This window comes from Streptococcus suis (genome assembly GCF_902702775.1).
Lineage (GTDB): Bacteria > Bacillota > Bacilli > Lactobacillales > Streptococcaceae > Streptococcus > Streptococcus hashimotonensis.
The window spans coordinates 749,728-980,413 of record NZ_LR738724.1 but is presented as its reverse complement, the minus strand read 5'-3'; the positions used below and the strand labels follow the sequence as shown (position 1 = coordinate 980,413).

General features: G+C 40.6%; 218 protein-coding genes, 1 tRNA gene, 1 other RNA gene, 5 pseudogenes, 1 CRISPR repeat array and 1 other annotated feature (2 of these 227 running past the window's edge). Of the genes and pseudogenes, 42 read left to right on the top strand and 183 right to left on the bottom strand.

All coding sequences use genetic code 11. The annotated features are described in order from the left end of the window. Positions 1-57, top strand: partial view of a nucleotidyl transferase AbiEii/AbiGii toxin family protein gene (locus GPW69_RS04880; RefSeq protein ID WP_074390955.1) — the final stretch only. Its footprint begins 789 nt before the window's first position; the window shows 57 of its 846 coding nt (coding positions 790-846); its start codon lies beyond the left edge, outside the window; its stop codon occupies positions 55-57. A gap of 60 nt (positions 58-117) precedes the next feature. On the opposite strand, the pseudogene GPW69_RS10925 reads toward GPW69_RS04880, so the two are convergent. The 21 genes and pseudogenes from GPW69_RS10925 to GPW69_RS04775 form a co-directional block, all read right to left on the bottom strand. Beyond that, positions 118-240: pseudogene (locus GPW69_RS10925) on the bottom strand (CHAP domain-containing protein); the annotation flags it as partial. A 147-nt stretch (positions 241-387) separates the two neighbouring features. After that, positions 388-2,301: a group II intron reverse transcriptase/maturase gene (gene ltrA / locus GPW69_RS04875; protein WP_074390954.1), complete on the bottom strand. Its 1,914-nt coding sequence runs from the start codon at positions 2,299-2,301 to the stop codon at positions 388-390. Positions 2,302-3,009: 708 nt separating this feature from the next. Further along, positions 3,010-5,703 (bottom strand): phage tail tip lysozyme, encoded by a 2,694-nt coding sequence (locus GPW69_RS04870; RefSeq protein WP_074391046.1) that lies wholly within the window; start codon positions 5,701-5,703, stop codon positions 3,010-3,012. A gap of 1 nt (position 5,704) precedes the next feature. Next, positions 5,705-8,056 carry a VirB4-like conjugal transfer ATPase, CD1110 family gene (locus GPW69_RS04865; RefSeq protein ID WP_171841447.1) on the bottom strand — a complete coding sequence of 784 codons (2,352 nt, stop codon included), beginning with the start codon at positions 8,054-8,056 and terminating at the stop codon, positions 5,705-5,707. Then, complete coding sequence (locus GPW69_RS04860; protein WP_074391048.1) at positions 8,013-8,366, bottom strand: PrgI family protein; 354 nt, start codon at positions 8,364-8,366, stop codon at positions 8,013-8,015. Before GPW69_RS04860 ends, GPW69_RS04865 begins: the two co-directional genes overlap by 44 nt. A 61-nt stretch (positions 8,367-8,427) precedes the next feature. Further along, entirely contained in the window at positions 8,428-9,282 is an 855-nt protein-coding gene (locus tag GPW69_RS04855; RefSeq protein ID WP_074391049.1) for a conjugal transfer protein TrbL, read from the bottom strand. Between the two features lie 18 nt (positions 9,283-9,300). Further along, positions 9,301-9,543 carry a hypothetical protein gene (locus GPW69_RS04850; RefSeq protein ID WP_001072182.1) on the bottom strand — a complete coding sequence of 81 codons (243 nt, stop codon included), beginning with the start codon at positions 9,541-9,543 and terminating at the stop codon, positions 9,301-9,303. A 17-nt stretch (positions 9,544-9,560) separates the two neighbouring features. Next, complete coding sequence (locus tag GPW69_RS04845; RefSeq protein ID WP_074391050.1) at positions 9,561-11,378, bottom strand: VirD4-like conjugal transfer protein, CD1115 family; 1,818 nt, start codon at positions 11,376-11,378, stop codon at positions 9,561-9,563. Next, positions 11,378-11,866 (bottom strand): hypothetical protein, encoded by a 489-nt coding sequence (locus GPW69_RS04840; RefSeq protein WP_062897144.1) that lies wholly within the window; start codon positions 11,864-11,866, stop codon positions 11,378-11,380. The genes GPW69_RS04845 and GPW69_RS04840 overlap by 1 nt, the downstream gene beginning before the upstream one ends. Positions 11,867-11,942: 76 nt before the next feature. Beyond that, positions 11,943-12,527, bottom strand: a complete 585-nt coding sequence (locus GPW69_RS04835; protein ID WP_062897145.1) for a CPBP family intramembrane glutamic endopeptidase — start codon at positions 12,525-12,527, stop codon at positions 11,943-11,945. Between the two features lie 2 nt (positions 12,528-12,529). Next, positions 12,530-12,763, bottom strand: coding sequence for a hypothetical protein (locus GPW69_RS04830; protein WP_014636955.1), 234 nt, complete (start codon positions 12,761-12,763; stop codon positions 12,530-12,532). An 8-nt stretch (positions 12,764-12,771) separates the two neighbouring features. Next, the gene (locus tag GPW69_RS04825) at positions 12,772-13,155 is read right to left on the bottom strand and encodes a thioredoxin domain-containing protein (RefSeq protein WP_074391051.1); all 384 of its coding nucleotides are present in this window, start codon (positions 13,153-13,155) and stop codon (positions 12,772-12,774) included. Between the two features lie 10 nt (positions 13,156-13,165). Continuing rightward, positions 13,166-13,594, bottom strand: coding sequence for a hypothetical protein (locus tag GPW69_RS04820; protein ID WP_016480097.1), 429 nt, complete (start codon positions 13,592-13,594; stop codon positions 13,166-13,168). Further along, entirely contained in the window at positions 13,578-14,939 is a 1,362-nt protein-coding gene (gene dcm, locus GPW69_RS04815; RefSeq protein ID WP_074391052.1) for a DNA (cytosine-5-)-methyltransferase, read from the bottom strand. Before dcm ends, GPW69_RS04820 begins: the two co-directional genes overlap by 17 nt. Before the next feature lie 148 nt (positions 14,940-15,087). Beyond that, on the bottom strand, positions 15,088-15,906 hold the full coding sequence (locus tag GPW69_RS04805; protein WP_024401260.1) for a replication initiator protein A: 819 nt from the start codon (positions 15,904-15,906) through the stop codon (positions 15,088-15,090). Between the two features lie 2 nt (positions 15,907-15,908). After that, positions 15,909-16,076, bottom strand: a complete 168-nt coding sequence (locus GPW69_RS04800) for a hypothetical protein (RefSeq protein ID WP_032499127.1) — start codon at positions 16,074-16,076, stop codon at positions 15,909-15,911. A 199-nt stretch (positions 16,077-16,275) separates the two neighbouring features. Further along, the gene (rplL, locus tag GPW69_RS04795; RefSeq protein ID WP_002936483.1) at positions 16,276-16,641 is read right to left on the bottom strand and encodes a 50S ribosomal protein L7/L12; all 366 of its coding nucleotides are present in this window, start codon (positions 16,639-16,641) and stop codon (positions 16,276-16,278) included. 65 nt (positions 16,642-16,706) lie between these two features. Further along, positions 16,707-17,201 carry a 50S ribosomal protein L10 gene (gene rplJ / locus GPW69_RS04790; protein WP_002936486.1) on the bottom strand — a complete coding sequence of 165 codons (495 nt, stop codon included), beginning with the start codon at positions 17,199-17,201 and terminating at the stop codon, positions 16,707-16,709. A 26-nt stretch (positions 17,202-17,227) separates the two neighbouring features. Next, positions 17,228-17,362, bottom strand: a sequence feature (ribosomal protein L10 leader region). Positions 17,363-17,756: 394 nt separating this feature from the next. Then, positions 17,757-19,850 carry a type I DNA topoisomerase gene (gene topA, locus GPW69_RS04785; RefSeq protein ID WP_024408846.1) on the bottom strand — a complete coding sequence of 698 codons (2,094 nt, stop codon included), beginning with the start codon at positions 19,848-19,850 and terminating at the stop codon, positions 17,757-17,759. Between the two features lie 92 nt (positions 19,851-19,942). Beyond that, positions 19,943-20,785 (bottom strand): DNA-processing protein DprA, encoded by an 843-nt coding sequence (dprA, locus tag GPW69_RS04780; RefSeq protein ID WP_024408845.1) that lies wholly within the window; start codon positions 20,783-20,785, stop codon positions 19,943-19,945. Positions 20,786-20,845: 60 nt separating this feature from the next. Further along, complete coding sequence (locus GPW69_RS04775) at positions 20,846-21,403, bottom strand: sugar O-acetyltransferase (RefSeq protein WP_074391053.1); 558 nt, start codon at positions 21,401-21,403, stop codon at positions 20,846-20,848. Positions 21,404-21,532: 129 nt separating this feature from the next. On the opposite strand from GPW69_RS04775, the gene GPW69_RS04770 reads away from it, so the two are divergent. The 3 genes from GPW69_RS04770 (at position 21,533) to trhA (ending at position 23,027) form a co-directional block, all read left to right on the top strand. Next, positions 21,533-21,844, top strand: coding sequence for a rhodanese-like domain-containing protein (locus tag GPW69_RS04770; protein ID WP_074391054.1), 312 nt, complete (start codon positions 21,533-21,535; stop codon positions 21,842-21,844). Positions 21,845-21,940: 96 nt separating this feature from the next. Continuing rightward, complete coding sequence (locus GPW69_RS04765) at positions 21,941-22,387, top strand: DUF1836 domain-containing protein (protein WP_074391055.1); 447 nt, start codon at positions 21,941-21,943, stop codon at positions 22,385-22,387. Beyond that, positions 22,377-23,027, top strand: a complete 651-nt coding sequence (gene trhA, locus GPW69_RS04760) for a PAQR family membrane homeostasis protein TrhA (RefSeq protein WP_044679457.1) — start codon at positions 22,377-22,379, stop codon at positions 23,025-23,027. The genes GPW69_RS04765 and trhA overlap by 11 nt, the downstream gene beginning before the upstream one ends. A gap of 34 nt (positions 23,028-23,061) precedes the next feature. On the opposite strand, the gene GPW69_RS04755 is transcribed toward trhA, so the two are convergent. The 14 genes from GPW69_RS04755 to GPW69_RS04690 form a co-directional block, all read right to left on the bottom strand. Further along, positions 23,062-24,072, bottom strand: coding sequence for a YdcF family protein (locus GPW69_RS04755; protein ID WP_044679463.1), 1,011 nt, complete (start codon positions 24,070-24,072; stop codon positions 23,062-23,064). Positions 24,073-24,074: 2 nt separating this feature from the next. After that, the gene (locus GPW69_RS04750) at positions 24,075-24,848 is read right to left on the bottom strand and encodes a ribonuclease HII (protein WP_074391056.1); all 774 of its coding nucleotides are present in this window, start codon (positions 24,846-24,848) and stop codon (positions 24,075-24,077) included. Next, on the bottom strand, positions 24,835-25,686 hold the full coding sequence (gene ylqF, locus GPW69_RS04745; RefSeq protein WP_074391057.1) for a ribosome biogenesis GTPase YlqF: 852 nt from the start codon (positions 25,684-25,686) through the stop codon (positions 24,835-24,837). The genes GPW69_RS04750 and ylqF overlap by 14 nt, the downstream gene beginning before the upstream one ends. Positions 25,687-25,785: 99 nt before the next feature. Beyond that, positions 25,786-26,274 carry a YkgJ family cysteine cluster protein gene (locus GPW69_RS04740; RefSeq protein ID WP_002936504.1) on the bottom strand — a complete coding sequence of 163 codons (489 nt, stop codon included), beginning with the start codon at positions 26,272-26,274 and terminating at the stop codon, positions 25,786-25,788. A 333-nt stretch (positions 26,275-26,607) separates the two neighbouring features. Further along, positions 26,608-27,282, bottom strand: a complete 675-nt coding sequence (locus GPW69_RS04735; protein ID WP_074391058.1) for a Maf family protein — start codon at positions 27,280-27,282, stop codon at positions 26,608-26,610. 51 nt (positions 27,283-27,333) lie between these two features. Then, on the bottom strand, positions 27,334-29,448 hold the full coding sequence (nt5e, locus tag GPW69_RS04730) for a cell surface ecto-5'-nucleotidase Nt5e (protein WP_032532402.1): 2,115 nt from the start codon (positions 29,446-29,448) through the stop codon (positions 27,334-27,336). A 130-nt stretch (positions 29,449-29,578) separates the two neighbouring features. Next, positions 29,579-30,850, bottom strand: a complete 1,272-nt coding sequence (locus GPW69_RS04725; RefSeq protein ID WP_074391059.1) for a dihydroorotase — start codon at positions 30,848-30,850, stop codon at positions 29,579-29,581. A 39-nt stretch (positions 30,851-30,889) separates the two neighbouring features. Then, the gene (locus GPW69_RS04720; protein ID WP_074391060.1) at positions 30,890-31,543 is read right to left on the bottom strand and encodes a uracil-DNA glycosylase; all 654 of its coding nucleotides are present in this window, start codon (positions 31,541-31,543) and stop codon (positions 30,890-30,892) included. A gap of 9 nt (positions 31,544-31,552) precedes the next feature. Then, positions 31,553-32,479: a glycosyltransferase family 2 protein gene (locus tag GPW69_RS04715; RefSeq protein WP_074391061.1), complete on the bottom strand. Its 927-nt coding sequence runs from the start codon at positions 32,477-32,479 to the stop codon at positions 31,553-31,555. Positions 32,480-32,587: 108 nt separating this feature from the next. Next, entirely contained in the window at positions 32,588-33,220 is a 633-nt protein-coding gene (gene pyrE, locus GPW69_RS04710) for an orotate phosphoribosyltransferase (protein ID WP_014637891.1), read from the bottom strand. 137 nt (positions 33,221-33,357) lie between these two features. Further along, positions 33,358-33,684 carry an inorganic diphosphatase gene (locus GPW69_RS04705; RefSeq protein ID WP_074391062.1) on the bottom strand — a complete coding sequence of 109 codons (327 nt, stop codon included), beginning with the start codon at positions 33,682-33,684 and terminating at the stop codon, positions 33,358-33,360. Beyond that, positions 33,677-34,372, bottom strand: a complete 696-nt coding sequence (gene pyrF, locus GPW69_RS04700) for an orotidine-5'-phosphate decarboxylase (protein WP_074391063.1) — start codon at positions 34,370-34,372, stop codon at positions 33,677-33,679. Before pyrF ends, GPW69_RS04705 begins: the two co-directional genes overlap by 8 nt. A gap of 164 nt (positions 34,373-34,536) precedes the next feature. Then, a complete protein-coding gene (locus GPW69_RS04695) occupies positions 34,537-35,478 on the bottom strand; it encodes a dihydroorotate dehydrogenase (protein ID WP_074391064.1) in 942 nt (313 codons plus the stop codon). A 9-nt stretch (positions 35,479-35,487) separates the two neighbouring features. After that, entirely contained in the window at positions 35,488-36,261 is a 774-nt protein-coding gene (locus GPW69_RS04690; RefSeq protein ID WP_044679477.1) for a dihydroorotate dehydrogenase electron transfer subunit, read from the bottom strand. A gap of 214 nt (positions 36,262-36,475) precedes the next feature. Here GPW69_RS04690 and GPW69_RS04685 point away from each other — a divergent pair, with 214 nt between their 5' ends. The 5 genes from GPW69_RS04685 (at position 36,476) to glgB (ending at position 43,171) form a co-directional block, all read left to right on the top strand. Further along, the gene (locus GPW69_RS04685; RefSeq protein WP_012775137.1) at positions 36,476-37,387 is read left to right on the top strand and encodes a LysR family transcriptional regulator; all 912 of its coding nucleotides are present in this window, start codon (positions 36,476-36,478) and stop codon (positions 37,385-37,387) included. A gap of 163 nt (positions 37,388-37,550) precedes the next feature. Next, a complete protein-coding gene (locus GPW69_RS04680) occupies positions 37,551-38,678 on the top strand; it encodes a glucose-1-phosphate adenylyltransferase (protein WP_024418256.1) in 1,128 nt (375 codons plus the stop codon). A 12-nt stretch (positions 38,679-38,690) separates the two neighbouring features. Next, entirely contained in the window at positions 38,691-39,806 is a 1,116-nt protein-coding gene (gene glgD / locus GPW69_RS04675; RefSeq protein ID WP_011922501.1) for a glucose-1-phosphate adenylyltransferase subunit GlgD, read from the top strand. A gap of 8 nt (positions 39,807-39,814) precedes the next feature. Then, entirely contained in the window at positions 39,815-41,260 is a 1,446-nt protein-coding gene (glgA, locus tag GPW69_RS04670) for a glycogen synthase GlgA (protein ID WP_044681675.1), read from the top strand. A gap of 72 nt (positions 41,261-41,332) precedes the next feature. Beyond that, positions 41,333-43,171, top strand: coding sequence for a 1,4-alpha-glucan branching protein GlgB (glgB, locus tag GPW69_RS04665; RefSeq protein ID WP_024407162.1), 1,839 nt, complete (start codon positions 41,333-41,335; stop codon positions 43,169-43,171). Positions 43,172-43,297: 126 nt separating this feature from the next. On the opposite strand, the gene GPW69_RS04660 is transcribed toward glgB, so the two are convergent. The 31 genes and pseudogenes from GPW69_RS04660 to uvrB form a co-directional block, all read right to left on the bottom strand. Beyond that, positions 43,298-44,098, bottom strand: a complete 801-nt coding sequence (locus GPW69_RS04660; RefSeq protein ID WP_014637883.1) for a transporter substrate-binding domain-containing protein — start codon at positions 44,096-44,098, stop codon at positions 43,298-43,300. Between the two features lie 170 nt (positions 44,099-44,268). Continuing rightward, a complete protein-coding gene (locus GPW69_RS04655) occupies positions 44,269-45,078 on the bottom strand; it encodes a transporter substrate-binding domain-containing protein (RefSeq protein WP_074391106.1) in 810 nt (269 codons plus the stop codon). A gap of 580 nt (positions 45,079-45,658) precedes the next feature. Beyond that, positions 45,659-49,288, bottom strand: coding sequence for a pyruvate:ferredoxin (flavodoxin) oxidoreductase (gene nifJ / locus GPW69_RS04650; RefSeq protein WP_044681682.1), 3,630 nt, complete (start codon positions 49,286-49,288; stop codon positions 45,659-45,661). Between the two features lie 82 nt (positions 49,289-49,370). Next, on the bottom strand, positions 49,371-49,649 hold the full coding sequence (gene eutM / locus GPW69_RS04645; protein WP_024400635.1) for an ethanolamine utilization microcompartment protein EutM: 279 nt from the start codon (positions 49,647-49,649) through the stop codon (positions 49,371-49,373). 34 nt (positions 49,650-49,683) lie between these two features. Beyond that, the gene (gene eutM / locus GPW69_RS04640) at positions 49,684-49,956 is read right to left on the bottom strand and encodes an ethanolamine utilization microcompartment protein EutM (RefSeq protein WP_029171727.1); all 273 of its coding nucleotides are present in this window, start codon (positions 49,954-49,956) and stop codon (positions 49,684-49,686) included. 34 nt (positions 49,957-49,990) lie between these two features. Next, positions 49,991-50,263: an ethanolamine utilization microcompartment protein EutM gene (eutM, locus tag GPW69_RS04635; protein WP_024402162.1), complete on the bottom strand. Its 273-nt coding sequence runs from the start codon at positions 50,261-50,263 to the stop codon at positions 49,991-49,993. 14 nt (positions 50,264-50,277) lie between these two features. Then, the gene (gene pduL / locus GPW69_RS04630) at positions 50,278-50,970 is read right to left on the bottom strand and encodes a phosphate propanoyltransferase (protein WP_074391066.1); all 693 of its coding nucleotides are present in this window, start codon (positions 50,968-50,970) and stop codon (positions 50,278-50,280) included. An 11-nt stretch (positions 50,971-50,981) separates the two neighbouring features. Continuing rightward, entirely contained in the window at positions 50,982-52,628 is a 1,647-nt protein-coding gene (locus GPW69_RS04625; RefSeq protein WP_044681688.1) for an acetaldehyde dehydrogenase (acetylating), read from the bottom strand. A 20-nt stretch (positions 52,629-52,648) separates the two neighbouring features. Next, positions 52,649-53,275 (bottom strand): BMC domain-containing protein, encoded by a 627-nt coding sequence (locus tag GPW69_RS10795; protein WP_044681689.1) that lies wholly within the window; start codon positions 53,273-53,275, stop codon positions 52,649-52,651. Positions 53,276-53,293: 18 nt separating this feature from the next. After that, complete coding sequence (locus GPW69_RS04615; RefSeq protein WP_044681692.1) at positions 53,294-53,926, bottom strand: cupin domain-containing protein; 633 nt, start codon at positions 53,924-53,926, stop codon at positions 53,294-53,296. 12 nt (positions 53,927-53,938) lie between these two features. After that, on the bottom strand, positions 53,939-54,238 hold the full coding sequence (locus tag GPW69_RS04610) for a EutN/CcmL family microcompartment protein (RefSeq protein WP_029171723.1): 300 nt from the start codon (positions 54,236-54,238) through the stop codon (positions 53,939-53,941). An 8-nt stretch (positions 54,239-54,246) separates the two neighbouring features. After that, complete coding sequence (gene eutJ / locus GPW69_RS04605) at positions 54,247-55,089, bottom strand: ethanolamine utilization protein EutJ (RefSeq protein WP_044681694.1); 843 nt, start codon at positions 55,087-55,089, stop codon at positions 54,247-54,249. After that, positions 55,067-55,681 carry a hypothetical protein gene (locus GPW69_RS04600; RefSeq protein WP_052506602.1) on the bottom strand — a complete coding sequence of 205 codons (615 nt, stop codon included), beginning with the start codon at positions 55,679-55,681 and terminating at the stop codon, positions 55,067-55,069. Before GPW69_RS04600 ends, eutJ begins: the two co-directional genes overlap by 23 nt. Before the next feature lie 40 nt (positions 55,682-55,721). After that, complete coding sequence (locus GPW69_RS04595) at positions 55,722-56,855, bottom strand: 1-propanol dehydrogenase PduQ (RefSeq protein ID WP_074391067.1); 1,134 nt, start codon at positions 56,853-56,855, stop codon at positions 55,722-55,724. After that, positions 56,852-57,298 (bottom strand): EutP/PduV family microcompartment system protein, encoded by a 447-nt coding sequence (locus tag GPW69_RS04590; RefSeq protein ID WP_044675010.1) that lies wholly within the window; start codon positions 57,296-57,298, stop codon positions 56,852-56,854. Before GPW69_RS04590 ends, GPW69_RS04595 begins: the two co-directional genes overlap by 4 nt. After that, positions 57,295-57,633: a BMC domain-containing protein gene (locus GPW69_RS04585; RefSeq protein WP_024390048.1), complete on the bottom strand. Its 339-nt coding sequence runs from the start codon at positions 57,631-57,633 to the stop codon at positions 57,295-57,297. The genes GPW69_RS04590 and GPW69_RS04585 overlap by 4 nt, the downstream gene beginning before the upstream one ends. A 23-nt stretch (positions 57,634-57,656) precedes the next feature. Next, positions 57,657-58,643, bottom strand: coding sequence for a choline TMA-lyase-activating enzyme (gene cutD / locus GPW69_RS04580; protein WP_044675011.1), 987 nt, complete (start codon positions 58,641-58,643; stop codon positions 57,657-57,659). A gap of 69 nt (positions 58,644-58,712) precedes the next feature. Continuing rightward, positions 58,713-61,259 (bottom strand): choline trimethylamine-lyase, encoded by a 2,547-nt coding sequence (gene cutC, locus GPW69_RS04575; RefSeq protein WP_024408821.1) that lies wholly within the window; start codon positions 61,257-61,259, stop codon positions 58,713-58,715. Between the two features lie 32 nt (positions 61,260-61,291). Further along, positions 61,292-62,653, bottom strand: a complete 1,362-nt coding sequence (locus GPW69_RS04570) for an aldehyde dehydrogenase family protein (RefSeq protein ID WP_044675012.1) — start codon at positions 62,651-62,653, stop codon at positions 61,292-61,294. A gap of 15 nt (positions 62,654-62,668) precedes the next feature. Further along, the gene (locus tag GPW69_RS04565; RefSeq protein WP_024408819.1) at positions 62,669-62,986 is read right to left on the bottom strand and encodes a BMC domain-containing protein; all 318 of its coding nucleotides are present in this window, start codon (positions 62,984-62,986) and stop codon (positions 62,669-62,671) included. Positions 62,987-63,000: 14 nt separating this feature from the next. Beyond that, positions 63,001-63,297, bottom strand: a complete 297-nt coding sequence (locus GPW69_RS04560) for a BMC domain-containing protein (protein ID WP_024408818.1) — start codon at positions 63,295-63,297, stop codon at positions 63,001-63,003. Between the two features lie 12 nt (positions 63,298-63,309). Further along, positions 63,310-63,594 (bottom strand): hypothetical protein, encoded by a 285-nt coding sequence (locus tag GPW69_RS04555; RefSeq protein ID WP_024390054.1) that lies wholly within the window; start codon positions 63,592-63,594, stop codon positions 63,310-63,312. Positions 63,595-63,597: 3 nt separating this feature from the next. Next, positions 63,598-64,593 carry a DMT family transporter gene (locus GPW69_RS04550; protein ID WP_024390055.1) on the bottom strand — a complete coding sequence of 332 codons (996 nt, stop codon included), beginning with the start codon at positions 64,591-64,593 and terminating at the stop codon, positions 63,598-63,600. Positions 64,594-64,626: 33 nt separating this feature from the next. Continuing rightward, complete coding sequence (eutM, locus tag GPW69_RS04545) at positions 64,627-64,905, bottom strand: ethanolamine utilization microcompartment protein EutM (protein WP_024390056.1); 279 nt, start codon at positions 64,903-64,905, stop codon at positions 64,627-64,629. 416 nt (positions 64,906-65,321) lie between these two features. Further along, complete coding sequence (locus GPW69_RS04540) at positions 65,322-66,191, bottom strand: MerR family transcriptional regulator (protein WP_024408817.1); 870 nt, start codon at positions 66,189-66,191, stop codon at positions 65,322-65,324. A gap of 436 nt (positions 66,192-66,627) precedes the next feature. Continuing rightward, the gene (locus GPW69_RS04535; protein ID WP_074391068.1) at positions 66,628-67,095 is read right to left on the bottom strand and encodes an 8-oxo-dGTP diphosphatase; all 468 of its coding nucleotides are present in this window, start codon (positions 67,093-67,095) and stop codon (positions 66,628-66,630) included. After that, positions 67,088-67,591 carry a GNAT family N-acetyltransferase gene (locus GPW69_RS04530; protein ID WP_171841448.1) on the bottom strand — a complete coding sequence of 168 codons (504 nt, stop codon included), beginning with the start codon at positions 67,589-67,591 and terminating at the stop codon, positions 67,088-67,090. The genes GPW69_RS04535 and GPW69_RS04530 overlap by 8 nt, the downstream gene beginning before the upstream one ends. Positions 67,592-67,668: 77 nt before the next feature. Continuing rightward, positions 67,669-73,734 carry a ZmpA/ZmpB/ZmpC family metallo-endopeptidase gene (locus GPW69_RS04525; protein WP_074391069.1) on the bottom strand — a complete coding sequence of 2,022 codons (6,066 nt, stop codon included), beginning with the start codon at positions 73,732-73,734 and terminating at the stop codon, positions 67,669-67,671. Between the two features lie 185 nt (positions 73,735-73,919). After that, positions 73,920-74,003, bottom strand: a pseudogene (locus GPW69_RS04520) (UvrB/UvrC motif-containing protein); the annotation flags it as partial. A 78-nt stretch (positions 74,004-74,081) separates the two neighbouring features. After that, complete coding sequence (locus GPW69_RS04515) at positions 74,082-75,545, bottom strand: PIN-like domain-containing protein (RefSeq protein WP_074391070.1); 1,464 nt, start codon at positions 75,543-75,545, stop codon at positions 74,082-74,084. A gap of 60 nt (positions 75,546-75,605) precedes the next feature. Then, on the bottom strand, positions 75,606-77,594 hold the full coding sequence (gene uvrB / locus GPW69_RS04510; RefSeq protein WP_074391071.1) for an excinuclease ABC subunit UvrB: 1,989 nt from the start codon (positions 77,592-77,594) through the stop codon (positions 75,606-75,608). Positions 77,595-77,791: 197 nt separating this feature from the next. Here uvrB and GPW69_RS04505 point away from each other — a divergent pair, with 197 nt between their 5' ends. Together GPW69_RS04505 and GPW69_RS04500 are read left to right on the top strand one after the other, a co-directional pair. After that, positions 77,792-79,990: an ABC transporter substrate-binding protein/permease gene (locus GPW69_RS04505; protein WP_044762813.1), complete on the top strand. Its 2,199-nt coding sequence runs from the start codon at positions 77,792-77,794 to the stop codon at positions 79,988-79,990. Further along, on the top strand, positions 79,990-80,730 hold the full coding sequence (locus GPW69_RS04500) for an amino acid ABC transporter ATP-binding protein (RefSeq protein ID WP_002940438.1): 741 nt from the start codon (positions 79,990-79,992) through the stop codon (positions 80,728-80,730). Before GPW69_RS04505 ends, GPW69_RS04500 begins: the two co-directional genes overlap by 1 nt. A gap of 60 nt (positions 80,731-80,790) precedes the next feature. Here the strand turns inward: GPW69_RS04500 and GPW69_RS04495 are convergent, their stop codons facing one another. Then, complete coding sequence (locus GPW69_RS04495) at positions 80,791-81,282, bottom strand: GNAT family N-acetyltransferase (RefSeq protein ID WP_074391072.1); 492 nt, start codon at positions 81,280-81,282, stop codon at positions 80,791-80,793. Positions 81,283-81,580: 298 nt separating this feature from the next. Here GPW69_RS04495 and GPW69_RS04490 point away from each other — a divergent pair, with 298 nt between their 5' ends. After that, the gene (locus GPW69_RS04490; RefSeq protein WP_074391073.1) at positions 81,581-83,107 is read left to right on the top strand and encodes an ATP-binding cassette domain-containing protein; all 1,527 of its coding nucleotides are present in this window, start codon (positions 81,581-81,583) and stop codon (positions 83,105-83,107) included. A gap of 73 nt (positions 83,108-83,180) precedes the next feature. Here the strand turns inward: GPW69_RS04490 and GPW69_RS04485 are convergent, their stop codons facing one another. Next, complete coding sequence (locus GPW69_RS04485; RefSeq protein WP_024407217.1) at positions 83,181-84,461, bottom strand: O-acetylhomoserine aminocarboxypropyltransferase/cysteine synthase family protein; 1,281 nt, start codon at positions 84,459-84,461, stop codon at positions 83,181-83,183. 358 nt (positions 84,462-84,819) lie between these two features. On the opposite strand from GPW69_RS04485, the gene GPW69_RS10635 reads away from it, so the two are divergent. Then, complete coding sequence (locus GPW69_RS10635; protein WP_014635984.1) at positions 84,820-84,960, top strand: hypothetical protein; 141 nt, start codon at positions 84,820-84,822, stop codon at positions 84,958-84,960. 174 nt (positions 84,961-85,134) lie between these two features. Here the strand turns inward: GPW69_RS10635 and GPW69_RS04475 are convergent, their stop codons facing one another. Both GPW69_RS04475 and GPW69_RS04470 read right to left on the bottom strand, forming a co-directional pair. Then, positions 85,135-85,677 carry a hypothetical protein gene (locus tag GPW69_RS04475; protein ID WP_074391075.1) on the bottom strand — a complete coding sequence of 181 codons (543 nt, stop codon included), beginning with the start codon at positions 85,675-85,677 and terminating at the stop codon, positions 85,135-85,137. Positions 85,678-85,696: 19 nt separating this feature from the next. Next, positions 85,697-86,167: a hypothetical protein gene (locus GPW69_RS04470; protein WP_074391076.1), complete on the bottom strand. Its 471-nt coding sequence runs from the start codon at positions 86,165-86,167 to the stop codon at positions 85,697-85,699. 130 nt (positions 86,168-86,297) lie between these two features. Here GPW69_RS04470 and GPW69_RS04465 point away from each other — a divergent pair, with 130 nt between their 5' ends. Beyond that, on the top strand, positions 86,298-87,098 hold the full coding sequence (locus GPW69_RS04465) for a helix-turn-helix domain-containing protein (protein WP_074391077.1): 801 nt from the start codon (positions 86,298-86,300) through the stop codon (positions 87,096-87,098). A gap of 671 nt (positions 87,099-87,769) precedes the next feature. Here GPW69_RS04465 and mutY read toward each other — a convergent pair. The 8 genes from mutY to GPW69_RS04425 form a co-directional block, all read right to left on the bottom strand. Beyond that, positions 87,770-88,921 carry an A/G-specific adenine glycosylase gene (gene mutY, locus GPW69_RS04460; protein ID WP_171841449.1) on the bottom strand — a complete coding sequence of 384 codons (1,152 nt, stop codon included), beginning with the start codon at positions 88,919-88,921 and terminating at the stop codon, positions 87,770-87,772. Positions 88,922-89,098: 177 nt separating this feature from the next. After that, positions 89,099-89,491, bottom strand: a complete 393-nt coding sequence (locus tag GPW69_RS04455) for a PaaI family thioesterase (protein WP_216655088.1) — start codon at positions 89,489-89,491, stop codon at positions 89,099-89,101. Further along, on the bottom strand, positions 89,475-91,217 hold the full coding sequence (locus GPW69_RS04450) for an ABC transporter ATP-binding protein (RefSeq protein ID WP_074391079.1): 1,743 nt from the start codon (positions 91,215-91,217) through the stop codon (positions 89,475-89,477). Before GPW69_RS04450 ends, GPW69_RS04455 begins: the two co-directional genes overlap by 17 nt. Further along, entirely contained in the window at positions 91,204-92,943 is a 1,740-nt protein-coding gene (locus tag GPW69_RS04445; protein WP_074391080.1) for an ABC transporter ATP-binding protein, read from the bottom strand. The genes GPW69_RS04450 and GPW69_RS04445 overlap by 14 nt, the downstream gene beginning before the upstream one ends. Before the next feature lies 1 nt (position 92,944). Continuing rightward, a complete protein-coding gene (gene pta, locus GPW69_RS04440) occupies positions 92,945-93,919 on the bottom strand; it encodes a phosphate acetyltransferase (protein WP_012775151.1) in 975 nt (324 codons plus the stop codon). A 17-nt stretch (positions 93,920-93,936) separates the two neighbouring features. After that, positions 93,937-94,830 (bottom strand): RluA family pseudouridine synthase, encoded by an 894-nt coding sequence (locus GPW69_RS04435; RefSeq protein WP_012027041.1) that lies wholly within the window; start codon positions 94,828-94,830, stop codon positions 93,937-93,939. After that, on the bottom strand, positions 94,830-95,648 hold the full coding sequence (locus tag GPW69_RS04430) for an NAD kinase (protein WP_002935241.1): 819 nt from the start codon (positions 95,646-95,648) through the stop codon (positions 94,830-94,832). The genes GPW69_RS04435 and GPW69_RS04430 overlap by 1 nt, the downstream gene beginning before the upstream one ends. Beyond that, positions 95,632-96,303 carry a GTP pyrophosphokinase gene (locus GPW69_RS04425; RefSeq protein ID WP_002935242.1) on the bottom strand — a complete coding sequence of 224 codons (672 nt, stop codon included), beginning with the start codon at positions 96,301-96,303 and terminating at the stop codon, positions 95,632-95,634. Before GPW69_RS04425 ends, GPW69_RS04430 begins: the two co-directional genes overlap by 17 nt. 86 nt (positions 96,304-96,389) lie before the next feature. Here GPW69_RS04425 and GPW69_RS04420 point away from each other — a divergent pair, with 86 nt between their 5' ends. The 7 genes from GPW69_RS04420 to GPW69_RS04390 all read left to right on the top strand — a co-directional run bounded on the left by GPW69_RS04420 (position 96,390) and on the right by GPW69_RS04390 (position 101,225). Continuing rightward, entirely contained in the window at positions 96,390-96,956 is a 567-nt protein-coding gene (locus GPW69_RS04420) for a CYTH domain-containing protein (RefSeq protein WP_044690785.1), read from the top strand. A gap of 144 nt (positions 96,957-97,100) precedes the next feature. After that, the gene (locus GPW69_RS04415; protein ID WP_012775438.1) at positions 97,101-98,078 is read left to right on the top strand and encodes a ribose-phosphate diphosphokinase; all 978 of its coding nucleotides are present in this window, start codon (positions 97,101-97,103) and stop codon (positions 98,076-98,078) included. An 11-nt stretch (positions 98,079-98,089) separates the two neighbouring features. Continuing rightward, positions 98,090-99,205 carry a cysteine desulfurase family protein gene (locus GPW69_RS04410; protein WP_024402189.1) on the top strand — a complete coding sequence of 372 codons (1,116 nt, stop codon included), beginning with the start codon at positions 98,090-98,092 and terminating at the stop codon, positions 99,203-99,205. A gap of 1 nt (position 99,206) precedes the next feature. After that, a complete protein-coding gene (locus GPW69_RS04405; protein ID WP_024402190.1) occupies positions 99,207-99,551 on the top strand; it encodes a DUF1831 domain-containing protein in 345 nt (114 codons plus the stop codon). 1 nt (position 99,552) lies between these two features. Then, complete coding sequence (locus GPW69_RS04400) at positions 99,553-99,756, top strand: DUF4649 family protein (protein ID WP_024378702.1); 204 nt, start codon at positions 99,553-99,555, stop codon at positions 99,754-99,756. A gap of 134 nt (positions 99,757-99,890) precedes the next feature. After that, positions 99,891-100,529, top strand: a complete 639-nt coding sequence (locus GPW69_RS04395; protein ID WP_002935251.1) for a redox-sensing transcriptional repressor Rex — start codon at positions 99,891-99,893, stop codon at positions 100,527-100,529. 3 nt (positions 100,530-100,532) lie between these two features. After that, positions 100,533-101,225 (top strand): gamma-glutamyl-gamma-aminobutyrate hydrolase family protein, encoded by a 693-nt coding sequence (locus GPW69_RS04390; RefSeq protein ID WP_074391081.1) that lies wholly within the window; start codon positions 100,533-100,535, stop codon positions 101,223-101,225. Here the strand turns inward: GPW69_RS04390 and radC are convergent. The 3 genes from radC to gyrA form a co-directional block, all read right to left on the bottom strand. Continuing rightward, complete coding sequence (radC, locus tag GPW69_RS04385; protein ID WP_002935253.1) at positions 101,222-101,902, bottom strand: RadC family protein; 681 nt, start codon at positions 101,900-101,902, stop codon at positions 101,222-101,224. The two genes, GPW69_RS04390 and radC, sit on opposite strands and share 4 nt — an antisense overlap. A gap of 114 nt (positions 101,903-102,016) precedes the next feature. Next, positions 102,017-102,766 carry a class A sortase gene (locus GPW69_RS04380; protein ID WP_024385286.1) on the bottom strand — a complete coding sequence of 250 codons (750 nt, stop codon included), beginning with the start codon at positions 102,764-102,766 and terminating at the stop codon, positions 102,017-102,019. Between the two features lie 6 nt (positions 102,767-102,772). Next, positions 102,773-105,217 carry a DNA gyrase subunit A gene (gene gyrA / locus GPW69_RS04375; RefSeq protein WP_024383413.1) on the bottom strand — a complete coding sequence of 815 codons (2,445 nt, stop codon included), beginning with the start codon at positions 105,215-105,217 and terminating at the stop codon, positions 102,773-102,775. Positions 105,218-105,405: 188 nt separating this feature from the next. Between gyrA and GPW69_RS04370 the strand changes: the two genes are divergently transcribed. After that, positions 105,406-106,389 carry an L-lactate dehydrogenase gene (locus GPW69_RS04370; protein ID WP_002940816.1) on the top strand — a complete coding sequence of 328 codons (984 nt, stop codon included), beginning with the start codon at positions 105,406-105,408 and terminating at the stop codon, positions 106,387-106,389. A gap of 42 nt (positions 106,390-106,431) precedes the next feature. Here the strand turns inward: GPW69_RS04370 and GPW69_RS04365 are convergent, their stop codons facing one another. The 9 genes from GPW69_RS04365 to GPW69_RS04325 all read right to left on the bottom strand — a co-directional run bounded on the left by GPW69_RS04365 (position 106,432) and on the right by GPW69_RS04325 (position 114,974). Further along, the gene (locus GPW69_RS04365; protein ID WP_024402194.1) at positions 106,432-106,962 is read right to left on the bottom strand and encodes a dihydrofolate reductase family protein; all 531 of its coding nucleotides are present in this window, start codon (positions 106,960-106,962) and stop codon (positions 106,432-106,434) included. A 207-nt stretch (positions 106,963-107,169) separates the two neighbouring features. Then, positions 107,170-108,123, bottom strand: a complete 954-nt coding sequence (locus tag GPW69_RS04360) for an ABC transporter permease (protein ID WP_002940834.1) — start codon at positions 108,121-108,123, stop codon at positions 107,170-107,172. 1 nt (position 108,124) lies between these two features. Next, a complete protein-coding gene (locus GPW69_RS04355; protein WP_002935270.1) occupies positions 108,125-109,186 on the bottom strand; it encodes an ABC transporter permease in 1,062 nt (353 codons plus the stop codon). Next, positions 109,179-110,714 carry an ABC transporter ATP-binding protein gene (locus GPW69_RS04350; RefSeq protein ID WP_002935272.1) on the bottom strand — a complete coding sequence of 512 codons (1,536 nt, stop codon included), beginning with the start codon at positions 110,712-110,714 and terminating at the stop codon, positions 109,179-109,181. The genes GPW69_RS04355 and GPW69_RS04350 overlap by 8 nt, the downstream gene beginning before the upstream one ends. Positions 110,715-110,907: 193 nt before the next feature. After that, positions 110,908-111,975: a BMP family lipoprotein gene (locus tag GPW69_RS04345; protein WP_002940836.1), complete on the bottom strand. Its 1,068-nt coding sequence runs from the start codon at positions 111,973-111,975 to the stop codon at positions 110,908-110,910. A gap of 80 nt (positions 111,976-112,055) precedes the next feature. After that, positions 112,056-112,445 (bottom strand): cytidine deaminase, encoded by a 390-nt coding sequence (locus tag GPW69_RS04340; protein WP_002940839.1) that lies wholly within the window; start codon positions 112,443-112,445, stop codon positions 112,056-112,058. Then, positions 112,432-113,094, bottom strand: coding sequence for a deoxyribose-phosphate aldolase (gene deoC, locus GPW69_RS04335; RefSeq protein WP_024418109.1), 663 nt, complete (start codon positions 113,092-113,094; stop codon positions 112,432-112,434). The genes GPW69_RS04340 and deoC overlap by 14 nt, the downstream gene beginning before the upstream one ends. 15 nt (positions 113,095-113,109) lie before the next feature. After that, the gene (locus tag GPW69_RS04330) at positions 113,110-114,387 is read right to left on the bottom strand and encodes a pyrimidine-nucleoside phosphorylase (RefSeq protein WP_002940851.1); all 1,278 of its coding nucleotides are present in this window, start codon (positions 114,385-114,387) and stop codon (positions 113,110-113,112) included. Then, positions 114,384-114,974 (bottom strand): class I SAM-dependent methyltransferase, encoded by a 591-nt coding sequence (locus GPW69_RS04325; RefSeq protein WP_029188321.1) that lies wholly within the window; start codon positions 114,972-114,974, stop codon positions 114,384-114,386. The genes GPW69_RS04330 and GPW69_RS04325 overlap by 4 nt, the downstream gene beginning before the upstream one ends. 108 nt (positions 114,975-115,082) lie before the next feature. Here GPW69_RS04325 and coaA point away from each other — a divergent pair, with 108 nt between their 5' ends. Together coaA and rpsT are read left to right on the top strand one after the other, a co-directional pair. After that, entirely contained in the window at positions 115,083-116,003 is a 921-nt protein-coding gene (coaA, locus tag GPW69_RS04320; RefSeq protein WP_002935283.1) for a type I pantothenate kinase, read from the top strand. A 58-nt stretch (positions 116,004-116,061) separates the two neighbouring features. Then, entirely contained in the window at positions 116,062-116,310 is a 249-nt protein-coding gene (gene rpsT / locus GPW69_RS04315) for a 30S ribosomal protein S20 (RefSeq protein ID WP_012027069.1), read from the top strand. A gap of 263 nt (positions 116,311-116,573) precedes the next feature. Here rpsT and GPW69_RS04310 read toward each other — a convergent pair whose 3' ends face one another. The 24 genes from GPW69_RS04310 to GPW69_RS04195 all read right to left on the bottom strand — a co-directional run bounded on the left by GPW69_RS04310 (position 116,574) and on the right by GPW69_RS04195 (position 136,113). Continuing rightward, the gene (locus GPW69_RS04310) at positions 116,574-117,803 is read right to left on the bottom strand and encodes a transglutaminase domain-containing protein (RefSeq protein WP_074391082.1); all 1,230 of its coding nucleotides are present in this window, start codon (positions 117,801-117,803) and stop codon (positions 116,574-116,576) included. Positions 117,804-117,903: 100 nt separating this feature from the next. Continuing rightward, entirely contained in the window at positions 117,904-119,283 is a 1,380-nt protein-coding gene (locus tag GPW69_RS04305; protein WP_024413750.1) for a sensor histidine kinase, read from the bottom strand. Further along, entirely contained in the window at positions 119,276-119,947 is a 672-nt protein-coding gene (locus tag GPW69_RS04300) for a response regulator transcription factor (protein WP_074391083.1), read from the bottom strand. The genes GPW69_RS04305 and GPW69_RS04300 overlap by 8 nt, the downstream gene beginning before the upstream one ends. Positions 119,948-120,140: 193 nt before the next feature. Then, positions 120,141-120,680: a hypothetical protein gene (locus GPW69_RS04295; RefSeq protein ID WP_024413749.1), complete on the bottom strand. Its 540-nt coding sequence runs from the start codon at positions 120,678-120,680 to the stop codon at positions 120,141-120,143. Positions 120,681-120,845: 165 nt separating this feature from the next. Then, positions 120,846-121,502, bottom strand: coding sequence for a phosphate signaling complex protein PhoU (gene phoU, locus GPW69_RS04290; RefSeq protein WP_024413748.1), 657 nt, complete (start codon positions 121,500-121,502; stop codon positions 120,846-120,848). A 26-nt stretch (positions 121,503-121,528) separates the two neighbouring features. Continuing rightward, positions 121,529-122,287 carry a phosphate ABC transporter ATP-binding protein PstB gene (gene pstB, locus GPW69_RS04285; RefSeq protein ID WP_074391084.1) on the bottom strand — a complete coding sequence of 253 codons (759 nt, stop codon included), beginning with the start codon at positions 122,285-122,287 and terminating at the stop codon, positions 121,529-121,531. 11 nt (positions 122,288-122,298) lie between these two features. Beyond that, a complete protein-coding gene (gene pstB / locus GPW69_RS04280) occupies positions 122,299-123,102 on the bottom strand; it encodes a phosphate ABC transporter ATP-binding protein PstB (protein WP_002940866.1) in 804 nt (267 codons plus the stop codon). A 24-nt stretch (positions 123,103-123,126) separates the two neighbouring features. Further along, positions 123,127-124,014: a phosphate ABC transporter permease PstA gene (gene pstA / locus GPW69_RS04275; RefSeq protein ID WP_074391085.1), complete on the bottom strand. Its 888-nt coding sequence runs from the start codon at positions 124,012-124,014 to the stop codon at positions 123,127-123,129. Next, complete coding sequence (gene pstC / locus GPW69_RS04270) at positions 124,004-124,921, bottom strand: phosphate ABC transporter permease subunit PstC (RefSeq protein WP_002937619.1); 918 nt, start codon at positions 124,919-124,921, stop codon at positions 124,004-124,006. The genes pstA and pstC overlap by 11 nt, the downstream gene beginning before the upstream one ends. Positions 124,922-124,923: 2 nt before the next feature. Further along, positions 124,924-125,793 (bottom strand): phosphate ABC transporter substrate-binding protein PstS family protein, encoded by an 870-nt coding sequence (locus tag GPW69_RS04265; RefSeq protein WP_074391086.1) that lies wholly within the window; start codon positions 125,791-125,793, stop codon positions 124,924-124,926. A 137-nt stretch (positions 125,794-125,930) separates the two neighbouring features. Further along, entirely contained in the window at positions 125,931-127,232 is a 1,302-nt protein-coding gene (locus GPW69_RS04260; protein ID WP_074391087.1) for an RsmF rRNA methyltransferase first C-terminal domain-containing protein, read from the bottom strand. Continuing rightward, positions 127,232-127,990 carry an inositol monophosphatase family protein gene (locus tag GPW69_RS04255; protein ID WP_044683432.1) on the bottom strand — a complete coding sequence of 253 codons (759 nt, stop codon included), beginning with the start codon at positions 127,988-127,990 and terminating at the stop codon, positions 127,232-127,234. Before GPW69_RS04255 ends, GPW69_RS04260 begins: the two co-directional genes overlap by 1 nt. Beyond that, positions 127,980-128,258, bottom strand: a complete 279-nt coding sequence (locus tag GPW69_RS04250) for a UPF0223 family protein (protein WP_024379624.1) — start codon at positions 128,256-128,258, stop codon at positions 127,980-127,982. The genes GPW69_RS04255 and GPW69_RS04250 overlap by 11 nt, the downstream gene beginning before the upstream one ends. A gap of 5 nt (positions 128,259-128,263) precedes the next feature. Continuing rightward, entirely contained in the window at positions 128,264-128,665 is a 402-nt protein-coding gene (locus GPW69_RS04245) for a Spx/MgsR family RNA polymerase-binding regulatory protein (protein WP_024381367.1), read from the bottom strand. Between the two features lie 73 nt (positions 128,666-128,738). Next, the gene (locus GPW69_RS04240) at positions 128,739-129,476 is read right to left on the bottom strand and encodes a potassium channel family protein (RefSeq protein WP_074391088.1); all 738 of its coding nucleotides are present in this window, start codon (positions 129,474-129,476) and stop codon (positions 128,739-128,741) included. Further along, entirely contained in the window at positions 129,469-130,392 is a 924-nt protein-coding gene (locus GPW69_RS04235; protein ID WP_074391089.1) for a bifunctional riboflavin kinase/FAD synthetase, read from the bottom strand. Before GPW69_RS04235 ends, GPW69_RS04240 begins: the two co-directional genes overlap by 8 nt. A 34-nt stretch (positions 130,393-130,426) precedes the next feature. Next, a complete protein-coding gene (truB, locus tag GPW69_RS04230; RefSeq protein ID WP_171841450.1) occupies positions 130,427-131,302 on the bottom strand; it encodes a tRNA pseudouridine(55) synthase TruB in 876 nt (291 codons plus the stop codon). Positions 131,303-131,358: 56 nt separating this feature from the next. Next, on the bottom strand, positions 131,359-132,003 hold the full coding sequence (locus GPW69_RS04225; protein ID WP_074391091.1) for a hypothetical protein: 645 nt from the start codon (positions 132,001-132,003) through the stop codon (positions 131,359-131,361). Positions 132,004-132,043: 40 nt separating this feature from the next. Then, the gene (locus GPW69_RS04220) at positions 132,044-133,369 is read right to left on the bottom strand and encodes a DUF438 domain-containing protein (protein WP_074391092.1); all 1,326 of its coding nucleotides are present in this window, start codon (positions 133,367-133,369) and stop codon (positions 132,044-132,046) included. Then, positions 133,366-133,599 (bottom strand): DUF1858 domain-containing protein, encoded by a 234-nt coding sequence (locus GPW69_RS04215; protein WP_029172144.1) that lies wholly within the window; start codon positions 133,597-133,599, stop codon positions 133,366-133,368. Before GPW69_RS04215 ends, GPW69_RS04220 begins: the two co-directional genes overlap by 4 nt. 12 nt (positions 133,600-133,611) lie before the next feature. Next, a complete protein-coding gene (locus GPW69_RS04210; RefSeq protein ID WP_074391093.1) occupies positions 133,612-134,106 on the bottom strand; it encodes a GNAT family N-acetyltransferase in 495 nt (164 codons plus the stop codon). 1 nt (position 134,107) lies between these two features. Next, positions 134,108-135,361 (bottom strand): DUF2130 domain-containing protein, encoded by a 1,254-nt coding sequence (locus tag GPW69_RS04205; protein ID WP_074391094.1) that lies wholly within the window; start codon positions 135,359-135,361, stop codon positions 134,108-134,110. 6 nt (positions 135,362-135,367) lie between these two features. Then, positions 135,368-135,625 carry a hypothetical protein gene (locus tag GPW69_RS04200; protein WP_002940881.1) on the bottom strand — a complete coding sequence of 86 codons (258 nt, stop codon included), beginning with the start codon at positions 135,623-135,625 and terminating at the stop codon, positions 135,368-135,370. Between the two features lie 17 nt (positions 135,626-135,642). Next, complete coding sequence (locus GPW69_RS04195) at positions 135,643-136,113, bottom strand: SRPBCC family protein (RefSeq protein WP_014637840.1); 471 nt, start codon at positions 136,111-136,113, stop codon at positions 135,643-135,645. A gap of 405 nt (positions 136,114-136,518) precedes the next feature. Here GPW69_RS04195 and GPW69_RS04190 point away from each other — a divergent pair, with 405 nt between their 5' ends. The 3 genes from GPW69_RS04190 (at position 136,519) to GPW69_RS04180 (ending at position 139,091) form a co-directional block, all read left to right on the top strand. Beyond that, entirely contained in the window at positions 136,519-137,334 is an 816-nt protein-coding gene (locus tag GPW69_RS04190; protein ID WP_014637839.1) for a Cof-type HAD-IIB family hydrolase, read from the top strand. Positions 137,335-137,343: 9 nt separating this feature from the next. Continuing rightward, positions 137,344-138,564 (top strand): peptidase T, encoded by a 1,221-nt coding sequence (gene pepT / locus GPW69_RS04185; RefSeq protein ID WP_024413740.1) that lies wholly within the window; start codon positions 137,344-137,346, stop codon positions 138,562-138,564. A gap of 128 nt (positions 138,565-138,692) precedes the next feature. Further along, on the top strand, positions 138,693-139,091 hold the full coding sequence (locus tag GPW69_RS04180; protein ID WP_002940890.1) for a DUF5684 domain-containing protein: 399 nt from the start codon (positions 138,693-138,695) through the stop codon (positions 139,089-139,091). Between the two features lie 35 nt (positions 139,092-139,126). On the opposite strand, the gene GPW69_RS04175 is transcribed toward GPW69_RS04180, so the two are convergent. Continuing rightward, positions 139,127-140,041 carry an AEC family transporter gene (locus GPW69_RS04175; RefSeq protein WP_024413739.1) on the bottom strand — a complete coding sequence of 305 codons (915 nt, stop codon included), beginning with the start codon at positions 140,039-140,041 and terminating at the stop codon, positions 139,127-139,129. Between the two features lie 351 nt (positions 140,042-140,392). Between GPW69_RS04175 and GPW69_RS04170 the strand changes: the two genes are divergently transcribed. The 4 genes from GPW69_RS04170 to GPW69_RS04155 are packed head-to-tail and all read left to right on the top strand — an operon-like array spanning position 140,393 to position 143,250. After that, positions 140,393-140,710, top strand: coding sequence for a PadR family transcriptional regulator (locus GPW69_RS04170; protein ID WP_002940906.1), 318 nt, complete (start codon positions 140,393-140,395; stop codon positions 140,708-140,710). Next, entirely contained in the window at positions 140,707-141,819 is a 1,113-nt protein-coding gene (locus GPW69_RS04165) for a DUF4097 family beta strand repeat-containing protein (protein ID WP_074391095.1), read from the top strand. Before GPW69_RS04170 ends, GPW69_RS04165 begins: the two co-directional genes overlap by 4 nt. 11 nt (positions 141,820-141,830) lie before the next feature. Beyond that, positions 141,831-142,409 carry a DUF1700 domain-containing protein gene (locus GPW69_RS04160; protein WP_024413736.1) on the top strand — a complete coding sequence of 193 codons (579 nt, stop codon included), beginning with the start codon at positions 141,831-141,833 and terminating at the stop codon, positions 142,407-142,409. Then, positions 142,396-143,250 carry a DUF4097 family beta strand repeat-containing protein gene (locus GPW69_RS04155; RefSeq protein ID WP_024413735.1) on the top strand — a complete coding sequence of 285 codons (855 nt, stop codon included), beginning with the start codon at positions 142,396-142,398 and terminating at the stop codon, positions 143,248-143,250. The genes GPW69_RS04160 and GPW69_RS04155 overlap by 14 nt, the downstream gene beginning before the upstream one ends. A gap of 35 nt (positions 143,251-143,285) precedes the next feature. Here GPW69_RS04155 and GPW69_RS04150 read toward each other — a convergent pair whose 3' ends face one another. Together GPW69_RS04150 and GPW69_RS04145 are read right to left on the bottom strand one after the other, a co-directional pair. Beyond that, positions 143,286-143,645, bottom strand: coding sequence for a DUF1304 domain-containing protein (locus tag GPW69_RS04150; RefSeq protein WP_024409001.1), 360 nt, complete (start codon positions 143,643-143,645; stop codon positions 143,286-143,288). Positions 143,646-143,663: 18 nt separating this feature from the next. Further along, positions 143,664-144,089: a MarR family winged helix-turn-helix transcriptional regulator gene (locus tag GPW69_RS04145; RefSeq protein ID WP_024406937.1), complete on the bottom strand. Its 426-nt coding sequence runs from the start codon at positions 144,087-144,089 to the stop codon at positions 143,664-143,666. Positions 144,090-144,250: 161 nt separating this feature from the next. Here GPW69_RS04145 and GPW69_RS04140 point away from each other — a divergent pair, with 161 nt between their 5' ends. Genes GPW69_RS04140 through GPW69_RS04130 form a run of 3 tightly spaced genes read left to right on the top strand, consistent with a single transcriptional unit; the run spans position 144,251 to position 146,715 of the window. Beyond that, the gene (locus tag GPW69_RS04140) at positions 144,251-145,009 is read left to right on the top strand and encodes a threonine/serine exporter family protein (RefSeq protein ID WP_074391096.1); all 759 of its coding nucleotides are present in this window, start codon (positions 144,251-144,253) and stop codon (positions 145,007-145,009) included. 3 nt (positions 145,010-145,012) lie between these two features. Further along, a complete protein-coding gene (locus GPW69_RS04135; RefSeq protein WP_074391097.1) occupies positions 145,013-145,465 on the top strand; it encodes a threonine/serine exporter family protein in 453 nt (150 codons plus the stop codon). A gap of 56 nt (positions 145,466-145,521) precedes the next feature. After that, the gene (locus GPW69_RS04130) at positions 145,522-146,715 is read left to right on the top strand and encodes a cation diffusion facilitator family transporter (RefSeq protein WP_074391098.1); all 1,194 of its coding nucleotides are present in this window, start codon (positions 145,522-145,524) and stop codon (positions 146,713-146,715) included. A gap of 179 nt (positions 146,716-146,894) precedes the next feature. Here the strand turns inward: GPW69_RS04130 and GPW69_RS04120 are convergent, their stop codons facing one another. From GPW69_RS04120 to GPW69_RS04095, 6 genes are all read right to left on the bottom strand, one after another. Next, the gene (locus GPW69_RS04120; RefSeq protein ID WP_024386353.1) at positions 146,895-147,725 is read right to left on the bottom strand and encodes an amino acid ABC transporter substrate-binding protein; all 831 of its coding nucleotides are present in this window, start codon (positions 147,723-147,725) and stop codon (positions 146,895-146,897) included. A 26-nt stretch (positions 147,726-147,751) separates the two neighbouring features. Beyond that, the gene (locus tag GPW69_RS04115) at positions 147,752-148,384 is read right to left on the bottom strand and encodes an amino acid ABC transporter ATP-binding protein (RefSeq protein ID WP_009909533.1); all 633 of its coding nucleotides are present in this window, start codon (positions 148,382-148,384) and stop codon (positions 147,752-147,754) included. 9 nt (positions 148,385-148,393) lie between these two features. Then, a complete protein-coding gene (locus tag GPW69_RS04110) occupies positions 148,394-149,035 on the bottom strand; it encodes an amino acid ABC transporter permease (RefSeq protein ID WP_002940990.1) in 642 nt (213 codons plus the stop codon). Positions 149,036-149,188: 153 nt separating this feature from the next. Then, positions 149,189-151,000 (bottom strand): glutamine--fructose-6-phosphate transaminase (isomerizing), encoded by a 1,812-nt coding sequence (glmS, locus tag GPW69_RS04105; RefSeq protein WP_074391100.1) that lies wholly within the window; start codon positions 150,998-151,000, stop codon positions 149,189-149,191. A 294-nt stretch (positions 151,001-151,294) separates the two neighbouring features. Then, positions 151,295-151,837 (bottom strand): signal peptidase I, encoded by a 543-nt coding sequence (gene lepB, locus GPW69_RS04100; RefSeq protein ID WP_024401810.1) that lies wholly within the window; start codon positions 151,835-151,837, stop codon positions 151,295-151,297. 42 nt (positions 151,838-151,879) lie between these two features. Beyond that, a complete protein-coding gene (locus GPW69_RS04095) occupies positions 151,880-152,497 on the bottom strand; it encodes a GDSL-type esterase/lipase family protein (protein ID WP_074391101.1) in 618 nt (205 codons plus the stop codon). 84 nt (positions 152,498-152,581) lie between these two features. On the opposite strand from GPW69_RS04095, the gene GPW69_RS04090 reads away from it, so the two are divergent. After that, positions 152,582-153,691, top strand: a complete 1,110-nt coding sequence (locus GPW69_RS04090) for an NAD(P)/FAD-dependent oxidoreductase (protein ID WP_029172156.1) — start codon at positions 152,582-152,584, stop codon at positions 153,689-153,691. A gap of 195 nt (positions 153,692-153,886) precedes the next feature. On the opposite strand, the gene GPW69_RS04085 is transcribed toward GPW69_RS04090, so the two are convergent. From GPW69_RS04085 to GPW69_RS04055, 7 genes and pseudogenes are all read right to left on the bottom strand, one after another. Beyond that, positions 153,887-154,210, bottom strand: a complete 324-nt coding sequence (locus tag GPW69_RS04085; RefSeq protein WP_044683461.1) for a hypothetical protein — start codon at positions 154,208-154,210, stop codon at positions 153,887-153,889. A gap of 340 nt (positions 154,211-154,550) precedes the next feature. Beyond that, positions 154,551-155,015, bottom strand: coding sequence for a hypothetical protein (locus GPW69_RS04080; RefSeq protein ID WP_044667897.1), 465 nt, complete (start codon positions 155,013-155,015; stop codon positions 154,551-154,553). 644 nt (positions 155,016-155,659) lie between these two features. Beyond that, positions 155,660-156,112 (bottom strand): hypothetical protein, encoded by a 453-nt coding sequence (locus tag GPW69_RS04075; RefSeq protein ID WP_024401815.1) that lies wholly within the window; start codon positions 156,110-156,112, stop codon positions 155,660-155,662. A gap of 2,236 nt (positions 156,113-158,348) precedes the next feature. Beyond that, a pseudogene (locus GPW69_RS10920) lies at positions 158,349-159,894 on the bottom strand (IdeS/Mac family cysteine endopeptidase); the annotation flags it as partial. Positions 159,895-160,054: 160 nt separating this feature from the next. After that, on the bottom strand, positions 160,055-161,560 hold the full coding sequence (gene pyk, locus GPW69_RS04065) for a pyruvate kinase (RefSeq protein ID WP_074391103.1): 1,506 nt from the start codon (positions 161,558-161,560) through the stop codon (positions 160,055-160,057). Positions 161,561-161,626: 66 nt separating this feature from the next. Next, positions 161,627-162,637, bottom strand: coding sequence for a 6-phosphofructokinase (gene pfkA, locus GPW69_RS04060; protein ID WP_024385330.1), 1,011 nt, complete (start codon positions 162,635-162,637; stop codon positions 161,627-161,629). A gap of 84 nt (positions 162,638-162,721) precedes the next feature. Next, positions 162,722-165,832, bottom strand: coding sequence for a DNA polymerase III subunit alpha (locus GPW69_RS04055; protein WP_074391104.1), 3,111 nt, complete (start codon positions 165,830-165,832; stop codon positions 162,722-162,724). 154 nt (positions 165,833-165,986) lie between these two features. Here GPW69_RS04055 and GPW69_RS04050 point away from each other — a divergent pair, with 154 nt between their 5' ends. Genes GPW69_RS04050 through GPW69_RS04040 form a run of 3 tightly spaced genes read left to right on the top strand, consistent with a single transcriptional unit; the run spans position 165,987 to position 167,860 of the window. Next, entirely contained in the window at positions 165,987-166,361 is a 375-nt protein-coding gene (locus GPW69_RS04050; protein WP_024408988.1) for a GntR family transcriptional regulator, read from the top strand. Continuing rightward, the gene (locus GPW69_RS04045) at positions 166,354-167,061 is read left to right on the top strand and encodes an ABC transporter ATP-binding protein (protein WP_024408987.1); all 708 of its coding nucleotides are present in this window, start codon (positions 166,354-166,356) and stop codon (positions 167,059-167,061) included. The genes GPW69_RS04050 and GPW69_RS04045 overlap by 8 nt, the downstream gene beginning before the upstream one ends. A 16-nt stretch (positions 167,062-167,077) precedes the next feature. Continuing rightward, complete coding sequence (locus GPW69_RS04040) at positions 167,078-167,860, top strand: hypothetical protein (RefSeq protein WP_024408986.1); 783 nt, start codon at positions 167,078-167,080, stop codon at positions 167,858-167,860. A 43-nt stretch (positions 167,861-167,903) separates the two neighbouring features. Here the strand turns inward: GPW69_RS04040 and add are convergent, their stop codons facing one another. The 4 genes and pseudogenes from add to ssrA all read right to left on the bottom strand — a co-directional run bounded on the left by add (position 167,904) and on the right by ssrA (position 170,273). Next, entirely contained in the window at positions 167,904-168,905 is a 1,002-nt protein-coding gene (add, locus tag GPW69_RS04035) for an adenosine deaminase (protein ID WP_171841451.1), read from the bottom strand. Between the two features lie 258 nt (positions 168,906-169,163). Continuing rightward, positions 169,164-169,658 (bottom strand): annotated as a pseudogene (gene tnpA, locus GPW69_RS04030) (IS200/IS605 family transposase). Between the two features lie 177 nt (positions 169,659-169,835). Continuing rightward, positions 169,836-169,923, bottom strand: a tRNA-Ser gene (locus GPW69_RS04025). Positions 169,924-169,925: 2 nt separating this feature from the next. Further along, positions 169,926-170,273, bottom strand: a transfer-messenger RNA (tmRNA) gene (gene ssrA, locus GPW69_RS04020). 109 nt (positions 170,274-170,382) lie between these two features. On the opposite strand from ssrA, the gene GPW69_RS04015 reads away from it, so the two are divergent. Then, positions 170,383-170,976, top strand: coding sequence for a TVP38/TMEM64 family protein (locus GPW69_RS04015; protein ID WP_024385388.1), 594 nt, complete (start codon positions 170,383-170,385; stop codon positions 170,974-170,976). 37 nt (positions 170,977-171,013) lie between these two features. On the opposite strand, the gene aguB is transcribed toward GPW69_RS04015, so the two are convergent. From aguB to dnaG, 9 genes are all read right to left on the bottom strand, one after another. Continuing rightward, complete coding sequence (gene aguB / locus GPW69_RS04010; RefSeq protein WP_074390977.1) at positions 171,014-171,889, bottom strand: N-carbamoylputrescine amidase; 876 nt, start codon at positions 171,887-171,889, stop codon at positions 171,014-171,016. Between the two features lie 106 nt (positions 171,890-171,995). Then, positions 171,996-173,099, bottom strand: coding sequence for an agmatine deiminase (gene aguA, locus GPW69_RS04005; protein WP_074390976.1), 1,104 nt, complete (start codon positions 173,097-173,099; stop codon positions 171,996-171,998). Then, positions 173,096-174,223, bottom strand: a complete 1,128-nt coding sequence (gene nspC / locus GPW69_RS04000) for a carboxynorspermidine decarboxylase (protein ID WP_074390975.1) — start codon at positions 174,221-174,223, stop codon at positions 173,096-173,098. Before nspC ends, aguA begins: the two co-directional genes overlap by 4 nt. Further along, positions 174,224-175,483 carry a saccharopine dehydrogenase family protein gene (locus tag GPW69_RS03995; protein WP_074390974.1) on the bottom strand — a complete coding sequence of 420 codons (1,260 nt, stop codon included), beginning with the start codon at positions 175,481-175,483 and terminating at the stop codon, positions 174,224-174,226. It lies immediately after the preceding gene. Further along, positions 175,483-176,340, bottom strand: coding sequence for a polyamine aminopropyltransferase (gene speE / locus GPW69_RS03990; protein ID WP_074390973.1), 858 nt, complete (start codon positions 176,338-176,340; stop codon positions 175,483-175,485). The genes GPW69_RS03995 and speE overlap by 1 nt, the downstream gene beginning before the upstream one ends. 2 nt (positions 176,341-176,342) lie before the next feature. Beyond that, entirely contained in the window at positions 176,343-177,791 is a 1,449-nt protein-coding gene (locus GPW69_RS03985) for an aminotransferase class I/II-fold pyridoxal phosphate-dependent enzyme (protein WP_044760918.1), read from the bottom strand. A 518-nt stretch (positions 177,792-178,309) separates the two neighbouring features. Continuing rightward, positions 178,310-178,633: a metal-sulfur cluster assembly factor gene (locus tag GPW69_RS03980; RefSeq protein ID WP_002935553.1), complete on the bottom strand. Its 324-nt coding sequence runs from the start codon at positions 178,631-178,633 to the stop codon at positions 178,310-178,312. 410 nt (positions 178,634-179,043) lie between these two features. Beyond that, positions 179,044-180,162 carry an RNA polymerase sigma factor RpoD gene (gene rpoD / locus GPW69_RS03975; RefSeq protein WP_002935555.1) on the bottom strand — a complete coding sequence of 373 codons (1,119 nt, stop codon included), beginning with the start codon at positions 180,160-180,162 and terminating at the stop codon, positions 179,044-179,046. A 2-nt stretch (positions 180,163-180,164) separates the two neighbouring features. Continuing rightward, positions 180,165-181,955 (bottom strand): DNA primase, encoded by a 1,791-nt coding sequence (dnaG, locus tag GPW69_RS03970; RefSeq protein WP_044673027.1) that lies wholly within the window; start codon positions 181,953-181,955, stop codon positions 180,165-180,167. A gap of 181 nt (positions 181,956-182,136) precedes the next feature. Here dnaG and mscL point away from each other — a divergent pair, with 181 nt between their 5' ends. Further along, positions 182,137-182,502 (top strand): large conductance mechanosensitive channel protein MscL, encoded by a 366-nt coding sequence (gene mscL / locus GPW69_RS03965; protein ID WP_024406913.1) that lies wholly within the window; start codon positions 182,137-182,139, stop codon positions 182,500-182,502. Positions 182,503-182,592: 90 nt separating this feature from the next. On the opposite strand, the gene galE is transcribed toward mscL, so the two are convergent. From galE to GPW69_RS03870, 20 genes and pseudogenes are all read right to left on the bottom strand, one after another. Next, positions 182,593-183,609 carry a UDP-glucose 4-epimerase GalE gene (galE, locus tag GPW69_RS03960; RefSeq protein WP_074390972.1) on the bottom strand — a complete coding sequence of 339 codons (1,017 nt, stop codon included), beginning with the start codon at positions 183,607-183,609 and terminating at the stop codon, positions 182,593-182,595. Between the two features lie 104 nt (positions 183,610-183,713). Continuing rightward, positions 183,714-183,890 (bottom strand): 30S ribosomal protein S21, encoded by a 177-nt coding sequence (gene rpsU, locus GPW69_RS03955; protein ID WP_000048054.1) that lies wholly within the window; start codon positions 183,888-183,890, stop codon positions 183,714-183,716. Between the two features lie 388 nt (positions 183,891-184,278). Continuing rightward, the gene (locus GPW69_RS03950) at positions 184,279-185,622 is read right to left on the bottom strand and encodes an ISLre2 family transposase (protein WP_074390979.1); all 1,344 of its coding nucleotides are present in this window, start codon (positions 185,620-185,622) and stop codon (positions 184,279-184,281) included. A 106-nt stretch (positions 185,623-185,728) separates the two neighbouring features. Next, the gene (locus GPW69_RS03945) at positions 185,729-185,935 is read right to left on the bottom strand and encodes a hypothetical protein (RefSeq protein ID WP_074390971.1); all 207 of its coding nucleotides are present in this window, start codon (positions 185,933-185,935) and stop codon (positions 185,729-185,731) included. 43 nt (positions 185,936-185,978) lie between these two features. Then, positions 185,979-186,770 carry a ParA family protein gene (locus tag GPW69_RS03940; RefSeq protein ID WP_074390978.1) on the bottom strand — a complete coding sequence of 264 codons (792 nt, stop codon included), beginning with the start codon at positions 186,768-186,770 and terminating at the stop codon, positions 185,979-185,981. 72 nt (positions 186,771-186,842) lie between these two features. Continuing rightward, positions 186,843-188,423 carry a relaxase/mobilization nuclease domain-containing protein gene (locus GPW69_RS03935; protein ID WP_232051801.1) on the bottom strand — a complete coding sequence of 527 codons (1,581 nt, stop codon included), beginning with the start codon at positions 188,421-188,423 and terminating at the stop codon, positions 186,843-186,845. A 54-nt stretch (positions 188,424-188,477) separates the two neighbouring features. After that, the gene (locus GPW69_RS03930; protein WP_074390970.1) at positions 188,478-188,846 is read right to left on the bottom strand and encodes a plasmid mobilization protein; all 369 of its coding nucleotides are present in this window, start codon (positions 188,844-188,846) and stop codon (positions 188,478-188,480) included. A gap of 216 nt (positions 188,847-189,062) precedes the next feature. After that, positions 189,063-189,356, bottom strand: a complete 294-nt coding sequence (locus GPW69_RS03925; RefSeq protein ID WP_074390969.1) for a hypothetical protein — start codon at positions 189,354-189,356, stop codon at positions 189,063-189,065. A 45-nt stretch (positions 189,357-189,401) separates the two neighbouring features. Beyond that, entirely contained in the window at positions 189,402-194,366 is a 4,965-nt protein-coding gene (locus tag GPW69_RS10715) for a PBECR4 domain-containing protein (protein WP_074390968.1), read from the bottom strand. Between the two features lie 8 nt (positions 194,367-194,374). Then, positions 194,375-196,330: a VirD4-like conjugal transfer protein, CD1115 family gene (locus GPW69_RS03915; protein WP_074390967.1), complete on the bottom strand. Its 1,956-nt coding sequence runs from the start codon at positions 196,328-196,330 to the stop codon at positions 194,375-194,377. Positions 196,331-196,355: 25 nt separating this feature from the next. After that, positions 196,356-196,862 carry a DUF3801 domain-containing protein gene (locus tag GPW69_RS03910; RefSeq protein ID WP_074390966.1) on the bottom strand — a complete coding sequence of 169 codons (507 nt, stop codon included), beginning with the start codon at positions 196,860-196,862 and terminating at the stop codon, positions 196,356-196,358. Between the two features lie 50 nt (positions 196,863-196,912). Next, on the bottom strand, positions 196,913-197,794 hold the full coding sequence (locus GPW69_RS03905; protein WP_074390965.1) for a hypothetical protein: 882 nt from the start codon (positions 197,792-197,794) through the stop codon (positions 196,913-196,915). Then, positions 197,794-198,069 (bottom strand): hypothetical protein, encoded by a 276-nt coding sequence (locus GPW69_RS03900; protein ID WP_074390964.1) that lies wholly within the window; start codon positions 198,067-198,069, stop codon positions 197,794-197,796. The genes GPW69_RS03905 and GPW69_RS03900 overlap by 1 nt, the downstream gene beginning before the upstream one ends. Positions 198,070-198,071: 2 nt before the next feature. Continuing rightward, positions 198,072-198,689: a hypothetical protein gene (locus GPW69_RS03895; RefSeq protein WP_074390963.1), complete on the bottom strand. Its 618-nt coding sequence runs from the start codon at positions 198,687-198,689 to the stop codon at positions 198,072-198,074. Between the two features lie 14 nt (positions 198,690-198,703). Further along, positions 198,704-198,823 (bottom strand): annotated as a pseudogene (locus GPW69_RS10915) (phage tail tip lysozyme); the annotation flags it as partial. 147 nt (positions 198,824-198,970) lie between these two features. Further along, a complete protein-coding gene (ltrA, locus tag GPW69_RS03890; protein ID WP_074390954.1) occupies positions 198,971-200,884 on the bottom strand; it encodes a group II intron reverse transcriptase/maturase in 1,914 nt (637 codons plus the stop codon). Positions 200,885-201,592: 708 nt separating this feature from the next. Beyond that, entirely contained in the window at positions 201,593-204,301 is a 2,709-nt protein-coding gene (locus GPW69_RS03885; protein ID WP_074391434.1) for a phage tail tip lysozyme, read from the bottom strand. Between the two features lie 11 nt (positions 204,302-204,312). Then, complete coding sequence (locus GPW69_RS03880; protein WP_171841468.1) at positions 204,313-206,601, bottom strand: VirB4-like conjugal transfer ATPase, CD1110 family; 2,289 nt, start codon at positions 206,599-206,601, stop codon at positions 204,313-204,315. Positions 206,602-206,620: 19 nt separating this feature from the next. After that, a complete protein-coding gene (locus GPW69_RS03875; protein WP_074391436.1) occupies positions 206,621-207,001 on the bottom strand; it encodes a PrgI family mobile element protein in 381 nt (126 codons plus the stop codon). 96 nt (positions 207,002-207,097) lie between these two features. Continuing rightward, positions 207,098-207,463: a hypothetical protein gene (locus GPW69_RS03870; protein WP_074391437.1), complete on the bottom strand. Its 366-nt coding sequence runs from the start codon at positions 207,461-207,463 to the stop codon at positions 207,098-207,100. Positions 207,464-207,562: 99 nt separating this feature from the next. Between GPW69_RS03870 and GPW69_RS10710 the strand changes: the two genes are divergently transcribed. Further along, a complete protein-coding gene (locus GPW69_RS10710) occupies positions 207,563-207,700 on the top strand; it encodes a hypothetical protein (protein ID WP_232051785.1) in 138 nt (45 codons plus the stop codon). A gap of 37 nt (positions 207,701-207,737) precedes the next feature. Here the strand turns inward: GPW69_RS10710 and GPW69_RS03865 are convergent, their stop codons facing one another. The 14 genes from GPW69_RS03865 to hemW form a co-directional block, all read right to left on the bottom strand. Further along, positions 207,738-208,256, bottom strand: coding sequence for a hypothetical protein (locus GPW69_RS03865; RefSeq protein WP_232051784.1), 519 nt, complete (start codon positions 208,254-208,256; stop codon positions 207,738-207,740). A gap of 9 nt (positions 208,257-208,265) precedes the next feature. Beyond that, positions 208,266-208,493 carry a hypothetical protein gene (locus tag GPW69_RS03860; RefSeq protein WP_074391438.1) on the bottom strand — a complete coding sequence of 76 codons (228 nt, stop codon included), beginning with the start codon at positions 208,491-208,493 and terminating at the stop codon, positions 208,266-208,268. Between the two features lie 71 nt (positions 208,494-208,564). Beyond that, positions 208,565-212,941, bottom strand: a complete 4,377-nt coding sequence (locus GPW69_RS10980; protein ID WP_074391439.1) for an SspB-related isopeptide-forming adhesin — start codon at positions 212,939-212,941, stop codon at positions 208,565-208,567. Between the two features lie 21 nt (positions 212,942-212,962). After that, on the bottom strand, positions 212,963-213,763 hold the full coding sequence (locus GPW69_RS03850) for an LPXTG cell wall anchor domain-containing protein (RefSeq protein WP_074391440.1): 801 nt from the start codon (positions 213,761-213,763) through the stop codon (positions 212,963-212,965). Between the two features lies 1 nt (position 213,764). Next, entirely contained in the window at positions 213,765-214,100 is a 336-nt protein-coding gene (locus GPW69_RS03845) for a hypothetical protein (protein ID WP_074391441.1), read from the bottom strand. A gap of 277 nt (positions 214,101-214,377) precedes the next feature. Beyond that, positions 214,378-216,891 carry an SEC10/PgrA surface exclusion domain-containing protein gene (locus GPW69_RS03840; RefSeq protein ID WP_074391442.1) on the bottom strand — a complete coding sequence of 838 codons (2,514 nt, stop codon included), beginning with the start codon at positions 216,889-216,891 and terminating at the stop codon, positions 214,378-214,380. 398 nt (positions 216,892-217,289) lie between these two features. Next, positions 217,290-218,162 carry a replication initiator protein A gene (locus GPW69_RS03835; RefSeq protein WP_074391443.1) on the bottom strand — a complete coding sequence of 291 codons (873 nt, stop codon included), beginning with the start codon at positions 218,160-218,162 and terminating at the stop codon, positions 217,290-217,292. Between the two features lie 2 nt (positions 218,163-218,164). Continuing rightward, complete coding sequence (locus GPW69_RS03830; protein WP_156697653.1) at positions 218,165-218,335, bottom strand: hypothetical protein; 171 nt, start codon at positions 218,333-218,335, stop codon at positions 218,165-218,167. A gap of 9 nt (positions 218,336-218,344) precedes the next feature. Then, positions 218,345-218,806: a hypothetical protein gene (locus GPW69_RS03825; protein WP_074391444.1), complete on the bottom strand. Its 462-nt coding sequence runs from the start codon at positions 218,804-218,806 to the stop codon at positions 218,345-218,347. A 138-nt stretch (positions 218,807-218,944) separates the two neighbouring features. Further along, positions 218,945-219,574 carry a TIGR01906 family membrane protein gene (locus GPW69_RS03820; protein WP_074391445.1) on the bottom strand — a complete coding sequence of 210 codons (630 nt, stop codon included), beginning with the start codon at positions 219,572-219,574 and terminating at the stop codon, positions 218,945-218,947. Then, complete coding sequence (locus GPW69_RS03815; RefSeq protein WP_074391446.1) at positions 219,564-220,337, bottom strand: TIGR01457 family HAD-type hydrolase; 774 nt, start codon at positions 220,335-220,337, stop codon at positions 219,564-219,566. Before GPW69_RS03815 ends, GPW69_RS03820 begins: the two co-directional genes overlap by 11 nt. Positions 220,338-220,346: 9 nt before the next feature. Beyond that, on the bottom strand, positions 220,347-220,964 hold the full coding sequence (locus GPW69_RS03810; RefSeq protein WP_024414011.1) for an NUDIX hydrolase N-terminal domain-containing protein: 618 nt from the start codon (positions 220,962-220,964) through the stop codon (positions 220,347-220,349). Continuing rightward, entirely contained in the window at positions 220,951-221,691 is a 741-nt protein-coding gene (locus tag GPW69_RS03805) for an acyl-ACP thioesterase domain-containing protein (protein ID WP_024414012.1), read from the bottom strand. The genes GPW69_RS03810 and GPW69_RS03805 overlap by 14 nt, the downstream gene beginning before the upstream one ends. Positions 221,692-221,703: 12 nt before the next feature. Next, positions 221,704-222,840 carry a radical SAM family heme chaperone HemW gene (gene hemW / locus GPW69_RS03800; RefSeq protein WP_024414013.1) on the bottom strand — a complete coding sequence of 379 codons (1,137 nt, stop codon included), beginning with the start codon at positions 222,838-222,840 and terminating at the stop codon, positions 221,704-221,706. A 112-nt stretch (positions 222,841-222,952) separates the two neighbouring features. On the opposite strand from hemW, the gene GPW69_RS03795 reads away from it, so the two are divergent. Further along, positions 222,953-223,531 (top strand): VanZ family protein, encoded by a 579-nt coding sequence (locus GPW69_RS03795; protein ID WP_074391447.1) that lies wholly within the window; start codon positions 222,953-222,955, stop codon positions 223,529-223,531. Between the two features lie 23 nt (positions 223,532-223,554). Here the strand turns inward: GPW69_RS03795 and glgP are convergent, their stop codons facing one another. The 6 genes from glgP to rpiA all read right to left on the bottom strand — a co-directional run bounded on the left by glgP (position 223,555) and on the right by rpiA (position 230,293). Further along, a complete protein-coding gene (gene glgP, locus GPW69_RS03790) occupies positions 223,555-225,819 on the bottom strand; it encodes a glycogen/starch/alpha-glucan family phosphorylase (RefSeq protein WP_074391448.1) in 2,265 nt (754 codons plus the stop codon). A 337-nt stretch (positions 225,820-226,156) separates the two neighbouring features. Next, positions 226,157-226,870 (bottom strand): purine-nucleoside phosphorylase, encoded by a 714-nt coding sequence (gene deoD, locus GPW69_RS03785; protein ID WP_014638302.1) that lies wholly within the window; start codon positions 226,868-226,870, stop codon positions 226,157-226,159. A gap of 32 nt (positions 226,871-226,902) precedes the next feature. Next, a complete protein-coding gene (locus GPW69_RS03780; protein WP_024385405.1) occupies positions 226,903-227,712 on the bottom strand; it encodes a purine-nucleoside phosphorylase in 810 nt (269 codons plus the stop codon). Between the two features lie 11 nt (positions 227,713-227,723). Beyond that, positions 227,724-228,080: an arsenate reductase family protein gene (locus GPW69_RS03775; RefSeq protein ID WP_024387965.1), complete on the bottom strand. Its 357-nt coding sequence runs from the start codon at positions 228,078-228,080 to the stop codon at positions 227,724-227,726. Beyond that, positions 228,080-229,291 (bottom strand): phosphopentomutase, encoded by a 1,212-nt coding sequence (locus GPW69_RS03770; protein WP_012027384.1) that lies wholly within the window; start codon positions 229,289-229,291, stop codon positions 228,080-228,082. Before GPW69_RS03770 ends, GPW69_RS03775 begins: the two co-directional genes overlap by 1 nt. Positions 229,292-229,618: 327 nt before the next feature. Then, positions 229,619-230,293 carry a ribose-5-phosphate isomerase RpiA gene (gene rpiA / locus GPW69_RS03765; RefSeq protein ID WP_074391450.1) on the bottom strand — a complete coding sequence of 225 codons (675 nt, stop codon included), beginning with the start codon at positions 230,291-230,293 and terminating at the stop codon, positions 229,619-229,621. A gap of 150 nt (positions 230,294-230,443) precedes the next feature. Beyond that, positions 230,444-230,686: a CRISPR direct-repeat array (repeat unit 36 nt); it runs 1,443 nt beyond the window's last position.

Below are 230,686 nucleotides of genomic sequence, written 5' to 3'. Positions count from 1 at the left end.
GTTCTTGATGAGATGATTCGTCTCATAACAGTTCTCATTTCTATAAATTCTGATTAATCGTGACAAAAAAAACAAAAGATATGCTAACATTTATTCATTTTGTTAGCATATCCTTTTTTATTTCGTCGTATAAGCAAAACTTAAGCTACTATCCACTCCAGATAATTTACGGAAGGTGTAGTTGGGATTGCCATTGTAATTGGTTTCGGAGATAAGGAATGAGCCATCTGGGTAAACTTTTTATAGCGATAGGTAAAACTTTGATACTATCTCCATCTTTTCCCCCGCTTCACACCGTGCGTGCGACTTTTACCGCACACGGCGTTCCATCAATAGTGTATTATCACGATTTTGCTTTATCTTTCTATATTAATATGATTAACATGATTATTCTAAGTTCAAATTTTCTTTCAATAATGGTGGATTTCCTACAAGTTCACGCAACTGATTTAATTTGGTCAGTCCTGTATTACTCAAATTCAAAAGCTGAAAGAGATTTTTGATAGCCTTCTCATTTGTTGCGTGAATCAGGCGATGACTATCTCGTCCAACAATGATAAGGTTCCTATAAGAGTCATCCTTTGTTTCTGACCAAGGTCTCTTATGGTGACAATGAATATCATCCATATCCAATTCCTGACCGGTTACAGCACATTTCCCTTTTTGAGCTACAAATAAAGAAATTCGATTATCATTGTATTCAACAGTTGCACGCTTATTTATAATTGGGTGTTCTCTCAGCCATTTTAATTTCCAGGTTTCCACAGATTCCTGTTGTTTATGAATCAATTTTCTCCCCTCAGGAGTATACCTATTCAGATTCTTATTTCTTCCTTTTAGTGTTCTCGTCTTGACATAGCTAATTGGAAGAATTGGATAACCCATTAAGTACCGAATATTTTGAGATTGAAGGTAAGGGAGAACCCCTTTATCTTTTCCCTTGTATTCTCCTATTTTTGTCAGACCTTTCGCCTGCAATCGATTTTTAAAAGAGAGGTAAAGCTGATAATGAATTTCTTCTAAATCCTTACTCACATGTGTTGCCATACTATAGTAGTTATGAATACCGATAACCATACTATTATACTTCTGTATTTCACGAATAATTGTTTCTTTAACACCTTTAATTTGTATCAATTTCATCTGTTGTTTCAGTTGATGTTTAATACGTTTCTTGGCTTTTGGTGCAATATGAGAGAAGCAAACAAAGCGATTATTCTTAGAAACTAACTTTAAAGTAATCCCGAGGAATTCACTGCTTTTCTTTCTCAGATTGGTAATTTGAGATTTTTCCTCTGAAATAGGGAGGTTAAGTCGCTCTTTTAACCACAATTTTACAGCCTTAAACGTTCGCTCTGCCTCATTCCTATTTCGACAAAAGATTTTAAAATCATCCGCATATCGAACAATATACATCTCTTTTAGTGTCGTTGAAGCTCGCAGCTTTCTATAAACATGTGACTTGTGTCTTGTTCCCTTGGAATTATATTGAGGAACTAATTCCTTACAATCTCTTTCTTCCCATTGTCGTCCTATCCACCAATCAAATTCATTAAGATTGATATTGGCAAGTAGTGGAGATAAGATACCTCCTTGTGGTGTGCCCTTAGTTGGATGGCTCACTTTTCCATTCGGAAGAACAATTGGTGCTTTTAACATTTTTCGAATAATCACTAGAAGTTGTTTGTCCCTGATACCTAAGGTCCAGATTTGACGCATTAACTTAGTATGATTCACTTCATCAAAAAAGCCTTTAATATCAACGTCAATGACATAAGACATATGACTTTTATTCATACGATACATACAGTCCATAATAGCATTATCAGCCGACCTTAAGGGTCTAAATCCATAACTGTGTTTATAAAATTTCGCTTCACAGATTGGCTCCAACACTTGTAAAATACACTGTTGGGCTACTCTGTCCCACATCGAGGGAATGCCTAGTGGTCGTTTCTTTCCATTTGGTTTAGGAATCTCTACTCTTCTGACCTTTCTGGGTCTATAATATTGAAATCTTCTTTGAACTTTAGAGATAAAGTCTTCTTGGGTCAAATTTTCTAAATCTTTAATGGTAACACCATCTACTCCCTCGGTTTGACTACCACCATTCCGCTTTATGGTACGATATGCGAGTAGTATATTTTCGGGAGATGTGATAATGTTCATCAAATTCTTAAAGTTGAATCCATTTTGACTTTTGGAATATAAATCATCAAATATTTCGGTCATGCCATAGTATTCCGCATACCTTAGTTTTTGACGTTTTAATAGTTTGTCATCATTTTTTGGTTTCGTCATGGTCTATCACTCCTCTCTTTGGATTCGTGACCTTTTATGTCTTACAAGAATCCATGAAATGATAAAGTTCATAACAATACACTATTGACTAGTGGCTGTTCCTCCAGTATCATTACAACACTTTCAAAGGTCGTGCCACCACTCTCACTAGAGATTAAGGAAAGTTATGATTTCCTTTCCATTGCTTCGCTGGTTGTGCATCCTCCACATCTCTAGCTTTCGACGTTCCCTTATCTTTATCAATACTAAACTTAGGTGCCTAGCTATACCCCTTCAACTTTGATATGCCTGTAACATAACAAGGAATTTCATATCGTCGATTCTTACTCTTCCTCAAGTTGAAACAACTTACGTTGCTATACGCATTTCTACGTACTCGCCTTCGGAGCGTACATTCGCTGGTTCGTCAGTGCTCATGCACATTCTCACCCTATTTAGTTTTTAATGACTCCCGACCTATCAGATACATATCCCACCTCTGGAACACTTTCGATTCTTAAGTCCTTAAGAATGACGGTATCTTTCAGCCGACTTCACCGAGCTTCATACCTTTACCTTTGCATCAGATAAACGCATGTCGGAGTATTAGAGAAATCGTTTCAGGGCGTTACCCCTTCATTCCAATTTTCAAGATAAGAGTTCTCCATTCTCTTCAAATTTAACCTGATAAACAGATTGATTTTTCAAGAACGTGTCTAACCTTTTCAGTTAGAAACGTCTCGCACCGACGAAAGCCACATGTCCGTATTCTGTTGGTGTGCCATGCCCTCCTCCCGCAAAGGAAAGAATAGCTCCTGCTTGTGGACTTGTCCCTGTCTCCCCACCAAGACTTGCGGCTGTACGCACCCAATCTTGGCCATTGCCCATGGTACTGATAATTGGAATCTTCTCACCGTTTTTACCTTTGAGTTTTAGACCCAGTTGGTTGATACGGGCTGCGACTCCCCAAGTACATTGGCCGTAGGCATACCCCATACCGTCACCACCTCCTGGAACAGAGTTTTCAAAAAGGTCTCCTCGTACAGCTTCAAGTGCTTTTGGATCACTTTGTGCTGTCCCACCGTTAGGTTGACTAAAGCCTTTTTCAATTTGGTAATACCACTCACTGGCTCGTGTTTGACGTTCAAGTAGCTTATCACCACTATTTCCTTCCCAGTAAATGAGAAAGAGCTGGGCAAGACTAGCTGGACTGCCTGAATTTTTGAAGAAGTCCTTTAACCAGTTGGTGTAATAAGGACTATCCCCATGCAACATGAAATCCAGTTGTAACCCTAAGTCATACCATTTTTGATGTTTTCCTTTGGCATATTCCAACAGTAAAGTATGTCTGCGTGACCCATCCGCGGTATCTGTCCATTGTCCTAAGCCTAAACCACGTTTGAGAATATTTGGGTAACGCCCATTATATATAGTTGGACCATTGAGTGATAGCCAGCCCTCATCATCCCACGAACTATCAGTCGCACCAACTGGCGGAGATAAATAGTCGCCTTCAGCTCGTTTTGGATTAATGGAAGATTCTACCGACCAATTTCCTAAAATAGCTGCGATAGCTTGATTGGTCGCACCTTTGCTTTTAAGATAGTCATAAATTGCCTTGGCTCTCTCAAACTCATCGCCGCCAAACTGACCGATAGTTGGAAGAATGGTGGTCTGAACCTGAATCACTTTTGGAAAGTAGAAAGCTGGATTGACATAGACCAACTTATCCGTGTCATCATCAACTTTTTGATAGGTGACTTTTAGACCCGTTCCGTCTTTGGTCTGACCAATAATATCTCCTGCCAAGACATGTTGATTTTCACTCACTCGGCCTGAATGAATGCCAAACAAGGTTAGTTTAGTCTTGTTCACTCCCTTACCAGATGTCAAAATAATATTCTCTCCATCAAGAGATACCTTACCATCCATAGGAGACACAATGACTTGACCTCCTTTGGCTTCTAAGATGATATGGTGATGAAGCGTTGGTTTCTCATCAATGACCTCATACCCATATCGGTAGGTCATGCTTAAGCTATCCTCACCGGTCTGTCCCTGAAAGGGATTGTCCAATTCTTGAAGGGCTAGATAGTTGCCTCCTTCTGTCAACTCCTTTAACTCTTCCTGGTCCTCATCAGACAGCTTGTAAGTAGGTTCTTTATATAAGTCAGACATGGATTTAATAGAATCTCCACCATTTAAGTCTGTCCACACTTGACTGAGAAACGCTTTGTAGGTCACACCACCTGTTTCCATGAAATCGTCAAGCTTGTAGTCTTGGTATTGATGATTCATGTAAACCATAATCTCATCAATCTTGGTGTAGTAGGCAATCCCTTTTTCGTTGGTTCTCGTATGTTCCGCATCTTCCCACGTCATGTGGGTATAGGCCTTGGTCAATTCCATCTCATCTTGTTGAATGACACTACTACCTGAAACACTCATGAAAAAGCTCATCATCAAAAGGAGTATCAAGAGAATGCCTGAGACAATCCAAGTCAAAGGATTTCCCGCAAGGACAGAAAAGAAAGTCACACTTCCCTTAATGGCTTGGACGATTCCTTTGATACCTGCGACACTTTGTTTTCTCACATGCTTTAAAAAGGTTTGGTAGCGTCTTCTTGGTTTAAGAGGTTTCTGGCGTGTGAATCCTTTTCCCTTTTTGAAGTTCTGGAATCGTTCCTTTCCATGAGAAAATTTTGTTTTGGTAAACCTCACACCAGTCTGTCCACTTTTTACTGCCACCTTACCTGCTTGATAGGTAAACCTGCCATAGCGTCTGACTTTCAAACTAGTATCCTTCATGGTTCTTAGACCATCTAAATCATCCTCCTGTGCTACCAGGTCAAGCGATTCAGATGCAGCTAAGCCTAATCCAACTTTGACTTTGGTAGAGTTTTTCTTAGTCTTTTGGACTTTCTTGAGTTGTTTAACCTCACGCTTGGCAGAACTTACGTCTTTTTCTGCACTGAGTCGATCAAATGATTTTTCTTGGTGAAACTGAAAGCGAGACTTCAGGGAAGGATTTTCTTTTTGGAAAGTAAACTTGGGATTAACTACCTGTTGTTTCTCACTTAGTTTCACTTCTGACAGATGTTTTCTTGCCGTCCGCAAACGTTCTTGAGCTTGCGGAAGTCGATAGTTCTTGATTTCCTTTACCTTCAACAGTCTAGGAGAAACATAGGTAATTTCCTTTATGAACTTCTCTTCTGCTTCCTTTTGGCTACTGAGTAGATTTCCTTTTAACTCTGTTTTCTTTTCCTGAAACAGAGAATTTTTGGCTGATTTTCGAAATCTTCCTTTTTTAGGAACAGTCTGTCTTAAGGTCCTAACTTCTTTCCGATAATGCATACGGGCTGATTTTAAGTTGCTTCGAAAGTTTTGCCTAGCCTGTTTGACTAGCTTTTTATCCTCTTTCATCTCATGTCCTCATTTTTTCAGGGTCCGTACTCATGATGTCAAAGAGCTTGGTGTGTTGTGGAATCTTATTCTTGAATGGAACAACGGTGGAACCGGCCTTAATTAAGCCTGCCCCTTTTTCAGGATTGACCAAGTATTTCTCTAGTTCCTTGGAAAGTCCAAGCATATGCACCAGCTCTTCACGATCACTCTTAGCCTGTTTTAAAAGAATCATGAACTCGCTATTGGCAATAATGCGTCTACCATTGGCATCCAAAAGAAGCGTTTCTACATTCTGAGTAATGCCTGTCGGTATCGCCCCATACTTACGGACACGACTCCAAAGTTTGAAGAAGAAATCAGAGGCATACTTGTCCAATAGAAGTAGCTGCATTTCATCAAAGTAAATCCAGGTCTTCTTCCCTAGTTTTTGATTTTTCACCACCCGATTCCAAATCTGGTCAAAGATAACCATGAGGGCAATTTGTTTTAATTCATCGCCTAACTTTTTGACATTGTAAATCAGGAAATGACTGTCTGTTTTAATATTGGTCCGATGTGAAAATATGTCCAGCGACCCTTCCACATAGAGTTCCATATCCAGTGCCAAGTCCTTAGCTTCCTGTTCAGGTTGTTGGGATAAGACAAAGACCCATTCGACCAAGGACGGTGTGTCAAAATGCTTATAGGTCAAGCGTGTCACACGATCTATCAAGGATTTTTCACGACCATCCATTTTGCGGTCTAAGAGCTTTCCTATCCAAGACAAGAGAAATTCGGATTTGACCTTAACTGGGTCCTCATCCATATTCTCATCAGATAGATCTAAGACATTTAAGAAGGTGGTAGAGTCTGGGGCAATATCAATACTCTCCCCACCAAAGGCTTGACCGATAATACTGTACTCATTTTCTGGGTCAACAATAATAATTTCAGTATCACTATCTGCTTCCTTGAGCTTTGTAGAGATGATTTCATGTTTTGTCGCCATCCCTTTGCCCGCTCCAGAAGTCCCTAAAATCAAACCTGACGGAGTATTTAACTTGCCACGGTCAATACTGATGATATTACTTGAGATTTGATTGATGCCATAAAATTTCCCACCCTTGTCCTGAATATCAACGGAAGTCCAAGGGGCATTCACAGCAATATTCGAGGTTAAGAGCGACCGAGAAACACCTTCAAGATAGTTCTTCCCAAATGGCAAGAGACTGTTAAAGGCTGCTTCTTGCATATAGGTCAAGTTGTCAATAATCATGTCATTTGACCCCGCCACTTGCTTGATAATATTAAGAGATTGTTTGAGTTGGTCTTCAGTATCCGCAAGCACTCCAATCAGAAATACGGTGTCAAACAGTTTATCTCCTGTTTGGGTCATGGTTTGAAGAAGAGCTTCAGCTTCATCGATGTTGTTCTCAAGAACATGACCGACCTTCTCCAAATAGATTCCAGTCCGAGCCATTTTTTGTTGTTCCCCAATCTTTTGTGATTCCATCAAGGTCTTCTTGGTTCGTAGCTTGGTCATGGTTTCAGACTTGGTAGAGCCTTTGGCATGTAGGCTAATCATCACTTCCAAATCTGACTGCATGAGGTCTCGAATAAATTTATCCCCTAACTCCATGCCATAGTCACGAACATAAACAATCTGTAATAATCGTTCGTCCAATTCAATATGATTCTTGTGTTTAAAGGAAAGGTAGGTTGGGGCAATAAAGTGTTTTGTGGATTGACCTGAGAGAGTCAAATCCTTGTAAGAAAACGGTAAATGATTTTCGCCTCGTAACATATCCGCAAGGACATTCACTCGCTCCTCTCCACCGAGCAAACCAAGAGATACATCAATCTCTGAAAAGCCACTCTTGAAATATTCTCCAATTTGAGACAGAGAACGAAAAGCTAGTTTTGGTGTTTGGTCGCTCTTGCCAAATGAAAGAAACTTGACAGCTGAAAAGTTGTTCTCACCCGCCTCTAAGTTGGCATCCATCATGCGATTCAATTCATCACGATAAGCATCAAACCCATCTTCCTGTAAGGGATAGAGAATACTCTTACGGAATTTTTCCAGATTGACCTTTTGATTGAAAATGGTCAGTTGGAAATTGGTCTGATCATCCAGTGAATTGATTAAATCGGAATATTTCTCAACAATAGCTCCCTTATCATCTAAGCCAACTGTTTGATAATTGATATCTCCTAAAAGATAGGTTTGTGAGAAATAACTTGGACTGACCTGCATAAGGCCATTCTGAAAAAGCCCTTGATAGGCTAACGTATTTACGGTAGAAGGTCTGATTTCCTGCTTCTGTGTTTTCGTCTTTTGCTTTTTGTCATTAGAAGAGGTCTTTGATTTCATTGAGTGTTTTAATTTTTTCACGTTGGTCTCCTTTTCTTCCAGTAAATGTGCGGTCTGGCACCGTTAGTTCATAATGAAAACGGTACTTGAGATAGGTTTCAAATGGTAAGTCATTGGGGCGATAGACCCCAAATAACATGAGTGGAATGGTAAAGCTAAAAACAAAACCATAGACAAACCAATCCCCAAATTGCCAGTAAAATAGGTTCAAACCCAATACCAAAATGGTTAGGGCGACGGCTGGAAATACAAAAATAACCTGTCTAGTTGTAAATCCTAGCCATGCCCTGTGTTGAACCTTTGATATGTCCTTAAAGACACGAGTGTTCATAAATGTTCTCCAATCTAAGTAAGCTATAAAAAGAGGAGGCGAGATAGTGACTCCCTTCCTCCTACATGCCCAAAATACTTCGGGCGGTCCGTTGACTGCCAACCAAGGCAATGATTAACAATATGGCCTGTACCAAGCCACCAAACATAATGGCGAGTGATTCCATCACTCCAGCTCCATTTGATACGGCAATCTTTCCAGCCGATTCAAACAAGGGAACAAGAGATACAATTAGAAAAATCAAAATACCTTGAACGGCATAGACCATGATGTTTTTAAGGTAACCAATCCCAACACTTCTCCAGTCATCACTAAGGAAGGTCGGAATGGTAACAGGGGCAAAAGGAATCATCAGATAGAGTTGGATAAAGCGAATGGTAATCAAGATATTGACAACCATGATGCTGGCCATTCGTACCAACCAAATGAGAATCGCAAAAAAGCCAATAATCATTTTTCCTACAATTCCAGATCCCTTGATGCCTGTGATGGTATCGTAATTAGCACCACCATTCGTGACAAGCCCTGCAACTTGTTCAATAATATAAGAGGCAAGGGCAATAATGGCTTCCACAATAACCGTCGTATTGGTAATCACGACCGCGACCATAATGTAGCTGACAATCATAGGTGCCATGGCTTCAAAGGTCATCGCACCACCTGAGTTTGCGATTTTCTTGGCCATTTTTGAGAATTCGAGTACGAGAACAACCGCAAGAATAGCTACTCCCAAGGGCTGCATAATCCCCTTGGTAATGGCTGTCATGTAAGACCACACCGTCGGATTAAAGTCCGCCAGTGACTTAACCAAGTTAGCAGTTGATTCTAAATCGACCTGAAACCCTTCAAAAAGGCTATCGCTTGACACTTTTTCAGAGGCTAGAAATACAAAAGGTGACGTAAAATTCATCATCATGTCATGTTCTGACCTCCTCTAAATGGTAATCTGTGTCACAAAAGCACCTGCGGCTCCCACCATGACACCACCAACAATTTCTAGAATGGCATTTCGGACACCTGGCCCACCATCTTTAATGTTGGTTGAAAGGTTGATAATGCCCATGACAACAAGAAAGGCTCCTACTGCAATTAAGCCTTTTTGTAATAGAGACATGGCTTGAGAGAACATAGAGCTGGCGTCCACTCCGTAAACAAAGCCTGTTAGTTTTTGATTCATATAATTCCTCATTTCTATTAATGTAGTGTCTTTTCTGTGCTTAAATCCCTTATTTTATGGCCTGACAAATCTAGCTCTTCCTCAGCGGTTAGGGGATTGATATGATAGTGCCACCAGCGTTCATCAGATTCCTTATCCGCAAGCCATTTCCAATTCTTATGTTTGAGTGGAAAATATTTCTTGGTTCGAAAAACAGGAACTCCTGCAATGCGTACGAGGCATTCATCTCGTTTCATATTCCCTACTTCATCAGCCGTCATCAAGTCACGGGCAATTTTCTGGTGAGAGGTAGAACTTGAGCCAGTCTGCCCAAAAGAACGACTGGTACTTCTGACATCAATGGTTTGTTTGCCTAATAGACCACTCATAAATTTGAAAGTTTCCTCGTCATTTCCACCCAAATATAGGAGGCTGTCACAATTCCCCAGTATAGTTTTCCAAGCCTCTTTTTCCTTATAAAGTCCTTGGAGTTGAGCAATATTTTGCAAGATTGGAACTAGACTCATGTTCCTAGAGCGAACTGTTGAGGTTTGTTCAGCAAAGTCTGGGATTTCTCCGACATTCGCAAACTCATCCAGATAGCTTCTAACATGAATAGGCAGTTGCCCTTTAAAGTCAACATCAGCCTGTCTGGTCAAAGTGGAGAAAACCGTAGAGAAAAATAAAGCAGATACGAAACGAAAGGTCGTATCATTGTCTGGAATAACAAGATAGACCATGGTCTTTTGAGTGCCCCACGTTTTCAAATCCATAGTGTCTCTTTGCGTCAAATCAATCACCGATTGGATATTAAAGAGGGCAAATTTAGCTGTTGTGACCGCAATCACCGAATCCAAGGTTTTATCTTTATAGTTTTGAAAATCTGCCCAGTTTCTCATGGTAAAGTTCTCGTGACCGTATTTTTTAGCGTAATCTTCAAACAGGACTTCAAGAACACTTTTGTCCTGATTATCTCCCTTTGATAAGAGTTTGATGAGTTTCCCAATCTCAGAAAAGGCTGGATAACGGCCACGCTTACGTCTTGCTTCCTGCTCTTGCTTGGAACTTCCTGGTGGATTGTAAAAATCTACCAAATAAGAGGCAATAGCTCTCACCAATGTCATGGAAGCCTCGTCCCAAAATGGATCACTGCGAGAACCAGATCCACGGGTATTGTTAAAATAGACCGTTAACATGCGGTTCAAATCATTCTCTGTTTCTACATAACGAAAGGGATTAAAACCGTCCGAATTGGTCATATTAACCAAGTCTAAAACCTTGACCTGATAACCGTTTTCTAAAAAGAGTTTACCTGTCTTCTCAGCCAAATGGTCTTTCGGATCTACGACAATATTGGAACAATTAAGTTGGATAAGGTTGGGTTTCACAAAGCGAAAGGTCTTACCTGCCCCAGAACCCCCAATGACAATCAAGTTTTTATTTCGGTCAAACTGGGGTTTCTTCTTTTCCAACAAGGTTAGACGAACATCACGAGCCAAAATCGTGTCATTAAAAGGATTCTTACTGTAAAAGTTCCGCTTTTCCTTACTGGTTCCAAATCGTGCAGAACCGTATTCTTCCCCTTCTCGATAGATTTTCTGGCCTGTCGATACATAAAGATAGACTAGTGTCATCGTTAGAACCCCAAGGATAAAGGCAAGAAGAGATTTTTGAGTAAAGGAAAATAGCCATAAAGGATTGAAGACTTGATTTAGCCCCTCTCCTAAGAGGTAGGCAAAACGTTCCATAGGTGGGGCATTGGTTAAACTATCATAGAGCAGGGTTAGACGATGGCAGAAATAACCAAAGGCGAGCCCCATGAGTCCAAAGACTAAAGCTTTTCGTCTTGAATACATTACAAGGTCACCTCCTTGGTTTTGACTGCCGAAGGTTCTGTCACTCTAATTTTCTCTTTGGCCAGTTCTATCTCTTGATCCAAGGTTTTATCAAAGGTTAAACCTTCTAGCTTCTCTGGATTAGACATCAGTTTCTTCAACAATTCATCCAAGTGATGATCGAGCAAGGTCTTATCCTTGGCATAAAAGTAGAGATAGTCTTTTTGCCAACTAATTGCGACTGGCAGTTTTTCTGACTCCATCAACTCCTTAAATTTCTCCACATCGATTGGCTTATCCAGTATGTCTTTACTAACATCTATCGCTTCAATTGCGTAAGGGCTTTGAAGGAGTTCTTCCAGTTTTTGAACCCCAATCTTATAAGCTGAATCTTGAGCTAAGGCTTGCCTAGCCGACCATTCTAAGAGCTTTAAGAAGGTTCTGACTGTCAATAAACTACTTCTTTCCACGTATTGCATCGCTTGACGTTCTTGTTGTTCAGATGACATGGTGACCTCCTCTTTTTTCGATTCCCTATCAAACATAAGGTGCTTCCATAATACGTAAGCACTCTTGATTTTGGTATCACAAGAAAGTTACGACATAAGCCAAACTATTCCAAAGTAAATGTAAGGCGATTGCCGTCATACAATCAGTTTTCAACCGAACAACAGCCAAGGTCAAGCCAAGACAGCTATACATGAGCCAACTCCCTAACTGATTGGGTCCATGGGATAGAACAAAGAGAAAACTGGTCACGCCTATTTGTACAAAAGGGAATATCAATTTTTCCCACAGAAATTGCCTATAAACAATCTCTTCAAGTATGCTTGCATTGGCCAGAAACAATAAAAAGATAATAGGAAGAACCTGTTTTCCTACTTGTAACAAGACCGCTTGATTCCTAGTCTGAACTGGAAATAGGAAGCTGATGAAGACTGCAAAAGCAACCATAGACACAAAACCAAGAAGCAACCAACTTAGGCGATTTCTTAAGGTTATATTTTTTGCTTGAACAGTTTTATGACGGGCAATCTCTAAGCAAGTCACACTTAATGGGACCAATTGTAGCAAGACTATTCCCTCTATTGTCAGATACTCTTTCAGGTATAAACTCACCAGAAGACCGTTAAGCTGTATGGCTAGATAAAACAACACTATCCTTATCATTGTCACCTCTTGAATAAATCTTCATAATCAATATCTAAGACTAGAACAATACGCTCAACCCATCTTGTTTGTGGCATCAGACGATTGGATTTGTAATGTCGCAGTTTTTGATAGAGACGATTAAATTCACTTGGATAAACATATTGACCGTTGAATACTTTGCGTGCTAGTTCTGCCCAAGTGAGTTCTTTTTCGGCCAGAATGATCTCTAAATTGTCCCAAAATCGTTCATTCATCTTCACACCTATCCTGTCACTTGTTTCATCAGGCTGGCCTGAAACAGCTCTTCTTTTACCTGTCTGGGAAGAAAGGTTCGCACTTCATCTAGCCCAATAGCTGGATAGACATGATTCTGACAGACAATGAGGGGCAGACGAAGGTTTTGGTCTGGCTTTTGGAGAATGAGCTGAATCATCTCATTCAAACTTATCGAATATTGACGTTTAAAGCGAAGAAATCGTGGCGACAGCAACTCAAAACAATCCGTGGTTTTGGCAAAGAGTGACAGTAAGATTTCACGGTTTACATCACACGCTTTTGTACAACGATAAGTCACCCCATAGTTGGTCAAAATGGTTAGTAAGTCTTGATTTGTATTGGTATTATTTCCTAGATATACCTCAAGCATAGGCACCTCCTTATAGGGTTAGGCTATTTTCAACTGTTGGTTCAGGAGTTGAGAAATAGCGACTCATATCAATGGGCATCCGTCCTTCACCAAAGCACTTGACCGTCACTAAAGTCGTTAAAATGCCATCCTTTCCTCTAGCAGAATAATTTTCACCAAAGGCACGAAAGGCCAGGTGATTGTCTTTCGTCAATAGTGTATCTACACCATTTTTAATATCCCTAGTTTCCATAAAATCCGAAATCCGATGAAGATTGGATTCGTAGAATAGGGGGTCATTCATCTCCTTGTGGTAATCATCTTCAAAAGTCACCTCAAAGTCACAATCAAAATTGGGGAGCGACAGTATCTTTTGTAATAACTGATTGGTTTCAACTTGGTGAATACGTTCTTCTAATTCAGTACAATCTAAGATACTTTTCTTATGTAGTAGGTTCATATTTTTCTTCCTCTTCTATTCTTCTAAATTCTCTGGCAATGGCTTCAATAACTGTGACAGTCACGCTATTGCCTGCCTGTTTGTATAGTTGGCTCTTACTGGAAACACTTTCTGCTCTTTCATAAGCCCATTCAGGAAAGCCTTGAAGTCTGAAACACTCTCTTGGTGTCAGTCGTCTTATTCTCAGGCGAAAAAGTTTCCCCTCTAAGACAATGCCTGTAACTTCATACCACTTATCCTGTCGATATTCCAGTTCCAGAGCAGCAACCACCACTCCCATATTGTCTGAAGTTGTCAAGGTATTGGATATTCCCTTTCCCACTCGTCCCCTACGTTTGGTTGAGTCTGGATAAGCCAGATTGACAGAGTCTCCAAGAGTTGCCTTTGCGTACCCTGTTTTTGTGGCTTCCTTGATTTTCAGAAATGGCAGCTCCTCCCTCAGCAAAATTTTTGGCACCTTATCTCCACCTTGCATGGTGGTCAAAGTCGGTGACAAGCCAGCAATGTCAAATACTCTTCCAGTTTGGTCAAAGCTAGTCGGCAGATTTCCTGCGACAACAACTCCGTGTCTGTCTTGACTGGTCAAAGTAAACATAGGGTCTTGATTGTCCTTAAATCGACGACCATGTTGGCGTTTTTCTAGTCTATCTGGTGTTAAAACTGGAATGGCGATTTTTGCCCCCTCTCCTTTACCTCTTGTTAGTGTAGGAGCAAGTCCATTCGTCAGATAGACTTCACCATTCAAACCACGTTTAGAGGGATTGATATTTCCTAGCCTTTCAAGATGAGCTGGGCTGTTTTCTCTTCTGAGAGGAAATATGAATCTGGAACGGTATCTTCTAGAATGTCCGATAATAAAGACCCGCTCTCTGTTTTGCGGGACTTGGAAGTCCTTACTGTTAAGCACCTGCCATTCGACATCATACCCCAATTCATCCAACGTGGAGAGGATTGTGGCGAACGTCCGTCCCTCGTCGTGATTGAGTAGGCCTTTGACGTTTTCCAAAAATAGAAAACGTGGTTGGATTTGTTTGGCCGCTCGAGCAATCTCAAAAAAGAGAGTCCCTCGAGTATCTTCAAATCCCAATCGTCTGCCTGCGAGTGAAAATGCTTGGCAAGGAAATCCCCCGCAGATGATGTCCACTTGCCCTCTAAATTGTCTAAAGTCATGGTCTGTGACCTCTTTAATGTCATGGTATTCTATTTCCCCTTCTGTGTTAAACATAGCTTTATAAGATGTTCTGGCGAATTTATCAATTTCACAAAAGCCCAGGCATTTATGACCTTGTGATTCCATTCCTAGCCTAAAACCGCCTATTCCAGCAAATAAATCTAAAAATTTCATTTTTCCTCTCTTTCCAACTAAAAAAGAGCCTTACACATGTAAAACTCTTGCTTATATATGATCATCCATTTCTGGTGCACGAATGATTTCAACAATCAAAATGATGATAGAAATCAGATAGATTCCGCCTAGTATCCACAAAATCACCTTATTCACCTCCCTTTACTTCTTGTCGTCTCAGTTGCTTGGTCCACTCTGATAGCACACCATTAAATACGTATTCAGCTATTACTTCCGCTGACCGAGCAAATCGCATATGTTCCAAAGCATACTGATAACGGTCACTAAAATAAATCATGGCATAGTCACTAGCTGACTGAGATAGACCTGTCTGTCTTAACTGGTCATGAACCAAACCCCAAATATAGTCTCGATCGTACTTGGTCACGCCATCGACTTTTGCAGTAAAGTTTTCTTCTTGTTTCTCATCTACCAGCTGTCTCTCCTCCTCATCCTCAATAAGGAAATCACTCCCTTTAGTTTCACTACATTTAGTCTCACTTCTTTCAGTCTCACTAGGGGCTGAATTTAAGACCGGCCCCGTCTTTCTTTGAGACCCCCCTAGTGTTTTTTTAACACTAGCCCCGTCTGTATGTAAGACTGGGGTATTATCATGTTCTAATTCCCCCAAGTAAATTTTATTTGCCATTCGACCTCTTTCACTAGAGGACTGTTGGACTTCATCAATTAAGCCATAGTCACGTAAGTTTTTTTTGATTGAAAGTAATTTTGACTTTGAACAGCCTAATAGTGCCATCAGATTTGAATTGGAATAAATCAAATAAATAGCCCCATCCTCATCAATCCAACCTTTACTCAAAGACAACTCCAACCGATCTTTTAAAACCGCGTAGGCTACCTTAACCTCCAGCTTCATATCCTTATAACGTTCACTCTCAAACAAGACTTTTGGGAGTTTATAATAACGCTCTGATGTCTGATACTGATTAGCGGTAATACGTTTCATGATTATCCCTCCAAGACTAAAAGTCCAACATTTCCGAATTCATCAAATCGGATTAAACCTACTTGTTCCAATTCATCAACCAGATGAGTTGCTTTCTCAATATCAACTCCTAAAATAGCCACGAGATGGCACATCACGATTTGGCGTGATGATTTTTCCTTCTTTTGCATGATTACCTCCAAAACGCAAAAAAAGGGGTAGACAATTTAATGTCTACCCCCGAAAATTTATTAAAACAAAAATCCTGCCAAAGAATTTTTGGCAGGATTTTTGGCAGGAAACCAAATTAATTTATCAGTTTCTATCAATCGCTTATCGCTCTCAAAGACTGGTAAATAGGGATTCCGCAATCTAATTATGATGTGACTCTTATTTAAGAGTAACTGAAGCGCCTGCTTCTTCCAATTTAGCTTTGATTTCTTCAGCTTCTGCAGTTGCAACGCCTTCTTTAACCATAGCTGGTGCACCGTCAACAAGCTCTTTAGCTTCTTTAAGACCAAGACCAGTAATTTCACGTACAACTTTGATAACGCCAACTTTTTTGTCGCCAGCAGATGTCAATTCAACGTCGAATGAATCTTTAGCTTCTTCAGCAGCACCACCAGCTGCAGCAACAGCTACAGGAGCAGCTGCAGTTACACCAAATTCTTCTTCGATAGCTTTAACAAGGTCGTTAAGCTCAAGGATAGTAGCTTCTTTAATTTCAGCAATAATGTTTTCAATGTTCAATGCCATTGTGATTTTCCTCCAATTTAGGTTTTTAAATAGTTTGTAGCACTAAGCAGCTACGCTCTGACGCATTAAGCTGCGTCTTCTTTTTCTGCAACAGCTTTGACAGCGTATGCAACGTTGCGAACTGGCGCTTGAAGTACAGAAAGCAACATAGAAAGCATGCCTTCGCGGTTTGGCAATGTAGCAAGTGCTTCGATTTCTTCTTTAGAAGAAACTTTACCTTCTACAGCTCCACCTTTGATTTCAAGAGCATCAGCAGTTTTCGCGAAATCGTAAATTGTTTTAGCTGGAGCAACTGCATCATTTGAGAATGCAACTGCAGATGGACCTACAAACAATTCTGCAAGCCCTTCAAGACCAGCTTGCTCAGCAGCACGACGCAAGATTGAGTTTTTGATAACTTTGTACTCAACTTCTGCACCACGCAAGTTACGACGAAGAACTGTATCTTGTTCTACTGTCAAACCACGAGCGTCTACAACAACGATAGATGTTGCAGCTTTCATTTGCTCAGCAACGGCATTTACTAATTCCGCTTTTTTAGCGATAATAGCTTCACTCATTTTTTTACCTCCGTTTTTATTTTGGGCTAGGCACAAAAAAATCGCACCTAAACCTAGACACGAAAGTACAAATACGTTTATCTCAATAATCGTTTTGTGCCTCGGTAGGATGTTTATGAGTCCAGCTCCCCTACTGTCTTAGGTCAGTTTTTTCAAACCTCAATTATCATAACACAGTATTTTCAATAATGCAAGACTTTTATCCTATTTTTTTAAACATTTTTTCAAACTGGTATTGCCGTTTAGTTCGCTTCAGTTGTAGAGGTCAGACTTGGAATGTGAAACACGAGTTGCTGTGATTTGCTTCGCAAATCCTATCTCCAACCTTTTTAGCTCGATTTTTTCATTTCTAAACTCAGGCTGAAACAGTTCACTGAACAATTTTACTCCACCGGCCTGTTAAACCCAATCAACCACTGCTCTGAGATGTTGACACTAACCTTGAGAAGTGATGATGGACTTTTTACCCAGCTTCTCGCTTGTCGAAGTAAGCTAAGATAAACTAACATGACTATAAAAAACAACTGCCATTCCCTTGAGAATAGCAGTTTAATCTTATTTAATCTTGTCTTCTTCGTAGTCACCATTTGGACAGACAACTTGTTTACCACCACCACGAACTTTTTTCTCAACGAGATAGTGGTCGCATTTCGGACAAGAACGTCCGACTGGCTTGTCCCAAGAAGTAAATTCACACTCTGGGTAGCGATCGCAACCATAGAAAAGACGATTGCGTTTGCTCTTGCGTTCAATCACCTGACCTTTTTGGCAAACCGGACAAGTCACACCGATTTCTTTAGTGATTTGCTTGGTATTGCGGCAATCAGGGAAATTGCTACATGCATAGAATTTTCCAAAGCGACCTAACTTGATGACCATTTCATGACCACAAACATCACAGTCAAAGCCAGCTGGTTCATCCTTAATTTGGATTTTTTCCATCTGTTCTTCTGCCTTAGATAATTCTACCTTGAATGGCTGATAGAAACCGTCAATGACCTTCTGCCACTGCTCTTTCCCGATTTCTACATCATCCAATTTTTGTTCCATATCGGCTGTAAATTTGACATTGACAATATCTGGGAAGAACTCAACAATCAGCTTATTAACGATTTCTCCGAGTTCAGTTGGTTCGAATCGCTTAGCCGCAAGCTTAACATAGTAACGTTTTTGAATGGTTTCAATTGTTGGTGCATAGGTTGACGGGCGACCTACACCATTCTCTTCTAATGTTTTAATTAAGGTTGCTTCAGAGTAGCGAGCTGGTGGCTGAGTAAAGTGTTGTTCTGGATTTGTTGACGCGCGTACCACCGTGTCACCTTGTTCCATATCTGGCAACATTTTATTTTTATCAGCGTCGTTATAGACCGCCATATAACCATCGAATTTTACTTGGCTACCATTAGCAGCAAAGACAATACCATTTTGACCCAAACGAACACTCATGGTATCAAAAACTGCTGCAGCCATCTGACTTGCGACAAAACGATTCCAAATCAGTGTATATAGTCGTAATTGGTCCTTGTCCAGATATTTTGCAATTGATTCAGGTGTTAAGTTAACATTTGATGGACGAATGGCTTCGTGGGCATCTTGTGCACCACTGGCATTTTTTACTTTGTTACCATGCTTTGAATAGGTAGCACCAAAACGCTCCGTGATAAAGTCAGCAGCTTGTGCTTGTGCAACAGGGCTAATACGTGTTGAATCCGTACGCATATAGGTGATCAAACCTTGGGTACCACCTGCGCCAAGACTGACACCCTCATAAAGTTGTTGGGCAACCATCATGGTTTTACGAGTACGGAAATTGATTTTATTAGCCGCATCCATCTGCATAGTAGAAGTTGTGTAAGGCAGAGGTGCATTTCGTTTGCGTTCCTTACGCTCAACCTGTTCTACTAAGAAATCATCTCCATCAAGTCGGGCAAGAATTTCTTTAACCTGCTCATTGTTTTCAATTTTAGTTTTCTTTCCATCTATACCGTAGAATGAAGCCTGGAATTTCTTGCTCCCCTTTTTGAAGGTTGCATCAATTGTCCAATATTCTTCTGGTTTGAAATTGCTGATTTCATTTTCACGGTCGATTATTAATTTGAGAGCAACCGATTGAACACGTCCTGCTGACAGACCTTTTTTGACTTTCTTCCATAAAATAGGTGAGATAGAGTATCCTACAATACGGTCTAAGACGCGTCGAGCTTGTTGGGCATCTACCAAGTCTAGGTTAATAGCACGTGGCTCCTGAAAGGCATTTTTTACTGCATCTTTTGTAATTTCATTAAAGACAACACGGTTTTTATCGTTTGCGTCCAATCCCAAAATGTGAGCCAAATGCCAAGAAATTGCTTCTCCTTCGCGGTCCGGGTCACTCGCGAGAAAGACTTGCTTAGCATTTTTTGCTTCTTTTTTCAAAGAATTGATGAGTGGTCCTTTTCCACGTATGTTGATGTACTCAGGTGCATAGTTGTTATCAAAGTCAATAGACATACTAGATTTCTTCAAATCTCGAATATGCCCGACTGAAGCAACGACCTTATAATTTTTACCAAGATATTTTTCGATTGTTTTTGCCTTAGCAGGCGACTCTACAATAACGAGATTTTTCTTGGTTGTTGTTTTTTTCTTACTAACTGTTTTTGTAGCCATTCTTATACCTTACAAATATTTTTAACCTCACAAAGAATATACTATTTTTCAGTCAGTGTCAAGATATTTATTTTCCTATAGGAAGACTTGTTTTAAAATTTATACTCAGAAATGATGTCCAAGCCTGATGTGATGCACTTTGCCCCCTCTTGAATCAGATGATGACAACCATCTGATTTTCCGTCCATAATGGAACCTGGAATAGCATAGACTTCTCTCCCTTCTTCCAAGGCACGTTCGCAGGTAATCAAGCTACCAGACCGCATTTTTGCCTCACAGACTACCAGACCTTCTACCAACCCAGCAATGATGCGGTTACGTTCTGGGAAATGGTATTTGAGTGGCTGAGCACCAGCTTCATACTCTGTTAATACTAAATGGTGTTTGCCAATGTAGGTCTGCAAGTCCTTGTTTTCTTTGGGATAGACCTTATCCAAACCTGTTCCAATTACAGCAATGGTTTGGCCTCCATTTTTCAAACTGGCGATGTGGGCAGCCGTATCAATTCCTCTTGCCAAACCACTAACAATGACAAAGCGATTACTCAATTCCTTGATAATCTTCTGAACTGACTGAACACCATTTTTACTGGCATTTCGTGTACCAACAACTGCCAGCTTTGATTTTTCCAGCAATTCTAAATCCCCTTGATAAAATAAAAGTACAGGCGGATTGTAAATCTGTTTGAGTGCCAAAGGATAGATGTCATCTAAAATTGAAAATGATGGATACTTATTAAATTCCTCGCGACAGGCTTTTGTATCTAGATTCTTATAATTTTCCATAAATAGCACTGGATTTTTACATTCAGACACTACAGCGACATTACGTAAGGTCAATTTTTTACCGTGTTTTTCTTGATAGGCCAAAACTTTATTCACATTAAGATTGGTCAAACCTGCTTTTTTCCATTTAAACAATTCAAAATTATTCATTTTCTTCACCTCATTCTTATTGTTCGTAATGGAAAGAAAAAATTCTCCCAAATGGAAGAATTATTTTTGAGGTATTTCTTTGATAACACGCGCAGGATTTCCCGCTAAAACGACATTATCACCAAAAGACTTGGTTACAACAGAACCAGCACCAACAACGATATTGTCCCCCAAGGTCACGCCTGGTAAGATTGTCACACCACCACCAGCCCAGAAATTATCACCAATGGTAATAGGAGCCCCGTATTCCAAGCCAGAATTGCGTTCGTCAGGGTCCAAGGGATGCAAGGGAGTCAACAATTGCACATTGGGACCAAGCATGGCATTTTTCCCAATTCGTATCGGACAGACATCAAGCATAGTACAGTTGAAATTAGCATAAAAATCCTCTCCGACATGGATGTTACTTCCGTAATCACAGTAGAAATTTGGCTCCATGTAAATCCGCTCTCCTGTAGCTCCAAACCAGTTTTTCAAGATTTGAGAACGTATAGAGCCATCTAATTCATTATTGAAGTCCTGCATCTTTTGGCGAGCCAGCGTTCTCATTTGTCTAAGTTCTGGATCTGCTGCCATATAAAATTGCCCAGCTATCATCTTTTCTTTTTCAGTCAGCATACATCTGCTCCTTTTTTTCTTCTTAATACATATCTTAGGTTTTATTAATCTAAAAGTCAATCCTTCTTGACAAGTCCAGCTAAGATTTGGTATTGTTCTTATTAATTTAAACCAACGAAAGAGGGAATCATGCAAGAAAAACATGAACAAACTATAACTTTGACTGCTGCAGAATTGCTTGGGTTGATACAAACTGAATCGGTGCAATTACTAGACGTTCGTGACCCAGAAGAATATTCAGCTGGTCATATTGATGGTGCTATTAATTGTCCTATGGATAAGATTGCCGCATTGGATGGACCAGTCGACCAACACTATCTACTCATCTGTAAAAGTGGAAAACGTAGCAAGCTGGCCAGAGAAATCATGTCATCTAAGGGATATAAGGCAAATGATATTGCAGGTGGCATGGATGCTTGGGACGGATTGATTGTGAAATAAGGGTATTTCGGAAAGGAAGTACCCTTTTTCTTTACTTTATTTTTTAAAAATTATATAATCTAGTTATCGATACTAGATAAAAGTAAGTAGATAATCATGAAACAAACTATTCCCTACTGGCATGAATTACCTGATTTAGATTTATATTTGGACCAAGTTCTGCTGTATGTTAATCAGACGACCACTTCATCAGAGCTATTGGAACAAAAAAGTTTGACGGCCTCTATGATAAACAACTACGTCAAACATAAACAGCTTGAAAAACCTATTAAGAAAAAATATCAAAAACAGCAAGTTGCCCGCTTGATAGCATTGACTATCTTAAAAAATGTCTTTTCCATTCAAGAAATCAGTCAGACCTTAAATCTTCTACTCCAGACAGACAGTTCTGAAACCTTATACAATCATTTTGTTGACTGCATGCGAAATGAAGAAAGCAACGATACGCCTGAAATCATTCGTTATGCCTGCCAGTCTGTTAAACTATATTACAAAACCCGTCAACTCACTATGGAGTTAGAAAGGAGTCACCATGAATCCTAGTTTGAAATTAAGTCTGAAATTGTCTTTTGGCGAAGAAGTCGCAAATAGCGTCACCCATGCAGTCGGAGCCCTGCTTATGTTGGTCTTACTCCCCATTACTGCTATCCATTCTTTTCAAGATTATAACGTGACTGCTGTGGTCGGCATGACTATCTTTGTCATCAGCCTATTTCTCATGTTCCTATCCTCTTCCATCTACCACTCCATGCCCTACGCTTCTACTCACAAATACATCCTAAGGATTATCGACCACAGCATGATTTACATTGCTATCGCTGGAAGCTACACACCTGTTGCCCTATCCTTGATCGGTGGTTGGTTGGGGTATCTAATTGTTGGTTTACAATGGGGATTAACCATTTTTGGCATTCTCTATAAAATTTTCGCCAAAAAAATCAATGAAAAATTCAGCCTTTTTCTCTATCTCTTTATGGGCTGGTTGGTTGTCTTTATCTTGCCAGCCATTCTTCAAAAGACTGGACTTGTTTTCGGAATTTTGATGCTGGCTGGTGGTTTATCTTATACTATTGGAGCCCTCTTCTACGCTAAGAAAAAGCCCTATTTCCACATGATTTGGCATCTCTTTATCCTACTGGCTTCAGCACTGCAATATATCGCCATTGTCTACTTTATGTTATAAGAAAACAGCTTCTAGAAACCTAGAGGCTGTTTTCTTAAAGCATTAAACTGATAATCATTCCAATCAGATAAAGGATTGACACGATGCTCAAAAATACCAAATGCGTCTTTCGACTCATGACCACATAGCCAACAAATTCCCGAATAAAGGCATTTAGGCTAAAGTAAAATTTTGTCTTTGCTCCGTAGCCGATACACTTGATTTTCAGTTTTCGTGCCAATAGCAGAGCTCTGAAAACGTGATAGTAATTGGTTACAAGTGCAAAGCGACTGCCAGGTTTCATCAGGGCATAGGAAAATTTCAAGTTTTCCTCGGTATTGGTTGATTGGTTTTCTATCACAATATCTTCCTCAGGAATACCCTTTTCCAAGGCATAATTAGCCATGGCCTGCGCCTCTGCCAAGAGTTCATCAGGACCCTGTCCGCCTGACATGATGAGCTTGCTGCCAGGATGCTTCTGGTAGATCGCTATGCCTTTTTCAATCCGCGAAGCCAAAAGTGGCGTTACCTTGTCACCAATCAAGCCAGCACCTAAGACCACCACATAATCAAGCTTGCCTGGAAAGAGATTGACCAAGTTGACAAAGCTAGACGTGGTATAGAGCATGCTGATGATAATAGCATATGACACCAAAAAACTAACGTAGAGGAACAGCATGATGAAAAAGCTGATGCCTGAAAGGGATTGAACCACAAAGGGAGCGATGAAGAGATAGTAAGTCAGGGCAACCGCCAGTCCCATGGATAGGAAATTATGGAAGCGAACCCCTTCTCTCTTCAAAATCTGAAAGCCATTCAGATAAAGTGTGAAAAGCAAGACAAATGGACCGCTTAACAAGGCTAAAAAGAGCACCATAGCCATGTTTATAGCCAGCAAACGTAAGATTTCATTGTTTTCGAGAATGCCTGTTGAGATAATCCATGCCAAAGCCCAGACGAGGATATTCAAGGCAAACAGTGAGATAAAAATCGACCGCCGTTCCCAGAAATAGATGAGAGCAAACAGACTGATAGCCGCTAAAAATAACCAGAAAAAGACTGTCAAGACTAGTTTCCCCCTGCTACCATAGACTTAATGGGCTCAAAGGTCTTACGGTGAATTGGCGTGATGCCTAGCTTGTTCAAGCCTTCCAAATGCTCTGACGTTCCATAACCAGCATTCTTTGCGAAGCCGTAGCCTGAGAACTCCTTGTCATAATCCGCCATCATCTTGTCCCGCGTCACCTTGGCCACGATTGAGGCCGCTGCGATAGAGAGACTGTTGGCATCCCCCTTGATGATAGAGGTTTGCGGCAGAGGTGTGTCCAACTTCATAGCATCTATTAAGAGGTGTTCAGGTACTTGACTCAACTGCCCCAAAGCCTCTAACATAGCTAACTTGGTCGCCTCGTAGATGTTGACCTGGTCGATGACAGCTGCACCTTTGACGCCCACACCGACTGCCACCGCCCGCTCCATGACTTCTTGGTAGATAGCTTCGTGCTTGGACTTAGGGATTTTCTTGGAGTCGTTGAGGTAGCGAATTTTGCAGCCCTTGGGCAAGATAACCGCCGCTGCCACCACAGGACCTGCTAGAGGCCCCCGGCCGACTTCGTCGATGCCAGCGATTAACTCTACCCCATTTTCATAAAGGGCTTTTTCGTAGCATAGCATAGCTTCTAAGCGAGCGTCTTCTGCTGCTTCTTTTTCCAGCTCCTTACGGCGTTTCTTGATAGCAGACTGGACCCCTGTTCGCACGTCCTGAGCCAACTCTGCCCAGACAGGACTGTCTAGACTGTCCACCTGAGCCAGCAGAGCAGTCACTTCCTTAATCGTTGCCATCTAAGTCACTCACCTTATCCAATGTATAGGTGCCCAAACGCCCGTCTCGAACATCCTTGACAAAGAGGTTGTAAAAACGGTCATAATCATCACGGAAGCCTAGTTTTCTTGTCCAGTCCATAATGAGTTCAGGCGTTTCCATCTCCAAATCCATACCCTTGAATCGCTCTTTTAGGCGTTCTGGATAGTTTGCTTTGAAATAGTCCAAGCCAAAAATAGTCACTTCGTCCATAGGCAAGAGTTGGTCCTTGATAGCTCCAGTCAGAGCCAACTTCAGTCCGACTTCTTGGTCCTCAAACTTAGGCCAGAGAATCCCTGGGGTATCAAGGATTTCAAGGTCTTTATTGGACTTGAGCCACTGTTGGCCCTTGGTCACACCTGGTTTGTTGCCGACAACGGCAATTTTCTTTCCAGCCAGACGGTTCATGAGGGTGGATTTTCCAGCGTTTGGAATACCAATAATCATGGTTCGCAAGGTCTCCTTTTGAATCCCTCTTTCGCGGAGACGTTCAATCTTGTCTTTCATCAGACTCTTGGCTGCGTCGGTCACTTTTTTCACCGTCGCTTGCTCTTTTGAGTTGATAGCCAGGGTGCGAATGCCCTGACCTTCAAAGTAGCTCTGCCATTCTTTCGTACGAATAGGGTCAGCCAAATCGACCTTGTTGAGAATCATGAGCTTGGGCTTGTCGCCAACAATCTTGGTCAGCATAGGGTTTTGGCTGGATAGGGGCAAGCGGGCATCGACCAAAATAGTCACGAAATCAACGTGCTTGATGTTCTCCTGCACCTGCCTGCGAGCTTTTGACATGTGGCCCGGAAACCATTGAATTGTTACCATGGGGTCCTCCTAAATATGATTCATTGAAAAAAGCCGTAAAAACGGCTTGTTTTTTTATTATTATAGCAGAAAATCAATATTTTGTCTTTCTTGTTCCTCTTAAATTCTCTCCCGTAACTTTTCGACAAAGAGATAGGCTGCGGGACAAATCAGAGTATTTTTTATTGTTAAATTGTTGATTTGATAAATCTTCTTGCGGTCAGTATGCGGAAATTCTCGACAGGCTTTGGGACGAGCATCATAGATACTACATAGATTATCGCCTCCAAGGAAGGGACAGGGCATGGATTGAAATACCTTATCTCCGTCCTCATCCACACGCAAGTACATGTCCTCAAAAACTGGAAGTTTCATGCGCAAATGCTTAGCAATTCGGGTAATATCTGCTTCTGTAAAGAGCGGTCCCAACGTTTTACAACAGTTGGCACACTCTGTACAGTCGATTTCAGAAAATACTTCGGCATGAATATCTTGAACAATTCTATCCAAATTTTTAGGTGCTTTTTTCTTCAAATTTGCTAGAAATTTTCGATGTTCTCCTTGCTTCTGCTGGGCCAATTGCTTGTATCTTTCAATGTCGACGGTCATAAACTCTCCTTTTCGACCATTATTATACCACAAACTAGCTATTAAGCTCTGCTATTTTTCAAAATGCTGAGCTAAATTATAGCATCACTTAATAAGGTTAGTGTCAACATCTCAGCGCAGTGGTTGATTGGGTTTAACAGTCCAGTGGACTGTTAAAGGTTGGAGATAAGATTTGCGAAGCAAATCTCAGCAATTCGCGTTTCACACTCCAAATCTGACCGTTACGACTGTTGCGAACAAAGTTCGCTCTATCTCCAACCTCAAACTGTCTCCCAGACAGTTTGAGCTGTGCGGGGGTGGGAGTGAAACAGTCTGGGAATAGACTGTTTCAGCTCAACAACTAGAAATAAAGACTTGTTTGACGAACTCTTTTTTCCCACTCCCAAAAATCCTGCGGGAAACTTCGGCTACAGGTAGACCAATAATGGTGTGAACATCCCCAGAAATACCTGCTACAAAGCGTGGGTCAAGCTCCTGAATACCGTAGGCACCGGCCTTATCCAGCGGCTGCTTTTCACGGATATAGGACTGAATCGCTTCTTCCAAGGCTGGATAATAGTCCACAAAATCAATCTGTGCAACCGTATAAAAAACATCCAGTGAGTGACTTGTCCGTAGGCAGACAGATGTTACAACGTGATGGCTCTTTCCAAAATAGGAACGTAACATGGTTTCAGCTTCTGTCAAATCTTGAGGTTTGTTAAAAATTTTCCCATCTGACACGACGATTGTATCCGCAGAAATGTAGAGATGGCCAGTTACCAAATCCATGTCCGATTTGGCTTTGGAAATTTCACAACAGGTTTTTGCAGCTCGAGTGAGAAAATCATCTGTAGCGAATTGTTTCATAAAATGTTCCTCGATACCACGCTCATCCACTTCAACTGATGCGATTTGTGGTTGTAAAAATCCCAATAATTGTTTACGACGTGGGGAGTTGCTAAGCAGAACATAAGAACTAATCTGCTCACGATCCCCCTCTTTTTGATATTGAAATACAGTTTGCATGTTTCCTCCAGTCAAAAACAGAGTCCGAAGACCCTGTTTTCAGATGATTGATTAATTTTCTTTTCTACGACCTACTGCCATGGCCAGTCCTGCAAGACCTAAACCAAACAGGCTGAGCGTCAGATTCATCTGGTCACCAGTATTTGGCAAGACTCCTGCTTTTGTAGTTTTTACTGGACTTGCTACTTCTGGTTTTTTATCTCCTACTTTTGGAGAATCAACTGGGACCTTCTTGTCAGTTGCCGAAGTATTTTGTACTTGATTAGATGGTGAATCTGTATTTTCGGCTGGAACAGTTTCTGGATTTGATGCTGGATTTTCTGGATCAGTATCCAATAAAATCTCGATAAAGTCTGGGTAGCCATCTTCATCCGTATCAATGCTTGAATTTACAGGAATGATACGTGAATATGGGTTGACAACCTCATAAGCTGATAAGTCAGCTGTCTTTAGGTATTCAGCAAAGACGCTGTCCATTGAAGGACCTTCTTCACGTGCTCCGCCAAGCATTGTGTAGCCATCACCACCAGCAGCAAGGAAGTCATTTGTTGCTAAATAGTACGTTTTTTCAAGATCCAAGGCGTCATATTCGCCAGTCTCTGGATTAAGAATACCGATAAGAAGAACACGTTCTTCTACAGGAAGAGTTGGATCGTAGAATACATTTGCTCCTGAAATGTGTAGGAATCCACCACTAGCTTCAAAGAGTGGCATGCCATTTTCATCTAAAAGCATCTCGCCAGTTTCTGGATTCACTTGCAATGTAGATGATAAAGACTTGGTAAACATATCATAAATTTGCTGACCAGTTACAGTGATTTGGGAAACGATGTTACCAAATGGCAAGACAGCAATAATATCGCCTTTTGTTACAGGCTGGTCCTTAGCAATTGTTGCACGTAGACCACCACCGTTAGTCACAGCAAGGCTAGTTTTGTTTGAAAATCCTGTTTGACCATAGGCATAGATTGCATCTGTCACTGCATTCCCCAAGTTGGTTTCACGAACACGCACGTTTGAGCGGTCTCCGTTTAATTCCACTGGGTTATTTTCAATAACTACTTGAGCATTTTCAGCTTCATATTTTGCTTTAATTTCATCAACCAAGGCTGCGATTTTAGCATTTGGCGTCACATTTTTAGTATCCGCGGCAGAAATCAAACTAGCTTCACCCAATAATTTATCGGATTTCAAGGTTACTTTACCGATATTGTTCAAGTAAGAGCCTGTTTGATTATAAGTAACATTATCTCCATAGGTAGTCGCTTCTACCGTGTGGGAATGACCGTCGATAACAATAACACGTTTACCAGCTAATTTACTATTTTTAGAAAGTGCTTCAGCAAGAGTTGAGCCTCTCCATTCAACAGGCGTTGTAGAATCGACACCTAGGTGAGCTAGAATGATATAGTTCTTGTAAACACGATTATCTGCTAGAGCACGTGCTTCCACTTCGTCAATCACTTTATTGACTTCTGTGACTGGGTCGGTAAATGTTACTCCCTCAACATTTTTCGGATGGGTTTTTGTTGCAGTTTCAGGTGTTGTTACACCGATAACTACAAATTCATCACCTACAACAGTTGGAGTTTTATCGACGATAGTTGAAGCTTCAAAAACACGAGCGCCATTAACGTAAGTGTTAGCACTCAATAGCGGGAAGTTCAAAGTTTCCTTGTACTTGATTGCTTGATCCATCCCAAAGTCAAATTCATGGTTACCAACAGCCATTGCATCATAGCCGACTTGGTTCATGATATTGGCGCGGTCTTCACCTTTTGTAGAGTTGGAAATTGGAAGTCCTTGGAAGGCATCACCAGCATCTACTACAATTGTATTCTCTACTTTGGCACGTTCTTCTTCAATGACTGCCGCAGCCTTAGCGTCACCGATGACATTCTTTTCTTCAAGAATGCGACCGTGAACGTCGTTTGTGTGGATAATGACTGCCTCTACTGTTTCTTCTGCAGCAGGGACAACAGTTTCCTCCGTTGCTACGTTTTCAACTGACGTTGCTGGTACCGTAGCAGTTGCATCAGTCGTTGCTGGCTGATTGGTTGTGGTAGCTGCAGTCGTTGTCTCAGCAGCTTGTACTTGTTGAGCTAAAACAAATGGAGCCAACAAGAGTGTGGACATTACAGGCAACAAGATTTTTTTCTTTTTCATAAATAGACCTTTCTTCGGCATTTTTTATATCTCTATTATACACTTTTTAACAAAAAACAAAAACTTTAAAATCGCTTACATGCCAAAAAGGTTCGAAATAAGAGAATTAGCTATCTAATCCGCTCATTTCCTATTTACCAAATACTATTTGTCCATTTGCAATGGTGTAAAGGACCTGTCCTTTCAGACTATCACCAACAAACGGAGAATTAGCAGACTTCGAGGCAAAATCCGCTGTGACCAACCGATTTGCATTTGGGTCAAAAATAACAAGATCAGCTGGGCCATTTTCAACAAGATAGCCAGCATCAAGACCATAGAGCTTGGCTGGATTAATTGTCATTTTCTCCAGCAATTGCACGAGTGTCAGATGCCCTTCTTCTACCAAGTGAGTCAGGCCAAGCGAAAGCGAGGTTTCCAAGCCTGTCATTCCTGATGGGGCCTTTGTGAGATCTTCTACATTTTTTTCATCCGCGTGATGAGGAGCATGGTCCGTCGCAATGACAGAGATAACACCAGATTTCAACCCATCAATCACAGCCAAGCGATCACTTTCTAATCGTAGTGGAGGGTTCATCTTAGCATTGGCACCTTTTGTTAGAAGTAAGTCCTCAGTTCGTGAAAAATGTTGGGGTGCTACTTCTGCCGTGACGTTTGCTCCGAGACCTTGAACAAATTCAACCACCTTGACCGACTCGGCTTTGGATAGATGCTGGATATGAACACGCGCACCCGTTTCATAGGCAATCATGACATCGCGAGCGACCATGCTGTATTCTGCTACGCCTGTTGCTCCACAAACATGAAAATGTTTTTCAGCTACTTGCTCGTTGAGTCCCAAAACGCCATTCAGGTCAGGGTCTTCTTCATGCAGGCTGATGAGACAGCCCTGCTCTTTGGCTAATTTCATAGCTTTTCTAACCACGCAAGCATTTGTCAAAGGAATACCGTCGTCCGAAAAGGCCACCGCTCCAGCTTCTAGCAAAGCAGGAAAATCGGTCAGGTTTTGCCCATCGAAATGATCTGTAATGGTTGCCACACTATAAATGTGAATAGCTTCTTTTTTAGCGGAATCCAATACTTCTTTTAAGGTTTCAACATTTGAAATCGTCGGACTAGTATTAGCCATCATGACAACAGAAGTAAAACCACCCGCTGCCGCAGAAAGAGCTCCTGTATGAATATCTTCTTTATGGGTCTGACCAGGCTCCCGAAAATGCACATGAACATCAACCAAACCAGGAGCAACGACTAATCCTGTCGCATCAATCACTTCTTGCTCAACATCTTCTGAAATCGACTCCGCGATCTTAACAATCTTACTTCCGTCCATCAAGATGTCGCAAACCTTGTCTAAACCGGATTGCGGATCCAATACTCGACCATTTTTCACTAATAACATTCATATTCTCCTTTGTAGTACCAAAGCCATTACCATCTACTATCGAAGCCAATCAATTCCTGTTCTGCCTTGTGAAGTCAAGTAGGCATTTGCTTGTGAGAAGGGCTTGCTTCCAAAGAAACCTCGATAGGCTGAAAGAGGACTTGGATGAGCAGATTCGATAACCAAATGTTTTGGATTGGTTATCAACGCCTTTTTCTTGCGAGCATAAGCACCCCAAAGAATATAGATAACAGGCTGGTCTAAGCTATTGACCACCCTAATAACAGCGTCCGTAAAAGGCTCCCAGATTTGCCCTGCATGTCCATTTGCCTGACCTGCTGGAACAGTTAAACAAGCATTGAGCAAAAGCACACCTTGTTCCGCCCAGGCTGTCAAATCATGATCTTGTTTGACGCCAATATCATCCGTCAATTCTTTTAAGATGTTTTGAAGAGATGGCGGAGCTGGTACCGAGTTCGGAACAGAAAACGACAAGCCCTGTGCCTGACCAGGTCCGTGATAGGGATCCTGTCCCAAAATAACTACTTTAACCTCTTCCAAATCCGTCGTTTGAATGGCAGCAAATACCTTCTCACGAGGCGGATAAATGGTTCCACCAGCATAAACATGATCTAAAAACTGATTGATTTTACAAAAATAATGCTCTGGCAACTGTGCCTTTATCAATTCGTGCCAAGCTGAATGTTCCATAAACTACTCCTAGTTTGAACTTTTCTCTTTAACAATATAAATCGGACGTTTCTTCGTTTCCAAGAAAACTTTTGCCAAATATTTACCGAGAATACCAATGGTCATCAACTGCAGACCTCCCAAAAATAGGATGATACAAATAGTCGACGGCCAGCCAATTGTAGGGTCTCCGAACACCAAGGTTTTGAAAACCACAAAAACCATTAGAACTAGCGACAACAGGAAGGTGAAGAAACCTGTATAGGAGGCAATATTCAAAGGTGTATCTGAAAAATTGATGATTCCTTCAATAGAATAAGAAAGCAATTTCCAGAAAGACCAACTAGTTTCACCAGCAACCCTCTCAACATTTTCATATGGCAAGTATTCTGTCTCGAATCCAACCCAGGCAAAAATTCCTTTTGAAAAGCGGTTGTATTCAGACACAGATAGAATAGCAGCTACCATGTGACGACGCATGAGACGGAAATCACGGGCACCGTCTACTACCTCGACCTGGCTGATTTTATTCATCAATTTGTAGAATAATTTCGCAAAAAAGCTACGAATCGGTGGCTCACCATCACGACTGACACGACGGGTTCCAACGCAATCTAAATCCGGATTTCCATCCAACATAGCCTTCATTTCCATCAACATTTCGGGTGGATCTTGCAAATCAACATCCATGACAGTCACTAGCTCACCTTTCGCAGCTTGTAGACCTGCATAGAGAGCAGCTTCTTTCCCAAAATTCCTTGAAAAAGAAAGATAGCGAACAGCTCGGTCTTGACCAGACAATTGGCGTAAAACCGTTAATGTCCTATCCTTTGAACCATCATTGACAAAAATATACTCAAATTGTTCCCCCATCTCCTTACGAACTTTCTCCATAGCATCGTAAAAATAGGGAATTGCCTCTTCTTCATTAAAACAAGGCACGATAACTGAAATCATGTTTTTCTCCTCATACGGTCAATTATTGTATTCTCAAAATACGTTAGAGACTATTATACCATTTTACAGGATAAGTTCCCAGAAATCGTGCGTGGGCTCGTTTCAAATCTAGTCTTCCTGCCAAGTTTCTTGATTTTGACGGAACTTTTTAAGCAGATTCAAACCATCTGCATTGATATATCCCTGTACTTTTGCGACCTTGATTAACTCTGAATAATTGCTGAGCGTCACCAATTTCACGCCAGCATTGTCAAAATTACGATCTGCCTTTGGCAATTCATAAGTAAAGATTGCCACAACACCAATAACGTCAGCGCCTTCACGCTCAGCTGCTGCTACGGCATCTAGAACAGACCCTCCAGTAGAAATCAAGTCTTCAACGACAACCATTTTTTGTCCCTTGACGATGCGACCCTCTAATTGATTCCCTGCACCATGGTCTTTTGGCTTGCTACGGATATAAGCAAATGGCAAATTCATCCGATCTGCAATGATAGCACCATGGGGAATACCTGCTGTGGCAGTTCCGGCAATCACCTCAACCTCAGGAAATTCCTCTTCAATACGTTGGACAAAGCCATCTTCAATCAGATTTCGAGTTTCAGGATAAGATAGTGTAATACGATTATCTGTATAGATAGGGGATTTGATACCTGATGCCCATGTAAACGGCTTTTCAGGGCGCAGATGAACTGCCTTAATATCCAATAAGTGTGATGCGATTTCTGTTGCTAGTGTCATAATAGACCTCCTTCTAAATGCGTACCATTCCAACATGACCATCCCGCCGAATAGCCTGTCACTCCTAAAGTATTGGTTCAATCTATGAACCCTACAAAAAACTATATTTATCCCTGTTGAATTCTTACAGATTTCTCCTAGTCCACCATTTCAATCCATGAATCAAAATACTGTTCAATGAAATTGGTTTTCTCTTTTATTTCTGTCACGGTAAGTTTTTCATCAAGACCTGTCAGAACCCGTTTATCCTCAACATCATCTCTACGATGGATAATCGCGACCAATTTCCCCTCGAAAGCTGTCAAAGGCTGCCGAACAGCTTTGGAAATGATGTAAACATCTTGTTCTTCACCATCTCCAGCCAATAGATTTGGAACGTAGCCGTAATTGATGGGGTACTGGTTGCCAAATTTATCAATATACCCGATAGGTCTATCGATGATAACCTGATAAACCTTATTCACGATTCCACTCCTCTTTAATAGACAAATAGGTCTGGTAAGGCTGTGCTGATTTTGTAATCGGGCGACCTACTACGATGTAATCACTACCGATTCGAGCAGCATCTGCTGGTGTCATAACTCGTTTCTGATCGCCTACTTCACCGCCAGTCGGACGAATCCCTGGCGTCAGGCACACAAAATCAGAACTTGTGGCATCTTTAATCAAAGCCACCTCATGCGCTGAACAAACCACCCCATCAAGACCAGCTTCTTGTGCTCTTTGAGCATAGTGAACAACCGCTTCCTGCAAACTAGTCTGTATATTCTGGTCTGTTCTCATCTGCTCCTCTGAGGTAGAGGTCAACTGAGTGACCGCTATTAAAACAGCATCCTTACCCAATCCCCTTCGTGCTGCCCGCATCATCTCAACACCACCAGCAGCGTGAACGTTGGTCATATCCACACCGAGTTTTGCCAAGACTTTCATAGCAGACTCGACGGTATTAGGAATATCATGCAGTTTCAAATCTAGAAAAATACTGTGACCGCAGCCTTTCAAATAATTGATAATACCTGGTCCCTCCGCATAATACAACTCCATTCCAACCTTTACATAGAGTTTCTCATCTGGTGGGAACTGTTCCAGAAAAGACTGAACTTCTTCTTTACCTGCAAAGTCAAGGGCAATAATTGGTCTTGTTTCTTTCATAAAATCCTTTCATTTACACAAAAATCCCTGCCAAATCGGTCAGGGATGTGCACGAATTCAGCTTGAAAATCACCTTTCAAGCCTATTACATGACACCTTCCTAGCCTCTCTGGACTTAGTTAAAGGAGATATTTTCTTTATATTACTCTTTTATTTTACCTTTGTCAACGCTTACCCAAGCTATGTCTGATTTCTCGGCGTAAACCTTCCAAACTATCAATACCATAAACTTCCATGCGTTTTGGTAAGTCTTGAATAATCTTTGGACAAGCAAATGGGTCTGTAAAGTTGGCTGTTCCTACCCCTACAGCTGAAGCTCCTGCAACCATCATCTCTATAGCCTTGTCCGCCGTATCCACACCACCCATACCAATAATCGGTAAATCAGTCATCTGTGCAACCTGACGAATGAGTTTGAGAGCAACCGGAAAAACTGCTGGACCTGACATTCCTCCTGTACCATTTGCCAAGATTGGTTGTCGAGTTTTGAGATTGAATCGCATACCAACCAAGGTATTTATCATCGTCAAGCCAGTCGCTCCAGCATCCTCAGCAGCCTTGACCAACAAGGTTATGTCTGCCACACTTGGTGTCAGCTTAACGTAAACAGGGACAGATGAGGCTTCGACTGCTGCTTTTACTGCTTGATAGGCTAATTCTGGTACCTGTCCAATCAAGAGACCATTATTTCCGTGGTCCACATTGGGACAAGAAATGTTCAGCTCGATAGCTTTTACGTTTGGAGCCTTTGAAATTTTTCCTGACACATAAGCATATTCTTCATTGGAAAAACCAGCCACATTGGCAATGATAGGCAAGTCTGGAAAATGCTGTTCCAACCAGGGGAGTTTTTCGGATAAGACGGCATCAACGCCTGGATTTTGAAGTCCAATGGCATTGAGCATACCTGCTGGTGTCTCGGCTACACGGGGAGTCGCATTGCCATAACGAGGATGACGGGTAGTCGCCTTAATCATAATGGAACCAAGCTGATTAAGGTCATAATAATCTGCATACTCCTGACCAAAACCGAAGCAGCCAGAAGCTGGAATGATAGGATTTTTCAAGTCTAAGCCTGGTAAGGAAATCGCTAATCGTTTTGTCATTTCAACCTCCTATAAAACCAGACTGCCAGTCGCAAAGACTGGACCTTCCTTGCAGACACGCTTGTTCTCATGTTCTTGTCCCTCTTTAGGTTTGACAACACAGGCATAGCACGCCCCCATCCCGCAAGCCATCCTAGCCTCCAGTGAAATGTAGGCATGAGGATGGTCCTGAAAGCATTGGTCAACATAGTTCATCATAGCAGGCGCCCCACATGAGTAAATGGCAGCAAACTCGTTTGTCAGCTGTTCAACGACCGTTGCGACATTCCCCTTACGTCCATAGGAACCATCATCCGTTGTGACATAGACCACCCCGTAGCTTGCCAGTTCCTCTTCCAAAATGACAGCCTCTTTGGTGGCAAAGCCAATGACTGACGTGACTTTGGCGCCACGGTTCGCCGCCTGTTTCGCCACTTCCACCAAGGGAGGAACACCGATTCCTCCTCCAATGATGAGAATGCGGTCTTCTTCTTTGAGAAAGTCTACTTCAAACCCTTTCCCAAGCGGTCCCATAACATCCAAATATTGCCCAACAGTCATTTTCGAAAAGACTTCCGTCCCTTGACCTTCCACTCGGTAAATAATCCGACATTGAGACTTATTCCTATCAATCTCGGAAATAGATATTGGTCTCCGCAAGAGCATGGAATCATCTGGGACACGAATATGGATAAACTGCCCCATTTTCATATCTTGGACCATATCCCCCTGCAAGGTCATAGCAAAAATTCGTGGCGCTAGTTGGACTTGGTCCACCAGTAACATCTGTTCTTTTAAAATCATCTTTTCTCCTATTCTATATAACAATGACACAGAAAACAAGAAAGTCGATATAGAGAAAAAAACCTTGCTGGCTAGCAAGGTTACACGAAAAGAAGGCAGCATTTGCCCTATTTATCACGTTCCCTTCTTCGCCTCTCTGGACTCAGTTAAAGGATATATTTTCAGCATTATACATTTTTTAGAATAATTTGTCAAATCATGTTACAATAGAGGTATGAGAATCCAACAATTATACTATATTATCAAAATTGCAGAAACAGGCAGTATGAATGAGGCTGCCAAGCAACTCTTCATTACCCAACCTAGCCTTTCCAACGCTGTACGAGACTTGGAAAAAGAAATGAAAATTAAAATCTTTTTCCGTAATTCTAAGGGCATTACCCTGACAAAGGATGGCATGGAGTTTCTTTCCTACGCTCGTCAAATTGTTGAGCAGACCGAACTACTGGAAGACCGCTATAAAAATCCGAATGCAAAACGCCAACTATTTAGCGTCTCTTCTCAACACTATGCCTTTGTCGTCAATGCCTTTGTCTCACTTTTAAAAGAAACTGAAATGGAAGATTATGAACTCTTCCTACGTGAAACGCGGACCTGGGAAATCATTGATGACGTTAAGAATTTCCGCTCAGAAATCGGAGTGCTTTTCCTCAACCATTTCAACCGTGATGTCCTGCTGAAACTTTTGGATGACAATCGACTATCCTATACAACTCTCTTCACTGCCAAACCACATGTATTTGTCAGCAAAACCAATCCTTTGGCACAAAGAAAGTCAATCACTCTCGATGATTTGGTAGATTTCCCCTATCTCAGCTACGAGCAAGGTATTCACAACTCCTTCTACTTTGCAGAAGAAATTCTAGCCCAGGAACACCATAAAAAATCGATTGTCGTATCTGACCGTGCCACACTCTTCAATCTCTTAATCGGTCTGGATGGCTACACAATCGCAACAGGTATCCTCAATTCAAATCTTAACGGAGATAATATTGTATCCATTCCTCTGGAATTTGACGATGAAATCGAATTGGTCTATATCCAACACGAAAAGGCATTGCTGTCCGACATGGGAGAAAAATTCATCAATTACCTACTTGAAGAGGTAAAATTCGACCAAAAATAAATACCATTTTATATAGACAAACAAAATACAATATGTTATGATACATTTATGAAAGACGTTGAAAAGAAAAATGAAAATAATTCATTTTTCTTTAAGGAAACGCTTTCATTTTTTTGTACTCTATGCTATAATACATGTATCATATATATTAAGGAGTGGTTAGATGGCTCAAAATAAAATGTTAGCTATGATTCTTGCTGGTGGACGTGGAACACGTCTAGAAGGGTTGACAAAAAAAGTCGCCAAACCAGCGGTCGCATTTGGCGGAAAGTACCGCATTATTGACTTTCCTCTCAGTAACTGTGCCAACTCAGGTATTGATATTGTCGGAGTTTTGACTCAGTATGAGCCTGTTCTCTTGAACTCATACGTTGCTCAGTCTCAACGTTGGGGGCTTGATGTACAAGGATCTGGTGTCTTTGTATTGCCACCGAGTGAAAAAATCGAAGGTTTCGGACTTTACAAAGGTACAGCCGACGCTATTACACAGAACATTGATTTCATTGATCTTCACGATCCAGAGTACGTATTGATTTTGTCTGGTGACCACATCTATAAGATGAACTACGACAAACTCCTTGATACACATATTCAGAAAAAAGCAGATGCCACGATTGCGGTTATCGAAGTTCCAATCAAAGAAGCTTCACGTTTTGGTATCATGAATACGGACGAAGATTACCGTATTGAAGAATTTGAAGAAAAACCAGAAAATCCTAAGAGCAATTTGGCATCAATGGGTATCTATATCTTCACTTGGAAGACCTTGAAAAAGTACCTTCAAGAAGATGACAAATTGGACACTTCATCTCACGATTTTGGGCATGACATCATTCCGAAATACTTAGAAGATGGCCGCACTCTCATTGCCCATCCATTCCGTGGTTATTGGAAAGACGTAGGTACCGTTAACAGCCTCTGGGAATCCAATATGGACTTGATTGATCACGCTGGAGATTTGGACCTTTCTGATCGCTCATGGAGAATCTATTCAGAGGATAAGGGATCTCCTGCCCAAGTCATTGGTGCGACTGCAACTGTTAAATCTGCCTATATTGATAAAGGAGCAGTTATTGATGGTACAGTAGAACATTCTGTTATTTCAACAGATGTACAGGTCAACCAAGATGCCGTAGTAAAAAATTCTGTCGTCCTGCCTGGTGCTATTATCGGCGAAGGTGTTGAGCTTGACTACGTCATCGTCGCTGAAAATATTAAAATTGCTGACGGAGTTAAACTCACAGGAGATATCGACCATATCCTCTTGATCGACAAGAATGTAACCAAGTAAGAAAGGACTGCTATGCTAAGAAATACTCTCGGAATTGTAAATATTGAAGGAAACAACGTACATTTTGGTGACGTGATGAAGCACCGTGGCGTACAAGCTTTCGGTTTCTTAGGTCGTTATCGCCTAATTGACTTTGCTCTATCCAATATGTCAAACTCTGGAATTACAGAATTCCAAGTGTACATGCCTGCCGAAATGCGTTCAACAATTCAGCACGTTGGTACAGGAAAACACTATAATATCAACAGTAAACGCGGTACCCTTCGCTTGCTCAATAGCGCAACAGACCCAAATAGTGTCTATCGTCACGATATTAATGCCTTCACAGAAAATATCCACTACATCGAAAATTCTACAAAAGATTATGTGCTAGTTGCTCCATCTTACTTCATCTATAGCCAGGATTTTTCAAAAGTCATGGATGACCATATCGCAACGGATGCTGATATTACCGTTCTTTATAAAAACGTTTCAGATGCTAAAGAAAATTTCATCGGCTGCCAAACTCTCAAATTTGGTGAAGACCGTCGTGTCGTAGCTTTTGAGGAAAACCATGGTAAATATAAAAACCGTCCCGTTTCCCTTGAAGCCTACATTATGAAACGGACTACATTTATCGACTTGATTAAACGTGCTAACAAGGTGTCATCTCTCTACTGGTTAAAAGATATTTTACGTGATACAGTTGACCAGTATAAGATTATGGGCTATGCACATCGTGATTATGTCGCATGTATCAATACGACTGCTTCCTACTTCAATACTCAAATTGAATTGATCGACCAAGATACCCGCAAACTCCTCTTCAAACATGATTGGCCAATCCATACCCAAACAAGTGATAGCTCACCATGTTTGTATGGTCCATTGGCAGAGGTCAAACGTAGCCTAATTTCAAACGGAGCGAACATCAATGGTCAAGTCGAAAATTCAGTCATTGACCGCGATGTTATCATCGAAGAAGGCGTTGTTATCAAAAACTCAATCATTCTCAATGGCGTGACAATCAAAAGTGGGGCAAATATTGAAAATGCAATTATCGATAAAGCAACTAAAATTATTCACCCAATTGACATCAAGGGAAGCGAAACTTCGCCTTCATACTTGAAACCACACCAAATCATTTAGGAGCTAACATGACAAAAAAATCTGTTCTCTTTGTAGCATCCGAGGGGCTTCCGTTCATCAAGACTGGCGGATTGGCTGATGTTATTGGCTCTTTGCCAAAAGAATTGGTAAAACAGGGTTTAGATGTCCGAGTCGTTCTACCACTCTACAAAAAAATTGCAGTAAACAATCACTCTGATTTCGATTACGTATCAAGTTTTGATGTGCGGGCTGGCGACATCCAATCTATGGCAAATGTTTACAGTCAGGTTGTTGATGGAGTAACATTCTATTTTATTGAGCACCGCGATTTCTTTGAACGCGATGAACTATATGGATATGACGATGATGCCATGCGTTTTGGCTATTTCCAACATGCTACATGTCGTCTGTTGGAAGCACTTCATTTCTTCCCGGATGTCATGCACACACATGACTGGCACACTGCTGCACTTCCATTCCTTTGCCGTACTTTCTATAGCTACCGCGAAGAATTCCGTAATATCAAGCATGTATTCACTATTCATAACTTGGCTTTTCAGGGAATTTTCCATAAACAAGCGCTTTGGTCAGCGCTTGGCATGGACTATAGCTACTATTTGGATGGTATTGCACGTTTTCATGATGAATGTATCAGCTTCATGAAGCTTGGTATCCTATATGCTGACAAGGTTACTACAGTTTCTGAAACTTATGCTCGCGAAATCCTAACGGAAGAATTCGGCGAAAACATGCAACATGTACTAGAGTTGCGCAAATATGACTTGGTTGGCATTATCAATGGTATCGACTATGATAGTTGGGATAGTCAAACAGACCAGTACCTTGTGAGAAATTATAGTCTTGAAACGATTGAAAGTAAAAAGGCTAATAAACTGGCCCTGCAAGCACAATTTGCCCTTCCACAAGATGAGAATGTCCTATTGATAGGTATCGTCTCTCGCTTGACATGGCAAAAAGGGTTCTATCTCTTGACCGAGGTACTTGGCCATCTTCTTCAAGCCCATGTCCAATTTGTTATCTTAGGCAATGGTGAGGAAGACATTGAAAATGCCTTTAATCACTTTAAACACGCCTATCCTGATAAATTTGCATTCTACCGTGGTTACAATGAACCACTTGCCCACCAAATTTATGCAGCAAGCGATCTCTTCCTCATGCCTTCTATGTTTGAACCATGCGGCATTAGCCAGTTGATTTCAATGCATTACGGAACACTCCCTCTAGTGCGTGAAACAGGTGGCTTGGTTGATACTGTAGCACCATACAATATGTCTACCAAAGAAGGAACTGGTTTTAGCTTTGGAGGGCGTGACGCTTACAATATGCGACAAGTCTATGATTTAGCCCTTCAAACCTACTATGATCGTCCCGATGACTGGCATGCCATGGTTGAACAAGCTATGAAGCGTGATTTTAGTTGGACAGCTTCGGCAGAGAAATACATCTGGCTCTACCGTGAAATTAGTGGTTAGGAAATAAGATGAAAAAATAAACTGAATCGGAGTGGGACCCTAGTCCACTCCTTTTCGGCAATGGAGATTGCTATGACAGAATTTACTGACCTAGATTTATATTATATGAATGCTGGTGAGCATACCACTCTTTACGAAAAAATGGGTGCTCATATTATAAAAGAAGGAAACAAAATTATCGGAACCCAATTTCGTGTCTATGCCCCAAATGCCAGAGAAGTATTCTTAGTTGGCAACTTTAATGAGTGGCAACGCAGTCACTCTATGGAGCGTGAAATTGATGGTGTGTTTCAACTTTATGTAGACGGATTAAAATCCCTTGAAGATTATAAATATCTGATTATCACACACGATGGGCGTGAAATATATAAGGCTGACCCTTATGCATTTTTCAGCCAAGTTCGTCCAGACACTGCCTCTACAACCTACAATTCGCGTTATAAATTCAAAGATGACCTCTGGATGTATAATCGTGTTAACTATGATTTTAAAGAACAGCCAGTATCCATCTACGAGGTGCACTTAGGTTCGTGGAAGCAAAAATTTGCTAATAAAAATGAAGGAGGAGCTCCAGTAGAAGCTTTCAATAGTTATAAGGAAATTACTCCACTTCTCATCGAACATATCAGGGAAAATAACTACACACATATTGAATTATTGCCAATTACCGAGCATCCTCTCGATGCGTCTTGGGGCTATCAGGTAACAGGCTACTACAGTCCAACTAGTCGCTATGGCAAGCCAGATGAACTTAAGTATTTAGTTGACCAATGTCACCAAGCAGGAATCGGAGTGATTCTTGACTGGGTACCACTTCATTTCTGTAAAGATGCTCATGGGCTCTACCAATTTGATGGTAGTTGGCTATACGAATACTCCTACGAACAAGATCGTGAAAACCACCAGTGGGGGACTGCTAATTTTGACCTTGGAAAAGGACTGACTCGTTCTTTCCTTCTTTCTAATTTAAAATACTGGTTGGAATATTTCCATTTTGATGGCATCCGTGTTGATGCACTATCTTATCTTCTCTATTGGCGTGGTGAAACAGATGAAGATAAGATAAATCATGCCGCTATTGACTTTATCAAACGTGTCAATGCCATGGTCCATACCGACTATAAGGGAGTCCTGATGATTGCTGAAGACTCTTCAAGCTTCCCTAAAGTCACACATCCTCTAGAAGATGGCGGTATTGGATTTGATATGAAATGGGATCTGGGCTGGATGAATGATACACTAAAATTCGTGGAACGCCCTGCTATTTATCGAAAATATCACTCAAATGAAATCACTTTTGGTATGTACTATAACCAAAACGAGCAATTCTTACTACCACTTTCGCACGACGAAGTTGTTCATGGGAAGCATTCCATTATCGAGAAGATGAATGGCGACTACGAAGATAAGTTCCATCTGGCTCGAGTCTACTACAGCTTTTACTTTGCCCATCCTGGAAAGAAATTACTCTTCATGGGAAATGAATGGGGGCATATCCGTGAATGGCACGAATATACAGAAATGGACTGGGGACTGCTACAATTTCCAATCCACCATTCTTTCTATCAAATGATGAAAACATTATCTACTTTCTACAAAGAACATGATGCTTTCTGGAAATATGACTACCAAGCCTATGAAAAAGGATTTAATTGGGTAAAAATAGATGAAGAAGCAAGCCTGTATGCTTTTTCTCGCACTAGCGATGAGCAAGAAATCTTAACTATTCATAACTTTAATGATCAAGAACTATTTGATGTACACTTGGATTTGCCCGCTGACAGCGAATATAAACTTGTCTTCTCATCTAATGCTATTCCAATGGACACATTTAGCCTCTATCCCGATGAAAATGGAGCTAGAATTACTGTACCACGTTTGACCAGTTTTTATCTAGAGCGTGTGAAATAATTATCTATAAAGAATGGAGTATTGAACCGACCCCAATTTTCTGTCTAACTTTTGGGGTGTGGCTCACTTATTCCATTCTTTTTGCATGCAAAAACAACCACCGTTTCCGATGATTGTTCCTTTCTCTTATTCAACACTTGTATATGTTGCAGCTTTCTCAAGGAAAGTATCAAACTCACCACTTGCTTTTACTTCTGCGATAACCTTGTCTATCGCAGTTTTTAGTTCTGTACTACCTTTTGGCAAAGCAATGACTTTCGAATTTTCATCAATCGTTGGAAATTCAACGGATGCAACGGCTAAATCCGAATTCTGTGAAACATAACCAGCAGCAACTGGAGAATCCATTAAAATAGCATCAACTTTTCCTGATTTGAGCTCATTTACAGCTTCACCCATCAAGGTTAAAGAAATTAGGTTAGCTTGACTAATATTTTCTTGTGCGTAGGCTTCCTGTGTTGACCCCTTTTGTACCGCAAGAGTCTTCCCACTCATAGCATCAATTGAAGTGAGTGAATTGGCGCTATCTTTTTTGATAAGTAAGACATCAGAAATTTGATAGTAACTTTCAGAGAAATCAAAAACTTTTGCACGCTCTTCCGAATAAGATAGACCAGCAATTGCAATATCAGCTTTGCCATTTTGAACGCTAGACAATACATTGTCAAAACTCATTGCTGAAACTTCAAGCTTGACCCCAAGTTCGTCGGCTATTTTTTGAGCCAACATAATATCTGCACCAACAACTTCATTCTTTCCATCAACTAGTGCCTGAAACTCGAATGGAGCATAGTCTGGACTAGTTGCCACTACCAATGTACCTTTTTCTTTAATTTTATCCAATGCAGATTGTGATGACGTCGAAGAACAAGCTGCCAATGTCAGTCCTGCTAAAACTGTTGCTGCTAATGCCAAGATTTTTTTCATATTTCCTAAATACCTTCTCTTTATTTTAATAAAATACTTATTCTAAAAACACAAGCTTTTTGATTTTCATTGTATTTTCTTGCATTTTTTCAGAATGTATTCTCATTTTAATTCATTTTTATACATTTGTCAAGAAAATATTATTTTTATTCACTTTAATTGTATAAAATTTAATTGTTAGCAATGGATAATTCATAGGCTTCTTGAACAAATTGATCCATCTGTCCAGATTCTACTAGTTTTGTAATGACAGAGTCAACTTTTTCCTTTAAAGCTGTACTGCCTTTTGGCAAGGCAATAGCATAGGCATCTGAATAGCTACTTTTTATCTCAGTATCTAAAATAACCAAATCATCATTTTTGTCAACATAGGCTTTCGCAATCGGCTCTTCAAAAATAACTGCTTCTACCTTCTGTGATTTTAATTGATTAATCAGCTCTCCGTTCGAAGCCAGAGCAATAACCGTGGAAGACGGAAGCTGTTCTTTAACGATTTGTTCTTGAATAGAACCCTTTTGTGCTCCAATATTTGCCTCAGCTAGAGAATCAAGCGATGTATATTGTGCAAGATCCTCTTTATTTATAATAACTTTATTGGTTGAGGTGTAGTAAGGAATAGAAAAATCATACACTTTTGCACGCTCTTCAGTGGCTGAAATTCCTGAAATGGCAATATCCGATTGCCCTGACTGGACATTGTTCAAAACATTATCAAAACTCATCGCTGAAAATTCGACTTCTACACCCAATTCTTGACCAATGGCTTTTGCAAGCTCAATATCAGCTCCAACGATTGTATCTTTGCCATCAACCAGTGTTCTAAACTCAAATGGTGGAAATTCTGGATTTAATGCAACAATTAGTTTTCCCTTTTCCTGAACATCCTTCAAAGAAGTATCTTCTTGAGTAGCATTTCCACTACAAGCGCTTAGGGTCATCGTTGCCAGTAAAACCAAGCCTGTCATAATATATTTTTTCATCATCATATTCTCCTTTAAAATAATCCTGTGCATACTTATACCGTTTTTTTATATAAAACATCGGACTTTCATTGTAGTGAAATGCATATTTTTTCTCCTTTTTTGAAAGATAAAAACATTTTATGTCATTTTTATACATTTGTCAACTTATTTATTGTATTTTTATTCAAATGTTTTTGTCTTATATAAAATTTAATAAATATTTTCACTTCATCATGTTTTACAATCCCCTAGCTAACATGTAACTACATACTAAAATCAAATGCAATCGAATAAAAAGTTATGCTTTAACAGACATATTTCTTGACAGTGCGTGATATACATAAAATATTCAATCGGCTCTAAAGGGATATTAATATCGTTTATAATTAACTATAAATAAAAGACAAGGACATTAACGGGAATATTCTTGTCTTTTATTTATAGTTTTATTGTAATGAGTAGTCTGTTATTAATAAAAACTAACCTTGATAATACTAATAATTGAATACAAGAATCAATAAGTCTAAAAACAGAAAAAGTGAGTCTTATCTTTGGACTCTATCAGAAGAGTTGTCTGATAGTCTATAGTTATAATTAATTAGAAATATAGATCGTTAATAATTGATTCCAATGACGATGTCGTCGGTAATTCCTGTTTCTGTACTTTATTTTTTCTTTGTCTTTTTATGTATTGTTCAAAATCTCCAGACATACTTGCGTAAGTTGTAAAACGTCGCTTTGCTTGATTCACGGTTTTTTCAAACAATTTATTAGCTTCAATAGGATTCACTCTCTGTAATAAAGCAAAGCGTTCTTGTTTCATCATAAATGATGTCATTTTATCAAAATTTGGTCGCTTATAATCCAAAATCATTGGATTTTTCCCTTCAATATCTAGCAATGGATTATACCGATATAATGACCAGTATCCAGATTCCACAGCCTCTCTTGCTTCTTGCAGTGTCTCCTTCATTCCTCCAACTAATCGATGAGCAATACAAGGAACATAGGCAATTACAATAGATGGACCAGGGTATCGTTCTGCCTCTTCAAAAGCTTTGATAACTTGAACCGGATTGGCACCACTTGCTACTTGGGCGACATAGACATTGCCATATGTCATAGCCATCATCCCCAAATCTTTCTTTGCACCTTTATTTCCAGAAGCTGAAAATTTAGCAATCGCTGCAGTTGGTGTACTTTTTGAAATATGCCCACCTGTATTTGAGTAAACTTCGTTATCCAGAACCAAAATATTAATATCTGCACCACTTGCAAGAACATGATCTAATCCACCATAACCAATATCGTAAGCCCAACCATCACCACCAATAATCCATTGTGATGGTTTTACAAATAAATCTCGCTGTTCATATACTCGTCGTAATAATGGTTTTGACTCATCAAGCTCACACTCTAATAAATTAAGCAATTTTGCACTACGTGCAATCGTACCATTGCTATTATTAATATTCTTAATCCAATCATCAATCAAGTTACATAACAAAGGACTTGCTTCAGTTTTACCTCTCTGCATTATTTCAATTAGAGCGCTTCTTCTTGTTTGGTTGGCAATTAACATACCATAACCAAACTCTGCATTGTCCTCCAACAATGAATTGCTCCAAGCAGGACCTTGCCCTAACTCATTGGTTGTAAATGGAGTTGCTGCTACCATTCCTCCCCATATTGATGAACACCCTGTAGCATTAGCAATCATCATTCTACTGCCAAATAGCTGTGTCAATAATTTTATATATGGAGTCTCCCCACATCCCGAACAAGCACCTGAAAATTCTAAAAGAGGTTTCTCAAATTGTGTATATTCTACAGTACCAATTTTAGCAGGATTTTCTTTAGCTCGCAAAGTCATTGAAAATGCCCAGTTAATCGCTTCTTCTTTTAAATGCTGTGAATTGTCCCCGATGAGTTCAACCATACTTAGAGCCTTGCCTTTCACTGGGCAAGCCTTAACACAAAGCTCACATCCTGTACAGTTTTCAACTGATACTTGAACACGATATTTTAGTCCGTCTTTCCCCTTATAGTCCCTTACAATATAACCTTCTGGCGCCTCTTCTAATTCATCTTCCTCAAGTAGAAAAGGACGAATTGCGGCATGCGGGCAAACAAATGAGCATTGGTTACACTGTACACAGTACTCTGAATGCCACTGTGGCACCTCCCATGATGTACTTCTTTTTTCTTCAGCAGCAGTCCCCAGCGGTATATCGCCCGCAACCATGCCATTATTAATTAAGTCTCCAACAGTTATTTTGCTTCCTTCTTGGCGATTGAGTGGTTCTTGAATAGCAGAAATATATTTAGAGGTACGTTCTGATGGTGCAATATTTTTCGGAAAACAGTGCTTCCATTCCTTAGGTATTTCTATTTTTTCTATAGAAGAAATGGTTGCCTGTAAAAGCTGTATGTTACTTTCTACTACCGCTTCTGATTTCTGCTCATAATTGAGGAGGACTTCCCTTTTCAAGGCCTCAAAAGCCTTCTCCATTGGCAACAGATTAGTTAATTTTAAAAATGCTGCCAGCATACATATGCCAACCTTACCGGGTATTCCTACTTCTTGCGTTAATCTATAAGCGTTTATTATATAAAACTGAATATCATTTTCTGCCATATATTGCTTAATTTTACTAGGAAGTAGGTTACTCAATTTTTCGCTGGGCCATGTCGTATTTAATAAGAAGATGCCTTTGGGTTTCAACCCTTTCAGTAAATCAATTTTTCTTAAATACCCAGGCATTGCAACTCCGACAAAATCTGCTTGCTGAACAGCATAAGAGGAACGAATTGGGGCACTTCCAAAACGAAGATTAGAGGTCGTGATACCATTCTGTTTTCTGGAATCGTAATAAAATGTTCCCTGAACGTTACAATCAACTTCCTCACTAATGATTTTAATAATTGATTTGCTAGAACTAACTGATCCATCACCACCAAAACCCCAAATTTTTGCTTGAAATGTATCTTCCGAGGTCAAGTCCTTTGTAGAATTTACTGAAAGAGATAAATTAGTCACATCGTCAATAATACCTATCGTAAATGGATTTTTAGGTTCTTTCTTTTCTAATTCTTCAAAAACAGCAATAATTTGATCAGGAGTCGTTTCTTTCGAACCCAAACCATACCTACCACCGATAACTTTCAAAAATCGCTGTCCCTGATATAGAGCACTCTGTACATCTACAAAAAGAGGTTCACCTAGTGCTCCAGATTCCTTGGTCCGATCCAATACCGCTACAGTTTGAACAGTTTTGGGAATTTTTCCTAAAAATTCAGACTTTGGAAATGGGCGATAAAGATAAATTTGAACAAAACCAACTTTTTTACCCTTTGCTATTAGATAATCAATTGTTTGACAGATAGTCGGTGCTACTGATCCCATTGCAACAATAATATGTTCAGCTTCAGGGTGACCATAATAACTAACCAAATCATAATCTGTCCCTCGTAATTGATTAATTTTTCCCATGTACTTCTTGACAACGTACGGTAGAATTTGATAGTGGCGATTCACCGTTTCTCTTTGTTGGAAAAACAAGTCTGGCCCTTGGTTAGTCCCAGATACCGTTGGTGAATTAGGATTCATCCCTCTATTTCGGAAAATTCCCAGAGCCTCTTCATTCAGCAAGTTTTTTATCTCATTGTATTCTAAAACTGTAATTTTTTGCATTTCATGGCTTGTTGAAAAACCATCAAAAAAATTTACAAATGGTAGACTAGCTTCTAAGGCTGCCAAATGAGCAACTATGGATAAGTCCATTACTTCTTGAACAGTCCCTTCAGCCAACATTGCAAATCCTGACTGTCTCACAGCCATAACATCACTATGGTCTCCAAAAATACTTAACGCATTTGTAGTGACAGATCTTGCTGCAACATGAAAAACAGTCGGTAGTAACTCTCCAGCAATTTTATACATATTGGGCAACATCAATAATAAACCTTGAGACGATGTAAAGGTTGATGTAAGAGCACCCGTTTTTAGTGAACCATGTACAAAACCTGCTACTCCAGCCTCAGACTGCATTTCAATTACGTTGACTGTTTGACCAAATAAATTCTTTCTTCCACTAACTTGCCAGATATCAATCCATTCTCCCATAGTAGAACTCGGAGTAATAGGATAAATACCTGTAACATCACTAAATGCATATGCTATGTAGGCCGCTGCCTTATTGCCATCCATTATTTCTTGATAGGACATCCTTACTTCTCCTTTGTTCAATATTGATAAATTCATGCTTAGAAAAGCTCACCCAAAACTAGATGAGCTTTCTATTAAATTTTTAATTTCCTTTTGGTAGAATGGTTTCCACTTCTGTATGCGGACGCGGAATGACATGGACAGATACAAGTTCTCCTACTCGTTGTGCTGCAGCTGCTCCAGCATCAGTTGCTGCCTTAACGGCTCCTACATCACCGCGTACTAAAACGGTAACCAAACCTCCTCCAACGTGCTCTTTTCCTATCAAAGTAACGTTGGCTGCTTTTACCATTGCGTCTGCTGCTTCAATAGATCCAATCAATCCTTTTGTTTCAATCATACCTAATGCTTCTGATGCCATTGTCGTGCTCCTTTTAAAAATTTAATTAATTATTCTAATGGGGTAAAATAGTTTCCACTTCTGCATGCGGACGTGGAATGACATGAACAGATACAAGTTCTCCTACTCGTTGTGCGGCAGCTGCTCCAGCATCAGTTGCTGCCTTAACAGCTCCTACATCGCCGCGTACTAAAACAGTAACCAAACCTCCTCCAACGTGTTCTTTTCCTATCAAAGTAACGTTGGCTGCTTTTACCATTGCGTCTGCTGCTTCAATAGACCCAATCAATCCCTTTGTTTCAATCATACCTAATGCTTCTGATGCCATTGTCGTGCTCCTTTTAAAAATTTAATTAATTATTCTAATGGGGTAAAATAGTTTCCACTTCTGCATGCGGACGTGGAATGACATGAACAGATACAAGTTCTCCTACTCGCTGTGCTGCAGCTGCTCCAGCATCAGTTGCTGCCTTAACAGCTCCCACATCACCGCGTACTAAAACAGTAACCAAACCTCCTCCAACGTGTTCTTTTCCTATCAAAGTAACGTTGGCTGCTTTTACCATTGCGTCTGCTGCTTCAATAGATCCAATCAATCCTTTTGTTTCAATCATACCCAATGCTTCTGATACCATTTTATATCCCTCCTTTATTTAATAAGACGTAATTTATTATTTCCTGTAACACCGAGTGCATTTGCTTCTTCTGTATCTAAATGACACTCTAATGTGAAGCTATCACTAACTCGTACCACAACTTGATTAAGAATACCACCACGTTCACCAGGAAGCTCCAATGAGACTACTTGCCCATCTTCAACTCCGAAATGTTTTGCATCACTCGGGTTCATATGGATATGACGCTTAGCCACAATACAACCTCGCTCAATTTGAACAGCCCCTTTTGGACCAATTACGATACAGCCAGGAGTATCTACAATATCCCCTGATAAGCGCAACGGTGCGTTAATTCCTAACTTGAAACAATCGCTTTTTAATAATTCAATTTGCGTATCACTTCGGCAAGGACCTAATATCCTAACTTTTTCAATGATTCCCTTCGGACCCACAAGTGTTACACATTCTTGATAAGCACATTGACCCTTTTGCGATAAATCTTTCAATTTATGAAACACATACTCTTGACCAAATAATGCAACTGCATGTTCCTGAGATAAGTGAATGTGGCGATTTGACACGCCCAACGGAATGACATTTCTACCAAAAACGTCTGCTTTTTTTGAATTTTCTTCTACGTTTGGAGTTGATTTTCTACAATCAGACTCTTTGCCATCTAAGTAATCAATCACTTTATAAAAGAGGCTCTCTAAATCTTCACTCACTGTCTTCCCCCCTATCTCTTTTTCAATGCAGAGAGAATTTCTCTAACTATTGCTTCATTGTCAATATTTTCGTTAATTTCGACTATGGATTCATCCGCTAAAGTTTCTTGACGTCTTTCAAAAGCAGCTTGAATATCTTGTGGCGTTTGATTCAATGTATCCTTAACAGGTTCGATTGTCGGTGTACAATGAACACTAGCCGAACATACTGCATCAACTGTTGCCTCTGACTTTGATAAAGTTGTCTGTTTTGGAAGCGCTTGAAAGCGATGGTCATTCGCGACAATTTGTGTGACGTCTCTTACACCGTATGCTACGGTCTTGATATTAATCAAATGCTCAGGAGTTAGATTGTCTGAAACTGAGCTACCACCATCTGTACCACAACCAAGAGTAAAGGCAATTGGTAAGCCCGTTGAAATACCTGTTCCTCCTTGGCTACCACCTGTGTTAATTAGAATACGAGAAGCAGGCTTACTTGAAAAGCGGAAAATCATATCTGGATCACCTGTATGTAAGCTCATAGTATGACCAATACCATTTTGTAATAGCTTAATACTAAGCGCACAAGCTTCCTCCCAATCTTTCACCACATAAAAACCTAATACTGTAGTCAATTTTTCAAATGATAGTGGGTTTCCTTGACCTACACCAACTTGTGGACCTACTAAAATATTTGTATCAGATGGGACAGAAATACCTGCTGCTTCCGCTATTTTAATCGCTGGCTGACCTACAAATTTAGGATTCATCGCTGGATTGCAACTATGTGAATTTCCTCTGAAAAGTATTTGACAAACCTTATCAGTTTCTTCTTTCGTCATTAAATAACAACCTTGTGCTTTCAATTCTTGAAGTACTAAGTCTTTGTTGGCTTCTTCACAAATAATAGCTTGCTCTGAAGCACAAATAGTACCATTATCAAAAGTTTTAGATGCTACTATATTTGAAATAGCTTTTTTTACATCTGCTGTTTTTTCAATATAGGTGGGAGAGTTACCAGCTCCGACACCAATTGCGGGTTTACCACTACTATAGGCAGCTTTTACAATTCCTGGTCCACCTGTTGCAATAATAAGCGCAATATCTTTTGAATGCATCAATTCATTGGTTGACTCCATTGTTGGATTCATAACGCACCCTACTATTGATTCCGGTGCTCCAGCTTCAACCGCAGCTTTTCTCACTAACTCGGCTGCCGCCACACTACAACGTTTTGCAGAAGGATGAGGAGCAAATACAATAGCGTTTCGAGCCTTTATTGAAATCATGGACTTATAGATTATCGTAGAAGTTGGGTTAGTTGAAGGAGTAATTCCTAATATTAATCCCATTGGTTCTGCTACTTTGAAAATTTTATTTTTCTCATCAAACTGAAGAATGCCTGTGGTTTGATATTCCTTTATTTCATCATACAACAAAGTAGAGGCTGCATAATTTTTAAAAGCTTTATCTTCTAATTTACCAAACCCTGTCTCCTCTACGGCTAAATCTGCCAAATAATAAGCATTGGTTTCAACTGCCTTCACAATATTTTTTAAAATAGCATCAATTTGTTCATCCGAAAAATATGCAATTTGATTAGCAGCTTCTTTACCATTTCTCACAAGATCACGCGCTTCTTGTATAGAGCAAAGATCTACATCCAGTGTTTTCATGTTTCAGGCACCTCCTAAAATTATTCTTTATCATTTTTCAGCTGACGAGAGTGCTTATCTACCAATAATTCAATCATCTTTCTTCTTATCATTTTGGATAATTCTTCTTCTGTAACATAAATATTATTATTGACAATCAACGCACGAAGTTCTGCCGCCTTCTTTTTTTCCAATTGTCTTTTGTATTCTTCTACTGACATCACTGCCTTTTCTTCAATGGTTTCCGCATTTTTTTCGTCTGTCCCAATGCTAACTGTCACCTCAGTGTCAACTATTCTATCTGCTGGTTCTATGTGTTCCGAAATTTCTTTACGTTCTTCTGTTGAATTGTTGGCAGAAAGGAGGTCATCTTGAAGAGCTGCAATCGACTCGTTTTTCTTTTTTACAAAAGGTACTAGTTGGGCATCTGGCCTAGGAATGACATGTGAACCATACAGCAATTTCACTCCCAAGTGCTGAACAGCACTTGCTCCAGCTTCCACAGCTGTTTTTACAGCGCCAACATCACCTTCCACAGTAATTGTAACCAAACCGCCACGAACTTTTTCTAATTTCAGTAGCGAAATATTTGCAACTTTTAGCATAACATCTGCTGCTTCAATGGCTCCGATAAATCCATATGTTTCTATCAAACCTAATGCCTTCATTATTTTTTACCTCCTGAACTACATTAAATCTGCCCAGTTCGATGGATAAGTAGTATAAAATAATTTCGCATTATCAGGTGATCCCCATATTACATCAGAACCTGATGGTACAAATATTACGTCACCTTCACGTGCTACAAATGTCTGTCCATCAATTTCAATGGTCACAGTTCCCGAAATAACATAATCTATTTCTTCATAAGGCAGTTTCCAAGCAAATTTAGAATTCTCAATTGTCAGAAATCCTGCACTCATCTTGGACTCGTTTTGACCAACAAGTTCTTGAAAACCGACCTTGGTATTTGGTGTGCCAGTATCAAAGTCATCCATGCGAACAGTTGATCCACGAACAATCCTCATCCCATTTGTATGTGAGACAAAGCGATACGGTTTTACTTCTTTTTCAGACTGATCACCTGCATTCATCAAAATATTCTTTAAAATATGTAGGATTTCATCGGTGCTAACTCGTTGTTCGTTTATGCCTGATGTCATCTTTTCGCATTCATTACAATACTCGAATGATATATTGTATTTCTTAGCTTCATCCTGTGCAGCCGGTGTTATAATTGTACCTTTTTCAATATAACAAATTTTCTGGCCAGCTTCTTCACAGGCTAAGATATCCTTTGCAACAATTAATTTTGACATTGTTTCTCCTTTCTATTCCAAAAATCGATTCATTTCGCCACTCTGCTGTTTAATTTGATTGTAATTCTCGTCAACAATTCCTATAACTGCAGCATCAACTGGCATCTGATCATTTTCCATCATGCGACGAGCTGCAGAGCCTGTCGCAACAATAACCCTATCACCTATACCAGCACCAATCATATCAACAACAACCATAATCTCGCCTGCACGGCTACCACCAACTACCTTTGCTAGCAAAAATTTTACACCGCTTAAGGCATCTGATTTTCTAGTAGCCCAAATAGTATCTACTAATTCTGCAACTAACATCTTGCCTCCTAATATATAATATTTTCACTACAATTCATTGCAATTCCAATTGGGGTAACAAACATAGGATTTCGAGGTTTAACCGTTCGAATTCCTGTTTCTTTTTCAATAATTGTTTCAATTCCTGTTAAACAACTAGTACCACCAACTAAATAAATAATATTGACATCATATCCTTTAATATGGTTATTTATTATACTGGCAACTTTCTCAACAACTGGTTTTAATACGCTGAGGAGCTCTCCATGATTAGCGTTATTACGTTTATAATCATCTGCTTCTTCAAACGACAATTGATATGCCCCAGATATTACCAATGTAAAGTGTGTTCCACCAGTGGCCTCGTCAACAGTTTTCACAACTTCTCCATCTTTTAAGATGGATATACCTGTTGTTCCTCCTCCGATATCTACAATGGCCCCATTTTCAAGACCAACTATTGTATTTGCAGCCGTTGGTTCATCTAACAAAGCCGTTAGTTCAAAGCCTGCTCCTTGAACAACATTTTTAATGACTCCACCATCCAAAACACCTGTTCCAGGAGGCAACGCAGCCGATGCATAAACCAGTTCCGTTTGCAATTGTTTTTCCAGAGTATCCTTTAACTCTCTGACAATTTGAATAGCTCCGATATAGTCGACTATCATCCCATCTTTGATAACATTTGCGCTACGATGAGCCCCAGCTACGATATTTCTATTCTCATCAAGGACAACTAAGACGATATAGGCCGTACCTAAATCAATTCCTGTATAATAGACTCTACTACTCTTGACGATAGGTCTTTTCTCAGCATTTTCAAAATCCTCTACATACTGATCACATGTTTTAGGTAATTTTTTTGAGATCATCACCCACCTCCTCACATCTATTAATACAATCTATAATGATACCGGCTAAATAATTAACGGCGTCTTGCAATACTATAGGTGGCTTTTCACCAAATTTTTCCGAGAAGGCTTGAAACTTGAAATAAAGCGGAAATAGATAGGATGCAATCTTTCCTTTTCTAGTCTTTAACAGAAACCTTACTCTACTCAGATACTCAACCATATCTGACTTATTCATTTTCTGTTGATCTTTCCATCTGAATTGAATCGGTTTCGTGGATGATTTACTGGACATAGATTGTTCCAAAGCACAAAGTTCTTCAGAAATTGAAAAGTCCAAATTCATTACTTCAAAGGCTACTTGTAATAGCTCACTTCGAAGTAACAACCAGTCATTAGATTCGCTTAAGCTGACATCATTCACTTTGGAACCATTGATTGTCGAGGTTTGTCTGTTAGATTTTTTTTCCCCTTCATCAATAATCTTCACTTTACGATCCATGAGGAAAGTCTTAGCACCTGGGGTCAATCTTGTCTGATTTTGAATAGTGAAGGTTTCAAAAGGATTGTCACGATAAATAAGACGTAAATCATCTTCTGTTAAATATTTCATAACATCCTCCTTCCATCCAATAAATTTTTCCAAAAGTCACTTAACGCAGCGACCGATAAAGTTTCTCAATTTGTCCTAGTGTCACCGTTCTTGGATTTGTTGGTGTGCACGCATCTTCCATGACTCTTTGTGCCATTTTCGGAATCATACTTTCAAATTCTGCCCGATTAATGCCCAGGTCTTCAATTCTTGCAGGAATAGACATTTTTTCAGATAATTGTTTAATTGCACTTATAAGTGCTACAACTGACTGGGTAGGAGTAATTTTTGCAAGTCCTATTATTTCTGCAATTTCAGCATATCGTCTTGTCACGTCCGTCTCTCCGTGGGCTTCCAAGGAAGCGTTATATGAAATTACATACGGTAACAAATAGGCATTAATCCTACCATGTGGTACATGGAAAAATGCTCCTATCGCATGGGATAGGCTGTGGCAGATACCTAAACCAGCATTATTAAATGCAATACCCGCAATTGACGAAGCATTATGCATTTTTTCACGAGCGAGTATATTATCTCCATTTTTATATGCCTCTAACAAATATTTCCAAGTTAACCGAATACCTTTCTCAGCACACGCATCAGAGAAATCACTTGCTTTATTAGAGACATAGGCTTCTATACAATGAGTCAATACATCCATTCCAGCATCTGCTGTTACTGATGGAGGAACAGTCTTGGTAAACGTTGTGTCTAAAATTGCGAGATTTGGAACCATTGAATCATCTACCAGGGCAATTTTCTCGTTATATGCTGGATCGGAAATGACAGCAAAAGCTGTATTTTCACTTCCTGATCCACTTGTAGTCGGAATTGCAATTAAGTAGGGACTTTCAGTTTTTTCTGTTTCAGAATATACACGAATCACTGCTTTAGCTGTATCCATTGCTGACCCCCCGCCTAGAGCAATAACTGTGTCTGGCTTATAATCTCGAATTTCAGCAATACTTTCAGAAACAACTTGGACTGTCGGATCCGGAACTACTTTTGAGAAAATCTTAAAGGTAGCTCCTGAATTCCTCAAAACTTCTGTAACCTTTCCGACCATTTGACTTTGTTCCATAAAAGGATCACAAATGATGTAGGCTTTTTGAATTGGTAATTCTGAAATTTTTGTTATAGCTCCTTTTCCAAAAATGAAACGAGGACCTACATGAAATTCTTGTATTTTCATTGATTACCTTCTTTTAATTTTTTAATCTTTTCAAGTAATGCAACATATGTATCATTATTTTCTAAATCTAATTCAATTAATTCATTCACACCTGTTTCTCTCAATTCTAATAAACAATCCGTTGTATTCTTCTCCGATTGTTCAGAATGGTGAACAATTACACCAAGACTAGGAATTCTAAAAACTTGAGCAAAATTTGGCGAATAAACTCTATAATTACGATCAGATGGTAAAAGCATAACGATACAATCGGCATTTTGTTGCGTTGCAATAATATGTTTTTTCATTCCCGGACTTCTCAGATAACTATCGGGAACATAAATAGTTCTAGAACCATATACAATCGATTCTATTAGTTTGATGTCACATCTTCCTTCAAGAAATTGAATTACTTCTCGTTTACCACTATCCTCCGGCCCAACAACCAATATTCTTTTTTTCATGATTTTGTTAATGGAACAATCGAGAATCCCAAATTTTCTTTAAAATAGTCAAGAATCCGTTGCAAAGCTGTTTCTACACTTTGTACATCCCCGCTAAACATGACTGAGCCCGTAAATCTATCTACAAAACAAATATCTACATCAGCCGATTTACCAGATAAGTCAGCGGCAATTATTGCAGTCTCATAAGGAGTAATTGCTAAAATTCCAATAGCACCTCTATCTTCAACGCCAAGGCTATCATAAACAGCCTGAATAGGTGCCGCAATAATATGAGCTAAGGTTATTTGTTTCCCTGGAACCGACTCCTGAATAATACGTTCCATTTTCTCCATAGGACCACCACCTCACTAATAGATCAATGTTTTACAACATTCACAAGCAGATCACTGGCTAGAATATAGCTCTCAATCCTATCCAAATCAAATTGACTCAGTGAAGGATCTCCTTTAATTTGGTATTCAATCCCCAATTGTTTGTACTTATTAACACCCAACTTGTGGTAGGGGAGTAAATCAATTCCTTTAAAGTTCAAACTATCTTTATACGGGAGTAAAAAATCAATAATCGCGCGAATTTCTTCCTCGCTATCATTAATTCCTTTTAACATTGGCATGCGTATTTTTACATTATAGCCGGCGTCTAGTAACCATTTTAAATTTGTTAGAATTCGTTCGTTTCCTACACCTGTCCATTCATTATGTTTTTTTGAATCCATATGTTTCAAATCAAATAAGAATAAATCAGTATATTCCGCAACCTTCATCACAACCTTATTTGGTACATAGCCTGCGGTCTCTACGGCAGTGTTTAATCCATCTTGCTTACAAGCTTTAAGCAAAGCAAGAGCTCCTTCACCTTGTGCTAGGCATTCACCACCGGACAACGTAACCCCTCCGCCAGACATTTCGTAGAAGGCATCATCCTCATGTATGATATCCATCAATTCTGAAATTGTCTTAGATTCTCCTGCAATTGTTAAAGCTCCTTCTGGACATCCCTCTATATCGGATTTACTAGGACGTTTTTTCTGATAGCGAGTCACATCAATCGGATGTTCCTTATCAGTATAATCATATGGTATAGGCGCTTCCTCATTAGCAAATTTAAAACAAACACTTCCAAGGGGACAAGTCTTAGCACATGCATTATATGGTCTACATAATGTCTCTTTATGCATAATATTCGTCCCAAACTCAAGCCCTTCAGGATTAGCACACCATTTACAACGCATTGGACAACCTTTGAAGAAAACAATTGTACGAATACCTGGACCATCATATAAATTGTATTTTTGAACATTGAATACATTGATTCGTGTTTCATGTTTTTTAATCGTTGTCACTTAACTTCTCTCCTATCAAGCGCAGGCAGTAGGATTTCTTTCAGAGATCCTTTACGCCTCACATATACTTTAAATTCGTGTCAGTACTGTACGAGCAATAATTTCATCCTGTACATCTTTACACAATTCAACAAAGAATGCACTGTAACCTGCTACACGTACAATTAAATCACGATATTTTTCTGGATGTTGTTGTGCATCTAGCAAAATTGCATTATCAAGGTAGTTAAATTGCATCTCACCATTACCAAGGATACTTGCTGTTCTCAGGAGAGTTATCAAGCTCTCCTCACCTTGTGGTGTATCAAGAAGTCCTGCCATAATCTTAAAGTTATGAACCATACCAATATTCATATTTTCATTGGCCATCTTAGAAACAGATTTAATAATAGCAGTTGGGCCTTTGGTATCCATACCATGATCTGGCGAAATACCGTCAGACAGTGGTGTCCAGGCACGACGGCCAGATGCCGATGCACCTGTAATCTGTCCAAGCGGGGTATTATTTGAAATAGATAGAGTACCATGACTTAGGACAGAATAGAGTGTTTTATATTTACGATGTTCCTCTTCCGTAAATTCAATAATATCTGATGCAAAGTAATCCACATAATCATCATCATTACCATATTTAGGTGCTGCTAAGCAATCTGCTCGAATTTGATCATATCCTTCAAAATCAGCTATCAGTGCTTTATTCAATTCGTCAAGAGTATATTTCTTATCTTCGAATACTAATTTCTTGATTGCTGCCATTGAATCTGCATAGTTTGCAAGACCAGACCAAACAACACCAGGTCCAAAGTTGTACATTGCACCACCAGATTTTACACCTCGACCATTTTCCATAGTTCCTTCATACATCATAGACATCAAAGGAGCTGGAGCTAATTCACGTTGGACACGCTGAGAAATAACTGTCATCACAGAAGTCCATTTTGTAACATATTTGATAGTCTCTTTAACAGCGGCTTCAAACTGTTCAAACGTTTTATATTGGTCCAAAGATCCCATGTCTGGGGTAACTGGTTTACCGTACCACAATGGGATTCCATGATTTAATGTTGTTTCAATCAAGATTGGCCATTGAGTATAGGCTGTCGATGTCCATTGATACAGACGACCTGATTTTTGTGGCTCAACACATCCCATCAAACAGTAATCACGCGCGTCCTCCATTGAAACACCCTTAGCCAACATCATTTTAATATGCGAATCATCAAAATGGCATGCTGGGAAACCAATACCTGCTCGAACGACATCAACAATTTTCTTCAAATATTTCCGCGGTGACTTATTATTAATGCGAGTCGCTAAAGTAGGTTGGTATACTTTTACATGTCGAATAGCATCCATCAAGAGATAAGTTAAGTCATTTGTTGCATCACGTCCTTCACGAGTAACACCACCCACACACATGTTAACGAATGGTTGATATCCCGCAAAAAATTTTGAAGAACCTTCAGAAGTAAGCCACATCATTTCTGACATCTTAATAAACATACAACCAGCCAATTCAAATGCTTGATAGTCATTCATTCGACCAGCTTCAATATCACGTTTATAGAGTGGGTACATATATTGGTCAACACGACCAATAGATAATCCAGTTTGGTTTTCTTCACACAGCAACAGATGTTGAATTGTTACAACATATTGCATCGCTTCCCAGAAGGTTTCTGGTTTATGAGCTGGGACATTAGCATTTACACGGGAAATCATTTCCAACTCAGCTTTACGTTTAGGATTTAATTCTTTTGCCGCTAACTCAGCTGCATGTTCAGACATGCGTTTAGCATAAATCATCACGCCTTCCGCAGTAAGGATTTGTGCTTTATAGAAATAAATTTTTTCCAAATCATCTGGATTTCCATAGTCTAATTTTGAAAGGTGTGCTTCTGCCTCAGCTTTTATATCAAGCATCCCTTTACGCATACCCACAACATCATAACCAGGGTTGGAGTCACCTCCGCCTGAACAAGCATGGTATGAGCAATCAGAAACAAACGATTCACCTGAAAGCTCCCATGCACCAGCTTCACGATATTGTGTTTCACAAGCCTCATCTACAGAACGACCTTCCCAGTATGGGAAAATTTCTTCTCTCAGTACTTTTTTATCTTCTTCAGACAATGCGTACGGATCTTGTGGACGTGTTGATACAGTATCAATTTCATCACGCAACCAACGCCACGATATATCAGGTGAGAATGCACCAAATCGTGCACCACCGTTAGGGGCCCCTACTAACAATTCATTATCTTGAATGACTACGGGTGCAATTTTACAAAATTCCTTGAAAGCTGTCCCACGTAGAATTGCTTTTGGCATACCTTCGTTTTCTTTAGAAATTCGTGTTAAATTCGTAGCACGAAGTAAAGAAATGGTTGGTTGCGCTTTCAAATATTGATTTTTTAAAGCTTGCAAGCGAGGTGTAATCCCATCTGGAACTTCTGTCCCCTCCGCTGCAAGCGATACTTCATTTGTAAAATGAACCTCTGGCTTTGTAATATCATCTGAAACACTTTGGAAAATTTTCACCAGAGAAGCACGCTCTTCAGCACTTAATTTTTTTGTAGCTTCTTCTAGCTTAGCTGTAAATTCCTTCATATCCATATTGAATACTTCCTCTCTTTTAAACAATCACACTAAATCTTATCATTAAATTCAAAACCAACGTGACGGGTATAGGTCAAATGTCTGGGCGTAATGTTTTCTGAGCTATATCCTTTACCGGTTGTAATGCCACCTAAAATTAATGAGGTAGGAAAATTAGAAACAATACCCGTCGCAACACATACCGTCGGAGCATTTACGACAATTCTTCCAACTTTTTTGACTAAAGCAAATTCTCTAATAATCTTCCAATCTTTGGAATGGATAGTAAGTGTGTGACCCATTTTTAGTTCGTCTAATAGATTCATACACTTAACACAGGCCAATGTCCAATCAGGTTCTAAATACACTATTATTATCGGACACAGCAGTTTTCGACAAAAATAATCCTCTTCATTCATGTAATCTTGTATAGATACGAGGACCTTAGTTCCCTGAGGTACTTGTATACCAGCTTTCTCTGCTAACCAAATTGCTGACTTTCCGATGTAACTTCTGTTTACATTTTTTTCTGATTGTCTTAAAAATTTAGTTAAATTCTCAGTTTCTGTATCTGACAGCAAGTAGGCGCCATTCCTTTTCAGACTATCTTTAATTTGATCTGCAATAATATTTTCCGTAACAAGAAACTGTTCCGCTCCTGGTAAAATCCCATTCTGAAAACTCCTAGAGTGAATAACATCTCTAACTGCTTTTTCTAAATCCGCACTTCTCTCTATAAATACTGGACCAGATGACTCTCCACCAAATATTAACGGAGTGTTTGTAACAAACTTATTTGATATATATTCTGAACATCCAATATTAAGAATGAGCGAAACCTTATCACTAGACAATAATTCTACTATTCCTGCATCACTGATTGTTTCTCCTAAACTGATACCACCCTCTGAATATCCCGACTCTTCTGCTAATATGATTAGTTTTTTCAAACTATCTAAAGTTGCCTTCGTAGAACGTTGATTGGCAATAAATATCATAGCATTCCCTGTTTTCATTGCAAGTAAGCAAAGGTTTACTAATAAAGTAAATGTTGGATGAGAGGGCAACATAACGGCAATAACTCCTAGAGGAGCACCAATTTTTATACATTTTTCTTTGGGATTGCCACCAATAATACCAACATAGTTCTCATTCTGCAATGTCTCACCAAAACGTTTAATAAAATGTGTACACAAGAAAAGTTCATCTTCTTCTACGCCATAATCGTTTCCTGCAACAAAATCATGAACATAACCTCTCATACTAGATTGTAAAGACTTTATAAAAATAGAGATAATGGTATCTAAATCTTCTTGACCGTACTTTTCCAGATGAACAAAAGACATTTGACCGTTCAGAAGCAAATTTCGTATCTCTTGAATTGATTCTAAATCTTTGTCAATATATCTCATATCGTCCACACTTTCCTATTCTACTGTTTCTTCTGGGAACATCATTTCCAATGAATATCGATCAATAATTTTCTTCAAATCTTCATGAGGTCCTGGGATAACGACACTACTGTATACTTCAGTCCCCATCTTTTCTACCGCCTTAACCCCTGCTTCTACTGCTGTTTTACAAGCAGCAGTCTCACCTTGAACAATTACTGCAATATAGCCAGATGCAGTATTAACATACGCAATAACATCGACGTCTGAAGCTTTTACCATTGCATCTGCTGCTTCAAGTGCGTAGACAAGACCGAATGTCTCCACTGCTCCAATCGCTTGATATCTTTCCATTGCTTGCTCCTTTATCAATTATCAATATCATGTACAGAAACCATATCGCCAACTGACGAAATCGGTCTAGGCATCACATTGTGCGCTGTTAATTTCCCAATTGCATCTGCTGCACGTGCACCAGCTTCTACGGATGCCTCAACTGCCGCCACATCACCAACTACCATTATTGTTACTAATGTAGAGCCAACATTTTCATATGAAACTAGCTTAACATTACTAGCTTTCAACATCTTATCACACGCTTCTAGAGCTGGTACTAAACCAACCGTTTCAACAAGCCCTAAGGCTTGACCACCACGATATCTCATCTTTCTACTCCTTTAGCTTCGAAATTCTTTTGCGATATATTTTTCTACCGCATACCTACCGTCATCGTTTATTTGATAACGTATCCGTAAGTTACCATTTTCATCTAAATCATATCCAGTTTGAACCAGATAACCATTGCATTCCAAAGACATTAAATGTTCTAGGAATAAATCTTCCCTAAACTGTTTTTCATTTCCAAATTGAGATTTTAAAGCTGACATAACTTGGAACACATCTGCTTCTTCCACAGTGTTCATATAATTAAGTACAGCAGTCCTTGCTGGTAATAATTTCATGGATTATTCCCTTTCTTTTCTAAAAAAATCCAATGGGTTAGTTGTTACTAGTATCGCTCCTCCAATAATAACAAGTGAACCAACTACGATTGTTGTAGTAATTGGTTGTCCTAAGAAGAGAATACTCAACAGGACACCCCAAAGAGCGTAGGTGATATTTAATGACATTCCAATTGCAGTACCGACCATTGCATTCGAACGATACCATTCCATATATGAAATACCTACAAGAGTCCCAGAAATTAATAAAAGGAATACTAAGAATGGAGAGGTTAGTGTAGCGGTAAACAAGCCGGTAGCTCCGATAATTGGAACAATAATAACCATTTGTATCAAACCTGAAACCAATTGGCGTAACGTTACTGTAACTTCTGAATCAAGCATCGCGCCACCAAAACTTGAAATAGTTCCTTCAAGTCCCCAACATACTGCGGCTACAACAGCTAAGATAATTCCTAATGTGAAATTAGGAGCTCCTTCAGGCTTCACTAAATTAATTACGACTGCACCAGCAACACACATCAACATCCCTGCAACAACTCGCATATTTAATTTTTGCTTCAAGAAAATAGCGGAAAAAAGTGCTCCAAAAGCTGCCGTAGTTGCTGAAATCGGAATTGCAAATGCACCAGCCAAATATAGTCCAACTAAATAAGCTCCATTTGCAACCGGTCCTCCCAGAATATAACCAAGTACCATTATTTTACCTGGTTTAGTAGCTAGCGTTCTGCCAAGCTCCTGAAACTTTCCATTTTTTATAACTCCTAATAAGAGCATGCATCCGCCGAGAAAATCGTTAATCGCCCCCATTACAAAAGGTGCGGCTAGAATACCTACGGCTGACTTAATGGGGTCAAAACCTTGTAGGATCATAATCACAAATGAGTATAATCCATAAAATAAGCCAGAAATAACTCCGCTTCGGATACCTGCAATATGGAATTTCCGAGTCGTTTCAACCATTTTTTGTTGTGCAATAGCGCTTGTTGTTTGTTCCATACAAATGTCCTTCCATTTCTAGCAAAACACTACTCATTTAGTCGTAGGCAAGATAGTTTCCACTTCGCTATGAGGACGTGGAATTACATGAACCGATATAAGTTCTCCTATTCTTTGTGCCGCAGCAGCGCCAGCATCCGTTGCTGCTTTGACAGCACCAACATCTCCTCTAACCAAGACAGTGACCAAACCGCCACCAACATGTTCTTTGCCGATTAAAGTAACGTTCGCTGCTTTAACCATTGCATCAGCCGCCTCTATTGAGCCGACTAATCCCTTAGTCTCAATCATTCCCAATGCTTCAGAACTCATGACACTACCTCCTTTATATATTTTTTACTAAATTGATAACTGTATTAATTACTTAATAGAGCAATAAAATTCTTGTCATAGTAACATTGTAAACCCTTCCATAAAGTCAAAGTCAATGATTTTTTTATAATCTACAAAAATAATCTTATTTTCTCCAAATTTATGAATTAATTCACCATTTCCCTATCTCTTACATTGATACTTAGTCAAAATATTCAACCATTTTAATTAGAATGTTTCCACAATTTTAACAAATAAGCATAATTTCATATTTTTTGCAAGAAATTTGTCTGAAAAACTTTATCCTTAGGGAAAAGTTTGGAAGATGGGTAAAATTACTGTATTTTGTAATTGTAAAATAAAAAGATTGAGGATGATATTTTATATCATCCTCAATCCATTCCATTAATAAAATGTTATTTTCGATTAATTTCCTCCTGTGTAACAACAGGAATAATGATTTCCGTTACAAATTCATCTAAATTTTGAGTAACCCAGTAGTCAATAACATGTCTCTCATAACATTCATTTTTTAAATCATATTTATGTTCTTCAGCATAATCTATCAAACGCTCGTATGTTTTACCTATACACTCTAATGGTCCTATATGATAGCAACTCAAAGCCATGAAACCTCCAAAAGTTGAAAAGCTTGCTGACTCTGGAAAGCAATGTTGCAGAATTGTCGCAAACTCACTTTCTCCGTTCATCTTACTTAGATAAGAACTGTATTTTAAAATAACAGGACCTGACACCTCTAAGCTATGCGATTCTAAGTGCCTTATCCACTCAAGATTTATTATTGATTCCTTATAATTATAGTGATAAGGTTGTTCAAGGTAACAATAACTAGACTGCTCGGAATAGTATTTAACACTAATAATGGGTTCAGACTTTGAAACAGCAGATAGCTTCAGATTCTGTAAACATAATTCCCCCTCAATAATCAACTCTAACCAATCATCTACTGATGAAAGCGCAATTGATAACTCCTCACGTTCTGCATTTATCTCATCGCGTCTTTTCTTGAGATGATGATAGTGTGTTGAACAACCAGCTACACTAATTAACTCTTTAATTCTCTTTAGATTCAAACCAACTTGCTGATAGTACTTAATTAGCGGTATCAACAGTAAAGTTTCTTTATCATAATACCGATATCCATTCTCACTCGAAATATGCGTAGGATGGATTAGGTCTAAGCTTTCATAATAGCGTAGTGTTTTCGTTGAAACACAGCTCATTGCAGCTGCCCTACCGATTGAAAATAGATTGTCTACTCCCATACACCCTCCTCTTTTTATTAGTAATATAAGCATACGATATGACTTCATCTTAATATACAATTTATTAATTGTCAACGTTTTCACAAAGAATTATTAATTTCAAAAAAGAATATATATCCAATAAAAATATACTAGGCAACCGAAATTACAGACAAATCAAGTAATAAATAGCCGTTCAATATCCAATAATTCCTTATTTTATATAATAATACCTGCGAATTACAACACAAATAAAAAAGAAGCTCAGATTGAAAAAAAGTCCATTTTGGACAATTTTCTTCAATCTTTTTTCTTTATGTTGAAAATAAAAAACTCTCAGAAACACCGAAATATCAATGTTTCTAAGAGTTTAATAATTTGCTATCTTTCGTAAACTTCTTCAATTTTTTATATTTTTAGGAGTTTGTCTACGTTCTGAAGAAGCTATTTCTAGCTTCTACCTAAAATTCCTATCCCACTCTCCATCTTCATTTTTTCTAGTATAAAAGAACTCGGACAAATCTGGCTCATCCATGACTTTCAGTATTTCTAGCAAATCATAGGCCAAATCCATCTGAGGCAGCTCCGACTTCTCGACCCAACGTACCTCACCTTCTTCAGTTGATCGGATAGTTCCTGTAAACTCTGTTGCCTTATAGAGAAATACAATATAACGATGCCCTTCCTTATCCGGCCAATGCTTTATTCCGACTAATCGTGCATTTCCAATCGTCAAGCCAGTCTCCTCAAAGACCTCACGAACAACCGAATCATGGAAATTCTCGCCTTCTTCAATATGTCCACCTGGAAAGGCAACACCAGACCAACGATAACGCTTGGGATCTCGAATCTGTACAACGACCTTCCCTTCCTTATCTTCGATTAGACACATGTTGGTCAAAGTGACCATTTCTTTTCTAGCCATTTTCTCTCCCTTTCTGTTTTAAAATCATTCTATATTCTGTACGTTCTGCACCTAAATTGACCGTTTTTTTGACACCATCAAATCGGAAACCAACTTTTTCATAGAAGGCAATGGCACGCGCATTCCCCTCCAATACCCAGAGAGTAACGCTTTCGTAGCTCTGCAATTTTTCCAAAGCTGCCTGCATGAGCTGGTAGCCTATCTTCTGATCATAATAGTCCGCCAAGACATAGAGGGTGTAGAGCTCCCCTGCCCCTTGCAAATCCTCCTGACTAGACGAGCCGTAACAGGCAAAACCAACCACCTTATCATCCATCACAGCTATCAAGATATTCTGAGGATACCGAACCGCCCAGTCTTGACAGCGTTCTAAGGTGTAAGTATTCTTTAAAAATTCCTGAGGTAACAAGTCAGCATAGGCTTCCTGCCAAGCCTTCCAATGTACATAGGCCTTGCCTAGCATTTCACTTTCCGTTTCCAGTGGTTTAATCATCATCTAATATACCTCCGAATTTTTTCCTCTAGTATACATTAAAAAACAAGTTGGCACAAGACCAACTTGTTAATGATTATTTAATTAAAAATCGATGTTCTGAAGTCATTTGTAGAGTTCATCAAGGCTTGATAAACTTTTACTTTGAGTGCATGAACTCGACTGTTGTTCAAGTTGAGACTGTTCGCTTGGATGTCTGCTTCCATAGCTTCTTTCATCAAGGCTTGCAACTGTTCAAAGCTTGTGACAGTCACTTCCTTGGTCGAATCAGCAACACCAAGTTCATACTGCATGGTAAACGGTTTGAGTTGGCCTGCTGCAGCTTTTTCCAAACGCTCAGTAAACATGGCTTTCTTGAATTCAGCCCATGTAGCATACTGACCTTGGAAGACATATTCTAGAACATGGTCATCCGTAATCAAACCAGTATCTTTCTTGTTCCAAGTATCGTAGATGATTGAGCCTTTCTCCATAGCAAGGTCAGATAATTGCCCAGAAGCATACGGTACGAAACCATCTGTGTAGCCTTTAGCAGCAATCAATTCAAAGGCCATACGGCGGAACATGATGTCGCCTGGTGAACCTTTTGAGTTTGAAAGGGCTGAGAAGTTAGCTGCAAACATTGGAACACTGACATAACTATTTCGATCCCATTTCTTGCTTGTGTTAGTTGGATTGTTGACATATTGGCGCTGAACGATAATACTCTGATCAATCAAATCATTGAAGGTTTTCAAGCTTGCAACTTCATCATCGGTCAATGCACGCGCAGAGTTTCCAGCATGGGTATCAACACCATTATTTTGGACATAGTAGTTTTCAATCTTACGCAACCAAGCTTTCTTCGTTGCATCCGATTGAGCCAAGATGTTTGTACCTTCTAGGTAATCCAGCAAGTAAAGCACATCGAACTGGTTATGGTAATACTCATTGAAATCAGCTTCGCTATTGAAACGTGCAACTGGATCTCCGACATGGACACGGTTGGCATCATCGCTATTATAGACTGCGTTGAATCCAAGGTTCATCTCAGTGACATTGAAGACATTTTGCAGAAGACCTTGAGCGTAAACTTCCATACCTTGACCGATTCGGCGGCCATAGCCTTTCAGATAAATATCGCCATCTTGGTTGTGGACCATTTCGTGGGTATAAAGGGCTGTACCATAATCTGACAGCATATCGTAAGTGATATAGTAGGTCTCACTTCCATCCGCAAAGGCAGTCTTAATAGACGGATGCTCACGGTACCACTTGTTGATAGGACCGTAGAAATCTTGGATAGCATCAACATCGGCTGTCAAGTTGCGATAAGACTTCGTGCCATCTTTACCGTACATGACGTAACCTTCGTTATTGAGGACAGATCTGAAGAGCTTGTCACGGTTGGCTTCGTCCATCATCTTATACCAGAAGTCCGCATTGTCACGTTGGCGTTCTGCCGCCAAATCAACCATCTGACGAACCTTATCACGATTTTCCACTGTTGAATAATCATCTACATAGTGCTCATATGAACCAATCGCGATGGTGTTCATGTTTGTGATAATAAAGATATTTTCTTGTGGCAGGGTCAAAAGTGGCAAGAGCATGTGGTTGTACTTCCAAGTTGGATTAGACACCGTATCATTCACAATCTTGCTGTAGGCACCGACATTGTACTTGCTGTAAGTATCTGTCGTTTCCTGCTTAGCAGCTACTTCTGGAATCAAGGACTTACCTTCAACCACATAGGCTTTAGTGGTTTGTTTGAACCATTCATTGTTGGTCATTTCTGGCAAGAAGAGCTGACGATAGTCTTCCAGCATATCAAAAAGCTTGGTCTGATTATTTTGTTTACCAATGATGGATGCAAAAGTGGTCACGTTGTTGTGGGCACGAAGAACATCGTAGCCACCATTACCAATTGCAAGAATCATATCAAGAGCAGATGCTGCATCGTTTCCGAAGAAGTCAGGTTCAAAGATGGTCAAATCTTTGGTATTCATCTCTCCGAAGTTGATATCATACCAACGATTCAAATAGGTCAAACCAAGCACAAAGGCTTCTTTGTTATTGGTGATTTTCTCTTTGATGTAATCTTCAGAAGCCTTGCCTTGACCGTTTAGGCTAGCTACTAAAATCTTACGAACGTTGCTTTCTAGGTTAGCCATCACTTGGTCATAGCTTTCACCAAAGTAGAAGTCTTTAGCTGTGCCAGTCTGAGTATCCGCATTCAAAGTCGTTGGATAATTGATAAGCGCCTTCATAGCATCCGAGTCGAGGACAACCGTAGAAAGGCTGCTTACCAAGTCGTTGACAAGGGCACTTCTGTCATTCAAGAATGATTCTGGCGTGTAAATCAAGTCCGTACCTGATATAGTGTACTCGACCACATGATTATTCTTGAAGTCTTCTAGATAAGAAACTGTCTTGTAGTCCACAGTGCCATCTGCATAGTGAAGCATAATCTTATTGATATTGGCCTTCTCAGCGTAGACATCAGCAACTACAACATTGTCCTTCATTGGAACAACATCCAGCAAACGAACCTTGTTGAGCTTATCGTCTGTCGCAATCTTGTTTCCATAATAGACAAGAAGTTCCTTGTTGTAGAATGGCAAGATTTTCTCCATGTTGTAGTAGGCGATTTCATGGTCAGCCTGTGCCTTATCCAAGGTCAAGTAGTCTACTGAATAATGATTGAGATTAAGCGGTACAGAATCGTCGATTGTCGCTTGAATAGCCATAGCTTCCACTTTTGCTTGCGCTTCTTCATCAGTGATAACAGTGACATTACTCAAGCTATCGGATGTTGTTGTAAATCCGTCTTTAATCTTACCATTTGGATTTGCTGGTTGACCGATAATGCTTGTCGCACCAGTCATATCACTGATAACATTGTTAACATTACCACTATATGGAGCATAGGCACCCGTTACTTGGTTGGCACCTGCGATTCCGCCGACAATGGCTGCCGATTCAGGCGTCACAATGGAACCAGTTGCATAAGAATTATAGACGCTTCCTGGTACATCGTAGACAAGCATGGTACGACCGACGATACCACCAGCTACTTGATTTGCCGTACCTGGGAGGGTAATGGTCGCATCAACCTTGGCATTTCCAACACTTGCCATCGTACCGTTACCCAAGATACCACCAGTTAGGCTGGCTTCAGTTCCAGTTACTTCAATACTTCCCTTGAAGGATACATCCTTGATAGTAGAGTTGGTTGCAGAATGAACTAGACCAGAAACATGTTGCGGACCTTTAAGGCTTGCTTCTACTGCTACGTTTGTAATGGTTGCTCCATTGGCATTGATAGCAATTGTCGCAAGTGGGTTCTTAGAGGTTGTGTTTAGGCTAGCATTTTTGATGTCCAAGTTTTGAACTTTACCACCAAGGTTAAAGAACAATGGTGCTTTCAAGTTGCTGATAGAAAAGGCGTAGCCGTCATTTAATCCATCCAAGGTACCGCTAAAGTTGGTCACATACGATGCAACATCTCCAACAGGAACTTCACTTGCGTCCAAATGCGCTCCTAGTTTGAAGGTGCCTTTTGGATTTGCCTTCATAGCATCAATCAAAGCCTTGAAGGATGTGTAGGTATTTGCATCAGTCGCCATCTTTGGAATGTAGAATTCACGATTGGCAATGTATTGGGCATCCTTGTCCTGTACCAATTCATCAAAGGATGAAACTAGTTTGAAGACTGCCTTACCGTTCAAAGTCGTTTCTTCAATGCTTGACATAGGTAGGTATACTTCCTTGAAGCGGTCTGAAGTCACCTTGATAAACAATTCATCGGTGGTTGTTGGCAGTTCTTCCAAGAATTCTTGACCGATGTAGCTACCATTTTTACGACGGTAAACAGTCACCGCATCAATATCCTTGATTTCAATCTTCTTGTAGACCAAATCAAATTTGCGCATGCTTTCAAGAACAGCTTCTTGTTCTGAGCTTTGTTCCTGCTCTGCCATTGTATAGAAAATCTTAGTTTTGACTGTATAGTCTGTATAGAAATCAAGATTTTCAAGTGTCAACTGGCCATTTGGATCTGTAATAGCCTGTTCTTGAACCAAGGCACCTGTATTATCATATAGAAGAGCAACAGCTCGGAGGAAGTTAGCCGTTTCGTCTGTCAACTTGTAGCTGATTGTCGCTGACTTGGCATCATCGTTTTCAACCAAGTCTGTGATAATCACTTGTGGGACTTTTTCAACCTTTGTACCACGCGCAATCACTTGCTTGACTGGTTGCTTGGTAATTTCTTCTGTTACAGTAGGATTTTCCTGACGAACTCCCTTGATAGTCTGGTAAGTTGTTGTAACTGTCTTAGAGCCATTTACACCCGCCGTTACAACTTTGGTCTTACCTTCTAGCAGTGTCGGGTCATCAACATACTCTGTTTCAAAAGCGATGTCAACCGTTTCTGTGTCTGATTCGGTACCCTCGATTGGCTTGGTGCCTTTGAGAACTTCTTTGGTTGTTGGCTCTTCAAGGACTTTCTCAATCACTGTTGGGTTTGATTGACGGACTCCGTTGATTGTCTGATAAGTAGTGGTAACTTCCTTAGAACCAACCTTACCTTCATTAACAACTTTTTCTTCTCCAACATAAAGTTCTTCTGTTTCTGTGACTGTCGTTTCAAACGGAATCTCTTCTGTTGCGACAACGTTTTCAACTCCAAGAACATCTGCTGTTTTCGTGCCGACTCTTACAACTTCTGTTACTGGCGCTTTTGTCACTACATCTGAAACTTGTTCGGATTTAATCAGTACACCATCGGCATAATAATTCTTAGTCTCGATTGTCCGAACGCCAGCTTGTCCCTTCTGTTCAACTTCACGGCTGCCTTCTGCCAAATTTGCATCATAGATTTCTTTCACATCAAAGGCAATAGCTTCTGTATGAGTAAGTGTTTCTTCCGTTAAAGAAATCGTTGGAACTTCATGGCTCGGTGCCGAATCTGGTACACTTGTGACTGGCTTTGTTCCAACATGGATAATCTGTGGAGCAGCAGTTTGGTTAATCGTTTCAGAAACGGTTTCTGTTTTTACTAAAATACCGTCGATGTAGGTTTTCTTTGTCTCAATTGTCTTTTGTCCAACCTTACCTTCTTGCACAATCTGTCTTGTACCTTCTAGCAAGGTGTCATCAGCAACTTCTTGTGTTTCAAAAGGAATAGACTCCGTGTAGGTAGATACTTCTTCTGTTATCTGTAAGGTAGGTAACTCGTGACTAGGCGCTGTATCTGGTACTTCTGTAACAATATCATCGGTTGCTTGTTTTGTACCAACTTCAACAATCTTTGGAACAGCAGTTTTTGTAACCGTCGAGGAAATCTCTTCTTCCGAAATAATTTGACCTTTTGAATGGACTTGTTTAATCGTTACAGTACGCTCCCCATCCTGTCCTTCTTGTAGCACTCGCTCTGTCCCCTCAGATAATTGGGGATTTTCTACGGTTTGAATTTCAAATGGAATGGCCTCTGTCTTGTTGATAATGGTTTCTGTACGGATTCCTTCTGAAGCTGGGAATTCCGCTGTTTTTTCCTCTTCCGAAGTAGTTTGTTCAATAGCTTTGCTATCCTTCAAATATCCTACATAAACGTAGCCATCAATCTCAGCTGGGGCCGGTAACGCTTGTCCGGCAGATATTTCGATAGCATGGTTATATTGAGCCAAAATTTGACTCGTCAATGCTGAGCTAGTTGGACCCAAGAAGCTTGCTCCTGTAGCTGTCAAAAGGATGACACCCGTCAACTCCTTCTTACCTTTTTTACCAAATCTAACAGCCAATAATAGGAGAGACACTCCGCCCGCCACCAATAGTCCGGTTTCTACGGAGCCAGTATTTGGCAAAACTTGAGACGAGCTTGTCGATGGAGTAGATGCTGTGCCAGTAGCTGGACGATAGATCAGGTAATAATTTGCATCCGTTTCCTGAGCTAAGCCAGGCAAGTCACGAATAATCAACTCCTTTTCCGCATCTGTCAATTCTTGCTCTGTCACATAGGAATAATTGATAGACTGAGCACTAGCTGACGGTGCTGCTGCGACCGACGATGCAAAAAACAAACTTGCTACAGCTGCCGAGACAAGTCCAATTGACAGTTTCCGAAAACCGAACCGCTGTCGTTTTTCACCAAAAATATTTTTCATAAAAACTCCCCTATTCCCTAAATAGTATAGAAACCATTATAACCTTTTATAGGGACAGGGACAAATTTTTTGTCCCTAAGTCCCCAAGTAAAAATTTTAAGTATTATAAAAGGTGGCAGGTCAATTTCTACCTGCCGCCTATTGTAATTTCATTCTACTTAAATCACTGAATTTAGCAACTCTTACTACATATTTTTCAACTCAATAACCATGTCACGAATCTGGGCTGCCAATTCAAAGTCAAGTACTTCTGCAGCTTCCTGCATTTGTCCTTCAGTTAAAATTAAACTAGTACATATTTCCTTCTACTCATTTACCATTATAACTCATCTAAATGGATAAAGATATTAAATGAAATAATAATCAACAATTACAATATTTTCAAACATATCATAATCCATATCATACGTAAACTCAATCGTAAATTCTAAATCACGACTGCTTGATTCATAAAAGAATTCTTCTTCTCCTTGTTCAAAATCAGGATTTTTTGTAACAATATTAAATTCTACTTCAGCATTAACAATTGCAGTACAAGTAATCTCATAAAAATTATCTTCAAAAGCATACTCATCAATATTAGAACTCAATATATGAATATCTTCAAACTCTCCCCAGCCTGAAAAATATTCTCCTTCAAAATCCATATTGGGTAACTTATCTTCAACATATTCAGCCAACGAATCCATAATGTTATAATCTTGATTCAATTTTTCTTCAAGTTCAAATATATCCGTAACCTCTCGTCTCTCAACTTTAGAAGTAAAACTATTACTTAAAGATGATGTTGCCTTCGTAAAGGCTTGAACCATATCTTTCGACTGTTGGGGAGCTAACGAAGACATTGAATTAGCAAGCTCTTCAAGGGTATCACCAATTGATTTAGCCATTCGGTTAGAGATTTCACTACCAGAAAATCTCTTAATAAATTCAAGCTCATCCATCAAATAAAAACTAGCTCCTGACTTCTCCCTCATCTCCTCAATCAGTTCAATTCTCGGTCCAACCACCTGATATTTATCTTTACCCTTTTCATCTTTTCCAACTAATACTTTATAATTCAAATCAGTTTTATCAGGACGTTTTCCATCAGATGTCACAAATACAACATTTTTTATATCACTCTCTGAAGATTTTTCCAGCATATCTTCCCAAATAATTAAATCCCCAAACTTTTGTTGATAGACAATACCATTATAACCTCTGCTGTCTTTCTTATTTTTATCATTAAATCCCGGCGGAATATCTTTCTTATAGCGTTCCTCTCCTCGTTTCTCAACCTCATTTATCCAATCCTGCCCATAGCGTTTTCGTGTCTTCTGCTCTAAAATCTCGATTAATGAAGAAAAAGTTGCTTTTTGAGTGTCACTTATTGAAGAAATCTTTTCCAGTAGTTTCGCCTCTATTCCTAATTCACTTGAATCTAACAGACTACTTAAGTAAGAACTCAGCTCCTCTTGCTGTAAGTCATTTCGAAAAGTTAGACTAGAAAATAATGTCTTAGCTGCCTCACTTTTTATCTTATTCCAATTTTTATTGAATCTACTCTTAAATTTTTCAACATTCACTTTACTTAACAATAAAGTCTCAGATTTATGAAAATGGAATTCCAATGCAACTAAGTAGGGAATGTAGATAAAATCTTGAACTTTCTCTATTGTTTCAAAATATTTTTTGGCTGCTTCGGGAGTAAAGCGAAATACATTCAATAACGAATTGGTATCAAATACAATAATTGTATTTTCTTTAGTTATTGAATCAATACTCAAATCATTTCTATAAAAACCATAGAATTCATCTTTAAAATTCATTTTCTTCTCTTTCATTGTGCAATAGTATAACCATTATAAGACTGAAAATTATCAATTCTCCTACCCCATCGCTTTCAACTCGATGACCATATCACGAATCTGCGCTGCCAGTTCAAAGTCAAGCACTTCTGCTGCTTCCTGCATTTGAACTTCCAGTTTCTTGATCATAGCCTTGCGTTCATCTTTGTTGAGGGCATTGAAGTCCACCACTTCTTCCTTGTCCTGAGTGACAGCCTTGGTCACGCTAATCAGGTCACGGATTTCCTTTTTAATAGTTTGTGGAATGATACTATGTTCTTCATTATAAGCTATCTGGATTTGACGGCGGCGGGCGGTTTCCTCCATAGCCTTGCGCATGGACTCGGTGACCTTATCCGCATACATAATCACATGACCTTCAGAGTTACGAGCTGCCCGACCAATTGTCTGGATGAGCCCCCGTTCATTACGGAGGAAGCCTTCCTTGTCAGCATCTAGAATAGCGACCAGACTGACTTCTGGCACGTCAATCCCTTCACGCAAGAGGTTAATCCCTATCAAGACATCAAAGACACCCAGGCGCAAATCACGGATAATCTCCGTACGCTCCAAGGTCTTGATGTCCGAGTGCATATACTTGACCTTGACCCCCATTTCTTTCAGGTAGTCGGTCAAGTCCTCTGCCATTTTCTTGGTCAGGGTAGTGATAAAGGTCCGCTCACCTTTCTCAACACGGGCATTGATTTCACCCAAGAGGTCATCCATTTGACCCATGGTTGGACGGACTTCCACTTCTGGATCCAAAAGCCCTGTCGGCCGAATAATCTGCTCGACAACGGTATCAGTCTGCTCCATTTCATAATCACCCGGCGTCGCAGATACATAGACAATCTGGTGGACATGGCTCTCAAATTCTTCCCTGCGCAGCGGACGGTTGTCCAGTGCACTCGGAAGACGGAAACCATAATTGACCAACATCTCCTTGCGTGAGCGGTCACCATTGTACATCCCCTTAATCTGCCCCATGGTCATGTGGCTCTCGTCAATCATAATCAGGTAGTCTTCAGGGAAAAAGTCCAGCAGGGTATATGGAGGCTCACCCTCGCTTCGCCCGTCCATGTGTCGTGAATAGTTCTCGACTCCGTTGGTGTAGCCCATTTCCCGCAGCATCTCAATGTCGTAGTCGGTTCGTTGTTTCAATCGCTGAGCTTCTAAGAGTTTTCCTTCTGCCTCAAAGACCTTGAGCTGCTCTTCCAGTTCCGCCTGAATCTTGGCAATAGCCGTTTCCATGTGGTCATCGTTGGTCACGAAGTGGGTGGCAGGGAAAATCGCCAAGTGGTCCACATCGCCCAAAACCTTACCTGTCAGACTCTCAATCTCACGAATGCGGTCGATTTCATCCCCGAAAAACTCCACACGGAAGGCATGCTCATCACGAGAAGCTGGGAAAATCTCCACCACATCTCCACGCACACGGAAACGTCCTCGTTGGAAGTCGATGTCGTTGCGCTCAAACTGAATATCGACCAAGGAATTAAGCAACTGGTCACGGGAAATCTCCTGACCTGGGCGCAGGCTGACCACGCTATCTGAATATTCCTTTGGCGATCCCAAACCGTAGATACAGGAAACGGAGGCCACGACAATAACATCATTTCGTTCGAGAAGTGCTGAGGTCGCTGAGTGACGGAGTTTGTCAATCTCATCATTGACCGAACTGTCCTTCTCAATATAGGTATCACTAGACGGTACATAGGCTTCTGGCTGGTAGTAATCATAGTAAGACACGAAGTATTCGACCGCATTTTCCGGGAAGAATTCTTTGAACTCGCTGTAGAGCTGACCAGCCAAGGTCTTGTTGTGGGCGATGACCAAGGTAGGCTTATTGACACGGGCAATGACCTGACTCATGGTGTAGGTCTTACCAGTACCAGTCGCCCCCATGAGAATCTGGGCTTTTTCGCCCCCCTCGATGTTATCAACCAAAGTTTCAATGGCTTGGGGCTGGTCACCAGACGGTGCATATTTTGACACTAGTTTAAATTGGTTTTCAGTATTTCGATTGATCATACTCCTATTTTATCATAAGTTCGACTAATGGAGAAACATTCTAAACCATTCACGACCATGTCCAAAATATTAAATTTTCTCACATTTTAATGACTTTGTATGTCAGAAATTCTAACATTGCAAAAACCTCAATTTTGCATTAATTTTCAGAATATGATATACTAGGACAGTTATTTTATAATAGAAGGAGTATGGAAATGAAGAAAAAACTACTCATGTTATTGGCAAGCATTCTGCCAGTATTCTTTATTTTTACTGGCGTTAAAGCTGACGATACTATTGATGTCGTATTTGACAATGCTTACGCCCCATTCGAGTTTAAAGACTCAGATCAAATTTATAAAGGATTAGATGTTGACATCATCAACGAAGTAGCCAAGCGCTCAGGTTGGACCATGAATCAAAGCTTCCCAGGATTTGATGCAGCTGTCAACGCTGTACAGGCTGGATCTGCGGACGCCCTAATGGCAGGTACAACTATCACCGAAGCGCGTAAGAAAGTATTTACTTTCTCAGACCCTTACTTCGACACCAAAATCGTTATCGCTACCACAAAGGCAAATACCATCTCTTCATATAAGGACCTTAAAGGCAAGACTGTCGGTGTCAAAAACGGTACCGCAGCCCAAAACTTCCTAGAAGAAAACAAAGACAAGTACGGATACAACGTAAAAACTTTTGATACTGGCGATTTGATGTATAATAGCCTTTCTGCTGGTGCTGTTGATGCTGTAATGGACGACGAAGCGGTTATTCAGTACGCTATTCAACAAGGTCAAGATCTAAGCATTGATATTGACGGCGAAGCCATCGGTTCATTCGGTTTCTCTGTCAAAAAAGGTAGCCAATATGAATATCTTGTTGAAGACTTTAACAAAGCTTTAGCTGAGATGAAAAAGGATGGTACCTACGAAACAATCATGAACAAATGGTTGGGAGCTTCTACCACTTCTACCGAAAGTGCCGACTACTCATCTCGTTTAAGCTTAACAGGAAACGCATCAGCTAAAGCAACACCTGTCAAATCAAGCTATACAATTGTGGCAGATTCTTCTTTTGCTCCATTTGAATACCAAGATGAATCAGGTAACTATGTCGGGATTGACATGGAATTAATCAAGGCAATCGCTGAACAACAAGGATTTACTATTACCATTCAAAACCCTGGTTTCGATGCTGCACTAAATGCTGTTCAAGCTGGACAAGCTGATGCAGTTATTGCAGGTATGTCTATCACAGATGCTCGTAAGGAAATCTTCGACTTCTCAAACGCCTACTATACTTCAAACATCCTATTAGCTGTTAAAAATGGTAGTGACATCGCTTCTTACGAAGACTTAAAAGGGAAAACTGTTGGGGCTAAAAACGGTACTGCTTCATATAGCTTCTTAGAAGAAAACAAGGCAAAATATGGTTACACCCTAAAAGCCTTCGACGAAGCTTCAAGTATGTATGACAGTTTAAACTCTGGTTCTATCGATGCTCTTATGGATGACGAAGCCGTTCTTCTATATGCCATCCAACAAGGTCGCGACTTTGCAACACCAATCCCTGGCGAAAAATCAGGTGAATACGGATTTGCCGTTAAAAAAGGTGCCAACCCAGAATTGATTGAAATGTTTAACAACGGCTTAGCTGCCCTAGTTGAATCAGGCAAGTATGATGAAATCCTTAATAAGTATTTCAACTCAACTGAAGAAGCAAGCGCAACAACTTCAACTGTTGATGAGACAACGATTGTTGGTCTTTTGAAAAACAACTACGGTCAGTTGCTCTCAGGTCTTGGTATCACAATTGGACTTGCCCTTCTATCATTTGCTATTGCAATTGTCATCGGTATTATCTTCGGTATGTTTGCAGTCAGCCCAGTTAAAGCACTCCGTGTTACTTCATCTGTTTTTGTAGATGTTGTTCGTGGTATTCCGCTCATGATTGTCGCTGCATTCATCTTCTGGGGTATTCCAAACTTAATCGAGTCGATCACTGGTCAACAATCTCCAATCAATGACTTTGTCGCTGGTACGATTGCCCTATCCCTCAACTCTGGTGCCTATATTGCTGAGATTGTTCGTGGTGGTATTCAGGCAGTTCCAGCTGGTCAGATGGAAGCATCTCGCAGTTTGGGTATTTCCTACGGAACAACCATGCGTAAGATTATCCTACCTCAAGCTGGTAAAATTATGTTGCCTAACTTTATCAACCAGTTTGTTATTACTCTGAAAGATACTACTATCATTTCTGCGATTGGTTTGGTAGAACTCTTCCAAGCAGGTAAAATCATTATTGCACGTAACTACCAATCCTTCCGTATGTATGCAATTCTTGCCATCATTTACTTGGTAGTTATCACACTCTTGACTCGCTTAGCACGCAAACTCGAAAAAGGAGGCAAATAATGGCTCAATTAAAAATCAACGTCCATGACTTACACAAGTCTTACGGAAAAAACGAGGTCCTCAAAGGTATTACTGCTAAGTTCTATGAAGGGGATGTGGTTTGTATCATCGGCCCTTCTGGTTCAGGTAAATCGACCTTCCTTCGTACAATGAACTTACTTGAAACCATTACAAGTGGTCAAGTAACAGTCGATGGATATGACTTAACCGATCCTAAGACAGATGTTGACGCCTTCCGTTCAAATGTCGGAATGGTATTCCAACACTTCAACCTCTTCCCACATATGTCTGTACTTGATAACATCACATTTGCGCCAATCGAACACAAATTGATGGACAAATCTGAAGCTGAAAAAGTCGGCATGGAATTATTGGAAAAAGTTGGATTGGCAGACAAACGCGACGCTATGCCAGACAGCCTTTCAGGTGGTCAGAAGCAACGTGTTGCCATCGCTCGTGCCCTCGCTATGAACCCAGACATCATGCTCTTTGACGAACCAACTTCCGCCCTTGACCCTGAAATGGTCGGAGACGTTCTTAACGTAATGAAAGACTTGGCTGAGCAAGGTATGACCATGTTGATCGTCACACACGAGATGGGCTTCGCCCGCAAGGTTGCTAACCGCGTTATCTTCACGGATGGCGGCGAGTTCCTTGAAGATGGTACACCAGAGCAAATCTTTGACAACCCACAACATCCACGTTTACAAGACTTCCTAGATAAAGTATTGAACGTGTAAAAATACAAAAAGCCTTTGACCAAGTGTGTCAGAGGCTTTTTAACATCTCACAATTAATACCTATAACATCTTTTTGTAAGACCAACCTTTCTCTTTCTTCTTTACTGCTTCAAAACCACATTTCTCAAATAGCTTTCGTGAACCAAGATTCCAATCGTAAATTTCTTCGACAAGTATTTCTACAAAGCCAAGCTCCCTTGCACGTTCTACCATTCGCTGCAATACCTTGGTTCCAATTCCTTTGTTCCAATACCGCTTATCTCCAATGGCAATGGCAAAATCATCTGCAAACAACGTCACATCACCAATTGGGATAAACTGTTCGTCTTCAAAAATTTCAATAAAGTAACATTCGCCATTTGTTGCCAAATAGCCATACATACGATTGAGCCGATCAAAAGTATAAGGTTCCTCATTTCCATCAACCAGCCAGACCAATTCTAGATCTTGGTGCCATTCAAAAGCAAAATCATGCTGACCATCATACCGACGTAAACGGACTTGTTTGTCTATTTCTAAAATGTCTGCTTGCTCAATTCCAGTGATTGCCATTTCGGATCCCCTCTCATTTACAATAAGTTCATTTTAACATATATCTCTATCAAAATCTATGAATATTATAGCACACGATTGACAAGCTTCTATCGATATGCTATATTAAAACAAATAAAGCATGCGAGGTAAGGAGAAATGGACAATAACAAGTAAACTCAATTTAAGTTCTATACTTATTTAGTAGTTTTCTTGCGTCCATTTTTCTGTTCCCTCTATTCCTTGAATAGGGTCTTTTTGAGCAGATTTCGACACACTACTAAATAGGTAGTGTGTTTTTTCTTGTAAAGGAGGCCTTATGCTACTAACCACTCAACACCTAACCCTCGACCATCAAAAAGATTTGAGAAATCTGGTTCATGACCTAAACCTCATTGTTAACCCTGGCGATAAAATAGCCATCATCGGCGAAGAAGGAAATGGAAAATCCAGTCTATTACTCACCTTGATGGATTCAACTCTTGTCGCCGACTACCTGCTCATATCAGGCAGCATTCACCGATATTTTCACTCGCCAGTCTACATTCCCCAAAGTCTTTCACTGGAAATGGCAGAGCTAACCTTGAACGACTACTTCTTTGGAGATATAGAGAGCAATATTGATTACGGCCTACTCTACCTCTATGCTGACCAGCTCCAGTTTGACAGTGAGCGATTTGCCAGTCAACAATTGATTGGAAGCCTGTCAGGTGGCGAAAAATTAAAAATTCAGTTAATCAAATCTCTAGCAACTCCATCTGATATTATTTTTCTGGATGAGCCGTCCAATGACTTGGATTTAGATACCTTACTTTGGCTTGAAAACTATATCATCACGAGCCCAAAGACCATCCTATTTGTTTCTCACGATGAAGACTTTCTTAGCAGAACAGCTACAAAAATCATTCACCTAGAATCAGTAAAAAAGAAAACACTTGCTCAGACCAAGGTTGAAAATCTTGACTACCAAGATTACGCATTGAGACGCCAACAAGCCTATAAGAAGCAAGTCCAACAAGCTCGGAACGACAAAAAAGAATTTGACAAAGCCATGAACAAGCATCTACGACAAAAATCACAGGTGCGCAATACCTTGCTCAATACACATGATGCTACTATGGGACGCCTCATTGCCAAGAAGATGAAGAATGTCTTATCACGTGAAAAACGCTATGAAAGAATGAAGAAAAATCTCACAGAAGTACCTTTTCATGAAGATGCCATTGCCCTCTTCTTCTCGGACATTTCACCACTACCAGCTAGAAAGCAAGTGCTTCACTTAGAAAACTTCCAATTGAACGTTGAAGAACGACAATTAGTTAGCAATATCCATTTCAACTTAAATGGACAAGAGAAAATTGGCATCATTGGAAAAAATGGAATTGGTATATCCAGTTTTCTAAAGCTAATCTATCAAGAACTCAGGCAACGAGCAGATATAAACTTGGGATACATGCCCCAGCGCTATTCAGAAGTCCTTGATGAGTCTAAAACTCCACTTGATTTTTTATTTGAAAATGGCAATCGTGAGCAGGAACAACTCATCTTAACACATCTAGCCAGTCTGCAGTTTACACGACAAGAAGTTCAACACAGGATCTGTGAACTTTCAGGGGGACAAAAAGCCAAGTTACTCTTGTTAAAAATGGTTCTTGAACAAGCCAATTTTCTCTTGTTAGATGAACCCAGTCGAAACTTCTCTCCTACTTCTCAGCCATATATTCGTCAACTATTTGCCGATTATCCAGGTGGCTTGGTATGTGTATCACACGACAGACGTTTTTTGAAAGAAGTTTGTCAAAGAATCTACCGACTAACTGAGACTGGACTGGAAGAACTACAATAAATAATAAAAGGAAATTGGCGCACATGCCAAATTTCCTTTTCTAATAGTATTTCGAATGTATTCGCTTTACAGCTTATAGTTTATCAAGAGCAAGCTGTAAGTCCTCAATCAAATCATTGACATTTTCAAGTCCGATGGATAGGCGGATTTGATTTGGTGTGACACCAGCAGCAAGTAAATCTTCTGGAGCTAACTGAGCATGCGTGGTTGTAGCTGGATGAACTACTAGTGATTTGGCATCCGCGACGTTTGCTAAATTGGAAAAGATTTCCAAACTATCAATAACCTTACGCGCTTCTTCTGCTCCACCTTTTACTTGGAAAGAGAAAATAGAGCCAACTCCCTTAGGCAGGTATTTATCCGCCAAAGGCTTATAAGGACTATCTGGAAGTGATGGATAATTGACCGACTCTACCTGAGGATGACTAAGTAAAAAGTCAACAATTTTTTCAGCATTAGATACATGACGCTCTACACGGAGAGACAAGGTTTCTAACCCTTGCAAAAGCAAGAAGGCGTTGAATGGAGAAAGGGCAGCACCTGTATCACGAAGTAATTGTACACGAACTGCTACAATAAATGCAGCTGCACCAATATCACGAGTATAACTAATGTTATGATAGCTTGGATCTTCTTCAACAAATTGCGGAAACTTACCAGATACCGCCCAATCAAACTTGCCGCTATCGACAATCACACCGCCAATGGTCGTACCATGCCCACCGATAAACTTGGTTGCTGAATGGACGGCAATATCAACACCATGAGAAAATACATTAATCAAATATGGAGTTGCGAAGGTATTATCTGAAACAAGCGGGATGTGGTGGTTGTGTGCAATTTCTGCCAATTTTTCAAGATCAGGAATATTGATAACAGGATTTCCCAAGGTTTCAATAAATACAAGTTTTGTATTATCTTGAATGGCAGCTTCTACTGCTTCAAAGTCATCAATATCTACAAAGCTTGTTGTAATACCATAGCGAGGAAGAGTTTCTTTGAATAGGTTAAAAGTCCCACCATAGAGTGTCGTTGCCGCCACAATGTGATCGCCAGCATGTGCCAATGCTAGAATAGTGTATGTGATAGCTGCCATTCCTGAAGAAGTGGCCAAGGCACCAATACCACCTTCTAAAGCTGCCACACGATTTTCAAAAGTAGAGACCGTCGGATTAGTGATACGAGTATAGATATTCCCTGATTTACGCAAGGCAAATAAATCTTCTGCTTCTTGAGCGTCTTCAAAAACATAGGAAGTAGTTTGATAGATGGGTACAGCACGTGATTTTGAAGTAGAATCAACTTCTTGTCCAGCATGGAGTTGAAGGGTTTCAAATGAAAATTCTCTAGTCATAAAGGTACTCCTTTGGTCTTTTTCTGTATTCTACCTCATTTTTACCATCTTGACTAATTCTTAAATATTAGAGATATGTATAGTTAACAACTATAGCCATAGGATCAGTTATTCTAGAAAAATAATATTCATTTTCCTTGAATAAAATAAGGACAAGATTTACAATAAGATTATGAATACCTTAATAGAATATATCGGTCCGATTATCCTCATAGCACTAATAATCTCTTATAGCATCTATCGCAGATGCCATCCTAATAATATGGACACTAAACAAGCGCTCAAATGTCCAAAATGTAAGTCAATAAAACTGCAAACTTACGTTCCAACACAAAAAAGATATTCTCGTAAAGCCGGTATGATTGGTCATGCAATCAATGGCATAGAGGGAGCTATGTTTGCAATGCTCTATGAAGCTGATCGGACTTATTATCGTTGTCAACATTGCGGTTACCGATTTTCTAGAAAGGAGAATCGTTTTATTTCTAACATCGAATAACCGCCATAATTTTAATAGCTATAATTCAAAAGCATTCACTCCAATTTTTATTAGCTGAAATATAATCCCATAAACGCATCATCAGACTTCTTCCTTTAAGATTCTAATCTGATGCGTTTTTTTATTTATCTGTTACTCCAATCAGCATGAGATGTTTTCCTACAACTGTATCGGTTAACTGACTAGCTTAAAAATTCCTGTCCAATTTAGAAATGCCTTTCGACGCATTTGTTCAATTTCACAGCGAAATAATCCTGCTAAGGTTGCTCTATTTAAAACAATATCATTCTTACGAGAAAGGCTAGTTACTTTATTTACAAGCATCTCGACTTCTTCACCATCTCTAATTCCCATATCCCATAACTCTTGAAGTACTGATTTTTTATACATTTTCTCATATTCTGCCATACCTTGTAGTGTCCAGTAACGTTCATTATTCTCAACTTCTAACCATTGCCACACAATTTCTGTATCGGCTACATTAGGTTTTTCATGCTGACAGGATAGACAGAGGACCATCTGATTAGCCAGGCTCGTATCCTTGCTCCATTTGCTTGATACAATCTGACACACAGCTACACCATGAGAACTTTTACATCTCCAGCATTTTCCTTCAAGCAATTCATCAGCGCTCAAAATTCCTCTTTCTATCAAAGTATCATTCCAATACTCTGCAACTTTCGATACTTCAGCTTTCTTATTCAACAAATTAAACATTTTCATTCTCCTGTTATAATTACTTTTCTAATATCTGTGTCCGAACCATACTAGCCTGCAACATTGCTAACTCAACTACACAAGAATAATGACTTAAATCAAGATTTTCCAACAAACGATAAGATACAAATAACTTCGGTTGCAATCGTGTGAGAGGTTTTGACCATATTACTGCTTCTGACTGGAATTGTTTGAGTGCCTGAAAATAAATCTGATTGACTGTAAGATAGGCTCTACCATTTAGTAAATATGCATAATCTTGTATTAAATCTCTACAAAATGAAGCTACCCAAATAGCTGCGGTCTTCTCAGAATCAGCATCGTAATCGGCTAATAAGTCCAGCGTAATCAGACCTCCTTTTCCAAAATCCTTCGATTTCTGATTTCGCAATTTTTCAGCATTTATCGGAGTCGTCAAACCAAAATGATTAGCATAGGTTTCCCACTCTTTATAAATATCATTCCAAGAAATCTCTGTCATCCTTTTCATTTGCGACTCCTATTTTTCTTTTTGTGAGATTATCATAACACCGTTTTGATTTTTTGTCAAACGCGTTAAACAAAAATTGCAAAAAATATTTTTTAATGGTATAATTAGTTAAACAGATAAGGAGACAACCATGATTTTAGGTGATATTTTAAAAGAATACCGAAGCAAGAATAAATTATCAATGGATAAATTCGCTGAATTATCTGGTTTAACAAAAGGCTATATTTCTATGTTGGAAAAGAACCAGCATCCCAAAACCAAAAAAGCTCTCCTGCCAACGATGGATACACTAGAAAAAGTCGCTAAGGGCATGGCTATATCGGTTGGTGAGCTAATCGAGCAACTAGATTCCAATCAGGATATAGCTTTAACGATTACTCCTTCCCAATTTAAACTCTTTCAACAGCCTATTCATCCAGAGGTTCAAACCTTGGACAATGAATTAAAAGGTGATTTCCATGCACGATGGTTAACTTTTGGTCAAGAACAGTTAGCAGCTATGCAAACTGCCTCAGTTACTCCTTCTGCTTCTATTCTTCACTTGGATGACTACCGGGAGCGAATCGAATTACCTGTTCCTGGTAAGGTTTCTGCCGGTACAGGTTACTGGCAGGATACAGATATGAACAATCTTGTATCGTTCTATAACGATGAGATTCCGAATAACCAATCTTATGATACAATCGCTCAGGTTGTGGGAGATTCTATGGCTCCGCATATCAAGGATGGAGACTATCTCTTCATTCGCCTAACTCCTCATATTCCTCTAAATACGATTGGAATTTTTTCAGTCAATGGCGAAAATTTTGTTAAAAAGTTCAAAGGTGACTATTTGCAATCACTCAATTCTGACTATGATGACATCTATTTTAGCCCAGAAGACGATATTCGACCTATTGGTCAAGTTGTAGATATTTATAGTCCAGATTGATTTCTAAGCCTAGTTAATCACTAGTTATATTGGCTACATTCCTCCATCTAGTTTTGGAAAGTCTGTTCGTATAGCTGGCTTTTTTTCCTACTGAAAACAAACTGAAAAGCACAGTAAAAGGAGGCTATGACAGCCTCCTTTTATATGTCAAATTGGAAAAGTCCATTACCAGATAGTTATTTGACAACAAGTTAATGATTAAATAATTATTCTGCTACCCTTATGTCTCTGATTGTCCTCTTACTATTTGTCTAAAGTGTGGAGATTGCTTATTATGATGAAAATCGCTAGAGGTTTTTGTGATTTTCTAAGGTTATGTTCAAAAGTTACAACATCTTGAACACATAGTAGTTACGACACGAATAATCTTAGCCTACTTCTGATTGAACCGGGTAGCAAGGCTAAATAATGAGTTAATGCTATGCATTTGACAATGGATATCACAAATAGATATAAAACAGGGATAACGGACTTTTCCCCCTACTAGCATCCCTCTCTTTTTATTAGAGAAAGATGGCTAATAGTATATACACTTCTACGAACGCTAAAGAACTCCTTTCAGTAATTCAGATGGCGTTCAACATCTTAACTAACTCTTTCCTTTTTTCAATTAGATTATACCACTATTATAAAACGCTTTCAAATAATTATGTGCTCCAAAGTCAACTTTTTTACTTTTCTTTTTCCTTGATGAAGGTTTCCCACATTTTTTGTTGCGGCTTAGCAAATGGGTAGGTAGGAAAATCTTCTACAGAAACCCATTTCAATTCTTTTGATTCTGGAAGGTTAAGTGTTTCTGCCACACCTTCTACCATTTCTATCTGCCATTTGCGGTGACTAAAAATGTGCTGGACGGTATCAAATTCTTGCTCTTGCCAATCAACAGTCAGACCATAAAGTTCCGTAAAGCTCTGCCGAATATCTGGCTCAACAACTTCTTCTGCAACTTCAAAGAGAGAGACTTGTTTGTCAACAATTGCTCCTTTTTCCAAAAGCGGAAAAGACCAGAAACCTGATAAAAGACCTGCTTCATTATTTTTTTCCAATAAAAATTGATTGTCTTTATTTCTAATGAGAAATCCCTGGTAGGCCACGGGAATCGGCTTTTTCTTTGGTGCTTTGATTGGATACTTATCCATTGTACCGTTTAAGTAGGCTGCGCTAAAGGCTTTGACTGGGCTGTCCTGGGGACGTGGATTAACTGGCGATTCAATATCCGACCCCAGATCCATCAGGGCTTGGTTGAAATCGCCCGGCCTGTCAGGATCTATCAAGATTTCCATCATCGCTTGGAAAATCTTGCGATTGGCAGGCAAACCAATATCATAATCAACCTCAAACAAGCGGCTGAGAACCCGCATCACATTGCCATCTACCGCTGGTTCTGGCAAATTAAAAGCAATACTGGAAATTGCTCCAGCAGTATAGGGACCAATGCCCTTTAGGCTTGAAATGACTGCATGCGTGGTCGGAAATTGCCCATCAAAATCTTCCACCATTTGCTGAGCCGCCTTTTGCATATTCCGCACGCGCGAATAATAGCCCAATCCCTCCCAGAGTTTGAGAATGACCTCCTCTGGTGCTTGTGCTAAATCACTAATCGTAGGCAAGTGATGGAGAAAACGTTCATAATAAGGAAGGACCGTGTCTACTCTTGTCTGTTGAAGCATGATTTCAGAAACCCATATAGCATATGGGTCCCTTGTCCTTCTCCAAGGCAAGTCACGTTTATTAGCATCATACCAATCTAAGAGTGCCTTGCGAAAAGCTTGAATCTTTTCCTCCGGCCACATTTCGATTCCATATTCTTTCAAATCTAACATACATCTAGTATAACACAAAGAAAGGGAGTCAGCTTTTGCCAACTCCCTTATATCGTTTATAATCAAAATCAAACTAGCTCCAAAGGTTTGGGGAACCTTTGGAGGTTGGAGATTGAGCGAATGAATTTGTTTCTCTAAATCTAGCCAAGACTGTCTGTTTTTGATGTTCGAAGAATTTTATTCTACTTTGCCTGTTACAAACATGGTAAAGCTTGCTGAAGCAAGTAGCTGTTTATCTTGGTTTTCTATCTTAACTTCGACGACCTTTGTCCTGCTTCCATCATGTGTGCAAGAACCAGTGACGGATAAGGTATCACCAAGATTAGCTGCCTTCATATAATGGATATTGGACTGTAGGGTAACAGAATAAGCCCCCCTTGCTACCGTTGTCAGACCTGCAACTGAATCTGCCAATGTGAAAAGAAAGCCTCCATGTGCTATGCCGTATGGATTGAGAGATTTTTCCGTCACCGTAGTAGTCAGTAGCACCTCTTTCTCATTGAGCATTGTAGCTTGATAGTCATCTAAAACCGTAATCGGTTGTAAGTTTAATTTATCTAACACTTTCATCCTCCTCTGTCTGCTGACTTGTTTGCATTTGATAATAAACGCCTTGCTTCTTCATCAACTCTCTATGATTCCCTTGTTCAACAATTTTTCCGTCCACCATGACCAAAATCAAGTCAGCTGATTGAATGGTTGATAGGCGATGAGCAATAATAAAGCTGGTCCGTCCTTCCATCAATTTGGCAAATGCTTCCTGTACTAAAATTTCTGTCCGTGTATCAATAGAGGAAGTCGCCTCATCTAAAATCAGGATTTTAGGTATTTTAACAAAGACACGCGCAATAGACAAAAGCTGACGTTGTCCCTGGGATAAGGCTTCACCTCCATCTGCCAAAACTGTATCGTACCCCTGCGGAAGCTGACGAATAAAGAAGTCTGCATTAGCCGCCTTAGCCGCCTCAATGACCAATTCCCGCGTGGCATTTGGATAGCCATAGGCAATATTATCATGAATGGTACCAGATTTGATCCATGTCTCCTGTAAAACCATCCCAATCTGTCTGCGAAGATTCTCACGACTGTACTGGCTAATCGGAACCCCGTCTAAAGCAATTTGACCAGCCGTTACATCGTAGAAACGCATAAGCAGGTTAATCATGGTTGATTTACCAGCACCAGTAGGTCCAACAATGGCTACCTTTTGGCCAGCTTTGACAGCAATATCCAGATGTTCAATCAGAGAACGATCAGGACTATAGGAAAAAGACACATTTTCAAAGGAAATAGCTCCCTTCAGCTCCTCTGAATCAATTTTCCGCTCAGCCTGATCGTCAATGCTATCTAGAGCCAAGATAGCAAACAGCCTGTCTGCACAAGCTAAGGCGCTCTGCAATTCCGATAGGACCGAGGAAATATCATTAAAAGGCTTGCTGTACTGACTAGCATAATTGAGAAAAGTTGTCAGAGACCCCACTGTAAAATTTCCTGCCATAATTCTCAGAGCTCCAAGTCCTGCAAGTAAGGCATAAATAATAGCATTGATAAAGCGAGTGCTTGGATTGACCGTTGAAGAGGCAAAGATAGCCTGTTGGGAATAGGTCGCATACTGGTCATTCACAACTTGAAAATGCTTCGTAAATTGCTCTTGAGCATTGAAAGATTGAACCAGTGTCAATTGACTGATGGACTCTTCCAAATGCTGAGATTGCTTCCCACGTACCTGAGTCTGTTGTCTATAATAACCATAGGATTTCTTAGCGATATAGCGTGCCACAAGCAGAGAAACTGGAGTTAATGCCACAACCAGCAACATCATCGTCAAGTCAAGCCTAGCCATAGTGAAAATAGTTAGGAAAATAGTCAAGATACCAATGAAAAATTGATTGAAAATCATCAAGAGACCATTTGTTAATTGCTCACTATCACTTGAAAAACGAGCCACCAAATCACCAACTGAATGACGATCCAGATAAGATAGGGGCATCTGGTGCAGCTTCACATAGACCTGTTCACGCAAGTCGGCCACCATTCCGTAAACCAAGCGATTGGTTACTAGTGGGAGATACCATTGCACCAGCGTATTAAGCAAGATAACCATCACCATTTTGCCAATTATCCCTAGCAAGACCTGACCATCCGCTATCAATACGGCATCGACTGCCTGACCAATCAAGATAGGCAGATAAACTGTCAGAAGCACTTGCACCAAAGTTCCCACCAACATCAAGGACATTCGAAGGGGCTGTTGTAAAACCAATCTGACCAGTTCCTTAAAACTAGATTGTCCCATAGCTATCCTCCTCTCCTTGTTGTTGCGATTGGTGAATTTCTTGATAAATAGCAGAGCTTCTCAGCAAGTCTTCATGACGGCCAAGTCCCACTTGACGCCCTTGTTCCAAGACTAAAATCTGATCAGCTGTCCGTAAACTATTGGTTCTCTGAGATACCATTATTAAGGTTTGCTCAGGCAATTCACGACAAATCGCAGCCAATAACCGACTCTCCGTCAGATAATCCAGAGCAGATGTTGCATCATCCAAGATTAAAATCGGTGCTTTCTGTAAAATAGCACGTGCAATGGTCAAACGTTGACGCTGTCCACCAGAAAAATTCTTCCCAAAGGCTTCGACAGGGCTATCCAAACCACCTTTATCCTCTATGAAAGATTTAGCCTGTGCAATTTCTAATGCAGACCATAGGTCACTATCAGATATTTCTTCCAATCCTAAAGATAGATTAGAACGAATAGTTCCAGCAAAAAGCTGAGCCTGTTGCGGAACGATGGCAATTCGCTGCCGCCATTCTTTTAAATTCTTGGGACTTTTTCCATCAATGAAGAGAGAGAGCTGATTTGTTGGCACTGAATAGAGTGCCTGCAATAAATCTACTAGGGTGGACTTACCTGACCCAGTTCCCCCGATAATTCCCATAAACTGTCCCTTACGTAAGTCAAAAGCAATGTCAGACAGGGACTCCTCAGCAGATTTTGGATAAGAAAAGGAAAGATGGCGCACAGAAAAGATGATCTCCTTATCCTCGCTAACCACTTTTGGCAAACTAGACTCTACATCCTCAGATTCTTGTTCAAACACCTCTTGAATACGCTGTGCTGAAATGTAGGTCTGGTTGAGAGTAGACACGACCATAATCATCTTGACCAATTCTACTAAAATTTGTAAAAGGTAGTTGATAAGAGCGACCAACATCCCCTGTTCCAACAAATTGTGTGAAATGGCTATATTTCCCTGCCATATGAGAATGAGTAAAGTGCTGTTGACCACTAAAAATGTCAATGGTGATAAAAGACTAGACCAAAAACCAGCCTGCAACTGTTGCTTCTTATAAATCTGATTTATGCCTTGAAAAGCCTTAATTTCCCGCTCTCTTTGTCCAAATGCACGAATCACTCGCCAACCAGTCACTGTCTCACGTACCTGCCCCACCAAACCATCTAATTCTTTTCGCATCGATTGATAAATACGGCTGGTCATAACAGAAATGACTGTCACTATAAAAATCAATAGGATAATCATTCCTAGAAAATAGGCAGATAGACTTGGGCTAATATAGAATGCCATGATGAGCGAACCAAATACGACAATTGGAGCACGTAAAAACAAACGAAGAAAAGTATTAATACCCGTTTGAATTTGTAAAGTGTCGCTGGTCAATCGTGTCAGCAAGCTGGATGAGGAAAGAATATCTCGGCTAGACTTGGGAAGGGAAAGAACCTTCTGATACAAGTCATTCGTCAGCTCTTTAGTCACTCCAACCGCTGCTTTAGCTGAATAATATTGCGCTATTAGTGAAACAATAATTCCAATACATGCTAGACCAACCAGTAAAAAAAGCATAGCAACCAGGTTTCCCTGGCTGCCATTTGGAATAATTGTATCAACGATATAGGCGATAATTAATGGTACCAAAAGCTCAAAACAAGCTTCCAATAGTTTGAAAACTGGACCTAATATGGATTCCTTAATATAGTCCTTAAAATATCGTGATAAAAATTTCATATTAACGGTGCTCCAAAGCCTGAACCGCAGTAATCAAGGTCAAGTTGTAAACATCATCAGGGTTACAACCACGAGACAAGTCGTTTACAGGCTGATTCAAACCTTGTAAAACAGGACCTACCGCTGCAAATCCACCCATACGTTCGGCAATTTTATAACCAATATTACCAGCTGAAATACCTGGGAAGATAAATACAGTCGCTTGACCAGCAACACTCGAACCTGGTGCTTTTAATTTACCTGTAGCAGGGACAAAGGCAGCATCAAATTGCAATTCACCGTCCAAATCCAACTCAGGACGCAATTTTTGAGCAATTTTAGTTGCTTCAACCACCTTATCAACTTTAGGACCTGAGCCAGAACCTTTTGTTGAATAGCTGAGCATTGCAACTTTTGGATCAATACCAAACATTTTAGCAGTACGTGCTGAGTTGATAGCGATTTCTGCCAAGGTTTGAGCATCTGGATCAATGTTGATAGCACAGTCACCAAAAATATAACGCTCTTCACCTTTTACCATCAAGAAGGCACCTGATGTTTTCGATACACCTGGCTCTGTTTTAATGATTTGAAGAGCTGGACGAACTGTTGAAGCGGTTGAATGAATCGCACCAGATACCATACCTTCTACTACGCCCATATATACCAACATAACACCAAAGTAGTTAACATCTTTCAACAACTCATGTGCCTGCTCTTCTGATACCTTACCTTTACGGCGCTCTACCAAAGCAGCTACCATCTCATCATATCTATCATAATGAGCTGGGTCAATAATTTCAAAACCTTCTGTAATCCCTTCAATGTCAAGGTAAATCTTAATACGATCCGGGTTTCCAAGCAAGACGGGTACTACATCCGACTCATTTACCAAACGTTTTGTCGCCTGCAAGATACGTGGTTCTTCACCTTCTGGCAATACGATACGTACTTTTTTACCCTCTAGCTTTGTAGCTAATTGCTCAAAAATTTTCATGAACAAACTCCTTAAATTTATTTACTTATTAACTGATTGATAACAGCCTGAAAATCCTCAGGAAGCGGTGCTTCCAAATCAATCCTTTCGGCTGAAAAAGGATTGTCGAAGGCTAAATTATGACAATGTAAGGCTTGACGTTCTATCCCACATTCCAAACTTCCACCATACATATCATCTCCTAACAACGGAAATCCAATGTGAGAAAAATGAACACGAATCTGATGAGTCCGCCCAGTATGTAGTTGAATATCTACTAAATGAATATCTCCCCACGATTGCACAACACGATAGGAAGTATGAGCATATTTTCCATTCTTTGTCACACAACGGGTAATGATGCTATCTTCTGGACGACCGATAGGAGCAATAATATCCCCTGTCTCTTCTAGCTGCCCATTCCCCTTCACCAAAGCATAATAACGTTTATGAATAAGCTTGGCCTGTAACTGCTTATCGAGTCGTGCATGGGCATAGCCGTGCTTGGCAAACAGCATAACGCCTGATGTATCCCTATCCAGACGAGTCACAATATGAACCTGCTTATTCTCATAATTCTGCTCAATAAGATAACCTTTTACAAAATTTGCGATTGTGGATGAATGCAAGGCAGAAGGAATGGAGGCGTAGCCAACCGGCTTATTTATCGCCAGAAAATGATCATCTTCATAGACAATATCCAACGGAAAGAAAATCGGTTTTAAACTACCAGTCAAATCCTCTTCAGCAGGTATGTCAATTGTAACCCTATCTCCAATATCAAGCAAGTAAGTTGCATTTTGCTCAATATCGTTGACCCAGATATTGCCGCCGGTATACTTAATCTTTGCTAATAGGCCTTTAGAGACACCGTGTTTTTTAAGGAAAGTCTTTATTTTCGTATGCTGGTCAGCAATGAATTCAAACCGCATTACTCCACCTCTCCAATAAAGGCGTCCTTAACCCGATTCCAAAAACTAGTATGACTCGGTGTTGCAACAAAATGAATCTTACTATTGTCTATCTGATACTCTATACTTTCAATACTATCATAGACAAAAGTCTTATTGTCTACCGCAATCGAGTAACGGTCACTATGCTTTGGTTCAATCACAATCTTGTCTTTTTTAGGGACAACAACGGATGAACCCAAGGTGCGGTAAACACGATTGTTCAAACTTGCCACTTCTGCAATCTGCAATGCCTCGATTGTTGGATGTAAAACAGCACCACCTAATGACTTGTTATAAGCTGTTGAGCCTGTTGGCGTTGAAACCGAAATTCCATCCCCTCTAAAGCGTTCGAAGGGCACATTGTTAATAATAATATCTGCGACCATGGTCTTAGAAAGACGTTTTACTGTCGCCTCATTTAAGGCACGCGCCTCGACAATGCGGCCATCTGTCATCTTGACCTTAACATTTAAAATCGGATACGATACTCTAGCACCTGTATCAAGCTTAAGATTTTCAATCAGCTTGTCCACTTCAAAATCGCGATAATCTGTATAAAACCCCAAATGACCCGTGTGAATTCCTACAAAACGTACACGATCAATCAACTTTTCATATTTGTGAAAAGCAGATAAAAGCATCCCATCTCCACCGATAGAAATGACAATATCTGGATTTTTAGGAGTCAAAATAAAATTTGCTTCTTTTAACTTTGTCCATAATTCTTTGGACACCGCTTCGCTCTTAGGATTTCGACTAGCGAGCAGAGCGATTTTTTTTCTACCTGTATTCTTCATCTGTATCATCACTGTTGCCCACACCGTCATTCAGTTTGCGATAGGCAGGATCAAATAAGGCCTGCGCTTCTTGAATGTCGTTGCGGATTTTTCGCATCTCCTCATCTAATTCATAGGCAATTTTTGCTGTAACTTCCAAGCGTTTCTTGATTTCTTCTGGAAAATTCCCCTTATATTTATAATTCAGAGAATGTTCAATTGTAGCCCAGAAATTCATGGAAAGGGTTCGAATCTGGATTTCTGCCAGAACCGTCTCGTTGCCATTTATAGTATCCACAGGATACTCAATCACCACATGATATGAACGGTAGCCAGAGGCTTTCATATTGTTGATGTAATCCCGTTCATGCACAATTTGCATATCCTTGCGTTTCCGCAAAATAGCTAATACTTCTTCAATGTCGTCCACAAATTGAACCATAATCCGAAGACCGGCAATATCTTGCATATCTTGAGCAAGATTTTCCAATTTGATATGTCGCAGGGCCATTTTTTCTTTAATGGATTCAATCGGTTTTACCCGTCCTGTGACAAACTCAATTGGAGAATGCCGATTAGCCTTGCGATACTGCTTGCGAATCCCCCGCAGTTTGATTTTCAATTCACCAACTGTCTGAATATAGGGGTCTAAAAATTCTTCCCAGTTAAAGTCCATACGGCCCCTTTCTTGTCAAAACTTTTAAATTGTATTAGAATAACACAAAGACTAATCTATTATAACACATTGAAAGGGTTTACTGCATGAAAAACCACCTTGAAATTGAGTATAAAACCTTACTGACCAAATCCGAATACAAACGCCTGCTTACTGACTTTTCAGATGTGAGCCCAATTCTTCAAACAAACCACTACATTGATACCCCAGACCTAGATATGAAGAATCACCGCTTTTCACTCCGTATTCGTACATTTGAGGACTCAGCAGAACTAACCTTAAAAATTCCACAAGAAGTCGGAAATCAAGAATATAACCAAGTTCTAGACATCCAAACTGCTCATGATTTATTGGAAAATTTTCAACTACCTGCAGGACAAATTTCTGATATTATTTCTGCAACCGAAATTCCACTTGATAAACTTGCTGTCTGGGGTAGCCTCACGACAAAACGCTATGAGAAACAGACATCTATAGGCCTTATGGCCCTCGATGAAAATGATTATGTGGGACAAAAAGATTACGAATTAGAAGTCGAAGTGACCGATGCAGATGCAGGGAAAATTCTTTTTGATGAATTCCTTAAGAAGAAATCAATTCAATTCAAATATGCTAGTAGTAAGGTCGCACGAACAGCTGCCTACATGAAATAACTATAAAAAATCAGCCAAATAAGGTTGATTTTTTAGTTTCACTACTGAAAATTTTTCATTTTTTTGATAGAATAGAACTATCTATTGTAAAAAATACTTTTATGTCATCATAAAAGCTCAGTGTGTAAAAGGAGTTACTTTAAAATGGTACAACCACTCGGTGAACATAACATTAAATTATTCTCACTCAATAGCAACCGTGATATTGCTGAAAAAATTGCTGATTCTGCTGGAATTCCTCTTGGAAAACTGTCTTCTCGTCAGTTTTCGGATGGTGAGATTCAAATTAACATTGAAGAATCTGTACGTGGCGTAGACGTCTACATTATCCAATCAACAAGCTATCCGGTCAATAACCACTTGTGGGAATTATTGATTATGATCGATGCTTGTAAACGTGCTAGTGCCAACACCATTACAGCGGTCATCCCTTATTTTGGCTATGCTCGCCAAGACCGTACCGCTTCTCCACGCGAACCAATTACAGCTAAATTAGTTGCAAATATGCTGGTTAAAGCTGGTGTCGACCGTGTATTGACTCTTGATTTGCACGCTTCACAAATTCAAGGTTTCTTTGACATTCCAGTGGACAATCTCCTTACAGAACCACTTTTTGCAGCCTACTACATGGAAAAAGGACTCTGCGGAGAAGATGTCGTCATTGTGAGTCCTAAAAATTCTGGTATCAAACGAGCTCGTAATATCGCTGAATTTCTAAATGCACCGATTGCGATTATCGACTACGCTCAAGATGATTCTGAACGTTCTGAAGGCTATATTATTGGTGATGTTGCTGGTAAAAAAGCTATTTTGGTGGACGATATTCTCAATACTGGTCGCACTTTCTCACAAGCTTCAAAAATTGTCCAAGAAGGTGGTGCTACTGAAATTTATGCAGTTGCCAGCCATGGCCTCTTTGCGGGAACTGCAGCCCAACTCTTAGATGAAGCACCAATCAAAGAAATATTAGTTACCGATTCTGTTGCAAGCAAAGAACAGCATCCTAAAAATATCGCCTTCCTAACAGCTAGTGACTTGATTGCAGATGCCATCCACCGCATCCAAGAACATCAGCCACTCAGCCCACTTTTCAAATTTACTAGTCCTGAAAAAGAAAACTAGGAGTAAACTCTTTGATTTATTTAGATAATGCAGCAACCACTGCTCTATCTCCTGCTGCACTCCAACGGATGATCGAAGTGGCTCAAGAAAATTATGGAAACCCCTCCAGTATCCATCAAAGCGGTCGAAAAGCCAATCAATCTCTTAGACAAAGTCGTCAAGAGATTGCTCAGATTCTCTCCGCCTCTCCTGAACAAATTATTTTCACATCTGGAGGCTCCGAAGCTGATACTTTAGCTATTCAAGGCTATGCACTTGCACATCAATCCAAAGGAAAACACCTGATTACTACGGCTATCGAACACCATGCTGTCCTCCATACCATGCAATATCTAGAGGAGCGGTTTGGGTTCGAGGTAACCTATATCCAACCAGTCGATCAAGTAATCACCGCTCAACAAATTCAGGATGCCCTTCGACCAGATACTATTTTAGTCAGCGTCATGTTTGCTAACAATGAGACCGGTCAGCTACTTCCCATCAAGGAAATTGGAAAGCTCCTAGCCGATCATCAGGCCGTCTTTCATGTAGATGCTGTCCAAGCAATTGGAAAAATTGCAATTTCTCCCTCTGACTACGGAATTGACTTCCTCGCGGCCTCTGCCCATAAATTCCATGGTCCAAAGGGAATGGGATTCCTGTATAGTAAAGTTCATAAATTTGATTCCTTGATCCACGGCGGAAAGCAGGAACAGCAACATCGAGCAGGTACTGAGAATCTCCCTGCTATTGCTGCTATGGCTACTGCCCTAACAGAACAATATGAGTCCTTAGATACGCATCATAAGCATGTCAGTGAACTGCGACAACATATTATCAAGGGATTGTCTGGCTTAGACTATTATCTCAATCAGGCTGGACCTCATCTCCCTCATGTCCTTAATATCGGTTTTCCTGGTAAACTTAATGAACAACTACTCATGCAACTAGATTTGGCAGGTATCGCTGTTTCTAGCGGTTCCGCATGTACGGCAGGTGTTGTCCAAAATAGCCATGTTTTAGAAGCTATGTATGGAAAAGACTCCCATCGTCTGAAAGAATCCATTCGTATCAGCCTATCTGAAATCAATACAAAAGAAGAGATAGATACTCTTATCATCGAACTAAAGAAAATACTTGGAGGTTAAAATGGCATTCCAACAATCAGTTACCTTAAAAGATTGTAATTTTACTTATCACATTAGCCCTGCTATCAAAAAATATACACTCCGTGATAACACCTTTGAACAAAGCAAAGCAGGTCACTATCAGCTTACACGTCTTCTGGAAGAAATTCCAAATTCAAACCAAGGATTCCTCTTGAAAATTATTATCAATCAAGACCTAACTGGTTTTAAAATTAACATTACCGACAAGTCTGGTCTTCATCTGGTAAACATCTTTAAGCCAGAAAGTAACAAGGTTATTCAAGAAAAATTCTATTTCCTCATGGATAGCTTGATTGACCGTGACATCTTTACAAAAGAGGGTTAGTATGATTGAAATTCACTATCTTGACGCTTACAAGCAAGAACGTATCCAAACATTTGAGAATAAAGATGCAGCCATTCTGGCTTTTTCCGGTTGCTTAACCCTCCCAGACTATTATCCAGTTACCAGCATTACACAAGACGGACAAGCTCTGGATTACAAAGGGACAATCGGGGATCTCTATCGCTATTTACAAACACTAGATTAGACAGTTTCCTGTTTAATCTTTTTTTAAAATCAATCTGTTGATTTTTTCACAAACTTGGACTAGAATAGAATAAAGAACTGTTTAATATATAAATAATCGATAAAGCGTATTCTATCGAAATAAAGGAGTCTAAAGTGAAAAACGATAAAAAATCTGATATTCCACGCGCAACTGCCAAACGTCTATCCCTCTACTATCGCATTTTTAAACGTTTCTATGCAGGAAATATTGAAAAAGCTAGTTCAAAAGAAATTGCTGAAGCTATCGGAATCGATTCGGCTACCGTCCGCCGAGATTTTTCCTATTTTGGAGAGCTTGGTCGTCGTGGCTTTGGCTACAATGTCAAAGAGTTGATGGATTTCTTTGCGGATATTCTAAATGATACCTCCATCACCAATGTTATGCTTGTTGGAGTCGGGAATATGGGGCGGGCCTTGCTACACTATCGCTTCCACGAACGAAATAAAATGAAAATAGTCATGGCTTTTGAAGCAGATGATAATCCAGCTGTTGGAACGACAGATGAAAATATCCCAATCCATGCAATCTCAGAAATCAAGGAACGTATCAGCGAAGCAAACTCTCAGACAGCCATTCTAACGGTACCCAGCGTCAAGGCGCAAGAAGTGACCGATATTCTTGTTGAAGCTGGTGTTAAGGGGATTCTGAGCTTTTCGCCAGTTAACTTGTCTGTCCCAAAAGATGTCGTTGTTCAGTATGTTGATTTGACTAGTGAATTACAAACACTACTCTACTTTATGCGAAAAGGATAAGCAATGAAAAAACCAGTTATTGGTATTTCTGGAAATGAATATAAAACAGGGGATCATACAGAACCCCTGCTTTCTTATACCCAGACTTGCCTCGTACAAGCTATTGAAGATGCTGGCGGACTCCCACTCATCCTTCCTGTTACAGAGCCTGATGTGGCAAAATATTATATCCATCTTATTGACAAACTCATCCTAACAGGAGGACAAAATGTCCAGCCAAGTTACTATCACGAAGAAAGGACTATTGACAGCGATAATTATCTACCAAAGCGTGACGAGTTTGAATTAGCCCTCATAAGGGCTGCCCAAGAAAATCAGAAACCTATCTTCGGTATCTGCCGAGGTCTACAGCTCTACAATGTAGCTCAAGGTGGTAGCCTTCATCAATCAATTTCTGAACATTGGCAAGACATAGACGGACAAGAAGTCAGTCAAACGATTCAACTGACTCAAAATAGTCCACTTTACGACATATATAAGTCCGATCTGACTGTAAACTCATTTCACCGTCAGGCTATCAAAGACTTAGCATCTGACTTAGAAATCATTGCACTATCGGATAATCAACAGATTATTGAAGCTGTTCATTCAGCCTACCCAACTAAATTTTTAGGGGTTCAATGGCATCCTGAACTACTCTACGGTAAACGTGAGATTGAAAAAGACCTCTTCCACTATATTGTCAATAAACTTTAAAATAACTCACTTTCTTCTCTAAAAGAATAGTAATCCTTATTTCCAACAATTAAATGATCTAATAATACCAGTCCTAGCTTTTCGCAGGACTCTTTTAAATTCTCCGTAAATAGCAAATCATTCCTACTAGGTTGTACTGAACCCGACGGGTGGTTGTGAACGATGATAATCGATGTTGCCATGCATTTTACTGCGTAATGCAAAATTTCACGTGGTTCTGCAATGCTACGATTAACACTCCCAATAAAAATCGTTTTTTGACTGATAATCTGGTTCTGTGTATTGAGATAAAGTGCAACAAGATGCTCCTGCTTCTTATGCCCGATTTCATGAATCATCTTACGTCCCAACTTCTCACTTCCCAAAATTCTCTCATTTAAGAGTAGCTCTGATTGATTGATACGTTTTCCAAGTTCAATCATAGCCTTAATTTCAATCGCCTTGACGCGCCCAATTCCAGTCAAACTTTGCAATTCTTCAATTGATAATTCTCTTAGAGCCGCTAAACTCTCCAAACGATTCAATAATTTATTGGAGAGAATAGAAACAGGTTCTTTTTTTGTCCCAGTTCTAATAAAAATTGCTAGTAATTCCTGATTACTGAGACGCTCAGCTCCAACTTCTACTAAACGTTCTCTAGGTAGAATGGCCTCTTCTTTAAATTCAATTTGATACATAATTTCCTCCTCACCTATCTATTCGTAAAATCTCGCAAAAAAAAGAAGCCATATAAAACCAAAGAATATCTCCTCAGTCTTATACCACTTCTTTATCCTTAATATATAGATGTTTTATTGTCCATAATCATACTGATTATAACTCTTATTGAAGGAATCTAAGATGTCTTTTGCAGTTTCATTATATGGAGTTGTTGATTCAAGAACTCCTTTTACAATGATACGTTGTGTTGCATTATAGTCCGTACATGTTACCAAGGTAACTTCTGTACGTCCTTCTACATCATCAATGACATAGACACTTTCAGGCGAAACAATTTCCACACTATCAATAACGTAGGTGTAAACATTGGTCTTGTCAGTAATATAGATTTTCATGCCGTTTTTAGCACGATCAAGCGGTGAAAAGAGAACATCTGCCGCACCAGTTACACCAAAAATATGGTGGCTAGCCAACGCATAATTTCCTTTCCCCATCTCTTGGTTTTCCTTCATGGTACCAGCTCCATACATGAGCGAAGTATTGAAGACCCCTTTAAAAATAGGAAGGTTGATGCCAAGCTCGGGAACCGCAATTCCACCAATTACAGGTAAGCGTTGTGCATCCCACTGAGCTGCTAAAATAGCCTCTGTAGAAATAGACTGAACCTGATCGAAATCAAATGTTGTTTCAGCCTGTTTATTCTTTTCGATATCCTCTGTCGTAACATTGCTAATCTGGTATTTATTCGTATTCCAGCCGATAATAAAATTACGGATAGAGGTGTTGAATATCAACGCTAGGGAAATCAGTATCAATACAACTGTTAAAAGATTGCGCCAAAAAGAACCTTTACGCTTCTTCTTTTTTTCACGTTTTGACATGATTATTTATTCCTTTTCTTCTTTTATTTCGGCAGCATCTACCAAGGCAAAGGTCATGATTTTCGCTTCATCATTCAAGCGCATCACTTTTACACCCATGGTTGAACGACCAGTTTGAGAGATATTGGCAACACTTGTACGAATAATCACGCCAGTATCGGTAATAACCATAATATCTTCATCACCAGATACCGTTGTCAAACCTGCTAGAGAGCCATTCTTATCAGCAACTTTAAGAGTCTTGATACCCTTACCACCACGACCTTTGGTTGGATACTCACTGGCTGGTGTACGTTTACCAAAACCTTTTTCCGTCAATACGAGTACTTCTTGGTCATCAGAAATCATAGTAGCGCCAACTAACTGGTCTCCCTCGCGTAAATTGATACCACGAACACCTGTTGCTGTACGGCCCATATTACGAACATCTGTTTCAGTGAAACGTACAGAATAACCGAACTTAGTCCCCATAATAATGTCTGCTTGACCATTTGTTAAGAAAACATTGATGAGTTCATCGTCTTCTTTCAAATTCAAAGCTTTCAGACCGCTCTGGCGAATATTGGCAAATTCTGACACACTAGTCCGTTTTACAACACCTTGGCGGGTTGCAAAGAAGAGATAGCTATCTGCCTCCTGGTCCTTAGTTACATTGATAATAGTTTGAATTGCCTCGTTTTCTTCCAATTTAAGCAAATTGACTACTGGAAGTCCCTTTGCAGTACGACCATATTCTGGGATTTCATAGCCTTTGAGACGGTAAACACGTCCCTTGTTAGTGAAGAAGAGCAAGCGATCATGAGTGCTTGTAGAAACTAATTCTCGTACAAAATCATCATCCTTGACGCCAGTTCCTTGAACCCCACGTCCTCCACGCTTCTGAGCTTGAAACTCATCCTGTGCTAAACGCTTGATGTAGCCTTGGTTTGACAAGGTGATTAAAACATCCGTTTCTTCAATCAAGTCCTCATCTTCAAGGGAAAGAACTTCACCAACCATCAATTCTGTACGGCGTGGGTCAGCATATTTACGTTTGACTTCTTCTAATTCGTCTTTAATAATCTGAACAACACGCTCAGGTTTAGCTAGAATATCAGCCAAATCTGCAATCAATGCCACTAACTCATCATATTCTGATTGAATCTTGTCGCGTTCCAAACCTGTCAAACGACGAAGACGCATATCAAGAATAGCCTGACTCTGACGTTCAGAAAGGTCAAATTTCTCCATCAATTCAGCTTGAGCAATAGCATCAGTTTCTGAATTACGGATAATACGAATGACTTCATCAATATGGTCAAGTGCAATCAGCAAGCCTTCTAAGATATGAGCACGCGCTTCAGCCTTTTCTTTATCAAATCGTGTACGGCGAGTGACTACTTCTTTTTGGTGTTCAATATAAGACTCTAGAATCTGACGTACAGAAAGGATTTTCGGTACACCATTTTGGATGGCCAACATGTTGAAACTAAAGTTGGTTTGAAGCTGTGTTTGCTTGAATAGGTTATTCAAAATAACGTTAGCAGAGGCATCACGACGAACTTCGATAACAAATCGTACACCCTCACGGTTGGATTCGTCTCGAACAGCAGTGATTCCTTCAATACGTTTTTCTTGGACTAATTTGACAATATGTTCTTGAACCTTGGACTTATTGACCATGTATGGAAACTCTGTAACAACAATGCGTTCACGACCATTTCCATATTCTTCAATTTCTGTGCGGGAACGAAGAACTATTGAACCTTTACCAGTTTCATAAGCACGGTGAATTCCAGATTTCCCCATAACCAAGGCACCTGTCGGAAAATCTGGTCCAGGCAAGACTTCCATAATCTCACGTGTTGTTACCTCGGGATTGTCCATAACCAGCTTAACTGCCTCGATAGTCTCACCCAAGTTGTGTGGAGGAATGTTGGTAGCCATACCAACGGCGATACCAGTCGTTCCGTTAACCAGAAGGTTAGGGAAACGAGCAGGTAAAACCTCAGGCTCACGTTCACTCGCGTCATAGTTATCCGCAAAATTTACCGTGTTCTTGTTAATATCACGAAGCATTTCAAGCGCAATCTTGCTCATGCGTGCTTCTGTATAACGCTGAGCGGCTGCTCCGTCGCCATCCATGGAACCAAAGTTTCCGTGACCATCAACTAACATGTGACGGTAGCTCCACCATTGTGCCATACGAACCATTGCTTCGTAAATCGCACTATCTCCATGCGGGTGATATTTACCCATAACATCCCCTGTGATACGGGCTGATTTTTTATGTGGTTTATCTGGTGTAATTCCTAATTCATTCATCCCATACAAAATACGGCGATGAACCGGCTTCAGACCATCACGTACATCAGGCAGAGCACGCGAAACGATAACACTCATCGCATAGTCGATGAAGGATGATTTCATCTCATTGGTCAGATTAACCGTTACTAAATTTTTATCTTGCATTATATGCCTCTTTCAACAGTCATTGTGCTTCTATTATACCATATTGGCGAATAAATTTCTTTGTTGGAAACTAGCATGTAAACATTTTCAAAGGCGCTTTCACAAGTGACAAAAAGCTTAAAACATGCTAGAATGTATTATGGTCGGGATGAAGTCATCCCCAAATAAAACTAAGGAGATGTTTAGCAATGACTGCAACTAAACAACACAAAAAAGTAATCCTTGTCGGTGACGGTGCCGTAGGTTCTGCTTATGCTTATGCTCTTGTTAACCAAGGTATTGGTCAAGAATTGGGTATTATCGATATCAACAAAGACCGTACTCAAGGTGATGCAGAAGACTTGAGCCACGCATTGGCCTTCACATTCCCTAAAAAAATCTACTCTGCTGAGTATTCAGATGCTCATGACGCAGACTTGGTTGTATTGACAGCTGGTTTGCCACAAAAACCAGGTGAAACTCGCCTTGAATTGGTAGAGAAAAACCTTCGTATCAACCAACAAATCGTTACAGAAATCGTTAACTCTGGTTTCAACGGTATCTTCCTTGTTGCTGCTAACCCTGTTGACGTATTGACTTACTCAACTTGGAAATTCTCTGGTTTCCCTAAAGAGCGTGTTATCGGTTCTGGTACTTCTCTTGACTCAGCTCGTTTCCGTCAAGCATTGGCTGAGAAAATCGGTATCGACGCACGTTCAGTTCACGCTTACATCATGGGTGAGCATGGTGACTCAGAATTTGCAGTTTGGTCACATGCCAACGTTGCTGGTGTGAAATTGTACGACTGGTTGCAAGATAACCGCGATATTGATGAGCAAGGTCTTGTTGACTTGTTTGTATCTGTTCGTGATGCAGCCTACTCAATCATCAACAAAAAAGGCGCAACTTACTACGGTATCGGTGTTGCACTTGCACGTATCACTAAAGCAATCTTTGATGATGAAAATGCAGTACTTCCATTGTCAGTTTACCAAGCTGGTCAATACGAAGGTGTTGAAGATGTCTTCATCGGTCAACCTGCTATCATCGGTGCCCACGGTATCGTTCGTCCAGTCAATATCCCATTGAGCGAAGCTGAATTGCAAAAAATGCAAGCATCTGCTAAACAATTGAAAGACATCATCGATGATGCTTTCGCAAACCCAGAAATTGCAGCTGGTGTAAAAAACTAATTATATAAAATAGTAAAAAAGGTGAGCAATAGCTCGCCTTTTTTACCTTCTAATATCATAACGTAACATAGCAATTCCATCTGTGACAGTTGACTCTACCAAGAGCAATTTCTTTTCTTCCAAAAGTGAGGCAAAAAGTGGAATACCGTCACCCAAAATAGTAGGAATAATCCCAATAATAAGGTGATCAATCACTCCCGCCTCTAAACAGTCCTGAACCAGACTTGCCCCACCAAACAACCAAATATCTCCACCTTCTTGAGAGCAAAGTTCCATAATCTCCCCGATGACGTCCCTTACGAAACGCACATTACCATAGTCCGTCTGCTCAGTATGACTCGCAACGATAAATTGCTTTTCCTGATGTCCTTCAATCATTTCCAACGGACAATCTTCTAATGATTTTCTCCCCATCACAACTGTATCACAGTTGTTAAAGAAATTTTGATTATCAAACTGTAAGACCGTATCGTATTTATCGGTACCATGTCCTTCAATCCAATCGTAGCTTCCATCCTTACGTGCAATAAATCCATCTAAACTCATTGCAATATTTAACACCAATCGTCTCACAATTAACCTCATTTCATACCTTAGTGACAAACTATTATACCAGTCATTCTTCCTATTCTCAACCAAAAGTCCCTATAACTCCTCTTCCTTTGAATAGGACAATTATTCATTTCCTATACAGCAAAGAACATGATAAAAAGGTCACTGGACCTTATTCGCTTTCGTATTTTCAAGCTCATGATAAAAAGGTCCACTGGACCTTTTTATTTATTTAGATTTGATATAGTTGATACCGTCTGCTTTAGGAGCGACTGCTTTACCAAAGAAAGCAGACAGGGCAATAACAGTAATCAAATATGGTGCAATTTGAAGATAAACCGTTGGAATATCTTTCAATCCTGGTAATTGTCCACCCACTACTGCCAAACTTTGCGAAAGACCGAAGAATAGACTGGCAAGCATAGCGCCAATTGGATTCCACTTACCGAAAATTACAGCTGCTAGAGCGATGAAACCTGAACCTACGATTGTTGTTGCAGAGAAGTTGATATTCACTGATTGAGCACTTACAGCTCCACCAACACCACCAAGGAAACCAGCAATCAACACACCTGCATAACGCATAGCGTAGACATTGATTCCCAAAGTATCCGCTGCCTGCGGATGTTCACCTACTGAACGAAGGCGCAAACCAAACTTGGTTTTATAAAGGATGAACCAAGCAAGAAATGCTGTTGCAATAGCTACATAACCCATCAAGCTTGTATTTTTGAAGAAAATTTCACCAATGATTGGAATATCTGCCAAGATAGGGAATGAAAATTTACCAAATGATTCAGTAATACTATCAGTTTGACCCTTATTATAGATAACCTTGACTAGGAAAACTCCCAAAGCTGGAGCCAAAAGGTTCAACACCGTACCTGAGACAACGTGGTCTGCACGGAAATTAATCGTCGCCATCGCATGAATAGCGGCAAAGATAACACCAGCAAGACCTCCTACAATAACAGCTAATAATGGAGTAGCATTACCAAATGTCCCTGCAAATTCGATATTGAAAACAACACCAGCAAAGGCACCGATAACCATGATTCCTTCTAGACCAACGTTTACAATACCACCGCGTTCAGAGAAAACTCCTCCAAGACTGGTAAAGATTAAGGGTGCTGAATAAATCAACATTTGCGAAATGAGTAAGGCAAGAATTGAAACATTCATCTTATTTCGCTCCTTTCGCTTTATTTCTAGATTTTAATAATTGTTCAAAAATAAATTTCACACCGATAAAGAAAATGATTGATGCCGTAACAACGTTGATCAATTCAGGTGGAATCTGTGCACGTACCATACCTGGAGCACCGACAGAAAGAACACCGAATAGAAAGGCAGCCAATGGAATACCTAACGGTGAATTAGAAGCTAAAAGCGCTACTGACATACCATTAAAACCAATATCTAAGTTACCGCTTTGAATGTAAACGTTTTGGAAAGTACCCAAACCTTGGATAGCTCCCCCAAGACCCGCAAGAGCACCTGAAATAATCATAGATAGAATAATTGTACGTTTCGCAGACATACCCGCATAATCCGATGCTGTTGGGTTAAGCCCCACTGAGCGAATCTCAAAACCAAGAGTCGTTTTGGTCAATAGGAACCAAATCACAAAAACTGCAATAATGGCAAAGAAAATACCAATATTCATACGTGAGTTATCTGTCAATGCACGGAGCCACTCTGTTTGGTAAGAGGCATTTGCTGACACGTTAACTGTCGAGTCTGTATTCTTCATCAAACTATCTGCAAATACATCACGAATGATATAGTTACATGAATAGAGTAAGATGTAGTTCATCATAATCGTAACGATAACTTCACTTGTTCCCAAATAGGCACGTAGAATACCTGGAATAGCTCCAGCAATACCGCCTGCCAACATAGCAATCAAGACTGTTCCCAAAATCAAAACTGGACGTGGTAAGTCAGGATTCGCCAAGGCAAACCATCCAGCAAAAACCCAACCAACATAGGCCTGACCAGACAAACCAACGTTGAAGAAACCTGCACGACTAGCTACTGCGAAACCGAGAGCAGTGAAAACAAGTGGTGCCATTGCACGGAAAATTTCACCAATTGATTTGATATTACCAAAAGCTGAATAGAATAACTCTTCATAGCCCCAAATTGGATCGTAGCCAAAAACAAGCATGACAATCGCTCCAAGTAGGATACCACTGACCACAGCCATTAATGGAAGGGCCAAATTCTTATATTTATTAAGCATGTTCTTCTCCCTTCTCAATATGTCCACCTGCCATCAAGACGCCTAACTCTTGTTTATTGGTCTTAGCAGGTTCAACAATACCATGGATGACACCATCATGGATAACAGCAATTCTATCTGATACATCCAAAATTTCATCCAATTCGAAGCTGACAACAAGAACAGCCTTACCCTTATCACGTTCTGCAATGAGACGCTTACGAATATACTCAATAGCACCAACGTCCAAACCGCGTGTTGGTTGGCTAACAATGAAAAGGTCTGGGTTGCGATCGATTTCACGCGCGATGATAGCTTTTTGCTGGTTACCGCCTGAAAGAGCCTTGATTGGAACGAGTTCACTCGCCCCACGAACGTCAAATTCTTCCATTAATGCGCGTGCTTTTTCATTAATGATATTATAGTTCAAAATACCATTTTTTGAAATCGGTTCTTTATAGTAAGTTTGAAGCGCAAAGTTCTCAGCAACAGTCATCGGAAGAACTAGTCCATCGCGATGGCGATCTTCGGGAACGTGGCTCACTTGCATTTCTGTAATTTTACGTGGAGTTTTACCAACTACCTCCTCACCTTTGATAGTGATTGAGCCAGATTTTACCTTACGTAAACCAGTGATTGCCTGAATCAACTCACTTTGACCGTTTCCGTCGATACCGGCAATACCAACAACCTCACCTGCTCGAACATCAAGCGATAAGCCCTTAACTGCTGGGATACCACGGTTTTCATTGACAACCAAATCCTTAATTGACAAAATGACTTCTTTAGGACTCGCTTCAACTTTCTCTGTTTTAAAGGAAACGGAACGTCCAACCATCCACTCAGCCAAATCTTGGTTTGTTGCTCCTTCAACGGCAACTGTTTCGATTGATTTACCTCGACGAATAACTGTTACACTATCGGCAACTGCACGAATTTCATCCAATTTGTGCGTAATCAAAATAATAGATTTACCTTCTTCAACCAAGGCTTTCATAATTTTCAAGAGCTCTGCAATTTCCGCAGGGGTCAATACAGCTGTCGGCTCATCAAAAATTAAAAGGTCGGCTCCACGGTAAAGTGTTTTAAGGATTTCTACACGTTGCTGTGCACCCACAGAAATATCTGCAACCTTTGCAGTTGGATCAACTTCAAGACCATATTTAGCAGAAAGTTCTTTTATTTCTGCGATAGCTTTTTTAAGGTCAATCACGCCACCTTTGGTGGTTTCAGAACCAAGAATGATGTTCTCAGCAACTGTGAAAGCATCAACCAACATAAAGTGTTGGTGCACCATACCAATACCCAATTGGGCTGCTTTGGATGGAGAGTCAATCTTCACGGATTGACCGTTGATAACAATTTCACCGCTTGTAGGTTCCAACAAGCCAGCAAGCATGTTCATCAGAGTAGATTTACCCGCACCATTCTCACCAAGAAGGGCATGGATTTCACCACGTCTGACATTCAAATTGATGTGGTCATTTGCTACAAATTCACCAAATATCTTAGTGATATTGCGCATTTCAATGACATAATCCTTAGTCATAATCTATTATCCTTTCTGACTATAGCCTTCTGAAAATTCTTCAGTACCACTTTAGTACTTAAAATTCTTCATCAACTATACCATTTTTGTCAGTAAAACCTACCATAGCTGATAGGCTTTACTGAGAAAAATCTCAGCCCGAAAACGGCGACCCCGTCGGGTCGCCGAATCGGAATTGTCGAAAAGAAATTCATTAAGGTTTTTCAGGAACTTCTACTTTGCCATCCAAGATAGCTTGCTTAGCATCTGCAACTGCTTTAGAAGCATCTTCTGAAAGGTTAGTTTCTGCCAATTCAACACCTTTATCTTTCAATGAGAATTGAAGTACTTGACCACCAGGGAATTCACCTGCGACAGCTTTAGTTGCAATATCTTTAACTGAAGTACCAACTTGTTTCAATGTTGAAGCCAATACAAAGTTAGAAGACTTACCATCTTTAGAAGTGTATTCACCTTCTGCTGATTGGTCACGGTCAACACCGATTACCCAAACTTTATCTGCTTCATTACGAGTTTCATTTTCTGCTTTAGCAGCAGCAAATACACCGTTACCAGTACCACCAGAAGCGTGGAAGATAACATCTGCACCTGCAGCATATTGAGCAGCTGCAAGAGTTTGACCTTTAGCAGCATCACCAAATGAACCTGCATAGTCAACTGTAATCTTGATATCTTTGTTTACAGACTTAGCACCCGCAACGAAACCAGCTTCAAAGCGATCGATGATAACACCTTCCATACCACCGATGAAACCTACGTGGTTTGTTTTAGTTGACTTAGCTGCAGCAACACCAGCAAGATATGATGCTTCATGGTCTGCGAAACCTACGCTAACTACGTTGTCTTGATCTGGAACAACACTATCCACGATTACATAGTGTGTGTCAGGATTATTTGGTGCAACCTCAGCAATCGCACTCTCCAAGGCAAAACCAATACCGAACACAAGGTTGTAACCACCAGCAACAGCTGAATCAAGGTTTGTGATGTATTCTGATTCATTAGCTGATTGGAAGTAATCGTAGCCATTACCTTTAGAAAGACCAGCTGCATTACCCCATTCTTGAAGACCTTCCCATGCAGATTGGTTAAATGAACGGTCATCAACACCACCAATGTCAGTAACGATAGCAGCTTTCACAGATGTGTCCGCTGATGAAGATGCTTCTGAGCTACTGCTTTTTGAAGCACGGTTACCACATGCAGCCAAAGATACAGCCGCAACAGCTGCTAGACCAAGTCCAACAAGTTTCTTGTTCATTTCTGAACCCTCCTAAAAATCTTTTTGCAACTACATTGTTGCAGAGTAATATTGCTACAGTCAAATGACTGTCATACAGACTAGGTTAAGTCTGTAAAGGAATATGGAAGTAATTCCCCGACTGTCATCTCGACTGTCGATTTATCTTTAGCGACCAAGGTCACTTTTAAATCCTTATCAAAAAATTCTGCCATAACTTGGCGACAAGCTCCACAAGGAGATATTGGCTTTTCTGTTTCACCATAAATAATGATCTCAGAAAAATCTTTCACACCTTCAGAAATGGCCTTGAAAATAGCTGTCCTTTCAGCGCAATTGGTCAAACCAAAGCTCGCATTTTCAATGTTTACACCCGTAAATATTTCCCCTGTCTTAGCTACAAGAACTGCACTAACTGGAAACTTTGAGTACGGTACGTATGCTTTTTGACTGTTTTTTACAGCTAATTCAATTAAATCAATAGTCTCCATCCGCCTGTGCTCCATTCATGATTGCCACGCCTGATGACGCACCAATACGAGACGCTCCTGCTTCGATAAAAGCAATAGCATCTTCATACGAACGTGCACCACCTGAAGCCTTCACTCCCATATCAGGACCTACTGTTTTTCTCATTAAGGCAACATCCGCTACTGTAGCACCGCCTGTAGAAAATCCTGTAGATGTTTTAACATAGTCCGCACCAGCTTCTTGAGATAATTGACAAGCTTTCACTTTCTCATCATCAGTAAGAAGGCATGCTTCGATGATAACTTTGACTAGTTTATCACCACTTGCTTCTACAACAGCTTTAATATCCTCCAAAACCAAATCGTAATTTCCAGTCTTCAGAGCACCGATATTGATAACCATGTCAATCTCATCTGCTCCATTTGAAATTGCATCTTTTGTTTCGAATGCTTTTACAGCAGGTGTGTTTGCTCCGAGAGGGAAACCAATAACCGTACACACTTTTACATCACTATCTTTCAAGCTTTCAGCTGCTAAAGCGACCCAAGTTGGGTTAACACAGACACTTGCAAAATCATATTCTTTTGCTTCTGCCAAAATCTTTTCAACCTGCTCTTGTGTTGTCTCAGGTTTCAAGATTGTATGGTCAATATATTTATTCAATTTCATGGTTTTCTCCGTACATTAAGAAATAATCTCTATGATTTCTTTCGTTTTTACACTTTCTTTATCTATTTTAACATTTTTTTGGAAATTTGTAAGCATGTTTTCCGAAATATTTTCATTGGCATAAATCGTTGCGATTTGTTCACCCTTAGAAACAGCTTCCCCTACTTTCTTATGGAAAACAATACCTGTTTCATAATCTAAATCGTCTGTCTTGACTGCGCGACCTGCACCAAGTTTCATTGCAAAGAGACCGAATTCCAACGCAGGAAGCCCCACAAGGTATCCATCCTCCTCCGCAAGAACTGGAACTTGCTGTGTAACCTGAACTGGACGATATAAATCTTCTAAGTCACCACCTTGGGCAAGGACCATCTCTTCAAATTTCTTCAAAGCTGCACCATTGTCAATATGTTGGCGTACTTCTTCAATGCTTTTCTCAACATTTGCAAGCCCCAACATAATTTGGGCTAGTTCACAGATAAATTCGGTAACATCTTCTCGACCTTTACCCTGTAAAATTTCAATAGCCTCTAAAATTTCCAAACGATTTCCAATCGAAGTTCCAACTGGTTGAGACATGTCAGTCAAAACTGCAACTGTCTTACGCCCAACCGCCTTCCCAAGATCCACCATGGTTTGAGCTAGAACCCGTGCTTCTTCAACGGTCTTCATGAAGGCGCCTTCTCCCACTGTTACATCTAGAAGAATCGCATCCGCACCTGCAGCAATTTTCTTAGACATTACCGAGCTGGCAATCAGTGGAATAATGTCAACGGTTGCTGTCACATCTCGAAGGGCATAGAGTAATTTATCAGCTTTGACAAGATTGTCTGACTGTCCAATAACTGCAACACCAGTATCTTGAACTTGCTTGATGAAATCTTCTTGACTAACTTCAATCTGGTATCCTTTGATTGACTCTAACTTATCCAAAGTTCCGCCAGTATGACCAAGTCCACGACCGCTCATCTTTGCAACTGGAATATCAAAACTTGCTACCAATGGCGCTAAGATGAGTGTAACCTTATCTCCGACACCACCTGTAGAATGCTTATCTACCTTGATGCCTGGAATTGCAGACAAATCAATCTGTTCACCTGTTGCAACCATGGACATTGTCAAATCAGAAATCTCACGTGTTGACATCCCTTTGAAATAAATCGCCATCGCCAAGGCTGACATTTGATAATCCGGTACTGTCCCGGCTACATATCCATCAATCAACCATTTGATTTCTTCAGACGATAGTTCTAAGCCATCACGCTTTTTTTGAATTAAATCAACTGCTCTCATTCTCTCACACTTTCAAGGATGTAGTAACCCTTGTCTTTCTTTATAATCTGGCAGTTGCCGAACACCTCTTCCATCTTAGCCTTGGCACTCGGTGCACCTTGTTTCTTTTGAATGACAATGGTCAAGGTTCCGTTTACCTCTAAGCGTTGAAAGGCTCCAGCAATTACTTCATGTACAACCGATTTTCCGGCCCGAATAGGTGGATTTGAAACAATATGATTGAATGTTTCGTCCACGTTTTCGTAGATATTGGATTGATAAATTTTAGCGGTAACACCATTCCTCTCAGCATTTTTTGTAGCTAAATCCAAAGCTCTGCTATTAATATCAATCAGTGTTGTCTTGGTGCTGAACACCTTAGCAAGTGTCAAACCAATTGGGCCATAACCACAACCAACATCCAACACCGATGCCCCTTTTTCAAAATGAAGGGTTTTTAAAAGCACTTGACTACCATAATCAACCATCTTCTTGCTAAAAACACCTGCATCTGTCATGAAAGACATTGGGGTGTCTAGTAAGTTTACGTGGATTTCATGAATATCATGTGCTACTGTAGGATTTTTTTCGTAATACATATTGGACATGTACTTATTATAACATTTCCTAAAAACGTTTTCAAGAGTTTTTCTTACATGAAAAATATGATAAAATGAAATCGATATTGAAACGCTTACCTATAGGAAGAATTATGTATGAAAAATGAATTTTTAAATTTTGAACAAATTGACCGAGCCACTTGGCAACAACTACATCGTAAGACTACCATTCCACTTAGTCAAAGCGAACTAAATTCTATTAAAAGTTTTAACGACCGCATCCAATTACATGAGGTTTCTGACATCTATCTTCCTTTGGTTAATCTTATCCATATCTATCGGAAAGCACGCAAAGACCTAAATTTTACGAAGAGTTTATTTCTACAGAAAACTATCAAGCCTCAACCGTTTATCATTGGCGTTTCTGGAAGTGTTGCTGTCGGCAAATCAACAACTAGTAGATTGCTGCAAATTCTTATCGCTCGGACATTTAAACACGCCAAGGTTGAATTAGTAACAACAGATGGATTTCTCCATCCAAATGCGGTTTTAGAAGAACGGCAACTGTTAAATAAAAAGGGGTTTCCTGAGTCCTATGACATGGAGAAATTGATTGATTTCCTTGATAAGATAAAAAACGGCTACGACTGCCAAATTCCTGTCTATTCACATGAAATCTATGATATTGTCCCCAACAAAACTCAGGAGATTAAGTCTCCAGATTTCTTGATTGTTGAAGGAATCAATGTATTTCAAAATCCACAAAACCAACGCCTCTATGTCAGTGACTATTTTGACCTATCTATATACGTTGACGCTGATGTGGAGCATATTGAAACCTGGTACTTGGAGCGATTCCAAAAATTATTGACATTGGCAAAAAATGACCCTAACAACTATTACCATCGTTTTACCCAGATGACGTACCCTGAGATTCTATCTATTGCCCAGAATACTTGGAAAAACATTAATCTAGCTAACTTAGAAAAATTCATTGAACCAACCAGAAACCGTGCTGATATTATTCTTCATAAGGCCGAAAACCATGAGATTGATAAAATTTATCTAAAAAAATAAATTTCACTTGTCAAAAATACTCTTTTCAGATATAATGGTATAGTTAGTACAAGAAAGGGTGGAGGTGAAACCATTGGCAAACATTAAGTCAGCTATCAAACGCGCTGAATTGAACGTTAAACAAAACGAGAAAAACTCAGCACAAAAATCAGCTATGCGTACTGCAATCAAAGCATTTGAAGCTAACCCATCTGAAGAGCTTTTCCGTGCTGCTAGTTCAGCAATCGATAAAGCAGAAACTAAAGGTTTGATTCACAAAAACAAAGCAAGCCGCGATAAAGCACGTCTTGCATCAAAACTTGCTTAATTAAAAAAGAAACCTTTGGGTTTCCTTTTTTTTGTTTTTTCCACCATAAGGAGGCGAGACAAAGTGGATCAATTTTTCCCTCGATGAATAACATCATTAACTCGTCAACCACAAAGCCCTCACTAAGATTCTACACCTAGTGAGGGCTTTATGTTCGTTTTCATTATTCTGTGGGTGAGGCGGAGCCATCATGGATGTCTTTCCCACTCCCTATTTTTTTATTATTAGGGAAGAATACGCTCCTTGAGATTCAAACTAATTCGTTAGAACCAATCTGCCAGTTCAAATGTATAGGTTTGATCATTATAATAGTACTGATACTCTCCTACATCGCCCAAAGCCTGAAAAATAGCATTATTTTCAGTAGAGGCCAATGTAATCATTTGTTGCATTGCTTCTGCTGTTCCGAATTGCAAGACTACTTTATCCGTACCTTGTAGTCGCTGATCAGTGATGGACTGTAAAACTGCAGCTTCATCAAAGCTTGTGAAATAGACTCCCTTTTGAACATAGTAATTCAATGAATTATCTGTGCACTTTGGATAGGTCAATGCTCTAGGTTCGTAATATTGTTCTTCTCCCCAGTAGTCGAGGAGGTCGGTATCAGCAATTCTACTTCTCTCTAAGATTTCATCAGGGACACATAGATAATCGTATGAAATATCTGTATGTGCTTCTCCACTTATAGCTTGATCAAAAACTGGGTCTCCCCAAGTCGTATCAACTCCATAGTATTGTCCATTTATCTTGATTAGATTCCAAGCATGCCCAAACTCACCGTTTTGCCCATTTTTTGCAAGCCCTGTGACATAGATACAATCAATGCCTGCTTTTTTACATAAATATTGGAAGGTGCGACTATAGCCAGCACAAACCGATTTCTTATCTAAGAGTACACTGGTAATTCCTTGGCTTCTCCACGTGACAGAGTTGGTCTGTAGGGCTTCAAGGTCGTAATCCGTTTGCTTTATAATCACCTCGTAAAAATATTTAACCTTCTCATAGTCCGACCCTGTTGGTGCCTGAGCAAGTATCTTATTCACTTCCTCTTCTATTTTATTTCGTGTCGGAGATAAATCAGTCGGATACGCTGGCTCTTCTAAATCCAATATATCCACTCCGCCAGTCATTGCCGCTTCATCTGTTAGCCAGTAAAATTCTGGATAATCATGAGCGACAGAAAAATAGACGCGCGAATATATTTCATCATTAACAGAATCAATATCAATCACTTGCATCCACTTGCTGAGTCCATTAACAAATTGGAGATAGACACGACGTTCCTTATCAGTATCCAATTGTTGGTAGTAGAAATTTCCTTGAACCTCTTCTTTTAATGCTGTTAATTCTGCTTCTAGTTGCTTTTTTTCTTTAGAAAATTCAATTTTAGCTGCTTCCAAACGTTCACTCAGCTCTTGTCCTCCTCCTGAACAAGCAGAAAGGACTGTCGCCGACAATAATATGGTTAAAACGCCACGAGAAACTTTCCTCATATTTACCTCCATTCTTGTTTAAGTATAACATAATTAGGAGGCTTCTGACAAACTACACAAAAAAATTAGACTAGAATTTTCCTAGCCTAATAATATTGTTTTATTTAGGTAATCCTACCTCAAAAATAGTTCCTTTCGGTTGGTTATCTCTAACAGAGATTTTCCCACCTAGTGTCTTAATAATTTGCTGAGCCAACGATAATCCTAGACCGAAACCACCTTTTTGACGTGTTCTGGCCTTATCAACTCGATAAAAGCGATCAAAGATTTTCTTCTTATCGGCATCGCTGATTCCCAAACCATTGTCGGTAACTGTGAAGTAGACAGATTTATCCTTGATATTAGCTGTAATTTGAATTCTGCCATCATCGTCGGTATACTTCATGGCATTGTCAAATAAAATGGTAAGTAACTGTTTAATCAGGACCTTATCTGTTCGAATCGGCTGATGAATCAAATTATTAACTGTTAGTGTTTTTCCATTTTCTTCGGCAATCATAAGGTAATTAGCAAAGATTTCATCAAAATAATTCGGTTGGACATCGATCATATCGACTTTTAAGCCATCATCACGACGAGCCAAATTGAGCAGGTTTGTTGTCAATAATCGCATATTTCGAACTTCTTCCAAACTAGATCCGATGCTTTCACTACTCTCTAAAATCGTCGCTTCGGGATGGCGAAACAGGCTCTCCAAACGATTTTGGAGAACAGCCAGCGGCGTACGCAACTCATGACTAGCATTTTCGACAAAGTCCTTTTGTTTTTGATAGCTGATTAGAATTGGACGCATGCTAAGATTTGATAGGTAAATACTGGCCAAGATAGAAATGAGCCAAGCTGATACCATAACAATAGCAACTGTCGATTCATAGGTCTCAATGGAGGATTTTATCTGGCTGACATTCACTAAAATTGTCGCATATTTTATATCATAGGACGAATAATAACCTAGTTCATCTGTAGCCAGCTCAATCGTCACATAGCGATAATCTTCAGACATACCGAAGCTTGATTCAACCGTTGCTTCCTTAATTTCGCCCAATTTTTCCTTATCTAACGGTAGGTCGGCCAAACCAGTAAAAGTATCCGGATTGACCATTTCTCCACTTTTACTATAGAGTAAGACATGAGTATTGACACCTAATCTCAGCTGATCTCCATCTCTAGTATTTTTTTGATCTTTAGAAACAGGCATGCTATCTGAGCTAGAGCTCGTCGTTTCTTCACTAGTTGGGCTATCTTGAAGTATAAAGACAGAGTTGGGCTCATAGGTTCTTGCGATTGCAAAACCAACAGCCATCGCTGGTTCTTCCTTAATCCGTTTCAAGGTATTATCGGAATTTTGATACATAGTTGAACGCATTAATTGAAAAATGATAGCTGTCATCAAGCCAAAAATCAGGGTAAATACTGCAAAATAACGGATAAAGAAGGAAAATTTATCCGTATACACTAATTTTCTGATTCGCTTAGGCATTTTTTAGAATGTACCCGACACTACGCAGGGTTTGAAGATTTTCCCCGAAGGTCGTTCCTTTCAACTTTTTCCTAATTTTAGAAACATATACTTCTACTACTGAAATAGTAGTGTCACTGTCAAATCCCCAAATACGGTCAAAAATTTGAGTTTTTGGCAAGATAACATTTTGATTTTGCAAGAAGTAGACTAGTAGATCGAATTCTTTTCCTAGCAATTCAACTTCTTCGCCATTTACAGTTGTAGAGTTTGTCGATAAGTCAACGGTCACGTCCCCATAAGTTAGTGTGTTTTCATTAAACTTACCCGCTCGTTTTAATAGAGCTTGAATTCGCATCTTCAATTCTTCTAAATAAAACGGTTTTGTCAAGTAGTCATCAGCTCCCAATTCAAAACCATGGCCTTTATCCTCTAGACTTTCCTTGGCTGTTGTAATCAGAACAGGGGTCGTAACACCTTTTTCACGTAACTCTTTCAAAACTTGGAAGCCATCTTTTTCAGGCAACATCAAATCCAAAAGAATCAAATCATAAACGCCTGTTTCCGCCTCATAAACGCCCTCTTCGCCATCAAAAACCTGTATAACATCCGCAAAATCATCTAAGAAATCGAAAACAGAATTTGATAGGCTTAAATCATCTTCCACTAACAATATTTTAATCATCATATACTCCTTATGTTTCGGTTTAATAAACAAACCAAAGACCTGGACACAGGGCATGGTCTTTAATAGAAATGGTTAGATAAAGTCCCGTTGTGACCATCTTAAAAATGAATGATCGGGTAGGCTTTAGCTAACTATTTATTGATACGTGTTCATTATATCATGGAACAAGTAGAAACCAAAATCTCAATGTTTATTGATTAGAAGAACTACTATCCCCTGAAATGTGAGCTTTAATTTCTTGATTCTTCTCTTTTAAAGCATTCACTTCATCAGAAGAAGTACTCGAGTTTGACTGGGTTGCTCCACTTGTTGCATCAGGAGGGGTTGTACCTTGGCTAGGACCTCCTTGACCTGGTGGCATGCCTTGGCTAGCTCCACCTTGGCCTGGTGGCATGTCTTGGGGAGCTCCACCTTGACCTGGTGGCATACCTTGGCTAGTTCCACCCTGACCTGGTGGCATGCCTTGGGGTACTCCACCCTGTCCTGGTGGCATGTCTTGGGGAGCTCCACCTTGACCTGGTGGCATACCTTGGGTATTCGCAGATGCGGCTACCTGTCCATTCGTTGCTGCAGAATTATTTTGCGCCAAACTTGCCTGACTTTGTGTTGAAACTCCTGTTGAGCTTTTCGAAATACTCATTCCCCCTGCAAAGCCCAAGGTAGCAGCTGAAATCACAACAGCAGCTAGTACTGTTTTTGACTGTGACTTAAATTGATTAATAAATGACATGAAATTCCTCTTTTCAATAGAATATTATCAGAATGAGGCCCACTAAATAACTCCTCTTTACCTGATGATAATAGTATATTACTAAAAACTTAAACCAAGCTAAAGAAATCCAGCATTTTTATAAAAGTTTATTACATAAAAAAGAAGCCCTCTCGGACTTCTGAATTACAACTCTGTAATATCACCTGTGCGTAGATAAACAACCCACTCACAAATATTTTTAGCATAATCACCGACACGTTCCAAGTAGGTTAAAACTTGGTAATAGTCGCGACCAGCAACCAAGGATTCTGGATTCTTCTTGATTTCTTCCGTTGTCAATTCTTGGATACTTGAATAAAACTCATTAACAACCTCATCACGAGCAGCTACTTCATATGCGACTTCCATATCCGCATCACCAAGATAAAGCTCCAAAGTTTCTTCAACAAGTTTTCGAACTTCGCGCCCCATCTTCTTCACTTCATCTTCAACTACTGGAATACGGACTTCGCCTTTCATACGAATAGCAGCTTTTGCGATCGAAACTGCGTGGTCTCCCATACGTTCTAAGTCACTTGTTGCTTTCAAGACAGTGATTACTCGACGTAAATCTGTAGAAACTGGTTGTTGCAAAGCAATAATCTCTAAAGATTTCTTTTCGAGTTTAATTTCAAAATCATTGATTTTTTTATCGGCTTCGATCACTTCTTTAGCCAATTCACGATCATGAGTTGTAAAGGCACGAACAGCATTATTAATTTGAGCCAAAACTTCATTTCCCATGGCGTAAAATTGATTGTGAAGTTTTCCTAATTCTTCTTCAAACTGCGCTCTTAACATATAAACCTCTTTTCTTTTTAACAGGCCTAACCAAACTTACCTGTAATATAATCTTCTGTCTCTTTGTTTGCAGGGTTCATGAACATTTCTTTTGTCAAATTGTATTCTATCAAATCGCCATCAAGGAAGAAACCTGTTCGATCTGAAATACGTGATGCCTGTTGCATAGAACGTGTTACTAGCACCATTGTATACTTATCTTTCAGACCATAAAGTGTGTCCTCAATTTTACCAGCCGAGATTGGGTCAAGGGCTGAAGTTGGCTCATCCAACAAAATAATTTTTGGGCTTGTCGCCAATACGCGGGCCACACATACACGTTGCTGCTGACCACCAGACAAACCAACTGCTGAATCGTGCAAACGATCCTTAACCTCGTTCCAAATAGAAGCACCAATCAAGGCACGCTCTACAGTCTCATCAAGAAGTTGCTTGTCCTTAATACCATTGATACGAAGACCGTAGACAACATTTTCATAGATAGACATAGGGAATGGGTTTGGTTGTTGGAAGACCATACCGATTTCCTTACGAAGATCAACAGTATCCGTACGAGGACTGTATATGTTTTTTCCGTTGTAATCAATCGCACCTGTCAATGTTACCTCTGGGTTTAAATCTCCCATACGGTTAATAGAACGCAAGAGGGTTGACTTACCAGAACCAGATGGTCCAATCAAAGCAGTAATTTCATTTGGATAGAAATCGATTGACACATTATTCAAGGCTTTTTTCTTGTTATAGTAAACAGACAAATCTTTTACTTGTAAAATAGGTGTTGTCATTTGTTCCCTTTCTATCCAAAATGTCCTGAAACGTAGTCACTAGTTGACTTGAGTTTTGCATTCTGGAAGACGTTTGCTGTCTTATCATATTCAATCAAGTCACCCAGATAGAAGAAAGCTGTGTAATCACTTGCACGAGCTGCTTGTTGCATATTGTGCGTAACAATGATAATGGTGTAGTCCTTCTTCAATTCAAACATAGTTTCTTCTAACTGCATAGTCGCAATCGGGTCCAAGGCTGATGCAGGCTCATCCATAAGCAAGATTTGTGGTTTTACAGAGATAGCTCGTGCAATACACAAACGCTGTTGCTGTCCACCTGATAAGGTAAAGGCTGACTTGTGCAAGTCATCTTTTACCTGATCCCAAAGGGCTGCTTGTTTCAGAGAAGTTTCAACAATCTCATCCAAAACCTGCTTATCTTTCACGCCTGCACGTTCATGTGCGAATGTGATGTTACGATAAATAGATTTTGCAAATGGGTTGGGACGTTGGAATACCATTCCGATATGCTTACGAATTTCGTAAACGTTCATGTCTGGTCTATTGATGTCGATTCCTTCATAAAGAATTTGACCGGTTACCTTAGCAATATCAATAGTATCATTCATACGATTAAGACTGCGAAGATAGGTTGATTTCCCACACCCTGATGGTCCAATCAAGGCTGTAATTTTATTTTTTTCGAACTGCATATCAATGCCCTTGATCGCTTCATTTTTACCATAGTAAACATGAACATCTTTTGTCGAAAGGGCGATATTCTCCTCTGGAAAAGTAATGATATGGCGTTCATTCCAGTTGTAATCTGCCATTTTTTCTCCTTATAAGTCAGACTTCTAGGCTGCTGAAGTCATTTTCGCATGAAGTTTCTTACCGATATATCGTGCAGAAAGGTTGAAAATCAAGATGAAAATCAAGAGGATTGCTGCTGAACCAGCAGAAACTTGGGTTGCATCTGGGATTGTCCCTTCGCTGTTTACCTTCCAGATATGAACCGCAAGGGTTTCTGATTGACGGAAGATAGAAATCGGACTAGTAACACTCAATGGATTCCAGTTTGACCAGTCAAGAGCTGGAGCTGACTGACCAGCCGTGTAGATAAGAGCTGCTGCTTCACCGAAGATACGACCAGATGCCAAGACGATACCTGTTACAATCCCTGGAAGTGCTTCTGGAATAACAACATGGAGAACAGTTTCCCAACGTGATAGACCAAGAGCCAATCCTGCTTCACGTTGTGTATGGTGAACGTGACGAAGGCTGTCCTCTACGTTACGCGTCATCTGTGGTAAGTTGAAGACTGTAAGAGCCAAGGCACCTGATAAGATAGAAAAACCGTACTCAAACTGAACAACGAAAATCAAGTAACCAAACAAACCAACGACAACGGACGGTAGGGATGACAAAATCTCAATACAGGTACGGATAAAGTTAGTCAATGGACCTTTTTTAGCATATTCAGCCAAATAAATACCTGCCCCGGTTGACAAGGGAACAGAAATCAAGAGCGTCACAACCAATAGGAAGAATGAGTTGTAGAGCTGAATTCCAATACCTCCGCCAGCTTTGTAAGATGAAGATTTACTTGTCAAAAAATCCCAGCTTACATGTGGCAGACCACGTAGCAAGATATAAAGAATCAGTGACGTCAAGATAACGACAATCACACCAGCGATTGAGTAAAGAATACCAGTCGCCAATTTATCAAATTTTTTAGCGTGCATAGTTTTTCTTACCCTCTCTCGTAATAAATTTCATAATCATGTTAAAGATAAGGCTCATCAAGAGCAAGACTAGGGCCAAGGACCATAGGACGTTGTTCTGAACAGTTCCCATAACCGTATTACCGATACCCATTGTCAAAACAGAAGTCAAAGTCGCTGCTGGCGTTGTCAAGGAAGTCGGGATAACCGCAGAGTTCCCCACTACCATCTGAATAGCCAAGGCTTCACCAAAGGCACGCGCCATACCAAAGATAACGGCCGTAAAAATACCTGGCTTAGCCGCGTTCAAAATAACACGCCAAATCGTCTGCCAGCGGGTAGCTCCCATAGCCAAACTTGCTTCGCGGTAGTGACGAGGTACTGCACGCAAACTGTCAACCGTCATAAAGGTTACTGTTGGCAAAATCATAACGAAAAGTACAAATACACCCGACAAGATACCGAAACCTGTTCCACCGAAGATTGAACGTACAAATGGTACAACTACTTGCAAACCAATGAAACCATATACAACCGATGGAATACCAACCAACAGTTCGATAACAGGTTGTAAGATTTTTGCACCACGTTTTGGTGATATTTCTGTCATGAAGACCGCTGCACCGATTGCGATAGGGGTCGCAACAACAGCTGACAGAATCGTAACAATGAAAGAACCTGAAATCATTGGCAGAGCACCAAATATTTTCGAGCTTGGTTCCCACTTGCTTCCAAATAAGAAATCAGTGATGCTCACACCGTCAACAAAGAAAGTCGATAATCCACGCTGCGCAACGAAAATCAAAATCATTGCAACAATAAAGACAATCAATGATAGACAAAGGAATGTAATTACCTTACCAAACTTCTCTAATCGAGAATTTTTAGATGGAGACGATAACTCTTTTGCTAGTTGTTCGTTTTTCATGCTTACTCCTTCTCAGTCACCGTGCCATCAGCACTTTTCACAACTTTCATATCGTTGATAGAAATGTATCCCATACTTTCAACGATACCATTTTGAACTTCATCTGACATCATGTAATCTAAAAATTCTTCTGTCAAATCAGTCGCTTTTCCCATCGTATACATATGCTCATAGGACCAAATTGGCCAATCATTTGTTGCTACATTTTCAGCAGTTGGTTCAAAACCGTTTAGCTTAATTGTTTTAACGGAATCATCTATATAAGCAAATGATAGGTAGGAAATTGCACCTGGTGTCTGAGCAACAATAGATTTTACCATACCGTTAGAATCTTGTTCTTGACTCTGAGCTGCGGTTTGTCCATCCATGATAACACTATCAAAGGTCGCACGTGAACCTGAACTAGCTGCACGGTTAATGATTGAAATTTCCAAATCCTTACCACCCAGTTCTTTCCAGTTGGTAACCTCACCAGTAAAAATTTTACGCAGATCTTCTGTAGTAATATCTTTAACCGATACTTGCTCATTTACAATAACGGCCAAACCAGCTACTGCTACTTGATGGTCAACAAGTTTACTTGCATCAATACCATCTTTTTCCTCAGCAAATACGTCAGAGTTACCAATCTGAACAGCTCCAGACTGAACTTGTGACAAGCCAGTACCTGATCCTCCACCCTGAACGTTGATGGATTTACCGATATTGACACTACCAAATTCATCTGCTGCTGCCTCAACAAGTGGTTGAAGCGCTGTCGAACCTACGGCTGTAATAGACTCTCCTCGATCGATCCAAGAAGAACAACCAGAAAGAGCCATACTACTCAAAAGAAACAAAGCTGCAATTCCAAGCTTCTGCTTTTTTTTCATTTCGTTTTTTCCTTTACATTTTTCAGTGGAATCTCCTAAAATTAACTCTGTATTTTACATAGAATTTACAAGATATTTCCACTCATCCACTATATCATATAAAAAGACAAGTTGCAAAAAAAATCTGCTGATTTATTTTAAAATCTCAGCCCTTTTGGAAAGCCATTTTTAAGCATTCCAGATACAATTTTTGCGAAACCAAGACCGTTCCCCTGAACTGCTACCTGATACCAGCCATTAGCTAAATCCTTGGACACAGCTATTGTATGTCCAGCAGTATAGGACGAGAATTCTTCTAAGCTGATTTCCACTCGATTTTTAACCTCCGAACTATGGAGTGCTAGACCTAAAGCAAAACTTGGTTCAAATCTTTTTTTCTTAAACGTCCCCAAGTGAAGGCCATTTCGAGCAATCTTTACTTTTGATAAATCAGGAAGGCCATGTGGCAGTAGATAGAGATTGTCGCCAAAAACCTGCAGTAAACCATCCAATTGAACCTTTAAATGCTTCTGTTCAAATTCTTTCCAGAGAGCTTGCTGTTCTCTATTCAAATTGGATTTTCCTGGTTTTAATTTTTTCTGACTGGCTTCACCTAGAAATCTAAATTTGGCAACGAACTGACCTTCTCCTGCAAAATGGTGCGGATACATACGAGCAACTTCTGTATAGCCGATTCCTTCTACCATTCCATTGATTTTAGGAATGTCTATCAGTTCCAAATCATATTGTTCTAAGAGCCAAGTCACTACTTCTTCATTTTCCTCTGGTGACCAAGTGCAAGTAGAATAAATCAATTGACCATCTGGAGCCAACATATTCAAGGCCGATTCTAAAATCTCTCTTTGTAAGCTTGCACATTGTGCTGGATAATGTTTGGACCAATATTGAATCGCATCGGGGTCTTTTCGAAACATCCCTTCACCTGAACAGGGAGCATCTAGGACAATCATATCGAAATATCCTGGAAAGACCTTTTCCAAGCGGTCTGCTGATTCATTTGTTACAACAACATTCCTCGCTCCGAAACGCTCAATATTTTCAGCCAAGATTTTTGCTCGTTTGTTGGAAATTTCATTACTAACCAAGAGCCCCGTATTTTCTAAGTATGAAAGCAAGTGAGTAGACTTTCCTCCTGGCGCTGCTGCCAAGTCCAGCACTTTCATCCCTTTTTCCGGAGCTGCAATCTGACCGACAACCTGTGCAGCTGGCTCTTGTGAGTAGACTAAGCCAGTTACATGTTCTGGAGACTTTCCTGAGACCTTACCATAGTATGACCAAGTCATATTAGGGATTGGTTGCTCAAAGTCCAATTGGCTTTCTTTAAGAGGATTTGTGCGAAAGCCTGAGATTGGGTCTTGTTCAAAACTCTCAAAAAATGCTTGGGCTTCACTACCAAGCAAATGATTATATTTATCTATAAAATCCTGTGGTAATTGCATTAGAATATATACCCCTTCACTTCCTCAAGATGGGATTCTGATACTAGCATGACAAACTCTCGCTTATCATAGGCCAGACTCGGACCATCAAAACTTAACATGACTAAGCCTAAAGAGGAACCAATAATACTGGCTGCTGCGTAGTCCCATGGACACAGATAAGAAGCATAGGCAAATAATCTTCCTTCCAGAACGTGGGCGAAACCAATTCCAGCACTTCCTACAGATCTTGTACCTAAACTTTGATTTGCTAATTCTGCCACTCCATGTGCATTGGCTGCATACAACTGTGCATTGATTCCTATCAAACTCTGGCGAAGAGGGCGCAGCTCTGGTTTCTTTAAGCGTTCTTGATTGCAATAAACAGGGAACGAATCTCCTCCATGGAAAAGTTTGTCTCGCATGACATCATAAATGATACCAAACTTTCCTACTCCATTTTCAAAATAGGCAATCATAATGGCAAAATCAGTTTTCTGAGCAATAAAATTTGTGGTGCCATCAATTGGATCAATAACCCAAACATTTCCCTCATGAATAGAAGAAACGTCTCCACCTTCCTCACCTAAAATCCCATCACCTTGATAGCGAGATTGAATCTGTTGAGTCAGCATTTCTTGCACTTGTTTATCAAGGTGCGTTACCAAGTCTGTAAAGTCACCCTTTTCTTCAATCTGAAGATCATCATGTAGATGCTGTCGGAGAAAATTTCCAGCCTCCAGAACAATCGTTTGGGCAAAGTGATACTTAGTTTCCAAAACGAATAACTCCTTTCCCCTTATCTCGAGCAGCCTTAACAACTCGATAGGTTGAATAACCAGAAACTGCTTCAAAGTCACGATCAATTTGACGTTCCTGTCCCTTACTTTTAACAACATCTTTGAAGCTTTTATAACTAGCTAATATAGCTACCGCATCTGCTCCTTTTTCATAAGCTGCCTCCACCTGATTCAAAAAAGAAAGCACGGAGGAAATCTCCTCTGTGCTCCACGAAAAATCAAGTGGATATGAATAATTTTTGTTCATATCTTTTATCCTATTTCTGCTCGTAATGTGGCATTTCTCAATTCTTGTTTACGGTACTTGCGCGGAAGAAATGCACGAATTTCATCTTCGTTAAAACCAATCTGCATCCGCTTCTCGTCCAAAATAATCGGACGTCGTAAGAGACTTGGATAGGTTTCAATTAACCCAATAAGTTGCTTCACAGAAAGCTCATCAACATCAATATCTAGCTTCTGAAAAACTTTTGAACGGGTAGAAATCAAATCATCTGTCCCATTTTCTGTCAATGCTAAAATGTTCTTCAATTCCTCAGCAGTTAGAGGGCTAGTCATAATATTGTGCTCAATAAAAGGGACTTCGTGACTTGTCAGCCAAGCACGAGCTTTACGACAACTGGTACAACTCGGTGACAAAAATAAAGTAATCATGTCTTCCATCCCCTCTAAAAACATTTTTCTTCTTATATTATACTCTAACTTAAAAGAGTTTTCAATAGTAAATCTAATCTCTTCCCTGTAATTTTTCCAAAGATTCTATTTTTTTCTCTAAGCGTAATAATGTTTCGTTTTGTTCATCAATTTTCGCCATCAAGATATCCAACTTCGTTTCTCGCTCTGTTTCAGAGAAAAAACGAGTTATCGTGGAGGTAACCATACCAAAAGTACAAATACCAACCAACATCAGGAGGATGGCCATAATTTTAGAAATCGTATCTTGGGGGACAATATCTCCATACCCTACAGTTGTCATCGTTACAATGGACCACCAAAGTGCATCGAAGAATGATTTCCCTTCAATCACTGATAATAAGACACTTGCAACTAGCACCGCTGAGATATTTAACATCAACACTTTGGATAAACTGTTGGTATGCAAAAGCTTGTTGATTGTATCCCAGAATCGATTAGACAGGGCAAATATTCTCGTTACTTTGACCAATCTAAAGAGTCGTGCAAGTCTTCCCAAACGAAGAAAACTGAAGAATGAATCAAATGGAATAATGGCAATTAATTCCAAGATATGCCCCTGTACATATTCAAGTATGTCATCCGCATAATAAAGCTGAGCAAAATAATCGCAGACAAAGATAAACCACAGGAGCCAATCCAGTACCCGATAGCCACTAGAATTGGCAATACTAGCATCCATTAATTCAAGTACGATAAGAAATACATAGACTACAGCTATGTAGGTCATAGCCTTCTCGTAAAAAGGATGACGAATCAATCGTTTAAGCATATTTCCCCCATTGCAAGGCAAATTCCTCATCAGATTTCATCTGCTCCATCAAACCTTCAATCCCATCAAATTTGACCATATCTCGAATTTTTTCAAGCCAAAAAATAGTTATTTTTTCTCCGTAGATAAAGCGGTCAAACCCAAAAATATGAGCTTCTATCCGCATCTCAGTTCCATCAAAGGTCACATTTTTTCCAACGCTTGTCATAGCTCGATAGCGTTTTCCATCTACTTCGACATCAGCGACGTAGACTCCCTCAGATGGTAAATGGACACGGTCAAAAGGAGCCAGATTTGCAGTCGGATAACCAATAGTGCGCCCTCTGGCATCTCCATGAACAACAATTCCCTCCGTCATAAATGGATAACCTAAAAGTTGATTTGCTAGAGAGACATCCCCTGACTGGATAGCCTGACGAATGCGAGTTGAAGAAACTTTTTCTCCGTCCAGGCTCACTTCACTTACAATTTCTACCTGGCCATCAAATAGCTCTGCCAAATCTTTGACATCTGCTCTGCAATTTCCAAAATGATAGTCGAAACCTGCGACCAAAATCTGGGCATTGAGACCTTTGATATAGCGCTCCAAAAACTGCTGAGGAGTATTGTTAGCAAATTCACTAGTAAAATCAGTCAAAATAAGATTATCAACACCATATTTTTTCAATAAGAGGTAGCGTTGCTCTTGACTAGTCAAATGCAGTAAAAGTTCTGGGCTAAAGCGAGAAAAAGCCAACCGAGGTGACTCTGGAAAGGTCAGAACAGTTACTATCAAACCTTGCTCATCTGCTACTTTTCTTGCTCGATCAAGTAAAGCCTTGTGCCCAAGATGAATCCCATCAAAGTAGCCTAGTACTAAAACCGTCGGCTCCTCTTGATTCAATTCACTATAATCTTTAATTGTTCTAATGTTCATGTTTTCTATTTTATCACAGTTATTGAGAAATTTCTTAGACCAAAACCTTGCTCGGTTTATACAGCTGGTCGCGTTTTTCAAAAATAGCAATCAACTGACCATCATGAAAGCCTGCTAAGCGCTCTGCTTCTGCATCCAATTCTACAAATCGACCAAATGTAGCATCTTGCACCTGCTCTTCTTTCAATTCTACAACAGGTAAATCCCCGATACCACGTTCAATAGGTTGGAGAAATGAAAAATCATTTTCTGCTACCAGTAAAGAAATTTCTTCCAAAGTTAAGGCGTCCGCTAGGTCCATTCCTGCTGACCCAGTTCGTTCCAACTTAGACATGTGGCTGGCGTAGCCTAACTTAGCCCCTAAGTCAACAGAAAGAGTACGGACGTAGGTGCCCTTTCCACAACGAACTCGGAAGGTAAATCGTGCACAGTCATCTGCCAATTCAATAGGACTGGTACGTTCAAAACCATATATGTCAATTTGGCGTTGGGGACGTTCGACTTCTTCACCCGCCCGTGCGTATTCGTATAGCTTGCGGCCATTTACTTTGACGGCGGAATACATAGGCGGAATCTGGGTAATAGTACCGACAAAACTAGCCATAGCCTCATCAACTACCTGCTCTGCTATGTCCAAAACCGGTGTCCGCTCAACAAGGTCGCCCGACGCATCTTCGGTCGTGGTCGAGTAGCCCAGAGTAATCTCCCCCTCGTAGATTTTCCCCTCATCCTGCATGTACTCAATCATACGAGTAGCCTTGCCGACTGCAATTGGCAGAACCCCAGTCACATCTGGATCTAGCGTCCCACCGTGCCCAATCTTCTTCTCCTGCAGAATCTTTCGGAGTTTAAAAACTGCATCATGCGAGGTCATCCCCGCCTCTTTTTTTAAATTAATAATTCCTGAAATCATGTTTTCATTATAACACAAAGGACCGCTCTTGTGGGCGGTCCGGTAACAATCACTCATCGTAAAAAATCAAAATAGTCTGTTTTTTGGTTCTTATCCTCGCTCCTAAGAACACCCCAAAATTGGTTATTTTCATTGGTATACCCTAACATAATTTTAGGATGCCTGGCACCGATAAATTCAAATAACTTTTCTATATTAGGATCTGCAACTCTGGAAGTACCTAAAATTGGTAAGCTCAACAAGGTATGGCGATCATTCAAAACTGTACCGACCATTAAAGTCTGAGAATAAATTGAGGCAAAGCCGCCCCTTAATATATGGAGGTAAAGCCATACAACTTCATCGAGATGGAAAACCTTAATACCATCTTTGAGGCTAACAATGAGATGCTTATAAACGACTATCCCTATTGCAGAATCATAATAATCTGCCTTGTCAACTAATAATTGCAAATTATTCTGTAATTCTGGGTACCTGTCATACATTTTATTGTACATCTTAATTGTTGTTTCCCTACGATACTTGATATAGAAAAATCCAAGACCAGCTACGATTAAAGGCGGTACAGATAAAATAATATTCAGTCCACCTGCTGTTCCTGCAAACAGTAATAACGACACTCCCATTAACAAACTAAAACTGGCTATTCCAAGCGGAATAACTGTTCCTTGATTCTTTTTTTCTTTCAAATTTTTCATAAAAAATCCTCTATTTTCCTCTATCATCCACTGGGGACCTTTAAATTTCCCGATGAAAATCGCTGTCAATCTCAAAAAATGGTTGGATATTTTGGACGTATTCCAAGACGCCCTGAAACTCTCCCTGGTCATCACGCACGGCCTTATAGACCACATAGACAAACTTGCCCATACTCTCGGACTTGAACCACATGGTCACCTGGTCTTTTTGCCCAGTGCGGAGCAATTCAAAAATCTTCTTGACCTTGTCTAAGATTTTGGGTGGATGGCAGAGCTCCACATGACGTCCAATCTGGCTTGGCGTCCGTTTGAAAATCATGTCTTCAACAGGGTGGCTGTCATTATAATATTGGAAAATGTCGTCCTTGTTGACAAAGGTGAGTTCCAACGGTAAATGGTTGAGAATAAGATTGGCCTGTTCAACAGACAAGTACCCATTGCCAAAGGTCTGCGGACTGGTCCTGTCCTGAACAGATTCCGATTTTTCCTTGGGCGTGAAGGTAATGGTGAACTGGCCTTCTGGCGTATCGATAATCTGCTGGTTTGATCCAGCTGGCTGCGGAGCAAGACTACCGGCTGTCTGCTCTGCTATTTCCCCAAAAGCCTCCCGATGAGGCACCCACTTGGCTGTCGGCTTGACAATGGCGTAACCGTAGGCGTCGCTGTCCTCTGCCACTTGAAGCCAATCATCCTGAGTGAATGTCTCCAGCAAAATCATGAGAAGTATGGCTTCCTCCTTGAAAATCATCTCCTCGAACTCCTTGGCGAAGTTTTCAAAGTAAGCACGTGTCGCAACTAGGTCACCTCCTTCAAGTGCCTTGCGAGCCGTCTTGAAGAGGTCTCGAATCTCGTCGTCCACGCCCCACATGACCTTGGGCGGTGCATCGTGACCGTAGCGTTCCATAATGGGAAAGAAGACCTTTTCCTTGCGCGTGTAGTGGTTCTCAAACTGACCGAGGAGGCCAAACTGGCGTGTCAAGCCTTGTTGGAGCTGGTCTTGCAGTTCCGCATCTTCTGTCTGCTCATACTGGTCAAGAATACGGCGGATGCGTAAAAGAGCCGCTCGCAGTGCTAGGTTTTCCTGCTTAAAGACATAGACAGGGTGTCCTTCCTGGTCCATATCCGCCACTTCCACATCTGCAATGGCTCCTTTAAAAAGGTTAGCGTGGATATTGCAAAGGCTCATGACGTCTTCAAAAGTGATGCCCGTGTCGCTGGACATGAGCTCATGCTCCATTAAGGAGATTTCGAGGGCAGAAACTCCTGTGAAATGCTGATTAAACTGGTCCTGAACAGACTCTGGACTGGCACCATTGTGCAAGTCCAAGAGAATATTCTTCAAAATGTCAATCCGTTGGTCTGTCATGCTTCTCCTCCTATTACCTCGTAGCCGTTGCATTCCAAGACCTGTTGAATACGGTCTAATGGAATCTTGGTCATCTTGGAGCCTGTCTTCAGACTGGTCACCTTGCCAACTGTGTTCAGCATGGCTGGATTTGCCAAAGGTTTGAAACCAAGCTCCACCAGAATCTCCTTGACTTCTGGGTGCTGGTTGATAATCTCTGCAACAGGCAGATTTAGGTCGATGGTGTTCATTTTACTTTTCCTCTATAACTTTTTTGTAAAATACAAGGCCAATTCATCATCGTTATAGGCTTTAGCACCTACCGGCAAAGAGCGCCCTCGGTACCAGACACCGCTTCCGTCTGGTATAAAACCATGTTTTACATAGAGCCGTTGAGCCTTTCCATAATTTGCATTCAAACCAACTCCAATACCTACTATATCCGTGAATTCTGAGGCAAGCTGACAGATAGCATCTAATAGTTGCCAACCTATCCCCTGTTTTTGAAAGTCTTCAAAAACATTGAAATCAGCAATTTCAGGTATTCCAGATTGGTAAAACGGCCCCTCCTTCACTTGCTTAATCAAGGTAATGTAGCCCTTGCAAACTCCTGCTTCTTCGGCAACTAGGACGATACGTTCTCCCTTTTCTTGTTCCCTTAGATAGTTGGTTAAAATCTCTTTGCGGGAGGGCCAACCTTGCTTCTGGAAGGCCTCATCAAGTTGAAGTATATGCTCAAATTGTAGCGGAACAATCATCTCAATCCTCCCTCAACGCCTCAAACTTGGCTTTCATGGTTGGGTTATTGCGGGTTAGTTTTTTGACGGAGACATCGTCTAATTTATTATTGGCTAGGCGAAGCTGGTTTTCGCTGGTGGTCAGGGCTGCCTTGACAGCTTCCATCCGCTTGATTGCCTTGTCGATTTCATCAATAGCCTTTTGGAAATTGTTGCTGGCCGATTGATAGTTTTTTGCAAAAGCATTCTTGAAAATTTCCAAATCTTCTTCAAAATGAGTAATATCGATATTCTGCTCCTTAACCAAGGCTAACTCCTGCTTGTATTGCAGACTATTAAGCGCAGCATTTCGTAAAATTCCGATTAATTGGATAAAGAACTGTGGTCGGATAACATACATCTTCTCATATTCATGACTAACATCCACAATCCCTGTATTGTAATAGTCATTGTCCGCCTCTAGCATGCTGACTAATACAGCATATTCGCATTTTTTCTCCCGACGGTCCTTATCCAACTCCTTAAAGAAATCAGCGTTTTTATGCTTGGTCTTGGTCGTATCTGCCTCGTTTTTCATTTCGAACATGATGGAAATAAATTCCAAGCCCGACTCGTCAAAATCACGGAAGATGAAATCTCCTTTTGAACCGGACGCTGATACTTCGTTGTCCTTCGCAAATTTGGCACGTGGAAAAGCATAGGAGCGAACCTTGTTAAACTCCGCCTCAGCAAACTGCTCCAAGCTCTCACCAATTGCCTTAGTAGACTGCTGGGCCTTGAAATTTTTGTAAAATTCCACCTGCTCATCCGCCGCCTTGAGCCGTACTTCGTACTCCTGACGAGTGGTCGCCAGGGCTAACTCTTGCTTTTGTTCCTGCAAAACCAAAGCATTTTGTGCCGCATCCCGCTCTTTTTCCACCTGAGCTACCGCCTGCTGCAACTCCAAGTCCTTGGCAAGACCGATTTGCCCCAACTGAGCCTTAAGCTCTTGGATTTCTTGGTCTTTTTGGGAAATAGCAGAGCTGATTTCCAGTTCCGTCTGACTAGCAAATTTATCAAGTTTTGCGGTCAGTTCCAGAATCTCCTTATCCTTATCACTCAATCTAGCCTGCAAATCATTTTCAGCCTTCTGGCTTAATAATTCTCGTTCCCGCTCCAATCGTTCATGGATTTCCTTGTCAAACTCCGCACCACGCACCTGGGCTAAAAGCTGACTATATTCTGTTTCATTGACCTGAAAGGCCGTCCCACAATGGGGACAAGTAATTTGATGCATATGCTCTCACTTTCTTCTTTTCAAATAAGATATTAATTTATGTAAAACCGTAGCTACTCCCAGCGCCAATAAAAAATAAAAGAAACGAACCGCATTTCTAGCATCTGGAAGTGATAGAGCCCAAAGGACAAAAATCGTTATGGCAGTCGGCCATCTCCATCCCCAGGTCATCTTCCGTTTGATAAACCATTCCATCCAATCTTCATTAGAATCAAACCGTGTTTCATAATATTCTTCTTTCAATTGTTCCCACCACTTTTTCATAGTAGCCTCCTTTCAAATCACAGACCTTCTAATTCAAGCTCCAGAAAAGTCCTCCACTTTTCCTGCAAGGGTTGACGTACAGGCGACTCCTGACCTTCTAAGACTTTTTTGATACATTCATTTTGCACCAACCAGCCTGTCATGTCTTTTTGAGCATTCGCAAATCCATTACCAAAATCTTCTGGAATTCGTTCTTCAAAAGTAATCAAGGTCTGATTTTCTAACTGGGACAGTGTAAATGAAACTGTTGCTGAATCCCACCTGTAGGCAATTTTCTCATTTTTTCGGTATTCCAGTAAATCCATAACTTCACGGAATCCTTCCATTTCAAAAACCAGCGTATTTCCTACAATGTTTAACTGTGGAAACCAGCGGGCAAAACCACTATCTGTCGCCAACAAGTCCCAAGCTTCTGCCAAACTAGTTGGAACAGTATAGGAAATAGTTAGCAGGTATATCTCGGACTCTTTCTGAACACTAATCTTCATACCATAACTCCTCTTCTATTCCCCTATTATACCAAAAAATACTGGTCCATAACCGATATTTCCATTGTCTCTATTCTTTAATCATAATCAAGCATGAGTGCCATTCATTCCAGAGGATCGAAAAACGGTATCTTGAAATCTGAATTATTTTTTATAACATCTTTCATAGACAGTCCTTACCTTTGTTTATCTGGCTCATACTCCATGTTTTGTATCCCTTAGCAATGTTAGACTTTCCTGCCACATAATGAACATTGTCATTTTTGAAACACTTCTATTTTTTATACTTTCATTTCAACTATCTGCTACCTAATTTATTTTATCATATAGAATAGAGTTTAGTATTTCAATCATTCCTTTCTCATTTTATGCTATACTAGATGTATTGAAAACAAGGAGGTTTATATGATTAAACTAATCGCTCTTGATATGGACGGAACCCTCTTAAACGAGAAAAAAGAGCTGATGCAGCCACAGATTGATGCTATTCATCAGGCTGTTGAAGCGGGCGTCAAGATTGTTCTCTGTACTGGTCGACCCTTGGCTGGTGTGAAGCCTTTCATAGAGCAGCTCGGCTTTGACACCGAGGAAGAATTTATCATTGTCAATAACGGCTGTTCAACCCATTCGACAAAGGATTGGAGCCTGATTGACTGGGAAGAACTATCTATCTCTGATATTGATTATCTTTCTACTTTTATTGAAAATGATGATGTGCAAATTTCTCTCTTTGATGAGGAAGACTACTTCGTTCTTGCAGAAAAAGCCAATGCACGCGTTAATTTAGACGCAGGTTTGGTAGGAATGACTCCTCAACCAATTGATTTAAAAGAAGCCAAGTCAGGTCAGCATCGCTTCTTTGAAGCCATGTTCGTCGGTGAAAAAGAGCATATTGATGCCTTTGAAAATCAACACAATCCTGTACTCAGCCAAGGCTATTCCACCGTTCGTTCACAGGACTATCTCTTGGAAATTTTACCAAACGGTGCAAGCAAGGCCACTGGTTTGAAAAAACTGGCAGACCGCCTCGGTATCCTTCCAGAAGAAATCATGGCTATGGGAGATGCCAACAACGACCTGGAAATGATTGAATTTGCTGGACTTGGTATTGCCATGGGCAACGCTAACGAGCAGGTCAAGGCGATCGCCCAGGACATCACAGACACCAATGAAAACAACGGCGTTGCCAAAGCCATTGAAAAACATATTTTGAACAAATAAGGAGACAATATGAAATACCCAACACTCTTAGACCGTTTCTTGGTCTATGTCAAAGAAAATACTCGCTCAGATGAAAATTCGACAACCACTCCTTCTACCCAGAACCAAGTCGAATTTGCACAGAATATCCTTCTGCCTGAAATGAAACGTATCGGCTTACAGAATGTCCACTACCTGCCAAATGGTTTTGCTGTGGGAACACTACCTGCCAACGACCCAAGTTTGACGCGTAAGATTGGCTTCATCGCCCACATGGATACGGCGGATTTCAACGCAGAAGGTGTGAATCCTCAGATCATCGAAAACTACGACGGCAACCCAATTGCCTTGGGAACTTCTGGCTACCAATTGCATCCAAAAGACTTCCCACAACTCGCCAACTACCAGGGTCAAACACTGATTACCACAGACGGTACCACCTTGCTAGGCTCTGATGACAAGTCAGGCATTGCAGAAATCATGACAGCGGTTGAATTCCTAGTCCAAAACCCTGACATCAAGCACTGCGAAATCCGTGTGGGCTTTGGTCCTGACGAAGAAATCGGTGTCGGTGCAGACAAGTTTGATGTAGAAGACTTCGATGTGGACTTTGCCTACACTATGGACGGTGGACCGCTGGGCGAACTCCAGTACGAAACCTTCTCAGCAGCAGGTGCCAAGATTGATTTCCTTGGACGCAATGTCCACCCAGGTTCAGCAAAAGACCAGATGATTAATGCCTTCCAATTGGCTATTGACTTCCACAATGCCCTTCCTGAAACAGACCGCCCAGAAAAAACTGAAGGGTATGAGGGTTTCTTCCATTTGATGAACATGGAAGGCAGTGTCGATACTGCTTCTACTACCTACATCATCCGTGACTTTGAGGAAGAGGATTTCCTTGCCCGCAAACAGCTCATGTTAGATATTGCTGAAAAAATGAATGCCAATTTTGACACTCCACGTGTCATTGTCAACCTACATGATCAGTACTACAACATGAAGAAAATCATCGAAAAAGACATGACCCCAATCAATATCGCTAAGGACGTCATGGAAAATCTAGGCATCAAGCCACTGATTGAGCCTGTTCGCGGCGGAACAGACGGCTCTAAGATTTCCTTCATGGGCATTCCAACGCCAAATATCTTCGCAGGTGGCGAAAACATGCATGGCCGCTTTGAGTTTGTCAGCCTGCAAACCATGGAAAAAGCTGTCGATGTCATTCTCGGAATCGTCTCTTACAAATAAAATTTCAAACGGCTTTCAATAGAAAGTCGTTTTTTTCTGAAAAAATTTTAAAAAAATGCAATTTTATATTGTGTTATTGAACTAATACTGGTATAATAGAACTATAAAAAAAGAAATGGAGTTTTATTATGACAGAAGAAACATTAGCACAGGGAATTCTCATTGGCATTTGGGGTACAACACTACTATTTTCATTTATTTGGTATATTCTTGTTGCTATTTCCAACTACATCCTCTTCAAAAAAGCAGGCTACGCTGGTTGGAAATCATTGATTCCAATCTACAATCTCTATATCCAACAATGCATCGCCTTTGGCTATGAAAAAAGATGGTTCATTCTATTCTTACTGATTCCACTAGCAGGGCCATTATATGGCATCTATCTCGTTTACAATTTTGGTCGTAGCTTCGGTTTATCAGCTGTACAAGCTATCTTCTATGTTCTTCTTACACCTATCTTTAACCTCTACATCGCCTTTAATGATGGAAGTCGTTACCAAGGTCCACAAGAATTCTTTATTGATTAATATACAATCAAGCCCCCGCACACGCGGAGGCTTTTTTAAACGAATAGAAAAATAAGAAGAACCATCATGACTAGACTGACCAAAATAGATAAGGAGTTAACATTGGCAGGTTCAGCTGAGCGACTACCTAACTTTAATGCATATATTGGGGACATGACTGAAATCGGAGAGACTAGACAGACCAGTAACATGATTTTCATCGTTTTATCAATAGGTAGAAGAAAATAAATGACCCCTGCTATTAGAATATTCGCACCTAGCCTCAAAGAGAGAAGATAGGCCAATCGACTAATTTCTTTCCAATTCAATTTTAAATCAAGCAAGATTCCCAACATGAGCATGGCTAAAAAAGGATTGGCGTTACTGGCTATCGTCAGCGCAGAGATAAGTTCGCGTGGAAGTTTGATAGAACAGATTGCTAACGATAGGCTAACTAGATAGACTACTAGTGGAACTGAGCGTGAAAGATTCTTTATAAAAGTTGCAACGGTCATTCTTTCCTGCTCTTCATCCACACCAGCTGCGATACTGTAATTCCCACCTAAAACCATGATTGCATTCCCCGCATCAAATACGATGACGCTTAGTAGACTAGATAGCGGAAAAAAAGCTTGTACAAATGGGAGTGTAAAGGTTCCGATATTATAGCCTGATAACTGCATAAGACCGACGGAAGTCTGTTGACCAGACTTCTTTGCCTCCCAGTATCCCACCATATCCAAAAAAAGATTACAAAGAATTCCTAATATGAAGGGAACATATAAATCTATAGATACTTGGGCTGTCGCTGAAGCTACAAGGAGAGAGGCTGGTAGCGTAATATTCATCACTAAGCTAGAAAAGATTGTCGCATCCTCCCTTCGAACAATCCCTTTGGCTTTTAATGTATAACCTAAACCGATAACAAAGATAAAACCAAGAGCACGAGCTAATAATTCAAGTTCATTCATGAAACTAGTATAGCACATAGAAAAGAATTTTGATGATATATAAAAATTTTATATAATCGCTTGATTTTACCAAATAATAGGTATATAATTTATATATAAAATAATTATACATAGCCTTTCAGTTTGCTTTTAATACTCGCTCCAACTATCTGGGAGATAGTTGGAGGCTGGAAATAAAGCGAACAAAGTTCGTGTCAATTTCTGTAGGCTGCTTCAACAGTCAGTTTAGTGACTGTTGAAGGTTGGAAATCATACTTACATTAGTAAGTGACGCTCGTAGCGTACGGCAAAGCAAGTTAACAAAGTAGTAAAAGATAAACTGGATGGCTATAAAGATAAAGAGGTGAGTTTATGTACTACCCCGTATCCTCTATCTTGATAGAATTTCTGGTCTTAGCCATTGTAGAAAAGCAAGATTCCTATGGCTATGAAATCAGTCAGACCATCAAGATAGTTGCTGACATAAAGGAGTCCACGCTTTACCCTATCTTGAAAAAATTGGAAAAGGCTGGCTATGTCACCACCTATACCCAAGAATTTCAAGGGAGAAAGCGGAAATACTATACCATCACTCCTGCTGGACGTGAGCACATCCCCTTCCTGCAGGGTGAATGGAATAGCTACAAAGACCATATTGACGGAATTATAGAAGGGAGCTTACGAAAATGACACGCGCAGATTATTTGAACCAACTGGAACAAGCATTATTTCAACTTCATCCAAGTGCCAGACAGGAGGCTTTAGACTACTTCAATGAATATTTTGACGAAAAGGATAACGATGAGGAAGCTATTATAGAGCTAGGAACACCTGATGAAGCAGCAAAAGAAATCATTGCCAATCTACCTGAAGATGCCCTAATCACCGAGAAAGACCAAGCAAGTCCACATTCATCTAAACCATTTGATTTCAACTTTGATTTTGATTTTCAATTTGACTGGGAGAATTTTTTCAACAATTTCAAACATTCAGCCTATCAAGCTAGGGAAAGAATTGAATTGACGGCGAAGATTGAAGAATTACCTGATTTTTCAAATCTACAGATTATTCTCGAAGACCAGGCTCTTAGTGTTCAAAGTTACGACGGAGAAGTTGTCTTATTGCACAATCCTGTTTCAGAAGATGGCAGCTACCAGGCTTTTGACTATCAACTAGTCCAAGATAGTTTGTACCTATCTAGCAAGCCACTCCCAGACCACCTCTACTTTTCCAACCAGCAAACCAGCTCTGCTATTCTCAAAATCCCTAAAAGACTCCTGCCCCTTACTAGTCTCAATCTGAAAACGACAGATAGCAGTCTGACGATGGCAGCTGTGCAGGCGAGCGAACAGCTAGTCATCAATGTAGAAGATAGCAGCATCAGCATGACGAAAGTGAGCTGTCCAAGATCTGCTCTACGGTTAGAAGACTCTACACTAACTATCTCAGATGGACAGCTCAGCGAGTTAAAATTGGAAGCCAGCGATGCCGTTATTACTCTCTCAAGCATGAGCCTTTCAGATGCAAGGATAACATTAGAAGACTGTGTCTGGAAGTTGAAGGATTTTGTCCTTGAAAAGAGCCTTATCTGTCAGGCTGAAGATTCTGTCTTAACCTATCAACCAAGTACGGACATCAGTTTGGACATCTGGGAGGAAGATTCTAGCCTTAAACTTCCAAAGGATAAGGCGTTTACAATGATGAAAGAGGGGGACATCACTCATCTCAGCTACAAGCAAGAAAATATCCCTGCTCAGCTAGTTATTCATTGTCAAGACTGCCAGCTAAATGTGGGATAAAGGAGTTTATCATGAACCGAAAGGAATATTTACAGAAACTCGAGAAACAGCTAAAGTATCTACCAAAAGAAGATTTTCAGGATACCTTAGACTATTTCAATGAATATTTTGACGAAAAGGAAAACGATGAGCAAGCTATTCAAGAGCTAGGCAGTCCAAAAGAAGCAGCCCGCGAAATCCTAGCAAATCTCTATGATAAAGAGAGGATTGAAGATAAGCCAAATACAAGCAATATGGTCTGGTTGACCATCCTCGCTATCCTTGCCGCACCAATCGGCGTCCCCCTAGCAATCACTTTGGTCGCCCTCTTCATCACCCTTCTCCTAATCATCTTTAGCCTCTTTCTGCTCCTTATCTCACTCTGGATTGTCCTCCTCAGCCTCGCAATCGCCCAGATGCTCCTCGCCTTTGACCTCTTCACGCTCTCATGGTCCTCCTCTCTCCTCTTCACAGGCCTCGCCTTCATCTGTTTGGCACTCACCCTCTTGGGTAGTAAATTCACTCTAGACCTTGGAAGCAAAACCTTCTTGCTTGTTTTACACTGGATACAAAGAACGATCCGCAAAGGAGGCTATCATGAAACAGCTTAAGCCATTTACGAAAATTAGTCTGAGCCTGCTAGGTCTTGGAGCCATTCTAAGCCTCATCGGCTACTTTGCTGGCGGTTGGACAAATATGAAACTTGTTGCAGAAAACTATTTTCAGCCCCAAACAGCCAGTTTTAGTGACATTAGGGAAATAGAAGTTAATGAACGACTGTCCATCATGCCTTCGCCTGACAACCAATTCCACCTCCACTACTATCGAAATCAGCATAAAGACATCGACCTCCTCAGCCACCAAGTTCAAGATGGAAAGTTAACCATTTCTAGTGCATTTCAAGGTATCGTTTCTTATGATGGTTTACTCGAACCTATATTAAATCTTATCAATGACCAAAATATTGCCTACCACCAACCTGTTTTAGAGGTCCCTAAAAATAGCACAATCGAAACACTTTCAGGCAACCTTCAAGGAGATGTCTATCTGGATAAAGTGACTATTCAAAATCTTGATCTCACTATAGAAGATGGGGACATGTTGATTGAAAACAGTCACATCAGCTCTACTCATTTATCACACCTCAATGGAGAAGTAGCAATCAATCATTCCACATTAACAAGTCCGAAAGACATTTCCAATACTGTTGGCAGTAGCCTAAGGATTGAAGATGGTGATTTTAAAGCTGAAAACCTAAAACTAGAGGGAAGACATAGTATCAGTAATTACGATGGCTCAATCGACATTTCTCTTCATTCACAAACAAAAAAGGACATCTACATAGATGCCAGTCAAAATAATAGCGGGATTGACCTTCCAAACTATATTAATCCCAAAGCTACAAATTACCTCGATATCTCTACACTAGATGGGGAACTAAATATTCGGTAATTGCAAAAAGCCCTCCTCACGGAAGGCTTTTTAACTTATTTAAACAACAAAATAGAGATCAGTGCCAAGATGGCTGGTCCACCTTGGGTCAAGATAATTTTTGGACTAGATGTCACAGCTCCATAACCTGCTGCTCCAATAACAAACAAGACAAAAATAGTTGTAATTTCAAGGTTTCCTGTGAAAATTCCATATAAGAGGAAAATAGCCAACAAACCATTGTAAATACCTTGGTTTTTGAAAAGTGTCGTCACAGACTTACGTTGCAATTCATCCTTTGTCATATTAAAGACACGACTAGTAGAGTCTGAGTGGGTCGCAAAGGTTTCCAAGTACATGATATATAGGTGCTCAATAGCTACGATACTAGCTAGAATAGTGGTAAAAATAGACATAATGTCTCCTCTCAAAAATTATATAGGTAGATTTTGCAAGCCAATCAACAGTTTATCAAGAGTGGCTAGGAATTGCTCGCTCTCCTCAACAGTTAGAATCTGATTCATCGAAGCTTTAATAGCTAGGTGGTGAGCAGAAGGACTCGTGACTAGCGCTTCCCTAGCCTGCTCAGTTGGCCAGACAAGTACTTCTCTCTGATTATCAGGATTTCGCTTGCGAATGATATAGCCGCTCTCTTCCAACAATTTGAGATGACGTGTAACCGCTGCGCGGTCTATCTGAAGCCTCTCCTGCAAAGCCAACTGATGCAGGGGTGCATCTTTTAATAATGCTTGCAATATTGAATAGCGTGTCAAACTGATTCCCAACTGCTTTTCAAAAAGATTGGAAATCGTCTCATCTGCCACTTTCAGTCTGTATAACAAATCTTCCATTTCTTGCATTATCTACCTCTTTTGATTGATTAATCAACCGTTGATAAATCAATTATACTACAATCCGAACAATTTTCAACTATTTTGCCTAACTATTTAAAAAATATGTTGTCTACACCTATATTTTGTTATAATTAAGAAAATAACTAGCAGAGGGATGGGACTTACTTATGGAAAACACTCCTAGACTAAACTTGGTCATAGATGTGCTCATGCTCGCTGGTGCCATTTTGGCACAAAGCGGTGCAGAAATTCACCGAGTTGAAGATACCATGATTCGGATTGCACATTCACAAGGAATTGAACAGGCCAATGTCCTTGCCATCCCTGCTGCTATCTTTTTCTCCATCGACCATACGAATATTTCGCGTATGAAACGCATCGTAAATTCAAATTACGACATGCAGAAAGTTTGTGACGTCAACCAAATCTCCCGTTCCCTAGCCAATAAAGAAATCAGCCTAGAAGACGCTTGGATCCAATTAAATGCAATCAAACAACAAAAGCCACCTTATAACAATATGCAAATAACCTTAGCTGCCGTAGTAGCCGCACCATTTTTTACCATTATGTTCGGAGGTTCTCTTTTAGATGCAGCAGGTGCTGTCCTCGCAACGGCTTTGGCTTTCCCTATCTCACTGATTGTCGATCGCTACGTTGGAATTGATTTTGTTACCACCTTCGTTGGCGCCTTTATCTTCTCACTTACCTCTTACTTATTAAGCGCAACCACTACTCTCCCTATTAATCCCAACTTAATTAACGCAGGGGCAGTCATGCCTTTTGTACCAGGGATTGCTTTTACAAATGCTGTAAGAGACCTTATGACCAATCATATCAATACAGGGATGACCAAATTTTTCCAAACAGCGCTTATTATCTTATCGCTCGGTGCAGGTACAACTGTGGCCTTTATGCTTGTGAGGTAATCTATGACACTAGTTAACTTCTTATTACAGGCACTCGCCTCTTATATCGCTATCGCAGCCTTCTTAATTGTTCTCAATGTTCAAAGAAAAATGCTGGTCCCTGGTGGACTCCTAGGCATGCTAGTCTGGCTCATCTATCTTTCATTATTAGGACCAACTAATGTACTGATTGCAACCTTCCTTGCAGCAATTATCGGATCTTGCATTAGTCAAATCATGAGTATTTTACTTAAAACACCATCTGTTATTTTTTCACTTGCTATCCTAGCACCGCTTGTTCCAGGCTATCGAGCCTACATGACCACGACTTATTTCGTTTCTGGTGACCACGCTCAAGCCCTAACCAATATCACTACCGTCTTAACTTTAGCCTTAGTCATTCCCATCGGTATGGCCAGCGGAACAATATTATTACGCCTTTATAAGGTTCTTCGAACAGGCAAAAAAACAGCCTAACCCCTTGAAAATAAGGGGCCTTTTTGTTAAAATGAAAACTTATCAAAGGAGATGCTATGAACCAAAACGTAACCAATTTAAAACTTGCTGAACGTGGTGCCTTGCTATCTATCGGTGCCTATATTATCTTATCAGGTATCAAACTCGTTGCAGGACAGCTCTTTCATTCAGATGCCTTACGAGCAGATGCCTTCAATAATATTTCTGATATTATCGGTAATATCGCTGTACTTATTGGACTAAAAATGGCACAGAAACCAGCTGATACCGATCATAAATTTGGACACTGGAAAATGGAAGATTTAGCAAGCTTGATTACATCCTTCATCATGTTTGTCGTTGGTTTCCAAGTACTCTATGATACCCTCCAAAAACTAATCAGCAATTCTTCTATCGAAGTAGACATTATGGGGGCTATTGTCGGAATCTTTTCTGCACTAGTTATGTTAGCTGTTTATTTATATAATAACCGCTTGGCAAAAAAAGTACGTTCCAAGGCCTTAGAAGCAGCTGCCAAGGATAATCTATCCGATGCAGTCACTTCCATAGGAACTTCTATCGCAATCTTTGCTGCGGCTTTCAACTTCCCTATTGTCGATAAAATTGCAGCCATCATCATTACCTTCTTTATCCTAAAAACAGCCTACGATATTTTTATGGAAAGCTTCTTTACCCTATCTGATGGATTTGATGAAAACTTATTGAAAAAGTACGAGGAAGATATTCTCAAACTCCCAAAAATCGTTTCTGTCAAATCACAACGTGGTCGGACTTATGGAGCCAATATCTATCTTGATGTTGTTTTAGAAATGAACCCAGACTTATCCGTTTATGAAAGTCATGAAGTGACTGAGCAGGTTGAGCAACTCCTAACACTCAAACATGGAGTTTTTGATGTGGATATTCACGTAGAACCATCTGAAATTCCACACGATGAGATGTATGAGCATGTGTGCGATAAACTCTTCCGTTTTGAAACAGAGATACAAGCGCATGCTAATGGGTATGAAGAATTGATTGACGACCAGTATCTCTTAATTGATGCCAAAGGCCGCTATCGAAATAAAACTCAGATGCTTGCCGGCCACCCCATCCAAACGACGTATTTATCCAATTACCAAATGACCTCCATTAGCCAAAAATCAAAATTAGTTACGTTTGAAATTGGTGATTATGTTCATACGTCACTTTGGCGCCGTCATGAAAATTGGACTGTTATTTTCCACCAGATTTCAAAAAAACAAGCCTAGTCGAATGACTGGCTTTTCCTTTACCTTAAATTTTGGTTTTATACTCAATGAAAATCAAAAGTAGCCTAGGAAACGAAGCCGAAGATAGAACTGGAGTTCATCAAGGCAAGGTGACAACGGATAATTTTGATTTTCGAAGAGTATTAAAAAAGAGCGCATGGCTCTTTTTCTTTATATTATTAGTTTTTTACTACATCGGTTGCAACATCCTCACCAAACCATTTTTGGGAGATTTCTTGAAATTTACCTTCTTTATATAATTCAGCAAATGCCTTATTAATGTTTTCTACGAGTGTAGTATCTGATTTACGAGCACCGACTGCGAAGGCTTCATTTTCAAAACCTGCATCAATGATGTTGTAATCTGCAATAATTCCCTCTTGTTGCAAGTAATAATTTGCATATACACGGTCAATCAAGAGGCCATCAATACGATCGTTTTTCAAGTCAATCAAGGCTTCATTGAAGGTCGCATACTGACTTGCATCGTTATTTTGAACAATATCTTTCAAAATAGCTGGTTGTGATTCAAATACTGAATAGCCAGATGAACCTGCTTGCGCACCTAAAATCTTATCCTTCATATCAGATACTTGGCTAATATTGGAAGATTTTTTGGTTACAAGAACTTGTTGGTTATCCATGTAGGGGTTTGTGAAGAGAACTTTTTCCTTACGCTCATCAGTAATAGAATAACCATTCCAAATTAAATCAATATTCCCGTTATTCAATTCGGTTTCTTTCAAGTCCCAGTCAATTGGTTGCCATTTTACAGTAATTCCATATTTTTCAAAGACTGCATTAGCCAAGTCAATATCGAAACCTGTGTAAGAACCATCTGTCTGTTCAAATCCCATTGGAACAAAGGTCTTATCAAAGCCAATCGTAACGGATTTTTCAGACTCGTAGGCTGTCCAATTATCAGACTTAGTAGCCGAATCATTGGAGCCACAAGCAGCAAGAGTTAAAGAAGTTACAAGAGCAAGAGCTCCAAGCATCATTTTTTTAATATTCATCATCATATTTGTTCCTTTTCTTAGTGTTTCGGTTCAATTTTGATGATTTCATCTGCGATATTCTCAGCAAACTGCATATCATGGGTGACCACAATTTGCGTGATTCCAGTAGCCCTATTTTCAAGAATCAGTTTCTCAACTTCTTTTCTTAATTCAGGGTCTAGGGCCGAAGTTGGTTCATCATAGCCGATAATCTCAGGATCAATCATCATCGCACGCGCCAAAGCCACACGTTGTTTCTGTCCACCCGATAATGAAAATGGGTAGGCAGTTGCGTGGTTAGCAAGTCCAAGAGTATCCAAGAGTTTAAGGGCCTTGTCTTCCGCCTCTGAACGCGACATATTTTGCGTTTTCATAGGAGAGAGAACCAAGTTTTCCAATACGGATAGGTGCGGGAAAAGCTGGAAGTCCTGGAAGACAAAGCCCAGCAAATGTCGTTTTCCCAACTCCTCTAATGGCAGTTCTTGACCGTTATACATCAAAGTTCCTGAATCAATAGTCTCTAAACCAGCCAACATCCGTAAAAGAGTTGTCTTACCACCGCCAGATTGACCAACGATGGCAACAATTTTCCCTTCTGGAATGACCAAATCATAGTTGGAGAAAATCTGTTTATCTTCAAAGCGTTTTGACAAATTGCGTAACTCTAACATGACTTCCTCCTATCTATAATAATCAAATTTCTTTTCTACTTGTTTCGAAATCAGTGTTACCGCACCGATCATCAATAGGTAGATTGCACCTGCGATAAACATAGGCGCCAAGCTGGCATCACGATTGGCAGCAGTACGACTAGCCAACAACAAATCGCTAACCCCAAGTGCATAGACCAAAGAAGTATCCTTTACCAAAGTCATGACTTCATTGAAAACACTTGGCAGGACAATTTTCACGACCTGTGGTAAGACAATATAGCGAATGGTCTGAACAGGGGTAAATTTCAATACCTTAGCCGCTTCATACTGACCTTTTGGAATAGCTTCAATACCACCACGGAAAATTTCAGAGAAATAGGCCGCATAGTTGAGCGTAAAGGCCAGAATCACAGCAGGCATTCGGTCAAATGTAATACCCACACTTGGTAAAACGTAATAAACAAAAATTAATTGTAAAAGCAAGGGGGTTCCTCGCATAATTAATACATAGAAATGCAATAACCATTGTAAGGGTTTAAATTTAATCTGCATTAAAAAAGCGAAAACAGCTCCTAATGGCAAGGATAATATCAATACTAGAAAAAATACTTGCAAGGAGACTGCTGCACCATTTAGTAGACTGGGCAGAACTTCCAAAACATAATCCATAGAGCTCTCCTAAAAGAATTATTAGGTTCTAGTATATCAAAAAATATCTTTAATTTCAAAGAATTTTTCAGAATTTTTAATAAATTTAACAAAATTTTGTATATTTTTTCAATAGTACAAAAAGAAGGCTGGAAATCCATGCCTTCCTTCTTCTTATTCAACAGTAACAGACTTAGCCAAGTTACGTGGTTTATCAACATCCAAACCGCGTTGCAATGTCGCATAGTATGCAATCAACTGTGTCGGAACGACCATAGCAATCGCTGACAAGAATGGATGAACAGTTGTAACAGTGATGTCATCTTCTTCCTTAGCTACTGCTTCATCTACAATTGTCAAGACATTGGCACCACGCGCCACTACTTCCTGAATATTGCCTCGAGTATGGCTTGCAAGGTGTGGATGATTTGAAATCAAGGCCAAGACTGGAACACCATCTTCAATCAAGGAAATGGTACCGTGTTTCAATTCACCAGCCGCAAAGCCTTCACATTGGATATATGAAATTTCTTTCAATTTCAAGCTGGCTTCCATCGAAACGTAGTAGTCACTACCACGACCGATATAGAATGCGTTGCGAGTGGTTGATAAGAGTTTTTCAACTTTTTCAGCAATCACATCTTTTTCTGACAAGCTGGCCTCGATAGATTGAGCTACGATGGACAATTCATGCACCAAGTCAAATTCTTTCGCGTAGGCATTGTCATTTGCATCACCGACAGCCTTAGCCAAGATTGCCAAAGTCGCAATCTGTGCAGTGTAGGCTTTTGTAGAAGCTACCGCAATTTCTGGTCCTGCATGGAGCAACATGGTGTAAGTTGCCTCACGTGATAGGGTAGAACCAGGAACGTTGGTTACGGTCAGACTTGGAATGCCCATTTCATTAGCTTTAACCAATACCTGACGGCTATCAGCAGTTTCACCTGACTGGCTAATCATGACAAAGAGTGGCTTTTTGCTCAAAAGCGGCATATTGTAGCCCCACTCAGATGAAATTCCCAATTCCACTGGTGTATCTGTCAATTTTTCCAAGAAGTCTTTTGCAGCAAATCCTGCGTGATAGGAAGTTCCAGCAGCCAAGATATAGATACGGTCAGCTTCTTGTACTGCCTTAATAATATCCGCATCGACTGTTACCTGACCAGCTTCATTTGTATAGGCGCTAATCAATTTACGCATAACAGTTGGTTGCTCATCAATTTCCTTGAGCATGTAGTATGGATAAGTTCCCTTACCAATATCTGATAAATCAAGCTCAGCTGTATAGCTACCACGTTCAATCGCATTGCCATCATAGTCCATGACTTCAACACTATCTTTTTTCACGATAACTAATTCCTTATCGTGAATTTCCATGTATTCACTTGTCTCACGAATCATAGCCATGGCATCTGAGCAGACCATGTTATAGCCATCGCCCAAACCAATCAAAAGTGGAGATTTATTTTTGGCAACGTAGATAGTATCTGCATCCGTGGCATCAATCAAGGCAAAGGCATATGAACCTTGAATAATCTTCAATGCTTTTTTGAAGGCTTCTAGAGTTGATAAACCTTCTTCTGCAAATTGACCAATCAAATGCACAGCAATTTCTGTATCTGTCTGACCTTTCAAGTCATGACCTGCAAGATACTCTTCCTTGATTTCTGCATAGTTTTCAATCACACCGTTGTGAACAAGGATATGTCCAGCAGTTTGAGAAGTGTGAGGGTGAGCGTTGTTCTCAGTTGGCTTACCATGAGTCGCCCAACGAGTATGACCGATCCCTGTTGTCCCTTCGGTCTTATCGCCAACTTTTGCAGACAATTCTGCAATGCGACCAACAGCTTTCACAAGATGAGCTTGCTCACCACCCGTCACAAAAATACCTGCTGAATCATAACCACGGTATTCTAATTTTTCAAGTCCTTGAATCAAAATATCAGTTGCGTTTGTATTTCCTACAACACCAACGATTCCACACATACATATCACCTACGATGTTTGTTAACATCGGCTTTCATTTCTTTAAAAATTGGTCTAGTCTAATTTATATCTAAAAAGACCAGTGAAATCAGTATATAACAAGATTTCATCCTTGTCAACATTTTAATTGGTCTAGTCTAATTTCAAAATACAGATCCAGTCATCTCATACTCAATGAAAATCAAAAGTAGCCTAGGAAACGAAGCCGAAGATAGAACTGGAGTTCATCAAGGCAAGTTGACAACGGATAATTTTGATTTTCGAAGAGTATCAACACAATAAAAAAAGCTGATTCTACTGAACCAGCCCTGTCTTAATAAAACCAAATTCTGAAAGTGGACTAATCCGAAAAGTCAGTCTACCAACAATATCCTCACTAGAAATCAAACCAAAACTACGACTATCCTGTTGATTCGTTCGTACATCATTCAACACCAAATAGTGCCCCTCTGGAATGACGTTGTACTTTCCATTTGTCAAGGTTTCCAATGTAAAGTCATCTGTATAACTTTCTTGTGAATGAGGCGTTTTTAAATAGTTCTCTGTAACAATAATATCATTACGATAGAGAACATCATCCATATAGGTAACCGTCTCGTTTTCCAATGCAATCACACGACTCACATACTCTTTTCCCTCATGGTTATACAAAATAAAATCTCCATGAATCGGGCGGACATTTCGCACCGTCATGATAAAGTCGTTTTCCTTCAAATAACTATTTGCCATCTCAGGGGTAATCGTGACTGGCTCAAGTAACCAAAATCGTAGGCCAATGATTCCAAAAATCAATAAGACCAATAAACTGATTTGTTTTATTAAATCTCTTTTTACCATAATCTCTCCATTTCACTAGTATTATACCACAATTTAGAGCTATTAGTGTCTGAGATGCTGGTAAATCTCTTCAGCAATAACTTGGTTTCCTAGCGGTGTCAAATGAAGACCATCGCTATAGTATTCAAGATGTCCCTCCGTCACAGTGTAAAGGTTAATAACTGGTAAACCAAGTTCATTTCCGATAGCTGGGATAATCTTTTGTAATTCATCTTCAATAATTTGATTATTCAATCCAAAACGACTGGTTGGTACATAAGGCGGGATGACTAAATAAACATCCGGCTGGCTTGCTAAAGCCATATACTGCTCGGCCATTTCCCTATACTCTCGAATAAATCTCTCCCTATTCCAATATGGTCCTCGGCTGTCGTTACTACCAATCATGATGATGACAATATCTGCTTCACTCTCAAGTGAAAGTTGGGCATTCTTCTCTTTAAAGTAAGGAAAATCTGCAGTTGACTGAAGTGAACGCCCACTCAATCCGTAATTTGAAACTTGATAGTGATGCCCAAGTTTCTCAGCTAGAATACAAGGATAGGCATCTTTTTCACGATTCTCCAAGCCATATCCATAAGTCAAACTATCTCCGACTGTTGCAACTTTTACGGCCCCACTTCCAACGGTTAGGACCTCAGGATACATTATATCTGACACACGAACTCCTCAATTTTTCTTATTTTCTATTGTATCATGTTGAAAAAAATAAATAAACTTCTGAATTTGTGATATAATTAACTTATGAAAAAACAAGTTATTATTATAGGCGGAGGAATTGTTGGCTCTACTGCAGCCTTTTATCTCTCCCAAGAAGAACAAGTCAATCTTACTCTCATTGATTCAGGTATTGGAACAGCCACACGAGCTGCCGCAGGTATCATCTGCCCATGGATGGCTCAGAAAAAAAATAAAGACTGGTACAAGCTGACTTCCGATGGTGCTGTTTTCTACCGTCAATTGGTAGCCGATTTGGAAAAATCGGGTGCTACTGAAATTCCATTCAAACAGACTGGAACCATCGGCCTAAAAAGTAAGCCTGAACTACTTGATAAAATCCAAAAAATTGCCGAGGAACGTCGCGTAGATACTCCGACTATTGGCGAAATTACTCCGCTTGTAGGCTCGGAAATTAACCAGTACTTGCCACTACTTAAACCAGACTATTTTGGTATCCATTTAGAAGGTGGCGGTCGTATTGATGGTGGGCGTTTGATTGATATTCTTCAGGAACAATTTTTGAAAAATGGTGGTACACGTATCTACGGACAAGCAAAACTGCTCGACAACCATACTGTCGAAGTAGATAATCAAGTGCTTACTGCTGACCATATTATCTTAGCCACAGGGGCCTGGTTGCCACATATTCTTGAACCTCTTGGTTATCAAGTGGATGTTCGACCACAAAAAGGACAATTGTTAGAATTAGATACAGAATTCGATACTGATAATTGGCCAGTTTGTATGCCTTACGGAGAGATTGACATCCTACCATTTGAAAATGGAAAAATCATTATTGGTGCAACTCATGAAGATGATATGGGGTACGATTTAGAACTAGACCCTGAAAAAATCCAAGCCATGCATGATAAAATAGCTGAATTCATGCCTGATTTGGCAAACTATCCTGTAGCCAGAACTCGCATTGGAACGCGCGCCTACACTTCAACTTATTCACCATTCTACGGAAATATTGAGGATATGCCTAATGTCTGGGTAGCTAGTGGTCTAGGCTCTACCGGCCTGACAAATGGCCCAATTATCGGTTGGCAAATTGCTAAAGAAATTCTCAATCAAGAAACAAACTTTGACCGTACACCATATTCTCCAAATAGATATATTCTCAAAAAATAAGATACAATAAGTTTAGATTCTACTAACCCTTTAAATGTAGATACTAAGACTAGTTGTTATCCAATCAATAAATACAATAAGCAACGGGGGAACCTCGTTGCTTATTTCTATCTAGGATGCTACTGTCCTAGTTTCAAACAATTTAACATGCGACTATATCAATTCAAATACTATCTCTATATTAGATACATCATATCAGAACTGACTAGGGAGCTCAGAAAAGTGATTTATGAGAGCTAAAACTTCTGTGCTACTGCCAAATTCGACCAGTGATAAGTACTTGGCTTTCTGACGTGGAGACAAATCACTCTTATTGATGAGACTTGCAGCCTCCGCTTTTTGCGAAGCAAGACAGACGTCTTTTTCATCTAATAGTACTTTCCGCTGAACTTCAGTCAGATTCTGATGAAGTAAAACATCATCATACGAACAGATTGCTTGCGCCGAAGCAGAAGCCATAGGAAAAGCTAAGCCTCCAGCAAGGGCTAGACCCAAAACTGCTTTACCGAGTTTATTCATATTATTACCTCTCTTCAAATATAACATAAGATTTGATAGAATTATTACCTTTGTGGTGCGCATCACAAATTTTTTCTTTTGTAATAACTAGAATACTTCTATCTAGTATACCAGCCACTACACTATTATTATAAACAACACCCCTAAAGTCACCGTCAACTTTTTCTGATTTTAATCTATTATATGATTTAGCACTATAAACTACAAATTCTCCTATCCTCGAGATTGGTTGAATATGAAAAGACTGAACCTGAGTCCAGTCTTCCGCTATTTCTGATATCGTTGCTTTACAAAAACAATCTATTAAAAAGGTTTATTTCGACAAATTTTAAATATTATCTTAACGAACAAAACTACGAAGGAAACTTGATTCTAATTTGAATGATTTACTCTCTACAATATGCTTGTGTGTTCCGTGAGGAATTTTGCTAATAATTTCAACATGGAAATCTTCTGAGCCAACCAAATCCTCATCTGTCAAATTAGCGACATAGGAGCCTGATTCTGTGCGTACAAGTGGAATAATGTTGTATTCACCTAAAACAAAATAAACATCTGGTGCTTCTACATACGGTGTTTTTAGAAAAACTTCTACTTGTGCACCTGGAACACCTGTTTGTTGTGTCAATTTTACATCCACAAATGAATTGCGAGTGTATTTGGCTGTTTCTCTTGTCTTATATTTTACGTAAGTATTTGATTCAGCTGTATTAGCGCTAACAACAGGAGCAAGCGCTGTAAGACCTGTACTCATGCAGGCTACTGAAAGCATGGCAAAATTCTTCATTTTCTTTGAAAAGTTCATAACATTTTCTCCAATTTCTATTATCTTGTATTCATATTGCTTAAACTCAAACTATAAAATAGCAATATGATGAACTAATCCGACTGGAATAGTTTCTTTCGTCCGTAACAAATTTTTTGAATGCATTCTATTGGTTGTTACAAGATAATCCTAATTGAAATTTCTGTTTATAGCAATAGATTTTCCCAGCTTTTTATCTATTTTTCATGAGTTTTTATGACTGTCCTTAGATAATTTACTATATCAGATTTCTTCATATCCACAGCTCTGAGACTATGAGAAACAGGAGTGGAAAAGAAGTTGACTTGACAAAAGAGTTCGTCAACAAGTCTTTATTTCTAGTTGTTGAGCTGAAACGGTCTATTCCCAGACTGTGAATGATGTGAGCTGACTACCGTCAGCCTATATCTCCTACTTCCAAAGGTTCCCCGAACTTTTGGAGCTTGGAGATATAGCGAACAAAGTTCGCATCAGTCGTAGAGATCAGATTTGAAGTGTAAAACACGAACAAATCTGACAATCAACCAATGCGCTGAGATGTTGACGCAAACTCTAAGAAACGAGGCTGGACTTTATGCCCAGCCTCGTTTCCATTAACAATCATATTAAAATGAGCTAATTTTTAACAAATTTTAAACCTTATCCTAGCGACGGAAACTTGGCTCTAATTTGAATGATTTATTCTCTACAATGTTCTTTGCTGAACCGTGTGGAATTTTACTAATAATTTCTAAGCGGAATCTTTTTGCACCTTTCAAATCTGCATCTGTCAAATTAGCTGCATAGTCGCCAGATGGTGTTTGATCGAGTGGGATAACATAGTTTTCACCCAAAATGAAGTAAACATCTGGTGCTTCTGCATACTTCTGTTTTAGTTTTACCTCTACTCGTGCACCTGGAATACCTGTTTTTTGTGATAATGTCACATCCACAGCTGAGCTGCGACGGTAAGTAACCGTCTCTTTTGTATTATATTTTACGTAAGTATTTGATTCAGATGTATTGGCGCTAACAACAGGAGCAAGCGCTGTAAGACCTGTACTCATGCAGGCTACTGAAAGCATGGCAAAATTTTTCATTTTCTTTGAAAAGTTCATAACATTGTCTCCAATTTCTATTATCTTGTGTTCATATCGCTTAAACTCAAACTATAAAATAGCAATATGATGAACTAATCCGACTGGAATAGTTTCTTTCGTCCGTAACAAATTTTTTGAATGCATTCGATTGATTGTTACAAGATAATTTTAATTGAACTCCCCACTTATAGCAATGGATTTTCCCAGCTTTTTATCTATTTTTCATGAGTCTTAATATACTTCCGAAGTAAATTTTACAATAGATAATCGCTGATTATTCACTCTCTAAACCTCGATTATTGCTTTCTACTTGCTTTTTTTAATAGTCCCCAAACACTACCAAGTAAGAGAGTTAATAGGCTAACTCCAATAATCTGCCCAGAAGCATTTGTACCTGATTTTGAAGATTGTTCCACACTTAAAACTTGCTTTGTATCCGTTTTGGAGTGAAGAGCCGGATTCTGACCATATTCCCTCATATTATTTGAGGATTGAGAGGTGCTTCCTACAATTGCCACAGATCCAACCATCTCAAATAGCTCGGTTTCTTTGCGTTCTTCATCCATTTCTCTTCTGAACATCTGAGGCTCTCTCTCTGGAACTTCTGGCAATACAATCTCCTGAGAACTCATATCCATTTTAACACTGTCCAATGATTTGGATTTAGGGACCAAGATTTTTTCTTTACTCTCCAAATCATTCATCAATGTATTCGGTTGAATCACCTTTGTTTCTGTTAAGATTGAAGACCTATCTGCTTCAGCCAAGACGCTTTCTGTCGTTACTTCTGTCAGAAATTCAACTCGAGGAGCATTCGACTCATTAGTAACCCCCTCAGAATCCACTTTTAATGCGGAAGAAACTCCGCCATCTACAAACTTGTGTTTTTCAGAAATAGTAGATGATGTAGCTACTGATTCGACCACACGAATTGCTGAATGCCCAGGTAAAACTGGAATATCCTCAGCAACAGGAACTAAAGTTGTTTCAGTTTGGATGACCGTTTCACTTTCTGTACTAGCTGATTCGTCGAGAGAGGCTTCAACTACTGGGGCAGAGACCGTGTCGGGCAATGCAACAGGAGGAATAGCTGTTTCTCCTACCTCCACAGAGACTTCTGGGACTTCTGGTTGAACGGGAACATCTGACCTGTCTGGAGACGAAATCGGGGCTGGTTGGGAGACGGTTTCACTTTCTGCACTAGCTGGTTCGTCGAGAGAGGCTTCGACTACTGGGGCAGAGACCGTGTCGGGCAATGCAACAGGAGAAATAGCTGTTTCTCCTACCTCCACAGAGACTTCTGTGACTTCTGGTTGAACGGAAATATCTGACCTGTCTGGAGACGAAATCGGGGCTGGTTGGAAGACGGTTTCACTTTCTGCACTAGCTGGTTCGTCGAGAGAGGCTTCAACTGTTGTGGTTTTGGTGGTGGCTAGTTGTTCAGTAACAGTCCTCTCATCTTGAATTTCTTCCTGAGAAGCGACTTCTGTGACTTCTGGTTGAACGGGAATAGCTGACCTGTCTGGAGACGAAATCGAGGCTGGTTGGAAGACTGGTTCGCTTTCTGAACCAGCTGGTTCGTCGAGAGATACTTCGACTGTTGTGGTTTTTGCGGTGGCGGGTTGTTCAGTAACAGTCGTCGCAACTTGACTTTCTTCCTGAGAAGCGACTTCTGTAACTTCTGGTTGAACGGGAATAGCTGACCTGTCTGGAGACGAAATCGAGGCTGGTTGGAAGACTGGTTCGCTTTCTGAACCAGCTGGTTCGTCGAGAGAGGCTTGGACAGTTGTGGTTTTAGAGGTGGCTGGTTGTTCAGTAGCGGTCGTCGCAACTTGATCTTCTTCTTTTACATTTACCCCCTCCATGCCTATGGGACCTGATAGAAGTTCTGACCTCTGATTCTCAACTGTTTCTGATTCACGAAGTTCTTCCACAGGGACTACCTCATCATTTTTCACAGCATCTTGAGCAACTACTACTGGTAGATCGCTCCCCTCTACTTGAGTTTCCTCCCCTAAAGCTATAGTTGACTGGCTCTGGTTTTCATTAGCAACTAACTGTTCATCATTTACTGGTTCACCAATGACTGCAACAGGCAATATCGCCTGGTCGTCTACTGGTAAGACGGGTTGATTGATACTATCTACAACAAGGGCAACATCCCCTTTTTCTTCTTTCCCATCTGCAGAGCAGATTTCTGGAGATAGCTGAGAATTTTCATCTGCATTGGGCGGAAGCTCGCCTGCCTGCAACTCTGCTGTCAAAGCTTCTCCAACTGCTGACATAGGGAAGTCTAAACTTTTTAAACTATCCTCTAACGCAACATTAAGTAGCTCGGAGCTTTCTGCTTTTTGAATGGCTAACACACCTTGATCATATAGCCTATCTAACTTTTCAAGATATGTTACACGTGCCGATTCGGATAATTCAGATTGTCCTTGAATAGACAGAACCAACGCCTTCTTTGTATCAGCTAGTATCTGACTAGCTATTTCTTTGGCTTTTGCGAGCGGATTGAAATATTCTTCCCATAAGTCTTGACCAAGACGAATCGTATGAACATAATCCAAAAGCGCCCCAGCTGAATTATTTTTCACATGATTATTCAAACGTGGATTTCCAGAAGCGTCACGAGTGATTCCCATACGCTTCAAACCAATTTGTTCTTGTTGATCATCAGAATCAGTGATATAGACAGCCCTAATCTTACCTTGATTATCGTACTCAGCACCCCATACCGTCACAATATGCGTTGCATAGCCTAATGTTCTATAAGTTAGACCGAGTAATCCTTTGCTCTCCAAAACAGTTCGAACATCCTCACCAAAACGCTCATAGCTACCACTGAAAATACGATTTGTCAGTTTTTTCTCTTTGAAAACGTCGTAGAAAAAGCCACCCCTACTATCTGGTACTAACTGGCTATCTTCCAGATTGACACCACCCTGTACCTTAGGTTTATATCCGTTAATAAACAAGTCAACTAAGGCATCTGACACAAAACCATTTGTACGATAACCGTAGTAAGTTTTGAACATATCAAAGACTCGACTATTTTGCTGATCCTGGAACGAATCAATATAGCGACGTAAGTCCGTTATTGCATAGTTTTCCCCAACATTTACTGTACCATTTTTCTCTTTGAGATATCGCTCAACATAGGAACTATTCTGTTCCAACCACCAATGTACCATGTTGGAAGACACGGCCGCAAAACATAGGTTAAGGTCAATAAATGAAGCATTGAGACTTTTATTGGTATCATAATAGCCTTTTCCTGCCTCAAATGGTGCTGTATAGTTTAAATAGTCTCCATACTTTTCCTTTACAAAACCACCGCTTTGTTCCATTGCAGGAGGAGTAATTCCATGAGCCCATATAATTTGTCGTTGCTCGCCACTCTCCGTTTGATAACTGGTCTGATTCAAAATTTCTTTTGTCTCAGCAACCTCTATCTGATTTTGCTCACTCGTCGTAACTTCTGTATCATTTCTAGAAACTACATTCTCGGTCCCTCCGTCAACTTTCATCTCTACAGCTATTTCTCCTTCAGCGATAACAGGTGATGGGATGTTGTCTGCTATTTCCTCTACAATTTCAAGATTAGAACCATCTAGGGATTCATTTTTTTCTGATTCAATAGATGCCTCATCCTTGACTTGTGATTCTTCAATTATTTCATTCACTCCTGTAACAACTGTATCTGCAGCAACAGTGGATGTATGAATAGCACATAGCAAAGAGACTGAGACCAAGCCAACCGCTGATTTTCTCAAAGAAAATCGTTCTTGAATGTTCATCTTTCCTCCGTTTATCATCAAAAATTTGAATAAACTATTCTATTTACGACTTATTTTTATTTCCACATCCCCCAAGAAAATATTTATAAACAAGCGTTTGAAAGAAATTCATAGTCTATTTCCATAATCACAACAAAAAGGTCCAAGAGGACCTTTTTGATTATTTTACTGTACGAACACGCATAGTGTTTGTTGAACCTGCAACACCTACAGGCACACCAGCAACGATAACAATATCATCTCCTGCTTCAACAAGACCTTGCTCTTTGGCAATACGTTCAGCCAAATCAAACATATCGTCAGTTGAATCTGGACGTTTTGTTACAACTGGGATAACACCCCAGTTAAGCATCAATGATTTTTGTACTTTCTCAGTAAATGTTACTGCCAAGATGTCAGCATCTGGACGGTATTTAGAGATTGAACGAGCTGAGTAACCAGTTTCAGTAACTGTTACAACCAACTTGATGTTCATTGAGTGACAAGCATCTTTTACTGCAGATGCAATAACTTCTGTTTTAGATGCACGGTTAAAGTGATCAGAGTTCAAACGACCGTATTCGTTAAGAAGAGTTTGTGCGTTTTTAGCAATAGTTGCCATTGTACGAACTGATTCAACTGGATATTTACCGTTTGCAGACTCACCTGAAAGCATTGTTGCGTCAGTACCATCGATAACTGCGTTGAATACGTCTGATACTTCTGAACGAGTTGCACGTGGTTTTTCAGTCATTGTTTCCAACATGTTTGTTGCTGTGATAACTGCTTTACCAGCTGCATTCACTTTAGTGATAATCATTTTTTGGTAAACTGGAACCATTTCAAATGGTACTTCGATACCCATGTCACCACGAGCAATCATGATACCATCTGCTGCTTCGATGATTTCGTCGATGTTGTCGATACCTTGTTGGTTTTCGATTTTCGCAAACAATTGAACGTGATCGTTACCAGTTTCTTTACAGATGTTACGAACAACTTCTACATCTTTTGCAGTACGTACAAATGAGATGGCAATGAAGTTCAAACCTTGCTCAAGACCGAATCGGATATCTGCGTTATCACGCTCTGCAAGAGCTGGGAAAGGAATTTTAGTGTAAGGAATGTTCACACCTTTTTGTTTTGCGATAACGCCATCGTTTTCAACCAAAACAACAAATTCACGGTTTACAGCATCTTTTTCAACAACAGTCAAGCCAAGTTTACCGTCGTCAACAAGGATTTGTTTACCAACTTCAACATCGTCAAAGACATCCAAACCACCTGCAACGTTCAAAGCAATCACTTCTTTGGTAGATTTGATACCTTGTTTTGTAGCAACACGCAATTTGTCACCAGTTGTATATGCATATTCTTTTGCATCATCTTCAAACAATTCTGTACGGATTTCTGGACCTTTTGTATCCAACAAGAAACCTACTTTTTTGCCAGCGATTTCTTCTGCACGACGAACTGTTGCCATACGGTCACCTTGCTCTTGGTGGTCACCGTGTGAGAAGTTGAAACGGAAAACATTAGCGCCTTCTGTAATCAAAGCAGCGATTTTCTGTGCTGATGCCTCAACATCCAATTTTTCACCCCAGTAACCATCGTCACCGAATTTTTTACCACCGCGGATTTCTACCGCTGGACCAAGGGTTGCAACAATTTTAACACGTTTGTTCATCTTAACAAAACTCCTTTTATTTCAATGGTCTTATGACCCTTAATTAACACTTTAAAACAACGATGCCTAGATTGACAAATTACGGTTCAAATCAGCCAATTCCAAATCTGCTTTATGCGGATTATTAACCACAATCTTACCGTCAGCAGTCAAGCTGAACAATGCACCTTCTTCTGCAGTTCCAAGAATTGGATTTTCAACCATTTGCTCGTTACGGATACCTACTGCAAGACCTCCACGGCCTTCTTTAAGCAATTTAACGGCATGAGCACCCATACGAGAAGCGAGTACACGATCACGCGCTGTTGGAGAACCACCACGTTGGATATGACCAAGTTCTGTCACACGAAGATCACTTGTATCGCCTGCTGCTTTCAATTCTTCAGCAAACTGTGCAGCTGGCATAACACCTTCAGCCAAAACAATGATGCTATGTTTCTTACCATTGTCGTAGCCCGCTTTAATACGGTCAACAACATCGTTGATATTGAAGTCTTCTTCTGGAACAACAATAACATCTGCACCAGAAGCAATACCAGCCCAAAGAGCGATATCACCTGCATGACGTCCCATTACTTCAATGACGAAAGTACGACGGTGACTTGATGAAGTGTCGCGGATTTTATCAATCGCATCCATAGCAGTTGTTACAGCTGTATCAAAACCGATTGTAAAATCTGTACCCACGATATCATTATCAATTGTACCAGGTACACCAATAGCTGGGAAACCATGCTCTGTCAAGCGCATCGCTCCGTGGTAAGAACCATCACCACCGATAACAACTACACCTTCGATACCATGTTTTTTCAATTGCTCAATCCCTTTAAGTTGCCCTTCTAATTTGGCAAATTCTGGATAACGAGCTGAACCAAGGAATGTTCCTCCACGTGAAATAACATCACCTACAGAACGTGCAGACAATTCATGGATATCACCCGCAACCATACCTGCGTAACCTTCGTTGATTCCATAAACTTCCATTCCTTCTGAAATTGCTTGGCGAACAACTGCACGAATAGCAGCGTTCATACCAGGGGCATCACCACCACTGGTCAAAACAGCAATACGTTTCATTCGTTAATGCTCCTTTAACTTTTCATTTTAACTGCCCTATTATAACATACTTAACCTAAACTTGCTTGACTTTTTGCTATTTTTTTATCGAAAAATCGTTTTCATAACAAATTCACTTAACTCTTCTTCTAATTGAGGCGTTTTCATAACCATGTGATGCTCAGCCTGAATTGTCTGATTACTATCTTGATAATGAAGTACTACTGGAATGCTTCCTCTATATTTATCCAAAATACGAGCAACGGCATAATCGTGTTCTCGATTTTCCAAAAGAATCCAAAATTTCTCCAAACTGACAGGCTCTAATTTTTCTAGAACCAATTGCAACTGTCCATCGCGCTCTTGCACTCTACCTGTGATGTAGCCCATTTCCCCTTCTTCCAAAATAGAAGCATATTGGCGATAAGATTCTGGGAAAAGAGTCACGTCAAGCGTCCCCTTGGTATCTGTCACTCGAAGAAATGCCATCTGCTCCCCAGTCTTTTTGGTACGAATCAATCGAATAGCTTGAATCTGCACAAGAACGGTCGCTCGATTGCCAACCGCTAAATCTGCCAAATCTGTAAAACTACGCTTAGACTCTCGACAAATAGTGACTAAAGGATGCGGACTAATACCAACACCTAGCAATTCCTGCTCTAGCATAAATTTTTCGCTGTCACTGTAATCTTCTACATCTGTCCAACTATAACTCTCCTCTGCAAAAAATGTACCAATCGCCTCTGCAAAGACAAAGAGATTGTCTAGATTTTCAATAATCTTTTTACGATTGGCGTCAAAATCATCAAATAAACCAATCTGAATAAGAGGGATCAGTAAATCTTTTTTCTTGAAATTATCTGGCAAGCGCAAAATAAAATCTTCTACAGACTTATAGGGACGATGATCCAATATCCATAAAGCTAAATCTTTAGGCAAACCTTTTAGTGTTTTTAATCCTAGGTATACCTTACTTTTATCAAACTTATCGTGATAAGGAATATTGTTAATCGTGAGTCGAGCCACCTCAAAGTCAAACTGCATCGCATCTTCAATATAAGCACTGCTAGAATGATTGAGCATGACATCAAAAAAGACATCCGTATAGTGACTCTTGAAATAAGCCATTTGAAAGGCTAAGGCTGAATAAGCATAGGCGTGGCTACGGTTAAAACCATATCCAGCGAACTTAGCCATCATGCCAAATATTTCCCTTGCATTCTCTTCAGCATGTCCGTTTTTCAGTGCTCCCTGTAAAAATTCCGCTTCCATTGCCTGCATTTCTTGGGCATTCTTTTTAGACATCGCCCTGCGGAGTAAATCCGCCTTTCCAAGCGTAAAGCCTGCATAGACCTGTGCAATCTGCATGACCTGTTCCTGATAAAGCATGATACCATAAGTCGGTTGTAAAATAGGTGCAATGGTTGGGTCCAACAAATCAACTGTCTCTTGTCCATGCTTGCGTTTTACAAAGTTATCCGAATAATCACTAGCCCCCGGTCTATTCAAACTCGTTGTTGCAACTATATCTTCAAATCGACCAGGTTTGACCCTTCGAAGCAGGCTAATCGCACCAGGCTGTTCAAATTGAAAAATTCCCTTAGTCCGACCAGCAGCAAAAAGTTCCAAGGTTTTCTTGTCTTCTAAATCTATCTTGGCAATATCAATTTCCTGCTGATAACGTTCACGTACCCCTTCTGCCATTTTTTGTACAAAGGTCAGATTTCGTAAGCCAAGGAAATCCATCTTCAACAGACCATTCTCCTCAACAGCATGTGCATCATATTGGGTTACCAGCATGTCATCCCCTATTTTAAGAGGGATGGTATCTGTCAAATCCTCATCACTCATCACTATCCCTGCCGCATGGATAGAAGTCTGTCGGGGTTGCCCTTCAATTTGTTGAGCAATCGCAAAAGCTTTTTGGTACTCTATCTTACTATTGATAATCTGACGAAAAGCGGCATTTCGCTGATAGGCAGAAGTAAGACTATCTCTAAATGAAATTTTCTTGGTAATATTACTTAACTCATATTCAGGTGTTCCGAAACGCTTAAATACATCACGAATGGCCTGCTTAGCTCCAAATGTCGAGTAGGTTACAATTTGAGCAGCATGGGTTGAACCATAACGATCTCGTACATAACGAATAAAATCTGCTCGATGAATATCTGGAATATCAATATCAATATCGGGCATTGAATAACGTTCAGCATTGAGAAAGCGTTCAAAGAGAAGATTATGCTTAACTGGATCAATACCTGTGATATTTAAGGCGTAGGCAACTAGGCTTCCAACAGCTGAACCACGCCCCATTCCCATGTAGTACCCTTGGCTACGTCCAAAACGAAGTAGGTCCCATACAATCAAGAAATAATCATCAAATCCCATTTGATGAATAATGGATAATTCCTTTTCCAAGCGTTCCTTATACAGTGAATTAGTCAAGCCCTTCTCTTCTAATCCTTGATAGGAGCGCTCGTATAATTCTTCCACTGCAGGTCTGTCACGATTAAAACGCGGCAATTTTAAATCTGTATTTAATTGATAAGAAATCCCTGCAACCAAGTCACGTAAATTATCAACTGCTTGCGGAAACCGATTCGAAAATAGATTGGTTAAGCTATCAGCCGATAAAAGCTTTTGTCGACTATCTATATCTGCAACTTGATTAAGTGGAATATTATCTCGAATAGCATGGAGAACCTGTAGACTTTCCAATTGTTCCTCTTCAAAAAAACGAACCGTATGAATCGGGAGTATTGCTTGCTTAAAGTCTTGAACTGGTGTGTCAACCGTCACTCCGATATAATAGTTAACACCTAACTCAAGGTGCTCAATGCCAGAAAAATAAGGAACAACCACTGCTATGTCGACTAAATATTGACGAATGGTTTCAAAATCATCTTGCCCTGTCATCTTAGCAGTCGAAATTTTCAATAGATTGCGATAACCTCTGGTTGTCAGAGCAATCAATTGAGTAGTGACGTCCTGCTCCCCTCCCTGTAATTTCCAGTCCAGTTCACAACCAATAATTGGTTGAAGCCCCATTTTGTTACAGGATTCCATAAAACTATAGGCTGCATAAAGACTGTTTTTATCCATTATCCCCAATGCGTGATAACCAAGCTCTTTAGCCCTGCCTACATAATTTTCTATCGTCACCATGCTATCCATAAAGGTATAAACTGTCTTTGTATCTAATTGTGCCAGCATGGTATTCTCCTTTTTATGTTTCTTCTATTATATCAAATATTTATCCAAAAATATTTTTTAAAAATTCAAAACATTTTTCTTGCTAATTTATATAGTTTGTTGTATTATTAAGATAAGACATGCACACGGGTGTCATCCTAGAAAGGAAACGATTATGGCTTGGAAATTTGATAATAACATCCCCATCTATATTCAAATCAGCAATACTATTAAATTGCAGATTGTGACTAATCAATTAAAATCTGGAGATAAACTTCCCACTGTTCGTGACTTAGCCGAAATTGCTGGCGTCAATCCAAATACCGTTCAGCGCGCTTTGTCTGATTTAGAAACGGAAGGCTTTGTTTATTCGGTTCGCACAACAGGTCGTTTTGTAACAGATAATCAAGAATTGATTACACACACTCGCCTACATTTAGCACAAAAGGAACTCGAGAATTTTGTGAACAATATGTTAGATTTGGGGTTCAAACACGACGACCTCACTGGCCAGTTAGATGATTATTTGAAAGGAGTCACTTATGAATAACGCATATACTTTGGTTGAGCTACAACAAGTTTCAAAATCTTATGGTGGCGCTGTCGCCCTAAATAATGTCAATTTGAAGCTGACTGCTGGAAAAATCATAGGACTTTTGGGACCAAATGGTTCGGGTAAAACGACCATGATTAAATTGATCAACGGTCTGTTGCAACCAGAATATGGTCAAGTATTGATCAATGGTCGTACCCCATCGCCAGAAACCAAGGCAATTGTGTCTTATCTCCCAGATACGACTTATCTCGATGAGCATATGAAAGTGCTCGAAGCAATTACATTTTTTGAAGATTTTTACGTTGATTTTGATAAGGAGCGTGCTCTCCATCTTTTACAAGATTTGGGCATTGATTTAAACAGTCGTATGAAACATCTCTCTAAGGGGAATAAGGAAAAAGTCCAACTCATTCTGGTGATGAGTCGTCAAGCGCAGCTGTATGTTTTAGATGAGCCAATTGGTGGTGTTGACCCTGCCGCTCGAGACTACATTTTAAAAACCATCGTCAACAACTACTCTCCGACTGCCTCTGTTATTATCTCTACTCACTTAATTTCAGATGTCGAGCAAATTTTGGACGAGGTTATTTTCCTACACTACGGAAGTGTTATTCGCCATGGAAATGTAGATGACTTGCGAATTGAAAGCGGAGAATCTATTGATGAACTCTTCCGCCAAGATTTTAAGGCTTAGTTAGAAGGAGATTGCTATGTTTAAAAAATTATTGAAATACGAATTTCAATCCGTAGGTAAATGGTATTTGGGAATTTATATTGCAGCTCTAGCCCTATCAGCAGTACTTGGTTTTTGGCTACAAGCATTGACCCTCCGTGCACAGGCTGGTAATACTGAACCTGGTGGTGGAGAGATGGTCTTATTGGGAACCTCCTTTATGACTTTCGGAGTTTTGATTGCGGCACTCTTCCTATCAACATTTGTCCTAGTCATCAATCGTTTTAGAAAAAATGTTTATGGCCGACAAGGTTATCTCACTATGACCTTGCCCGTATCTAGCCATCAAATCATCTTAAGCAAACTGCTTGCATCTATTGTTTGGTATGTCTTGGCAGGGATTACTTGTTTACTTTCAATCGGAATCATCCTTGCAGTCATTCTAGTAGCAAGCGAAGAGGCTATTATGCCAGAAATACAAACTTTTGTTCAAGATATCGACTGGACAGTTCTATTCAGTCAGATTGTCTATTATTTAATTGAAATTACTACTGGTATCCTTTTGATCTACTTCTCTATATCTGTCGGTCAATTATTCAAGGATCATCGCTTCCTCTTTGCAATCTTGACGTATATCGGCATTCTCATCGTTACTGGAGTATTTAGCACTTTCTTTGTCCTAAGCAACCTAGTAACAACTTATTCTACACCATTTTCTCTCTATCCAAGTCCAGTCTTAGCATTAGTCAATATTATCCTAGCTTTTGCTTACTACTTTGGAACCCACTTCATTATGACAAAGAAATTAAATCTACAATAAAAAGCTCTTTACTGGTCTAATCGACTGGTATAGAGCTTTTTTCTTAATACTGTTGGTCTAGGAGTTCCAACAAAACTTTCTTTTCTTCTTCGCTGGCAAAACTTGCCTGAATTGCGTTTTGATTGAAGCGATAAAAATCAGCCTTGCTAGTCCCAAAATATTCTACAAATAATTGATATTCTCTATTAAGTGTAGTATTAGAAACTGTACGATTATCTGTGTTGATTGTGATGTTTGCTCCTGCCTCAACTAGCTCATGATATGGAAAATACTCAATCGAATCAGCTGCACCAGTTTGAAGATTCGATGTTAGGCACATTTCAAGTGTTGCTCCGCTATTGACAAAAGCTTGGATAGCTTCAGGATTGCGAGTAAGTGCTGTGCCATGACCAATCCTTCTAATCCCAAGTTCAAGAGCTTGAATCACATTGGTCACACATCCACATTCTCCGGCATGGAAAGTCATGGGATAACCTAGTGCCTGAGTAAATTGAATAATATCCCGAAGTTCTTCCGTAGGATAGTCTGCTTCATTTCCTGCGAAATCAAATCCCACAAGTCCTTTTGGTGCCAAATCAGCAATAGCCGAAAAAAGTTCCTTCGTTTGACTCGGTTTCGTTTGCTTTAAACCACAAACCAAAAGTTTAGCAACCACTCCAAAATCTTCCTGCCCCCTGTTTAGTCCAACTAAAACTGCTGAAACCGCTTCTAAAATAGTCAAGTCTTGATCCGTCGACAGTTCTGGTGCAAAACGAACCTCAATGTAAATGATCTTATCTCTTGCAGCTTGTCGTACAAGATTATAGGCTGCCAATTCTAAAGCTGATGCAGTTTGTAAGAGTGGGCGAACAAAATCAAATAACTTTAAATAAGCCATTAAACTATCAACTTTTCCATGAACACTAACTAATTTTCTTAATGCTTCATCTTCTGCAGGAACAGTGATTTTAGCCATCTGTGCCAATTGTCGAATGACTCCGAGGGACAATGAGCCATCCAAATGACAATGCAACTCTGTTTTGACCAATTCATTTACATTCAACACTGTTAACACGACCTCCGTCTGGTATATTGTTAACTATCATATCATATTTTTGAAGAAAAACAAGAATTTTACCATAAAACCTGAACTTTCACTTGTTTTCAGTTGTATCATTCACAGACAGTCATAACCACCCGTGAAAACGGGTGGCTTGTACACCGGCTATAAGCCGTTTCTCTCCAGCGACGTCTAAAGACGTTCGCTGAACTTCGTTCAGGTTAGTGCTATAATTGCTTGACTAATGCCCGTAACAACGGGCTTTTATCTTGTTCTAAAACTGCCATCTGAAAATGGATCTTCATACTCTTTGACGCTCAATTTATCAAGTGCAATGTCATTGAACAACTAATCTCCCAGATTAGTTGTTTACTCGCGAATGTATTTCGCAACTGTCTTTTCGTTCAGCCCAACGGTACTAACATAGTAGCCTCTAGCCCAAAACTTTCGATTTCCATACTTATATTTCAAATTAGCGTGTTTATCAAATATCATTAGAGCACTTTTACTTTTCAAATATCCCATAGAATCGGAAATCGAAAGTTTTGGGGGTATCAAGACAAGCATATGAACATGGTCTGGCAGCATGTGTCCCTCAATAATTTCCACGCCTTTGTATCGACATAGATGACGGAAAATATCAATTAAGCCCTGCCTTATTTTGTAGTAAATGGATTTTCTACGGTACTTAGGTGTGAAAACTATGTGATATTTGCACATCCATTTGGTATGTGATAAACTGTAACTGGTTTTAGCCATTTCTTTTTCCTCCTTTATCTAACCTGAACAATTAGATTATATCAGGAAAAAGAAATGGAAGCTCAAAGCCTTGTCAACCACCAGCATAGCTGGTGGTTTTCTTGTTTTTCTCTACGAGAAAAACTGGCTCGAAGCCATAAAAAAAAGAACGACTATCAGTCGTTCTTCAATAACATACGGAAGACATGGGATTCGAACCCACGCACGCTGTTACACGCCTACCGCGTTTCCAACACGGCCTCTTGAGCCTCTTGAGTAATCTTCCATATATGGAGCTGGTGGGAGTCGAACCCACGTCCAAACACCTGCTAACTTATTCGTCTACAACCATAGGTTATGTCTTGCTTTAACTTGAACTCGATACATAACTCAAACCTAGACCAAGCGAGTCAGTAAATCTCTTTTGGAACTGCCTGACTCAATCCCAACGTAGCTTGCTATTTTAAGACCAATCAGCAAACACAAGCAATTCGCGACTGGTCACGCAGGCAGGTTATTAAGCTGCTAATGCGTAAGTGTTTGTATTTTTTGCAGTTATATTTAACTGGCATTTTTACATCTGCCGATGAGTTGCAGAACAAGCCTCATAATGCCTGTCGAATCCGTAACAACCCCGTAGGATTTGATACAGGAACCATTATAGCAGAATTTTTTATAAATAGCAAAATTATTTTACATTTTCCTTACAATTTAAAAAAATTTTGAAATATGGTAAAATGAAAGTATGTATAAATTTTGGCAAAAAACCATTCAAGTATTAAGTATTTTGACCCTTATCGGGACTGCTATTTTTCTGTTTTGGCTCTATAAGATTGGCATTTTGAACGACCAAAATGTCTTAAGCGATTTAATCAAAAGCCAAGGTGCTTTAGGTAGCCTCTCCTTTTTAGCTATTCAGATTATTCAAGTTGTATTTCCGATTATTCCAGGCGGTGTTACGACTGTTGTGGGTTTCCTCGTATTTCATTTTTGGTGGGGATTCTTTCTCAATTATCTTGGAATTTCAATCGGTAGTATCATCCTTTTCTGGTTGGCTCGTCGCTATGGAAAGAAATTTTGTCTCCTCTTCATGTCTGAAGATACGTTTTACAAATATGAAAGCAAAATTGATAATAAACGTAGTTATGAAATTTTCTTTATTCTCTGCATGCTTTCTCCCATTTCTCCAGCTGACATAGTGGTGATGATTACTGGATTAACAAGCATGAGTTATCGGAAATTTATTATTATCACTTTACTTTGTCGCCCCTTCTCAGTTGTGGCCTATAGCTTCTTTTGGATCTATGGAAGCCAATGGTTGCAGCAATTATTAGGATAAAGACGAACACCCTTATCTTCGGACAAGGGTGTTTTGTTTATTCTACAATCTGCTGATACATATACGGTCGACGGTCTCTAAAGAGTCCCCAATCCAAACGCTCACGCGCTCCCTTGTCCAAATCATAAGTGGCAAGTAAGATTGTCTCTTCCTCACGTCCAGCCTTGGTCAAAATGTCTCCTGTTTCATCTGTCAAGAAAGAGGAGCCATAGAAACGCAAGCTAGACGATTGACCGCCATTTTCTGCAGAAGGCTGCACTTCTTCCAAGCCGATACGGTTGGCTGCAATGACCGGCGTGATGTTGGCCGCCGCATGGCCCTGCATGGTTCGTTGCCAATGACCTTGACTATCTGTATCCAAAATCGGCTCCGAACCAATAGCTGTTGGATAAAAGAGCAATTCTGCTCCATTCAGTGCCAAACAGCGAGCTGTTTCTGGAAACCATTGGTCCCAGCAGATGCCAATGCCAATCTTAGCGTAACGTGTTTCCCAGACCTTGAATCCAGTATTTCCAGGCGTGAAGTAAAACTTCTCCTGATAATAATGGTCGTCAGGAATGTGAGTCTTACGGTAAACTCCCAAAACACTACCATCCGCATCAATGACCGCAATGGAATTGTAGAGGCTGTTTCCATCTTTTTCATAGAAAGAAATAGGCAAGACAACCTGCAATTCCTTGGCAATAGGAATAAAGTGCTGAACAGCATCATTCTCATCTACAGACTTGGCATAGTTATAATAATCATACTGGCGTTCCTGACAAAAATAAGGACGCTCAAAGAGTTCAGGCAGGAGAATAATCTGCGCTCCCTGACCAGCTGCCTGTCTGACCAAACGCTCTGCAGTCGCCAGATTTTCCCAAAGGTCCTGACTACACTGCATCTGGACAGCTGCTACAGTAACATTTCTCATATTATTTATCCTTTTCATAAATTCTTTATGGAAGATAGAATGTACCTGTGATAAGGAAAGGCGGTACAGGCTATACTAGAGTATGCCAAACCGACTTGACGCTATATCAGGGACATTTAGCCCCATAAAGGGGAATTTGCTGGGTGATACAGTGTATATTCCCACCTCCAAGTAGGATGTCGCGGGCTGGTATGCCGACGACTTTTCTGGTTGGAAAAAGCTGCGCTAGGAGATGCAGTGCCACCGCATCATGCTCGTCATCAAACTGGGGCACCAGAACCGCACCGTTGCTGACGTAAAAATTCACATAGGAAGCCGCCAAGCGTTCTCCAACAGTTCTTTCTTCCTCCCCCGCTTCATAGACATAGCCTGGCAAATCCTCCTCTGTTATTAGAATAGGATGTTTGGGAATAGGCAGTTTGTGAATGGTTAACTTTCTGCCTTTGGCATCTACTTGCTCTTCCAAGTAGTCCAAATCAGCCTTGGACATGGCATATTGAGGGTCTGCCTCATCATCCGTCCAAGCTAAAACGATCTCAGCTGGGCCGACAAAGGTCGCAACATTGTCCACGTGTTCATTGGTTTCATCATTGAAAATTCCGTATGGAAGCCAGAGGACCTTTTCAGCTCCGAGAGTATCTAGAAGCACTTGCTCAATCTGGTCCTTGGTTAAATGGGGATTGCGGCCTGGGCTGAGCAAACAGGATTCGGTCACCAAGATGGTTCCTTCACCGTCACTGTGAATGGCTCCTCCTTCTAGGACAAAGGGATGGGTATCATGAACTGGCAGACCGATGGCCTGACTAAATCGACTAGCCACCTGATCATCTGCCTCATAGTCCTGATAAAGACCATCATAGCTTCCACCCCAAGCGTTAAAAGCCCAATCGACAGATAAAGCTCTGCCATTTTCATGAACCAAGACCGTCGGACCTGTATCACGCGCCCAAGCGTCGTTGGTGGGGATGTCCAGGTAGGCAATGCCAGCCCCCAGCATGGATTGAGCCTCCTCACGGTGTGCCTCATCGACCAAGAGATAGACCTGCTCGCTTTCAGCAATGGTTTTAATGACCTGGCTGAAGGCTTTTTTTGCCCCCTGACCATCAAAGGGCCAGGAACCAGGACGGGTCGGCCACACCATTAGTGTCCCGTGATGGGGCTCATACTCAGCAGGCATGCGGTAGCCAGCCGCTTTTGGACTTTCTATCATGACAACCTCCCCTTGAAATCTTCATAGCCAAAGCTTTTGATAATTCGGCAGTCACCAGTCTTGTCCATCAAGACCAAACTTGGCAGACCGATGCCGTTGAAGGTATTGTTTTTAACAAAAGAATAGATGGCCATATCTTCAAAATAGAGTTTGTCACCAATCTCCACAGGCTTTTCAAAGGAATAATCGCCGATGATGTCGCCTGTCAGACAGGTATTGGAAGATAGTCTGTAAGTAAATGCCTTCTCTCCAGTCTCAAATCCATGACGAAGCGGTGGGCGATAGGGCATTTCCAAAACATCCGGCATATGGCAAGTGGCTGATGCGTCTAACACAAGCGTCTCAATGCCATTTTCGACAATATCCAGAACCTCTGTCACCAAATAGCCCGCATTGAGGGCAATGGCTTCACCAGGCTCAATGTAGACTTCTAATCCATAGGTTTCCTGCATGTACTGGATAGAGGAAATCAGCAAATCTAGATTATAATCCGCCCTGGTCACATGATGCCCTCCGCCCATATTGAGCCATTTGACTTTGTGAAGGTAGGGGCCGAACTTGGCCTCGACAGCCTCCAAGGTGGTTTTCAAATCATCCGAATTTTGCTCACAGAGGGTGTGAAAATGCAGGCCATCCACCAAGTCCAGCAGGTCTTCTGAAAACTGGTCAATGCGAACACCGAAACGAGAACCCGCTGCGCAGGGGTCATATAGGGCATGTTCACCTTGGGTCGAACATTCTGGATTGATTCGCAGGCCGACACTGACTCCAGCTGCTCGGCATTTGTCCATATGCTTGCAGAGTTGGCGCTCTGAGTTAAAGACGATATGGTCCGCAATTTCCAAAATCTCCTCCAAATCCGCATCCTTAAAGGCAGGGGCGAAAACATGAACTTCTCCCCCAAACTCCTCACGACCCAGCTTGGCTTCGTAGAGTCCTGATGCAGTTGTTCCAGCTAGGTATTGGCTGATGAGGGGGTAAGTGGCATACATGGAAAAGGCTTTTTGAGCCAAGAGGACCTTGCAGCCTGTACGGTCTTGGACAGACTTGAGAATTTCTAAATTATTGACCAGCTTAGCTTCGTCAATGACATAGGCTGGTGTTGGGACTTGATCGATTCTCATCTAGTCCACCAAAACTGGATTTTCTACTACCTGCCAAGGCAAACCATATTGGTTAAGCAGGTCCATAAATGGATCTGGATCCAATTCTTCCAAGTTGTATACACCTGTTTTTTTCCAAGTTCCGTCCATGACAAGCTTGGTTCCAATCATGGCTGGCACGCCAGTTGTGTAGGAAATAGCTTGGGAACCGACCTCTTTATAGCACTCTTGGTGGTCACATACGTTGTAGATGTAGATGGTCTTCTCCACGCCGTCCTTGACACCTGTGAAAATACAGCCGATATTGGTTTTCCCAACAGTACGTGGACCAAGGCTAGCAGGGTCTGGCAAGAGAGCTTTGAGGAATTGAATTGGCACTACTTCTTGTCCGTTAAAGTTGATTGGGTCAGTCCGCAAGAGTCCAACATTTTCCAAGCATTTCATGTGAGTCAAGTAGGATTGACCAAAAGTCATAAAGAAGCGAATACGTTTGACACCTGGAATGTTTTTAGCGAGTGACTCGATTTCTTCATGGTGGAGGAGGTACATATCTTTCTGACCAACTTCTGGGAAGTCATATTCTCGCTTGATAGACATTGCTTCAACTTCCACCCATTTGCCATTTTCCCAGTAGGAACCTGGGGCAGAAACCTCACGCAAGTTGATTTCAGGGTTAAAGTTGGTCGCAAATGGATAGCCGTGGTCTCCACCGTTACAATCGAGGATGTCGATATAGTGGATTTCATCAAAATAGTGCTTCAATGCGTAGGCTGAAAAAACACTGGTCACACCTGGATCAAATCCGGATCCCAAAAGTGCTGTCAGCCCTGCTTTTTCAAAACGCTCCTTATAAGCCCACTGCCATGAATAGTCAAAGTAAGCCGTAAACCCTTCTTCTTCACAACGTTTTTCGTAAATTGCACGCCATTCTGGATCCTCGGTATCCTCACACTCGTAGTTGGCCGTGTCAATATAGTCCACGCCCGTCGCCAAGCAGGCATCCATGATGGTCAAGTCTTGGTAGGGCAGGGCAACGTTCAAGACAGCTTTTGGCTGGTAGCTTTCAATCAAGGCAATCACTTCTTCTACCTTGTCTGCATCCACTTGGGCAGTTTCAATTTTTACGGAAGTTTTTCCTTCTAGGGCAGCCTTCAAATCATCACACTTAGACTTGGTACGGCTGGCAATCATGACTTCCTTGAAGGTATCTTCTGCCTGGCAAACCTTGCTGATGGCAACTTGGGCAACTCCGCCACAACCAATAACTAACAAACGACTCATTATTTTTTCTCCTCTTCTTCTAAAATGTCTTCCACGTATCGAGGCAAGAGAAAGGCTCCGATGTGGAGGTTAGCGGTATAGTATTCTGTGAAAAGCTGGCGCGCCTTCCATTTTTCCTTGTCAAAATCTTCAATAGGATGGTATTTTTTAGAGGCGAAGCCAAACAACCAATAACCCGCCGCAGATGTCGGAATATGGGCCTGATAAACACGGCTGATAGGAAAGGATTGGGTCGCCTTCCGATGCATGGAACGAAAAGCCGACTCATCTTCATCATAGAATGGCGAACCATGTTGGTAGACCATAATACCATCTTCCTTCAAAGCTCGGTAGGCGTTGCCGTAAAATTCCTTGGTAAACAATCCTTCCGTATGTCCAAATGGATCTGTCGCATCATTGATGATGATGTCATACTCATTTTCACAGTTGCGCAAGAAACGCAGACCATCTTGTAAATAAACCTCGACCCGCTCATCTTCCAAGCCAGAGGCATAGTCTGGGAAATACTGACGACAAACTTCCACAAGGAGTTCATCTGGCTCTACAACGTCAATACGTTCGATTTCAGGATACATACCGAGAACTTGGGCAACGCCACCATCTCCTCCACCCAAAATCAATATTTTCTTAGGATTTGGATGAACTGCCATGGGCACATGGACGGCCATTTCGTTGTAAACAAAGTCGTCCGCATCTGAAAAGAGAACCCGACCATTAAGGGTCAAAATCTTTCCAAAGGCTGGCGAGTCCAACACAGCAATGTCCTGAAATTCACTCTTGCCAGCATAAAGTTGTTGACTGGTGCGAATGGATAACTTAACATCTGGCGTTTGGACTTCTGAAAACCACATTTCCATCTTTAGCCCTCCTTTATAACGTTTATGTAGTTGACATCTGGATCTTCCGTACCTTGGACGGAGCAACCGCGCTCCTTGGCAAAGATGATGTAGTCAACAATTTCTTGGGTCACTCGTTCTCCAGGGGCCAAAAGAGGAATACCTGGAGGATAGCACATGACAAATTCCCCGCAGACCTGACCAACTGCTTCTTGCAGGGAACGGCTTTCCCGCTCTGCATAAAAGGCTTCCTGCGGTGACAAGACCAGCTGCGGCTGGATGTATTCTCCTGAGATCAGGTCCGAACCATCTCGTGAATAGAGTCGCTTAATGTCAGCCAGAGCCCCCACCAGTCGCTCAATGTCCTGCAAGCGGTCACCGATTGAAATATAAGCCAAGATATTGCCAATATCACCAAATTCAATCTGAATATCATATTCATCTCGCAGAAGATCGTAGACTTCGATACCAGTTAAACCAATGCCTTGTGTGTAAATAGAAAGTTTCGTCACATCAAAATCATGCACCGTTTTGCCATCAATCAATTCTTTAGAATAGGCATAGTAGCCACCGATGGCATTGATTTCACGACGAGCATACTCAGACATTTCAATGACTTTTTCAAAAGACTCTTTCCCACGAAGGGCCAGATTTCTCCGTGAAATATCCAGACTAGCCAGCAAGAGATAGGAAGCGGATGTTGACTGGGTCAGGTTGATAATCTGACGGACATACTCCACATTCATATCTGGACCGACCAATAAAAGCGAGCTCTGGGTCAGACTACCACCTGACTTATGCATGGAAACAGCAGCCATATCAGCCCCCACATCCATAGCCGCCTCTGGCAATTGGTCCGAAAAATGCAAATGCGCACCATGAGCCTCATCTACCAAAACTTTCATGCCCGCTGCGTGAGCTTTCTCAGTCAAGCTACGCAGGTCCGAGCAAATGCCATAATAGGTCGGATTGTTAATCAAGACAGCAACAGCATCAGGATGCTCTGCAATGGCCCGTTCAAAGGCTGCATTTTCCAAGGCAAGAGCAATGCCAATTCGTGGCTCCACGCTCATATCCACATAGACAGGGATGGCGCCACAAAGGACAAGGGCATTGAGGGCTGACTTGTGGACATTTCGAGGAAGGATAATCTTATCGCCCGCCTTACAGGTTGCCAAAATCATGGTCTGGACAGACGAAGTAGTCCCTCCAACCATGAGAAAGGCATGACTGGCACCAAAGGCTTCTGCCGCCAACTCCTCCGCCTCTCGAATAATGGAGACGGGATGCCCTAGATTATCCAAAGGCTTCATGGAATTGACATCAATCCCCACGCATTTTTCTCCTAACAGTTCGACCAACTCAGGATTTCCGCGCCCTCGTTTGTGTCCTGGGACATCAAAGGGAACAATCCGTTTTCGGCGTAACTGTTCCAACCCCTGATAAATAGGGGCTTGGTGTTGATTTTTCATATTGAAAAACTCCTTTGCTCGATGGACTCCCACCCTTTTTTAAACAAGTAAAAAGAGCAGGGTTCATCCTGCTCTACAATCCAAATCGACGTTTTTTATTCTTCTCTTGAGTTTATGTGCCTACCGTTTCCTACTCTCCAGTGCAAATATATACGTACTTTATTGACCGTTTCACAAGATGACGTGTGCTTTCACCACACTAAATTTGATATACGAATTAGGGATGAACCCTAAAATCAACTTATAAAATGTAGGCTTTTAACCCTATCAATAATGTGGCTTACGCCACGCTTCGGCATTCGACCCGCCTGTCCGTAGGCTTTGGTTATGATCAATAGCAGAGCTACTCATCCCATATAGGTCTGATATTTGCTAGAATAGGTATGACTACTTTTCCTAGGCCTGTTTATTGTAACACGGAAATTTCTCTTTGACAAGTATAATTTTTAATATTTTTTACAAAAAATCCAAACATTAATAAAAAAATGGCTTCAAACGTTCGAAACCATTTTATTTTTTTATTTAATTCCTAATGCAATTCGAGCATAACGACTCATTTTTTGAACGGTCCAAGCTGGTGACCAAACCAGTCTCACATCTACTTCTGTTACTTCAGGAACATCCTTCAGTACATCATGAATTTGATCGGTGATTAGATCAGCTAATGGACAACCCATGGTCGTCAAGGTCATATCAATTTCAGCCTTGCCCTCAATAAATCGGATTTCATAAATTAACCCTAAATTGATAATATCAATACCTAGCTCAGGGTCAATCACATCTTCAAGAGCATGAAAAATACGCTCCTGAATGTCTTTAATTTGATCTTCTGTGTACGTCATTTTTCTCTCTTTCTTGTTCACAAGTTCAATACTAGAAAAGAAACAAACCAAGTTTGTGTCAAAAAGTCCACTTAGCGCTCCCTTTCTCATTTCAAGGGGAGCGGTTAAAATAGCCCACTGGGCTTTGGCCGCTTTCTTATTTCTAGGCTCAGGTTAAAACACCAAAGGTTAGTCTGCTTTAATATTTCTGGGCAGGCTTCAACAGTCTGGGAGACTGTTGAAGGTTGGAGATGAAACAAACCAAGTTTGTGTCAAAAAGTCCACTTAGCGCTCCTTTTCTCATTTCAAGGGGAGCGGTTAACCTTGTCCGCTTTCGTGTTTCTAGGCGGACGTTGAGAAAGCCTATCCGTAGGCTTATTCCTCGCTTTCCTATTTCTAGGCTCGGGTTAAAACACCACGTCAGTGGTGTTTTAATCCTCAATAAAGTCTCTGAGTGGTTTGCTGCGGGATGGGTGGCGGAGTTTACGGAGGGCTTTGGCTTCGATTTGGCGGATGCGTTCACGGGTTACGTTAAAGACTTTACCAACATCTTCAAGCGTGCGCATTTTACCATCATCTAAACCAAAACGAAGACGCAATACGTTTTCCTCACGGTCAGTAAGAGTATCCAATACCTCATCTAACTGTTCACGAAGAACGACACGAGTTGTGTAATCAACTGGATTTTCAATGACTTCGTCTTCAATAAAATCTCCAAGATGACTATCATCTTCTTCACCAATTGGGGTCTCAAGTGAAACAGGTTCTTGGGCAATCTTAAGGATTTCACGAACTTTCTCAGGCGTCATATCCATACGCTCTGCAATTTGCTCAGGAGTTGGATCTTGGCCCAATTCCTGCAAGAGATTGCGTTGTTCACGGACCAATTTGTTAATGGTTTCTACCATGTGAACAGGAATACGGATTGTACGCGCTTGGTCCGCAATGGCACGAGTGATAGCCTGACGAATCCACCAGGTTGCATAAGTTGAAAACTTGAAACCTTTAGAGTAGTCAAACTTGTCAACGGCCTTCATCAAGCCCATATTTCCTTCTTGAATCAAGTCAAGGAACTGCATACCACGCCCTACATAACGTTTAGCAATGGAAACAACCAAACGCAAGTTGGCTTCAGCCAAACGTTGCTTCGCTTCTGGGTCACCTGCTTCAACCGCCAATGCCAATTCTTGCTCTTCTTCGTTGGTCAAAAGAGGTACAACACCAATTTCTTTCAAATACATGCGGACTGGGTCGTTCACTTTTGCAGAAGTGCTTCCGAGCAATTCTTCATCAGATAATTCTGGCTCTTCCTCTACCTGCATAGCACGAGCAGAAGGGTTCCCTTCTTTATCGACAATCGAAATCCCTGCGTCCTGAATACGTTGGAGCAAATCATCGATTCCGTCAGCATCAAGCGTAAATGGAATAACCAGTTGGTCATTGATTTCATCGTCTGTAGCTGAACCTTGTTTTTTATGGTTACGGATAAATTCGGCAACTTGTACATCAAAAGTAGTTACTTCTGTTTTTTTATCTTTTTTATTTGTCATATTTACTCCATTTGTCTTCTTCTATCGAGGAGTTTTTGCAACTCATCGAGGGCAATATCTGCATTTCCCACATGGGAATGTTCACGGATTTTCCGTGCTAGGTGCTGGTTCTCCTTCTTTAACAATTCCTTGTCTCGCCGAATTTCTAATTCTTCGATTTCGTGTGGAGACACTTCATTAGGTAAACGTTCTTCCTGCATACGATACCAAGCCTGTTGAGCGGAATCGTTCAACTGTGATAGTTCAAAACTGGTAATTTCCCCAGATTTTTTTAACATATCATAAATAGCTTGCAATTCTGGCGTCGCAAAATAAAAATCTTCTCGTAAACGGAACTCATTGAGAATATAAGGATGTTCAACCATCCGATAAAGTAAATGGTTTTCTGTTCGAATAAGACTCGTTATACGAGCAATCGTTTGGACTGGTGGCAAATAAGACTGACCAGTCTGTGATTGAAATACCTGTTGTGTTCTCTCCTGGCGCTGGTTCAGACGAACAGCATTTACTGCCTGTTCCACCTGATTATAATCAAAGTCAGAAAGTAAATCCGCCACCTTATAAATATAAGAATTTTGAGCTGTAATGGATGATACTTTGGCAATAATTGGTGCAATCTTATCTACAAACTCAATCTGCATTTGTAGATTGTCAGGATTTTCAGGTTTCAAGTATTGAATCAAAAATTCTACATCGCTGATTCGTGACTTGGTTAAAACCTGTTGCAAGGCTTCTTCCGAATTTTTCTGCAAAAATTCATCTGGGTCCATATTATCTGGCAAGCTCACGATTTCAACCTGAAAATCTTGTAATTCGTCCAGCGCCTTCATGGTAGCTGCCTGTCCAGCCTTATCCCCATCATAAGTCAGAACAATTTTCTTACAAAACTTAGCTAGGTGTGCAACATGCTCTCTTGTCAAAGCTGTTCCCATGGAAGCCACTGCATTATCAATCCCTACACGATGAGCAGCAATAACATCTAGAAAACCTTCCATGAGATAGGCTTCACGTTGCTTCTTAATAACCGCTTTAGCCTTGTCTAAATGATACAATTCATAGCTTTTATTGAAAATCGCAGTACTACGAGAGTTTTTATACTTAGCTAATTGTTTATTGTTTCGATCTTCTTCGGTCCAAATCCGACCTGAAAAAGCTACAATTCGACCATATTCATCCGCCAAGGGGAAAATAATCCTAGCTTGAAAGGCGTCATAAATAATATTATTCTCACTTGGATTGAACAAACCCGAATTCAATAGACTTTCTTCGTCATATTGACCTGATAGTTTTTGGTAAAGAATATTCTGTTCGGCCGGAGCTAAGCCTAGCTGGAATGTTTTTATGACATCATCTGTCAAGCCACGTTGGTGTAGATAAGCTCTAGCTTCCTCACCCATTTTGGTTGTCATCAAAAGGGCATGATAAAACTTTGCGGCATCCCGATGAATATCATACAGGACCTGATGCGGACTAACCCTTTTCTCCTCTTGATGATAGGAAGGAGTTACATCTACTTGAAAACCTGCCTTCTCAGCTAAGATAGCTGCCGCATCCGCAAAAGAAACACCACGAACTTCTTCGACAAACTTGAATACATCTCCGGACTTACCACATCCAAAACAATGGTAGAACTGCTTGTCTTCAATCACATTGAAAGACGGGGTTTTCTCCCCATGAAAAGGGCAAAGACCGACATAATTACGTCCGGCCTTAGTCAAAGCAACCGTTTCACCAATAACGTCAACGATATTGAGAGCTTGTTTTATTTCAGTAATTTTATCCTTTGAAAGCACATTCCCTCCTCATATCATACTAGCTAATTTAAAAAGTGAACACTCTTCCCTTAGTTTAACATACTCTATTGTATACTAAATACGGGAAAATGTAAAATTTCTAAAACAAATTGCTTGTAAAATATTTTTTTATGGGTATAATAGGTTAAGTAAAATATTTATGAAAGGACATATTTAGGATATGTTGAAAGAATTGAAAAATTTCTTGTTCCGCGGGAACATTGTTGACCTTGCTGTTGCGGTTGTAATTGGTGGTGCGTTTGGCGCTATCATCACTTCTTTTGTTGATGACATCATCACTCCGTTGATCTTAAACCCTGCTTTGAAAGCAGCAAACGTTCAAAACATCGCTGATCTTGCTTGGAACGGTGTTAAGTACGGTAGCTTCTTGAGCGCTGTTATCAACTTCTTGATTATCGGAACTTCAATGTTCTTCGTTGTTAAAGCAGCTGAGAAAGCAATGCCTAAGAAGGTTGAAGAGCCAGCTCCAGCTGGACCAACTCAAGAAGAATTGCTTGCAGAAATCCGCGATTTATTGAAAAAATAATCAATAATATATTGAAAAACAGGTCTCCATACCTGTTTTTCTCTTCCATAATTACAAAAATAAGATGTGAGCCTCCACTCACATCTTTTCTTATCCTTCGTATCCATTTGGATTTTTCGATTGCCAGTTCCACGTATCGCGACACATATCTTCAATTGTTTTTTCTGTTTTCCAGTTGAGTTCAGCCAGAGCTTTGTCTGCATTAGCATAAAAGGACGGAAGGTCTCCTGCTCGATTTGGCGCAAAGCGATACGGAACATCTACACCTGTTACTTGAATGAAAGTATTTACCAATTCTAAGACACTTGTTCCTTGACCAGAACCTAGGTTATAGGTATAAACCTGATTAGCTTCATCTAATTTTTCTAATGCTCGTACGTGTCCTTTGGCCAAATCAACAACATGGATATAGTCTCGTACACAAGTCCCATCTGGCGTATCGTATGCATTTCCAAAAATATTGAGAAATTCACGTTTACCAACTGCTACCTGAGCTACAAATGGCATCAAATTATTTGGAATGCCTGATGGATCTTCCCCAATCAAGCCTGACTCATGAGCTCCAATTGGATTGAAATAGCGCAACAACGAAATAGACCAATCTGGATCAGAAACATAAATGTCGCGAAGAATCTGTTCACACATGACTTTCGTTTGACCATACGGGCTTGTTGGAACTCCTACTGGCATATCCTCTTGATAAGGAGAGGGATTAAAACTGCCATAAACAGTCGCACTAGATGAAAAGACGATTTTCTTCACATCAAACTCAGCCATCACTTCAACCAATGAGAGAATGGACATGATATTATTTTCGTAATAAGCACCAGGTTTTTGAACTGATTCTCCTACTGCCTTAAATGCAGCAAAATGGATCGCTGACTCGATATTTTCTTTCTCGAATACCTGACGCAATCCCTGTTTATCTGCTACGTCTAGCTGATAGAAGGTCGGTCTCTTTCCTGTAATTTCTTCAATACGATCCAATACCTGGATGCTTGCATTAGATAAATTGTCAACAATTACTACTTCTTTACCTAAATTTAACAATTCGACAACCGTATGACTACCAATATAACCTGCACCGCCAGTAACTAAGATACTCATCTCTTTACTCCTTTTCACCTGGACAAAAATTCTATATCCCTATTATATGTTACCTGTTGTAAAAAGTAAACAAAAAACAGCCTTTCGGCCGTTTTCAAATTCAATTAGAATTTTTTACGCTTGCGAGCTGCTTCTGATTTACGTTTACGTTTTACAGATGGTTTTTCGTAGAATTCGCGTTTGCGTGTTTCTTGAAGAGTACCAGCTTTAGTAACCGCACGTTTGAAACGACGAAGAGCATCATCAAGTGATTCGTTCTTGCGTACTACTGTTTTTGACATTATTTTCACTCCCCTCAATTTCAAAGTCTTTATCATTTTACTATGATTCAACTCATTTGTCAATATTTTTTAATTCTAAGGTATGTGTCTAAATTTTTGAGATTTGCCAATACCTCTTATAATACAAGCGTTGACAGAGATTTCTCACTACCGATTTTTTTCAAAAAAAGCCGATACAAGTATTTTTTCCTTGTATCAGCCTTGACGATATTGTTTTCTTTATGCTACAATAAGCTATGGCTGATTAAGCAAGGCCCACTTGTCTTAATCGGTGGTGTAGGAATTCCCGTTCCTACACCTTTTTTGATTTTTGATACAATCATTATAGCACATTATTAATGATAATGCAATCGAGAATATGCCAAAAAACACTAAAAATGCTCTACTTTTAGCGTGTTCGGTTTAACTTCATAAGCCCTCGTAGTTGACCTTTTTTCGGTTGCTTAAAAATTTTTAATAAACTATGATCTGTTTCATTAGGCAGTAATTTTTTTACCTCTCCACCCGACATCCCTCTACCATAACTATAGTTCTGCCACTCTCCAAAAAATAAGTCACGTAAATCCTCTAGTCGATCTAGTAGTATCATTCGAGCCATAGTACAAGCTCCGTTTTCTGACCAGTACATCCCCCTCTTCTTCATCCGGTAGGTTAGTTTCCTATGCTGTGATTCCATAATACCTAAAGAATGTGTTGGTAGTCCTCTTAATGCAGCAGACTTAGTCTGACTAAATCTCTTCAAAAACTTATACTTAAAATGCAGAAGTTTAGCCACTTCCTCCTCATTCTCAGCCATAGCTTCACACGTATCAAATACAACTTCTGCATCTGACTTGTTATGAGAGTATTTGGCAGCCAATAGCCTATCCGTCAATTCTTCAGGATAATTTTTAAGGATAGTCCTAATTTTCTCGTCCACATGGTAAGCATCCCAAAAGTGTTCATGCCTTTTTATTCCAAGAGCTTTGGCTATCTCAAGGAAGATGCGTCTTGTATAGCCTTTACCATTATCCGAGTTTGTAATTAGAACAGTTTCTGGTGTTATTTCAAAATGATTATAGAGATAGTCCAACAAGTCATCCTTAGCTTGATTGTAATTGATATGGACAATCTCTTTTTTGTTTTCAAGCATATATCTGTTGGGACTAATCTGCTTTCGACCTGTATGGACTACAAAATGGGATAATTCCCGATTCCTACGCTCGTCTGCCTTTTCTGTGCATTTAACCATAACCCCGTCACCCTCAACATAGATGAACTTACTCTTTATCTTTTGAAGTTCGTTACTTGGCTTATTTATATGACATTCTTCTCTTTGTTTGAGCAATTCTCCTGCTTCCTTGATAGCCTTAAGTACAGTGTCTTTAGTCACGTGGAATCCAAGGCAGGTTTCAATCACTATTCCTACTTGTCGATAGGATAACATAGTTGACAACTTTGAAACATAATAAAGCAACTCTCTCGAAAATCGGGTATGCTTTCTAAGCCCTAATTTCTCATCGATTGGAATTCTTGTGCGTACACCATTGGTCCAACGGCTTCTGGAAAAGGTAACTTCCCCAAAGGTGAATAAGACTGTCCGTTCTACTTGGTTAATCCGCCGATAGCCGTTAGCTCTCATGATTGGTGCTATATAAGCTTCGTACTGCTCAATATATTTCAGGAATCGCTCCTGGGTATTCTCCCGAAACTCTGCTAATAATTCTCTCTCATCAATTACAAAATTGTTCATCATACTATTTTATTCGTTTTTGAGCAAAATAAAAAGCCCTCTCCAAAAGGAAAGGGTTATAATCTTATAAATATATCCACAAATGCAATTATGTTTATATTTGCATTTATAGATTTTCTATCAAGTCTGCCAGTAAAGCAGAGTCAGACCTGTAGCCTCTCTCCTGGGAAGCCTGTCTAAGTTTCTCACGATGTGTTGGGGTCAACATAAATTGATATTGCTTCTTGGTTTCGTGTACCGCCGCATTTGTAGTCTTAATTTCTGGTTTTGTTAGTGCTTGGCGGATCTCATTCTGCTTTGGTTCAAATGCCATCGTTTTCTCCTAAATATAAATCTATTTGTATTTGTAATTATATTTATATTTTATCAGAAATACCAGCGAAGGTAAAGTCTAAGTCATCAAAGAATTTTTTGTGCTTATGGTAAAGCTGCTCCTCTTCCTTCATTTCTGCAAGTGATACTTTATCCAGAGTAGAGCGGTTAAACAATTCTTTAGCTGGAATAATACCGATCATATCGTCATCACTTTCAATTCTGTCCAATAGCTCTCGGGAAGAATTTGTGTTGTGCTTAATCATATTGGCGACAAAGAGTAACTTGGCCGTGATATAACTTTCTCTAGTCTGAAAGTTAATAGCTGTTTGTCTAAATTCTTCAATTCGATTCATGATGTTGAATTTTGCCTGGTATCCAAAGTCGCTAGGAATAATAGGACTAATCACAGAGTGACTGACGGCAATCGCATTTTTAGTCGCTATAGAAAAGTCTGGACGACAATCAATGATGATATAGTCGAATTGACCTAGATTATACTTTTCATAGTTATCTTCTAGCCACATATAGAGCAACATATCCTTGTTGGTTTTATGTTCAAGACTTGCTTCTATCCAATCCAAATTCATTGAGCCAGCAATCAGAGAGATGTTCTCCTTTACTTCAAGGATAGTAACCTCTCCACGCCCGAGAAAGACATTCCCAACTGTCTTCTCATTATCATAGACATTGTAAATCTGCGAGAGGTTACACTGGTGATCTAGGTCAATAAAGAGGACCTTCTTGCCTGATGCTGCCAGGTATTCTCCATAATTAAATGCCAAGGTAGTTTTTCCAACACCACCTTTAATTGCTGCGAAACTTACAATTTTCATATTCATTGTTCTCCAATCTATTATATCATTTATAATTATATTTGTAAATATATTTATAAATATAATTATAAACTATTTTTCACGTTCTTCTTCCCGCTCCTTTTTGCTGCTTCTGATATAACTGTTGTCCTTCACTTCTTTGTACTCTTTCAATCCTTTGGTTAGGTGATCGAATTTATCTCTCAGAGCATTTCGTTCAACAGTTAATTCAGTTATCTCCTTCTTGACTACATCAGGTGATAATTGTGGAGACACTCCCATAGCCTCTAAATTTTCCTTGGCCAACAGGCGGTTAGTCCCTCCTTCCAACTGGTACGCTTCTAAACTGGCAATGACCTTGTGATGTTTAGCGATAGCTAGATCAATTTTTTCTAAGACTTGTTCTACTTGGTCTAGCTGCTCAAGGTAGGATTTTCCTAACTCTTGGAACTGTTTACTGTCCGTCACGTTATGTTTTGAGAGGTAATCAAACTCTTTCAAGAGTTGATCTAGCTTACTGATATTTGGGTTCCGATTGAGGATGTACTCTCCATTATGATAGGACAGTTGCTTCAGCAAAGTATCTCCTCTAACAAATTTATTTTTATCTGCTTGATCAGGATTGATAAAGTAAAAGAAGTCCGTCCGCTTGACAAATAATTCATACCGTCCATCTTCTAACTGATCAACACAACGATGAGGAATTTTGATTGTCCCCTGGTTTCTAAGTCCATAATCTACCTCGACATAGATACCTGTCTTAGTCACCTGGTCAACTTGCCAAGGTTCAATAACAAGTCTCATTTCAAAGTCTTGCTCTTTCTCTGCTTGTTGCTTGTCATACGTTTCTTTGATAAGCTGCAAGGGATAGACCACTTGATTCAATCCAACACGCTTAGAAATACTTTCTAGTGAGTACCGCCCCTTTTTTGAGAGTTTATCGTCCCGTCGATTCCTCTCTTGAGGTTGGTCCAACAATCTGTAGGTGGCATACTTTCCAGAAAAGTCAACAGCTAGGTCTAGTTGTTGTGCTTTGAGTTTGAAATCCTCTAAGGAGGTGGAGTGCTTGAGGAGAAACTCTAGTCTTGACTTAATCTCATTCTTAAAAACATTCTGCTTTTGGTAGGCTTGATATTGAGTATGGTTGAAAAATTTAGTTTGTCGATCAATGACTTTTGCACCAGCAATATCTGCTAATCGACCAGAAATTTTTTCAAAATTTCTCTTAGTGCCTTTTTGCCAACGAAACTGATTGAGGGTCACTTCATTTGTTGAGTTAAAGTAGATGTGATTATGTATGTGGTCTTGGTCAATATGTGTCGCAATGACAAACGCATGGTTGCCTCCCGTCAATTCCAATACCGTTTGCCGCCCCAGTTCGTGTATTTCTTCTGGGGTCAAGGCATCGTCAGGTGAGAAGGATTGTATTAGGTGATGTGCCAAAACCATGTCTTCTTTTTGCAGGTGATAATCACGTGGCCGCCCCTTTTGAAGGTTGGCCATTTGTTTCACCTGAAGGAACTCGCTACCTGCACCAGCCAAGTCCATCACCATGTGCCCAGACACCAATTGTGTAACAATTTCTCCATCTGGTGTTAGCTGTGTTGGATACGGTGGATCATTGTCTACATGATAATCTAAAGTGGTTTTACTATCGTTTATGATATACTTGATTCCATTTTTTAGACTACGTTCCGCCTATATACGTTTGTGCTTTGTATATACCATTTAATCTTTCCTAACAGCCTCCATTCCTCTCTCTAACTCTATATCTATGTGACTAGTGACAAGACTCTTTATCTCCGCAAGACTGTCTAAAAGTTCTCGCAGATCCTCTGCAGTTATTTCTTCAGATGTGTTAATGTATTTGGTTATCTGGTTTATATTCACACCAATTCGGTTTATCTCAAGTCGTAGCTGATTGAGTTCGCTATAGTCAATTGTTGTGATACTTCCAGCAGTCATCATATACCGTGCATAAGTATTAAAATTCTTCAAACCTATCGAAGCCATTCGCTTTTTAATTAGTGCTAGCTCTGACTCATCTACACGTATCAACTTCTGAATTTTTCTTTTTCGTTTGTCTTCATAGTCCATTTTTATTCCCCCTTCATTATCCATCTGGCTCACTCGATAACCAGGGCAAGAATGCCAGTTTCTGCACCTGCACCCACCCCTCCCTTCCGTACGGCAAGCAAAGCAACTGGATATCCAGTTGCGAAATATAAAACGATAGGCAGGTTTCAGAGTGTGACCTCTGCAACCTTTTTTGCCTATCCTTTTCTAATTTTGGGGAAGACCCCAAACCCCTAGTCAGTCACTTTTGGCTGTAGCCAAAAGTTCCACATTAACCTGTCCACTTGACAGTATTTCAGTGCGTAATTGTTCATATGCAATATCATCTAGCCCTTCAATATAGTCAAGGGTTTCTTGATAATCTTTTGCAATATCAAGTTCATTTTCCTTCAATTCTTGGTAGTCTTCCTTTAGAGAATGAAGTGCAGCCCTTCTATTCAAGGTCATAAAACTTTCATTGATTGTAAGCTTTCCTGCTGGTTCTACGTGGAAGAATGTAGTTAGTAATATCGTTTCAATTGTCGGTGTCATTGTTGTTTTCCTTTCGTTGTCTAAATAATCTTTGAGTTAAGGCCATCACTTCATCTGTTGGTCCAGATTGAGTGACGGCTGATTCTTTTTTGGCTCTTTATCAAGCCCTGATTGTAAAGTTTTTGTTTCATCCTTAAACTGACTCAATCGTTCAGTAAACTTATCTGCAGAGAGTGTCTTTGACACTACCTTTTCTAAAGACTGATCTAAACGCTGTATTAAGCTGTTGGCTTCTTTTTGAATAATCGCAAGCTGGGCTTCCAAATCACTTAATGTTGCAGCATCCTCTGTCCAGTTTGCCAAGTATCCAAAACTGTACTCACTTGTATCAAAACCGTAATGACATGCGACTACATAAGCAACCGATTCAGCTTGTAATTCTTTTGTGCTTCTGGTAAAATCCTGAGTCGCTTTGGCGTCAAGATTATGGAGGTCACTGTGGGCCATCTCGTGGAACAAAGTCTTGAGTGTTTGTTGTTCACTCATGCCTTTCTGCAAGACAATTTTATTTTCCATTGGGGAATAATACCCTCTACTCGTACCAGGTGTATCACTAATTGAAATAGTTACTCCATTGTCACTTGAGACCTGTTTTGCAGCTCGATACAGGTTTGCATAGTCCTCATGCTTGCCTTCAAGTACGTTAACAGGTGTAGGAAATTCTTTGCCACTTGTTTGGGAGATATCAAAGACTGGCACCAACTTAAAGACAGTATCTTTTATAACCTTACCGTTATCATCAAGCATCGGCTCACCAGAAACCTTATCCTTTCTGACCACTTGAACTGGAGCCCAGACACGCAAACTTTTCTCACCCTTATTGACAGTTCGACCGTAGTCTTCCTTCCATTTTTTGAAGGAAGCTACTACAGAAACATCGGGATTTTGTGCTAATAATAGTTGTAAATTCCTTGGTGAATAATGATGAAGCTTACTCATAGCAGTTAGAAAATTCTTGTACTGATCCGAATTTAAGTAGTTCTTCACTCCTTCTTTCAAATGGATTGACAGGGCTTTTGTATCTAATTCAGCCACCATTTGAGCAACCGTTCTCTCCTCAGCAGGTTCTTTCTGAGAGGTAGCACGTGAAGGTTCATCATTGGCGATTATCGCCTGGTCTGGCACTGAGTCTCCAAGTGGATTCTGCCCTTTGCCTATTTCCTCTTTGTCTGTCAAACCATCTGCATCTGAATCAATTCTGATTTCCGTTTGTTCTACTTTTGGTGCTACCTGCTGTAGATAAGTTTGGTAAAGTCGTTCAATTTGTTGTTGATACTCTGTACTCGTAATTCGTCCTGAAAGAACATCAACTGAGGAAATTCCTGCGGTCTCATGTAACCGATCATCTATCCATTCTTTGTAGAAGGAGGAGTCCAGATTGACCAATTTTTCACCTATTCCTAGCTTTATAGTTTGATCAATATTTTCTTTTGCCTGTGCATAAAGCTGGAAGAACTTTGTGAATTCTTCCCCTTCTCTACCACGAAAATGTTCTGCACCAAATTCACGAACTCCATCCAATAACGAAGTAAAGCGTTCCTGAAGTGATATTGTAGGTACATCATGGATTGGCTCAAATTGACGATTTTCAAGAATGGATAAGAACTCTCTCCCCTCGTCCTTGACATACTCATCATTGATTGATAGTTGCTCAATCACTCCGTCACGTTCACGATAGATGCCCAGGATTGTTTTCTCCTCTGCATTATCTAGTTGGTTGCGTAAACCACTACGCAACTTCATTAAGCTGGCAGGAAATGTTTCTCCGTCTACAGTACGCAGCGCCAATACAATGTCCTCATCTCCTGATTTTATAGCTTTATCCATATTCAAGGAGTGTAGTTTGGGAACATCGGATAGATCGTCAAAATAAAACGAATTTGCCTCTATTATCGCTGGTAACTCGGGGAGCACTTTCAATTTATCAAATGCCGCCCCCTTATTTGCCAGAAGGATGTCGTCGAAACTACCTTGTCCATTTGCAAAGTCTATCAGTAATTTATCTGCTGAATACCCCTCTTTATAAGGAAAAATTCCCGTTAAATGTATAAATTTATCCTTGTCAAATGTTACTTGCAGGCTATTAACGCCTTCGTTATCCTTATAGATATAATGGATTGTACTATCCGACAATTCCCTTAGGTACCACTGAGCTACCTCTTTCAGAGATGTTGAGTAACGATTTAATTTAACCAGATCCCTATCTGAAGCAGGATGATACCCCCTCTTTTTAATTGACTTCCTCTCTTCATTTATGCTAAAATGAAGTAAAGGCTGAGGCTGAGTTTGATTTGGTGACAAGTCATTCAAAGGTTGCGACTTTGTCGCTTCAGGTAGAGGTGCTGCCTCCTGTTTATCAGGAAAATCCCCGATTGTACCCTCGGCATTTTTTTCTTGCCCTTGAGCTTGCTCAGGGGCTTTTCGTATTTCCTGAAGTACATCTGGGACAAATTCTGACTGAAGGCGTTCTTTTATCTCAGTCCGTACCTGTAGGAGCCGCTCTGTACGTTGTTCTACCTCCTTTGTGAGCTCTGTTTCAGGAAGAGGTGAGTCAGCTATATACTGCTCCCAGGTATCATAGGTAAGTGTTGACTTCAAACCTGCAACACCAAACCCTCGATGTAATTCAAGGAAATATTCAGAAGTTGGCGGATAGCGTTGTTCAAGCCAATCCAGCATCTTCTCTTCCGCTTCAGGAAGAATAGGGCTGTTCTCACCGTATTGTGTGCTTATCGCATCGATAGCAGCCTCTGGAAGAGAGAGATTGGCAGGAATTTCCAGATGTTTGTCAATTGCTGCCAAGAGCTTATACGGCTCTTTATTCGCCTCTTCAATCTTTGCTAATTCTGAATCCTCTAGCTTCTCTGCTATAGTACGAACTTCTGACCCCGTATCATATCTAAAATCCGAAACGATCACTTCTCCATCTGGAGAGATAATGTCAAAACTGGTTCGTTCGTAACCTCTATCTGAACTATACTCATTCCTTCTGTAGAGCACAGAAATAAACTCTGCATAGGGAATCAATTCGCCTTCAGAGAAATCTTCTAGTGGGTTGGGAGAGTCTCCAAGGTTTTCAGACCAATTTAAGCGAACCAGATACAGTTTGCTTGGACTATCAAGTGTTGCTTTGGTTTCTAAGGGAGCTTTCTGCAAATGAACATATCCATTATCAACCAAATAATCACGGATGTGTTCTCTGCTCGGGTTGAAATCGCCTTGTCCTTGGCCAATATCAAAACGGATTTGCCTAGCAATTTCTTGCCCCTTATTGTCCAGCGAATAAACATGTAAGTAGGTTTTAAAATAACCTTCATCGGTATACCTAGAGTTAAATTGTTGAAGAATCCAATTCTGCAACTCATCAAGGTTCGTGATTGGTTGTTCAGGCCTGCCTATTTCCGAAAACTCTAGCTCAAATCTAGGTTCAGTGGCCTGGGCCAGATTTTCTGATTCATGTTCTAATGCCATATTTTGCTCCTTTTCATTGTTTCTAGTAGTTTGTTTGTCCAATAGTTCAGTATCTCTCGTAAGTGCCGAGGTTAGAGCTTCTAACTCTTTATTCATTCCTTCAGTTATTGAATTTTTAACCTGGTTGAAGTCATGTATAACGGATTCCAATTCAGAAATGACTACTTCATCACCAAGCTCTTCAATCCGATTGTAGATGTACTGAGAATAATCCTCCATGTTCTGAAGCGAGATGCCCCCATCCTTAAATTCAATCATATACGTATAATCACCTGCGACTAGCTCAAATAAGTCACTCTTATAAGTTGCATCTACTTTCTCCGACGAAAACCAATTGTCAAGCTGAGAAACTATCTCTTCCGGTTGCTCGAGGTCTTCCTCCGTTACCCAGAAATAAGCAGTCTGCCCCAGCTCTTCCACCTGCTCAAGTAATTCTTGAATTTTTTCGCTCGATTGAATATTGACAGGAACGGTTTCCAATCGACTGTTGTCACGTGGGAGACTGTCTTCTAATACCATGCCTGCTTTCTGGCTTTTCAAGTGGTCATTCCAGTCTATTTTAATAGCTCCTTCAGGAAGAGGAGGGAGGTCTAACTGTACTGGTATGCCTTTGGCTTGTAGCCGCTCAATAAAGTCACGACCTGCCTTATCATTATCGACGGCTAGGGTAATTAAATCACTATTCTTTCCATCCTGAAAGAAAGTAGTGACCTGGGCTAATTTCTCCAGAGCTTCTCCCACTTTGTTCAAGTCTGGTTTATAGTCAGACTTGCTCTGGAGTTCGGCCAGCAGTTCCATAGTATAACGTGAAACCGTACCTGCTTTCAAACCGTCCATAGCAACCAGCCTCACATCACTCAGATTGTCCATATTTGCCTCGTAGTAGCTCATAAGGTCAATAGGGGCCTCCGCAAAAACAAGTCGTTTAGGCGTGCCAATATCAACGCTCATGCCACTTAAACCGTCTGAGTTATAGGCTATCTGTTTGAGATAACCTTTCCCTTCATATCGTTCTTTATTCGGCACTATCCCTTGGAGACTTGCCCCTATAACCTGCTTATCTTTATCAAGGCTTTTGAATACAACAACAGGCTCCAAGTAATCATCTGGAGCCTTTTTATTTGCTTGTGCCAAGACACCTGCTTGGCCAAAGAAATTGATTGTATTATCAGATAGCCCTCTGACTTCCTTTAAGTAGTCACGTGCCTCGTTGAAAGGCTGCTCAAATCGTCCTAAAACATAGTTAAACGGTTCTTTGACAGGTTGATTCATTTTCGCTTGTGGAAATTCACCTGTACGGAGATAATGCATAGCTTGTTTGTAGTCAACCTCCTTGATTGTTTCAACTAGGTTAATCACATCCCCATGAATATCCCGTGAATACCAATCAAAGCGATTTTTGCGTGTGTTGATTTTGAACGAATCATGTTCAACCCAGTACCATTCTTGATTAGAATTTTGCTCCATTTCCATACCGAGTGATCGAGCAACATCAAGAATGGACATCGCCTTGGCATCTTCTTTTGTAAATCGTGCCATATATCCTCCTATCTAAAAAATGCTTCTTCCTTCTCTAATTGATCCAATAACCCTTGGAAATAATCCTGGTCATTGGCTTCAGGCTCCACCTCCTCTTGAACATACTCCTGCTCTGCAGCAGCTGTATCAAGTACCTCTTGCCAAATGAGCGACTGTTGTTCTAGCTTATGACCGCTGCTAACCATAACAGTGCTCTTGTCGACATTGGACTCCCATTCGTCAATATCAGACATATAACGTCTGTACCTGTACCAATTTTCATCCTCGGGACTATCGGCTAATTGATCCGCCCTTGGATGTGACAATAGATTAAACTTCTTATCCAAAAATACATTTTGCTTTGCAATGCAGACCAGGGCTTCTTCAATTCCAATTCTGGCCACCTCGTCCGGAGTCATCAAATCACGTTGGATTGTTTGTATGCTCTCGCTAGACGAGCCCTGATACGAGTAGGTCTTAGAGCTGTTCCTCACCTGCAAAGTCTGTTTCCCAGCCCTAGTGGAAAAATACTTCATGGTATCTTCATCATTTGTACCTAGATAAACAATTGCTCCACAGTTATTGAGAATAGTCCGCCAGTCATCTTTATAAAGAGACTTGAGCTGATTAAGGGCCTGAAGGTAGATATTAAGAGACTCCTCTCGTGAACGAGCAGAGGCCTGTGTCTCCACAAAGTTTGCGAGTTTACCTAGCTGGGCAAACTCGTCCAGGTGGTAGCGTATATGCAAAAGATCCTTAGCCGTAAACCTTGGATGCCGCCCCTGCAGAATCTCATCTGCTACCTTAGGCAACACCCTAAACATCGTCACAAACATGAGATTAGCTATGAAGTTATAAGATTTATCCGTTTCAGGAATAGCAATAAACACTGCTGTCTTGGTCGTGTGCCAGGTTTCAATCTGCATATTATCTACAGCCACCATTTGGCGAACGGCATCGTGATCAAATACCGCAAATCGAGCAGAGGTTACGGCCAAGACACTCATCAAAGTCTGACCGCCAAAGTTGGCCATAAACAGCTTAAACTGTTTGCCAGCGTAGTTGTTCGGTAACTTGGCTTCCAAAGCTTCAAACATCTTTTCTACAGGACTTGGCACATCAGGATTTTCTCTCTTTAATTCCCTTAACATATCGGCCACCATTGCAATGTTAGGCTCATATTCCCTTAAGACCTTACCTTCAAAGTATAAATAGCCAATCAACGCTCGTATCAATAGAGTTTCTGCCTGTACCCAGAAGTCCTCCCCTCGATTCTCACTTTTTGTTGTGCCTAATATAAGGGATTCTGTGACACGATCAATATCTGTTTCATCTGTCATATAATGAAAAACATTGAATTGATTAGAATTTGAGAGGTTCACCAAGTCAAAGACTTTGATTTCATATCCCTCGTTCTCTAGCAAGTGACCTACTTCGTAGACTGTCAATCCCTTTGGGTCCATCAATACAAACGATCCTACTGCCTGCATAATGTTAGGTTTCACCAAGCCACGTGTCTTCCAGTCTCCAGGTGTACCAATATTGCAGGTATTCTTGTTTAACTGTACAGTGTACGGTAGCCGCTTATTATACAGTCCCATTTGGGCGTTTTGAGAAAAAATCATGTTATTATCAGGGATTTCATCCCGAAACTTTCTCAGTTCTTCAGCAGTCGCAAACTTGGCAGAACCATGTTCTTCTCCTGGGCGAAAGGTCTCGCTGCGATCAATCCTTAGATAGAGGAACATTGCTAGCATAAAGCCTAAAAATCCAAATAAAATTGCTGGGAGATTTGGCTTTATATCGATAGGAGCCAATGGATTTTGCATCATCCAACGGAGTCGACCAAAGGCCAGTGGATCCGATAAACTGCGTGTATCTGGAGCTACTTCATACAGTTTTACAATCCAGTAAGCCAGACTAAAAAATACGAATCCCAGAAAGAGATAGGGCTTGAAAGCTTTTTTCTTCACTCCGCTTGTCATGACTTTTCTACCGTTCCTTTGTTTTTTACTGGTGCTTTGATTGAGTCTTGGTCAGTGCCGCAATCTCTAAAGTAGTTTGTTTACGATAATAAGCCAACTTGTCCTGGAGATTCATGTTTTCAGGAGTCTTCAGCAATAACTTATTCAAGCCCTTAACAGTATCAGGCTTGGTTAACTCGTTCATCAACTCCTCAAATACCTTCTCAACGACAGCCCTATTTTTCGCCTCAAAGACAAAGTCCATTTTGCCATTGGCTGCCTCTTTGAAGGCAAAGGCAATACCTCTATCAGCTAGGTAGGTCTTCAGCCTCTCCAGGTTTATTTCATTTGTGTGGAATTGTTTGATTTCCTTGGCCGAAGACGTAGCCATAAGACGATTCCACTTGGTTTCCCCTGTGAAATGCCGATTAGATTCAAAAGTTTTGATATAATCAGCAGTTCGATCACTTATCTCGATCAAAATTTTCAACAGTACATCACCTGTTAACTTTGCTACATCCTTGATTTGGTAGCTAACTTTTTCTTGGTCCATAAAATCTCCTTTACTATCAAAAAAGCAGCAAGTATTCTAACTCGCTGCTATTATTTGGGATAACTTTGCTCTGGATCAATCTGACTGACACGGTAGCCATAAAGACTATCCTGGTCTGCTACGACTGCAAAAGTAAAGCGTATCATTTTCTTGCTATCATCTGCCTGTTTCACAACAAGCACATATTGCATAGTATAGATACCACCTTTTACAGTGGCTGTCTCCAGGATAACCGACTGAAGATTTTGTCCTGGTAAGTCGAAGTCCTCCCGTGACAATTCCTCTGTAAGAAAGTCGGCCAGGCGTTCCTTCTCTCCAGAGAAATAGGTTGGTAAGAAGTAGCGGCTAAAGGTGTCTACCTTGGTCACATCTTCCTGATAGAGTCGTAGCCGTTCCTGTTCCTTCTGAAGACTGGTAACCTGCTCATTGAGTTGCTTGAGTTGTACGGCTTGAAAACCAGTATAGGCAATAGAAGCTACTAAAGCGACAGATAAGCCTGCTAGGAGTAAGCTACTAAGGGTACCTTTTCGCTTGTTTTTGGAGGAGTGCATCGCCTCAGTAACTAAGTCATTCTTAGAAAGTTCAGCAACTTCTGAAGCTGGGGTAGGAGCAGCAGGCTCCTTTTTCCCAGATTGTTTCTCCTTAGCTCCTGGGGACTTACTTCCAGCTTTTCTCCCTGGAAACACAAAAACTTTCTTATCCTGCTCGATACCAAAATTGATCAGATAAGCATCTGCAGACTCTTTGATCGGGAGGAGTATACGAGTCTTAGTTACCAGCTCGCCATTCGCATTCACATGACTTAACTCCAGGATCACTTCTACCTCTTCTTCCTGACTCTTAGCACTTTCAGTATCAATGTAATGTAAGAGCTGATCCCTCGTTTCAAACTGCTCCTCAACGCCACTTTTTAAGTTTAACGCTAAAAACATCAGTAACCACCTGCCTCACTTGTATTTGGCTCTTGTGAGGATTCAAGGACTTCCGTTGTCATCCTTTGAAGCAATAGATCTTCCAAATCCTCAATAGAAGCATCATTTTCAGTCAATAGTGAAGTCACGTATTCAGCTCTTAAAGCCTGGTTTCTTTGCTGCTGAGTCGCAATTTTTTCCTGAAGATCATCACGTTGTTTCCTTAGTTTATCTAGGTCTTCCTCACCTTTTTGCCATTTATTTTTCAAATCTTGGCTTGTTAATTTTTTAGCCATTATTATTCTCCTCCCTCTGTGGTTTCTGTATGACTGGTACCATAATCTGGATAGTCACTATCTGGCGTACTATTTGTTGTCAATAAAATATTTTCAATTCGATTGACCAGTAATTTACCATTTACGGTACTGTAGGTCAGCCTTAAGGTTGCTTGATTGGCCACGTCCTTCTGGGCCTTCTCATAGCTATTTTTTTCAGCTAGTAGGGTATTGGTGTAACTCACTTTAGCTAGCACCGTCTTATTGGCTTCATCGATATAGATTTCAGCCTTCTTAAACTTGAAGTCAACCACAAATCCCTTATAAGTCTGTTGGACTGGGGCTGCCTCCAAAGATAGCTCTCTCTGGTACATGGAGTCCGTCATATAGACTTTGTAGCGATTTCTATTTTCCTCCAGGTCCTTCTTAGTGTAATAGGCTATAAGAAAGTCTTCCACGTAGTCCTGGGTTAAGGCTTCTTCTACTACCGTTTTCTTTGTTTCCTGTTGTTGAGTTGACTCTGTCGCTTTCTCCCCTGAACTCCCTCTAGCTCCAAAGCCATATCCTATCAAGAGGCATAGGACAGCACCGAAGGCTATCCCTAACTTCTTGAGTCTTTCAATTTTGACTTCATCTGTCATTGTTGTTTTCCTTTCTATCTTGGCACTGCAAAGCTATAAAAAGCTGCAGGCGATTTCACGCTAAAATGCACTTTGTCCTGGACTCCCCTGATATTACATTCTGAGACCAAGAAAGTCCCATCAGAATTTACAGCCTATAGCGATAGGTAAAACTTTGATACTATCTCCATCTTTTCCCCCGCTTCACACCGTGCGTGCGACTTTTACCGCACACGGCGTTCCATCAATAGTGTATTATCACGATTTTGCTTTATCTTTCTATATTAATATGATTAACATGATTATTCTAAGTTCAAATTTTCTTTCAATAATGGTGGATTTCCTACAAGTTCACGCAACTGATTTAATTTGGTCAGTCCTGTATTACTCAAATTCAAAAGCTGAAAGAGATTTTTGATAGCCTTCTCATTTGTTGCGTGAATCAGGCGATGACTATCTCGTCCAACAATGATAAGGTTCCTATAAGAGTCATCCTTTGTTTCTGACCAAGGTCTCTTATGGTGACAATGAATATCATCCATATCCAATTCCTGACCGGTTACAGCACATTTCCCTTTTTGAGCTACAAATAAAGAAATTCGATTATCATTGTATTCAACAGTTGCACGCTTATTTATAATTGGGTGTTCTCTCAGCCATTTTAATTTCCAGGTTTCCACAGATTCCTGTTGTTTATGAATCAATTTTCTCCCCTCAGGAGTATACCTATTCAGATTCTTATTTCTTCCTTTTAGTGTTCTCGTCTTGACATAGCTAATTGGAAGAATTGGATAACCCATTAAGTACCGAATATTTTGAGATTGAAGGTAAGGGAGAACCCCTTTATCTTTTCCCTTGTATTCTCCTATTTTTGTCAGACCTTTCGCCTGCAATCGATTTTTAAAAGAGAGGTAAAGCTGATAATGAATTTCTTCTAAATCCTTACTCACATGTGTTGCCATACTATAGTAGTTATGAATACCGATAACCATACTATTATACTTCTGTATTTCACGAATAATTGTTTCTTTAACACCTTTAATTTGTATCAATTTCATCTGTTGTTTCAGTTGATGTTTAATACGTTTCTTGGCTTTTGGTGCAATATGAGAGAAGCAAACAAAGCGATTATTCTTAGAAACTAACTTTAAAGTAATCCCGAGGAATTCACTGCTTTTCTTTCTCAGATTGGTAATTTGAGATTTTTCCTCTGAAATAGGGAGGTTAAGTCGCTCTTTTAACCACAATTTTACAGCCTTAAACGTTCGCTCTGCCTCATTCCTATTTCGACAAAAGATTTTAAAATCATCCGCATATCGAACAATATACATCTCTTTTAGTGTCGTTGAAGCTCGCAGCTTTCTATAAACATGTGACTTGTGTCTTGTTCCCTTGGAATTATATTGAGGAACTAATTCCTTACAATCTCTTTCTTCCCATTGTCGTCCTATCCACCAATCAAATTCATTAAGATTGATATTGGCAAGTAGTGGAGATAAGATACCTCCTTGTGGTGTGCCCTTAGTTGGATGGCTCACTTTTCCATTCGGAAGAACAATTGGTGCTTTTAACATTTTTCGAATAATCACTAGAAGTTGTTTGTCCCTGATACCTAAGGTCCAGATTTGACGCATTAACTTAGTATGATTCACTTCATCAAAAAAGCCTTTAATATCAACGTCAATGACATAAGACATATGACTTTTATTCATACGATACATACAGTCCATAATAGCATTATCAGCCGACCTTAAGGGTCTAAATCCATAACTGTGTTTATAAAATTTCGCTTCACAGATTGGCTCCAACACTTGTAAAATACACTGTTGGGCTACTCTGTCCCACATCGAGGGAATGCCTAGTGGTCGTTTCTTTCCATTTGGTTTAGGAATCTCTACTCTTCTGACCTTTCTGGGTCTATAATATTGAAATCTTCTTTGAACTTTAGAGATAAAGTCTTCTTGGGTCAAATTTTCTAAATCTTTAATGGTAACACCATCTACTCCCTCGGTTTGACTACCACCATTCCGCTTTATGGTACGATATGCGAGTAGTATATTTTCGGGAGATGTGATAATGTTCATCAAATTCTTAAAGTTGAATCCATTTTGACTTTTGGAATATAAATCATCAAATATTTCGGTCATGCCATAGTATTCCGCATACCTTAGTTTTTGACGTTTTAATAGTTTGTCATCATTTTTTGGTTTCGTCATGGTCTATCACTCCTCTCTTTGGATTCGTGACCTTTTATGTCTTACAAGAATCCATGAAATGATAAAGTTCATAACAATACACTATTGACTAGTGGCTGTTCCTCCAGTATCATTACAACACTTTCAAAGGTCGTGCCACCACTCTCACTAGAGATTAAGGAAAGTTATGATTTCCTTTCCATTGCTTCGCTGGTTGTGCATCCTCCACATCTCTAGCTTTCGACGTTCCCTTATCTTTATCAATACTAAACTTAGGTGCCTAGCTATACCCCTTCAACTTTGATATGCCTGTAACATAACAAGGAATTTCATATCGTCGATTCTTACTCTTCCTCAAGTTGAAACAACTTACGTTGCTATACGCATTTCTACGTACTCGCCTTCGGAGCGTACATTCGCTGGTTCGTCAGTGCTCATGCACATTCTCACCCTATTTAGTTTTTAATGACTCCCGACCTATCAGATACATATCCCACCTCTGGAACACTTTCGATTCTTAAGTCCTTAAGAATGACGGTATCTTTCAGCCGACTTCACCGAGCTTCATACCTTTACCTTTGCATCAGATAAACGCATGTCGGAGTATTAGAGAAATCGTTTCAGGGCGTTACCCCTTCATTCCAATTTTCAAGATAAGAGTTCTCCATTCTCTTCAAATTTAACCTGATAAACAGATTGATTTTTCAAGAACGTGTCTAACCTTTTCAGTTAGAAACGTCTCGCACCGACGATTGCAACGTGCCCGTATGCTGCAGGTGTCCCATCAAAGCCTCCAGCTGTTGATACAACAGCACCGACAACGGGTACTGCACTTCTTTTCCAACCTTTAGCAACAAGCGACTGTACCCAATTTTGGCCATCTCCAAGATAGCCATAGGCACCCGACAAATCCGTGATGCTGCCTAGTTCGACCAAACGGTTGTAGGCATACCAGGTACATTGCCCGACAGGATAACCACTACCTTGTTGAGTAGTTAGCGAGGCTGTCGAGGGTGGATTAGGAACTCGGCTACGATAGGCTTCTGGGAAGTCCCAGGAAGCCGCAGCAATCCCTGTTCCTCCTGCTGGGGTACTCAAGAAGGCTAAAATTTGCTTGGCATTATTCTGACGTTCCAGAAGTTTATCTCCAGAGTTACCCTCCCATTCAACTAAGAACCGCTGAGTAAGACTGTCTAGGTCATCCTCACTGGTAAGGATCTGTCTGGCCGTTTCACGATAATAGGGACTATCCCCATTGAAGATAAAATCAATCTGTAGCTCTAAGTCGTACCACTTCTTACCTTTGCTTTGTGCATAAGCTAGTAAGAGGCTGTGTCGAATTGCTCCATCTCCCGTGTCCGTCCACTGTCCCAATCCCAGTCCTCGTCTAAGAATATTTGGGTAACGCCCCTGGTATATCGTGGGTCCGTTCATCGATAGCCAGTTAGGGTCATCCCAGGAGCTATCACTTGCCCCAATTGGAGGATTAAGGTAGTCACCTTCTGCTCGTTTGGCCGTAAGCATGGACTCTGTCCAAAAATTACCAAACATAGCGGCAGCCCCTTTTAACGTGGCCTTTGGCTCATATTTCTTGATATACTCGTATGCCTGACGGACACGAGTTGCCATGTCTCCACTTAACTCTAAGTCCGACAAAACACTGGTAGTCTGATTGTATTTTACTGAAGCAAAATAGAAACCTGGATTAACATAGGTCCAGGTATCTGCTTCCTTTTCACTATCTGCTCTTTGTAGCTTCTGATAAGAAATCTCCTGAAAGCCTGCAGTCGATACCGAGCCAACTTCATCACCAGGAACAACGGTGTCACCAGTTTGATAGCGAATGCCTGCAACATCTACAAAGGTGAAGCGAGCATCTGCCGTAGCAATCTCCAAATCATCACCTGTCACTGTGACAGTACCTGCTAGTGGTGCCAGCAACCGTTGCCCTGTATTTGCCTTAAGTTGTGATTTCTGATAAATGGTATCGCTTGTCTCGTAACCATAACGTTTAAGAACCAAGAGGGGCTCTGCAGATAATTCCTCGTCTTCTGAGTAAAAGGGATTTTCAAGCTCTAGGTAACTTGGATATCGTCCAACCTCATCTGTCAGTTCAATCTGCTCCTGGTATGCTTTCCATTCCTCATCACTTAACTTGGCCCATTCAAAATCTGAGTCTACTCCAACCACATCTGAGACTTGTTGCAAATTCGCAGTGTCATCGTTGAGGTGATTCCAAATATCATTAAGGGCATCACTGTATTTATTAAATCCTAGAAAGCCTGTAATTTTCCCTCCAAAGCCCTCATTCCAGGAACTACCGGGCGACCACTCGCTACCGTATCTAAAATTCATATAGAAAATAATGTCATCTATATTGGTCCAATAATCGACCTTTTCTGAAGACTTTTCCCTATCCCTTTTGGACAAGTGCAACCAGGAATCGTTGAGGTCAAATTCATCCTGTTGGACTGTGGTAGAAGCTCCTGCAGAGAAAAGCGAGATAACCAGGATCAATCCAAAGCCAATAAAATAGGTCTGAGCACGTAGCGGATTCGTCACAAGATTGGTCACAGTCTTTACAACCTTTTTTAACGCCGTTACTGAGCTCTGGCTAGCCTTTTTAGCCTTCTTCATTTGCCCACGTGTCAAGCGACGCTTCATGCGTTCTGTTGCTTGCTTCAGCCTAGTTTCCCAACGATTTGCGACTGGGGTTCTAGTAAAACCTTGGCCACGTGCAAGATTGTATGTACGATTCGCTAGTCCATAGGCGTTCTTTCCTGCATCAACGACCACCTTCTGTGAGTACCTAGCCATTTTCTTTCCTTGATCCACACTAGCATGGATTTGCCTCATCTGTTGCCTGCTAGCTGCAATGTCTCCTAGAGTTTCGTCTTCAGAGAAAACAGACTCCGCACCTTTTCTACCTGATTGGTAACTTGATTGGCCTAGTTTGGTTAATTTTCCTCCACCAGAACGCTTTATAGTGCCTTTGTGGACTTTTTTGGCTACAACATAGTCAATACGAGCAGCCTGCAAGCGTTCTTTGGAAGCCTGTAGGAGTTGCAAATCCTTGGAGGACTTAGCCAACCTATAGTTCTTTTGAGCTAGCTTATACTCTCCCTTAGCAACCTGCTTCTGGTAACGGCTAGTTCTGACTGCACGTTGAGGCTTTGCTTGTGTCGTAGAGGCAAGCTGTTCTTGAGTGCGTTCCTGAACAACTTCTTGGTACTCTGTTCGTTCTTTAACCCAGGTCTTCACCTTATTTATTTTCCCAACACTTTTTGTTGTTCCAATATGTTGAGACTGAGATTGAGAAGGGGCAACCCTCACTTTAGGTTTCAACTCATGTTGAGTTTCCAGCTTCAGATAACGAATTGTTTTAACTGGTTGCTCATGGTTACGACTAATTGTCCACTTTTCGAATCGTTGATTCATAGGTCACTCCTTTAGGCATCTGTTTGTGCCAAGTCAAAGAGCTTAGTATCTTTAGGGATTGGATTTTCAAAGGGGACAATGGTGCTACCTGCTACGATTAAGCCTGAGCCTTTTTGTTTTGGCCGTGTGATGTATTTTTCCAGGGCTTCAGGCACATCCAACACTTGCTTCAGTTTCTCCAAATCCTGCGGCTTATGCTTCAGCAAAATCATGAACTCACAGTTGGACAGTAGGTTTCTGCCTTCTTCATATCGCACAATGGTACCAATGTTTTGTGTAATCCCTGTTGGAATACCCCCGTATTTACGGATACGGGCCCAAACCTCCGTGAAGAAAGTGGCATCTGTAGGATTCCTGAAGGTCAAATGAAGCTCATCCCAATAAAGCCAAATTGTCTGTTTCCCTTGAGCAGAGACAACCTGTTGCCAAATGTAGTCCTGTAGGACCAACAGAGCAAAGGGTTTTAGCTTTTTACTCAAGCCCTTCAGGTTAAAAACAACTAGCCTGTTGGAAAGGTCTACGTTGGTGGGATATGCAAAAAGATCCAGGCTTCCCCTGGTATAAATCTCTGCCTTAGTAGCAAGGTCACGTGCAGCCTCTTCTGGTTGTTCCTCAAGGATTGTTTGCCAATCTTTAAGGGTTGGTTTCTCAAATCGGCGATAGACTTCTGATGTGACACGGTCGATAATAGTAACATGATCATCTGTTACTTCTTTTAGGACAGATTCAAAGAGACTCATCAGGAGGTTACTCTTATCCGCAATCACATCGATTTCCGCATCGTCATCGTCAAAGAGTTGCTCATCTGTATCTGGTAGCTCCAAAAGGTTGATATGGGTCTTAGACCTGGTTGTAATATCAATGACCGTTCCTCCAAAGGCTTCAGCAATCTTTGTGTACTCTCCTTCCGGATCGGCAATGATAATTTTATCCTCCGGTCTTTCGAGGATCGTCGGGATAACCTCCGTTGTTTTAGCTGTAGTACCTTTTCCCGATCCAGACGAGCCAATAATCACACCATTCGGAGCATTAAGCTCTTTGCGGTCCAGAGTAATCACGTTATGAGATAGCTGATTTTGGCCATAGTAAAGAGCACGTTTGCTCTTTGACTGTAGATCGACGTTGGTAAACGGAATTTGCGTGGCCACATTGGCCGTCGTGAAAGGTCGCATAAAGTCCTGTTTGACATCTAGATAAGCATAGCCTAGCGGTAGGACAGTATTCAGACCTTGTTCCTGGTAGTAGTAACAATGATCAAATACGACTCCTAGCTTACGACCAGCAGCCTTAACCTTGTCCTCGTTGTTCTTCAACTCTTCCTGGCTATCTGCCATGATATAGACTGCGATAACCCCAGAAAATGCCTTCTGATCATTTTCCATGGTCTCTTCCTTCCAACGTTTGGTGGTTTCGTTGGTTTCCTTGGCCACTCCTGATACTGCCAATTCAGGATCAAGTATTCCTGCTTGAGCTCCTTCACGTTGGTTTTTAATCATTTCCACCTTAACTTGTGACTGAGCTGTCAGTAGCTTCTGAGTGAATTGCCCTGGGTCATAAGGATTGGCATGGACTGTGATTGCTAGCTCAATCCCTATATCCGTTAAGGTCTTTATCATCCGATCTGTCATCCAGGTTGGATATTGTCGGACATAAAGTACACTGGCATGAAAGTCATCTATTTTCATCCGATCTTCTAGGAAGTGGATACGGCTAGGGGAGATAAAGTCTTTTGCACGTAGACCCGATAGAGCAATATCTTTGTAGCTATAAGGAAAGTAAAGCTGCCCCCGTAGCATCCAATTCAAGATTTTGAGCCTATCCAGCCCTGTCATATCGTCCAAATCAATATTGAGTTCCGCAAATTGATCACGAACACTACCGCCGATCTCGTGCAGTTGAATATCAGCTTGAAGAGAGTCGTAGGCTTGAGTGGATAAGGTGATGTACTTTTCCACCTTAAAGTTGCGAGAATCAGCTGAGAATCGCTCTGTAATAATTTGATTGTATTCTTCACGATAAAGGTCCTCTGCATCCCCTTTGGGCTTGTAGAGGACTCCCTCCAGTGCATTTGTCTCGATACGCTTGTTTAGCACAAGCAACTGAAAATTATTGCCAGCATCTAAGCTGTTAAGAGCTTCCGCATAGGTATCAATCACCTCTACCTTATCCTCTTTGTTGGCCGAGGTATAGGCCACGTCGCCAAGACGATAGGTCCGTGACCAGTCATTCTTGGCCAGGTGCATCAGCCCGTTTTCGTGCAGGCTGGTGAAAAATATTGAGTTTTGCGTGCTGGCTTTCATCTGTCGCTGCAAGCGGCGTTTACGTTGTTTCTCTGCCTTGGTCAGTTTCAAATTCGTTAATTCCTTTCTGTTGTCTCATAAAATCTTTCTTAGTCAATCGTTGCTCCCCTGGAGGAAAGTCTGTCATATAAGCTCTCTCCTGTATGGTATACCGAAAACGCCACCGCTCCCTCATCTCCTCATCTTTTCCTGCTCCATAGATGAAGACAGGGACTGTAATAACTGCCAGTAACAGATACACAATAAACAGAGGAAATTTGAAATAATAAAGCAGACCGCTAACAAGTACAGCGAGAGCAACTCCCATATAAAAAATCAACTGTCTCTTAGTTCGACCAAACATGATTGGCCGCTCAAACTGGTCAAACTCCTTCAGGAATTCCGACCCTAATTTACTCATACGTTCTCCTTTCACAAATGAAAAAACACGCTACTTTTGTAACGTGTTTATAATTATATTTACAATTGTAATTGTAATTATGTTTGTGTTTATAAACTACTCATCCTCATCTTCCTCTCGCTTGCTTCTCAGAGAGAGCAGGGTGAGGAGGAGAGAGAGGACAATAGAAACAATAACAAGTATTAAGATATTTTGTTCTGTTATCAAGATTGAATTATAATTTTGAGTTGTCTTCCCAAGCTCAGAATTACTCAAGTAGACATAGCCCCCACCATAGTAGAGAATAGATAACCAGATTATCGTGCTAGCCCACTTGGAAATCCAGAGGAAAATAAAGGCTGGAACGCCAACCACGACAGAAAACATAATCGTCACAATATTTATGATAACATCTAGTGACTTGTTTAAGACTAGGCCAATCACTGACCCTGCCGAAGGCTTCCTTGTTTTTGTTTGTTCCATAGTGTCTCTCCTCTGACTAATCCTATAACATTATTATACCATGCTTACATAGCTCCTATCAAGCTTTTAGCCAACTTCTGACTACCAAATAACATAAAGATGAATATTATCCCTCTTGCAATAGAAACAAAAGCTGTTCCCCAGTTTGCAAGTGTTCCAGATGTATTGATTGATAATATATCAGAAGTTACCAAAGCAGGATATAGCCTCAAAACTACAAAAAGTATAATAGCTTGAAAAGCCGCTGCACCAAAGTGTTTCAGAATATTTAGTGCTATCGATCTAGTAGAATCTGGTAGGAAAAGGCTACTAATAGTGGGGCAAATGCCTTAAGCAGATACATTTGGAAAAACCTCATCATAGTTAATAGCTTAGTTGATAGACTTGCTGTTCCTTGAACAAGTCCACCGATAAAATTAACTACATTTTTTAAGAACCACCCTTTGATAGTCCCTAAATCCAAATTATATTCTTCAATATTCCCTGGCACTGCAGCATCAATTAAATTCAATGCTATATTCACTACTGCCACCATTGCATCAAAAATCTGGCTAGACATGGAAATCAACAACAGTGAGATCAGGTACTTATAGGCTACTTCAAACCACATTTCACTTGTTAGATTGCCTCCCTCCTGTTTGAAGGTCTTCCACCAGGAGTCTATCTCTATTAGGTAACAGATACCTAAAATAATAACCGCCAAGGGACGTAGGGAGGCTGCTATAGCCTCTGCGGTCCCATTGACAGTCTCATTATAGCTTGATAAGCTTTTTGTCAGTTCACTAACATCCACGATGTCCTCCTAGAAAGTAAGTGCATTCATTGCAGCGACGATTGCAGCTGAAATAGTAGCCGCTCCTGCAGCCATCATACCACCGTAAAGCATACCTGACTGGCCACGTTCCTGTTGTTGCACGTTGTCAGTCTTCTTGCCTACGGCATAGTCTTCCCAGCCTTGCCATACTCCCCAAAGTCCACGTGCCGTTCCAATCGCACCCAATGATCCAATTACAAGTGTTACTAATTCCATGATTGTTCTCCTTTGTTTCTAAAAAATAAAAGGCCAGTTTCATGACTTGGCCCAGGTCGATAGAATAAAGATTAGTCTTCTTTCGCTTTACGCTTAACCAATCCAAATTGTGCTAATACTGATAACATGAGTCCTCCAATGCCAGCGATTGACAGAGCTTGACTTGCATTTGAACCTGTATTTGGCAGGCTTGGTCCTGCAGGTGCTGGTGCTGGAGTCTGTGGTGTTGGGGTTGGAGTTTCTGGTTTTGGTGGCTCTGGAGTCTCTGTAATAACCTTGTTAGATACTACAGGGTTGCCATTGACATAGAGAGTGTACTCATTGACTACTTCTCCTGCCGCAATACGTTTAACCGTAATAAAGCCGTCTGCACCAAATGCACTTGTACGTGGAATCTGATTCAAGAAGTCCTCACGGAAGCGAGTCTCGAACTTACCAGTCTCCACATTATAGACAGTTTCTGTGTAGCCCTTGAGATCATCGCCAGCCTTGATAACTGTACCGTCAGCTAATGTAAAACCAACTTTTGCTTTGATTTCATAAGTTTGGTACTCATCATGACTAGCTTGGAGAAGGTCCACAAAGCGGTACTCTTTAATGTCATAGCCACGTCCAGCAGGAATCACCCAACCTTCTAGCTTATAAGTCAAAAGGTCGCCAATCTTGACAGTACCACCGTCAATAGACTTACCGTCCTTGTCCAACACATCTTTATGGACTACAAGTTGCGGCAATTCATTGGTCACGATGTTGCCATAGTAACCGTTGCCGAAGTCAATTTGGTAGGTTTGGTTAGTGACTGTACCAACAAAATCTTGTTTCACTTTGAAGGAAAGATTATAGGTAATATCCAAACCTTGCTCAACATACGCTTTGAAGAAGGCTTGAGGGTCTTTGGCTACCCACAAGTAGAACTCACCAACAGGAGAGATACCAGATTCTTTAATCAGTGCTTGTAGCTTTTCATCCAAAGTATCTGCCGAAAGCACATGGATCATATCAAGCATTGCTCGAACATCGTCACCGTTAGCTGCTTTGATTGAGTTAACAACCAATGAGCTACCGTCAATTGCTGCATCCAAGTAATCATCTACATAGAAGAATCCTTTACCAATCGCATTTTGAGAAGCTGCAATCCCTTTGTATTGATCAAGGTCTTGTTCTGCCACATAGTTAAGAGTAGTGTTCGGAAGGATTGATTGTCCGTCAATTGATGTTCCATTCTCATCTACAACATCTTTCTTAGGTTCAATCAAGCTGTCGTATGGTGTTGGATTTTCACCACCAGGGTTACGAGGATCTTCAGAACCTGGTGTGTAAATAACAGGCGTATTTGATACTACCTTGTACTCACCTGTAGGTGTTGTAATGATTGTAGTGAAGGTGTTTTTGTAAGTTCCGCCGTCATTGATAGGACGACCAACGAAGTAAGCAACTGGCACTACAACATCTTGGTTGCGGTTTGCATTGAGCAGATTCAAGGTTGCGGCTGTAGCTGTCAATGTTGCTTTACCGTTCTCGTCATAACTCACAGTCCAGGCTGTATTCTCAGCCACTGTAGCTGTGCGATCAATCTCAAATCCTGCAGGGAATGGATCATTCATCACATAAGCTGTTACTTCTGCACGACCTGCTTTCAGGTTTGCATTGGTCAATGTCCATTTTTCCGTCGCACCTTTAGGTACTAGCTTCCCGTCAACGCTGACACCGTCTTCATTGATAACATCCTTGCTATTTGCTGGAGTTTGCTTCACAAGTACAGGGTGGATACTTGCTTCAAAGACTTTCTTCTCAGGGACTGCCACATACGGAATCACAACTGGAGTGATTGGATCAAATGTTTCTGGAGTAAACGTTTCTGGAGTGAATACTTCAGGAACAAACGGAGCTGGAGTGTAGTCTTCTGGTGTGAAGGTCTCTGGAGTAAACGTTTCTGGAGTAAACGTTTCTGGAATGAAGTTTTCAGGAGTAAACGTTTCTGGGATGAACGTTTCTGGAGTGAAATCTTCAGGAGTAAACGTTTCTGGAGTGAATGTTTCTGGAGTGAATGTTTCTGGAGTGAATGTTTCTGGAGTAAATGTCTCCGGAATAAAAACTTCTGGGACAAATGGGTCTGGAGTGTAGTCTTCTGGAACAAACACTTCAGGTGTAAAGGTTCTGAGATTTGGAGTAACATAGGTAGGCTCCACTGGTTTTGTAGGTACTTCTTTTTCTTGTTGTGGTGTAATTTGCTTATAAGGGGGTAATGGTGGCAATACTGGAGCCGCAACATTAGTATTCATTGCGAACCAGTGCCCTGTTTGATGCTTCGATGCTCCAACTGTTAAACCAAATGTATCTCCACTTTCTGCAACTAAAGCGCCTGAACCGTAATATCGTACAGGTGAGTCAATACTATCATGACCGCTATACGGGGCAATGGTATCAATAGATGTACTAGCATAGATTTTACCATCATGGTCTTGAACTTGACTGCCAGTAATCGGAACGAAACGAATGTTCGAACTTAAGTCTTTGACATACTCAAAATAACTATTTTCTCCCAAGGAATTCATGGATGAAATAGAGAAAATAATCGGATTCTCTTTAGTCGCAACTACCTTTCCAGAAGCAGTATAAAATGTTTTTTCAATATGGAGTTCATCACCGACACCTACAAAGCCTTGCGTTGCATCTGAACCAAAGATGACTGTTTCAGTCGGATCTTTAGAGACAGTCACAATTGATGCTCCTTTTTCTGATGCAACAGCTGTATAGCGAGCAACAACTTTTGTAATCTTTTCTCCATTAGCCGAAGCAGAAAAATCTCCTACATATGTTACTGTTGCGGTTTGTCCAACATTCAAAAGAAATGTGGTCCCATTTGAGTAATCTACAGTACTTACATAATTTCCTTCGGAATAACTAGATACCGTGTGAACCAGATTGCGATTTGCATCACTAACTTCTTGACGCTTTTCAGGATTCACAAATTTTGTAACACCTTCAATCGTTCCTATAGTCACATTTGGCTCAGATTTATAGATCAAGCTCTGAGAGACGACTTCACTAAGATAGCCGTTTTCCTTAGTTTTCGACTGCATTTCAGCTTTCTTGGCTTCATACTCTGCTTTTAAGCGTGCATTGTCCGCTTCTGCCTTTGCGATTGCTTCTGCATTGCGTTTGCGAATCTCAGCATTATAAACCTCAACATCCGCAATTTTAGCCAGCTTTGCTTCGTATTCTGCTTTAAGATCAGCGTTTAAGGCATCAACTCTTGCCGTCTCGGTTTGATTGTAAGAGTCAACCTGAGCCTGTCCGTCAGCATTTCGTTGATCTACTGCGGCTTGCCCGTCCTTATTACGCTGGGCAACGGCTGCAGCTTCTGCATCACGGTTAGCTTGTTCTTGTTGGTTACGAGCATCTACTGCGGCTTGACCTGCAGAATTGCGAGCATCTACTGCAGCTTGACCTGCAGCATTACGTTGATCCACAGCAGCTTGGCCTGCGGCATTGCGTTGATCCACGGCGGACTGGCCTGCAGCATTACGTGCATCTACTGCGGCTTGGCCTGCAGTATTGCGTTGATCTGCGGCGGATTGACCTGCAGCATTACGTTGATCCACGGCGGACTGGCCTGCAGCGTTACGTGCATCTACTGCGGCTTGACCTGTAGAGTTGCGTTGATCTGCAGCGGCTTGACCTGTAGCATTACGTTGATCCACGGCAGACTGGCCTGCAGCATTGCGTGCATCAACTGCAGCTTGACCATCCTTATTACGTTGCTCAACAGCTGCAGCTTCTGCAGCACGATCATCCAGCTCTTTTTGGTTGCGTGTGTCAACTGCGGCTTGGCCTGCAGCGTTGCGAGCATCAACTGCTGCCTGACCAGCAGCATTACGTTGATCTACTGCTTCCTGTCCGTGTTGGTTGAATTCTGCGACCCGTTCTGCTTCCGCTTGATTCTGACGATCAATATCAGCGTTAGTTGCTTCAGCTTCTTTAATTTCAGTTGTATTTTCAACCTGCTTTTCTTCAGCAGCAATAACTTCCGCAGTCTGATTGGCTAGATCAGCTTGTGCAGCATCTAGGCTTTCGTGAGCAACTGGAGTTGTTTCTTCTCTGATTGATACTCCTGCTTCCTGTGCAGATGTTACAGCTGCATCTAGTTCAGGAGATGTAACAGGACTAACCAGCTCACCTGTCTGTGTCCCTGCTTGTGCCTCTGTTGCGACAGCTTCTGCCGTTGGAACTTCCTGCACTGTTTCAAGGTTAGTAGCTGGATTTGGATTCACAACTTCAACAACTGGAGTTGTGGAGACTGTAGTCACCTCATCCGCAGAAGCAGTTGCTCCTGAAAGCCCGATAGCAAGTGCCGTAGCAGCTACCACTCCTAGTTTACCGATAAGGGCTGAGTGAGTACCCGTCTTAAATTTTCGAATTGAAAAAATTTCTTTATTCTTAACCATATAATAAATTTCCTTTTCTGTTTATAATAATTGTTTTTGCTTCAGGAAGCTTGTTAAACCTAGTAAAGTGAACCCTAGTAGACTGATCATCAAACTAGCAGCTTCCCCTGTTTCTGGTAATGTAGTCATTGTCCCTTCAGTCGTTTTTACACTGATTGTTCTATCTGGATTTACAACTGCTCCAATTGCTTCTGCAGCTACTGTAGCAGTGGTTCCATCAGCATAGCGAACAATTGGTTGACTATTTTCCGTTCCAATGATCACAAAGCCTGCCTCAGTTGTGATTGGTTTTTCAGGTGTCACTTCAACAACCTCTTGTCCTGTTGATGTTGAAATGGTACCAACCTGACTCTCACCTGTTTGATTTACTTCTTCAGTAGTTTTCACAGGTGATTCTGTTGGAGCTACTGTAGAGGTTTCCGAAGGAACTTCACTCAATCCTGGTGTGGTTTCACTTGTCCCTTGTGTTGGAGTAGTGGAACTAGGTATCGTTGAATCAGTCGACGGAGTCGTAGGATCAATCGGTACTTCTACAGGTTCTGTTGGAGTGGTATTTTCTGCCTCTGGAACTATCGGAACAACAGGCTCTGACGGTTCCACTGGCTCAGATGTATCAACTGGATCTGCTGGAGGACTCACTACTTCAGATACAGAACTTGTATCAGTTGACTCCTCTGTTAGAGAAGTATCCGTAGATTGCCCCTGCGCTTCAATCGGAACGGAACTATCCACTGGAAGTATCTCATCCGCAAATACTGGCACCGTTTGAAGCAACAGTGCCGCTGATAATGCAAGTATAGATGCTATACTTTTTTTGAACATATCATTTTCCTTTCTTTCGCTGCTCACCTGGTCTGGTATAGCCCTGACCAGTAAGTTGTAGTTTTGTGCTCTCGCCTATTTTGATACGACGTGCAACTAATACATTGTCACGCTTAACCGTTCGAATCTTATCAAAAACTGCTCCATAATAGACGATTACATCACCAACGGCTTCACGACCATTTATCAATATAGGACGTTTAGCTGTCGCATATCGAGGTCGTAAAGAAAGTATTTCTCCTGTTTCTAGTAAAGCCGTTGCTCCTCCTTCCTTTCCTAATTTTTTTAAGTCTGAGATTGTCATCTCAGTATTAAAACGATTTTTTATTTGATCCATTTTCTTCCTCCTGAATCAAAGGCGAGTAACGCCGTGCTGTGCAAGCACATATGCTTACATCTGTGTTTTTTACGCAGGGTTTATAGTCTAGAAACCCCAAACTCCTTCAGCTTATAGCCTAAGCTATGCTTTTACGTTATAACCAGCACTAGATATCATTTTCTAGCTACGACACCGCCCCTATTCTTATTTTTATGCCTAGGTTTGCTAATCAGGACAGTGGTTGGATTCAATTGTCAAAGAACAGTAGTTTTACGACTTTTCGGTCCAATTTATTCTATTGATCTTTTCTCTTTAGCAAAAAAGCAAGTCCAGCTGTCACACTTGAAAGTAAGAATGACATAATCGATACAGAGCTACCTGTATTTGGTAAACTAGCTTTCTTCGCTTCAGTAGCTACGACACGAGTAAGTACCTTGGAAGTTGCTGGCTGAGCTACTGGCTGATCAATCACATATTTTGTAACTCGTCCAGTCTCATCAACAACAGGGATTGGATTCCCTCCAGCCTGTGTGATCGAATCATACTGGTTAGTCAATTGGGATTGACGGACAGCCTCTTGTTGTGCCTGGTACCGCTCCTGAAGTAAGCCAAAAGTTTTCACTTTTTTATCACGATCTGCTTTTAGAGAATCAAGTTTTTCTTGTGCGACAGATAGTTCTTCCTTCTTCTGCTCAACGAGTTTTACTGTCTCACTCAAGGTTTCTTCCACAACTTCTAAGAGTTGAGAAGATTGCTGGAGCTTGGTGAGATAAGCCATCTGTTCACCAAGAGACTCCTTCAAGCGATTCAAATCATTAGTTAAACGAGTGACCAGTGTTTGAGCTACAGCTACATCACCCTCTAAATTGAGCAAGATACTACGCTTCTCAGCTAATTCAGCTTTTATGTGATTAAGTTCGTCTTTCTTCTTCGCCAATTCAATCTGGGCATTTTCCAAATGAGCTTGCTTAGTCTCTACATCAGCACTTATCACCTGGATAGCCTCTTGAGCAGCTTGATTCGCAAATGTGGCTTGATTCAATCTGACATTGGCTTGTTCAAGAGCTGCTTGAGCATTTGGTATAGCTAATGGGATAGCCTGAGCTGTGGCCAAAACTTTCTCCGCATTAGCCAAACCAAGTTCAGCCTGGGCTCTTGCATCACTTGCTTCTCGTAAATCGGCTTTCGACTGGTTTAGTGTAGTTTGGGCACTGGTTAGTGCAACTTGAGCCTGGTTGTAGCTTGTAATAATACTGTCAGATGTTGGTCCTGAAATTTCTGTTTTGCTAAATGTTGAATTCGGTAAAATTTGCTTATCTTGCACCGTCACAAAATGCACTGAGCTAGCATCTGTACGTGCTGAGAAAGATAATCCGAAGTAGGAAACTCCAGAGGAAGATAGCCCTGCAATATTCTCTGCGTGCATATATTCATAGCCGTTAAACATAAAGTTAATAACTGCCTGGTAAATTCTACGTTTGGCACTATCCATTGTCATAGTAGAGGTGTTTCCGACCCAGTTATCCACATTTTCAAAGGACTGAATTCCTTTAGCTTCAAGCTCTGGACTAGTAGTCTTTAAGTTAAGACTTCTTGCAGCATCATTGACAGCTTTCGCATCATGTCCAATTGTGCGAATTTGTTGAGCCGACCAATCATCTGCCACGTAGCCTTCAGAAATCAAACCAGCTAAGTCAATAGCCGAAGAAGTAACGATAACTTCATCAGTACCCATTGCACGTCGAATTTGGTTTACTAAATCTGCCGCAAAGAGTGATAGTTCTGTTGCCTCAGTTTCTGTCAGACTGTTTGTTGTCAAACTTCTCAATGCATCATCCGAATTTGACTTGTAACTATTCTGACTACGCAATGTTGCCGCCATTGAATCAAGTTTGGCTTTGGCAGATTTACCATTTGTTGAATAGTGCGTTGCATAGTCCGTCAATGCAGCAATGTAGTCAGTTGTTACTGTAATCGTATTGATCGCATTGTAAGCATTGCTGGCTTGGTTAAAGCTTGTCTGTGCTTGAGAGACAAGCTGTTCTGCTTCACTAACTTTATCTTGAGCTACACTTTCTAGTTGACTCATCTGTTCAACTAAAGCACGAGCTTCAGTTACGCTAGCCTGACCATCCTGAATACGTTCCGCACGAGATCTATCAGAAACTTTGGCAGCCTCAAGATTAGCTTCTGCTTCTGAAACTGCTTGAGTCGCTTTTAATAATTCTTCCTGGGCTTCCACTGCAGTTTTGAGTATTGCAGAATTACTTGTCCCAGCCAAAATTTCCTCTGCTTGAGCAACAAGTTCCTCGGCTTGTTTGACTTCTGCCTCTTTCTGATCAACCTCCGCTTGCGTCGCAGAGACTTCTTTTTCTTGAGCAACAACAGCTTCTTCTGCGGATGTCTTTTCTGAATTCGCTTCAACAAGCTCTGTCTCGACTGTCCCAATCTCAGATTCTGTTGTCGAGATACCTGCTTCAACTTTTTGGATACTTTCAGGAGTGGCTTTGGCAACAAGAGCCTGAGCTTCCTCAACAGATCCTTCAGCTACCTCCTTTTGTATGGTTGCTTCTGCCAGCTCGGATTCTACCCTTCCAACTACCACTTCCTGACTTGCCACAGCTTCTGTTGCCTGATTAGCAGCAAGCTCTGCTTCTCCCAATTGAGTTTCTGTTACAGTAGTAGCATTTGCCTCTGAGGTAAGTTCTTCAACCCCTGTTGTTACAACAGCTTCTTCTGCATTAACTACTCCTGTACCACTCGTTCCTGCTACTAGAATCGCTACTCCGCCTAAAATAGAATGTTTCATTGATGTTCTCCTTTAATTTTTATACAAATTTGTCTAGTTTTTTGACATTGCGGTCAGGTCTAAATTAGTGGTTCTCGACTCTCCCGACTATATAGCTCAATTCGCTCCCCACGTCCAAGTCTGTACCATCTCTTGAACATTTTCGCGATTGATAAAGTTGGAAATATATGTTCCTTAAACTTAAAATTCCGTCGGTTATCGTACCAAGAAATACGGATAATAAATTCTTTCATAGAGTCACTCCTTCAGACTAGTTAGATTCCGAGTTAGTTCTCGGTCATACCCTAGGGCAAATCTATACTTGTTATTTGCAATTAGCACCACAAAAATAATGCTTCCAAAAAGTGCCAAAATACTAAAAATTAAAACCAATACAATCATCATAAAGTCGTCCCCTTTTATCCAAAATACTCTTGTGCTTGCCTATGTGCATTCATCTTCTCTTCTAGCCTACGTTCTTCCTTGAGGTTTTCAAGCGACTTCAGGAGATAGGCAAGTGGGCTTTGGCAATCGTGAGGAATCTGGTCTATCAGATCCAGCACCTCATTACTTAAGACATAGCCGCTTGCTAGGTACTGTCCTATCTGCATCTTTTGGGAATGCGTAAGAGCATATCCCTCTGGATAGAGGTAACGGTCATTGTACTTGTTAGCAATCACCTGGAGCAAGGAATAGTATTCTGGTTTGATATACTTCCCACCAGATGTATCGGATGGATTGGCATCAGCCCCAGCCTTCCTAGAACTCTGATCACTAATATCAGGATCGTTAAGATTAGTACCATTAGAGTTCGGTCCCGAAACTTCTTGAAGTTTATCTTTCGAACTTCTGGAGGTTTGATTTTGAAACTTCTGGAAGTTTGATTTTGGAACTTCCGCTTCTGGCAAGGGTTTATCCTGTGGAAAATCCGAATTTACATTTTCAAGGTCGCTAGTTACATTACCCAAATACAGTAGGTTTGGCTTGTTTAAGCCTTGCCGAACTTCCTCAAGCAGACCGTATTCTGCTAGCTCTTTCTTGATTTTGATAACTTTATTTTTCCCATAGCCAAGAATGGATTGCAGCTCCTCGATAGTGAAGATGAGATAGACATCACCATTTTCATCTACCCAGTTATTCTTCAGAGACAATTCAAAACGATCCTTTAGGATAGCGTAGGTGAATTTTGACTCGGTACTCATTTGGCGATAATAGACTGACTCTACCAACACCTTTGGGATGCGATAGAAACGCTCGCTAGTCTGTACCTGCTCAACAGATATTCTTCTCATGCCTATGCTCCTAATTCTCTAAATGCCAATTTCCCGTCGGGAGTAAACTTGAGCAAACCATACATTTCAAGTTCTGCAATAACTTTTTGAGCCTTCTTCTTGGATAGCCCCATACGCTTCATCGTATCTTTGACAAGGATCTGTCTAATCCTCTGTTCTTGTAGTGTCATCATTTCTATCTCCTAAATAAAATCTGTCAGTTCAGGTCGCATTTCTAAGGTCAACCACATTGCTTCTTCTTGGGTAAGTTGAGCAACATTTCCCCAGTTATGATTTACATCCACTTTGCTATATGGAAAAGTTCCAAATCTATTTTGGGGACTGAGTGTATGTATTACACTGTCCTTGGTAACAGTCCATAAGATACTGGACGGTTTGTACCAAAAACTGCCATCTACCATGAGTCTACGCCCTAGTTCGTCATAAGGTGAGTGATGAAGAATTTGGTAATGACAGTGGCTGCAAATTGTTTCAGTATCATCAACCCACCAACATGGACCAACATGATAGGCGTAACAGGGTTTATCCCAGGTACAACCACAGGTAACACATTGGCTCTCTGTAGGGATAAGTTGTTGAAGTTCTTCAGGAAGACCATTCTCTACCCAGTCTTCAATCATGCTGTCTATGTCAGATTGTTTCATGACTATCTCCTCTTTGATTTTGATACTAAAAAAGAGCAAACAGATTTCTCTGTTTACTCTTGTAAATTAGGTGTTATTTCAAATTCTCAAAACTCTAGACACTTACTAATTCTAAAATATGAATTTTACGCTCTTATCCTATCCTATCCTATTCTTTTTTCCTGTCCACGCCAGTATTGTCCCAAAGAACAATTCGTAAAGGACAAAAAATAATACAAAGCAATGCAAGAAAAACTCTTGTGGCAAAATATATATGACAGGATCCTTTGCAGGGTCAAATAGCCATGTAGAATCCCCTGGAAATAGCACCGTATGAAATAATACAAAAAACTGATCAAAGCCAACAAGAACACCTAATAAACCGATTATCATTGGCGTAAGCATGGTCCAGAAAATGACCTTTTTAACCAAGTCTCCATAACCTTTTAGCAGAATGTTTTTTACAAAAAGCACAAAGGCAGGGAGGGTGAGGATAAAAATCCCCTGAGTTAGATGGAATAAATGTTTCACATCCGCAAAATGTTTCAGACCATCAGCTGAGGATGAAAAATTTGGCATGTCTAAAACACTTGCAAATGGATTGGTCAGATAGTTCATCAAGATATTGAAATTATAGGAAATATCTACCGCTTTCATGTAGACCACTTTTTCCAACCCCAAAAAAGAAATCTCAAACGGATAAACTAGCCAAGCTAAGTAGATGGTTCCTAGAACTGCTGCCGACAAGACAAATAAAATCGTTCCGATAATCTGTAACTTAGTTCTCATCAAAACTCCAGTCATCTAAACTATCGAGGACATGGGTTGGAGACAGGGGTAAGTCTGCTACTTCTTCTGGCTTGGTAAATCCAGTCAGGACTAAAAGAGTTGGAAATCCATTGTCAATCCCTGCGCGAATATCCGTCAGGTAGTTATCTCCCACCATAACCGTTTGGCTGCGTTCTGTGCCTAAAATCTCCAGAGCCTTGTCCATGATAATCGCTTCAGGCTTACCGATAAAGGTCGGCTCTACTCGGGTAGCAGCTTTCAAAAGTGCAATAAGTGAGCCTGCTCCTGGCAAATGACCTCTTTCAGTCGGAATGTTCAAATCAGGATTGGTACCGATAAAGGTCGCTCCCTTTTGAATAGCCAAGGTGGCAATGGTTAGTTTTTCATAGGTCAACTGAGTATCCAAGCCGACAACAACATAGGCTGGATTTTCCGTGTCTTCCACATAGCCTGCCTCAAAAATGGCAGACTTGAGCCCGTCTTCTCCAATGACATAGACTGTCTTTTCCTTGCCCAAATCATTCATATAATCTACTGTCGCCAGACTGGCTGTATAGATTGTTTCAAGCGGTGTCTCAATGTTAAAGTTTTCAGCCAACATAGCCTGCACCATCTCAGGACGGCGGGTGGTATTGTTGGTCACGAATAAATAGGGAATCTGACGTTCTTGCAAGCGATGAATAAAACGTTCACCAGCAGGAATCCGCTTTTTCCCTTCATAAATCGTACCATCCAAATCAATCAAATAACCTGTATATGTCATTTTTCCTCCTTAATCAAATCGTGTTTCCCAATGCTCAGACCGACTAGCTTCCAAGCAAAGTGCTAACTGCTCAGCAGTATTTTTCCCAAGGTAGAGCGGTGGTAAGTCATCTAGACTGAAGAAGCCACTGGCAACTGTTTCCGAATTGGGCTGAAACTCCCCGCCAAGGAGACGACATAGAATGAAGACCTTGGTCACGCGGTGAGCTGACTTGGCAGGATTGTTCTTGTGCTTGTCCAAAATCGCAACGACTCGCAGAGCCTCCACATCCAGCCCCGCTTCTTCCTTTACTTCCTTGACAACATTTTCCTTGACGGAGCGGTCCACATCGCACCAACCACCTGGTAAGGACCAGAGCCCATCGTTTTCCTGAACCAGTAGGATTTTATCCTCTTGGAAAATAGCTGCGCGGGTATCCAGCTTGGGTGTCTGATAGCCTGTTTCATTGCAAAACAAGTCTTTCACCACCTCCAAGGGCTGTCCAGATGGCTCTACCAACATTTCCGCCGCAATCTGACGGATTTCCTCAAATCGCTCCATGTCATAAACATCTTTTCCATAAGCCAAGCCTGTCTGAGCCAAGGCTTGTAAACGCACTGCCCATTCCAACCACTTATCCTGCGACATGACTTTCCCTCCATTCTATGACAGCTTGCGCATGGATATGCCCCTCTACCACAATCTCATGCTGGCTGACACCAGCTTCTGCCACCATGCGTGAACTCACCAGGCTAGTCGCCTCTACTTCCTTGAGATACTTGAGTTGGATTTTTTTAGGGACATGGCAGAGCAGAAAATCATAGCCCAGTGCTTCATACATCCATTCCAAGTACTTGCCATTATTGACATGCCCATTCATATCCAAGTCAAAATAGCGAACAGGAAATTCTTGAACAGATGGATTTTCCAAGAGCTGATACTTGGGAGCCCGAGGTAATTTCTTGACCTGCTCAGACTGATAAGGGGCAATCAAATCTTCTGGCACAGGTGCCACCTTGCGAGTCTCAAAATCAATCAGGACAAAATAGCAGAGAATGTCCAGCAAAAGATTGCCCGCCTCATCGTAAATATAGAACATCCGATGACAGAAAAACTTGTTGTAGGCAACCGCTTCTGTTTTTATCGTGACGGTTTCATTGTACTTAGGCAGTGCTTGAATAGTTAGCTCATAATCTGTCACCACCCAAATCAAGCCAAATTCCTGAAAAACATAGAGGTCACTGCGACCCAGTTCTTCCGACTGCCGACCTGACACACCAAGACAGTAGGAAATAAAGTCAGGAAGTTTGATTTCTTGTTTAACATCCACCATATCAAAAGGAATGGTGAACTCTTCTTGGTAGCTTAGTCCCATTGTGTCCTCTTTCTAATCTTCTATAATGAAACGCTCGGCAACTGTATCGCCCAAAAATAATCCCTTTTTCGTCATCCGAAGCCAACGGTCTTCTTCTTGCAAGAGACCTTCATTTTTCAAGTCCCTGACCACCTGACCGTAGCGGTCTTCAAAGGAAATGCCAAACTTTTCCTCGAATCGCTCGATGGACACGCCAGTTTTTTTCCGTAGGCCCAAAAACATCTCTTCTTCCATCTGCTCGGTCTGGCTGAGGAATTCTTCGTGTAAGCGAGAATGGCCTTTTTCGCGGATGGATTTGAGGTAGTGCTGGATGGGGCCGCGGTTGCGATAGCGCATGCCGTCGATGTAGCCAGATGCTCCAGCTCCTAGACCATAGTACTCCGAGTTGTCCCAGTACATGAGGTTGTGGCGACTTTCAAAACCAGGTTTGGTGAAGTTGGAGATTTCGTAGTGCTCGAAGCCGTTTTTCTCCAACTCCTGAAGAATGTAGTCGAACATATCGGACTCCACATCTTCGTTGGGCAGATGCAGGTTGCCACGGCGTTGGCGGTTCATGAAGACCGTGTGGTTCTCCAAAATCAAGCTATAGAGGCTCATGTGGGGAATGTCCAGCTCCAAGGCCTTGGCGACATTGTCCACCACCTGCTCCATGGTCTGACCAGGCAGGGCATAAATCAGGTCAATGGAAATATTGTGAAAACCCGCTTCCTTGAGGGCTGCAATGGTTTCATAAATCTGGGCCTGGTTGTGGCTACGACCGATTTTTTTCAGCATACGGTCATCAAAGGTCTGAACACCCAACGACACCCGATTGCACTTGGACTTTTTCAGAACCGCAATCTTGTCTGCCGTCAAGTCACCTGGATTGGCCTCAATGGTGAATTCTTCCAGCTGTGACAAGTCCAGCAAGTCCTCCAGATTGGTCAGGAGATAATCTAGCTGGTCTGCCGAGAGAGCCGATGGTGTTCCGCCTCCGATATAAAGCGTGCGGAGGGCTGGCAGGTTGTAAAACTTGACCTCTTCCATGAGGGCTGCCAAATACTCGTCAACAGGCTGGTTCTTAATAAAGACCTTGGAAAAGTCACAGTAGTAACAAATCTGGGTGCAAAATGGAATGTGGATATAGGCAGATGTCGGTCGTTTTTTCATAAGAACTATTATAGCACACTGTCTATAAAAATATTTTTTACAGCCATCACTTCCCCCTCAAAACAATGATATAATATAGTAAACTTACAAAATCTACAAAAGGGATTAAGTCATGAACAAAGAACGATTCTATGATGTCATCAACGCTATCTTATCATTCTTATTCTGCCGCTGGCTCTTTATGACCTTTCTTTTTTACCAGTTCTCGACCATTTTTATGACGGTTGATTTTTTACCTAGTCTTACAGCAATACTATTGATGACTGGGGTTTGCTTTACTCTCTTTCGACTGATCTATCAGCCAGACATTTCCCGACTGTCGCTTTGGTTTTTCTATGGATGCTATGGTTTTCTACTGATCTACCTCCTCTTTTTCAAAAGCATGGGCGTCAGAGGTGTCAACTGGGATCTCCTTAGCACCTTCTCTCAAGACCTGTTTCTCAATCCTGCTATATTGGTCTTTAACCTCTTACTCTTTTTGCCCCTTGGATTGCTGTTTTCGTTTTCTTGGAAAAAACTTTCTCTCTTTGTAGGTGCTATTTTACTGGTTGAAGCTTGTCAATTCTTCTTTTCACTGGGCTTCTTTGACCTTGGCGACATCTTGCTTAACACCTCTGGCTTTGCCCTTGGAAACTTCTTGGGACAATCCGCAATCGTCCACTCTTTCAAAAATAGAATACAGAAAAAATGACCCCGAAAGGTCATTTTTATATGCTACGCTTCCAAATGCCAGATGTCTTCGTTGTACTGTTGAATAGTACGGTCTGACGAGAAGAAACCTGCTTTAGCGATGTTGACGATGACTTTTTCCAACCAGCTGTCGCGATCTTCATAGTCTGCTAACATCTGCTCTTTAGTCGAGATATAATCTTCCAAATCAAGCAAGGTCATGAAGTGGTCATTGTGCTTAAGGTTGTCCTGTAAGCGCCAGAGACGCTCATCGATCCCACCAGCATGACGAATGGTATCCGATGTAATGAAGTCAATCAATGGACGAATGGCTTCACGTTCGTAGAAGGAATATGGATGGTAGGTTCCATTTGCATAGTGGTCGATAACTGTTTGGCTATCTTGGCCAAAGATATAGATATTTTCATCACCTACCAACTCATGAATTTCCACATTGGCACCATCATCTGTACCGATGGTCAAGGCACCGTTGAGCATGAATTTCATGTTACCTGTACCAGAAGCTTCTTTGGATGCAAGGGAAATTTGCTCTGAAATATCTGCCGCTGGAATAATATAACTCGCCTCAGTTACGTTATAGTTTTCAATCATAACGAGTTGCAAGTGTGGTGCCACATCAGGATCATTTTTAATCACCTGTGACAATACCAAAATCAAATGAATGATGTCCTGTGCGGTTGTGTAGGCAGGTGCAGCCTTTCCTCCAAAGAATACTGTCAATGGGCGGGTAGGAATGTTGCCTGCTTTAATATCCAGATACTTATGGATAACATAGAGGACATTCATCTGCTGACGCTTGTACTCGTGCATGCGCTTGATTTGTACATCAAAGATGGATTCTGGATTAACATGAACACCTTGTGTCTTGGCAATATGACGCTGCAATTTGCGTTTATTATGCTGCTTTGTCTTTTCCAACCAAGATTTCAATTCCTTATCATTTTTGTAATCCAATAGCTTTTCGAGTTCACTTGCATCGTGATGGTAGCCATGTCCAAGTAGGCCGTCCAGGTAGCTTGCTAGACTTGGATTAGCATGCATGAGCCAGCGACGGAAGGTAATCCCATTTGTCTTATTATTGAATTTTTCAGGATATAGCTCATAGAAAGCTTTCAACTCTGAAGTTTTCAAGATCTCTGTATGAAGTGCCGCCACCCCATTAATAGAATAACCATAATGAATATCCATGTGTGCCATGTGAACACGGCCATGTTCATCGATGATATTGACAGCAGGATCATCCTTCACTTCTTTGGCACGACGATCCAATTCTACGATGAACGGTACCAAGTGCGGAACCACATAGTTCAGAAAATCAAGCGGCCATTTTTCCAGCGCCTCTGACAAGATGGTATGGTTGGTATAAGCAGTCATTTTCTTAACAATTTCAACTGCCTCATCAAACGAAATACCACGAAGCTCCAAAAGGCGAATCAATTCTGGAATAACAAGTGATGGGTGAGTATCGTTGATTTGAACAACAGCATAATCAGGCAGGTCATGTAAGTTTGATCCCTTAGCAACCGCTTCGTCAATCAATAGTTGCGCAGCGTTAGAGACCATGAAATACTGCTGGAAGATGCGGAGAACTTTTCCTTCATCGGTCGAATCATCTGGATAGAGGAAAAGAGTCAAGTTTCGGAAAATATCTTCCTTATCAAATTCTATCCCATCATAAATGATATTGTCATCAACTGAAACAAGGTCAAACAAGCGAAGACGATTCTTGCGTTCCATTTTATAACCAGGTACATCGATGTCATACAACTTAGATGTCAAGGTAAAGTTAGCAAATGGCACCTGATAAGAAATCGGTGACTCCGTTAACCATGAACGTGGTGTAATCCACTCGTTTGGCACAGCAGACTGTTGATGGTATTCAAATAATTGTCTAAACAGCCCAAAGTGATAATTCAAGCCGACCCCATCACCATTAAGACCTAGACTAGCAATTGAATCAAGGAAGCAGGCAGCCAAACGACCCAAACCACCATTTCCTAGTGATGGCTCCATCTCCACATCTTCAATAGCAATTAAGTCTTTACCTGCTGCTGCAAGCTGGCTCTTCACCTCATCATAAACACCCAAGTTGATCAAGTTATTAGATAAGAGCTTACCAATTAAGAACTCTGCTGAAATATAGTAGACCTTTTTCTTTTGGTCATTTGTATACTTAGCTTCACTCTGCTGTTTTGTAAAAGCAAGCAAGGCGTAATAGAGTTCTTGGTCTGTACAATCTTCAATGCGTTTAGCATACATAGACTGAACAAAATTTTGTAAATTAATCATAAGGGCTCTCCTAAATATATTAATGTAATCATCCAGAAAGGTTTCGCTCTACCTTTGTAAACGTTTTCTTAATTATACCCTATTTATAAAAAAAAGACAAGCCAACTTCCGTACAAATAGAAATTGGTTCGCCTTTTAAACGAGGCTGGGCAAAAAGTCCAGCCACGCTTCTCAGAGTTCGTGTAAACATCTCAGCGCAGTGGTTGATTGGCAGATTTGTTCGTGTTTCACACTCCAAATCTGACCTAATCAACTGTGCGGGGGGTGGGAAGACGAACTCTTTTTTAGACCAGTCGAGTTCTTTCCCACTCCCAGAATTATTCTTAATTATTCTTAATTATTCTGCAATCAGAGTTTCCAAACCAACTTTCATCATATCCGTGAAAGTATTTTGACGCTCTTCTGCTGTGGTGTCTTCCTCTGGATTAACCAAGCTATCTGAAATCGTCATAATGGCAAGCGTTTGAACGCCAAACTTAGCACCTAGGTAATAAAGTGCAGCCGCTTCCATTTCTACAGCCTTGACACCTAGTTGACCTAATTCTAAGTTGCGACTAAACAATTTTGGAGAATAGAAACTATCTGATGATAAAACATTGCCAACATGCGTTGTCATGTTGAGTTCTTTGGCGATATGATAAGCCTTATCTAAAAGATCAAAATCAGCGATTTGTGGCAAATCGTACTCTGGCCAGTCAATATTAATCATACGAGAGTTGGTCGCAGCTGCCTGAGCCAAGACCAATTCACGGACATGGACATCCTCGTTCAAAGAACCTGCTGTTCCCACACGAATTAGTTTTTTCACACCATATTCGTTAATCAATTCATGGGCATAGATAGAGATGGATGGCATCCCCATACCTGTTCCCATGACAGAGACACGATGACCCTTGTAGGTCCCTGTGTAGCCGAACATATTGCGAACTTCGTTGAAGCAAACTGCATCTTCAAGGAAGTTTTCAGCGATAAATTTAGCACGGAGTGGATCACCAGGAAGCAAAATCTTATCAGCAATTTCGCCTGGTTTTGCGGAAATATGGATAGACATGTAATGTACCTCTTTGTTCTATTTTCGAATGCCTACAACTCAGCCAAGATAGCTTTGACCAAGCCTTTGAAGTTGCCCTTGATTTGCTCGGTTACTTCTACAACTTCTTCGTGATTGAGTTCAGATTGGAAACCAGCCGCAAAGTTTGTGATAGCAGAAATACCCAAGACTTTCATACCTGAGTGAGCTGCCACGATAACTTCTGGCACAGTTGACATACCGACTGCATGGGCACCCATAGTCTTGAAGGCCAAGATTTCAGCAGGTGTTTCATAGGTAGGACCTGTCACACCGAGATAGACACCATCGTCCAACTTGATACCCAATTTTTCCGCAATGGCATGGGCTTTTTCACGGTATTCTTTAGTGTAAGCATTTGACATATCTGGGAAACGTGGACCAAATTCTTCCAAGTTTTCACCAATCAATGGATTTTGGCCAGTCATGTTGATGTGGTCTGTAATGGCCATAAGGGTACCTGGACCGTAGCCGATACCACCTGCAGCATTGGTTACAATCACGCCTTCACAACCAAGGGCTTTCATAACACGGACTGGGAAGGTCACAACTTCCATCGGATTGCCTTCGTAGAAATGGAAACGACCTTGAAGAGCTAAGACCTTACGGCCTGCCAAATCTCCGTATACCAACTTACCAGCGTGGCCCACAACCGTTGACTTGCCCCAGTTTGGAATGTCCGCATAGTCGATCACAATAGCATTTTCAACTTCTTGAGCCAATTCACCCAAACCTGAGCCCAAGATCAAACCAAATTCTGGCTTGACCAAACCTTTTTCTTCTAAGAAAGCTTTTGTTTCATTGATTTTTGCAAGTAAACTCATATTTTCTCCTTTTATAAATAATCCGACCAGTCATATTCTGGCATTTTTTCTTTAATGATTTCAAGCGGACGACAGAGGAAGGCTGTCTGCTCTCGCTCGATAATGGGGCGATTGAGAAGAGCAGGCTCTTCCACTAAACGTTGGAAGATTTCTTCTTCTGAAAATCCTGCTCGCTCTTCTTCCGTCAACCGAATGACTGCTGAAGGTTGACTGCCCATTTTTTCCAAGAGAGCTGTCAATTCCTCTGCTGTCAGTGGATTTTCTAGATAATTAACCCACTTGACTGCCATATCCTGACTGGACAGCAATATTCTTAATTTTTTACACTTGCTACAGTCAGGATTGTAATAGACCGTTAGCTTCTCCATTAAACCAATTGTGATAAGAAGCTTTCGCCAATCATGGCTGTGTCCACTCCGAAGTTTTCCGCAACGGTTGCTGAAATGTCCGCAAAATGACCTACTGGCAAGACACCACTACCTTTGAAAGCCTTGCTGTATGCCAAGAGTGGCACATATTCACGTGTATGGTCTGTTCCAGCATAGGATGGATCATTGCCGTGGTCTGCAGTAATCAAGAGTAGGTCATCTTCACGCATATTGTCAATAATCTCTGGAATACGTGCATCAAACTCTTGCAAACAATCGCGGTAGCCTTCGATATTGCGACGGTGACCATAAACGGCATCAAAGTCAACTAAGTTTGTGAAGGAGAAACCTTCCTCGAAGTCTGATAACTTCAGAGTATCAATCAACACATCGACACCATGCATGTTGGACTTGGTGTGACCCATATCATTTGTAATACCTGAACCATTGAAAATATCACTGATTTTACCAACTGAGTAAGTTGGTACACCCGCATCTGCCAGTTTGTTGAGTACGGTTGCTTCAAACGGTGATACTGCATAGTCGTGACGGTTGGCAGTTCGTGAGAAATTGCCTGGCTCACCAACGTATGGACGGGCGATGATACGGCCTAGAAGAGCTGGGCGTTCAAGGGTAATGGAACGAGCGTATTCACAGATACGATATAACTCATCAAGTGGAATAATGTCTTCATGGGCTGCAATCTGAAGCACAGGGTCTGCGGAGGTATAGACGATCAACTCCCCTGTTTCCATTTGGCGAGGACCAAAGTCATCAATGACAGCTGTACCTGAATACGGCTTGTTTGCTTCGCGGATGATTTTACGACCTGAGAATTCTTCGATTTTTGTCAAAATCTCTTCAGGGAAACCATCCCAGAATGTATCAAATGGCTCAGTAATATTGAGACCCATAATTTCCCAGTGTCCAGTCATGGTATCCTTGCCGAGCGATACTTCTTCCAACTTGGTCACGTAACCAGTTGGATGGCTTTCAGCAGGAACTGTCGCAAGCGCTGTATCTCGAGGGATATTTCCAAGACCAATCTTGGTCATATTAGGCACCTCAAGCCCAGCTTTTTCAGAAATGTGACCGAGAGTATCAGATTCTGTATCTGCTACACCCGCATTGAAAAATTTATCTGAGTCTGGTGCTGCGCCGATTCCGACAGAGTCCATAACTACCAAGTGAACACGTTTAAATTTAGGCATAATTGTCTCCTTTATTTGAATAGTTAGATTCAACCAAAATCAACGTCCAACCAAGTTGCTAGACTGGAAATTATCGTTACCACATCTAAACATTTTAATGGGGTGCAATACTTATACAGTCACAGCTCTCGGTATCAAACTTCCTAACCATCAAAACTAAATACTGTTACTCGCTTCACTGCCTGCTGTTCAGCTATCGCTTTTTCAGTACCTATCGTCTGACTGCTACGAGGTAAGGGGATAGATTTTTGAAGAGTCTAAACGTTCGTGTTTTCATTATACCATAAAAAAGCCTCTCATTGTACCAAAATGAGAAGCGTTTTCAATTTATTTCTTTTCGATGATGTTCGGCCCTTCTGGTGTACCAACAATTACCTTGGAAATCAATCCAATAAAGAGACCGTGTTCTACAACACCGACGGTCCGATCCAATTCTTCCGCCAATGCATATGTGTCTTCTATTCTGCGCAAATCAAGGTCAATGATAAAGTTCTGCATATCCGTGATATGTTTTTCTCCATTACGCATACGGAAACTTGGACGATACCCTTTTTTCTCAAATAGTCGGAAAAGATTTTCCGCACCGTACTGTACAACTTCTACCGGCAACTTGAAAGCTCCTAGGGTTTGAACCACCTTAGACTCATCCACAATCCAGATACAGTCCTTACTATTGACTGCTACCACCTTCTCCATGAGAAGCGCTGCGCCACCGCCTTTAATCCCATTGAAGTCTCCATCAACCTCATCTGCTCCATCCACCGTCAAGTCCACATATTCGACTTCGTCGATATTTTTTAGGGGAATCCCAAGGGACGCAGCATGTTCTGCCGTAGCATGAGAGGTCGTTACGCCTGTGATCTGCAAGCCCTCTTCCGCAACCCGGCGGCCAATCTCCTGCACGAAATAGTGTGCCGTCGAACCAGTTCCCAGCCCAACAATCATCCCGTCCGTCACAAATTCCGCCGCCTTAATCCCAACCTGCTCTTTTAGGTTTGTCATTTTTGTCTCCTTTTAAGTAAAACGATTATGTATAGTATAGCATGGAGGGGGAGATGGGACAAGGGTGAGTTAGAAATCTTGGAGGAAAATGGAGGGGAATTAATTTCGACAGTATTTTCTAGGCTATCGTAAAAATCTGAATAGCTATACGTTTTGAAACTATTCGAAACAGCACAGCTCTAAAACATATGATGACGAAGAATCTAAGACTAAGAAGTTTTGAAACTATTCGAAACAGCACAGCTCTAAAACCTATGAGATGCTATTTGTTCTACAAATAAAGTTTTGAAACTATTCGAAACAGCACAGCTCTAAAACCTATGAGATGCTATTTGTTCTACAAATAAAGTTTTGAAACTATTCGAAACAGCACAGCTCTAAAACTCTGCGGAA

Excerpts from the sequence above, each read along its gene's own strand:
- GPW69_RS04370 (WP_002940816.1), top strand. The coding sequence starts at position 105,406 with ATGACTGCAACTAAACAACACAAAAAAGTAATCCTTGTCGGTGACGGT.
- GPW69_RS04080 (WP_044667897.1), bottom strand. The coding sequence starts at position 155,015 with ATGAACTTTTCAAAGAAAATGAAGAATTTTGCCATGCTTTCAGTAGCC.
- pfkA (WP_024385330.1), bottom strand. The coding sequence starts at position 162,637 with ATGAAACGTATTGCTGTTTTGACCAGTGGTGGTGATGCCCCTGGTATG.
- pstA (WP_074391085.1), bottom strand. The coding sequence starts at position 124,014 with ATGCACGCTAAAAAATTTGATAAATTGGCGACTGGTATTCTTTACTCA.
- GPW69_RS04695 (WP_074391064.1), bottom strand. The coding sequence starts at position 35,478 with ATGACAAAACGATTAGCGATTTCCTTACCAGGCTTAGACTTGAAAAAT.
- GPW69_RS04800 (WP_032499127.1), bottom strand. The coding sequence starts at position 16,076 with ATGCAAAAGAAGGAAAAATCATCACGCCAAATCGTGATGTGCCATCTC.
- GPW69_RS03875 (WP_074391436.1), bottom strand. The coding sequence starts at position 207,001 with ATGAGTAAATTAGGGTCGGAATTCCTGAAGGAGTTTGACCAGTTTGAG.
- deoD (WP_014638302.1), bottom strand. The coding sequence starts at position 226,870 with ATGTCTATCCATATTTCCGCAAAACCAGGCGAAATTGCTGATAAGATT.
- GPW69_RS04595 (WP_074391067.1), bottom strand. The coding sequence starts at position 56,855 with ATGAAAATACAAGAATTTCATGTAGGTCCTCGTTTCATTTTTGGAAAA.
- GPW69_RS03885 (WP_074391434.1), bottom strand. The coding sequence starts at position 204,301 with ATGAATCAACGATTCGAAAAGTGGACAATTAGTCGTAACCATGAGCAA.
- GPW69_RS04870 (WP_074391046.1), bottom strand. The coding sequence starts at position 5,703 with ATGAAAGAGGATAAAAAGCTAGTCAAACAGGCTAGGCAAAACTTTCGA.
- GPW69_RS03880 (WP_171841468.1), bottom strand. The coding sequence starts at position 206,601 with ATGAAAGCCAGCACGCAAAACTCAATATTTTTCACCAGCCTGCACGAA.
- GPW69_RS04475 (WP_074391075.1), bottom strand. The coding sequence starts at position 85,677 with ATGTTTAATTTGTTGAATAAGAAAGCTGAAGTATCGAAAGTTGCAGAG.
- GPW69_RS04420 (WP_044690785.1), top strand. The coding sequence starts at position 96,390 with ATGAAAAACCACCTTGAAATTGAGTATAAAACCTTACTGACCAAATCC.
- GPW69_RS04040 (WP_024408986.1), top strand. The coding sequence starts at position 167,078 with ATGTTTAAAAAATTATTGAAATACGAATTTCAATCCGTAGGTAAATGG.
- ltrA (WP_074390954.1), bottom strand. The coding sequence starts at position 200,884 with ATGACGAAACCAAAAAATGATGACAAACTATTAAAACGTCAAAAACTA.
- GPW69_RS04200 (WP_002940881.1), bottom strand. The coding sequence starts at position 135,625 with ATGAAAAAGTGGTGGGAACAATTGAAAGAAGAATATTATGAAACACGG.
- rplL (WP_002936483.1), bottom strand. The coding sequence starts at position 16,641 with ATGGCATTGAACATTGAAAACATTATTGCTGAAATTAAAGAAGCTACT.
- GPW69_RS04525 (WP_074391069.1), bottom strand. The coding sequence starts at position 73,734 with ATGAAAAATATTTTTGGTGAAAAACGACAGCGGTTCGGTTTTCGGAAA.
- aguB (WP_074390977.1), bottom strand. The coding sequence starts at position 171,889 with ATGAGAAATGTTACTGTAGCAGCTGTCCAGATGCAGTGTAGTCAGGAC.
- GPW69_RS04855 (WP_074391049.1), bottom strand. The coding sequence starts at position 9,282 with ATGATGATGAATTTTACGTCACCTTTTGTATTTCTAGCCTCTGAAAAA.
- GPW69_RS04530 (WP_171841448.1), bottom strand. The coding sequence starts at position 67,591 with ATGATGATTAAACCACTGGAAACGGAAAGTGAAATGCTAGGCAAGGCC.
- GPW69_RS10980 (WP_074391439.1), bottom strand. The coding sequence starts at position 212,941 with ATGGTTAAGAATAAAGAAATTTTTTCAATTCGAAAATTTAAGACGGGT.
- mutY (WP_171841449.1), bottom strand. The coding sequence starts at position 88,921 with ATGTTAGATTTGAAAGAATATGGAATCGAAATGTGGCCGGAGGAAAAG.
- GPW69_RS03845 (WP_074391441.1), bottom strand. The coding sequence starts at position 214,100 with ATGGATCAAATAAAAAATCGTTTTAATACTGAGATGACAATCTCAGAC.
- GPW69_RS03925 (WP_074390969.1), bottom strand. The coding sequence starts at position 189,356 with ATGACACCGACAATTGAAACGATATTACTAACTACATTCTTCCACGTA.
- GPW69_RS04455 (WP_216655088.1), bottom strand. The coding sequence starts at position 89,491 with ATGAAAGTGTTAGATAAATTAAACTTACAACCGATTACGGTTTTAGAT.
- GPW69_RS04715 (WP_074391061.1), bottom strand. The coding sequence starts at position 32,479 with ATGATTTCAGTTATCGTGCCTTGTTTTAATGAAGAAGAGGCAATTCCC.
- GPW69_RS03860 (WP_074391438.1), bottom strand. The coding sequence starts at position 208,493 with ATGGAATTAGTAACACTTGTAATTGGATCATTGGGTGCGATTGGAACG.
- GPW69_RS04655 (WP_074391106.1), bottom strand. The coding sequence starts at position 45,078 with ATGAAAAAATATATTATGACAGGCTTGGTTTTACTGGCAACGATGACC.
- pstC (WP_002937619.1), bottom strand. The coding sequence starts at position 124,921 with ATGAAAAACGAACAACTAGCAAAAGAGTTATCGTCTCCATCTAAAAAT.
- GPW69_RS04625 (WP_044681688.1), bottom strand. The coding sequence starts at position 52,628 with ATGAAAACACTGGATGTAGATCTTTGCTCTATACAAGAAGCGCGTGAT.
- deoC (WP_024418109.1), bottom strand. The coding sequence starts at position 113,094 with ATGAAATTGAATAAATATATTGACCATACAATCTTGAAACCTGAGACA.
- GPW69_RS04355 (WP_002935270.1), bottom strand. The coding sequence starts at position 109,186 with ATGCTTAATAAATATAAGAATTTGGCCCTTCCATTAATGGCTGTGGTC.
- GPW69_RS04295 (WP_024413749.1), bottom strand. The coding sequence starts at position 120,680 with ATGTCATTTATTAATCAATTTAAGTCACAGTCAAAAACAGTACTAGCT.
- rpoD (WP_002935555.1), bottom strand. The coding sequence starts at position 180,162 with ATGACAAATAAAAAAGATAAAAAAACAGAAGTAACTACTTTTGATGTA.
- GPW69_RS03945 (WP_074390971.1), bottom strand. The coding sequence starts at position 185,935 with ATGGCATTTGAACCAAAGCAGAATGAGATCCGCCAAGCACTAACAAAA.
- GPW69_RS03870 (WP_074391437.1), bottom strand. The coding sequence starts at position 207,463 with ATGGAACAAACAAAAACAAGGAAGCCTTCGGCAGGGTCAGTGATTGGC.
- pepT (WP_024413740.1), top strand. The coding sequence starts at position 137,344 with ATGAAATACCCAACACTCTTAGACCGTTTCTTGGTCTATGTCAAAGAA.
- GPW69_RS04600 (WP_052506602.1), bottom strand. The coding sequence starts at position 55,681 with ATGAAATATTTAACAGAAGATGATTTACGTCTTATTTATCGTGACAAT.
- GPW69_RS04720 (WP_074391060.1), bottom strand. The coding sequence starts at position 31,543 with ATGGAACATTCAGCTTGGCACGAATTGATAAAGGCACAGTTGCCAGAG.
- GPW69_RS04770 (WP_074391054.1), top strand. The coding sequence starts at position 21,533 with ATGCAAGAAAAACATGAACAAACTATAACTTTGACTGCTGCAGAATTG.
- GPW69_RS04820 (WP_016480097.1), bottom strand. The coding sequence starts at position 13,594 with ATGAACCTACTACATAAGAAAAGTATCTTAGATTGTACTGAATTAGAA.
- GPW69_RS04740 (WP_002936504.1), bottom strand. The coding sequence starts at position 26,274 with ATGACCGTCGACATTGAAAGATACAAGCAATTGGCCCAGCAGAAGCAA.
- GPW69_RS04265 (WP_074391086.1), bottom strand. The coding sequence starts at position 125,793 with ATGAAAAAAAAGCAGAAGCTTGGAATTGCAGCTTTGTTTCTTTTGAGT.
- GPW69_RS03905 (WP_074390965.1), bottom strand. The coding sequence starts at position 197,794 with ATGTTTTTAGCGTTAAACTTAAAAAGTGGCGTTGAGGAGCAGTTTGAA.
- galE (WP_074390972.1), bottom strand. The coding sequence starts at position 183,609 with ATGAGTATCTTAGTTACTGGCGGTGCAGGTTATATTGGTAGTCATACG.
- GPW69_RS04830 (WP_014636955.1), bottom strand. The coding sequence starts at position 12,763 with ATGAATGAACGATTTTGGGACAATTTAGAGATCATTCTGGCCGAAAAA.
- GPW69_RS04305 (WP_024413750.1), bottom strand. The coding sequence starts at position 119,283 with ATGCCTAAGCGAATCAGAAAATTAGTGTATACGGATAAATTTTCCTTC.
- uvrB (WP_074391071.1), bottom strand. The coding sequence starts at position 77,594 with ATGATCAATCGAAATACTGAAAACCAATTTAAACTAGTGTCAAAATAT.
- GPW69_RS03835 (WP_074391443.1), bottom strand. The coding sequence starts at position 218,162 with ATGAGAAGAATATCTGTTGAGCAGGTACAGACTAGCGAGCGTTTCTAT.
- GPW69_RS04660 (WP_014637883.1), bottom strand. The coding sequence starts at position 44,098 with ATGAAAAAAATCTTGGCATTAGCAGCAACAGTTTTAGCAGGACTGACA.
- GPW69_RS04535 (WP_074391068.1), bottom strand. The coding sequence starts at position 67,095 with ATGGCTAGAAAAGAAATGGTCACTTTGACCAACATGTGTCTAATCGAA.
- GPW69_RS04380 (WP_024385286.1), bottom strand. The coding sequence starts at position 102,766 with ATGTCAAAACGTGAAAAAAAGAAGAAGCGTAAAGGTTCTTTTTGGCGC.
- GPW69_RS04055 (WP_074391104.1), bottom strand. The coding sequence starts at position 165,832 with ATGCTGGCACAATTAGATACAAAGACAGTTTATACCTTTATGGATAGC.
- GPW69_RS03780 (WP_024385405.1), bottom strand. The coding sequence starts at position 227,712 with ATGAGTTTACTTGCAAAAATCAATGAAACAAAAGCTTTCTTAGAAGAA.
- GPW69_RS04555 (WP_024390054.1), bottom strand. The coding sequence starts at position 63,594 with ATGAAATTATTACCAGCAAGGACTGCTGTACTTAATTATATGAACACT.
- GPW69_RS04435 (WP_012027041.1), bottom strand. The coding sequence starts at position 94,830 with ATGCGGTTTGAATTCATTGCTGACCAGCATACGAAAATAAAGACTTTC.
- GPW69_RS04390 (WP_074391081.1), top strand. The coding sequence starts at position 100,533 with ATGAAAAAACCAGTTATTGGTATTTCTGGAAATGAATATAAAACAGGG.
- GPW69_RS04260 (WP_074391087.1), bottom strand. The coding sequence starts at position 127,232 with ATGCAATTACCACAGGATTTTATAGATAAATATAATCATTTGCTTGGT.
- trhA (WP_044679457.1), top strand. The coding sequence starts at position 22,377 with ATGAATCCTAGTTTGAAATTAAGTCTGAAATTGTCTTTTGGCGAAGAA.
- eutM (WP_024390056.1), bottom strand. The coding sequence starts at position 64,905 with ATGAGTTCTGAAGCATTGGGAATGATTGAGACTAAGGGATTAGTCGGC.
- GPW69_RS04590 (WP_044675010.1), bottom strand. The coding sequence starts at position 57,298 with ATGAAAAAAAGAATATTGGTTGTTGGGCCGGAGGATAGTGGTAAACGA.
- GPW69_RS10715 (WP_074390968.1), bottom strand. The coding sequence starts at position 194,366 with ATGGCACGATTTACAAAAGAAGATGCCAAGGCGATGTCCATTCTTGAT.
- pyrF (WP_074391063.1), bottom strand. The coding sequence starts at position 34,372 with ATGAAAGAAACAAGACCAATTATTGCCCTTGACTTTGCAGGTAAAGAA.
- GPW69_RS04115 (WP_009909533.1), bottom strand. The coding sequence starts at position 148,384 with ATGTTAGAGTTACGCAATTTGTCAAAACGCTTTGAAGATAAACAGATT.
- GPW69_RS03915 (WP_074390967.1), bottom strand. The coding sequence starts at position 196,330 with ATGACAAGCGGAGTGAAGAAAAAAGCTTTCAAGCCCTATCTCTTTCTG.
- radC (WP_002935253.1), bottom strand. The coding sequence starts at position 101,902 with ATGTATCAAATTGAATTTAAAGAAGAGGCCATTCTACCTAGAGAACGT.
- GPW69_RS04205 (WP_074391094.1), bottom strand. The coding sequence starts at position 135,361 with ATGCATCAAATTACTTGTCCCCATTGTGGGACGGCCTTTCAGGTCAAT.
- dprA (WP_024408845.1), bottom strand. The coding sequence starts at position 20,785 with ATGAATAATTTTGAATTGTTTAAATGGAAAAAAGCAGGTTTGACCAAT.
- GPW69_RS04170 (WP_002940906.1), top strand. The coding sequence starts at position 140,393 with ATGTACTACCCCGTATCCTCTATCTTGATAGAATTTCTGGTCTTAGCC.
- pyk (WP_074391103.1), bottom strand. The coding sequence starts at position 161,560 with ATGAACAAACGTGTTAAAATTGTTGCAACCCTTGGTCCAGCGGTAGAA.
- GPW69_RS03815 (WP_074391446.1), bottom strand. The coding sequence starts at position 220,337 with ATGACATATACAGGTTATTTGATTGATTTGGATGGTACGATTTATGAA.
- GPW69_RS04680 (WP_024418256.1), top strand. The coding sequence starts at position 37,551 with ATGGCTCAAAATAAAATGTTAGCTATGATTCTTGCTGGTGGACGTGGA.
- coaA (WP_002935283.1), top strand. The coding sequence starts at position 115,083 with ATGAAAAATGAATTTTTAAATTTTGAACAAATTGACCGAGCCACTTGG.
- GPW69_RS04685 (WP_012775137.1), top strand. The coding sequence starts at position 36,476 with ATGAGAATCCAACAATTATACTATATTATCAAAATTGCAGAAACAGGC.
- GPW69_RS04765 (WP_074391055.1), top strand. The coding sequence starts at position 21,941 with ATGAAACAAACTATTCCCTACTGGCATGAATTACCTGATTTAGATTTA.
- GPW69_RS04825 (WP_074391051.1), bottom strand. The coding sequence starts at position 13,155 with ATGCTTGAGGTATATCTAGGAAATAATACCAATACAAATCAAGACTTA.
- GPW69_RS03810 (WP_024414011.1), bottom strand. The coding sequence starts at position 220,964 with ATGTCGCAGGATAAGTGGTTGGAATGGGCAGTGCGTTTACAAGCCTTG.
- GPW69_RS04250 (WP_024379624.1), bottom strand. The coding sequence starts at position 128,258 with ATGAACAAAAATTATTCATATCCACTTGATTTTTCGTGGAGCACAGAG.
- GPW69_RS04235 (WP_074391089.1), bottom strand. The coding sequence starts at position 130,392 with ATGAACATTAGAACAATTAAAGATTATAGTGAATTGAATCAAGAGGAG.
- GPW69_RS04505 (WP_044762813.1), top strand. The coding sequence starts at position 77,792 with ATGAAGAAAAAACTACTCATGTTATTGGCAAGCATTCTGCCAGTATTC.
- GPW69_RS04045 (WP_024408987.1), top strand. The coding sequence starts at position 166,354 with ATGAATAACGCATATACTTTGGTTGAGCTACAACAAGTTTCAAAATCT.
- GPW69_RS04130 (WP_074391098.1), top strand. The coding sequence starts at position 145,522 with ATGAACCAAAACGTAACCAATTTAAAACTTGCTGAACGTGGTGCCTTG.
- GPW69_RS04215 (WP_029172144.1), bottom strand. The coding sequence starts at position 133,599 with ATGAACACCATCGACCTAAATCTGCCTGTTGCAGAGATTATCAACCAG.
- glgP (WP_074391448.1), bottom strand. The coding sequence starts at position 225,819 with ATGATTAATTTACAAAATTTTGTTCAGTCTATGTATGCTAAACGCATT.
- GPW69_RS04110 (WP_002940990.1), bottom strand. The coding sequence starts at position 149,035 with ATGGATTATGTTTTGGAAGTTCTGCCCAGTCTACTAAATGGTGCAGCA.
- GPW69_RS04220 (WP_074391092.1), bottom strand. The coding sequence starts at position 133,369 with ATGACAGACCAACGGATTGACATTTTGAAGAATATTCTCTTGGACTTG.
- GPW69_RS04515 (WP_074391070.1), bottom strand. The coding sequence starts at position 75,545 with ATGAATTTTAAAGATGAATTCTATGGTTTTTATAGAAATGATTTGAGT.
- GPW69_RS04145 (WP_024406937.1), bottom strand. The coding sequence starts at position 144,089 with ATGCAAGAAATGGAAGATTTGTTATACAGACTGAAAGTGGCAGATGAG.
- GPW69_RS03950 (WP_074390979.1), bottom strand. The coding sequence starts at position 185,622 with ATGAACAATTTTGTAATTGATGAGAGAGAATTATTAGCAGAGTTTCGG.
- nt5e (WP_032532402.1), bottom strand. The coding sequence starts at position 29,448 with ATGAAAAAGAAAAAAATCTTGTTGCCTGTAATGTCCACACTCTTGTTG.
- GPW69_RS04345 (WP_002940836.1), bottom strand. The coding sequence starts at position 111,975 with ATGAACAAGAAACTTGTTGGACTTGGTCTAGCAGCTGTTGCGGCTGTA.
- GPW69_RS04445 (WP_074391080.1), bottom strand. The coding sequence starts at position 92,943 with ATGAAATTTTTATCACGATATTTTAAGGACTATATTAAGGAATCCATA.
- GPW69_RS04190 (WP_014637839.1), top strand. The coding sequence starts at position 136,519 with ATGATTAAACTAATCGCTCTTGATATGGACGGAACCCTCTTAAACGAG.
- GPW69_RS04805 (WP_024401260.1), bottom strand. The coding sequence starts at position 15,906 with ATGAAACGTATTACCGCTAATCAGTATCAGACATCAGAGCGTTATTAT.
- GPW69_RS03985 (WP_044760918.1), bottom strand. The coding sequence starts at position 177,791 with ATGAAAAATCAACACCAAGCCCCTATTTATCAGGGGTTGGAACAGTTA.
- GPW69_RS04495 (WP_074391072.1), bottom strand. The coding sequence starts at position 81,282 with ATGGCAATCACTGGAATTGAGCAAGCAGACATTTTAGAAATAGACAAA.
- gyrA (WP_024383413.1), bottom strand. The coding sequence starts at position 105,217 with ATGCAAGATAAAAATTTAGTAACGGTTAATCTGACCAATGAGATGAAA.
- GPW69_RS03940 (WP_074390978.1), bottom strand. The coding sequence starts at position 186,770 with ATGAAAATTGTAAGTTTCGCAGCAATTAAAGGTGGTGTTGGAAAAACT.
- GPW69_RS10795 (WP_044681689.1), bottom strand. The coding sequence starts at position 53,275 with ATGAAGGCATTAGGTTTGATAGAAACATATGGATTTATCGGAGCCATT.
- mscL (WP_024406913.1), top strand. The coding sequence starts at position 182,137 with ATGTTGAAAGAATTGAAAAATTTCTTGTTCCGCGGGAACATTGTTGAC.
- eutM (WP_029171727.1), bottom strand. The coding sequence starts at position 49,956 with ATGGCATCAGAAGCATTAGGTATGATTGAAACAAAGGGATTGATTGGG.
- GPW69_RS03910 (WP_074390966.1), bottom strand. The coding sequence starts at position 196,862 with ATGGACCAAGAAAAAGTTAGCTACCAAATCAAGGATGTAGCAAAGTTA.
- GPW69_RS04775 (WP_074391053.1), bottom strand. The coding sequence starts at position 21,403 with ATGCTGACTGAAAAAGAAAAGATGATAGCTGGGCAATTTTATATGGCA.
- GPW69_RS04585 (WP_024390048.1), bottom strand. The coding sequence starts at position 57,633 with ATGGAGAAAATGGAACGTATTATTCAGGAGTCGGTTCCAGGGAAACAA.
- pstB (WP_074391084.1), bottom strand. The coding sequence starts at position 122,287 with ATGACAACACCTATTTTACAAGTAAAAGATTTGTCTGTTTACTATAAC.
- GPW69_RS04615 (WP_044681692.1), bottom strand. The coding sequence starts at position 53,926 with ATGTCAAAATTAATTGTTGCAAAGGATATCTTAGCCTGTGAAGAAGCT.
- GPW69_RS04405 (WP_024402190.1), top strand. The coding sequence starts at position 99,207 with ATGGCATTCCAACAATCAGTTACCTTAAAAGATTGTAATTTTACTTAT.
- nspC (WP_074390975.1), bottom strand. The coding sequence starts at position 174,223 with ATGAGAATCGATCAAGTCCCAACACCAGCCTATGTCATTGACGAAGCT.
- aguA (WP_074390976.1), bottom strand. The coding sequence starts at position 173,099 with ATGATAGAAAGTCCAAAAGCGGCTGGCTACCGCATGCCTGCTGAGTAT.
- GPW69_RS03930 (WP_074390970.1), bottom strand. The coding sequence starts at position 188,846 with ATGGACTATGAAGACAAACGAAAAAGAAAAATTCAGAAGTTGATACGT.
- GPW69_RS03770 (WP_012027384.1), bottom strand. The coding sequence starts at position 229,291 with ATGCCTAAATTTAAACGTGTTCACTTGGTAGTTATGGACTCTGTCGGA.
- GPW69_RS04160 (WP_024413736.1), top strand. The coding sequence starts at position 141,831 with ATGAACCGAAAGGAATATTTACAGAAACTCGAGAAACAGCTAAAGTAT.
- GPW69_RS04485 (WP_024407217.1), bottom strand. The coding sequence starts at position 84,461 with ATGACTAGAGAATTTTCATTTGAAACCCTTCAACTCCATGCTGGACAA.
- GPW69_RS04195 (WP_014637840.1), bottom strand. The coding sequence starts at position 136,113 with ATGAAGATTAGTGTTCAGAAAGAGTCCGAGATATACCTGCTAACTATT.
- GPW69_RS04540 (WP_024408817.1), bottom strand. The coding sequence starts at position 66,191 with ATGGGAGTAGACAATCTATTTTCAATCGGTAGGGCAGCTGCAATGAGC.
- GPW69_RS04835 (WP_062897145.1), bottom strand. The coding sequence starts at position 12,527 with ATGATAAGGATAGTGTTGTTTTATCTAGCCATACAGCTTAACGGTCTT.
- GPW69_RS04500 (WP_002940438.1), top strand. The coding sequence starts at position 79,990 with ATGGCTCAATTAAAAATCAACGTCCATGACTTACACAAGTCTTACGGA.
- GPW69_RS03900 (WP_074390964.1), bottom strand. The coding sequence starts at position 198,069 with ATGGCTAAAAAATTAACAAGCCAAGATTTGAAAAATAAATGGCAAAAA.
- GPW69_RS03840 (WP_074391442.1), bottom strand. The coding sequence starts at position 216,891 with ATGAAACATTCTATTTTAGGCGGAGTAGCGATTCTAGTAGCAGGAACG.
- GPW69_RS04180 (WP_002940890.1), top strand. The coding sequence starts at position 138,693 with ATGACAGAAGAAACATTAGCACAGGGAATTCTCATTGGCATTTGGGGT.
- GPW69_RS03825 (WP_074391444.1), bottom strand. The coding sequence starts at position 218,806 with ATGAAACAATCTGACATAGACAGCATGATTGAAGACTGGGTAGAGAAT.
- GPW69_RS04860 (WP_074391048.1), bottom strand. The coding sequence starts at position 8,366 with ATGAACACTCGTGTCTTTAAGGACATATCAAAGGTTCAACACAGGGCA.
- GPW69_RS04840 (WP_062897144.1), bottom strand. The coding sequence starts at position 11,866 with ATGTCATCTGAACAACAAGAACGTCAAGCGATGCAATACGTGGAAAGA.
- glgD (WP_011922501.1), top strand. The coding sequence starts at position 38,691 with ATGCTAAGAAATACTCTCGGAATTGTAAATATTGAAGGAAACAACGTA.
- pstB (WP_002940866.1), bottom strand. The coding sequence starts at position 123,102 with ATGGCAGATTACAACTGGAATGAACGCCATATCATTACTTTTCCAGAG.
- GPW69_RS03805 (WP_024414012.1), bottom strand. The coding sequence starts at position 221,691 with ATGGGACTAAGCTACCAAGAAGAGTTCACCATTCCTTTTGATATGGTG.
- eutM (WP_024400635.1), bottom strand. The coding sequence starts at position 49,649 with ATGGCATCAGAAGCATTAGGTATGATTGAAACAAAAGGATTGATTGGA.
- GPW69_RS10635 (WP_014635984.1), top strand. The coding sequence starts at position 84,820 with ATGATTGGTCATGCAATCAATGGCATAGAGGGAGCTATGTTTGCAATG.
- GPW69_RS04415 (WP_012775438.1), top strand. The coding sequence starts at position 97,101 with ATGGTACAACCACTCGGTGAACATAACATTAAATTATTCTCACTCAAT.
- GPW69_RS03795 (WP_074391447.1), top strand. The coding sequence starts at position 222,953 with ATGAACAAAGAACGATTCTATGATGTCATCAACGCTATCTTATCATTC.
- GPW69_RS04330 (WP_002940851.1), bottom strand. The coding sequence starts at position 114,387 with ATGAGAGCAGTTGATTTAATTCAAAAAAAGCGTGATGGCTTAGAACTA.
- GPW69_RS04165 (WP_074391095.1), top strand. The coding sequence starts at position 140,707 with ATGACACGCGCAGATTATTTGAACCAACTGGAACAAGCATTATTTCAA.
- GPW69_RS04325 (WP_029188321.1), bottom strand. The coding sequence starts at position 114,974 with ATGTCCAATATGTATTACGAAAAAAATCCTACAGTAGCACATGATATT.
- GPW69_RS04015 (WP_024385388.1), top strand. The coding sequence starts at position 170,383 with ATGTATAAATTTTGGCAAAAAACCATTCAAGTATTAAGTATTTTGACC.
- glgA (WP_044681675.1), top strand. The coding sequence starts at position 39,815 with ATGACAAAAAAATCTGTTCTCTTTGTAGCATCCGAGGGGCTTCCGTTC.
- rplJ (WP_002936486.1), bottom strand. The coding sequence starts at position 17,201 with ATGAGTGAAGCTATTATCGCTAAAAAAGCGGAATTAGTAAATGCCGTT.
- GPW69_RS04350 (WP_002935272.1), bottom strand. The coding sequence starts at position 110,714 with ATGACTAAGGATTATGTCATTGAAATGCGCAATATCACTAAGATATTT.
- GPW69_RS04240 (WP_074391088.1), bottom strand. The coding sequence starts at position 129,476 with ATGCTTAAACGATTGATTCGTCATCCTTTTTACGAGAAGGCTATGACC.
- GPW69_RS04075 (WP_024401815.1), bottom strand. The coding sequence starts at position 156,112 with ATGAACTTTTCAAAGAAAATGAAAAATTTTGCCATGCTTTCAGTAGCC.
- GPW69_RS04085 (WP_044683461.1), bottom strand. The coding sequence starts at position 154,210 with ATGAATAAACTCGGTAAAGCAGTTTTGGGTCTAGCCCTTGCTGGAGGC.
- GPW69_RS03830 (WP_156697653.1), bottom strand. The coding sequence starts at position 218,335 with ATGATGACACTACAAGAACAGAGGATTAGACAGATCCTTGTCAAAGAT.
- GPW69_RS04570 (WP_044675012.1), bottom strand. The coding sequence starts at position 62,653 with ATGAGATATATTGACAAAGATTTAGAATCAATTCAAGAGATACGAAAT.
- GPW69_RS04090 (WP_029172156.1), top strand. The coding sequence starts at position 152,582 with ATGAAAAAACAAGTTATTATTATAGGCGGAGGAATTGTTGGCTCTACT.
- speE (WP_074390973.1), bottom strand. The coding sequence starts at position 176,340 with ATGGAAATGTGGTTTTCAGAAGTCCAAACGCCAGATGTTAAGTTATCC.
- GPW69_RS04750 (WP_074391056.1), bottom strand. The coding sequence starts at position 24,848 with ATGGCAACGATTAAGGAAGTGACTGCTCTGCTGGCTCAGGTGGACAGT.
- GPW69_RS04430 (WP_002935241.1), bottom strand. The coding sequence starts at position 95,648 with ATGAAGAATACAGGTAGAAAAAAAATCGCTCTGCTCGCTAGTCGAAAT.
- pyrE (WP_014637891.1), bottom strand. The coding sequence starts at position 33,220 with ATGACACTAGCAACAGAAATCGCATCACACTTATTGGATATTAAGGCA.
- GPW69_RS03980 (WP_002935553.1), bottom strand. The coding sequence starts at position 178,633 with ATGACGTACACAGAAGATCAAATTAAAGACATTCAGGAGCGTATTTTT.
- GPW69_RS04210 (WP_074391093.1), bottom strand. The coding sequence starts at position 134,106 with ATGATTGTTCCGCTACAATTTGAGCATATACTTCAACTTGATGAGGCC.
- GPW69_RS04245 (WP_024381367.1), bottom strand. The coding sequence starts at position 128,665 with ATGATTACTTTATTTTTGTCACCGAGTTGTACCAGTTGTCGTAAAGCT.
- eutJ (WP_044681694.1), bottom strand. The coding sequence starts at position 55,089 with ATGATCTCAAAAAAATTACCTAAAACATGTGATCAGTATGTAGAGGAT.
- pta (WP_012775151.1), bottom strand. The coding sequence starts at position 93,919 with ATGAAAATTTTTGAGCAATTAGCTACAAAGCTAGAGGGTAAAAAAGTA.
- rpiA (WP_074391450.1), bottom strand. The coding sequence starts at position 230,293 with ATGACAAACCTAAAAGAGCAGGTTGGGATTAAGGCGGCGGAATTTGTG.
- rpsU (WP_000048054.1), bottom strand. The coding sequence starts at position 183,890 with ATGTCAAAAACAGTAGTACGCAAGAACGAATCACTTGATGATGCTCTT.
- GPW69_RS04465 (WP_074391077.1), top strand. The coding sequence starts at position 86,298 with ATGATTTTAGGTGATATTTTAAAAGAATACCGAAGCAAGAATAAATTA.
- lepB (WP_024401810.1), bottom strand. The coding sequence starts at position 151,837 with ATGGTAAAAAGAGATTTAATAAAACAAATCAGTTTATTGGTCTTATTG.
- GPW69_RS04565 (WP_024408819.1), bottom strand. The coding sequence starts at position 62,986 with ATGGAAAGATATCAAGCGATTGGAGCAGTGGAGACATTCGGTCTTGTC.
- GPW69_RS04135 (WP_074391097.1), top strand. The coding sequence starts at position 145,013 with ATGACACTAGTTAACTTCTTATTACAGGCACTCGCCTCTTATATCGCT.
- ltrA (WP_074390954.1), bottom strand. The coding sequence starts at position 2,301 with ATGACGAAACCAAAAAATGATGACAAACTATTAAAACGTCAAAAACTA.
- GPW69_RS04400 (WP_024378702.1), top strand. The coding sequence starts at position 99,553 with ATGATTGAAATTCACTATCTTGACGCTTACAAGCAAGAACGTATCCAA.
- GPW69_RS04470 (WP_074391076.1), bottom strand. The coding sequence starts at position 86,167 with ATGAAAAGGATGACAGAGATTTCTTGGAATGATATTTATAAAGAGTGG.
- GPW69_RS04845 (WP_074391050.1), bottom strand. The coding sequence starts at position 11,378 with ATGTATTCAAGACGAAAAGCTTTAGTCTTTGGACTCATGGGGCTCGCC.
- GPW69_RS04150 (WP_024409001.1), bottom strand. The coding sequence starts at position 143,645 with ATGTCTATTTTTACCACTATTCTAGCTAGTATCGTAGCTATTGAGCAC.
- GPW69_RS04300 (WP_074391083.1), bottom strand. The coding sequence starts at position 119,947 with ATGATTAAAATATTGTTAGTGGAAGATGATTTAAGCCTATCAAATTCT.
- cutC (WP_024408821.1), bottom strand. The coding sequence starts at position 61,259 with ATGGATATGAAGGAATTTACAGCTAAGCTAGAAGAAGCTACAAAAAAA.
- GPW69_RS04560 (WP_024408818.1), bottom strand. The coding sequence starts at position 63,297 with ATGAGATATCGTGGTGGTCAAGCCTTAGGGCTTGTTGAAACGGTTGGT.
- phoU (WP_024413748.1), bottom strand. The coding sequence starts at position 121,502 with ATGTTAAGAGCGCAGTTTGAAGAAGAATTAGGAAAACTTCACAATCAA.
- GPW69_RS04050 (WP_024408988.1), top strand. The coding sequence starts at position 165,987 with ATGGCTTGGAAATTTGATAATAACATCCCCATCTATATTCAAATCAGC.
- GPW69_RS04725 (WP_074391059.1), bottom strand. The coding sequence starts at position 30,850 with ATGTTATTAGTGAAAAATGGTCGAGTATTGGATCCGCAATCCGGTTTA.
- ylqF (WP_074391057.1), bottom strand. The coding sequence starts at position 25,686 with ATGGTAACAATTCAATGGTTTCCGGGCCACATGTCAAAAGCTCGCAGG.
- GPW69_RS04490 (WP_074391073.1), top strand. The coding sequence starts at position 81,581 with ATGCTACTAACCACTCAACACCTAACCCTCGACCATCAAAAAGATTTG.
- GPW69_RS04155 (WP_024413735.1), top strand. The coding sequence starts at position 142,396 with ATGAAACAGCTTAAGCCATTTACGAAAATTAGTCTGAGCCTGCTAGGT.
- dcm (WP_074391052.1), bottom strand. The coding sequence starts at position 14,939 with ATGAAATTTTTAGATTTATTTGCTGGAATAGGCGGTTTTAGGCTAGGA.
- GPW69_RS04550 (WP_024390055.1), bottom strand. The coding sequence starts at position 64,593 with ATGGAACAAACAACAAGCGCTATTGCACAACAAAAAATGGTTGAAACG.
- nifJ (WP_044681682.1), bottom strand. The coding sequence starts at position 49,288 with ATGTCCTATCAAGAAATAATGGATGGCAATAAGGCAGCGGCCTACATA.
- GPW69_RS03850 (WP_074391440.1), bottom strand. The coding sequence starts at position 213,763 with ATGTTCAAAAAAAGTATAGCATCTATACTTGCATTATCAGCGGCACTG.
- GPW69_RS03895 (WP_074390963.1), bottom strand. The coding sequence starts at position 198,689 with ATGACAGATGAAGTCAAAATTGAAAGACTCAAGAAGTTAGGGATAGCC.
- GPW69_RS04450 (WP_074391079.1), bottom strand. The coding sequence starts at position 91,217 with ATGGGACAATCTAGTTTTAAGGAACTGGTCAGATTGGTTTTACAACAG.
- GPW69_RS04735 (WP_074391058.1), bottom strand. The coding sequence starts at position 27,282 with ATGCAAACTGTATTTCAATATCAAAAAGAGGGGGATCGTGAGCAGATT.
- glmS (WP_074391100.1), bottom strand. The coding sequence starts at position 151,000 with ATGTGTGGAATCGTTGGTGTTGTAGGAAATACAAACGCAACTGATATT.
- GPW69_RS04175 (WP_024413739.1), bottom strand. The coding sequence starts at position 140,041 with ATGAATGAACTTGAATTATTAGCTCGTGCTCTTGGTTTTATCTTTGTT.
- GPW69_RS04225 (WP_074391091.1), bottom strand. The coding sequence starts at position 132,003 with ATGAAAAATTTGAAAGAAAAAAAGAATCAAGGAACAGTTATTCCGCTT.
- GPW69_RS04310 (WP_074391082.1), bottom strand. The coding sequence starts at position 117,803 with ATGAGGAAAGTTTCTCGTGGCGTTTTAACCATATTATTGTCGGCGACA.
- topA (WP_024408846.1), bottom strand. The coding sequence starts at position 19,850 with ATGGCTACAAAAACAGTTAGTAAGAAAAAAACAACAACCAAGAAAAAT.
- GPW69_RS04340 (WP_002940839.1), bottom strand. The coding sequence starts at position 112,445 with ATGGAGACTATTGATTTAATTGAATTAGCTGTAAAAAACAGTCAAAAA.
- glgB (WP_024407162.1), top strand. The coding sequence starts at position 41,333 with ATGACAGAATTTACTGACCTAGATTTATATTATATGAATGCTGGTGAG.
- eutM (WP_024402162.1), bottom strand. The coding sequence starts at position 50,263 with ATGGTATCAGAAGCATTGGGTATGATTGAAACAAAAGGATTGATTGGA.
- hemW (WP_024414013.1), bottom strand. The coding sequence starts at position 222,840 with ATGAAAAAACGACCGACATCTGCCTATATCCACATTCCATTTTGCACC.
- GPW69_RS04425 (WP_002935242.1), bottom strand. The coding sequence starts at position 96,303 with ATGGACTTTAACTGGGAAGAATTTTTAGACCCCTATATTCAGACAGTT.
- GPW69_RS03775 (WP_024387965.1), bottom strand. The coding sequence starts at position 228,080 with ATGGAGAAGCTAACGGTCTATTACAATCCTGACTGTAGCAAGTGTAAA.
- GPW69_RS04850 (WP_001072182.1), bottom strand. The coding sequence starts at position 9,543 with ATGAATCAAAAACTAACAGGCTTTGTTTACGGAGTGGACGCCAGCTCT.
- GPW69_RS04610 (WP_029171723.1), bottom strand. The coding sequence starts at position 54,238 with ATGTTAGTTGCAGAATTAGTAGATACTATTTGGGCTACTAGAAAATCA.
- GPW69_RS10710 (WP_232051785.1), top strand. The coding sequence starts at position 207,563 with ATGAATATTATCCCTCTTGCAATAGAAACAAAAGCTGTTCCCCAGTTT.
- GPW69_RS03820 (WP_074391445.1), bottom strand. The coding sequence starts at position 219,574 with ATGAGAACTAAGTTACAGATTATCGGAACGATTTTATTTGTCTTGTCG.
- GPW69_RS04360 (WP_002940834.1), bottom strand. The coding sequence starts at position 108,123 with ATGAATGTTTCAATTCTTGCCTTACTCATTTCGCAAATGTTGATTTAT.
- GPW69_RS04140 (WP_074391096.1), top strand. The coding sequence starts at position 144,251 with ATGGAAAACACTCCTAGACTAAACTTGGTCATAGATGTGCTCATGCTC.
- GPW69_RS04690 (WP_044679477.1), bottom strand. The coding sequence starts at position 36,261 with ATGATTTTAAAAGAACAGATGTTACTGGTGGACCAAGTCCAACTAGCG.
- GPW69_RS03995 (WP_074390974.1), bottom strand. The coding sequence starts at position 175,483 with ATGAGTCGTTTGTTAGTTATTGGTTGTGGCGGAGTTGCCCAAGTTGCC.